The organism is Pseudomonas sp. MF6396 (assembly GCF_002018915.1).
Classification (GTDB): domain Bacteria; phylum Pseudomonadota; class Gammaproteobacteria; order Pseudomonadales; family Pseudomonadaceae; genus Aquipseudomonas; species Aquipseudomonas palmensis.
In genome coordinates this window covers 1-190,668 of the sequence record NZ_MVOK01000011.1, presented here as the reverse complement: position 1 = coordinate 190,668, position 190,668 = coordinate 1, and the positions used below count along the sequence as shown (strand labels likewise).

Here is a 190,668-nt window from a genome sequence, read left to right as displayed (position 1 = left end):
GCGGTGGCTTCAGTGGCGGCGGCGGCAGTGTCGGCGGGGGCGGGTCCTCCGGCGGCTGGTAACTACACGACAAGAGACACACACGTACATGGCATTGCTCAGTGAATACGAACAGCGTCAGGTGGCCCAGGCCATCGCCCAGGTAGAACAGCGTACCGATGCCGAGCTGGTGACGGTGCTGGCGGCGCGTGCCGACGACTATGCCTATATCCCGTTGCTGTGGGCCAGCCTGCTGGCGCTGGTGGTGCCGGGCGTCCTCTATTACCTGAGCGGCTGGCTGAGCGTGCATGGCCTGCTGCTGGCGCAGTGGCTGACCTTCATCGTGCTGTGCCTGGTGTTCCGCCTGCCGCGCCTGACCAGCTGGCTGGTGCCGCGCAGGGTGCGCCACTGGCGTGCGTCGAACCTGGCGCGGCGCCAGTTTCTGGAGCAGAACCTGCATCACACCGTGGGCCGCACCGGGGTGCTGATCTTCGTCAGCGAGGCCGAGCGGTATGTGGAGATCCTGGTGGACGAGGGCATCTCCAGTCGCCTCGACAACCAGGCCTGGGACGCCATCGTGCGCACCTTCACCGCCCAGGTGCAGCAGGGCCAGACCCTGCAGGGCTTTGTCACCTGCATCGAGGCCTGTGGCGAGCTGCTGGCGGCCCATGTGCCGGTGACCCAGGCGCGCAACGAGCTGCCCAACCGGCTGGTGCTGCTGGGCTGAGGCATGCGCGCTGATCGACAAATGCTGTGCCTGGGGCGGTCATCCACGTAAAATGCGCGCCATTGCGCGCCTGCGGGCGCCCCCCGCAACCCGAGGCACCCACTCCCCATGTCCGCAACCCCCACCGTCCAGGCCGCGCCGGATGCGCGTGCGCAGTTTCTGGCGCTGCTCGCCACCAGCCTGCACCAGCACACCTTCATCAAACTGGTGCTGGCGCGCCATGTCGGCGCCGAGGTCGACCTGCAGCGGGTAACGGCCAAGCCGCTGACGATCAAGGGGCAGGCCAGCCTGTCGTTCGTGTACCGCTACAAGACCCGCGACATCACCCGCAACCTGGCGCTGGACGAGGCGCTGACGTTGATCGGTGAACTGTTGCCGGCTTCGTTTCGCAACGCGCACCTGCTCAGCCTGAACGACGAGGTGCAGCTGGAGTTCACCAAGAAGGGCAAGCCGATGCTGCATCGCAACGCCGTGCAGCAGGCGCGCGAGGTGGTGACCGGCGAGCATGATCGCGAGAAGAAGCGCTACCTGGAGCTGAGCCGGCCGTTTCTGCACGATCTGGGCGTGACCGACAAGCAGCAGGCGCTGATTCCGGCGATGTCGCGCAAATGGAAACAGATCAACAAGTTCATCGAGGTGTTCTCCCATGCGCTGAGCAGCGCGCCACTGGCGGCAGATCAGCTGGTGCGGGTGGCGGACTTCGGCTCGGGCAAGGGCTACCTGACCTTCGCGATCCACGACTACCTGCGCAACACCCTGCAGCGCGAGGCGCAGGTGACGGGCGTGGAGTTGCGCCCGGACATGGTCGAGCTGTGCAATGCCGCCGCCGCACGCCTGGAGCATCCGGGGCTGAAGTTCGAGTGTGGCGATGTGCGCAGCGTGGTGCCCAGCGCCATCGAGGTGATGATCGCCCTGCATGCCTGTGACATTGCCACCGACTACGCGATTCATACCGGTATTCGCTGTGGCGCGGCGATCATCATGTGCTCGCCGTGCTGCCACAAGCAGATTCGCCCGCAGATGCACAGCCCGGGGTTGCTCAAGCCGATGCTGCAGTACGGCCTGCACCTGGGGCAGCAGGCCGAGATGCTCACCGACAGCCTGCGTGCGTTGTACCTGGAGGCCTGTGGCTACGAGACCAAGGTGTTCGAGTTCATCTCGCTGGAGCACACCAACAAGAACAAGATGATCCTGGCCACCCGGCGGCGCGAGCCGGTGGCGGCGCAGGCGTTGCTGGAGAAGATCCAGGCGCTCAAGGCGTTCTATGGGGTCAAGGAGCATTGTCTGGAGACGCTGCTGCGGGCCGATGGCTTGATTCCCGGGTAGACCTTAAGGGCCCCTTCGCCGGCAAACACCCAGGTGATCGGCGCCACCTGCTCGCCAAAGAACAGCGCCGACAGCGCGATGGTGAAGAAGATCTGCAGCAGTTGCACCTGGCTCACCCGTGAGATTCCGCCCAGCGCCAGCCCGGCGTACCAGGCAAAAAAACCGATGAACTGCGAAAACAGCGACACATAGCCGAACGCCCACCAGGCCCGCGGGCTGATCGCGCCCTCATGCTGCAGCGCCAGGTACACCACCGGCCCCAGCAGCAGCGGGCTGGACAGCACCAGCGCCCAGCAGATCACCTGCCAACCGCCCATCTCCCGCGCCAGGCGGCCGCCTTCGGCATAGCCCAGCCCGCCCACAGCAATCGCCGCCAGCATCAGCAGGTCACCGGCCTGGATGTGTCCGGCGCCCATGATCATCGCGTAGGCCACCACCAGTGCGCTGCCCAGCGCCGCCCATGCCCAGAACGCCGTGGAAGGTCGCTCGTGGGACAGCCACGCCGCATACACCACCACGCACAAGGGTTGCAGGCCGTTGACCAGTGCGCCGTGGGAGGCCGGCACGCTCTGCATGGCCCAGGCCGACAGCACCGGGAAACCGAGAATCACCCCCAGCGCCACCAGGCTCAGGCCCTTGACCTGCTGCCAGGTGGGCCACTTTTCACGGCGCCACAGCAACAGCGCCGCTGCCGGGATCGCGGCCACCAGGGCCCGGCCCAGGCCGTTGAGCAGCGGGTGCATCTCCTGCACCACGATGCGGGTCATGGGCAGGGTCAGGCTGAAGATGATGACGCCGAGCAGGCCGAGGGCCAGGCCGGTGTTTTCGCGGGTAGACATGAGCGCGCCTGAGGGCTGGAGGGGCCGCTCATTGAGCCACAGGTGGGGTGGGGAATCTGGTTACAGTTGGCAACAAAGGTGTCCGTACAGTTGGGCGTCGCGCCGGCCTTTTCGCCTGCAAGGCCGGCTCCTACAGGCTTCGCGCCCTCCTGTGGGGGCCGGCCTAGCGCCGACGCCGCCCCACTGCCTTGGGCGGCGGCGCGGGCACATTCGCCAGCGCGCCCAGCGGGTGCGTGGTGGCGTCGAAAAAATGCAGTTCGATGCCCGGGCACGCTTCGAACACCCGCGCGTAATGCTGCTTCTGGCTCACGATGGCCGCCTCGTTCACCGGCAGGATCGAAATGGCCAGGTGTGTCGGCTGCGCCTGCCTGATCGCCTCCACCAGGTGCCGGTCGGCACGGTCCAGGTGATGCCCGAACACGCACAGCCCCTCGCGCTGCGTCGCCAGCGCGGCGTAGCACCAGGTCAGGTAATCGGACCCGCGAATCGCCCGCAGCTTGTTGTCACTGCTGTCTTCATTCACGAACAGCGGCACATCGCCCGGGGTGTTGATGGCAAAGCCGTCGAGCAACTGGCTGCCGCTGGCCGCCCGCTGGCGCGTGGTGCCGTGCTGGGTGCGCAGCAGGTGCAGGCCGCCATGCAGGTAGTGCATCCGCGTGCCCGGCCCCTGAGCCCGGCTGACGTCGAAATCGCCTTCCTCGTCGAACAGCTCGGCAAAGCCGTGCGGCGCCTGGTTCACGGCCCAGTGACAGAGCAGGTCGTAGTTGCTGGAAAACACGCGCTGGTAGGTGCGCAGCTCGGCGTTGATCGCGGCCAGGTGGGCAGTGGGCAGCAGCTTCCAGGGAATGTGCACGCTGCGCACCGCGTGGATCAGCGCCTCCTTGATCGCGTAGTAGCGGTTGAGCGGTGCCGACGAACTGATCGCCAGCGCGGCATTAACCTGCACGGCGGTGTTCAGGGCACTGAGCACCGGCGCGAACAGCTCGCTGTTCATCGATTTGAACAGTGCCTGGTCGGTGAGGCCGAGGGGCTTGTGGCGCACGCGCTGGGCCAGCTCGAACAACGAAAAGTAGGCGAACGGGCGCCAGATGGCGCGGCTGGCACCGTTGCCCAGCAGCAGGCTGGTGCACGGGTGGGCGGTATTGAGGTGCGGCCAGGCCGCCAGGGTTGCGTCGACGTCGGCGAGGGGCATGTGGATCTCGTAGGGATTTGTTGCACGTTGGCAGGGCGCGACTGTAGCACGCCGACGCGTTGTCATCAGCGCTCCGGAACCTGCGGTGTCTGCCACCGGGTACTGAGGGCTGGCCGAAGGCAGAGTGAGTGTGTGAGAATGATACGAATTCCCATTAATGTTTTGTCTGCCTTATCACGCGCCGGACGCCCATGACCTCGCTTTCAACCCCCTGGACGGCCGGCGCGCCGTCGTTTGCGGCTGTCGCCGACGAGCTGCTCGCGCACTACACCGACCTGCGTCGCTACCTCGGCAGCCGACTGCGCAACCCCGATGATGCGGCCGATATTGCCCAGTCGAGCTTTGCCCAGGCCTACGCGCATGCCCTCAATGCCCCGGTGATCAATGCCCGTGCGCTGCTGTTCCAGGCGGCGCGCAACCTGTGCATCGACCAGTTTCGCCGGCGCAGTCGCGAGCTGGCGGCGCTGGAGGACTGGCTGACACGGGCCGATGGGCTCACCCCCAGCGTGGAAGAGATCCTGATTGCCCGCGAGCAGTTGCAGCAACTGATTGCGCGTATCGAGCGCATGCCGCGCCTGCGCCGCGAGGTGTTCGTGCGCGTGCGCCTGCATGGCCAGAGCCATCGCCAGGTGTGTGACGAGCTGCAGCTGTCGGCCAAGGCCGTGGAGCTGCACATCGGCCGCGCGGTGTTCGACCTGTCCGAACTGAGCCAGGCCTGCCGTCATGTCTGAGGCGCGGCCGGTTTCGCCACGCAAGGTACAGCAGGCGCTGGGCTACCTGGCGGGGCTGCACAGTGACGACCCCTCCCGTGTGCGCGAGGTGAGCGGGCAGTTGCAGCGCTGGCGCAACAAAAGCAGCGAGCATGAGCGTGCCTGGCTGGAGGCCGAGCAGCGTTGGCAGATGATCCATCGACTGACCCCGCAGTTGCGCGGCTCGCTGGCCCCCGAGCCGGTCAACCTCGGCCGGCGTCGCCTGCTGCGCCAGGGTGCCGGCCTGCTGGCGGTGGTCGGGTGCAGTGCATGGCTGGGTTGGCTGTGGCAGCGCCGGCCACAGTTCGACCAGGTGCTGCTGACCGAACATGCAGCGCCCGCACGCAATGTACTGCTGCCCGACGGCAGCCAGATGGTGCTGGCGGCCGAAAGCAACGTGCAGGTGAAGTACAGCAACAGCCAGCGCGAGGTCATGCTGGCCCACGGCAATGTGTTTTTCGACGTGGCCCACGAGCGCCTGCGCAGCTTCCTGGTCAGCACCCGGCTGGGGCAGGTGCAGGTGCTGGGCACCGCCTTCAGCGTCAGCGACCGTGGCGGCGATATCCAGGTGGCGGTGACCCGCGGTCATGTGAAGGTGCGCGGCCTGGATGGCGAGACCCGCGAACTGCTGGCCGGCGACCGGGTGCGCCTGGGCGAACCCGGTGTGGCGGGGCCGGTGGAGCATCACCCGCAGGCGGCCCCGAACGCCGAGCACTGGCGCCAAGGCTGGTGGTCGTTCACCGATGCACCGCTGGCCGAGGTGATCGACGAATTCAATGCCTACAGCAACCGTCAGGTGCGGCTTGGCGAGGGAGCAGCCGGGCTGCGCCTGACCGGCAGCTTCCCCAGCGACCGCCCCGACATATTGCTGAACGCCTTGCCCAGGGTGCTGCCGCTGAGCCTGATGCAGAAGGGTGAGTACACCTGGCTGCAGCTACGTTGAAATTTTTTTGAGGGGTAGTGGCCAGCTAGCGCGTCTTCCTGGCAACTCCCTAGCTCAAAGGACAGATCATGTCGTTTTTCCTCGCCCGGACCACGCGTTCGTCGCCTTCTTCGGTTATCCCCAGCACCCTTCGCCACCTGGTGCTGGCCTGTGCTCTTGGCGCGGCCAGCCTGTCGGCCGTGTCGGCCGAGCTGAGCGCAGGCACCCGCGTGCTGGCGCTCGACCTGCCCAGCCAGCCGCTGGATAGCGCGGTGCAGGCGCTGTCCCGCGAGGCGGGGGTGGCGATTGCCGCCGACAGCCAGTGGCTGGCCGGGCGCAATGCCCCGGCGCTGCAGGGCCGCTTCACCCTGCAACAGGCGCTGCAACGCCTGCTGGACAACAGCGGCCTGGTGGCCAGCGAAGAAAACGGCGTGATCATCCTGCGTCGCCCCGAGAGCGACGGCGCGCTGACCCTGGGTGCCACCACGGTCAATGCGCAGGTGGGCAACAGCAGCAACCCGCCCGAGCTCTACAGCGGTGGCCAGGTGGCACGCGGTGCGAAGGTGGGCATGCTGGGCAATCGCGACATCATGGAAACCCCTTTCAACATCACCGCCTACACCGCCCAGCACATGGAAAACCAGCAGAGCGGCACGGTGGGCGCGGTGCTGCGCAACGACCCGTCGGTGCGCTTCAGCACCGGTGAAGGCCACACTTACGAAAACTTCATGATCCGCGGCTACTCCATCGACTCCACCGAGCTTGCGGTCAACGGTCTGTATGGCCTGGCGCCCGATGGGCATGTGCCCACCGAGTTCCTGGAGCGCGTCGAGGTGCTCAAGGGCCCTGGCGCACTGCTCACCGGCATGGCCCCCAACGGCGGTGTGGGCGGGGTGATCAACCTGGTGCCCAAGCGGGCCGGGGATGCGCCACTGACGCGCCTGACCACCAGCTACGTATCCGACGGCTACTGGGCCGAGCACCTGGACCTGAGCCGGCGCCTGGGTGAGGAGAACCGCCTGGGCATCCGCTTCAACGGCGTGTACGGCAGCGGTGACACCGGGGTCGACGACCAGTCCAAGGACCGCACCCTGGCGTCCCTGGGCATGGATTACCGTGGCGATGGCTGGAAGCTGGAACTCGATGCCTACGAAAGCCACGAAAAGATGCAGAACGGCAGCCCGATGATGGCCGGCTTCAGCAAACTGGGCTACGTGACCAAGGCGCCCAAGCCGGATTCCAACATCCTCGACGGTATTTCGGCCAAGCAGATCAGCAAGGCGGTGATCCTGCGCGGCGAATACGAACTGTCGGACGACTGGACGGCCTACGCCAGCGTCGGCGGTGCGCGTACCCGCTACAAGGGCTTCCTCAACGGCACGCGCTCGATCATCACCTCCGGCAACGGCGACGCCACCGCCGAAACCTACAACCAGGGCGGCTATACCCATAGCCTGTCCACCGAAGCGGGTGTGCGCGGCAACTTCAGTACCGGTCCGGTGACCCACCAGCTGGTGCTCAGCACCACCCTGCTGCACCAGGACATCGGTCGCGCCGCCACCGTCACCGGGGCAAAGTACACGACCAACATCTATCACCCCGGCAAGCCGATCATTGCCGGCAACATCGGCTCCAGCGACAAGACCGGCGACAACACCCTGTCGAGCTTTGCCGTGGCCGATACCCTGGGCTTCGTCGACGACAAGCTGTTGCTGACCCTGGGCGTGCGCTCGCAGCGGGTGCGCCAGAAGATGAGTTCGCCTTCGTATGACGAGCATGCGCTGACCCCGGCACTGGGCGTGGTGCTCAGGCCGTGGGAGGCGGATGTCTCGCTGTACGCCAACTACATCGAGGGCCTGACCCAGGGCGGTATGGTCAGCGACCTGTCGGCTGCCAACTATGGCGAGCAGTTCGCCCCGTACAAGTCCAAGCAGGTGGAAGCCGGGGTCAAGTGGGACCTGGGCGACTTCACCCACACCGTCAGCGTGTTCCAGATCGAGAAGCCGAGCATGATGCTCGACACCGCCAGCAACCGTTACACCGACGATGGTCAGCAGCGCAATCGCGGGGTGGAGTGGAACCTGTTCGGTTCGCTGACGCCGAGCGTACGCCTGCTGGGTGGGGTGACCTATACCCGTGCCGAGCTGACCAAGACCGCTGGCGGCAAGCTCGATGGCAACGCCGCGCGCGGGGTGCCGCAGTGGTCGGCCAACCTGGGCGGCGAGTGGGACACGCCCTGGGTCGAGGGCCTGACCCTGACCGCGCTGGCCATCCACAGCAGCTCGCAGTACCTGGATTCGGCCAACGAGCTGAAGATTCCGCAGTGGACCCGCTATGACCTGGGCGGTCGCTACAGCACGCGCATCCTGAGCAAGGACGTGGTGCTGCGCGCCAGCCTGGAGAACGTCGAGAACCGTGCCTACTGGGCCGGTGTGTTCAACGACGGCTACGCCACGGTCAGCGAGCCGCGCACGCTGAAACTTTCGGCCAGCATCGACTTCTGAGGTGTACATGCAACGACTCAAGACATTTTGCGCCGGCCTTGCGCTGGCCAGCCTGACCGGCGGCGCCGCAATGGCCGCATCGCTGGTGCCCGGGCACAGCGTCAGCGGCGCCATCGGCCAGGGCCGGCAGCCGGTATGGACCGTGCCGCTCAAGGCCGGTGACTTCGTGCAGGGGCGCGTGGAGGGCGACGTCAGCGTGCGCCTGCTCGATGCCGACGGCCAGCCGGTGGGGTTGCTGGTGGACGGGCTGGACATGGTGCGCGACTTCATGTTCATCGCCCCCCACGACGGCCTGTATGGCGTGCGCGCAGAAGCCATCGCCACCCGCCCGCAGGCTGCCTATTCGCTCAAGCTGACCGGTGTCACCAGCGTGGCCGAGCAGCAGGCCCAGCAGACGCGCCTGCAAAGCCCGGTGATGCGCGAGCTGGCGGCGCATGTGGCCAAGGGGGGCGATACCCAGGCCTTCTGGAAGGCCCGCGAGCAGCAGGGTACGCCCCTGGTCGAAGCGCTGGCAGAGCAGCCCGGGCAACCGCTGGTGACCTTCCTGTGGCGAGGTGCCCGGCACAACGTTCGGGTATTCGGCGCGCCGTCGGGCAACCATGATGAGCTGCAGCGCCTGGGCGGCAGCGCTGTGTGGTTTCGCAGCTACGTGGTGCCTTCCAGCACCCGGATGAGCTACCAGATGGCACCCGACGTACCGCCCTCCACTGACCGCCGGGTGATTCTGGCCAGCTCCCGGCAAGACCCGCTCAACCCCAACGGCTTTGCCGATGGCAGTGGCGATCGCTGGCTGTCGCGCTCGCGCCTGGAGCTTGCCGACGCGCCTGCGCAGCCCTGGGTGGCGCAGCGCCCCGGGGCAGCCCGGGGCACGCTGGAGCGCCAGGTGCTGACCAGCAAGGTGCTGGGCAACCAGCGTGACGTGTACCTGTACCGGCCGCCGGGCTGGACACCGGGGGCGGCGGGGCAGGGGCTGCTGGTGCTGTTCGATGCGCATGCCTACACCCGGCAGGTGCCCACCCCGACGCTGCTCGACAACCTGCTCGCCGATGGCCTGATCGGCCCCACTGCTGCGCTGATCATCGCCAACCCGACCGACCTGTCGCGCCAGGTCGAGTTGCCACCCAACCCGCAGTTTGCGCGGTTCATGGCCGAGGAACTGATGCCCTGGGCGAAGGCGCGCGGGCTGTCGGCCCCGGCCGACCGCACGGTGGTAGCAGGTTCCAGCTACGGCGGGCTGGCCTCGGCCTACCTGGGGCTGCAGCATCCGGAGCTGTTCGGCAATGTGCTGAGCCTGTCGGGGTCGTACTGGTGGGCGCCGGAAGGAATGGAGCCTGGCTGGCTGACCCGCGAGTACGTGCGTGCACCGCGTGCGCCGCTGCGCTTCTACCTGCAGTCGGGGTTGTTCGAGGGGCCGAAGATTCTCGACACCAATCGCCAGTTGCGCGACGTGCTGCAGGCCAAGGGGTATCCGGTGGTGCAGGTGGAATACCCGGCCGGGCATGACTACCTGCAATGGCGTGGGTCATTGCCGTGTGGGTTGATCGCCCTGATCGGTAGCGGGCAGGGGACGCCGCAGGCCTGTGAGCCGCGTTGACCCTGCCGCTTCGCCGGCAAGGCGGGCTCCTGCAACATCGCCAGGAGCCGGCCTTGCCGGCGAAAGGTTTACTGTGCGACAGCCGCCTCGCGCCTGACCTTGTTGCGCCACAGTCGGTAGGCGCGAATGCCTGCCCGCACCGAGCCGTACAGCAGCTCGCTGCCCATCTCCCGCGCCAGCCCCGAGCGCACCAGCATCCGCAGGAAGCTGCCGCGGGCCCGGGCGATGCCCATCACGATGCCCTGGGCCATCAGGGTTTCACGCACTTCGCGCAGCGCCGCGATGCCGCTCACGTCGATCGAGCTGACCGCCTCGGCGTCGAACAGCACGGCGCGGGCTTCCACCTCCTTCTGCACCGCGTCGAGCAGGCGCATCTTGAAGTAGTCGGCGTTGAAGAACAGGATCGCGTCGTCGAAGCGGTACACCACCAACCCTGGCACCGTGCGCGCGTCCTTGTGGCGGCGGATGTCCACCTGGCCCTCGATGCCGGGCGCCCAGCCCAGCACTGCATCGGTGGGCTGGTAGATGGTGTAGAGCAGGCGCAGGATCGCCAGGGTCACCGCGATGATGATGCCCGGCAGCACGCCCACGCCCAGCACGCCGACCGTGGTCAGGATGCACAGCCAGAACTCGAAGCGGCTGAGGGTGTAGATCTTGCTCAGCGACTTGACGTCGATCAGCCCCCAGCCGGCCATCAGCAGCACGGCGCCCAGGGCTGCCTGCGGGATCCACGCCATGGGCACGGTGAACAGCAGCAGGCACAGCGCGATCACCAGCGCCGCGATGATGCCCACCAGCTGGCTCTTGCCACCCACCATGTCGTTGACTGCGGTACGCGAGTCGGCGCCGCTGATGGCAAACCCCTGCGAGGCGCCGGCGGCCAGGTTCGATACGCCCAGGGCGAGGAATTCATGGTTGGCGTTGATCGCATAGCCATGGCGTGCGGCAAAGCTGCGTGCAGTCAGCATGGCGCTGCAGAAACTGACCGTAGCGATACCCAGGGCGTCACGCAGCAGGCTTTTCATCTCTTCGAGGTTGGTCTGCGGCCAGGCGAGGGTGGGCATGCCCGAGGGCACGTGACCGAGGACTGCCACGCCGAAGCGGTCCAGGCCGAACAGGCCGGCCACCAGGGTGGCGATGGCCACGGTCACCAGCGCTGCCGGCAGCTTGGGGTAGCGCCGGGGCAGCCAGATCAGCAGAGCCAGGCCGGCCAGGCCGATGAACAGCGTCAGCCAATGGATTTCGTTCAGGCGTTCGAGCAGGTTGATCAGGCTGAGCACGAAGCCGTTGCCCTCGATCTTGAACCCCAGCACCTTGCCCAGCTGGCCGGCCAGCAGGCTCAGGCCGATACCGTTGAGGTAGCCGATCAGAATCGGTCGGGAGAAGAAACTGGCAATGAAGCCGGCCCGTGCCAGGCCTGCGGCGATCAGCATCAGCCCCACCAGCACCGTGACGATCACCGACAACTGTGCCACGCGCGCCGGGTCGCCCATGGCCAGCGGCGCCACGGCACCGGCGACCATGGCGCAGGTGGCAGCGTCGGGCCCGACCATCAACTGGCGCGAGCTGCCCACCAGGGCGTACACCATCATGGGCAGGATGCACGCGTACAGCCCGACCTGCGGCGGCAGGCCGACGATTTGCGCGTAAGCGATGGCGATGGGGATCTGGATGGCGGCAACCGACAGGCCTGCCTGGAGGTCAGGGCGAAACCATTCGGCACGGTAACGCAGCAGGTTGGCGAGGCCGGGGAGCCAGCGGGAGAGAAACATGGACCGATCCTTGTGATGTTTCGGAGCAGCGGTGGGTTTTACCAAGGTCTTTGGGGGCGGTGTTGATCTGAATCAGGCGGGCGCAGATTTATCGCAGAATACCGTGCCCTGCGTTGCCCGCCTACCGAGTGCATGGGCAGCAAATTGCTTGCCGGGGCTGGAGTGACCACAAAAAACCCGCCATATGGCGGGTTTAGGGTGAGGCGCAGGACCGGCTGTCAGAGGTCTCTGCACAGCATCGTCTTACCGATGTTTCTGAGCGCCTCTGCATATTGCCTGCGCCAGTTTGCGCGCCAGTACGCGGCGTCAGGGAAGGTGCCGTCCGTGGAGCGAGCGGCCAGCACGTCGCTTGCAACGACCTCCTCGGGTTGTTGCTGGCTCAGCATGGGGAAGGCCATGTACGCCCGGAATCGCTTTGAATAGACCTTGTCGATCGCCGTACCCGTATAGGGTGAATGGCTGACCAGGCGCTCGCAGCCTTTGCTGGACAGAATGTAAGCATGGGTACCTTTGGCCCGTACACGGGCTATTCCCCTGTGCCAGGTGAGCCATACCCTCCCCAGATTCGCTCCAAGATAAAACAGTTCGGGTTCCTTCCCGTTCAGGAAGGTGTTGATCTGGTGCACCTGGCGTGGGTCGAAGGTCAGCAGGGTGGCGTCATCCTCGAGCACCAGTACCCGCCGATATTTACGCTCCAGAGCCATTTTTGCGCAGGTCACGTGGGAGTCGAAGCAGCCCCGCTCGGGATTCTCGCTATCGCGGTCCACGATGAGAAATTCGATGTTCAACCCGCTGCCTTCGAACTCCCGGGTCAAAAGGTCTCGACGGTCAGTCCGCTCCCGCAGGCTGATGCAGAAAACTCCGTCGATCTGCAACTGGCTAAGATCCTTTTGCTTGGACAACTCATCCCCCATGGATTTACCCAACTGAAATTTTACCCTCTTGCTATCCGTCTTGGATGCGGGGTATCGATTAAGGGCATTATCCAGAACTGCCTGTAAGCAAGCCACTGTCATGTGAGGCTGCGAGCATATTCAGTTGGATGGTTCGAGTGCTGAGGGGGCTTGTAACGGGGAGGGGGAAGTGACTGGAGCGGGTGAAGGGAATCGAACCCTCGTTATCAGCTTGGGAAGCTGGAGTAATGCCATTATACGACACCCGCTTTCAGGCGCACTTTGTACCAGAACTGCGAGACGATTTGAAGCCCTTATTGCAATCGGCGGCTCGCGAGCCGTAGCGCCGGTCTGCCGCAGACCGGCGCTACACTGGCCGCGACCACTCAGATGGCCTGCGCATGCTGGCCGTGCACGAAGTGATACGGGGAGCGCGTTTCACGCGGTTGCGGGCCTAGAAACTCCAGCAGCACCTCGCGGGTGTCGCGGCAGGCCGCCTTGTGTTCCATGTCCAGGAAATGGCCGGCGCTGCGAATCGGCCTGAAGTGGCTGTGGCGCACGTGCCGGGAAAATTGCCGGGCGTCGTGGGCAGTGGTGTATTCGTCCCATTCACCGTTCATGAACAGCACCGGAATGTCGATGGCCTGTGCGGCCCGCAGGGCCCGCCCGAGGTCGTGACCCAGCACCTGATGGATGTGGAAGTGCATCTGCGCATACTCATGCTCGGCCAGGCTGCTGACGTGGCGATGATTGAAACGCTTGAACAGCGAGGGCAGGTGCTTGCCGATGGTGTCGTTGACCAGTTTGCCCATCTGCTGGCGGTCGCAGGTGCGCAGGTAGTGCGAGCCGCGTTCCAGGTAGTCGCGCATCGGTTCGTTGATCACCGGCGAGAACGAGCTGACCACGGCCTTGCGAATGCGCCGCGGCTTGCTGGCCAGTGCCAGCAGGGTGCAGGCACCGCCCCATGAAAACGACATCAGGTGGTCGGCGGCGAAGTGGTCGATCAGCTCCAGCAGGATCCGGCCTTCGGTTTCCTTGGTCAGCAGGTGGTCGTTGCGGTTGTGTGCCCGGGACTTGCCCGAGTAGGGCTGGTCGTACAGCACGACGTTGAACTGCGGATGCAGGTTGCGCACCGTCTGGGCGAAAGACGCTGTGGTGGCGAGCGAGCCGTTGATCAGGATGATCGTCTTCTCTGCGGCGTCCGCGCGATAGAACTCCGTGTAAACCCGGTACTGACCCTGTATATCCAGCACAGCAATTTCTGGCCTCATGTCATCGACTCCTGGCGCAAAAAGGGTATCCGTGCAAGCAAGCTTGCCCGGTCTTCATGACAGGTAGGCATACGCCTTGAAATGAAACGAGGGGGCCCTGTGTCGATCCGTTGCCGGCTGGTCGACGGGTATTGTTGTTAGGTGGGCAATCTGCCGGACGCCAGCGCTTCGGGGCGCCGGTCACCTGCAAAAAGGTGCCTTGGACTGCGTTCGTGACCGATTGGTCACATGCAGACTGACGGTTGGATTCAAGCAGGCGCCCGGCCAACCCGCAAGTGCCGTTGGCGCAATCGATGATTTTTTTGCCGAGCGGTCGTGGCGTCAGATGGCCAGGATTTCATCCTGGCTCAGCGCACGGTATTGCCCCGGGGCCAGCTGCGGGTCCAGGTGCAGCGGGCCCATGCGCTCGCGGTGCAGGCGCGTGACCTTGTTGTCGAAGAAGCCGAACATGCGTTTGACCTGGTGATAGCGCCCCTCGACGATGCTCAGGCGCGCGCTGTGGCTGCCCAGCAGGGTGAGCTCGGCGGGGAGGGTGGTGAGGTTTTCGAAGGCGAAGTAGATGCCCTGGCCAAAGGTTGGCGCATAGGCGTCGGTGATCGGCTGCTCGGTCTCGACGTAGTAGGTTTTCGCCAGCCCTGTCTTGGGCTGGGTCAGGCGACGTGACCACTGGCCATCGTTGGTCAGCAGCAGCAACCCGGTGGTGTTGAAGTCCAGGCGCCCGGCGATGTGCAGGTCGTTCCGGTCGGGTTCGTCGAGCAGGTCGAGCACGGTGCGGTGCTGCGGGTCGACGGTGGCGCTGACGCAACCCATCGGCTTGTGCAGCATCAGGTAGCGCGGTGCACGCCCGGCTTGCAGCACCTGCTGGTCGACCTCGACGCGGCTGAACTCGCGTACCTCATGGTGCGGGTCGGCGATGGCCACGCCATCCACCCGCACCCGTCGTTGCACCAGCAGCAGGCGCACCTGCTGGCGGTTGAAACATGGCAAGTTGCTGAGAAAACGGTCGAGGCGCATGGCGGTTGGGCGTACAGAGGTGGGCGCGCAGTCTAACGGTTCGGCGCAGGCTTGGCTGCCTGCAATCGGGCATCGACCTGGGCGCATCGCGGGCACAGGCAGGCACTGTTGCGCAAATGCGCCGGCAGCGCTTCGAGCACGCGGGGATCGATCTGCACGCTGTAGCACCAGCAGGCCTGGGTGGCGCTGCGCGGGTCGGCGAGGCTGCACTGGTTGCTGGCGCCGCAGGCGGGGCACAGGCGGGTATCGTTCATGGTGGTGGCTACCGGGGGCGACGTTTTACAGTTCCGAGCAGACGCGATTGCGTCCACCCTGTTTGGCGCGGTACAGCGCATCATCGGCGCGGGCGATCAGGGTGTGCAAGGTATCGTCGGACCGATGGGCGCTCAAGCCGATGCTTACGGTCAGGTCGAGCACCTTGTCGGCATAGCCGAAGGCCAGTTGCTCGGTGCGCAGGCGAATCTTTTCGGCAACCGCCCGTGCGGCGTCGGCGTCGGTGTTCTTGAGCAGCACGAGAAACTCCTCGCCGCCCCAACGACAGATGATGTCGGTATGGCGCAGGCAGCTTTCCAGGATGCGCGCGAACTGACGCAGCACTTCGTCGCCGGCCAGATGGCCGTGGGTATCGTTGAGGACCTTGAAGTGGTCCAGGTCGAGCAGCAGTGCCACCAGCGGCATGGGCTCGCGCTCGGTGTCGAGCAGGGCCTGTGCCGCCAGCAGGTCGAAGGCGCGTCGGTTGGGCAGGCCGGTCAGGCTGTCGATTGTTGCCAGGGTCTGGATGTTGTCCTGATGGCGACGGATCATCGCATTGAGCAGCGACAGCACCACCAGGGTGATCATCGCGCAGATCACCAGGTTCATGTACAGCGACTGGCGTGCACTGTCCAGGGCCGTGCCGTCGCGCTTGTCGACGAACAGGTACCAGTCGAGCTCGGGGATCAGGCGCACATTGAGAAAGTGGCTGTGCCCATCATGGTTGTATTCGCGGTTGCCCTCCACCGGCACGGGCATTTTCTGCTGCAGGTCGGCCAGCGCTGGCACCTCGCGCAGCGTGAGCCCGCTGTGTACGCCTTCGGGGCCGCCGGCAGACCCGGTGAGCACGATGCGACCGCTGGCATCGACGAAATACACCGTACGCTGATAGCGCAACTGGTAGTCGCTCAGGCGCCTGATCACTGCTTCGACCGTCAGCCCGACGCCAGCCGCGCCGATGAACCTGCCCTGGTAGTCGAACACCTTGTAGTTGATGAAGACGGTGGGCTTGTCCTGGTTGGCCATGTCCAGGTCGACGTTGATCTCGTAGGGCGTGTCCATCGCCTTGACGCGTGCGTACCAGCGGTCACGCTCGGTGCGCGGGTCGACATGCTTGAGTACGCCCTTGGCCTGGTAGTAGATGCCGCTGGCCTCGGAGACAAAAAACGCCGTGTAGGCATTCTGATGCGCCATCACTTCATTGAGGTAGCGGGTGATGGGCATCGGGTCCTGTTCGCCGGCCAGGGCCCAGTCACGCAGGAAGGTGTTCTGGGCCATCATCGAGGCGATCACCACCGGGCGCACCAGGTCCCGCTGGATTTCGGAGTAGACGGTATCGGAGGTCAGCGGCAGCTCGGTGTTGATGATGTTGTCGCGGATCTCGCTGCGCGAGGCAAAGTAGCTGAGCAGCGACGTGGCCAGAAAGCCGCAGCCAAGCAACAAAAGCAATGCCAGCATCAACGAGCGTTGCGAGAACAGGGCGTAACGAAGCGGCATGGCAGATCCGTGGCGGGTACCGATGGGTCTTATTCTAGAGGGGCGCGCAGAAAATAACTGGACGATTTTCAGGGGTATCGGCCTTGTCACAATTTATTTCGAAAAACGCACGGCACGTCGATTCGGTGGTCTTAGCCTATGTCGATGAACGCTTGCCGATCGACGCCGACCAGCGCCGCTGGGATGTGCAGTTCAGCGGTCCGGGAGGCCGCCATGTATCGCCGACTTTTGCTGATTGTTGTGCTGGGTGTGCTGACCACCGCCTGTGCTCCGTATTACGGTGGCCAGGGCTACTACCGCAGTGATGTGTACACCGTGGACCGCTATGAATACCGTGGTTACGACCGTGGTTATCCCTATAACAGGGGGTACTACGTGGTGCCGCAGCCTCGCTATTACGCCCCCGCGCCGCGTTACTACCGCCCGGCGCCCGTGCCTCAGTACCGCCCGGTACCTAGGCATGGCTACTACAATGTGCGCCCCGCCCCAGGGCGTTACTACCAGACCCCGCGCTATGGTCAGGGGCAGCAGTGGCATCAGGGGCGGGACAATGACCATGGGCGCGATCATGGGCGTGACCGGGGTCGCAGCGACAACGGCTGGGGCGATCGCAACTCGCACCGGTGAACATCGCATTCGCTGGCTTCACACAAGGTCAGCCAGCGGATGCCGCCCCTCCCATGCCTTGCTGAAGTGCGCCTGTACCACTGCCTGGGGGACCTGAGCAACTTCCTGCCAATGCCAATGCGGCGTCTGGTCCTTGTCCACCAGGCGCGCGCGTACCCCTTCGCTGAACTCCGGATGCCGGCAGCAGTTCAGGCTCATCGCATATTCCATCTGCAGCACCTGCCCCAGCGACAGGTAGCGCGCCCGCGCGATCTGCTGCCACACCAGGTGCGCGGTCAGCGGGCAGCCTTCGGTGAGGGTGCGTGCCGCCTTGGCCAGGACCTCGTCGTCGTGCATGCGCCACTGTGCGATCGCCCGCCAGGCACAGGCCAGGTCGCTGACATCGAGCAGCGCGTCGATCTGCGCCCGGCGTGGCAGCCATCGGGCCGGCGGCAACTCGGCCAGCGCCTGCTGCTGCAACGCCTTGAGCAGGCTGTTGAGCTGCATCGCGGTCTGCTCCTGCCAGTTCAGTTGCAACAGCCCTTCAATCAGCTCGTCCTGCTGGTTTTCGCCCATGAAGCGGTCCGCCAGGCCCAGGTCCAGTGCATCGCGTGCATTGATCGGCGCGCCGGTCAGCCCAAGGAACAGGCCAAGACGCCCTGGCAGCCGGTTCAGGAACCAGCTGGCGCCCACGTCCGGGTACAGGCCGATACTGATTTCCGGCATCGCCAGGCGGCTGCTCGGGGTCACGATGCGTACCGTGCTGGCCTGCAGCAGGCCCATGCCGCCGCCCAGCACATGCCCGTGCCCCCAGCACAGCAGAGGCTTGGGGTAATGGTGCAGGTCATAGTCGAGCCGGTACTCGGCGGCGAAGAAACGCGCCGCCAGCGGCGGTACTTCACCAGGCTGTGCGCGGCACGCCTCCACAAGACTGCGCACATCGCCCCCCGCGCAGAACGCCCGGTCACCCAGCCCGCGCAGCAGCACGCAGACGATGCCGTCATCCTTGGCCCAGCTTTGCAGGTGGGTGCTCAACTGCTCGATCATCGGCAACGACAGGGCGTTGAGCGACTGGGGCGCATCCAGGCTGGCAACGCCGATGCGGGCGCCATCGACGCCGGTGAGTACTTCGAACGCTACGGCCATGGGCCACCTCACTGCGGTTATCCCGACAAGTATGGCTACTGCCAGCGATCATGCCGGTCGCCGGTCGGATCGATTGACAAGCGCTGGCAGCTTTCCTAGTGTCCGCCCCCATTGCCTACGGGAGTGCCCATGACCAACGATGACCGCATCAAACTCGAACCGAGCTGGAAAGACGCTCTGCGCGGCGAATTCGAACAGCCCTACATGCAGCAACTGCGTGAGTTCCTGCGTCAGGAATATGCGGCCGGCAAGGAGATCTATCCCCCGGGGCCGCTGATCTTCAATGCGCTCAACTCCACACCGCTGGACCAGGTCAAAGTGGTGATTCTGGGGCAGGACCCCTACCACGGCCCGGGCCAGGCACACGGCCTGTGCTTCTCGGTGCAGCCTGGGGTGCCCGCGCCGCCGTCGCTGGTGAACATCTACAAGGAGTTGCAGCGCGACCTGAACATCCCGATCCCGAACCATGGCTACCTGCAGAGCTGGGCCGAACAGGGCGTGCTGCTGCTCAATACCACCATGACCGTGGAGCGCTCGATTGCCGCGTCGCATGCCAAAAAAGGCTGGGAGTCGTTCACCGACCGCATCATCCAGCTGGTCAGTGAGCGCCAGCCCGCCACCGTGTTCCTGTTGTGGGGCAAGCATGCCCAGAGCAAGTCTGTGCTGATCGACGGTACCAAGCATCTGGTGCTCAAGTCGGTGCATCCTTCACCGTTGTCGGCCTACCGTGGCTTCATCGGCTGCGGGCATTTCAGCCGGGCCAACAAGTTTCTGGAACAGCACGGGCTGGCGCCGGTGCAGTGGGCGCTACCGGCGTTGTAAGCGCACCTACCTGGTATTTCTGTCAGTTTCGCGAAGCGTATTCCGCCATTACATTTGCGCCATGGCTGTGAGAGGTGAGAGTCGAGCAGCGCCCTGAAATGGTTTTGACCACCAGGCCCGAGGAATACGCAGATGACCAAACTGAGCATGATGGGGTCAGGCCGCAGCGGCCAATCGATCGGTATTTTGATTCTGCCTACATTGCGGGTTCCTGCTGCACTGCCTCTGCTGGCCGACGAGGCAGGGGTGTATACAATTCCACTGGCCAATCAGACCCGGCCGCTGGCAGTTCTCATCGAGAGTGCCTGGCCAGGTTACGAACAAGACTATTTTGATGGCGCAATACTGCATTTTGATCTGATATGGGGCAGCGCCGTATCGAGTGGGGCTGAAAACGGTGTAGTGGTTGGAAGCTGGGAAGTGCCAATGACGGCCGATCCCGCAGACCTTTTTCCGCTGGATGCGGCTATACCTGAGCCCTACCTGCGCACTCAAGGAATCTTCTACGTTTCCTACCGGGTATGGATCACAGAGGTACTCAACCCGGAGACCTCCCAGCCCGCCGCAGTGTTTCTTGACAAGACCGCCCCCAACAACGGCCAAGCCGGTAATCCCCCCGCATTGAATGAAAACACGCGCACCATCGATCAAGCTTACCTGGTACGCAACAACGACAGGGTTATCGTCAGGGTCGAGCTGTGGCCGGACGTGCGGTTGGAGGATGTGATCGAAGTCTTCCTTGAACCGTCGAAAGGCCCCCTCTTCGACCCCCTGGCGAGGCTGCAGATCCAGCAGTCGCACAAGGATCAGGGCTTTGTCGAGTTGACGATCAGGGGCGACGATGTTCGCAGGAAAGCCAACGGTTCGCGAGTGCTCTACTACTGGCTGATGGATCGCGCTAGCAATCGGGGAGCCATCTCCTTGTCCTTGCCCCTGACCGTGAATGTGGCGCAGCCAATTGTGCTGCCTGCGCCTCAGGTGCCGCTGGCTGAAGATGGTTTGGTCGACCTTGAGGACGCCCGTCGCGGTGTGCAGGTGCATATTCCACGTATCGTAGACGCGCGTACTGGGGACACCCTGCAAGCCTATTGGAATGGACGCACATTGGCACCTTACACCGTACCGTCCACCGCCACCTGGCCCGTTAGGTTGCCTGTGGCGTGGGAAATCCTGGCCGCCGATGGCTTTTCGGGGCGCACTGCTTGCAAGGTGTACTACACGCTGACTCGGGAAATCACCTCAACCTCCTCAACAGTTGCATTCGAGATAGACCTGAGTGTCGCAGGCCCCGACCCTGAAGGCCCCGAACCTATTCACCGATTGCTAAAGCCGGTAGTGGTGAAAGGCAGAACAGGTGACAACATCCTGACCCGCCAGGACATGAACCTGCCAGTCACTGTCGAGGTGACGCTGTATGCAGTGCCTGAGCCAGGCGAAATACTTGAATTGTATTGGGGTAATAACGCCGACGTGGTCGCTACCTACACCGTGAAGGCAGGCGATACCGCAGGCAGCGTCGTCAGGTTTTCCCCCGTGCCCTATGCCGCAGTGCTGGCTGCGGGAGATGGGCCCGCGATTGCGGTGTTCTACTGGACGTTCAATGGCGTCAACCGCCATCGTGCCCGTGATACGCATGTGCGGGTTGCTGTCCAGCCAATCGTTGGCTTCAAACCGGTAAAATTTCCTGATGTCACGCTCTGGGGGTGGATCAACTGCCAGAAAAAACCCTGGAACGGTATACGTATCAGCGTGCCAGGCAACCCTGGATTGTGGGGCGTAGGGGACAACGTCGAAGTGTCCTGGCAACTGTTTCGCACTCTTGAGGGGGCTTCATCAACGCCCCCCACGGGATCACTGACTGATGTTGTTTATTTCGATCCCATCAAGCTGTCTACCCCGGCGCAGGTTAATAACGGCTTTATGTTTACGATGACACGCTTTGCCGATTTGGTCCTACAACCCCTTAAGCGTGCCAATGAGGCAGATGGCAAGGATGTCGAGGGGGTTGCAGTAGTAAATTACAGAGTGGCCAGAGCGGATGGACAGGGTGGTGAATCCGATCGGGAGATGACTTTCATATCGCTACAACTTCCGAATGGCTCGGTATGTGATGGTAGCAACGTTTAGCCGCGGTTAAATCGGCCAGGTACTTCGCACCTGACGTAGGAACGTGGTAGCGGCATTAGCAAGTATCGAACGTATGAAGCAATCAGCGGCGCACAGGCTGATTGAGGAAACGTCACGTGCCTGTTGTGTGTTTAGCAAATCTACCTGAAATGGAGAGTCAAGATGACTATTTTAGAAAAGGCAAATACCGGTGAAGCCGCCAAGGCAAAAAATCCCGCGATTGCAGAGTACCGGGCCAAGCGTGATCAGGATAATAAAACTGCATTGGAAGAGGGTCTTCAAGCAGTTGTTACGCACAGTAATGAACTTAAAGCCGCCAAGGCGCCCACGGGGTTCGGGGTGATGAGCGTCGGCGGGGTGAATGCAGTTGAAGATTTTGTGATGGATAATGTATTGCCTGCTGCAGACGATGGTAAGGTCAATCTTTTTCACCGAGACCAGTTCAAGTCGGGGCTAATGTTGGAGATTCCATTGTGGGTGCCTTCGGGGGGGGATGATGGCAGTTTCGATTATGTAACTCTGCATGTAAATGGTGTTCCGGTTGTCAACGGCGTAGAAGACGGTGTGCAGTATACCTACAAGTTTGAAGTGCCTGTTGCTGCCACCGATCTTCCTGGTCGTTTCGTCATCCCTTTCAACAGTTTGAAAGTGGGCGGGGATGGTATCAAATTGATTGGGTACTCGGTATATAGTAATGAGACGGGCAACAAAGAAGAATCTGAAATTCAACTGCTGACACTGGATTTGCTGGACCCCGCGTTGAACGATAACCCCGCGCCAATCGAGTACCCTGCCGACGTGACTGATGGCGTCGTTACCCTGAAATACCTTGCTGAGCACAGCGGTACATTGACGCTTCATGTTCCTCCTTATTTTGATTATTACCCGGGCGACAAATATCAGTTGTACATCGCTGGTAACCCGGTACCTGTTCGCAGTGGCGACGTTCCCCCAGAGGCAGAGGACGATGGCTTCGACATCGAACTCGATGAGGACACTATCAAAGCGATTGGCGAAGGTGTTTCGGTGCTCCAGTACAAGCTTGAGGACCGGGCTGGGAATCGCTCGGACTTTTCCATCCCGGTTCACCTGACGGTGCGTCTGACCCCCGAACCCGAGGACCTGCTGAAGCCGCTGGTACCCGCTGCACCGATTAGTCGGGAGGACGCCCGCACTGGCGTGGAAGCTATCGTGCCGGCTTTTAAAAACGCTCAGGCAGGCGATGAAATTCGGGTGTATTACCGTGATGAGGACACTGTAAAAGTCATTATCTGGCCGAATGATCGGGTCACCTTTAACTGGGATGAGATTGCTTTGCCCAATGACCAGGTGAAAGACCCAGCGGTACGGGTATGGTATGACGTCATTCGTGGCAAGAACACCTGGACATCGCCCGACACCGAGGTGGCGGTTGACTTGACCACCATAGGCCCCGACCCTGTCGGGCCTGGACCGATCAACGCCACGCTGGTACCGGTTCGCGCTCAAGGCAACAGTTCGAAACAACCTGGTTTTATTCGCCCAGCGGATGTCGGCTCAGGTGCGGTTCTGCTCTTTACCGTGTACGAGAATGCGAAAGTGGGTGAGTTCGTCCGGTTGTTCTATGGTCGAAAAGACAATGCAGTTACACACACCATCGCCGCAGGCGAAACACCGGGGACTGTCATCTCTATCCCGATTCCCTGGAATTTCGTCGAGAGCCTGGGCAATGGCACCATCGCGATCGGTTACGAAATCCAGGAAACCGAAACCACCGGCAACCCGCAACAGGCGGTCGATGGCAGCGTAGAGGTCAGTATTGCCACCGTGACGGTAACTGCAAAAGTGACATTCCCGGATCGCATTGGCGGTAGCAGCGATGTACCGGGTACAACGCCAGTGACCGCTTTGGGTATATTGAATTGTGAACGTCCTCGTCCTTTGCCAGACGGTATCAGGTTGGCGATCGCAGAGCGTGCGGGAGTGTTATCCAAAGATGATCTTGTATTTATTACACTCAGCGTGTGCAGCGATAAGGCCGGTTCAATAGTTGTCACTGACAGGACGCGGGAAATACCGGTGGTTGTCAGTGATCAAGAGGCTACTTCAAATCGAATCGAGCGTGTGTTGCCACTGCTCAAGTCTTACTTCGAAATCGCTGACCAGCCTGGCAAGTACTATGAATTGGGGTCGTTCCGCGCCAGTTGGCGGATCGTAAAGGCCGGTAATATTCCGGGTAGCTCTCAGGCATCGGCCGTGCGTTATGCCCTGCGTAAGCCAGGTGGCGGTTTGTGTCTGCCTCAGAGCTGACAGTCGCGTGCTGGGGGAAACCCCAGCACGCTGCGTTGGTGAGGAATTAAATGCAAGCTACCTAGGAAATTTCCTACATATCTCACTATTCAATACCCCTAGGCTATGTACCTTTGAAGTTACGAGTCGAGGCAGTCGCCTCAATTCAACTGATTATTTTTCAAGGGGTCCATGCATGCGAACTACAATCGATAAAACAAGCGCAAAAAAGCCGCTATTTGTATTTATGAATATGTTGATGTTATTGCCATGGGCGCTTGCAAGTGAGCAGGCATTGGCCATTCTAGTTGATAACCAGACGCTGACACTTACCGCTGCAGATGCACCGGATACTTATGATCTCGTCAATGGTGCAGTGCTGACTACCCAGGATGCTTCCACGTTGGCCATTCGTGTTACCGCGTCGACCGTGCAGCTCAATGGCGGCACTATCTCGGGCGGCAGTTCCAACGGCTTGCACCTGTTTGGCAGCAACGCGACCGTGAATGGGGCAGTTGTTTCCTCAACGGGCGCTGTCGGGATGGCCATAGCACGGGTAGGGGCCGCACCGTCCACCGCCACTGTCAGCAACAGCACTATTACCGGCGCTAGGCTGGGGGCCCAGGTGTCCGCCAGGAGCACATTGAACATCAGCGGGACCACGGTCGCTGGCAGCAATGCCGACGGCATCGGCCTAGCGATCCTTGGCGGCACTGTCACCGCTACTTCCGGTACGCAATTCAACGGTACAGCGGCCGGAGTTCGCATCGGGCGCGAGTCAGCCATCAATTCGCAAGCGCCGACACTCACCTTGGATAACTCCAGTGCCACTGGCGGTACGGGCCCTGCAGTTCTGGTGCGCACTGATACAGTCGCTGAAATCAATGTTAGAAATGGTTCGACCTTGAACGGTGGTAACGGCGTCATTCTTGAGGTCCAGGACCCTGCCACGGCCAACCTGAACGTGGCAGCTTCTTCGTTGCGCGGCAATGTGCAAATTGCTGATACCGCCACCGCTAACCTGAAACTTGATCAGGCGTCTCTGGTGGGGGATGTAGTTGTTACACCTGGTGCCAACGCGTCGTTGGCGCTTGACAACCGCTCGCAACTCACCGGCAACTTGAATGGTGTGCAGCAGGTAAACATCAACAGCAACTCCAACTGGACCCTGAACGCCAACAACACCATCGGCGACCTGGCCATGACCGGGGGCCGCATCACCTTCGGCGACGAAAACTCGTTCTATGAACTGAATGTGCAGAGCCTGTCGGGCAATGGCGAGTTCTACATGGCGTCCAACTTCGCCAGCGGCGCCACCGATTTCCTGAACGTCACCGGCAACGCCAGCGGCACCCATGGGCTGATGGTCGGCACCAGCGGTACCGACCCCGCCAGCGTGGAGCGCCTGCAGCTGGTTCATACGGGCTCGGGCGATGCGCAGTTCAGCCTGCTCAACGATCGCCAGGAAGTAGACTTGGGTGCCTACTCCTACAAGCTCGTGAAGGACGGCCAGGATTGGTACCTGGACAGGGAAACCCGCACCATCAGCCCGATGACCCGCACGGTCATGGCCCTGTTCAACACCCCGATCACCATCGCCTACGGCGAAATGACCTCGCTGCGCAGCCGCATGGGGGAGCTGCGTTACAACCAGGGCAAGAACGCCGGGGTGTGGATGCGTGCCTACGGCAACCAGCACAACATTGCCGACGCCTCGTCGGGCGTAGGGTACCAGCAGAACCAGCGCGGGCTGACCTTCGGGGCCGATGCGCAACTGGGCGAAAGCAACTGGACCCTGGGCCTGCTGGCCGGCCACAGCCGCTCGGACCTGAACCTGAGCTACGGCAGTTCGGGCAGCATCGACAGCTACTATGTGGGCGGCTACGCCACCTGGATGGACCCTGAGAGCGGCTATTACGTCGACAGCGTGCTCAAGTACAACCGCTACCAGAATGACGCCAAGGTCGGCCTGAGCGATGGCACCCGCACCAAGGGCGACTACGACACCCACGGCATGAGCGCCTCGGTCGAAGTCGGCAAGCACATCAAGCTCGACGATGGCTACTTCATCGAACCCTTCGCCCAGGTGGCCGCTGCGGCGGTGGCCGGCAAGGACTTCACCCTGGACAACGGCTTCGACGCCAATGGCGATGTCAGCCGCTCGCTGCTGGGCAAGGTCGGTACCACGCTCGGCAAGACCATCTCGCTGGGCGGCGACAGCATGATCCAGCCCTACGTGAAGGCCGCGTTTGCCCATGAGTTCGCACAGCGCAACCAGGTGCAGGTGAACGACAACGTGTTCAACAACGACCTGTCCGGTTCGCGCGCCGAGCTGGGCGCAGGGGTTGCCTGGACCGTCGCCAAGGACTTCCAGGTGTACGGCGAGGCTGGCTACATGAACGGCAAGAACATCGAGATGCCGTACAGCTTCAGCCTCGGCGCAAGCTATCGCTTCTGATCAGGCGAGCAGTAGAAAAGAAAAGGAAGCCTCGGCTTCCTTTTCTCGTTTCAGGGGTTGGCGGATGTTCGTTCGCCCGCCCAGTGCCGGAACAACGGCTCGGCCAGAAACAGCACGAACAGCAGGCGCATCACCTGCAGCGCGGTCACCAGCGGTACCGACAGTTGCAGGGTTTCGGCGGTCAGGCTCATTTCGGCGATACCGCCGGGCATCATGCCCAGGGTCAGCGAGCGCAGGTCCAGCGCCGTCAACGCGCTCAAGGCCCAGGCCGCGAGGCCCGCCAGCAGCATGGTCAGCGCCGTGGCGACCAGGGTACGGCCCAGAAACGACGGCGCGCGACGAAAGAACGCGCGGTTGAAGTGACAGCCCAGGCCGCTGCCGATCAGCCACTGGCCGAGCTGGCTGGCGCCGTCGGGCAGGCCGGTGTGCAGGTTGGCGCCGATGCTGATGCTCGAGGCCACCAGCAGCGGGCCGAACAGCCACGGGTTGGGCTGGCGCAGGCGCTGCCAGAGCAGTGCGGCCAGCACCCCGAGCGGCGCGATCAACGCCAGCCAGTAACCATCCACCGTACCGGCATGGCTCAACGGTACGCCGTCGCCGAGCAGGAACTTGAACGCTGCGGGCACGCACAGCACGACCGCCAGTACCCGGAGGCTCTGCCCGGCGGCGACGCGGCTGAGCACTGCGCCGTTGCGTGCACCCAGGTTGACCATCTCGCCCGAGCCGCCCGGCATGCTGGAAAAGAACGCCGTGGCCCGGTCTTCACCGGTGCGCAGCAACAGCCATACGCCGATCAGGCTGGATACGCTGGTGATCAGCGCGCCGAAGAAGATCAAGCCGAAATGGCTGGCCACCTGTTCGACCACCTGGGGGGTGAAGTGCAGGCCGATGCCGACGCCGATGACCCACTGGCCGCACTTGCGCCCGTTGGGTATTTCACCGATCTGCCAGGGCGTCAGGCAGCGCACCAGAATCACCGCCAGCAGCGAGCCGACCATCCATGGCAGCGGCCAGCCGACCAGGCTGGCGAGGTACCCGCCGGCCAGGCCGACCAGTGGAGTGGCCCACCAGGTGCGCAAGGTGGATTCAGACATCGGCCAGGGCACGACGCTGGGCGCTGCGGCGGCGCCAGATACGCAGCAACGGCAGGGTCAGCATCAACGCGACCATCGCCCACACCCCCAGGCTGATCGGGCTGGCCCACAGAATCTCCAGTTCACCGTTGGAGATCGACAGCGCCCGGCGCAGGTTCTGCTCCATCAGCCCGCCGAGAATGAAGCCCAGCAGCAGCGGCGACAGCGGGAAGTCCAGCTTGCGCAGGATGTAGCCGAAGATGCCGATGCCGATCATCAGGAACAGGTCGAAGGTGGTGGCATGCACCGCATACACGCCGATCGCGGTGATGATCGCGATCACCGGCACCAGCGCCCAGTTGGGCACCGACAGGATGCGGGTGAACAGGCGCACCATGGGGATGTTGAGGATCACCAGCATGATGTTGGCGATGAACAGCGAGGCGATCAGGCCCCAGACGATATCCGGTTGCTGTTCGAACAGCAGCGGGCCGGGGGTGATGTTGTACAGGCTCAAGGCACCGATCATCACCGCCGTGGTACCCGAGCCCGGTACGCCCAGGGTCAGCATCGGCACCAGGGCGCCGCAGCAGGAGGCGCCGATGGCGGTTTCCGGAGCGGCCAGGCCGCGCTTGTCACCCTTGCCGAAGGTGCCGCTGGCACCGGCCAGGCGTTTTTCGGTCATGTACGCCACGGCACTGGCCAGGGTCGCACCGGCCCCGGGCAGCACGCCCATGAAGAAGCCGAGCAGGCCGCAGCGGATGTTCACCACGAACACCGAGGCGGCTTCCTTGAGGTTGAACAGCATGCGTCCGGTGGCTTCCACGGCCTTGTGCCCGTGGTGGGTCTTTTCCAGCAGCAACAGGATCTCGCTGATGGAGAACAGGCCCAGCACCAGCACCACGAACTGGATGCCGTCGGTGAGGTGGATGCTGTCGCCGGTGAAGCGGTACACACCGCTGTTGGCGTCGATGCCCACGGCCGAAAGGAACAGCCCGATCAGGGCGGCGATGAAGGTCTTGAGCGGCTTGTCGCCGGCCATGCCGCCCAGTGCCACGATGGCGAACACCATCAGCACGAAATACTCCGCCGGACCGAAGGCGATCGCCCACTTGGCCAGCAGCGGGGCGAACAGCACCATGCCGCAGGTGGCGATGAACGCACCGATGAACGAGCTCCAGGCCGACAGCGACAGCGCCACCCCGGCCAGGCCCTGGCGAGCCATGGGGTAGCCGTCCAGGGTGGTCATCACGGTGGAGGCTTCACCGGGGATATTGAGCAGGATCGAGCTGATGCGCCCGCCGTATTCGCAGCCCAGGTACACCGCGGCCAGCAGGATCAGCGCCGATTCCGGCGGCAGGCCCAGGGCGAACGCGATGGGGATCAGCAGCGCCACGCCGTTGATCGGGCCCAGGCCCGGCAGCAGGCCGACCACCGTACCGATCAGGGTGCCGCACAGTGCAGTCACCAGGTTGTAGGGGCTCAGGGCGACGCCGAAGCCCTGGCCGAGGTAGCTGAAAGTATCCATGTCAATTCTCCAGAACGTCGAGCAGGCCCAGGGGCAGGGGCACATCCATGGCACGGTCGAACAGCAGGTACAGGGCGATGCTCATCAATCCGACGATGACCGCACTGGGCAGCCAGCGTCCTCCGTACAGGCGCGCCATGGGGATGCCGATCAGCGTGCTGCTGAGAATGAAGCCCAGGGATTCGAAGGTGGCGGCGAACACCAGCAGCAGGCCGGTGCACAGGCCGATCTTGATCAGGCTGGCGCGGTCCAGCTCTGGTTCGTCGTCCTTGCGCACGATGGGCGTGGGACGGATCGCCAGGTAGAGCAGAGCGATGGCCATCAGGCCGAGCATCAGCAACGGATAGGCGCGCGGGCCGACCGGTTCGTAGGAGAAGGCGGCCTGGTAGGGCCAGGCCATGACGGCCAGTGCGGCGCAGGCGGCCAGCAGGGTCAGGGCGAAAAGTCGTTGCAGGATCATGGGGGAATCCTCGAAGGGCAAACCTGCACCCGTAGGAGCCGGCCTTGCCGGCGAATGACGCGCCACCGACCTGGCGGGACCGCGGTGATTCACCGGCAAGGCCGGCTCCTACAGGTGAAGCGATGGGTTACTGGATCAGTCCGAATTCCTGGGCCAGTGCCTTGTAGTCCGCTACCTGCTGCTTCACATACACGTCCAGCGCTTCACCGGTCATGGCGAACGGGAACAGCTCGCGCTGGTCACGCAGCTTGTCGAATTCATCCGAGGCCAGCAGCGTGTCGAACGATGCCTTCCACCAGGCGTAGTCCTCGTCGCTCACCTTCGGCCCCAGGTAGAACCCGCGTACCACTGGCCAGACGATGTCGTAGCCCTGTTCCTTGGCGGTAGGGATGTCCTTCATCTCGGGCTCGTCCAGGCGTTCGGGGGAGAACACCGCCAGCAGGCGCATGTCGCCGCTCTGGATGTGCGGCATCGAGTCGGAGATGTCCGTGCTGCCCACCTGGATGTGCCCGCCCAGCAATGCGGTGGCAATCTCGCCACCGCCTTCCAGTGCCACATAGCGCAGGTCGCGCGGGTTGATGCCGGCGGCCTTGGCAATCAGTGCGGTCTGCATCCAGTCCTGGCTGCCAACGGTGCCGCCCGAGCCGATCACCACCTTGCCAGGGTCTTTTTTCAGTGCCGCCACCAGGTCATCGAGGGTCTTGTAGGGCGAGTCCTTTTTCACCGCGATGGCGCCGTAGCTGGTGCCTACCGCTGCCAGCCAGCGCACTGCGTTCTCGTCGAAGCGGCCGAACTTGCCCTGGGCCAGGTTCAGCAGCGAACCGCTGGACCACGCCACCAGCGTGCCGGCGTCGGCCGGGCGCTGGGCCACCACCGCGTTGTAGGCCACCGCGCCGACTCCGCCGGGCATGTAGGTGACGCGCATCGGCTTGCTCAGGATCTTCTCGTTGAGCAGCGCGCTCTGCACCAGCTTGCAGGTCAGGTCAAAGCCGCCGCCGGGCGAGGCCGGGGCAATGCACTCGGGGCGTTTGGGTTCGGCGGCCAGCACGTTGCCGGCCAGCAGCAGGCAGCCGGTGGCCAGGGCGATCTTGCGCAGTGAAAAAGTCATCGTCAGTCTCCGTGAACATTGTTGTTATGGGCGGATTACCAAAGCGCCACGCTGTAGCTCACCAGCAGCCGCACTTCGTCGGCGTCGCGGGAGAAGTTGGAACGGAAGGTGGCGTTACGCAGGCGCACGGCGACGTTCTTCAGGGCGCCGCTCTGTACCACGTACTTGAATTCGGTATTGCGCTCCCACTCCTTGCCTTCGCCACCGCCGGCGCGGCTGACGTTGTCGCCACTGAGGTAGCGGCTCATGAAGCTCAGGCCGGGTACGCCGAGCTTGGCGAAGTCGTAGTCGTAGCGCACTTGCCAGGAGCGCTCGTCGGCCTGGGCGAAGTCGTTGATCTGCACGAAGTTGACCAGGTAGGGGTCGGCGCCATCGACGTAGGGGAAGGCGCTGTCGCCCGACAGGTGCTGGTAGCCGGTGCTCAGCTTGTGGCCGCCGAGGGCATAGCTGAACAGGCTGCCGAAGGCGGTGTTGTCGATCCTGCCGCCGCGGGCCTGGCCCTGGTCGCCGCTGAACGCCACACGCACATCGGCGCCGAAGGTGCCCGGGCCGAACGGCTGGGTCGCGAGCAGGCCGACGAAGTGCTGGCGGTACACGTCGTCGAGCTGGGCGAAGTGATAGCTGCCGGTGATGCGGTCGGTGAGCTTGTAGTCCACTCCGGCCATGTCGAAATGCTTGCCTTCGGCCGTGCCCAGGAAGCGACCGTTCTTGTTGTTGAGGGCGATGTCTTCCTTGTTGGTGTCGTTGCGGTCCTTGACCTTTTCAAGGCGGCCACCGGTGAAGGTCAGGTGCCTGATTTCCTGGGAGGTCAGCAGCCCGCCCTCGAACGTCTGCGGCAGGATACGCCCGTCGTTGGGGCGCAGGGTGGGCGTTTGCGGGATCAGCGTACCGACCTTCAGCTCGGTGGCCGACACCTTGACCTTGCCGGTCAGGCCGAGCTTGGAGTACTCGTCGGCGGCGCGCCCGTTGTCATGGGTTGGCAGCAGGCCGGTGCCGGTGCGGCCCTTGCCGGAGTCGAGCTTGACCCCGAGCATGCCCAGGGCGTCGACGCCGAAGCCGACGGTGCCTTCGGTGTAGCCCGATTCCAGGTTGAGCATGAAGCCCTGGGCCCATTCCTCGCGCTTGGATTGTGTGGTGCTGGGCTCGTTGTGGAAATCGCGGTTGAAGTACATGGTGCGTGTTTCGAAGGTGGCGGTGCTGTCTTCGACGAACGCGGCCTGGCTCAGCGGGGCGACGCCGACAAAGGCGAGGGCACTGGCGATGGCAGAGGGACGAGGGTGCAGGCGACGGGCAGGCGCAGGCGCCTGAGGCTGGGTGGACAGCATCGTGGGGTGACTCCGTTATTGTTCTTATTCGGGTCGAACGCTTCGGTTCGATCTACGGCCTGTACAACGGGCCGTCAGGCGATGCTAGGGGCTCAACCTTTCGCTAACCTTTCAGTGGCCTTTCAATGTTTCGATGGCTTCACAGGCGCCCGCCGCGCTGTAAACTCCGCGCCATTGAACGCGACACGACCAGGAGAAATCGATGCGTGTACTGCTCGTCGAAGACCATCTGCAACTGGCTGAGAGCGTGGCCCAGGCCCTCAAGAGCACCGGCCTGACGGTGGATGTGCTGCACGATGGGGTTGCTGCCGACCTGGCCCTTGCCAGCGAGGAATATGCCGTGGCGGTGCTCGATGTGGGCCTGCCGCGCATGGACGGCTTCGAGGTGCTGGCGCGCCTGCGGGCCCGCGGCAAGACCGTGCCGGTGCTGATGCTGACCGCCCGCAGCGACGTCAAGGACCGGGTGCACGGCCTGAACCTGGGGGCTGACGACTACCTGGCCAAGCCGTTCGAACTGACCGAGCTGGAGGCGCGAGTCAAGGCCCTGCTGCGCCGCAGCGTGCTCGGTGGCGAGCGCCAGCAGACCTGCGGCCCGCTGGTCTACGACCTGGATACCCGGCGCTTCACCCTGGGGGGCGAGCTGTTGGCCCTGACCTCCCGCGAACAGGCCGTGCTCGAGGCGCTGATCGCCCGCCCCGGCAGGGTGATGAGCAAGGAGCAACTGGCGGCGCAGGTGTTCGGCCTGGACGAGGAGGCCAGCCCCGACGCCATCGAGATCTACGTGCACCGCCTGCGCAAGAAGCTCGACGGTCATGCCGTGGCGATCGTCACCTTCCGTGGGCTGGGCTATCTGCTCGAGCACCGTGATGCGTGACGCCGGCAGCCTGCGCGGGCGCCTGCTGTGGAACCTCGCCCTGCTGCTGGTGGTGCTGATGGTGGCCAGCGGGCTGAGTGCCTACTGGAACGGTCGCGAGGCCGCCGACACCGCCTATGACCGTACCCTGCTGGCCTCGGCGCGCACCATCGCCGCAGGGCTCTCGCAACGCGACGGCACCCTCAGCGCCGATGTGCCCTACGTGGCATTGGACACCTTTGCCTACGACAGCGCGGGGCGGATCTACTACCAGGTCAACGACATCCATCAACGCCTGATTTCCGGCTACGAAAACCTGCCCGCACCGCCGCCCGATACCCCGCGTACCGATGACTATCCGGCCCTGGCGCGCTTCTACGATGCGCGCTACCTGGGCCAGGACGTGCGGGTAGTCAGCCTGCTCAAGGCGGTGAGCGAGCCGAACATGAACGGCATGGCGGAGATCCGCGTGGCCGAAACCGAAGAGGCGCGCGTGAGCATGGCCCGCAGCCTGATGGCCGATACCCTGCTGCGCCTGGGCATGCTGGCGATGGGGGCGTTGCTGCTGGTGTGGTTTGCGGTCAGCGCCGCATTGCGCCCGCTGGAGCGCCTGCGCAGCGCCGTGGAAGAACGCCAGCCCGACGACCTGCGCGCCCTGCCGGTGGTTCAGGTTCAGCGCGAACTGGGGCCGCTGGTGCGTGCACTGAATCACTTCACCGAGCGCCTGCGGGGCCAGTTCGAGCGCCAGGCGCAGTTCATCGCCGACGCCGCGCACGAGTTGCGCACCCCCCTGGCGGCGCTCAAGGCGCGGGTGGAACTGGGCCTGCGCGCCAAGGACCCGCAGGAATGGCGCACCACGCTCGAACTGGCGGCCCAGGGCACCGACAAGCTGACCCACCTGGCCAACCAGCTGCTGTCGCTGGCACGGGTGGAGAACGGTGCGCGCGCCATTGCCGAGGGTGGTGCACAGTTGCTCGACCTCAGCCAGCTGGCCCGCGAGCTGGGCATGGCCATGGCGCCGCTGGCGCATGCACGGGGTGTGGCATTGGCACTGGAAGCACAGGCGCCGGTGTGGATACGCGGCGAGCCGACGCTGCTCAACGAATTGCTGAGCAACCTGGTGGACAACGCCCTGGCGCACACCCCGGCCAATGGCAACGTGATTCTGCGGGTGACGGCCCCGGCGGTGCTGGAGGTGGAGGACGACGGGCCGGGGATTCCCCCGCAGGAGCGCGAGCGGGTATTCGAACGCTTCTATCGGCGCAGTGCGCAGGGCACCGGCCTGGGGCTGGCCATCGTCGGTGAGATCTGCCGCGCACACCTGGCGCAGATCAGCCTGCACGATGGCGAGCGCGGCGGGCTCAAGGTTCGGGTCAGCTTCAACCCGGGCGACTGATCAGGCGCGAAACATGTGCTTGGCGCCGATCAGCTCGCTGACCTGCAGGTGGCTGTTGGGTGGCAGCTTCAGGTGACGCATCGCCGGCAGGCGCGCCAGGGCATGTTCGTTGCCATCGCTGAGGGTGCGCGCGATCTGCACGATGTCGACATAGTCGAGCTTGTCGGTGCTGCGCTCCAGGTTCTGCGACAGGCTCGGCAGCCCGGCCAGTTGCTCGGGAAATTCCCACACGCTGAGGATCTTGTCGCCCAGTACCGGGTGGATCAGGCCGATCACATGGTTCAGGCAGACCGGGTCGGAGAGCAGTTCGTTGTGTTCTTCGGCATAGGTCAGGATCGGCAATGCGCCGATCTGGTGGACCAGCCCGGCGAGGGCGCCCTGGTCGGGCTTGAGCTGGGTGAAGCGCAGGCACAGCTCATAGCTGATGCCGGCCACTTCCAGGCTCTTGGCCCATATTTCACGCATTTTCTGTTCGACCACTGGTGAGCGCGCATGGAAGATCTGCTCGATCACCAGGCCGATGGCCAGGTTGCAGCTGTAGTTGATACCCATGCGGGTGATGGCGGTCTGCAGGTCGGTGACTTCGGTGGCCGCACGCAGCAGGGGGCTGTTGACCACCTTGATCAGGCGTGCCGACAACGCGGCGTCGCGGCCGATCACCTTGCTCAGGGTGCTGACGCTGATCTCGCTGTCTTCAGCCGCTTCGCGGATGCTCAGGGCCACTTCCGGCAAGGTCGGCAGCACCAGGTCATCGTTGTCGATGGCGCTGAGCAATTGTGCTTCAACGATCTGGGCCAGCGTGTTCATCGTGGATTCTCTAGCGCATTCAGGGGCCCCACCGCCACACGCGGCGGGGCAGGTGGGCTCAGCGCTGGATTTCGCGATCGCGGTCCAGTTCGTAAGGCAGGCTCAGCAGTTCCAGGCGCGGGCCCTCGGGGCTGCCCAGGTGCAGGTTGTCGTCTGCTACCGCATCGGCAGTCAGCACCGCCAGCAGCTCGCTGCCCTGCGCGCTCGTGGCGGCCAGCACCACCTCACCCACCGAGGAGGCATGGGTAGGGGAGAACACCTCGGTGCCAGGGGCCGGAGCAGTACCCTCGGCCAGGGCCAGGCGATACAGGCGACGCTTGAGCTTGCCCAGGTACTGCATGCGCGCGACGATTTCCTGCCCGGTATAGCAACCTTTCTTGAAGCTGACGCCCCCCACGGCCTGCAGGTTGATCATCTGCGGGATGAACAGCTCGCGGGTCTGGGCCATCACCTGGCCGATACCGGCGCGGATCTGCCCCAGCAGCCAGTCGTCCAACGGGCCTTCGTCGAGGTGCTGGGCCAGTTGCTCGCGTACGGCTGCGGCCTGTTCGGCCGGTACCCACAGTTCGGTGCGGCCCGGCGATACGGCAATCGCGAACAGGGGGGCGTGCCGGCTGATGGCGCCATCTTGCGTCGGCGGCTCGATGCCCAGCGCCTGCAACGCCTTGTCGCCATGCTGCAGGCCGAAGCGCGCCCAGGCACTGCTCTCGTCGGTGAGCTTGGCCTTGGAGAACACGGCGTACTTCTTCAGGTCGGCCAGTTGCGGCTCGAGCAGTTCGTGGGTCATTGCCAGCACGAAGCCGTCGGCGTGGGGCACGATGCGAAAGCTCGACTGCATGCGCCCTTTGACCATGCAGCGCGCGCCGAGGCTGGAGGTGTGCTCGTCGAGGTAATTGATGTTGCAGGTCAGTTGACCTTGCAGAAACTTGCCGGCGTCAGAGCCGCGGACGGCGAGGACGCCCTCGTGGGACAGGGGGCAGAAAAAAGCGGAGTCGGCCATGGGTCTTCGCAGGTAATCAGGACTGGGGGTCATCATAGAGTGCTGTCGGCAAAATAGGTAGCCGACCTAGACCAACGCCTTGTGCCGTTCACAGGCTCGGCCTGTATACTGGCGGCCAATTTGAGGAGGGCTCCATGGTCGTCGAACAATCTGAACTCAACCGGCTCTTCTGGCATAGCCGCCGCGGCATGCTGGAGCTGGACGTGCTGCTGGTGCCGTTTACCCAGGAGGTCTACAGCACCTTGAACGACGTCGACCGCGCGCTCTATGTCCGGCTGCTGACCTGTGAAGACCAGGACATGTTCGGCTGGTTCATGGAACGCAGCGAGTCCGACGACCCTGAGCTGCAGCGCATGGTGCGCATGATCCTGGACCGTGTCCAGCCCAAGTGACCGCTTCGAGTGTCGCTGGCAGGGCTCGCGGGCCCTGCTGGCGGCCTACCTCGCATGCCAGTTGCTGGCGCTGGTCGCGCTGTGCCTGCTGGCCATTTCGCTATACATGACCCTGCTTGGCCTGGGGCTTTGCCTGGCACACGCAGCCTGGGTCGTGCCCCGGCATATCCTGCTCACCCACCCGCGTGCCGTCACCGGCCTGCGCCGTGATCCTTCTGGCTGGCACCTGTTCAGCGCGGCCACGGGCTGGCAGCAGGTGCAACTGCGCCGCGACAGCCTCGCCTTGCCCGCCCTGGTAGTGCTGCGTTATCGCCGGCCGGGGCGGCTGTTCAGCCAGAGCCAGTGCATCGCCCCCGATGCGCTGGAACCGGTGCTGCACCGGCGCCTGCGCTTGCGGTTGAAGTTCAGTCGGCGTAGGTGGGCGGCCGTAGAATAGTGTCCAGCGCTTCGGGCAGCATGTCCGGGTAGTCCAGGGTGTAGTGCAGGCCCCGGCTTTCCTTGCGCTGCATGGCCGAGCGGATCATCAGCTCCGCTACCTGGGCAAGGTTCCTCAGCTCGATCAGGTCGCGGCTGACCTTGTAGTTGCTGTAGAACTCGTCGATTTCGTCCAGCAGCAGACGTACCCGGTGCTGGGCGCGCTGCAGGCGCTTGCTGGTGCGCACGATGCCGACGTAGTCCCACATGAACCGGCGCAGCTCGTCCCAGTTGTGCGCAATGATCACATCTTCGTCCGAATCGGTGACCTGGCTGGCATCCCAGCAGGGCAGGGCCTGGGGCATGGCCACGCTGTCGAGCCTGGCGAGGATGTCGGCTGCCGCCGAGCGGCCGTAGACGAAACATTCGAGCAGCGAGTTGCTGGCCATGCGGTTGGCACCGTGCAGGCCGGTGAAGCTGGTTTCGCCAATGGCATAGAGCCCCGGTACGTCGGTCTGGCCGTGGTCGTCGACCATCACGCCGCCACAGGTGTAGTGCGCCGCCGGTACCACCGGGATCGGCTGGGTGGTGATGTCGATACCGAAGGTGAGGCAGCGTTCGTACACGGTCGGGAAGTGGCTTTTGACGAACTCCGCAGGCTTGTGGCTGATGTCCAGGTACACGCAGTCGACGCCCAGGCGCTTCATCTCATGGTCGATGGCGCGGGCCACGATGTCGCGCGGGGCGAGTTCGGCGCGCGGGTCGAAGCGCGGCATGAAGCGCTCGCCGTTGGGCAGCTTGAGCAGGGCGCCTTCGCCGCGCAGTGCTTCTGTGATCAGGAAGCTCTTGGCCTGCGGGTGGTAAAGGCAGGTGGGGTGGAACTGGTTGAACTCCAGGTTCGCCACCCGGCAGCCGGCGCGCCAGGCCATGGCGATCCCGTCGCCGCAGGCGCCGTCCGGGTTGCTGGTATAGAGGTAGACCTTGGCCGCCCCGCCGGTGGCCAGCGCGGTGAAGCGGGCGCCAAAGGTGTCGACCTCGCCGCTGGCACGGTTGAGCACATAGGCCCCCAGGCAGCGCTCGCCGGCCTGGCCCAGGCGCCGCTCGGTGATCAGGTCGACCGCCACGCGCTGTTCCAGAAGCTCGATGTTCGGGCGCTGGCGGGCCTGCTCCAGCAACGTGGTGAAAATCGCCGCGCCAGTGGCGTCGGCCGCGTGGATGATGCGCCGGTGGCTGTGGCCGCCCTCGCGGGTCAGGTGGAACTCGAAGCCGCGTTCATCGACGCCGGCCTGTTCGTCACGGGTAAACGGCACGCCCTGGTCGATCAGCCACTGGATCGCCTCGCGGCTGTGCTCGACCGTATAGCGCACCGCGTCTTCATGACACAGCCCGCCGCCGGCATTGAGCGTATCCTCCACGTGGGACTGTACCGTGTCGGTGTCGTCGAGCACGGCGGCAACACCGCCCTGTGCCCAGAAGGTCGAGCCGTTGGCCAGCTCGCCTTTGCTCAGTACGGCGATGCGCAGGTGCGCCGGCAGGTTCAGGGCCAGGCTCAGGCCGGCGGCACCGCTGCCGATCACCAGAACGTCATGTTGGAATTGTTGGCTCATGTCAGGGATATCCGAGCGAGGCGACCACTAGTATAAGGACGGGGGTATCGGCACAATAGTCAGGTGTTTATGGCATTGTGAAACTATCGTGAAACGGGCTGGGTTGCCTTTATAACAGCCTCGAGGGCCTGATTTCCATGACGTGCGGTGCGACCTGATGCTTGCATGTGGGAACTTTCCTGGAACCCTGCCTATCCATAGAAGGTTGCCTGCATGCCAGGACGCGGCGGCGACGGGAGGCCTGGGGCTGATATCGGCTCTGCCTGCGTACACGAGACCAGAATATTGACGCAGCCGGCCGTGACCGTGCTGCGTTTTTCGTGCGAGCCGTTCAAGGGCCGCAGGAAACTTGCTTGGAGGGGAGAACTTTTGCGAAAAGCCCGAGTCTATGGTTGCAAGCCTGAACGATGGCCGCTGCAGCACTCCTCCAGGTCCACCGAGGAGTGTTCATGCTAACCCAGGAAGAGGATCAGCAGCTTGTCGAGCGCGTGCAGCGTGGCGACAGGCGAGCGTTTGATCTGTTGGTGCTGAAGTATCAGCACAAGATTCTCGGGTTGATCGTGCGTTTTGTGCACGACACCCATGAAGCCCAGGATGTGGCACAGGAAGCGTTCATCAAGGCTTACCGTGCGCTTGGCAATTTCCGTGGCGACAGTGCGTTTTATACCTGGCTGTACCGCATTGCGATCAACACGGCGAAAAACTATCTGGTATCCCGCGGTCGACGGCCGCCAGACAGTGATGTCAGTTCCGAGGATGCGGAATTTTACGATGGCGATCATGGCCTCAAGGATCTCGAGTCACCAGAGCGCGCGCTGTTACGAGATGAAATCGAGGGCACCGTCCACCGAACCATCCAGCAGCTGCCAGAAGATTTGCGTACGGCGTTAACTTTACGTGAATTCGATGGTCTGAGTTACGAGGACATTGCGAGCGTCATGCAGTGTCCGGTGGGTACCGTGCGCTCTCGAATTTTCCGCGCTCGGGAGGCCATAGATAAAGCCCTGCAGCCGTTGTTGCAGGAAACCTGAGACAGCGGCGACAGCCAAGAGAGGAACCGCCATGAGTCGTGAAGCTTTGCAGGAATCGCTGTCCGCGGTGATGGATAACGAAGCGGACGAACTGGAGTTGCGTCGGGTATTGAATGCCGTCGACGACAATGAAACCCGTGCCACCTGGTCGCGTTACCAGGTTGCCCGAGCAGCGATGCACAAGGAACTGCTGCTGCCAAAACTGGATATCGCCGCCGCGGTCAGTGCCGCACTGGCTGACGAAGCCACGCCGGTCAAGGTTGCCCGTGGTCCATGGCGCAGCCTGGGTCGTCTGGCTGTTGCAGCTTCGGTGACCGTTGCAGTACTGGCAGGTGTGCGCCTGTACAACCAGGACGACATCAGCGGTGCCCAACTGGCTGCCCAGCAGCCTGTGCAGCAAGGCGTGACCGTACCTCAGGTGCAAGGCCCGGCAGTACTGGCAGGCTACACCGAGAGTGCCGAACAGCCGACCGGCCCGATGGCCAATGGCGTGCTGCAAGGTCAAAGCGGCTGGCAGGACGAACGTCTGCCGGGCTACCTGCGCCAGCATGCTCAGGAAGCCGCCGTGGAAGGGACTGAAAGTGCTCTGCCTTATGCCCGTGCGGCCAGCCTGGAAAATCGCTGAGTAAGGAGGATCATGCGCGCGCCAACTCTACTACCGCTCTTGCTCGGAGGATGTCTGTCGGTGCCGGCCCTGGCCGCCAACTCCTCCACTGATGCCGCAGACTGGCTCAACCGTCTGGCCAAGGCCGAGCAGCAGCAGAGTTATCAGGGTACTTTCGTCTACGAGCGTAACGGCAGCTTTTCCACCCATGACATCTGGCATCGGGTGCAGGAGGGCAAGGTTCGTGAACGCTTGTTGCAACTCGATGGCCCAGCCCTTGAGGTTGTGCGGGTAGATGGACGTACCCAGTGCGTGAGCGGCGCCCTGGCCCGCGGAGTGGGCAATGCGGCGCAGTCTTCGCCCCGTGTACTGGACCCCTTGAAGCTGATGAACTGGTACGACCTGAGTGTGGCAGGGCGCTCCCGGGTGGCCGGTCGCGAGGTCGAGATCATCACCCTCAGGCCGCGCGATCAGCATCGTTATGCCTTCGAGCTGCACCTGGATCGACAGTCGGGTTTGCCTCTCAAGTCGTTGCTGCTCAACGACAAGGAGCAACTGCTGGAGCGCTTCCAGTTCACCCGGTTGGAGACCGACAAGGTGCCGGACGATGCCCAACTGCAGCCCAGCAGCAACTGCAAGCCGGTGGCCCAGGCCACTCAGCAGGTTGCCGAGGCCGCATCGGGATGGCGTTCCGACTGGTTGCCACCGGGCTTCGAGCTGGTCAACAGCGCGGTACGCAAGGATCCGGAGCACAAGAGCATCGTCAGCAGCCTGATGTACGATGATGGCCTGGCACGCTTCTCGGTGTTCCTGGAGCCGGTTGCAGGCAATTCGGGCATCGACGCCCGTACCCAGCTTGGCCCGACGGTCGCGGTTTCGCGCCGGCTGACCACGCCCAAGGGGGATGTGGTGGTCACCGTGGTAGGGGAGATCCCCATCGGTACGGCCGAGCGGGTCGCCTTGTCGATGCGCGCCCAAGACGCCCACGCCAGCCAATGACGAGCCACAGGTAATGCGTTGATGATCGATGGGCCGCCAAGGCGTTGACATGATTCGTAAGCCTTCGAATTTGCAAAATTCTCCAGATTTATCTATAGGTCAGTTCTTTCGGGGGCTGGCCTTTACTGCTGTTGCAGCATCAACAATGCCGATCCACCGAGCCTGGTCGCAGCCTTTCGAGGATGTTGCCGGGCTTTGTGCGTTGGCTGGTCCCTACTGCTTAACCACGCTCGTTGTGACGGGAGCCGTATGTCAATACCTCGCTTGAAATCCTATCTGTCGCTGTTCGCCGCCGTGCTCATGCTCGGGCAGGTGCTCAACGCCCAGGCCGAAGCCCTGCCTGATTTCACCACCCTGGTCGAGCAGGCCTCGCCGGCGGTGGTCAACATCAGTACCAAGCAGAAGCTGCCTGATCGCAAGTATGCCGCGGGTCAGATGCCAGACCTCGAAGGCCTGCCGCCGATGTTCCGCGAGTTCTTCGAGCGCAACATGCCACAAGCCCCGCGCTCACCCCGTGGCGATCGTCAGCGCGAGGCCCAGTCGCTGGGTTCGGGCTTCATCATTTCGGCCGACGGCTACATCCTCACCAACAACCACGTGGTGGCCGATGCCGATGAAATCATCGTGCGCCTGTCCGACCGCAGCGAACTGCAGGCCAAGCTGGTCGGCACCGACCCGCGTACCGACGTGGCATTGCTGAAGGTCGATGGCAAGAACCTGCCCACGGTCAAGCTGGGTGACTCCGAGAAACTCAAGGTGGGCGAGTGGGTACTGGCCATCGGTTCGCCGTTCGGCTTCGATCACTCGGTGACCAAGGGTATCGTCAGCGCCAAGGGCCGCACCCTGCCCAACGACACCTACGTGCCGTTCATCCAGACCGACGTTGCGATCAACCCGGGTAACTCCGGTGGCCCGCTGTTCAACATGAATGGCGAAGTGGTCGGCATTAACTCGCAGATCTTCACCCGCTCGGGCGGCTTCATGGGCCTGTCGTTCGCTATCCCGATCGATGTTGCACTGGATGTTTCCAACCAGCTGAAAAAGGACGGCAAGGTCAGCCGTGGCTGGCTGGGCGTGGTGATCCAGGAGGTCAACAAGGACCTGGCCGAATCCTTCGGCCTGGACAAACCGGCCGGCGCGCTGGTGGCCCAGGTGCTGGAAGATGGTCCGGCAGCCAAGGGCGGCCTGCAGGTGGGCGACGTGATCCTGAGCATGAACGGTCAGCCTATCGTCATGTCGGCTGACCTGCCGCACCTGGTCGGTGGCCTGAAAGATGGCGCCAAGGCCAAGCTGGAGATCATCCGCAACGGCAAGCGCCAGAACCTGGACGTGACCATCGGTGCACTGCCCGATGAAGATCAGGACGTGACCACCGGTGCCAATGGCGGCGTCGAGCGCAGCAGCAACCGCCTGGGCGTATCGGTAGCCGACCTGACCGCAGAGCAGAAAAAGACTCTGGAGCTCAAGGGCGGCGTGGTCATCAAGGAAGTGCAGGATGGCCCGGCCGCGATGATCGGCCTGCGTCCCGGTGACGTCATCAGCCACCTGAACAACCAGGCCATCCTGTCGGCGAAGAACTTCACCGAAATCGCCAAGGAACTGCCGAAGAACCGTTCGGTATCGATGCGCGTGCTGCGTCAGGGCCGTGCCAGTTTCATCACCTTCAAGCTGGCCGAGTAAGGCCTGACCGAGAAGGTCGCGGTAAGAAAAAGCCCGACGCCGATGCGTCGGGCTTTTTCATGGGCGCGAAGTCAGTTGCGAAAGCGTGCCAGAAGACCGGAGAAACTCCATGCATGCCGGCTGTTCAAGCCAAGCAGTGTGGCGGCGGGCGTCATTGCGACGGCGATCATCTTTCTGTCCTTGGGGTAGTCCTGGAAGGCGACACCTTGGTTGCCAAAGGCAGTATCCAGTCGGCCATGGGCTGTATAGCGGGCACGGTAGACGCGCTGGCCGCCCAGGCCAAATACCACCAGCTTGCCGTCCTGGTGCAGCGCTGCGGCTTCCCATTCGTCTTCGGTGTGCGTGTCGAAGGTCAGCACCGTCGGGTTGCCGTGGTTATAGGCCGCGTCCCTCACATCTTCGGCATCGAATTGCCAGGTCATGGCGTTGGTGTCTTCGGGGCGCTCGCCGGGCAGGTTCCCCGCGACGATCAGGTGGCCATCGGAGCGTTGAATCAGCGTGTTGAAGCGGATGTTGGCGTTTCGACGCGGAGCAAGCCAGCGGAGCCAGCGCGGCAACCAGCGCAGCCAGCGCGACAGCGGGGATTCATACAGCTTGAAACCGTATCGGTCGCCAAAGGACGGGTCGGGTGTGCCGTCGTTTCTGAAGCGTGCGATGAAGCCTCGGGTCTCAGGCCCGTTGCGCAAGGTTCCGGCAACGAGAAATGTACTTTCCTGCGCAATGACATTGGCGATCTGCACCGTCCCGGAAGGGTGCGTGATCTCGATGAACTGACCGCTCGGGAAACCGGCATTGCCGGCAAGATCCAGTCGATAAACGCAAGCATGGGTAGCCAGCCAATCCGACTCCAGCGTAGCACTGGCGAGCAGGTGTCCGGCCCGCAGCTGGAGTGACGTGGAATGCAGCTTCAGATGAAGGCTGTTGTCCTGATCCAGGGCAAGGTAACCGTGGGGGGAGGCATAGCTGGTGTCCAGCGCGCCCTGCGCGTCGAAACGTGCCACCACCAGTCTGTGGGGCTTGCCGGCGCTGTTCACCCATCCCAGCATCCATATCTTCGCGTTGGCATCGACGACGATGGCTTCCGCGCCCGATTCGGCCACCGGGTCGAATGTTCCGAACACTATCCCTTTGTTGCCGAACGTCGGGTCCAGGTCACCTTTTTCATCGAAGCGAAGCAAGGTATACCGGGACTGCTCGTGGTCCCCGGTCAGGCCACACACGGTGATTGTGTCATCGTGTATTGCCACATCAGTGATGAAACGATCGGTGTCCGCAATTTGCGGTAGGGAGCGCTCGCCGTTGTCACCAAAGCTCGTATCGGGGCTTCCGGGGACTGCTGGTTGAACATGTGCCATGGCCATTTCTCCGTCTGGTGCCCTATATTCGGGTCTGCGCGCGCGGCCATCTACTGACAGAAATATCAGGCACCATGAAACTGGAGGGGCGGGCGTGGCGGCTGGCCCCTGCATAAGGTACAATTCCCGGCTATTTTTCGGCGGGCGTTCGCCCCGCAGCCTTTTTGAGTGTTGACCCGTGAGTGATTTGAGTCATATCCGCAATTTCTCCATCATCGCCCACATTGACCATGGCAAGTCGACCCTGGCCGACCGTTTCATCCAGATGTGCGGTGGCCTCACCGCGCGCGAGATGGAAGCGCAGGTACTTGACTCCATGGACCTCGAGCGCGAGCGCGGGATCACCATCAAAGCCCATAGCGTTACCCTGTATTACAAGGCGAACGACGGCATCACCTACCAGCTGAACTTCATCGACACCCCCGGCCACGTCGACTTCACCTATGAAGTCAGCCGTTCGCTGGCCGCCTGCGAAGGCGCGCTGCTGGTGGTCGATGCCGGCCAGGGCGTGGAGGCCCAGTCGGTCGCCAACTGCTACACCGCCATCGAGCAGGGCCTGGAGGTCATGCCGGTACTGAACAAGATGGACCTGCCCCAGGCCGATCCGGACCGTGTCAAGGACGAGATCGAGAAGATCATCGGCATCGACGCCACCGACGCCGTGGCCTGCAGTGCCAAGAGCGGCATGCGCGTGGACGAGGTGCTCGAGCGCCTGGTGCAGACCATTCCGGCCCCTACCGGCGACATCGATGCACCGCTGCAGGCGCTGATCATCGACTCCTGGTTCGACAACTACCTGGGCGTCGTGTCCCTGGTGCGCGTGCGCCATGGCCGGGTCAAGAAGGGCGACAAGATTCTGGTCAAGTCCACCGGCAAGGTGCACCTGGTCGACAGCGTGGGCGTGTTCAACCCCAAACACACCGCCACCGCCGACCTCAAGGCTGGCGAAGTGGGCTTCATCATCGCCAGCATCAAGGACATTCACGGTGCACCGGTCGGTGACACCCTGACCCTCAGCTCCACGCCCGACGTGGAAGTGCTGCCAGGCTTCAAACGTATCCAGCCCCAGGTATATGCCGGCCTGTTCCCGGTCAGTTCCGAAGATTTCGAAGATTTTCGTGACGCGCTGCAAAAGCTGACCCTGAACGACTCGTCGCTGCAGTACCTGCCCGAAAGCTCCGACGCACTGGGCTTCGGCTTCCGTTGCGGCTTCCTCGGCATGCTGCACATGGAGATCATCCAGGAGCGCCTGGAGCGCGAGTACGACCTGGACCTGATCACCACCGCGCCGAGCGTGATCTTCGAGGTCAAGCTCAAGACCGGTGAAACCATCTACGTCGACAACCCGTCCAAGCTGCCGGACGTGTCGTCGGTGGAAGACTTCCGCGAGCCGATCGTGGCCGCCACCATCCTCGTGCCGCAGGAGCACCTGGGCAACGTCATCACCCTGTGCATCGAGAAGCGTGGCGTACAGCGCGACATGCAGTTCCTCGGTTCCCAGGTGCAGGTGCGCTACGACCTGCCGATGAACGAAGTGGTACTGGACTTCTTCGACCGCCTCAAATCCACCAGCCGCGGCTATGCTTCGCTGGACTACCATTTCGACCGGTATCAGTCGGCCAACCTGGTCAAGCTCGATGTACTGATCAACGGCGACAAGGTCGATGCCCTGGCATTGATCGTGCACCGTGACAATGCGCACTACAAAGGCCGCGCGTTGACCGAGAAGATGAAGGAACTGATCCCGCGGCAGATGTTCGATGTGGCAATCCAGGCCGCCATTGGCGGGCAGATTGTGGCGCGTACCACTGTCAAGGCGCTCAGAAAGAACGTACTGGCCAAATGCTACGGTGGCGACGTTAGCCGTAAGCGCAAGCTGTTGGAAAAGCAGAAAGCCGGTAAGAAACGCATGAAACAGGTGGGCAACGTGGAAATTCCACAGGAAGCCTTCCTCGCCGTGCTCAGGTTGGATAGCTAGGTCCTATGTCACTAAATTTCCCGCTGTTGCTAGTCATCGCCGTTGCCGTGTGTGGACTGCTGGCCCTGATCGATCTGCTGTTCCTGGCCCCGCGCCGGCGCACGGCGATCAACACCTATCAGGGCAGCGTCAGCCAGCCCGAGATGGCGGTGGTCGAGCAGTTGAACAAGGAGCCGTTGCTGGTCGAGTACGGCAAATCGTTCTTCCCGGTGCTGTTCATCGTGCTGGTGCTGCGCTCGTTCCTGGTCGAGCCGTTCCAGATCCCTTCGGGGTCGATGAAGCCGACCCTGGAAGTGGGCGACTTCATCCTGGTGAACAAGTTCTCCTACGGCATCCGCCTGCCGGTGATCGACAAGAAGGTCATCGAGGTCGGTGACCCGCAGCGCGGCGATGTGATGGTGTTCCGCTACCCGAGCGACCCGAACGTCAACTACATCAAGCGTGTGGTCGGCCTGCCGGGCGACCAGGTGCGCTACACCAGCGACAAGCGTCTGTTCGTCAACGGCCAGCCGATTGCCGAGCAACTGGTCGGCAGCGAGCCGGGCACCCTGGGCAGCGCCGAGCTGTACAAGGAGAAGCTGGGCGAGGCCGAGCACCTGATCCGCAAGGAGATGAGCCGCTATCGCATGCCGCCGGACCAGCAGTGGGTGGTGCCTGCCGGGCACTACTTCATGATGGGCGACAACCGCGACAACTCCAACGACAGTCGCTACTGGGATGACCCCAACATTCCCAAGGAGCTGCTGGGCATGGTTCCCGACAAGAACATCGTCGGCAAGGCCTTCGCCATCTGGATGAGCTGGCCAGAGCCCAAGCTCAGCCACTTCCCGAGCCTTTCGCGGGTTGGCCTGATCAAGTAACACCCTAACGGCGCTGTCCTTCGACAGCGCCGAATGCTTTTCTGGCATAGGCTGTACAAGGGCGTCCACAAGACGCGCCCCGGCCGGACGTCAGGCATGAACAAAACCGTCTTTCAGGATTTGCATTTGAACAACGCGTTAACCCCGTCGGCTTCGAGCCGGACAGAACTGTGTGAGCCCGGCGCCCTGGCGCCGCTGCTGAAAATCGACCACGAACAGCGCGTGGGTACACTGTGAGCGTTTCCTTGAGCCGCCTCGAGCGCCAGCTCGGCTACACCTTCAAGAACCAGGAGCTGATGCTGCTGGCCCTCACGCATCGCAGCTTTGCCGGCCGCAACAACGAACGGCTGGAGTTCCTCGGTGATGCGATCCTCAATTTCGTCGCCGGCGAGGCCCTGTTCGAGCGCTTCCCCCAGGCCCGCGAAGGCCAGCTGTCGCGCCTGCGCGCCCGCCTGGTCAAGGGTGAAACCCTGGCCGTGCTGGCCCGCGGTTTCGACCTGGGCGAGTACCTGCGTCTGGGCTCGGGCGAGCTGAAAAGCGGCGGGTTCCGGCGCGAGTCGATCCTTGCCGATGCCCTCGAGGCGCTGATCGGTGCGATCTACCTGGACTCGGACATGCACACCGCTCGCGATCGCGTGCTGGCATGGCTGGCCGGTGAGTTCGAGAGCCTGACCCTGGTCGACACCAACAAGGACCCGAAAACCCGCCTGCAGGAGTTTCTGCAGTCGCGGGCCTGCGAACTGCCCCGCTACGAAGTGGTGGATATCCAGGGTGAACCCCATTGCCGGACGTTTTTCGTCGAATGCGAAGTGACCCTGTTGACTGAAAAAAGCCGAGGGCAGGGCGTGAGCCGGCGTATCGCCGAGCAGGTCGCGGCCGCCGCAGCACTGATCGCCCTGGGCGTGGAGAATGGCAATGACTGAACAGAACACTACCCGTTGCGGCTACGTCGCCATCGTCGGCCGCCCCAACGTGGGCAAGTCGACGCTGCTCAACCACATCCTCGGGCAGAAGCTCGCGATCACCTCGCGCAAGCCGCAGACCACCCGCCACAACATGCTCGGGATCAAGACCGAAGGTGATGTGCAGGCGGTGTACGTCGATACCCCCGGCATGCACAAGGGCAACGAGAAGGCGCTCAACCGCTACATGAACCGTACCGCCTCGGCGGCGTTGAAAGACGTCGACGTGGTGATCTTCGTGGTCGATCGCACCAAGTGGACCGACGAGGACCAACTGGTGCTCGAGCGCGTGCAGTACGTGCAGGGCCCGGTGATCCTGGCCATCAACAAGACCGACCGCATCGAGGACAAGGCCGAGCTGATGCCGCACCTGCAATGGCTGCAGGAGCAACTGCCCAACGCCGAGATCGTGCCGGTCTCGGCGCAGCACGGGCACAACCTCGATGCCCTCGAAGCGCTGATTGCCAAGCACCTGCCGGAAAACGAGCACTTCTTCCCCGAAGACCAGATCACCGACCGCAGCAGCCGCTTCCTGGCTGCCGAACTGGTACGCGAGAAGATCATGCGCCAGCTCGGCGCCGAGCTGCCGTACCAGATCACCGTCGAGATCGAGGAATTCAAGCAGCAGGGCAACGTGCTGCATATCCATGCACTGATCCTGGTCGAGCGTGACGGCCAGAAGAAGATCATCATTGGCGACAAGGGCGAGCGCATCAAGCGCATCGGCACCGAGGCGCGCAAGGACATGGAGCTGCTGTTCGACGCCAAGGTCATGCTGAACCTGTGGGTCAAGGTCAAGGGTGGCTGGTCCGACGACGAGCGCGCCCTGCGTTCGCTGGGCTACGGCGACCTTTGATTGCCCTGGCCCGACACCGGCCGGTGTCGGGCCCACCTCTTCGTGAAGCGCTGAATCATGGACATGCCAGACGGCCAACCGGCCTTCGTGCTGCACAGCCGGGCGTACCGTGAAACCAGTGCGCTGGTCGACTTCCTTACCCCCCAGGGGCGCCTGCGCGCCGTGCTGCGTCGTGCGCGCGGCAAGGCCGGCAGCCTGGCGCGTCCGTTCGTGCCGCTGGAGGTGCAGTTCCATGGGCGCGGCGAGCTCAAGAATGTCGGTCGCATGGACAGCGCAGGCGTGGCGGTCTGGCTCAACGGCGACGCGCTGTTCAGCGGGCTGTACCTCAATGAGCTGCTGATTCGCCTGCTTCAGGCCGAAGACCCGCACCCGGTGATGTTCGAGCAGTACGCTGCCACCTTGCAGGCACTGGGCGCGGGGCGCCCGCTGGAGCCGTTGCTGCGTGCCTTCGAATGGCGCCTGCTGGACGAGCTGGGCTATGGCTTTGCGCTTGAGCACGACATCAATGGCGATCCGCTGGTGGCCGATGGCCTGTACCGCCTGCAGGTGGACGCGGGCCTGGAGCGGGTGTACCTGGTGCAGCCAGGCTTGTTCAGTGGCGCGCACCTGCTGGCCATGGCCGAGGCCGAGTGGTCGATGCCGGGCGCGCTGGGCGCGGCCAAGCGCCTGATGCGCCAGGCGCTGGCGGTGCACCTGGGCGGGCGCCCGCTGGTCAGCCGGGAACTGTTTCGCAAGCCTTGATCACGACGTATGCTGTGAGGCTCAATTTTCAGGAGAGTCTCTTCGTGACCACCAGCAACCGCATCCTCCTTGGCGTGAACATCGACCACGTGGCGACCCTGCGCCAGGCCCGTGGCACGCGATATCCGGACCCGGTCAAGGCCGCGCTGGACGCCGAAGAGGCGGGTGCCGACGGCATCACCGTGCACTTGCGCGAAGACCGCCGGCATATCCAGGACCGTGACGTGCTGGTACTGAGCGAGGTGCTGCAGACGCGCATGAACTTCGAGATGGGCGTCACCGAAGAGATGATGCAGTTTGCCGAGCGCATTCGCCCGGCGCACATCTGCCTGGTGCCCGAGACACGCCAGGAACTGACCACCGAAGGTGGCCTGGACGTGGCGGGGCAGGAGGCGCGGATCAAGGCGGCGGTGGAGCGCCTGTCGCGCCTGGGGTCGGAGGTGTCGTTGTTCATCGATGCCGACGAGCGCCAGATCGAGGCCTCGCGCCGCGTCGGCGCGCCGGCGATCGAACTGCACACCGGGCGTTACGCCGATGCGCAGACCCCGGCCGAGGTGGCCGAAGAGCTCCAGCGCGTGGCCGATGGCGTGGCCTTCGGCCTGGCCCAGGGGCTGATCGTGAATGCCGGGCATGGCCTGCACTACCACAACGTCGAGCCGGTGGCGGCGATCAAGGGCATCAACGAACTGAACATCGGCCATGCGCTGGTGGCCCATGCGTTGTTCGTGGGCTTCAAGGGTGCGGTCAGCGAGATGAAACAGCTGATTCTGGCAGCCAGCAACCGCTGAATGCGTCGTGACCTTCGCCGGCAAGGCCGGCTCCTACAGGCGCTGCGATTCCTGTAGGAGCCGGCCTTGCCGGCGAAGCCGCCTAGCCAAATATCAGACTGAACCGCGTAGGCCCCTGCGCCGCGCTGGTCACCTCCACCTGCCCACCATGTACCTGCATGATCGACTGCACGATGGCCAGCCCCAGCCCCGTGCCGCCCTCCACCCGCGAGCGCCCGCAGCCCACCCGGTAGAACCGCTCGAACAGGTGCGGCCAGTGCACCGCCTCGATCCCCGGCCCCTCGTTGCGCACCCAGCATTGCACGCCCCGTGCGCTCTGCTCGATGCCGATTTCCACCAGGCGGCCCTCGGGGCTGTGGCGAATTGCATTGCTCAACAGGTTCGACAGCGCCCGCTGCAGCATCAGCCGGTCGCCCTGCACCGTGCCCCAGCCGCTGACCTTCAGGGTGATCGCCTTGCATTCGGCGCTCAGCGCGAACAGCTCCACCACCCGTTGCGCCTCGTCGGCCAGCGCCACTGGCTTCAACGCCAGTTGCTGACGCGGCGCGTCCACCTGGGCCAGGAACAGCATGTCGGTGATGATCCGGTTCAGGCGCGTCAGCTCCTCGATGCTGTCCTCCAGCGCCACCCGGTAATCCTGCGCCGAGCGCACCCGTGACAAGGTCACCTGGGCCCTGCCCATCAGGTTGCTGATCGGCGTGCGCAGTTCGTGCGCCAGGTCATCGGAAAACTGCGACAGACGCTGCACGCCGCCATCCAGCCGGTCGAGCATCACGTTGATGCCGCGCGCCAGGGCACTCAGTTCCTGGGGCAGCTTGTCCTCGGGCAGGCGGTGGCTCAGCTCCTGCGCCGACACCTGGGCGGCAATCCGCCGGAACCTGCGCAGCGGCAGCAGACCACGCTGCACCAGCTTCCAGGCGGCAATGCCGATCCGCAGCAACAGCAGTGGCAACGCCAGCAACGTCGAACGCAGGTAGGCCTGCAGCAGGCCGAGGTCGTCGGCCCGGTTCAGCGTCAGCAGTACCCGCACCGGGGTGCCGTCACGCAGGGTCATCAGGCGCGCGGCGGTCATCAGGCGGGCCTCGGCGCTGTCCTGCCATTCGCTGTAGCCCAGCGCCGTCCCGGCCGCGATACGCCGCAGCGGTTCGGCCTCCACTGCAGGCCCCAGGCTCAACAGGGCCGGGTGGCGTCCGGTCTGGGCGATGATGTTCAGGCTCAGGTCGTCGTGGCCCATCACCAGGTCGAGCAGGGGGTGGGCGCGCGAGCCCAGGTCGCTGGCCTTCAGGTCCACCCCCAGGCTGTGCTCGATCTGCTCCATCTTGCGTGCCAGCACCTTGCGGGCGCGGTTGTCCAGTTCGTGGTCCAGCGCCAGTACCGCCAGGCTCGCCAGCAGCAGCACCAGCGCCGCGCCCATCAGGCTGACGCTCAGGCCCAGGCGCAACGACAGTCGTGCCGGTTTCATTCGCGCGCTTCCAGCACATAGCCCACGCCGCGCAGGGTGTGGATCAGCTTGTCCTCGAAGGGGTCGTCGATCTTGGCCCGCAGGCGCCGGATCGACACCTCCACCACGTTGGTGTCGCAATCGAAGTTCATGTCCCACACCAGCGAGATGATCTGCGTGCGCGACAGCACCTCGCCGCTCTGGCGCATCAGCAGGTGCAGCAGGGCGAACTCCTTGGCCGTCAGGTCGATACGCTGGTTGCGCCGGTAGGCGCGGTGGCGGCTGGGGTCCAGCTCAAGGTCGGCGACCCTGAGCGTGGCCGGCGCCAGGTTCTGCTCGCTGCGCCGCAACAGGCTGCGAATGCGTGCCAGCAGTTCGGGAAACTCGAACGGCTTGAGCAGGTAATCGTCGGCGCCCAGGTCCAGGCCCTTGACCCGATCCGAGAGCCGGCCGTGGGCGGTCAGCATCATGATACGGGTCGAGGACTCCGCCCGCAGGCGTTGCAGCACGCTCCAGCCGTCGAGCTGCGGCAGGTTGACGTCGAGGATGACCAGGTCGTAGGCGTGCTGGCGGGCCAGGTGCAGGCCGTCAATGCCGGTGGCGGCGCAGTCGACGATGTAGCCGTTCTCGCTCAGGCCCTGCTGCAGGTACTCGGCGGTACGGACTTCGTCTTCGATGATCAATAGGCGCATGGGGTGCTCGCGGCGTGTAAAACGGCAATTCTCAACCCTTGAGTCACTTCAGGGTCAAGGCGTGTCGCGCATGGTAAGCCAAGCCGGTCCTGAGCGGCGCTGGATAACAGATTTGTAATCCTGGGGTCATGTTGACGATAAAGCCCGCTCCCTAAAGTGCCCGCTTCGAAATGGGCGCGGGGGATTCACGCATGACGTGCAGGCACAGGCTTCATCCACAGCGCGTGGCGCGGCTGGCGGCGCTGGCCGGGGTGCTGCTGGGGCTTTCGACAGCGCTGCAGGCGAGCGTGCTGACGCTTGATGCCGCCTTGCGCACCGCGCAGGACAACAACCCCGAGCTTGCCGCGGCGCGCTGGGGCACCGAGATCGCCCTGGGCGAACGCAACCAGGCCGGCCTGCTGCCCCACCCGGAGTTGAGCTGGGAGCAGGAAGATACCCGCCGCGGCCCGCAGACCACCACCGTCAGCCTCAGCCAGCGCCTGGAACTGGGCGGCAAGCGCGGTGCGCGGGTGGAGGTGGCCCAGCGGGAGCAGGCCCTGGCGGCGCTGGAACTGGAACGCCAGGGCAATGCCTTGCGCGCCGAGGTGCTGGCTGCGTTTCATGCCGCCGTGCAGGCCCAGGAACGGCTGCAACTGGCCGAGCAGTCGCTGCGCCTGACCGAGCGTGGCCTGCAGGTGGTGCAGGGGCGGGTGCGGGCCGGCAGCGCTTCCCCCATCGAAACCACCCGCGCGCAGGTGCAGGTGTCCGAGATGCGCCTGGAACGAGGCCGTGCGCAGCAGGCCGTGGCCGTGGCCTATCAGCAACTGGCCAGCGTGACGGGGGCGCCGCAGGCGGGGTTCGAGCGGGTGGCAGGCATGCCGTCCGACGCCCTGACCCCAGCCGAGGGCGACACGCTGCTTGCCCGCCTCGAGCGCACGGTCGAGCTGCGCCTGGCCCGCCTGCAGATCGAGCAGCGCGAGGCTGACCTGGGGCTGGCTCGCAGCCAGCGCATCCCCGACCTCACCGTCAGCCTGGGCAGCCAGTACAGCGAGGCCGACCGCGAGCGCATCAATGTGGTCGGGGTGTCGATGCCGCTGCCCTTGTTCGATCGCAACCAGGGCAATGTGCTGGCGGCGGCGCGGCGTGCCGATCAGGCCCGCGACCTGCGCAACGGCGCCGAATTGCGGGTGCGCAGCGAAGTGGTGCAGGCGCTGGCGCAGTGGCAGGTGGCTGCGGGCGAGGTACAGGCCTTCGACCGCTCGATACTGCCGGCGGCGCAGCAGGCGGTGGACGCCGCCACGCGGGGTTTCGAGCGCGGCAAGTTCAGCTTTCTCGAGGTGCTCGACGCCCAGCGCACGCTGGTGGCGGCGCGCACCCAATACCTGGCGGCGCAGGCCCAGGGCAGCGATGCGCGAGTCCGCCTGGAACGACTTTTCGGCGACCTGGCCACCGCCAGCCGCTGACCCCCGACGATTTGCCGAGGAATGTGCATGAACAGCAAAACCATCACGCTGGTGGCCGTCACCCTGACCCTGGGCGTTGGCCTGGGGGTTGTGCTGGGTCACCAGATGAATGCGCCGCAGGCCTCCCACGCGGCGCATGCCGAGGCTGGCCATGGCGATGAGGAAAAGGGCCATGGCGACGACGCCCATGGCGAGGAAGGCCATGGCGAAGAACAGCAGGAGGGCCACCTGACCCTGAGCGACGAGCAGATCCAGGTGGCCGGTATCGAGCTGGCCACCGTGGCCCCGCGCACCTTGAGCCGCAGCCTCGGCCTGCCGGGCGAGATCCGCTTCGACGAGGACCGTACCGCGCACCTGGTGCCGCGTGCGGCCGGGGTGGTGGAATCGGTGGCCGTGGTGCTCGGCCAGCAGGTCAAGGCCGGGCAACTGCTGGCGGTGATCGCCAGCCCGCAGATTTCCGAGCAGCGCAGCGAGCTGGCGGCCAGCCAGCGGCGACTGGAACTGGCGCGCGGCACCTTCGCCCGCGAGAAAGACCTGTGGCAGGAGGGCATCTCTGCCGAACAGGACTACCTGCAGGCGCGCCAGGCCCTGGAGGAAGCCGAGATCGCCGCCACCAATGCCCGGCAGAAGATCAGCGCGCTGAGTGGCAGCGTGGTGCTGGCCGGCGGCAACCGCTATGAGCTGCGTGCACCGTTTGACGGGCAGGTGGTGGAAAAGCACCTGGTGCCGGGCGAAGTGGTCAGCGAGAGCAGTGCGGCCTTCACCTTGTCCGACCTGTCGCGGGTGTGGGCAACCTTTGGCGTGGCCCCGCGTGACCCGGCCAGGCTGCGCGTCGGCATGCCGGTGACGGTGCTGGCCAGTGAACTGGGCGAGCAGGCCAGCGGCACGGTCAGCCATGTGGGCAGCCTGCTCGGCGAGCAGACCCGCACCGCCACCGTGCGGGTCACCCTGGACAACCCTCGCGGCGCCTGGCGCCCCGGCCTGTTCGTGGCGGTGCGGGTGCCTACCGAACGCCTGGACGAGGCGCTGGCGGTACCGGAGGCCGCGCTGCAGACCCTCGAAGAGCAGCCCACCGTGTTCGTGCGCAGTGCAGAGGGCTTCACCGCCCAGGTGGTGACCCCGGGTGTGGTGGCCGACGGCTTCGTGCAGATCAAGGCGGGCCTGCAGGCCGGCCAGCAGGTGGCGGCACAGGGCAGCTTCATCCTCAAGTCGGAGCTGGGCAAAGCCAGCGCCGAGCATTCCCACTGAGCCCCCACGAGTACTCCTCATGTTCGAACGGATCATTCAATTTGCCATCGAGCAGCGCCTGATCGTGATGCTCGCGGTGCTGCTGATGGCCGGGCTGGGGCTGGCCAGCTACCAGAAGCTGCCGATCGATGCGGTGCCCGACATCACCAACGTGCAGGTGCAGATCAACACCTCGGCGGCGGGCTTTTCACCGCTGGAAACCGAGCAGCGGATCACTTTCGCCATCGAGACCGCCATGGCCGGCCTGCCGGGCCTGGAGCAGACCCGTTCGCTGTCGCGCTCGGGGCTGTCGCAGGTGACGGTGATCTTCGACGAGGGCACCGACCTGTTCTTCGCCCGGCAACTGGTCAACGAGCGCCTGCAACAGGCGCGCGGGCAGTTGCCCGACGGCGTCGAGGCGGCCATGGGGCCGATCTCCACCGGCCTGGGCGAGATCTTCCTGTGGACCGTGGAAGCCGCGCCGGATGCGCGCAAGGCCGACGGCAGCGAGTACACGCCCACCGACCTGCGCGAAATCCAGGACTGGATCATCAAGCCGCAGTTGCGCAACGTGCGCGGTGTGGCCGAGATCAACAGCATCGGCGGCTACGCCAAGGAGTACCAGATTGCCCCCGACCTCAGGCGCCTGGCCGCCTACAAGCTGACCCTGGGCGACCTGCTGACGGCCCTGGAGCGCAACAACGCCAACGTCGGTGCCGGCTACATCGAGCGCCGTGGCGAGCAACTGCTGATTCGCGCGCCGGGGCAACTGGCAGGTATCGACGACATTGCCAACATCGTGCTGGCCACTGTCGACGGCACCTCGATTCGCGTGCGCGATGTCGCCCAGGTGGGCATCGGCCGCGAACTGCGCAGCGGCGCGGCTACCGAAAATGGCCGTGAGGTGGTGCTGGGCACCGTGTTCATGCTGGTCGGCGAGAACAGCCGCACCGTGTCGCGGGCAGTGGCCGACAAGCTGGCGCAGATCAACCGCACGCTGCCGGCAGGTGTCAGCGCGGTCACGGTGTACGACCGCACCGACCTGGTCGACAAGGCCATCGCCACGGTGAAGAAGAACCTGGTGGAAGGTGCGATCCTGGTGATCGCGGTGCTGTTCCTGTTTCTGGGCAACATCCGCGCCGCGCTGATCACCGCCATGGTGATTCCGCTGTCGATGCTGTTCACCTTCACCGGCATGTTCGGCAACAAGGTCAGTGCCAACCTGATGAGCCTGGGTGCGCTGGACTTCGGCATCATCGTCGATGGCGCGGTGGTGATCGTGGAGAACGCGATCCGCCGCCTGGCCCACGCCCAGCAGCACCATGGCCGCCTGCTGACCCGCTCCGAGCGCCTGCACGAAGTGTTCAATGCCGCCCGCGAGGCGCGCCGCCCGCTGATCTTCGGCCAGTTGATCATCATGGTGGTGTACCTGCCGATCTTTGCCCTGAGCGGGGTGGAGGGCAAGATGTTCCACCCCATGGCCTTCACCGTGGTGATCGCCCTGCTGGGAGCGATGCTGCTCTCGGTGACCTTCGTGCCGGCGGCCATCGCGCTGTTCGTCACCGGCAAGGTCAAGGAAGAGGAAAACCTGCTGATGCGCAGCGCCAAGGCCGGCTATGCGCCGCTATTGCGCTGGGTGATGGGGCACCGTGGGCTGGCGTTTACCCTGGCCGGGGCGTCGGTGCTGCTGTGCGCGGTGCTGGCCGGGCGCATGGGCAGCGAGTTCGTGCCCAGCCTCAGCGAAGGCGATTTCGCCCTGCAGGCGCTGCGGGTGCCGGGCACCAGCCTGAGCCAGTCGGTGCAATTGCAGCAGCGCCTGGAGGAGAGTGTGGTCAGCCAGGTGCCGGAGGTGCAGCGCGTATTTGCGCGCACCGGCACCGCCGAGATCGCCGCCGACCCGATGCCGCCGAACATCTCCGACAGTTACGTGATGCTCAAGCCGCAGGCGCAGTGGCCCGACCCCGGCAAGTCGCGCGAGCAACTGATCGCCGATATCCAGCGCGCGGCGGCGCGGGTGCCGGGTAGCAACTACGAGCTGTCGCAGCCGATTCAACTGCGCTTCAACGAACTGATTTCCGGGGTGCGCAGCGATGTGGCGGTCAAGGTCTTCGGCGACGACATGACGGTGCTCAACCGCACGGCAGCACAGATTGCCGCAACCTTGCAGGCGGTGCCGGGGGCATCGGAGGTCAAGGTCGAGCAGACCTCGGGCCTGCCGGTGCTGACCATCGAGGTCGACCGCGACAAGGCTGCACGCTACGGGCTCAACGTCGGCGATGTGCAGGACACCATCGCCGTGGCCGTGGGCGGCCGCCAGGCCGGCACGCTGTACGAGGGCGACCGGCGTTTCGACATGGTGGTGCGCCTCTCGGACGACGTGCGTACCGACATCGAAGGCTTGTCGCAGCTGCTGATTCCGGTACCGGCCAGTGCGGGCAGCGACGGCGGTATCGGCTTCATCAGCCTGGCCGAGGTGGCCAGCCTGGCGCTGGTGCAGGGGCCCAACCAGGTGAGCCGCGAAGACGGCAAGCGCCTGGTGGTGGTCAGCGCCAACGTGCGTGGCCGCGACATCGGTTCGTTCGTGGCCGAGGCCGGCGAGCGCATCGATACGCAGGTGGAGGTGCCGCCTGGCTACTGGACGCGTTGGGGCGGTCAGTTCGAGCAGCTGCAATCGGCGGCCAAGCGCCTGCAGGTGGTGGTGCCGGTGGCATTGCTGCTGGTGTTCGGGTTGCTGTTCATGATGTTCAACAGCGTCAGGGACGGCCTGCTGGTGTTCACCGGCATCCCGTTCGCGCTGACCGGCGGGGTGGTGGCGCTGTGGCTGCGCGACATTCCATTGTCGATTTCGGCGGGGGTGGGCTTCATCGCCCTGTCGGGGGTGGCGGTGCTCAACGGGCTGGTGATGATCGCCTTCATCCGCAGCCTGCGCGAGCAGGGCCGGCCGCTGCGCGTGGCCATCGACGAAGGTGCGCTGACGCGTCTGCGGCCGGTGCTGATGACCGCGTTGGTGGCGTCGCTGGGGTTCATTCCGATGGCCCTGGCCACTGGCACCGGTGCCGAGGTGCAGCGCCCGCTGGCCACCGTGGTGATCGGCGGCATCCTCTCGTCCACCGCGTTGACCCTGCTGGTGCTGCCGGCCCTGTACCACTGGGCGCACCGCAAGGAGGAGGAGCACAATCTTGCAGCACTGTAATGTGCGGCTCACCTTGGCGTTAGCTTGGGCTGCTTATGATCGGTTCGAATCCAATCATGAGGGAAGGTCGATGAACCTGAGCAAGTACGCACTGATCGCCGCGTTGCTGCTGGGCAGCAGCGCGGCAATGGCCGAAGGCGGCGCCGAGCGCACCAAGGCGTTCTGGGCCGAGTTTCGCAAGAGCCAGGAGCGGGTGCATGGGGAGGGCAGGAAGGAGGTAGCGCAGAAGAAGGAGCAGGTGCAGCAGCAGGTGCAGCAGCAGGTGGTGAAGGACTGACGCACGCCGTGTTCGCAAGGGCCTCTGCGCCGGCAAGGCCGGCTCCTGCAGGCGAAGAGGCCCCCTTCTGATTACTTGCGCGCCACCAGCACCGCCCGCCTGGGTGCCGGCAGGCCTTCGACGGTTCGGGTCGGGTCGGTAGGGTCGAGGAAGTCGCTCAGCGACTGGTAGCGCATCCAGTCGGTGCTGCGTTGTTCCTCGACGCTGGTCACGCTCACATCCACGCAGCGCACATCGCTGAAGCCGGCGCGACGCAACCAGCGCTCCAGTGCCGGCACCGAGGGCAGGAACCATACATTGCGCATCTGCGCATAGCGGTCTTCAGGCACCAGCACCTGATGCTCGTCACCCTCGACCACCAGGGTTTCCAACACCAGTTCGCCCCCCTTGACCAGGCAGTCCTTGAGCGCCAGCAAATGCTCGATCGGCGAGCGGCGGTGGTAGAACACCCCCATCGAGAACACCGTGTCGAAACCTTCCAGGTTGGCCGGCAGGTCTTCCAGGGCGAACGGCAAGTGCCAGGCGGGAAGGTCCGGCAGGTAACGCTGCACGGCCTGGAACTGGCAGAAGAACAACCAGTTGGGGTCCACGCCGATCACGCTGTCGGCGCCGGCGCCGAGCATGCGCCATTGGTAGTAGCCGTTGCCACAGCCCACATCCAGCACGCGTTTGCCGCGCAGGTCCAGGTGCGGCGCGACCCGTGACCACTTCCAGTCCGAACGCCATTCGGTGTCCACGTGCACGCCGAACAGGTCGAACGGGCCCTTGCGCCAGGGCGACAGGCCCATCAGCGCGGTGCGCACCTGTGCGCGGGTGGCGTCGTCGCAGTCGCTGTCCAGGCGCAGGCCGTGCAGCAGGTCGACCTGGCTGGGCTCCAGGGCCGGCAGCGCATCCAGTGCGCTTTGCCAGCGCTCCAGGTCGCCATGGCCCTTTTCCAGCTTGGCATCGAGTTGCGCTTGCAGGCCTTGGGCCCAGTGCGCCAATGGGGTGCCCGCCATGCGGCGGACCAGGGGAGTCAGATCGATCATGGCAGGGCAATCAGCGAGGCGAAGTTCAGGCACTGGAACCACGGCACCACCTGCGAGAAACCGGCTGCCAGCAGGCGCTGACGGTGTTCCTCGAGGCTGTCGGGTTTCATCACGTTTTCGATGGCACTGCGCTTCTGGGCAATTTCCAGTTCGCTGTAGCCGTTGGCGCGTTTGAAGGCCACGTGCAGATCGGTGAGCAGGGCCTGTTGCTGCGGGTCGGCAAAGCGCAGCTTCTCCGACAGGATCAGTGCGCCGCCAGGCACCAGGCACTGGCGAATGCGGCCAAGCAGGGCCAGGCGTGCCTGCGGCTCGATGAACTGCAGGGTGAAGTTCAGCGCCACCACCGACGCCGGCTGCAGGTCCAGCGCGGTGATGTCGGCCTCGATCACCTGCACCGGCAGCAACTCCTGGTGCATCGCGTCCTGGTGGCTGAGGTATTCGCGGCAGCGCTCGACCATGGCCGGGGAGTTGTCTACCGCCAGCACCTTGCAGCCCTCGCTGCGTACATGTCGGCGCATCGCCTGGGTCACCGCACCGAGCGAGCTGCCCAGGTCGTACAGCAGGGTATCGGGCTGGGCGAACTGGGCAGCCAGCACGCCGATGTTCTCGACGATCGTCGGGTAGCCGGGCACCGAGCGCTTGATCATGTCGGGGAAAACCCGCACGACATCTTCGTTGAAGGTGAAATCGGGGACCTGCGCCAGCGGGGTGGCGAACAGGCGATCGGGCTCTTTGCTCACGGGCAATCCAGGCGTTCGGCGGTAAAGGGCCGGCATTTTAGCCAATGTTGCAACAGGATGCATGGCCGACTGACCGGCGCGGCTGGCCGCTGCATTCCAATGCCGGCTTCGAGGAAAGCCTGCCGGCTATTTGTCTTGCCGGCGGGTCCTTAGAGTGAAGTGGCTTGACCCTATTGGCTCACTCACAAGGAATGTGAAATGAAACTCGAACCTGGCGCGCGCTCGTACGATACCGGTGAACTGGAAAAGGAAGCGGCCCTGCTGCCCAGAAACCTGATCGAAGGCATGAACCAGCGTGATGGCGAAAACGAGGGAGGGCTGACGCTTTCCCGCGAACATATCGTCACGCTCAATCAGTATGTGAAGTATGTCACCGGCCTGCCGACCGAAACCGCGTCGCTGGTGCCCTGGCTTGGCTACACCGACATCAAGGAGCCGGTACTGTCGGTCAGTGCCATGCGCACGACCTTTCTCAACCTGCACAAGCATGCCCGCGCCTGGGGCACGCTGTCCGACGAGTGCAAGAAGCTGTCCGCCGAGCTGGGGGTGTGTGCCCGTGGCATCAACACCACCGGCGAGGGGGTGATGCAGGAATGCGAGAAGACCAAGGCCCTTGGCGGGCGGCGTGATACGTGGGAGTCCGTGCAGTTCGCAGCGCCGGTTGCGTTGAGCTTCGGCGACCGGGAGATCGTCTCGTCGCTGGTGGACTACATGGAGGTGCTCAAGGATGAAGTCGAGCATTTTCACGCGCGCGTAAGCAGCGTGCGCAGCCACACCGAAACCTTTCGCGACACCGCGCGTTTCGAGCTGATGAACGAGGTCGCCCTCAAGACCGACGCCATCGAGCGTCACCAGGCCAGCGGTGCCACCCAGGCCCTGCGCGATGAGCTGGCGGCGCTGGACAAGGAAATCGACAACCTCAACAAGCAGTACGACGAGTACGTCAAGGCGGCCCTGTCCGGGCTGGCGGCCGGCCCGCTGGGGGCGGTCATCTCAGGCTCGATCTACGGCTCCAAGGCCGAAAAGGTGCGCAAGACCCGCAACCGGGTGCAGAAGGAACGCAAGGCTGTGGGGGCGCGCCTGACGGCGGCGGTCAACCTGGAGGGACGCCTGCAGGTACTCACGACCCATATGGATGAACTGGCCACCCGCCTGCAGGAGGTGGTGACCGCTTCCTCGCACCTGCAGACGGCCTGGCAGACCATCGGCACCTACATCGAAGCGTCCATCGAAAAGCTCGAAAAGATGAACGACAGCCGGCAGCTGGGCATTTTCATCATCCATTTCAGAAACTTTCTCTCGCAGTGGGCGTTTATCGAAGCCTGCTCCATCACCATGAGCCGGGTCTTCGACGACACGCTGTGGGCCCAATAAGGAGCTACCCATGAGCAACATTCTTCAATTTCCGCTGGGCTGGGATGATCCGCAGTTCGACAGGGTCCTGCGTGCCGGTGCCGCCTACCTGAAGGCCGCCCAGGACAGCCGCTATGCCTTCCTGCCCCTGTTGCACGAGCGTGTGGAGCGCAATGCACGCTGTCTTGACGACAACCTCCAGCAACTGATGCGCCATGCCGATCGCATCATCGTCGCGATCAAGAGCAATGACCTGGGCGGCCTCGAAAAGGACATCGACCCGAACGATGATCCCGAGGACATTGCGCAGTATCTGGAGGTGGCACAGGACGCCATCGGCGAGATTGCCGTCAAGCTCAACGATCAGTTGGGGCAGTTGCGCACGGCCACGGCTCAGATCACGGCCATCCCGGTCTATGACTCCAGTGCCGACAAGGCTCGCTATCAGGGTGAGCTCGACAGGCTGGCGGCCAATAGCAAGGCCTGCGAAGACGAACTGGCCGTGCGGCGCGAGGCCCTGGCCAGTCTTGACGAGGCGATCAAGGTACTTGAGGCGGCCCAGGTGGAATCCACCTTCGGCGGCCTGTTGCCGACCACCGAGCAGCTCAAGGCGGCGGCGGATGTCATCGCCACGGGCGGACTGTCGGTCGAGGCAGTGCAAGGCGCGCTGAAGAAAATTGGCGAAATCATCGGTGCGGCAATGGAAGGCATGCGCTATGCAACGATGCTCGAGCAGCGCCGAGGGATGCAGAAGCAGCACGATGAACTGCAACTGCAACTGACCGCGATGGCACGGGACAAGACGCGCCTCCAGGCCCAGTGCCAGCACCTTGAGGCTTATGCCGAGCTGGTCACGTCACGCGAGCAATGGCTGGCCGGCATCAGGCGCATCGCCGTGCAACTGAAGCCGGTTTGGGATCGGCTCATCGCCTGCAGCATCGACGATGTGCAGGCGTTGAGAGCGGTCAGCGAGCTGGTCGAGGCGTTGAAAGCCTACAAGAAAAAGATCAAGGCCGAGTATGTTGCCGGCCTTTGAGTGAAGGGCGCAAGGCGCTGCAGGCTGTGCTGGCCAGCAGCGCCTTGCGGCTTCTGGATTGCTCTGGTGATGACCCACAATGAACAACATTATTCAAAGACTGAGGCATCCACTGCCTCAGGATGAGCTGGATACCCAGATAGCCCTGATTCCGCTGCAATTGGTGCAGGATCTGGAGGAGGAGGGGCGAATCGACCTGACGTTCACCCGCGAACACGTTGCCGTGCTGGATGCCTACATGGACCATGTGATGGCGATACCGACCCGGCGGGAGGCCTTTCTGCAGTGGTTGGGATACTACCGTCACCCGGACCCCGAGCTCGACTTCTACCCGATGCAGGTGTTGTTCCATCGCATCAACCTCCACGCCGACTCATGGGGGCGGTTGAAGCAGAAAAGCATTCAGTTGCCCATCGCGCTGATCAACTGCGCCAGCTCCATCAGCCTGTCAGGCGAGCGTGCGCTGCTGGCCTGTGAACGTACCAAGGCGTTGGGCGGGCGCAGGGAGGCTTGGCAAGGCGTGCAGTTCGAGGTGCCCGTGCAACTGGATGCACCAGACCGAACCCTTGTGCTGGAGATGGCACGGTGGGTGGCCAACCTCAAGAACTCGGCGGGCGTCTTCCAGTTCCAGGTCGGCGAAGTACGCAAGGAGACCGACAGGTTTCGTGATGACGCCCGGTTCGAATTGAGGCCGGCACTGGGGCGCAAGATCGAGCGCCTGGTGGCATCCGGCACAAAGGAAGGGAACCTGGGGCTACTGGCGCAGCGCATGCGAAATCTGGTGGTACGCCTGGAAGACGTCACCACTGCTGCGTCGCACCTGCAGACCGCCTGGCAGTTCATCGAGACCTATCTGGACGCCTCGATCGGCAAGTTGCACAGCATGCAGGACAGTCAGCAACTGGCCAGATTCGTCATTCACTTCAAGAACTTCCTGGCGCAGTGGTCATTCATCGAAGAGTGCGCCAGGCGTCTTCAGAAACGCCTCGAGTAAATGCTCCGGGGCGCAGCCTCAGCGTACCTGGATGTCGCAGTCGAAGCTCATCGCCGGCTTGACCTCCGGTGCCCAGGGTTGCTGATACACCAGCAGCAGGTGGCCGCTGCCGCTGGCGCTGGCCTTGAAGCGCCACAGCGATCGGCCGGCACTGCCCACCAGGCCGGTGTCTTCGGGGTTGCTGTAGACCTCGGGGCCCAGCGCCGCAAGTACGCCGTTGGCCGGATTCTGCAGCAGCCAGCGATAACCGGTACTGGGGTTGCTGGGCAACGCCAGGGTGATGGCCTGGCCGACATCGAGCGTCACCGGGCACTGGCTCTGTTTCTCCACCAGCAGCGGCTGTGGAGGTGTGGGCTGGCTGGCACAGTTGGCCAGGAGTATCAGGCTCGAACTCAGTAACACACGGGATGCGGTCATCATGACTCCTGGCTCGCGGAGGGTCCGGGCAGCCGATAATAGGGAAAGTGTGCTGCCTTGGGAAGATTCTCACGCTTCGCTGCCGGGTGCCCGCGCGGGCTGCCTGCAGCCCGCGCTGTTTATGTTACCGCTGTTTCAGAACAGCACCTTGGCCACGTCGCTGAAGCGCCTGGCAAAATGCACCTGCAGGCCGGCCTTCAGGTAGCCGGGCAGTTCTTCGAAGTCGCCGCGGTTGGCTTCCGGCAGAATCAGCTCGTGGATCTTCTGCCGGCGCGCCGCAATCACCTTCTCGCGTACCCCGCCAATTGGCAGTACCTGCCCGGTCAGGGTCAGCTCGCCGGTCATGGCCACGCCTTTCTTCGGTGCCTGGTCGCGTGCCAGGGACAGCAGGGCGCTGGCCATGGTCACCCCGGCACTCGGGCCGTCCTTGGGCGTGGCCCCTTCGGGCACGTGCAGGTGAATGAACGACTCGTTGAAGTAGCCTACCTCACCACCGTACTGCTTGAGGTTGGCGCTGACGTAGCTGTAGGCGATCTCGGCGGATTCCTTCATCACCTCGCCCAGCTGGCCGGTGAGCTTGAAGCCGCGGTTGAGGGTGTGAATGCGGGTCGCCTCGATCGGCAGCGTGGCGCCGCCCATGCTGGTCCAGGCCAGGCCGGTGATCACGCCCTTGCCCGACAGCACCTGCTCGCTGCGAAACACCGGCATGCCGAGTGAAGCTTCGAGGTCCTTGGGGCCGATCTTTATCACTGCATCGGGTGTGTCGATCAACTGCACCACGGCCTTGCGCACCAGCTTGCCCAGTTGTTTTTCCAGCTGGCGCACCCCGGCTTCACGGGCATAGCCTTCGATAACCGTGCGCAATGCGCTGTCGCTGATACCCAGGCTGGCCTTGGCCACGCCGGCCTTGGCCAGTTGCTTGGGCCACAGGTGACGCTTGGCGATGGCGACCTTTTCCTCGGTGATGTAACCGGACAGGCGGATCACCTCCATGCGGTCGAGCAGCGGCCCGGGGATGGCATCGAGGGTGTTGGCGGTGCACACGAACAGCACCTTGGACAGGTCCAGGCGCAGGTCCAGGTAATGGTCGAGGAAGTCGACGTTCTGTTCCGGGTCCAGGGTTTCGAGCAGGGCCGAGGCCGGGTCGCCCTGGTAGCTCTGGCCCATCTTGTCGATCTCGTCGAGCATGATCACCGGGTTCATCACCTCGACGTCCTTGAGCGCCTGCACCAGCTTGCCCGGCTGGGCACCGATGTAGGTGCGCCGGTGGCCCTTGATCTCGGCCTCATCGCGCATGCCGCCGACGCTGAAGCGGTAGAATGGCCGCCCCAGGGACTCGGCGATGGACTTGCCGATGCTGGTCTTGCCCACGCCCGGCGGGCCCACCAGCAGCACGATCGAACCGCTGATCTCGCCCTTGTAGGCGCCCACGGCAAGGAACTCGATGATGCGATCCTTGATGTCATCCAGGCCGGCGTGGTGCTGGTCGAGCACCTTGCGTGCATGCCTGAGGTCGAGCTTGTCCTTGCCGTACACGCCCCAGGGCAGGGCGGTGGCCCATTCCAGGTAGTTGCGGGTGACGGCGTACTCGGGCGAGCCGGTCTCCAGGATCGACAGCTTGCCCATTTCTTCGTCGATGCGCTTTTGCGCCGCAGCGGGCAGGGTCTTGCCTGCCAGGCGCTGCTGGAACTGCTCCAGGTCGGCGCTGCGATCGTCCTTGGTCAGGCCCAGCTCCTGCTGGATGACCTTGAGCTGTTCCTTGAGGAAGAACTCGCGCTGGTGCTCGCCGATCTGGCGGTTCACCTCGGCAGAGATCTCGTTCTGCAGGCGTGCCACCTCGACTTCCTTGCGCAGCATCGGCAGCACCTTTTCCATGCGCTTGAGCATGGGCACGCAGTCGAGTACTTCCTGCAGCTGGTTGCCGGTGGCGGAGGTCAGGGCGGCGGCAAAGTCGGTGAGCGGCGAAGGGTCGTTGGGGCTGAAGCGGTTGAGGTAGTTCTTCAGCTCTTCGCTGTACAGCGGATTGAGCGGCAGCAGCTCCTTGATCGCGTTGATCAGGGCCATGCCGTAGGCCTTGACCTCGTCGGTCGGTTGGCTGGGCTGGTGCGGGTATTCGACTTCCACCAGGTAGGGCGGGCGGTGGTGCTTGAGCCAGGTGCGGATCCGCACGCGGGTCAGGCCCTGGGCGACGAACTGCAGCTTGCCGTTCTCGCGGCTGGCGTGGTGCACCTTGACCAGGGTGCCGTACAGCGGCAGGGCCGAGGTATCGAAGTGGCGATGGTCTTCGGGCGGGGTGTCCATGAAGAACAGCGCCAGGTTGTGGTGCGGGGTCTTGGCCACCAGGTCCAGGGTCTCGGCCCAGGGTTCTTCGTTGACGATCACCGGCAGTACCTGCGCGGGGAAGAACGGGCGGTTGTGGATCGGGATCACGTAGACCTTGTCCGGCAGTTGCTGGCCGGGGATGGCGAGGGTGCGACCGGTGTGGTCGGAGGCGTCGAGATGCTCGACTTCAGCGTCTTGGTCGGGATGTTCGGGGAGATCCTGCTGGTCGCTCATGGGGCACCTGCGTGAATGACTATGGTGCTTAGATGGGGCGGGAGGGGGGAGGTTTCAATGGGCGGACAGGTATGTGCAGTACCGGGCGGCCCCTTCAGCGACAAGGCCGGCGCCTGCCGGGCCATGCTGTCACATGGTCCTGCAGGCGCCGGCCTTGCCGGCGAAGGGCTGCACGGCAGCCCAGGTTCAGCGGTCGATCACTGCGCCAGTTTGTAGGCGATCACGTAATCGCCCATCTTGGTGCCCAGCGAACCGTGCCCGCCAGCCATCACCAGCACGTACTGCTGGCCATCCTTGCCGGTGTAGGTCATCGGCGTGGCCTGGCCGCCAGCCGGCAGGCGCGATTTCCACAGCTCCTTGCCGGTGTTCACGTCATACGCACGCAGGTACTGGTCCAGGGTGCCGCTCAAAAAGCCCAGGCCGCCAGCCGTCACCATCGAGCCGCCCATGCTCGGTACACCCACCGGCAGGCCGATCGGAATCGGCGAGCTGTCGCGGCTGGTGCCGTTCTTGTGCTTCCACACCACCTTGTTGGTGGTCAGGTCGATACCGGCCACATAGCCCCAGGCCGGGGCCTGGCACGGTACGCCCAGGGGCGACATGAACGGGTGCATGATCACCGCGTAAGGTGCGCCGGTGTTGGGCTGCACGCCACTGGTCTCGCTTTCGCGCTTGCTGCCCTCGGCCACTTCGGCACGCGGCACCATCTTCGACACGAAGGCCATGTAGTTGGGGCTGGTGAACAGCAGCTGACGCACGGGGTCGACCGACACGCCGCCCCAGTTGAACACGCCCACGTTGCCCGGGTAGATCAGGCTGCCCTGCTCCGACGGCGGGGTGTACTGGCCCTCGTAGCGCAGTTCGCGGAACTGGATACGGCACAGCATCTGATCGAACGGGCTGGCGCCCCACATGGCCGCCTCGGTCAGGTCCGGGCCCAGCAGGTTCAGGTCCGAGCGGGCCTGGGTCGGTGCGGTGTGGTCGCCCTTGACCGCGCCCTGGGGCGCCGGGATCTCGCGGATCGGCACGATGGCGCTGCCGTCACGACGGTCGAGCACGTACAGGCTGCCCTGCTTGGTCGGAGCGATCAGCGCAGGTTTGACGCCGTCGGCGGTCTTCAGGTCGAGCAGGGTCGGCTGGCTGCCGACGTCCATGTCCCACAGGTCGTGGTGGGTGAACTGGTAGTTCCAGCGTACCTTGCCGGTGGCCAGGTCCAGGGCGACGATGCCGGCACTGAACTTCTCGGCACCTGGGGTGCGGTCGGCGCCCCACTGGTCAGGGGTCTGGTTGCCCAGTGGCAGGTACACCATGCCCAGCTTCTCGTCGACGCTGGCCAGCGACCACATGTTGGCCGAGTTGCGGCTGTAGGTCTTGCCCGGTGCCAGCGGCGCGGTCTCGTCCGGGTTGTCGCTGTCCCAGTTCCAGACCAGACGACCGTCATGCACGTCGTAGGCACGGATCACGCCCGAGGGCTCGTTGGTGGACTCGTTGTCGGTGACGTGGCCACCGATGATCACCAGCTCGCGAGTGATCGCGGCAGGCGAGGTGGAGTAGTAGCCACCGGCGGTGAACGGGCCGATGCCCTGGGTCAGGTCGACCACGCCCTGGTTGCCGAAGCCTTCGCAGACCTTGCCGGTGTCGGCGTTGATCGCGATCAGGCGCGCATCGGCGGTGGGCAGGTACAGGCGACGCGGGCAGCTGCGCACCACGGCCTGGCCGGCTTCGGAGATTTTCGGCGCAGGGGCGCCGTCCATGTTCACGTAGTTGTTTTCGTCGTAGTACGACACGCCACGGCAGGTCATGTGGGCAAAGCCCTTGAAGCCCACCGGGCTCTTGATCTGCGGATCGAAGCGCCAGATCTCGGCACCGGTATCCGGGTCCAGGGCCAGCACCTTGCTGTGCGCGGTGCAGGCATACAGCTTGCCATTGACCTTGAGCGGGGTGTTCTCGTTGGTCAGCTCGACCGGGTCATCGCTGGTCGGCAGGTCGCCGGTGCGAATGCGCCAGGCCTCTTCGAGCTTGTGCACGTTGTTCGGGGTGATCTGGCGCAGCGGCGAGTAGCGGTCACCGAATTCGGTGCGCCCGTAGGCCTGCCAGTCGCCATCGGGCATGGCCGGCGCGGTGCTGCTCAGCTCGGTGCTGTCGCGGCCCAGCTCGCCCTTGATTTCACCCGGGAAGGTGAACTGGCTCGCCACTGCGGTGGCGCCCGACAGCACCACCGCCAGGCTCAGCAGCCCGGTGTTGAGCTTGCCGGGCTGGCCCAGCAGCGGGCGGCGTGCCCACGGCAGCAGCAACACCACGCCCAGGGCGAACCACAGCGACAGGCGCGGTACCAGTTGCCACCAGTCCAGGCCGACCTCCCACAATGCCCACAGGGTGCTACCCAGCAGCACCAGGCCGTACAGGCCCAGCGCGGTGCGGCGCAGTGCCAGCAGCAGCACGCCCGACAGGGCAAAGCCGATACCGGCGATCAGGTAATACAGCGAGCCGCCGAGCTGGCTCAGCTTGATACCGCCGGCCAGCAGCGCCAGCCCCATCAGCAACAGCAGCACGCCGAGCAGTCTCGGCAGCCAGCGGGTTCTACTCAAGGCACCATCAGTGCTCATCGTGTGTTCTCCATCAAGGTGAAAAGGTTCGAGCCGCAGGGCCCGTTCAGAAGCTGCTCTGGATTTTGAGGCCGCCGATCAGCGCGTCGTCCACGTGCCCGACCCCGCCCGGGTGGCGGATGTACTGCAGGTTCGGGCGCACGGTCAGCCACTGGGCCAGGTGGATGCCGTAATACAGCTCGGCGCTGTACTCGGTGTCCTGGACGGGCAGGAAGGCGGGGTTGTCGTAGTCGAAGAGGGCATTGGCGCGGTTGCGGGCCTCGGCGTTCCTGCGATAGGCCGGGTTGACGTGCACGCGAGCGAGGGCGAAGCCGATGTCGTCCTTGGCGCGGGCATCGAACAGCCCTTTGTAAACCACACCTGCCTGAACATAGTTGTCGATGGCATTGGTCTTCTTGTCGTGCAGCGTGGCATTGGCAAAAACGCTCAGGCCACGTGAGTGATCGCTGGCCAACGACGTCACCTGCTGCTGTGCCCCCAACCAGAACCCGTGCTTGCTCGAGCTGCTGCGATAGTCCTGGCCACTGAGGGCTGCCGGTTGGCCGTTGCCGTCCTTGTAAACATCTTGTGCCTTGGCACTACTGTAGTAGTAACCGGCGCGATATTCCCCTTTGAGGCCGTCGATGGCCGGCGTCCACACCAGTTCCACCGGCAGTACTGCGCCCTGGGTGCCGCTGCCGCTGAGCTTGAAGCCGTTCTGGCGCTCGAGGTTGGAGGGGTTCTGTTCGTAGGCACCGACCTGGGCGTAGAGTTCCGGCGTAAGGTGGTACTTGACGCGCAGGGCCCACTGGCTCACCGGCCAGTTGTACCAGATGCTGCCGGCCCAGTTGCCCACCTGCGAGCCGCAGAAGGCCAGGTTCTGGAAGTCGCAGGGGAAGCTGTTGAAGTCCTCGCCCTGGCCGAAGCGCCCGACCTTCACGTCGAGGTCGCCGTCCAGGTACGTCTGCTTGAACCACATCTGGGTCAGCCGCCAGGTCTGGCCACGGCCCCAGACTTCCTGGGCCGAGGTGAAGCCGCCCACCCGCGGATCGTTGATGCGATCGTTGCTGATGTTGTTGCCGTGGCGCTCGGTCACGGTCAACTGGAATTCGGCGCCCTGCCAGCCGAGGATCTTCTGCAGGTCCAGGTGGCTGCCCAGGCTGAACTGGTCGCTGTAGCGGGCGGTGTTGCTGTGGTCGTGGCCACCGTGCAGGTTGCTGCCCATCTCCCCGGTGTAGCCCAGAGTGAAGTCGTAGCCGCGCTCGGCCAGCGCCGAGCGTGTGCCGCCCCAGTCGCCGAGCATCCAGGGCGAGTCGCCGTCGAAGAGGGGGGCGGCCTGCAGGCTGCAGGCCAGCGTGCTGGCGGCCAGGCCTGCCAGCAAGGTCGCGGCGGCGGGGGGCAGATGATGGAACTGATGCATGAGATAGCGCTGTCTTTTGATTGTTGGAAGAACGGCAAATTGCCCGAGATGCAGGCATCGTCGAGGGCAAGGCAGTATCAGGAATAGGTGAAGCGGTTCAGCTTGAGGCGGGGAGGATATAGGCGAACGTGCCGGAAAAAAAGCCGGATCAGCAAGAGTGACCGTTGCCGGATGGGTAACAATCCGGCAACGGTGTGGGTTCAGAAGGTGGTTCGCAGGCCTACCTGGACGCTGCGACCCGGCGCTGGGGCGATGTCGCGCAGGATCGAACTGGCATAGCGTACGGTCTGGTCGGTGAGGTTTTCGCCGCGTACGAAGGCCAGCCATTCACTCTGGCCGATCTCGAAGCGATAGCCCACGCTGGCCCCCAGGGTGGTGTAGCCGTCGGTGCTGGTTTCATTGGCCGGCTTGCGATGCTGGCTGCTGGCATGCTGCACGTCGACCCGTGCCTGCCAGCGTTCAAGGTTCCAGGTCAGGCCGCTGTTCAGGCGCAGCGGGGCAATGCGAGGCAGGTCTTCGCCGGTATCCAGGTTCTTGGCGCGGGTGTAGTCGCCAGACAGTTCCAGGGCGAAGCTGCCGTAGGCGTTTTCCAGCAGTTGCCAGCGGTCCTGGGCTTCGATGCCATAGAAGCGGGCGCGCACGCCGTGATAGAGGTATTCGGGCACGTCGCCATGCTCGTGATCATGGTCGTGATCGTGATCGTCATCCCCGTGATGGTGATCATGCCCTTCGCGCAGGTTGCCGCTGGCCAGCAGGCCGATGTAGTTGCGGAAGTGGCTGTAGAACACGCCCACGCTGCCCTTGTGCGTGCCGTTGTCGAAACGCAGGGCCAGGTCGCTGGAGATCGCCTTCTCCTTCGAAAGCCCCGGGTCGCCCACCTCGTAGGTGCCGGTGGCGACGTGAGCGCCATTGGCATACAGCTCGTAGAAGGTCGGTGCACGTTCGGTGTAGCCCAGGCTGGCGGCCAGCGACCACACCGGGGTCAACTGGTACACCGCACCCGAGGACAGGCTGGCGGCGGTGAAGCTGCTGGCGCTGTCGGCCTGGGCGAAACGTTCGCTGCCCTGGCTGTCGGGGTCGACCCGGGTGTGCTCCAGGCGTGCGCCCAGGCTCAGGTCGAGGCGGTCGGTGGCCTTCCACTGTTCGAGCACGAACAGCGCCAGGCTGTCGGTATCGGTCTGCGGCACGAAGGCTTCTTCGCCCAACGCCGAGAACTCGTTGCGGGTGACCTGGGCGCCGATCACGCCTTCCACCGGCCCCAGCGGCTGGTGCCGAGCCTCGACGCGGGCCTCGTAGCCCTTGTTCTTGAAGGTGGTATGCACCTCGCCGCCTTCCAGCTCCTGATGCTTGTAGTCGGTGTAGCCGGCGTCGAACTTGAGCGAGCTGAACGGGCCGTCGAGGTCGCGCAGTTCGGAGGCAAAGGCGTAGTGGTCCTGTTCCATGGCCAGACGCACGCCGGGCTCGGCCACCGAACCGTAGTTGGCATCGTAGCGGCTGTAGGACAGGCCCGCGTAACCGTGTTCCCAGTTGTACGAACCGCCGACGGCACCACCGTCCTGGCGCCCGTCGCTGTTTTCCAGGCGATGCTTGCCGCCGGGTTCGTCGGCATCGCGCACCTTCGAACTGCGGGCGTAGCCGGGGATGCGCAAATCGTTGAACTGGCGGCTGTTGGCGTCCAGGTGCAGGGCGAAGCGGCCATCGCCGGCTTCCAGCTTGCCCGCACTGCTGCGGGTGGTGTCGGCGCCCCCGTAGCGCAGCTCGCCGGCACCATGAATGCCTTGCACCGGCGCGTCGGGGATGCGGTTGTCGAAGGTGTTGACCACCCCGCCGATGGCATTGCCACCGTAGAGCAGGGCGGCCGGGCCGCGCACGATCTCGACGCGCTCGACGTTCACCGGGTCCAGTGGCACGGCGTGGTCGTACGACAGCGAAGAGGCATCCAGTGCACCCACGCCGTTGCGCAGGATACGGATCCGGTCGCCGTCCAAGCCGCGGATCACCGGGCGGCTGGCGCCCGGGCCGAACCAGGTGGAGGCGACGCCGGGCTGGGTGTTCAGGGTTTCGCCCAGGCTGCCCTTTTGCTGCAGGGTCAATGTGTCGCCTTCGAGCACGCTGCTGGGGGCTGCCAGCGGGGTGCCCAACGGGTTGGCGGTGATGACCTGGGGTTGCAGTTCAACCGCGTGGCTGGGCAGCGAGGCCAGCCACAGTGCGGCGGCAAGGGGGGAGAGGTGGAGCGGCAGGTGACGCATGGTGCGGTCCTTTGGCAGTTATCGTTTTGGTTACAATATAACATTACCGTAAAACAATAAATGCCAAGGTGCTGTCCAGAGCCTTCGTGGTCACTAGAATCACCTCAGGTGCCCTTGATCGAGAAAGGCCGCACCAGGTGCTGACGCGCCGCCGCACCTGGGCTAAGGTGCGCACCTTCGTTTGGCTGGAGCACAGGCATGACTGCCGCTGACAACAACCCGCTGCATGGCGTGACACTGGAACAGATCCTCACCGCGCTGGTGGCGCACTACCAATGGGAAGGGCTGGCGCAGCGCATCGATATCCGCTGCTTCAAGAGTGACCCGAGCATCAAGTCGAGCCTGACCTTCCTGCGCAAGACGCCCTGGGCGCGGGAGAAGGTCGAGCGCCTGTACCTGAAGCTGCAACGCGGTCGCTGAGCCGATGCCGGTGGCTGACCGTCGCATGGGCATCGGCCTGCTGGCGGGCCTTGGCTGGGCGGCGTTGACCATCCAGCTGTATCTGGTGCTGCTGGCGCGCTGGCAGGATCAGGCCAGCCTGCTGGGCGGGCTGGTGAATCTGTTCGGTTATTTCACGGTGTTGAGCAATACCCTGGTGGCCACGGTGCTGACCCAGGCGGCCTTTGGCCGTGAATCGGCGGCGCGGCGCTGGTGGCTGTCGCCCTGGGTGAGTTCCGGGGTGGCGGTGAGCATCGTGTTCGTGGCGCTGGCCTACAGCCTGTTGCTGCGTCACCTGTGGCAACCGCAGGGCTGGCAATGGCTGGCCGATGAGCTGCTGCACGACGTGATGCCGGCGGCCTATGCGCTGTACTGGTGGTGGTGCGTGCCCAAGGGGCAGTTGCGTTTCACGCACCTGCTGGGCTGGCTGGTATACCCGCTGGGGTACTTTGGGTATGTGCTGGCGCGCGGTCACGGTATCGGTTTCTATCCGTACCCGTTCGTCGATGTGGCGAGCCTGGGCTATGCGCAGGTGCTGCTCAATGCGCTGGCCATGCTGGGGGGCTTCATTCTGGTCGGCGTGCTGCTGATCGTCCTCGACCGCTGGCAGGGCAGGCGCCTGGCACGGGCCCAGGCGCAACCCTGAAGGTCGACGCTTATTCCTCGTCGTTGGGGTCCAGTCGCCAGTAGGCGGCCGCCTTGAGGTACGCCTCGTTCACGCCTTTCTCTTCCAGCAGCAGGCTCTTGGCCTTGCGCGTCAGCGCCTTTTCCAGGGCAACCCAGGCGTACAGCGTGCCCGACGGCAGGCTCAGGTCGCGCAACACCTGCAGCACGTCCTGCTGGTGGCGCCGTACCCAGATCACCTCGACCTGCGCCGCGCTGGGCAGCGGCTGGCGTTCCTGGTCGTCCTCGATTTCGATCACCGCCAGCACCTGGCGTCCGGCTGGCAACTCTTCGAGCCGGCGGCCGATGGCCGGGATGGCGGTTTCATCGCCCACCAGCAGGTAGCTGTCGAAGATGTCCGGCACCACCAGCGAGGCGCGTGGCCCGGCGATATGCAGGTAATGGCCGGGTTCGGCCTGGGCCGCCCAGGTGGAGGCGGGGCCATCGCCGTGCAGCACGAAGTCCAGGTCCAGCTCGCCGGCGGCCAGGTCGATGCGCCGCGGGGTGTACTCGCGCATGGTCGGTCGCACGTCGGTGGCGCCGGGGTTGTCCAGGGCCACCTGTTCTTCGGGGGAGCAGGCGAACATGAGTTTGACGTGGTCGTCGCTGCCGACGCTGAGAAAGCCCTGCAGCTCGGCGCCGCCGAGGGTGATGCGGCGCATGCGCGGGGTCAGCTCGGTCACGCGCAGTACCTCGAGGCGGCGGCGCTTGATCTCGTGGTTGACGCGATGGATCGAAAGGTTGGGGCTGTCCGTCATTCGGAAGTCTCCTGGGTGGGGGTTGCCGGGCCGGCAACGATGGCTTTTGCGGTGTCGTTGAGCAGGGTGCGTACCCGCTCGATCTCTGCGGGGTTCCAGCGCCCGGCGTGGATCTGCAAGGCATGGCGCAGGTTGTGTACGGCTTCGTGGATTTCCGGCGGACGGTCGTGCACGCGCATCGAGCGCTTGCTCACCTCGATGCGCGTGCGCACGCCGTCCAGGGCGATGGCCTGGTCGACCAGCGACTGGCGCCCGGCGTCGGTGACGCTGTAGAGCTTCTTGCTGCCGTGGACTTCGCCGCTGATCAGCTCGCTCTCTTCGAGAAAGGTCAGGGTCGGGTAGATCACGCCGGGGCTGGGGCTGTAGCCGCCGTCGAACTCGGCCTCGATCTGGCGGATCAGGTCGTAGCCGTGCCCGGGCTTTTCCGAAAGCATGGCCAGCAGCAGCAACTTGAGATCGCCGGGGGCGAACACGCGGGGGCCACGGTCGCCGCGTTCACGGCCGTGCCGGCGCTCGAAGCCGTCATGGCGCTCGCCGCTGTCGCGGTGGGGTGGGTGATGGTCACGCATGGACTGTCTCCTGTCTGCGTTTCGATGTATCTAAAGATATTACTCAAGATATATCTTAACGCAAGGCGTGGAGATGATTATTTTTCGCATTTGGCAGTGATCTGTTTCGCCGGCAAGGCCGGCTCCTGCACGCAAGCGTGTGGTTGGTGCAGGCGGGCGAATGGCTTCAGGGCTTCGAAAGGTCTTGCGTTGCCACCAGCGGCGGCGTGCACAACGTGTTGCCCCCCGGTTGCAGGTACGGCAGCAGTATCGGCGCCATGCCCTTGAGCACCTGCACCGGCAACGCCGAGGTGAACTTGAATGCCTCGGCCGCGCGCCCCGGCACGAACGCCGTCAAGGTGCCGAAATGGTTGTCGCCCAGAAAGAACACGAACGTCGCGGTGCGGTTCAACGAACGCGAACCGATCAGCCGCCGGCCAGCACCGAAGCTCTCGATGCGGTTGTCCCCGGTGCCGGTCTTGCCGCCCATGGTCAGCAGGGTGCCGTCGGGCAGCTTGAAGCTCCCCGACACCCGTCGTGCCGTACCGGCGTCCACCACCTGCGACATGGCCCCGCGCAGGGCCCGCGCCACTTCCACCGACAGCACCCGCTGGCCCCGGTCCGGGTCACCGGCCAGGCGCAGTTCATAGGGCGTGTCGGCGGCGAAGTGCAGGGTGTCGATACGCAGCACCGGCAGGCGCACGCCGTCGTTCTGGATGATGCCCACCAGCTCGGCCAGCGCCGCCGGGCGGTCGCCCGAGCTGCCGATGGCGGTGGCCAGCGATGGCACCAGGTGATCGAACGGGTAGCCCACGCGCTTCCAGCGCTGGTGAATGTCGAGGAACGCCTCGATCTCGACCATGGTACGGATACGGCTGTCACGGGCGCCCTTGTGCCGGCTCTTGAACAGCCAGCTGTAGACTTCCTGGCGTTCGAAATGGCTGGCCAGCACCGCGTCCTGAAAGCTTGCGGTGGGGTTCTTCAGCAGGTAGCCCAGCAGCCACAGGTCCAGCGGGTGCACCCGGGCGATGTAGCCCTGGTCGGGCAGGTCGTAGGTGCCCGGGCCGTAGGCGGCATACAGGCCTTCCAGACGCTGGTCGGTCAGTTGGTCCTTTTTCAGCGGTGGCCGCTTGGCCGCCCCTGGCTCGGCCTTCATGTGCGCGCGCACGAAGGCGTTGAAGGTGGCCTGGTCGGCCTCGGGGAACAGGTAGCGGTGCACGGCGGCCAGGCGGATCGGCGTGACCCGCAGGCTGTCGAGAAAGGTGTCCAGGCGTTCCTGGGAGGTCTTGCGCTGGTACTTCTTCCAGAACCGGCGCATGAAGTCGGTGCCCTCGCGGTCGGCGAAGCGGGCAAGGTATTCCTGGCGCCGCGGCTCGGCATCGTCCTTGAGCAACTTGCCGCTGTTGCCCGGTGCCGAATAGGTGCTGTAGCGCACCAGGTCGCGCATCAGGCGAATGAAGGGCAGGTTGATCGACTCGCGCAGGGCATCCTTGAGGGTCGGCATGCGGCCGTTGTCCTCGCGGCGAAAGTTGTTGAACACGTGCATGCCGCCGCCGGTGAAAAAGGCTTCGCCGGGGCTGGCCGAATACTTGCGCTCCAGCGCCGCGTCGAGCATCGCGGTGATGTTGCGGTCCTTGTTGCGGGCCAGGTAATCCAGGGCCCAGCGGCTGATGAAGTCGGTGTCGGCCACCTCCACCTTGCTCAACTGGGCCGGGGTCATGTCGACGTACTTGTCGTGCAGCTCGGCGATGATTTCCAGGTACTGGGTCAGCACCCGCAACTTGGCGGTGGAGCCCAGCTCAAGCTTGCTGCCCTCGTTGATGTCGAACGGCTGGTCGGTGCTGTCGGTCTGTACCCGTACCCGCGAGCCGTCGGCGGTGCGTTCCAGCAGGGTGAAGCTGTAGCGCACCTGGGTGGTGCTGGTGGGGGTCAGCAGGCGTTCGCCAATCAGCCCCATCTGCGCCGCAAAGGCCGGGTCGGCGAGGCTCTTGAGGTACTCGCTGACCTGCCCCTGCAGGTCGGCCTGCAGCGTGCTGGTGGCCGACAGGTCGAGGCGGTCCAGGTCGTACAGCGGGCGCCCCAGCGCCGACGACAAGCGGCTGCGAGCCACGCTGATGCCCTTGTTGGTGACGATGGGCACGATGGTCGGCTGCGCCACCCAGTCGCGAAACACCACCTTGCTTGCCAGCGCGGCATCGGCCAGCGGGCGGTCGATGATGTTGTTGGCGGCCAGCAGGCGCACGTGGCTGTCGGTGAGGGTGGCCAGTTCGTTGCGACCCTTGGACAGAAAGTGCGACGGGCGGCGCTGGGCAATCATCAGCGACAGCACCTGGCGCAGCGCCAGGCCACGTGCGGTCAGACTGGCCGGGTCGCTGTCGGTACTGGCCAGGGTCTTGTTGACCTCGGCAAAGTCGGCGCCGTACCACACCCGCAGGCCCTCGGCCATGCCGTGCACTTCGCCGTGGCCGGGTACCGCCGACAGCGGCACGCTGTTGAGGTAGTCGCGCACGATGCGCTGGCGTGCGCCCAGGGTCTGCGGCCCGTCCTGGTAGGCGCGCACGCTGGCCGAAATCATCTGGCGCAGTTTCTCGCTGCCCGACACCGTGAGGCCATCGGGGGAGTGGCGGTATTTTTCCAGCTGCGTGGCCAGCGTGCTGCCGCCGGCCGACTGGCCGGGCAGGGCCAGGTGCTTGGCGACCTGACTGTAGGCGGCCATGGCGAAGCGCGGCCAGTCCACCGCCGGGTTGCTGCGCGGATCGGCGGGGTCGAGCAGGTCGCGGTTCTCGATGAACAGCAGGCTGTGCACGATCACCGGCGGGATCGAGGCGAAATCCGGGTACAGGTGCTGCGGGTAATGGAACTGGTACAGCGCGTCGCCCTTGCAGTCGGTGATCGACAGGCCGGCCTGGATCTTCTCGGCATAGGGCACGAAGAACCCGTGCTGCACATAGTTCATCAGCGCCGGCGAAAAACGCGCCTGCTCGACGATCACGTAATCGCGCTTGAACAGCCGCGGCAGGAACTCGCCCAGCGCGCTGTAGCCCAGACGCTTGTCGAACGGGCCTTCGCCCGGGTAGATGACGGCATCGCTGGGGCCCTTGTGCATCGAATAGCTCAGGGTGGCGGCGAACTGGCTGAACTCGCGCGCCTGCAGGCGCGAGGTGTGCATTTCACGGGCGATCGCCAGGCCCAGCAGTACCAGGGCCCCCAGCACCAGCAGGCCGAACAGCCACCAGCCATAGCGCCGGCGGGGACGTTTGGGCAATGCGGGAGTATCCGGTTGTTCTGCGGCAGCCTGCGTCTTGTCTGGTTCCGTTTGCCACTGTGCGCCCATAGTGTTCAGCCCGGCTGCGTATGTTCGTCTCGCTTGCCTGAAGCTTAGACGCTGGTCGCAATTGATGAAAAATTTGTGGGTTGCCAGCGGCAGGTTCGCCAATCACGGCGCGAACATGCGCCTTTGGTGCAAGGTTGTGTTGCCCCGTTTTGGTGCTATGTTAGCCGCCCGGTTGACACCCGCACGGCCAAGCGCGGGTAATGCCACTCCGAATAAGCGGTAATTGCCGAGAGTTCTCGCCAAATATCGGGGTTTATATAGTGAAAAGCCCTGTAGCGGCCTTCCTATACTGCTCGCCCCTTTCGCTCGGCCGGTGCTCCGCGCACCGGTCGACGTGCTTGCCCACAAGGTGAGCCCGGCGCGGCGAAACAGCAGCCTATCGGCGCTGTACAGCCTGCACGAAGGGTTATATCCAATAACAAAATGAGGTTGTATTCCTATGCCAGTCGGCAACCACCCTTCTCATGGTGAGACCGCCCAGGGCGGCCCACTCAAGCGGGAACTCGGCGAACGTCACATTCGCCTGATGGCGCTGGGCGCCTGTATCGGTGTCGGGCTGTTCCTCGGTTCGGCCAAGGCCATCGAAATGGCCGGGCCGGCGATCATGCTGTCCTACATCATCGGCGGCCTGGCGATCCTGGTGATCATGCGCGCGCTGGGCGAGATGGCCGTGCACAACCCGGTGGCCGGGTCCTTCAGCCGCTACGCACAAGACTACCTGGGCCCGCTGGCGGGCTTTCTGACCGGCTGGAACTACTGGTTCCTGTGGCTGGTGACCTGTGTCGCCGAGATCACCGCGGTGGCCATCTACATGGGCATCTGGTTCCCGGACGTACCGCGCTGGATCTGGGCGCTGGCGGCGCTGGGCAGCATGGGCGCGATCAACCTGGTGGCGGTGAAGGCCTTCGGCGAGTTCGAGTTCTGGTTCGCCCTGATCAAGATCGTGACCATCATCGCCATGGTGCTGGGCGGCATCGGCGTGATCGCCTTCGGCTTCGGCAACGACGGTGTGGCGCTGGGCATCTCCAACCTGTGGAGTCACGGCGGCTTCATGCCCAACGGCGTGACCGGCGTGCTGATGTCGCTGCAGATGGTGATGTTCGCCTACCTGGGCGTGGAGATGATCGGCCTTACCGCCGGTGAAGCGCGCAACCCGCAAAAGACCATCCCGCAGGCCATCGGCTCGGTGTTCTGGCGCATCCTGCTGTTCTATGTCGGCGCGCTGTTCGTGATCCTGTCGCTGTACCCGTGGAACGAGATCGGCAGCCAGGGCAGCCCGTTCGTGATGACCTTCGAGCGCCTGGGCATCAAGACCGCAGCCGGCATCATCAACTTCGTGGTGATCACCGCGGCGCTGTCGTCGTGCAACGGCGGTATCTTCAGTACCGGGCGCATGCTCTACAGCCTGGCGCAGAACGGCCAGGCGCCGGCCAGCTTTGCGCGCACCTCGCGCAACGGCGTGCCGCGCAATGCACTACTGCTGTCGATCGGCGCGCTGCTGCTGGGCGTGCTGGCCAACTACCTGGTACCTGAAAAGGTCTTCGTGTGGGTGACCTCGATCGCTACCTTCGGCGCGATCTGGACCTGGGTGATGATCCTGCTGGCGCAACTGCGCTTTCGCGCCGGGCTGAGCCAGGCCGAACGGGCCGCGCTCAAGTACCGCATGTGGCTGTGGCCGCTGAGTTCCTACCTGGCCCTGGCGTTCCTGATCCTGGTGGTCGGCCTGATGGCCTACTTCGAGGAAACCCGCGTGGCGCTGTTCATCGGCCCGGCGTTCCTGGTAATGCTGACGGTGCTGTACCACGTGTTCAAGCTGGCGCCCAAGGGCGACAGTGAAGCAGTGGCGGCATCCAGCGCATCCTGATGTACACAACCCCGGCCCAGGCCGGGGTTTTTATGTGGCTGTACTGCCCCTTCGCCGGCAATGCCGGCTCCTGCAGGTGAGGAGTCGGCGACGTCGTTACGCCGCTTCGGCGTTGGGCTCGAAACTGTCTGCCCGCGCCATCTGCCACATCCGCGAGTAGAACTCGCCGTTCACCTCGCCGGTAAGCAGTTCACCCGGCTTGAGGAACACGTGCAGCTGCGAGAACAGCTTGATCTCGGTGGCCGACATGCGCCGCACCAGGTGCTTGGCCTCCAGCTGCGAGGGGTGATCCAGCCCGGCGGCGGCGAGCATCTCGGCCAGCGCCTTGAGCGTGTTGCGGTGGAAGCTGAACACCCGCTGCGCCTTGTCCGGCACCACCAGCGCCCGCTGGCGCAGGCCGTCCTGGGTGGCCACGCCGGTCGGGCACTTGTTGGTATGGCAGCTTTGCGACTGGATGCAGCCGATGGCGAACATGAAGCCGCGCGCCGAGTTGGCCCAGTCGGCACCGATGGCCAGCACGCTGGCGATATCGAACGCACTGACGATCTTGCCGCTGGCGCCCAGCTTGATCTTGTCGCGCAGGTTCAGCCCCACCAGGGTGTTGTGCACGAACAGCAGCCCTTCGCGCAGCGGCACGCCGATGTGGTCGGTGAACTCCACCGGCGCGGCGCCGGTGCCGCCTTCCTTGCCGTCGACCACGATGAAGTCGGGCAGGATGCCGGTCTCGAGCATGGCCTTGGCAATGCCCATGAACTCCCACGGGTGGCCCAGGCAGAACTTGAAGCCGACCGGCTTGCCGCCGGACAGCTCGCGCAGCTGGGCAATGAACTGCATCAGCTCGATGGGGGTGGAGAAGGCGCTGTGGCGCGACGGCGAGATGCAGTCTTCGCCCATCATGATGCCGCGGGTGTCGGCGATTTCCTGGGTCACCTTGTGCTTGGGCAGGATGCCGCCGTGGCCGGGCTTGGCGCCCTGGCTCATCTTGATTTCGATCATTCGCACCTGCGGGCTGCTGGCCTGCTGCGCGAAGCGCTCGGGGTCGAAGCGACCGTCCGAGGTGCGGCAGCCGAAGTAGCCGCTGCCCAGTTCCCAGGTCAGGTCGCCGCCATGTTCGCGGTGGTAGGGGCTGATGCTGCCCTCGCCGGTGTCATGTGCGAAGTTGCCGAGCTTGGCGCCCTGGTTGAGGGCGCGAATGGCGTTGGCGCTGAGCGAGCCGAAGCTCATGGCCGAGATGTTGAACACCGAGGCCGAATAGGGCTGGGTGCACTGCGGGCCGCCGACGATCACCCGAAAGCTCTCGGGGTCGCTGAGCGGTGCCGGGCGCATGGAGTGGCCGATGAATTCGAAGCCCGACTGGTAGACGTCGATCAGGGTGCCGAACGGCTTGTCGGCGGTTTCGTTCTTGGCCCGCGAGTACACCAGCGAGCGCTGGGCGCGGGAGAAGGGCAGCGCATCGCTGTCGGATTCGAGCAGGTACTGGCGGATTTCCGGGCGGATGCCCTCCACCAGGTAGCGGATATTGCCCAGGATCGGGTAGTTGCGCCGCACCGCATGGCGGCTCTGCAGCAGGTCGAACAGGCCCAGCAGGCTGAGCAGGCCGGTGACCAGGGTGAAGGGCCACAGCCAGTCGTGGTGCAGGAACGGCAGGCTGGCGAGGGTGAACACGACACACGCGGCGAAGAAGGCATAACGGCTGAGGAGGGAGAGGCTCATGCGGGTTCCTTTTGCAGGCAATCCAAGACCTTATATCGAATGGGGGATTGGATGCCAGTGAACCCATCAAGACAGCGTTGCGGCCTTCGCCGGCAATGCCGGCTCCTGCACACACCGCAAAGCTTCGGGATCAGTGATGGACATCGCGCACCACCCGCTCACGCAGCGCCGCATCCTCCTGCACCCAGTACTGCGCCTTGCCCGCCACCCGCGCCGCTACCGCCACGCCGTCGCGGTACACCACCCGGTTGCCGCTCACCGCTGCCACCTTGCTGCCGGGCAGCAAGGTGCCCACCAGGTTCAGCGGGTCGCTGGCACTCACCGCCACCAGGCTGCCATCCAGCGGGCGCCTGCGTACTTCGCGCAATACGCCGATGGCCTCGGGCAAGGCGAACTGTTCGCCGGCCAGCCCGCTGATGAAGCGACCGCCACGGATCTCGCCACGCGCCTCCAGGCGGTGCAACGTGCGCAGCAGGTCCCGCCAGCTCGGCAGCCAGTCGGCCTCGCGTTCGAGCAGCCGCCAGCACACCACGCCATAGCGGCGCAGCAGGGTCAGGGCCACCTGTTCCAGGGCGTCCTCGGCCGGCGTGCCGGCGCGGCGCAGCAATGCCCAGCGCCCGGCGTCCTCCATGCCGCCACTGAATGCCCCGCGACCACGCCGATGGCTGCGTGCCTGGCGCTTGCTGGCCGGGGTGATCAGTGCACGCAGGCCGGCAAAGCTGTCGGCACTGATCTGCCCGGCCGCCACCAGTTCCTGCAGGGCTGTCTCCAGCTCGCTGGGCAACAGGCGTGCCTCGTCGCGCAGCTCATCGAAAAACAGTGCGCCGTGCTCGCTGAGCGCGGCCAGTACACGTTGCGCGCGGGGCGACGGTGCCGGGGCGTCGTCGGTGGCGGCCAGTGCTCGCCACAACCCCAGCCGCGCCCGTGGCAGCAGCACGACAGGGGTGCTGCGCAGGGTACTGGCCGCAGCCTTGCCCGAAGGGGCCAGGCGAGCCCACACGAACTTGCCGGCCCGGCAGGCATCGTCCAGCCACTGCCCACTGTAGTCGCGCAGCCGGCTCGGCAGCAGGTCGCTTTCCCAGGCCGAGGCCGCTGCGGCGAAGCCTTCCAGTTGGGTCAGCGCCTCGCCCAGCGCCGCCGGGCCCTCCAGCCGGGTGCCGGGCGAAAGGTGCTGCCAGTCGAACAGAAAGCGCATGAAGTCCTGCAGGCTGACCGGCTCGATTTCGCGGCGCAGGCGCTTGAGCGTGTAGCGGTGGATGCGCGCCAGCAGGTGGCGTTCGCACCATTGTTCAGGGGTGTGGCCCGGGCTGAAGTGCCCGCGCATCACATAGCCCTCGGCTTCCAGGCGCAGCATGGCCTGCTCGACCTGTGAGGGGCTCAAGCACAGCGGCGCGCCGATCTCGCTGCTGGTCAGCGGGCCGAAGCCGCTCAGGCGCGCGCGCAGCAGTTCCACGGCAGCACTGTCGGCATCGATGGGCTGATCGAACCCGGGCAATGGGGTGGGCGCCGCTTGCGGGTACAGCGCCAGCAGCCACGGCAGGCGTTCGCGGGCCAGCCACAGGCCGCCACCCTGCGGCAACTTCAGGTGGCAGGCGCGTGCGCCGGCGGTCAGTTGCTGCAGCCATGCCAGCCAGCCCGGGTTGGCCTGCACCTCGGCATCGCACACGGCCGCCAGGCTCATCAGTGCCTCGTGCATTTCGTCAGCGCCGCCTGGCAACGGCCAGGCCTCGGCACGCACTGCGGCAATCGCCTGCGGATCCAGTGCGCCCAGGTCGTCGGCACTTTGCGGGTCGCTCCAGCGCCGGTTGAGCACGGCCTGGGTGCGCCGCTCTTCCAGCGGTGCGTCATCGAGAAAGGCGTATGGACGTGCATTCAGGATCGCCGCCGCCAGGGGCGAAGGCGCCGGCAGGTCGCGGCAGATCAGGCGGATGCGCTTGTCTTCGATGCGCCGCAACAGGTTCAGCCAGCCCTCGCAATCCATCGCCTCGTGCAGGCAGTCGTCGAGGGTCTGCTCCACCAGCGGGAGGTCGGGAATCTCGCGCTCGCCGACGATGTTTTCCAGGCACGCCAGCTGGTCGGGGAACACGGCAGCGGTGAGGTCTTCGCTTTTCATGCGCTGGATCTGCGGGGCGACCTTGCGCCCGCCGGCATAGCGCGGCAGTGCCAGCGACACCCCGGCGTTCCAGCGCCAGCGCACGCCGAACAGCGGCGCATCGAGCACGGCCTGGGTCAGCAGGTGCTCGGCACTGGCGCTGGAAATGTAGCGCCACACCTCTTCCAGGGCAAAACTGTGGCCGGCCGACAGCGACAGGATCAGCGCATCCTCGCTGGCTGCCGCCTGCAACTCGAAATTGAAGGTGCGACAGAAGCGCTTGCGCAGTGCCAGCCCCCAGGCGCGGTTGATGCGGCTGCCGAAGGGCGAGTGGATGATCAGTTGGGTACCGCCGGACTCATCGAAAAAGCGCTCCATGATCAGGGTGTCCTGCGAGGGCAGGGCGCCGAGGGCCTGGCGGGTGCGGGCCAGGTAGTCGAGCAGTTGCTCGGCGCTGTCCGCGTTCAGCCCGAGCGTGGCGTGCAGCCAGGTCAGCAGCGGTTGCAGCTGGCCGCCGCTGGTATCCAGGCGCTGGTCGATTTCGGCTTGCAGGCGTGCCACCGCGAAGGACAGCTCGTCGCTGCGCCCCGGCGCCTCGCCCAGCCAGAAGGGGATGGTCGGCGGTTGCCCGTGGGCATCCTCTACCCGTACCTTGCCGGCCTCCACGCGCAGGATGCGGTACGACGCGTTGCCCAGCTGGAAGATGTCGCCGGCGATGCTCTCCACCGCGAAGTCTTCGTTCACGCTGCCGATGTTCAAGGCCTGGGGTTCGAGCAGCACGCGGTAGTCGGCGTTGTCCGGTATCGCCCCGCCACTGGTCAGGGCGGCCAGCTGGCTGCCGCGCCGTCCACGCAACTGGGCACTGACCGCATCGCGGTGCAGGTACGCGCCGCGCACGCCCTGGCGCCCGCTGTAGCCTTCGGCGAGCATGCGCAGCAGGGCCTGGTAATGTGCCTGGTCGAGATTGGCGTAGGGCATCGCGCGGGTGAGGCACGCAAACAGCGCCTGTTCGTCCCAGGGCTGGCAACTGACCTCGGCGACGATCTGCTGGGCCAGCACGTCCAGCGGTGCGTTGGGGATATGCAGCTCGTCCAGCTCGCCACGGCGCACGCAGTCGAGCAGGGCCACGCACTCGATCAGCTCGTCGCGGGTGGTGGCGAACACACGACCCTTGGGGGTGCCGTCCACCTGGTGGCCGGAGCGGCCAACCCTCTGCAGCAGCGCGGCAATCGAGCCAGGCGAGCCGATCTGGCACACCAGGTCGACCTCGCCGATGTCGATGCCCAGCTCCAGCGAGGCGGTGGCCACCAGCACCTGCAGCTCGCCGCGCTTGAGACGCTGCTCGGCGTCGAGGCGAAATTCCTTTGCCAGGCTGCCATGGTGCGCGGCCACCGCCTCGCGCCCCAGGCGCTCGCCCAGGTGGCGTGCCAGGCGCTCGGCCAGGCGCCGGGTGTTGACGAACACCAGGGTGGTGCGGTGCTCGCGGGCCAGTTGCGCGAGGCGATCGTAGACCAGCTCCCACACATCGTTGGCCATCACCGCACCCAATGGCGCGCGCGGTACCTCGATGGCCAGGTCGCGCTGGCGCGCATGGCCGATATCCACCAGGGCGCACGGGCGCTGATCGCCCACCAGGTACTGCGCCACCCGCTCGATCGGACGCTGGGTGGCCGACAGGCCGATGCGCCGCAGCGGGCGCTGGCACAGCGCCTGCAGGCGTTCCAGGCTCAACGCCAGGTGGCTGCCGCGCTTGTTGCCGGCCACGGCGTGGATCTCGTCGACGATTACCGTGTGCACCGAGGCCAGGCCCTGGCGCCCGGACGTCGAGCCGAGCAGCACGTACAGCGACTCGGGGGTGGTCACCAGGATATGCGGGGGCTGGCGGCGCATGGCCGCGCGTTCCTTCTGCGGGGTATCGCCGCTGCGCACTGCGGTGCGCAGGGTAGGGGTGGGCAGCCCGAGGGCGGCCAGTTCGGCGCTGATACCGGCCAGGGGGGCCTGCAGGTTGAGCTGGATGTCGTTGGACAGCGCCTTGAGCGGCGAGACGTACACCACCAGCGTCTGTTCGGGCAGCTCGCCGCCGGCGTGCAGGGCCTGGGTGAAGAGTTCGTCGAGGACCGCGAGGAACGCGGTGAGGGTCTTGCCGGAGCCGGTGGGGGCCGCCACCAGCAGCGATTGCCCGCTGCGGATCAGCGGCCACGCCTGGGCCTGGGCGGCGGTCACCGTGGCGAAACGGTGCTGGAACCAGGCACGGACGGCGGGGTGGAAGCCGTCGAGTACCGGGTGATTGCGGGCGGGCAGGTTCATCAGCTGTTTATGCGGTCGTTGCGCCCTGGTTGCAAGGGGCTTTCGTCAGGCTGCTGCGGCCGCTTCGCCGGCAAGGCCGGCTCCTACAGGGAATGCGCCGAACCTGTGGGAGCCGGCCGTGCCGGCGAAGCGCTCAGCAAGATTGAAAGCCCTGCGCCAGCATGTGATCCTAGCGCGCCTTCCCCGCCACGAGCCGCCCACCATGAGCAAAACCATCCGTATCGCCGCTGCCCTGTTGCTCGATGCTCAGGGCCGTACCCTGTTGGTACGCAAGCGCGGCACCCTGGCCTTCATGCAGCCTGGCGGCAAGATCGAACCCCACGAGCAACCCGTCGATGCCCTGGCCCGCGAGCTGTTCGAAGAGCTGGGCCTGCGCATCGACCCGCAGCAGGCGCAGTACCTGGGCCAGTTCAGCGCACCGGCGGCCAACGAGCCGGGTTTCGAAGTGCAGGCCGAGCTGTTTCAGTTGCACACCGACCTGACGCTTGAACCCGCAGCGGAAATCGAGGAAGCCTGCTGGGTCGACGCCCACCAGGTGGATCACCTCGAACTGGCGCCGCTGACCCGCGACCTGATCCTGCCGCTGCACCTGCAACGGGCCGCGCAATGATCCCGCTGCACGAATGGCTGCTGTTCAGCGGCGCCGCGCTGCTGATGGTACTGACCCCCGGGCCGAACATGATCTACCTGATCTCGCGCTCGATCTGCCAGGGCCGCATGGCCGGCGTGACGTCGCTGATCGGTGTGGTGGGCGGGTTTCTGGTGCACATGACGGCCGCAGCTGTGGGCCTCACCGCGTTGTTCATGGCCGTGCCGCTGGGTTACGACCTGCTGCGCTGGGCCGGTGCCGGCTACCTGCTGTGGATGGCCTGGCAGGCGGTCAAGCCGGGTGCGCGCTCGCCGTTCGAGCCCCGTGAGCTGGCCCCTGATTCACCGGCGCGGCTGGTGACGATGGGGTTTCTGACCAGCGTGCTGAACCCCAAGGTGGCGGTGTTCTACCTGTCGGTGCTGCCGCAGTTCATTTCGCCCGAGCACGGCTCGGTGCTGGCGCAGAGCCTGACCCTGGGCCTGACCCAGATCGGCGTGAGCTTCACCGTGAACCTGCTGATCGCACTGTTCGCCGCCGGCCTGTCGGCCTGGTTCGCGCGCTACCCGCTGTGGCTGATGTTGCAGCGCTACGTGATGGGCTTTGTGCTGGCGGCCCTTGCGCTGCGCCTGGTGCAGGAACAACGCAAACTGGCTTGATGCTTGCCGCTTGAACCTTCAGCGCACTGCACTGACCCCATCCAGGGTCGAGAACGAGGTGTCCTTGGCGGTCAGCAGAAAGTCGCGCATATACGGTGCATCGAGCATGTCGCTGCGCACTGCGGCGTACAGCGTGGCGAACAGGCCCTTTTCACCCAGGCGCTTGCCCTTCACGTAGCCGCGCGAGCTGTACTCGTGCAGGGCCCAGTGCGGCATGCCGCATATTCCGCGTCCGCTGGCCACCAACTGCATCATCATCACCGTCAGCTCGGCGGTGCGCACCTGCCCGGGCTCGATGTCGGCAGGTTCCAGAAAGCGCGTGAAGATGTCCAGACGGTCGCGTTCCACCGGGTAGGTGATCAGGGTTTCCGTGGCCAGGTCCTGCGGCACCACGTAGGGCCTGGAGGCCAGTACGTGCTGGTTTGCCACCGCCAGCATCGCCTCGTAGGTGAACAGCGGCACGTAGGTGATACCGGTCAGCTCCAGCGGGTCTGAGGTCACCACCAGGTCCAGGTCGCCGCGGGCCAGGGCCGGCAGCGGGGCGAAGGCGAAGCCCGAGGCCAGGTCCAGCTCCACCTCTGGCCAGGCATCGCGGAACTGGTCGATGGTGGGCATCAGCCACTGGAAGCAGCTGTGGCACTCGATGGCCATGTGCAGGCGCCCGGCGGTGCCGCCGGCCAGGCGCGCAATGTCCCGTTCGGCGCCGCGCAGCAGCGGCAGGGTGGCATCGGCCAGTTGCAGCAGGCGCAGGCCGGCGCTGGTGAAGCGGATCGGCTTGGTCTTGCGGGTGAACAACTGCATGCCCAGGCGTTCTTCGAGTTCCTTGAACTGGTGGGACAACGCCGACTGGGTCAGGTGCAGGCGCTCGGCGGCCTCCACCAGGCTGTCGGCTTCGCGCAGGGCGTGCAGGGTCTTGAGGTGGCGAATTTCCAGCACCAGGGTGCTCCATGAACAGAATTTGATGGGTGGGGCAATTCGTTGAGTTTGTCTCATGTTGACGATGCTGTCGACCGCCCGGCAGTTGTCATCAAACGGTCACCGATCTGTGGCAGCGCGCCGGCATGAACTTCATCAGACTCGCGCTTTACTGGCGAACTGCACTCTGGTGTTTCTTTCATGCGGGCAATCCTGTTTCTGGTGGCGCTGTGCAGCGCCTTTTCTTCGTTCGCGGCGCCTCGCTGCGACATCACTTCAGGTATCCGATACGCCGAGGCGGGGCCGGTCAGCCTGGCCTATCAGAGCATCGGGCGTGACAGCGACCCGGCCCTGCTGCTGGTCATGGGCCTGGGCGGCCAGTTGATCCACTGGCCCGACGAGGTGGTACTTGCGCTGTGCCAGCAGGGCTTCAGGGTGATCCGCTACGACAACCGCGACGTCGGCCTGTCGCGCTGGAACCAGCCCCCCGCCCAGGCCAACCTGACGGTCGAGGCGCTGCGCTACCGGCTCGGCCTGCCGGTGGCGGCGCCCTACAGCCTGAGCGACATGGCCGCTGATGGCCTGGCGCTGATGGATGCGCTGCACGCGCAGCGCTTTCATGTGCTGGGGGTGAGCATGGGTGGAATGATTGCCCAGCACCTGGCGGCGATGGCGCCCGAGCGGGTCGAGAGCCTGACCCTGATCATGTCCAGTTCGGGGGCGCAGGGGCTGCCGGCGCCTGCGCCGGCGCTGGTTCGGCAGTTGGCCCGGCGCGGTGCGCCGAATCGCCAGGTGGCCCTGGAGCAGCAGGCCGACCTGCTGGCCGCGCTGGGCAGCCCGCAGGTGCAGGATGATCGCCAGGCCCTGTTGCAGCAGGCCGCCACCGCTTACGACCGGGCCTTCAACCCCGAAGGCGTGCAGCGCCAGGTCATGGCCATACTTGCCGAGCCCAGCCGTGTCGAGCTGCTCGACAACCTGCGAGTCCCGGCCCTGGTGGTGCACGGCACGGCCGACCCGCTGTTGCCGGTGATGCACGGCGTGCACCTGGCCGCGCACATCCAGGGCAGCCAGCTACGCCTGATACCGGGCCTGGCGCACCGCTTCCAGGAGCCGTTCAAGGCCCCGCTGCTGGCGGCGGTACTGCCTTACCTGAAGGCGCACCGCGAAGAGCTGGGCCATCTGGCCCAACGCTAGTGCAGGCGCACCCATACGCTGACCAGCACGGTGGCGGCGATCAGCCAGGCCACCGCCGCCAGCGCCAGTGACAGCTCCAGGCGCAGGCGGTCGACCAGCACGTACAGCGCGGCCAGGTACACGAAGTAGGGGATGATCGACCACATGCCGAACACGATGGTGGCCTTCAGGTCCTCCAGCGAGCGGCCCTTGCCGATGATGTAGTGGGCAATCAGGGCAAAGGTGGGAAACAGCGGCACCAGCCCGGCCACGTAGTAATTGCGGGTCTTGGCCAGGGCCGCGATGATCAGCACCACCACGGCGCCCAGGCAGGCCTTGAGAATCATGTCCATCGAAACGCTCGCTCAGGCCAGGCCGTATTTTTTGACTTTGTCGAACAGGGTGGTCTTGGCCATGCCCAGCTCCTGGCTGGCCTGGCTGAGGTTGCCGCCGGTGCGCTGCAGGGCGTCGCTGAGCAGGTTGCGCTCGAAGGCCTCGACCGCCTCGGCAAAGCCCAGGCTCTGCGCCACATTGGCGCCGGCCTTCTTGAACGCCGGCAGGCCCAGGGCGTGGCGCTCGGCCACGTTGCGCAGCTCGCGCACGTTGCCCGGCCAGTCATGGGCCATCAGGCGCGACAGGGTCTGGCTGTCCAGCGGCGGTGCCTCGCGGTCGAAGCGCAGGGCCGACTGCTGCAGGAAGTGCTCGAACAGTTGCAGGATGTCTTCGCGGCGCTCGCGCAGCGGCGGCAGTTCCAGGGTCACCACGTTGAGGCGGTAGTACAGGTCGCTGCGAAACTGGCCGGTCTGGCCGAGGGCATCCAGGTCCGATTTGGTGGCGGCGATCACCCGGCAATCCACCGCAATGCTCTGGTTCGAGCCCAGGCGTTCCAGGGTGCGCTCCTGCAACACGCGCAGCAGCTTGATCTGCAGGTTGAGCGGCATGCTCTCGACTTCGTCGAGAAACAGCGTGCCGCCGTTGGCGTGCTCGATCTTGCCGATGCGGCGCTTGCCGGCACCCGTGAAGGCGTTGGCCTCGTGGCCGAAGATCTCGGTCTCGAACAGGTTCTCCGGCAGGCCGCCGCAGTTCAACGCCACGAAGGGCTGGCTCTGGCGCCGGCTGAAGTCGTGCAGGCAGCGCGCGACCAGCTCCTTGCCGGTGCCGGTCTCGCCCTCGATCAGCACGTTGGCCGAGGTATCGGCGACGTTGGCGATCAGCTCGCGCAGGTTCTGCATGGCCGGCGAGCGGCCGATGATGCGCCCCTCCAGGGTGCTGCGCTCGGCCAGCTGGCGGCGCAGCGAGAACACTTCGCGGGCCAGGCCGCGCTGTTCCAGCGCCCGGCGCACCACATCCACCAGGCGCTCCGGCGAGAAGGGCTTTTCCATGAAGTCGTAGGCGCCGTTGCGCATGGCGCCCACGGCCATGTCGATGTCGCCGTGGCCGGTGATCAGCACCACCGGCAGGCTCTTGTCGCGGGCCTTGAGGCGGCTGAGCAGTTCCAGGCCATCGATGCCCGGCAGGCGGATATCGCTGACCACGATGCCGGCGAAATCATCGCCGATGCGCTCCAGTGCCTGTTCGGCACTGCCGACGCCTTCGCAGGCGATATCTTCCAGGGCCAGCGCCTGCTGGCACCCGAGCAACACATGCGGATCGTCTTCGACGATCAGGACGGTAAGGGGCGATGGGGTCATAGGGACTCGGCAGGTTCAGTGGGGGCATCGACCAGCGGCAGGCTGAGCACGAACGCGGTACCGCCGCTGGCGGGGTGTTCGACGTTCAGGGTACCGCCGGCTGCAGCGGCGAGGCTGGCCGACAGGGTCAGGCCCAGGCCCAGGCCGTGCTCGCCCGGTTTGGTGGTGAAAAACGGTTCGAACAGGTGCTTGCGCGCTTCATCGTCGATGCCATGGCCGTTGTCGCGCCCGCGCAGGCGGTACTTGTCGCCCACCAGCTCGCCTTCGAGCCAGAGTTGCGGCAGCGGCACCGCGGCCATGGCATCCAGGGCGTTGCCGATCAGGTTGACCAGGATCTGCTCCAGGCGGGTCTGGTCGATGGTCAGTTGCTGGTCGGCGTACTCGAGGTGCAGTTTCAGGTGACAGCCCTCGATGCGCGCATTGAGTAGTTGCAGGGCGGCGGTCACGGCCTTTTCCAGCGAGGCCTGGCCACGGTCGTCGCCGCGCCGGGCGAACGAGCGCAGGCTGGCGGTGATACGGCCCATGCGGTCGATCAGTTCGTTCATGGTCAGCAGGTTGGCGCTGGCGGTTTCCAGCGCACCGCGCTGCAGAAAGCGCACGGTGTTGCCCGACAGGGTGCGCAGCGCCGCCAGCGGCTGGTTCAGCTCATGGGCGATGCTGGTCGACATCTGCCCGATGGCCGCCAGCTTGCCGGCCTGCACCAGTTCGTCCTGGGCATGGCGCAGGGTCTGCTCGGCGTGCCGGCGTTCGCGGATCTGGCCCTTGAGGCGTTCGTTGCTGGCACGCAGGTCGGCGGTGCGCTCGGTAATCTTGCGTTCGAGCTGGTTGTTGGCTTCTTCCAGCGCCTCGCGGGCGGCCAGGCGGGTGGCGATCACCTTGCGTCGCTCGTTCCAGGCTATCAGCAGGATCGCCAGCAGGGCGAAGGCCACGGCCACCAGCACGCCCTGGATCATCGATTCGTGGCGCAGGTCCTGCAGCGGGGTCAGCAGGGTGAAGTGCCAGGGCGTGTCGCTCAGGCGCCGGGTCTGGGCCAGGTAGGTGACCTTGCGGTTGCTGTCGCCCAGTTCGGCATTGGCCGGAAAGGTCAGCTTCTCGACCCCGGCGGCGAGCTTCTCGCGCGCCAGCGGCTGCAGTTCGTTGAGCGGGAACCAGTAGTACTGCAGGCTGCGCGCCAGGCGCTCCTTGATTTCCGGGGTCAGCGGGCGCACCGACTTCAGCCGCCGCGCCGGGTCGCTGGAGAGGATGATGATGCCGTTCTCGTCGCTGACGAAAGCTTCCAGGCGGGCTCGCTGCCAGCGCTCTTCGAGGGCTTCCAGGCGCACCTTGATCACCGCCACGCCGATGATCTTGCCGTGTTCCTCCAGGCCATGGGCCAGGTAGTAGCCAGGTTCGCCGGTGGTGCTGCCGATGCCGTAGAAGCGCCCGGGCTGGCCGCGCACGGCATTCTGGAAATAGGCACGGAACGAGAGGTCTTCGCCCAGGTAGCTGTCGACGTCGCGCCAGTTGCTGGTGGCCTGCACCCGGCCGGTGGTGTCGAGCACATAGATGGCGCGGCTGCGGCTGCGCCGGTTGAGCCCTTCGAGGTATTCGTTGACCGCCTGGCGCTGGTCGCCATCGGTGGAGTTCAGCAGGCTGGAGACGCTGTCTTCGAGTTCCAGCAGGCTGGGCAGGTAGGTGTACTTGCTGATCTCGCTCTCGACCGCGCGGGCATGCAGTTCAAGCTGACGCTCGCCGGTCTCGCTGAGGGTGCGGATGCCGTTGTGCTCGCTGATCAGGTAGCCGATCACACCCAGGCCGATCATCAGCAGCAGGACCAGTGGGGGCAGGAACAGGTGGCGGATCAGGCGAGGTTTCACGGCAAGGTCAGGCTTGGCTGGGCGAAAGAGCGTGGGATCGCATTTCATCACAGTGGCCTTGTCACGACCAGCGCCCTCTGCCCGGCGTGGGCCGGGCAGGGGCACCGGGCGGCATCAGTGCTGCAGGATCTTGCTGAGGAAGTGCTGGGTACGCTCGTCGCGCACGCTCTGGTCACCGAAGAACTCTTCCTTGGTGCAGTCTTCGATGATGTTGCCCTTGTCCATGAAGATCACCCGGTTGGCCACTTTGCGCGCAAAGCCCATTTCGTGGGTCACGCACATCATGGTCATGCCTTCGTGGGCCAGTTGCACCATCACGTCGAGTACCTCGCTGACCATTTCCGGGTCCAGTGCCGAGGTGGGTTCGTCGAACAGCATCACGATCGGATCCATGGCCAGGGCGCGGGCGATGGCCACGCGCTGCTGCTGGCCGCCGGAGAGCTGGCCGGGGTGCTTGTGCGCATGGGCCGAGAGGCCGACGCGCTCAAGCAGTTGCAGGCCCTTCTTGGTGGCTTCTTCCTTGCTGCGGCCCAGCACCTTGATCTGCGCGATGGTCAGGTTCTCGGTGATGGTCAGGTGCGGGAACAGTTCGAAGTGCTGGAACACCATGCCGACCCGCGAGCGCAGCTTGGGCAGGTTGGTCTTGGGGTCGGCGATCGAGGTGCCGTCGACCACGATGTCGCCCTTCTGGAACGGTTCCAGCGCGTTGACGCACTTGATCAGGGTGGACTTGCCCGAGCCAGACGGCCCGCACACCACCACCACTTCGCCTTTCTTGACCTCGGTGCTGCAGTCGGTCAGAACCTGGAAATCGCCGTACCACTTGTTGACGTTCTTGATGGAAATCATACGGTTATCCTTTTCTGCAGACGCTTGACCAGGAAGGAAGCGGAGAAGCTGATGACAAAGTACACGGCGCCGGCAAACAGCAGGAACTCGTTGGAGCGCCCGATGATGTCGCCACTGGCCCGTGCCGAGTTGAGGAAGTCCACCAGGCCCACGGTGTAGACCAGCGAGGTGTCCTGGAACAGGATGATGCTCTGCTGCAGCAGCAGCGGGGTCATCTTGCGAAATGCCTGGGGCAGGATGATCAGGCGCATGGTCTGCGCGTAGTTCATGCCCAGTGCCTGGGCAGCCGCCATCTGGCCCTTGGAGATCGACTGCACGCCGGCCCGCACGATTTCGCAGAAGTACGCCGCCTCGAACATCATGAATGCCACGACGCAGGAGGTGAACGCACCCACCGGGGTGTCTTCGCCGGTGATCCAGCGCAGCACGAACGGTACCGCCAGGTAGAACCAGGTGATCACCAGCAGCAGCGGGATGGAGCGAAAGTAGTTCACGTAGGCGCCGGCCAGGCGCGACAGCAGCTTGCTCGACGACAACCGCATCAGTGCCAGCACGGTACCCAGCGCGATGCCGCCAATGATGCCCATGAGCATCAGCTGCAGGGTCATCTTCATGCCGTTCCACAGGCCCGGCAGGGCTGGCACGATTCCACTGAAATCCATGTCCATTATTTACCCCCCACGGAGATCAGGCCCGGCACCGCGACTTTCTTCTCGACCAGGCGCATCAGCAGCATCAGCCCCATGTTCAGGGTGAAGTAGATCAGCGTGGCCAGGGTGAAGGCCTCGAACAGGTTGGCCGAGAACTCGGCGGTCTGCTTGGTCTGTGCCAGCAGCTCCATCAGGCCGATCAGCGACGCCACCGAGGAGTTCTTGAACACGTTCAGGAATTCGGAGGTAAGCGGCGGAATGATGATCCGGTAGGCTTGCGGCAGCAGCACGTTGTTGTAGATCTGCGGCAGGCTGAAGCCCATGGCGCGGGCAGCGGCTTCCTGGCCACGTGGCAGTGCCTGGATGCCGGTGCGCACCTGCTCGCACACCCGTGCAGCGGTGAACAGCCCCAGGCAGATGACCACGCTGATCAGCGCCGAGGTGGTCGGGTTGAGGTCCTGCTTGTACCACTCCTGCAGGCCTTCGGGCAGCAGGTCGGGTACCAGGAAGTACCAGATGAACAGCTGCACCAGCAGCGGCACATTGCGAAACAGTTCCACGTAGCACGTGGCGATACCCGACACCAGACGGTTCGGTACGGTACGCATGACGCCGAGCACCGAGCCCAGCAGCAGCGCAATGATCCAGGCGGCAACGGCGATCAGGATGGTCCAGCCCAGGCCGGTGATATACCAGTCCAGGTAGGTCTCGCTGCCAACGCCGGTGGACTTGAAAAAAACGCCCCAGTCCCAGTTGTAATTCATCGGGGTCTCCCCTCAGATCGGTTGTTTCACGGGCACCTTCGAGCATCCGGGGGCGCTGGGCGCCCTCGGATGAAAGGTTAGACACTAACTAGCTGGGGGTCAGGACTTCTTTTCGTCTGCAGCTTTGTCGGTAGGATTGGCGATCAGCGCCTTGAGCTCGTCGCTCATGGGGAACATCAGGTTCAGGCCTTTAGGCGGGATTGGCTGGTTGAACCACTTGTCGTAGATCTTGTTGATCTCACCCGACTTGTACAGGGCGACGATGGCGTCATCGACCGCTTTCTTGAACGGGGCATCGCCCTTGCGCACCATGCAGCCGTAGATTTCATAGGACTGCGGGGTACCGGTCACGGCCCAGTCGGTCGGCTTCTTGGCCTTGGCCATTTCGCCGGCGAGCAGGGCGTCGTCCATCATGAAGGCGACGGCGCGGCCGGACTCGAGCATCTGGAACGACTCGCCGTGGTCCTTGGCGGAGATGACGTTCATCTTCATCTGCTTGTCGGCGTTCATCGACTTGAGGATGCGCTCGGATGTGGTACCGGCGGTGGTCACCACGTTCTTGCCGGCCAGGTCCGGGAAGTCCTTGTAGGAGGAATCCTTTTTGGACAGCAGGCGGGTACCGATCTCGAAGATGCCGACCGAGAAGTCGACCTGTTGCTGGCGCTCGAGGTTGTTGGTGGTGGAACCGCACTCGACGTCAACGGTGCCGTTCTGCACCAGCGGGATGCGGGTCTGCGAGGTGACCAGGTTGTATTTGACCTTCAGGTCCGGCTTGTTCAGGTCCTTTTTCAGGGCCTCGACGATAGCCAGCTGGATGTCGTGGGAGTAACCGACGGGTTTGCCCGAAGCGTCGGCGATGTAGGAGAACGGGATGGAAGCGTCGCGGTGCCCCAGGGTAATGGTGCCCGAGTCGTTGATTTTCTTCAGGGTGCCGGTCAGTTCGGCGGCAAGGGCCGGCGTGCTGATCAAAGCGGTCGCCATGGCGGCGCCCAACAGATGGGGAACGATACGCATCAAATTTTCCTCGACGTTGTTTTTCTTATTGAGCCGTTGGCGGGCTCTTTCGTTCAGCGAACACAGCAATGAAGCGGTTGCGCATTCGGGTACTGAGTGTAGAGCATGACTCATGCCAAACTCTGATTTTGATCATAACCCCATGCAAATAGCGGCGGCGGGCATTTTTTGCCGGGGTATGGCGGGGGAGGGATGTCCGGGTTTCCGATTAAGGGCCAATGGCTCGTTCGGGAAACCGAACAGATAGTGCTTTGGTGGCCTCATCGCGGGTCAAACCCGCTCCCACTGGTTTGCTGACCTTGTGGGAGCGGGCTTGACCCGATGCGGTTTGGCGGTGTCAGGCCGCCTGAATACGCCCGCGGCTCAGTTCTACCCGTTGCAGGTAAACCCGCAGAGCCTGTTGTTCGGCCGGGCTGGTGAATAGCCCCAGCTTGGTGCGCCGCAGCAGGATATCGTCGGCGCTGACCGCCCATTCCTCGTTGCACAGGTAATCCACCTCGCGGGTGAACAACCCGCCACCAATCGCATCGCCCAGGTCGTCCGGGCCCTGGACGCCCTCGAGCAGGCGCCATACGCGGGTGCCGTAGGTCAGCGCCCAGCGCTTGGCGATATCCGCTGGCAGCCAGCCGAAGCGCGCGAGAATCTCGTCGCACAGCGCCTGCGGCGTGGTCATCTGTTCACCGCCCGGCAGGCTGGAGGTGGCGGTCCAGCTACCGGTCATCTGGGTGAAGTACGGCGCCAGCTCGGCCATGGCCGATTCGGCCAGCTTGCGGTAGGTGGTCAGCTTGCCGCCGAACACCGACAGCAGCGGCGCTTCGCCGGCAGACGCCGACAGGGCCAGGGTGTAGTCGCGGGTGACCGCCGAGGGGTTGTCCGACTCGTCGTTGCACAACGGGCGCACACCGGAATAGGTGCTGAGGATGTCGGCGCGGCCCAGCTGGTGGTTGAAGTGCGCGTTCACAACCTTGAGCAGGTAGTCGGTCTCGGCCTCGGTGATGCTCACCTGGGCCGGGTCGCCGCTGTACTCGCGGTCGGTGGTGCCGATCAGGGTGAAGCGCTCCAGGTACGGGATGGCGAACACGATGCGCTGGTCTTCGTTCTGCAGGATGTAGGCATGCTCGCCCTCGTACAGCCGGGGCACGATCAGGTGGCTGCCCTGAATCAGGCGAATGCCGTAGGGCGCCTCCAGCTTGAGGTCGTCCTTGATGAACCTGGCCACCCACGGGCCGGCCGCGTTCACCAGGGCGCGGGCCTGGATGGTCTGCTGGCTGCCGTCGGGGCGTTCGAGCTGCACGTTCCACAGCTTGCCCACGCGCCGTGCGCTGACGCAGCGGGTACGGGTGAGGATGTGCGCACCCAACTCACGCGCGGCCATAGCGTTGAGCACCACCAGACGGGCGTCGTCCACTGCGCAGTCGGCGTATTCGAAACCGCGGGTGATGGCCGGCTTGAGCGGGTTGCCCGGGCCGAAACGCAGGCTGCGCGAGGCGCCCAGCTGCTTGCGCTTGCCCAGATGGTCATACAGGAACAGGCCGGCGCGGATCATCCAGGCTGGACGCAGGTGCGGCTGGTGCGGCAGCACGAAGCGCATCGGCTTGACGATATGCGGCGCCTTGGCCAGCAGCACTTCGCGTTCTGCCAGCGCTTCGCGCACCAGGCGGAACTCGTAGTGCTCCAGATAGCGCAGGCCACCGTGGATCAGCTTGCTGCTGGCCGAGGACGTATGGCTGGCCAGGTCATCCTTTTCGCAGAGCAGTACCGACAGGCCGCGCCCGGCGGCATCGGTGGCGATACCGACGCCGTTGATGCCGCCACCGATCACGGCAACGTCGTAGATTTCGGCAAGGGCGGGCGATGGCGAGCTGGACTGGGACACGAGACGGCCTCTGGTTTCTATCGAATATGAACATTAATGTTCGTTTGCGAAAATGGTAGCGCAACAAAATGGCGCCCGCCAGTCGCTTTCAATAGAAAATACTGATCGGATGACAAATAAATGAAAAATTATGAACATTCGAGCGGCCCCCGTTGCGAGGGCCGCGATGGCGCTACACCACGTCCAGGCGGATCTTGTGCTGGTTGAGCATCTGGGCGAGGGCGGCGACGGGGGGCTGGTCGGTCACCAGGCAGTCGATCAGGCTGATCGAGCCCAGGCGCACCATGGCGTTGCGCCCGAACTTGCTGGAGTCGGCGGCGAGGATCACCTGGCGCGCATTGGCGATGATGGCCTGGGACACGCGCACTTCCTGGTAATCGAAGTCGAGCAGGCTGCCGTCTTCATCGATGCCGCTGATGCCGACCAGGGCGAAGTCGACCTTGAACTGGTTGATGAAGTCGACGCTGGCCTGGCCGACCACACCGCCGTCGCGGCGCACGTTGCCGCCGGCCAGCAGTACTTCGAAATCGTCCTTGGCGCTGAGGATGGAGGCCACATGCAGGTTGTTGGTGATGATCTTCAGGTGGTTGTGGTTGAGCAGGGCGCGGGCGATGGACTCGGTGGTGGTGCCGATGTTGATGAACAGCGAGGCGTGATCGGGGATCTGCGCGGCGATGGCTTCGGCGATACGCTGCTTTTCGTCGCGCATCTGGTCGGCACGCATGGCGTAGGCGGTGTTCTCGATGCTCGAGTCATAGGCCGCGCCACCGTGATAGCGGCGCAGCAGGTTCACTTCGGCCAGCTGGTTGATGTCACGGCGGATGGTTTGCGGGGTTACAACGAACAGCTGCGCCATTTCCTCGATACTGACATAGCCGCGTTCGCGGACCAGCTCGAGAATTTGTTGTTGGCGAGGGGGCAGATTCATGGGCGGTCCTTTTGGGCTGCCGGGCAAATCTGCATGATGCCGCAGGATGGGGGCGGGGGCCAGCGCGGGGCTGGCTGAAACGATCCTGTGGGCGCCTCGCCAGCAAGGCTGGCGCCTACAGTGTAGGAGTCAGCCTTGCTGGCGAAGAAGCCTGCGCAGGTTTTATTCCTCGTGCGGTTCCCAGTCGCGGGTACGGTCCACTGCCTTCAGCCAGCCGGCGTACAGCTTCTCTTTCTGCGCCTCCTCCAACTGCGGAGTGAACTCGCGCTCGATGATGGCCTTGCCGCGCAGCTCGTCCAGCCCGCTCCAGAAGCCACATGCCAGGCCGGCCAGGTAGGCGGCGCCGAGCGCAGTGGTTTCGCGCATCTGCGGGCGTTCCACGCAGGTGCCGAGAATGTCGGCCTGGAACTGCATCAGGAAGTTGTTGGCCACCGCGCCACCGTCCACCCGCAGTGCGCTCAGGCGCTCGCCGCAATCCTGCTGCATGGCGTCGAGCACGTCGCGGGTCTGATAGGCGATCGACTCCAGCGCGGCGCGGATGATGTGGTCGACCTTGACCCCGCGGGTCAGGCCGAACAGGGCGCCGCGCGCGTACGGGTCCCAGTACGGCGCACCCAGGCCGGTGAATGCCGGCACCAGGTACACGCCGTTGCTGTCCTTGACCTTGCTGGCGAAGTACTCGGTGTCGTGGGCGTCGTTGACGATCTTCAGCTCGTCACGCAGCCACTGCACGGTCGAGCCGCCGTTGAACACCGCGCCTTCCAGGGCATAGGCCACTTCGCCGCGCGGGCCGCAGGCAATGGTGGTGAGCAGGCCATGGGACGACTGCACGGCCTTGTCGCCGGTGTTCATCAGCAGGAAGCAGCCGGTGCCATAGGTGTTCTTGGCCTGGCCCGGCTCCACGCACATCTGGCCGAACAGCGCAGCCTGCTGGTCGCCGGCGATGCCGGCAATGGCGATGCCGCTCTTGGTGTGGCCGTACACCTCTGACGACGAGCGTACCTGGGGCAGCATCTGCTTCGGGATGCCCAGCACCTGCAGCATCTTCTCGTCCCATTCCAGGGTGTGGATGTTGAACATCAGGGTGCGCGAGGCGTTGGTGTAGTCGGTGACATGCACCTTGCCGCCGGAGAACTTCCAGATCAGCCAGGTATCCACGGTGCCGAACAGCAGCTCGCCGCGTTCGGCGCGTTCACGCACGCCGTCGACGTTGTCCAGGATCCACTTGAGCTTGGTGCCCGAGAAGTACGGGTCGGTGACCAGGCCGGTGGTTTCGCGAATGTAGTCCGCGTGGCCGTCACGCTTGAGCTGCTCGCAGATCTCGGTGCTGCGTCGGCACTGCCAGACGATGGCGTTGTACACCGGGCGACCGGTTTCGCGGTCCCACACCACGGTGGTCTCGCGCTGGTTGGTGATGCCGATGGCCGCCACCTGGTCGTGGCTCAGGCCCGCCTGGGCCAGTGCTTCGACCATGGTCGCGCTCTGGGTGGCGAAGATCTCCATCGGGTCGTGCTCGACCCAGCCGGCCTGTGGGTAATGCTGGGCGAACTCGCGCTGCGAGGTGCCGACCACGTTGGCGTCACGGTCGAAGATGATCGCGCGTGAACTGGTCGTGCCCTGGTCCAGGGCAATGATGTAGTGCTTGTTCGGGGTGTCGGTCATGGTGTGGGCCTTGCACTCGAAAAGGTGGAAGTCGGGGCAGGGCGAGCCTGGCTCGCCGGTTCGGCATCAGGAGGCCTGGGTCTTGCCCCGAGCGTTGTCGTCGGTCTGGGCGTTCGCGCCGTCTGCCGTGGGCAGGTTGCGCGCGATCACGCCGCGATACAGGGCGGCACCCACGCTTGCACCTATGATCGGCGCAATGATGGGAACCAGGAAATAGGGAATGTCACGTGCGCCAGTAAAGGCCACGTTGCCCCAGCCGGCCAGGAAGGTCATGAGCTTGGGGCCGAAGTCGCGCGCCGGGTTCATCGCAAAGCCGGTCAGCGGGCCCATGGCACTGCCGATCACCGCGATCAGCAGGCCGATCAGCAGTGGTGCCAGTGCGCCGCGGGGCAGGCCGTTGCTGTCGTCGGCAAGGGCCATGATCACCGCCATCAGGATGGCCGTGATCACGGCCTCCACCAGAAATGCCGGGCCGGTGGACAGCAACGGGTGCGGATAGGTGGAGAACACCGAGGCCAGCTCCAGGCTGGCGGTGCTGCCGCGCACCATGGCGTGGGTCTGTTCGTAATCGAAGAACAGGTTGCTGTACAGGGTGTACACCAGCGCCGCGCCGCAGAAGGCACCGGCCACCTGGGCGACGATGTAGAACGGCAGCTTGCGCTTTTCGAAGCCGCTGAACAGGCTCAGGGCGATGCTCACGGCCGGGTTCAGGTGCGCACCCGACACCCCGGCGGTGAAGTAGATCGCCATGCTGACCCCCACGCCCCAGATGATGCTGATTTCCCACAGGCCGAAGCTGGCGCCCGCGACCTTGAGTGCCGCGACGCAGCCGGTACCGAAAAAGATGAGCAATGCGGTGCCGAGGAATTCGGCCATGCATTGGGCAGACAGCGTTGGTTGTCGTAGAGCAGTCGTCATTCGTGACCTCGGTTCTTGTTGTTGTGAGGCGCGTGTGCGCTCGACAAAAACCCGAGCAGAATCCCCATTCTGGTCGGGTTGACGGCAGAACTGCACGGTATTGGGGCAGTTCGATATTCAGAATCGAAAAAATATAGACAAGAAACGCTGATGTCAAAGGTCGAAAGTGAACTGCCATTCATATTCTGACTGCCGGTGGCTCAGGTGGAGTCGGTGGCAACCGGGCGGGTAATGGTTGGCTCCGGCGTTTTGCCCTAAAGTAGCCAGCGACTGGAGACCGATCACCCTGCCTGGAGCCCTGCATGACCCCCGCCCTGGATTTGCTCAAGAAAGCCCGCGCCGAACACCGCATCCACAGTTATGAACACGACCCCAAGGCGGCTTCCTACGGCCTGGAAGCCGCCGAGAAGCTCAATCTTGAGCCAGCGCGGGTGTTCAAGACGCTGCTGGCCAGCACCGAGAAGGGCGAGTTGCTGGTGGCGGTGGTGCCGGTGGTGGGCAGCCTGGACCTCAAGGCCCTGGCCCATGCGGCGGGCGCAAAGAAGTGCGAAATGGCCGACCCGATGGCCGCACAGCGTTCCACCGGGTACCTGGTGGGCGGGATCAGTCCACTGGGGCAGAAGAAGCGCCTGCGCACCTTCATCGATGCTTCGGCGCAGCAGTTCGAAACCATTCATGTCAGCGCCGGGCGGCGCGGGCTGGAGGTGGAACTGGCGGCGGCGGTGCTGGCCGAGCACACCCGGGGCAGCTTTGCGGCGATCGGCCGCGAGTAGCATCTGTATCCTCCAAATCCGGCCATTCTGTATATGGAAGCGCGAGCGCCCGGGCAGGCATGCTCGCTGCCTTCCCATGCAGGAGCCAACCCATGCAGCTTGAATTTCACCAGGTCGATGCCTTCAGTTCCCAACCCTTCAGCGGCAACCCGGCGATGGTGTATCGCCTGGAGCAATGGCTGTCCGATGAACTGATGCAAAAGATTGCGGCCGAGCACAACCTGGCCGAAACCGCATTCGTCGTGCGCGAGGCGCAGCGCTGGCGCATCCGCTGGTTCACGCCCTCCACCGAAGTGCCGCTGTGCGGGCATGCGACCCTGGCCAGCGCGCATGTGCTGTTCGAGGTGTATGGGGAAGATGCCGAGCGCCTGGCGTTCGACAGCCGTTCGGGGCCGCTGACCGTGAGCCGCGAGGCGGGGCGCCTGGTGCTGGACTTCCCGCGCTACGACCCGCAGCCGCTGGCCGAGCTGCCGCCGGTGGCGCAGGCGCTGGGGTGCCCGGTGGTCGAGGTGTGGCAGACCAATGAACTGTTCGTGGTGCTCGAAAGCGAACAGGCGGTGCGGGATTGTCGCCCTGACATGGCGGCGCTGGTGCCGTTGCCGGGGCTGGGCGTGATTGTCACGGCGCCAGGGCGCGAGCATGATTTTGTGTCGCGCTATTTTGCGCCGGGGATCGGTATCCCTGAAGACCCGGTGACCGGCTCCACGCACTGCTCGCTGATCCCTTACTGGGCGCAGCGCCTGGGCAAGGATGAGCTGCACGCGGTGCAGTGTTCCGCGCGGGGCGGGGAGCTGTTCTGCCGCCTGGAGGGGGCGCGGGTGAAGATTGGCGGGTATGCGACGCGGGTGGCGAGCGGGACGTTGTTCCTCTAGCGGCCCTTTTCGCCAGCAAGGCTGGCTCCTACAGTAGGCCAGGCAATTTCCTGTAGGAGCCAGCCTTGCTGGCGAAGCGTTATCAGAGCGCCGCGCTGTAGCGTCGCACGCCGTTCTCCGCCACCGGCAGTTGTGCCGGCACCGTGCCGGCCACCGGGAACAGCACCAGGTGGTCCGCCGCCACTTCAATGCCCACCTCGCCGCCGACCTGATGGTCGATATGGCTCGGGAAGATCGCTTCGAGCTGGCTGCCGGTACCCAGTTGCAGGCGGTACAGGGTGGACGCACCGAGGAAGCTCTTGCCGACGATGCTTGCCTTCAAGGCACTGTGGGGCGCATGCACGATGTCGTCCGGGCGCAGCAGCACATCCACCGCGCTGCCCTGGGGCAGGGTGTAGGCCCGATTGCCGCGCAGCTCGCCCAGTTCGGTCTGCACCGATTCGGGGCTGGTCAGCTGGCCACGGATGAAATAGCCCTGGCCGATAAAGCTGGCCACGAACGGTGTGAACGGTTCGTGGTAGAGGTTGTACGGGGTGTCCCACTGCTCCAGGCGGCCTTCCTTGAACACGCCCACATGGTCGCTGACGGCAAAGGCCTCTTCCTGGTCATGGGTGACCAGGATCGCGCTCGTGCCGCGACTCTTGAGGATGTCACGCACCTCATGACTGAGGCGTCGGCGCAGTTCCACGTCGAGGTTGGAGAACGGCTCGTCCAGCAGCAGCAGTTGCGGCTCGGGTGCCAGGGCACGGGCCAGGGCCACACGCTGTTGCTGGCCGCCGGACAGCTCGTGCGGGTAGCGCCCGCCAAGCTTGTCCAGCTTCACCAGCTCGAGCATTTCATCGACCACCTGGCGCTGGCGCGGGTGCTTGCCGATGCCGAACGCGATGTTCTCGGCCACGGTCAGGTGCGGGAACAGCGCGTAGTCCTGAAACACCATGCCGATGCGGCGCTTCTCCGGGGCCAGGGTGAAGCCGGCCTTGGAGATGACTTCGCCCGCCAGGCTGATCTCGCCCTCGTGCACCGGCTCGAAACCGGCGATGGCGCGCAGCGTGGTGGTCTTGCCGCACCCCGAGGAACCCAGCAGGCAACCGATGTCGCCGGCGTTGAGGTGCAGGTTGAGGTTCTGGACGATGCGCTGCTCGCCATAGCCGCAGGCGAGGTCGCGCAGGTTAAGCAGTAGAGGTTGACTCATGCGTGGTGATAGGCCGGTTCGACAAGATATTCGAGAAGCGCCTTCTGTGCATGCAAGCGGTTTTCGGCCTGGTCCCAGGCGACCGAACGGGGGTCGTCGAGCAGGTCCAGGCTGATTTCCTCGCCACGGTGGGCGGGCAGGCAGTGCATGAACAGGGCATCCGCAGCCGCCAGGTCGAGCAGTTCGCGGTTGACCTGGTAAGGCGCAAACAGCGCCAGGCGCCGTGCAGTTTCCTCCTCCTGGCCCATGGAAGTCCAGACATCGGTGCTCACCAGGTGTGCACCGCGCACGGCGTCCTTGGGGTCGCGCACGATCTGCACGCGCTCGCCGGCCTGGGCCACGAACGCCGGGTTGGGCTCATAGCCCTCAGGGCAGGCGATGCGCAGCTGGAAGTCGAACTGGATGGCCGCTTCTATATAGCTGTTGCACATGTTGTTGCCATCGCCCACCCAGGCCACGGTCTTGCCCTGAATCGAGCCGCGGTGTTCGAGGAAGGTCTGCATGTCGGCCAGCAGCTGGCACGGGTGCAGGTCGTCGGACAGGCCGTTGATCACCGGTACCCGCGAATTGGCGGCGAACTCGGTGAGCGTGCTGTGGGCAAATGTACGGATCATCACCGCGTCGAGCATGCGCGACATGACGATGGCGCAGTCACCGATCGGCTCGCCACGGCCCAGCTGGGTGTCGCGTGGCGACAGGAAGATGGCCTGGCCACCGAGCTGGATCATGCCGGCTTCGAACGACAGCCGGGTACGCGTGGACGACTTTTCGAAAATCATGCCCAGCACGCGGTTTTTCAGGGGTTCGAAGAGTACGCCGCGGTTACGCAGGTCCTTCAGCTCGATCCCTCGGCGGATCACACTGACCAGTTCTTCGGCGGTGAAATCCATCAGGGAGAGAAAGTGCCTAGCGCTCATCATTGACTACCTTTTTGCAACAGACCGCAGATCATCAAAAGCCGGTTTTCGAAAACAACGGAAGTGACCTGCGGCGAAAGCCGCACGGGGCGACGAAATAGGGAAAGGCGCAATACTATAATTAAATGTCGCGTCTTACCAAGTGGGGGCTGCGAACTCGACGTTGCCGAATGTGTTGCAAGCCGTTGGGTGACGCTTTTTATTGGGCCGGACAGGCTTTGTACACTGCCCGCCGAGGCCTTTGCAACGCATGCGCGGTACAGGTGCCAGCGCGCCGCGACCATCGCCTTGCCTGATGCCGGGCGATTCACGCCACGAACGTCACTGGCGAGGGGGGCGGGGCAGGGCCATAGTCGAGGTCGCTAATCAGACCTACAACAAGAGGCGGCCATGAGCAAAAGCGTGCATCACCGTGCCTGTCATCTGTGCGAAGCCATCTGCGGCCTGACCCTGGAAGTGGCCCATGAGCCTGGGCAGGCGCCGCGCATCACGTCGATCAAGGGCGATGCGCTGGACACCTTCAGCCGTGGCCATATCTGTCCCAAGGCCGTTGCGTTGCAGGACATCCAGAACGATCCGGACCGCCTGCGTACTCCCATGCGCCGCATCGGCGAGCAATGGCAGGCCATCGGCTGGGACGAGGCGTTCGCGCTGGCCGCCCGGAAGCTCTGGGCCCTGCAGCAGCGCCATGGTCAGAACGCGGTGGCGGTGTACCAGGGCAACCCCAGCGTGCACAACTACGGCCTGATGACCCACAGCAACTATTTCCTGGGCCTGCTCAAGACGCGCAACCGCTTTTCCGCGACCTCGGTCGACCAGTTGCCGCAGCAACTGACCAGCTACCTGATGTACGGCCATGGCCTGCTGTTACCGATTGCGGACATCGACCATACCGACTTCATGCTGATTCTGGGCGGCAACCCCTTGGCTTCCAACGGCAGCATCATGACCGTGCCCGATGTCGAAAAGCGCCTCAAGGCCCTGCAGGCACGGGGCGGCAAGCTGGTGGTGGTCGACCCGCGGCGCAGCGAGACCGCGGCCATGGCCGACCAACACCTGTTCGTGCGCCCAGGCGCTGATGCGGCGCTGCTGTGCGGGCTGCTCAACACCCTGTTCGAGGAAGGCCTGAGCCGTACCACGCACCTGCCGGTGGCCGGGCTGGACGCGGTGCGCGAGGCAATCGCGCCGTTCACAGCCGAAGCCATGGGCCCGCGCTGTGGTATCGAGGCCGCGCAGATCCGCCAGTTGGCCCGCGACTTCGCCGCCGCCGACAAGGCCGTGTGCTATGGGCGCATGGGCATCTCGACCCAGGCTTTCGGCACCCTGTGCCATTGGCTGGTGCAGATGATCAACCTGGTCAGTGGCAATCTGGATCGGGTCGGCGGCGCCTTGTGCACCCAGCCGGCAGTGGACCTGGTGGCCAGTACCAGCGGCGGGCATTTCAACGCCTGGCAGAGCCGTGTGTCGGGCCTGCCCGAGTACGCAGGCGAGCTGCCGGTGGCGGCACTGGCCGAAGAGATGCTGTGCGAGGGCGAAGGGCAGGTGCGCGCACTCGTCACCGTGGCCGGCAACCCGGTGCTCTCCACGCCCAATGGGCGGCAGCTGGAGCAGGCGCTGCAAGGGCTTGAGTTCATGCTCAGCATCGACCTGTACATCAACGAGACCACGCGCCATGCCGACCTGATCCTGCCGTCCACCTCGGCGCTGGAGAACGATCACTACGACACCACCTTCAACCTGCTGGCGGTGCGCAACGTCAGCCGCTTCAACCGGGCGATCCTGCCCAAGCCCGAAGGCGCGCTGCACGACTGGGAGATCTTCGTCGGCCTGGCCAAGGCCTTCGCGGTACTGGCCGACAAGCCGCTCAAACCGACTCTGACACCCGCGCAGATGATCGACCTGGGCTTGCGCGGCGGGCCCCATGGCCAGGGCAGCGCGTTCGACCTGTCGCTGCACACCCTCGAGCGCTATCCCCACGGTATCGACCTGGGGCCGTTGCAGCCCAACCTCGGTGCACGGCTGAAAACTGCCAGCCAGTGTGTCGAGGCCGCGCCCGGGGTGATCCTGGCCGACCTTCAGCGCTTCGCCGCGCAAGCTTTGCCCCACGCCACGCAACTGGTGCTGATCGGGCGTCGGCATGTGCGCAGCAACAACTCCTGGATGCACAACTACCATCGCCTGGTGAAGGGCAAGCCGCGCCACCAGTTGCTGATGCATCCCGACGACCTGGCCGGCCGGCAGTTGCAGGACGGCCAGCGGGTGCGCGTCAGCTCGCGCGTGGGCAGCATCGAGGTGGAGGTGCTCGCCAGCACCGATATGATGCCCGGCGTGGTCAGCCTGCCACACGGCTTCGGCCACGGGCGGCCAGGCATGCGCCTGGGCATCGCTCAGGCGCAAGCAGGGGCCAGTGCCAACGATCTGACCGACGAGCGTCAGCGCGACGCGGTATCGGGCAATGCGGCGCTCAACGGGGTGGTGGTAGAGGTGGTTGCGGCCTGATATCGGCAAGGCCGAGCGTCACGCTCGGCTTTCCGATACAATGCGTCACCGTGCCGACAACCAGGTCGGAAAGTTCAGCCGCGAGGTGCTTCATGGATATTATCGAAACAATCAAAGAGCAGATTGCCAACAACACCATTCTGCTTTACATGAAAGGCTCGCCGAATGCCCCGCAGTGCGGCTTTTCGGCCAAGGCGGCGCAAGCCGTGATGGGTTGTGGCGAGAAGTTCGCTTACGTGGATATCCTGCAGAACCCGGAAATCCGCGCCAACCTGCCCAAGTACGCCAACTGGCCGACCTTCCCGCAACTGTGGGTGGGCGGTGAGCTGGTCGGCGGCAGCGATATCATGGCCGAGATGTTTGCCAACGGCGAGCTGCAGACCCTGATCAAGGACGCCGCTGCCAAGGCCGAGGCGGCCAAGGCCTGAATCCGGTTCTGCACTGAAGAGCCCCGCATCTGCGGGGCTTTTTTGTGCCTGCCTGGGCCCGGTGGCCGGCAAGGCCGGTTACCCCAGGCGAAAAAAAGCCCCGCGCAGGCGGGGCTTTGGTTGCAGCCGGTTGGGCGTGATTACTCGCCCATCTGCGACTGCAGGTAGTTTTCCAGGCTGACCTTGTCGATCAGGCTCAACTGGGTTTCCAGCCAGTCGATATGCTCTTCCTCGGCCTCGAGGATGTCTTCGAGCAGTTCGCGGCTGCCGAAGTCGCCCACGGTCTCGCAATGCGCAATCGCCGCCTTCAGGTCGATCAGGCCTTTCTGCTCCAGGCGCAGGTCGCACTCAAGCATTTCCTTGGTGTGTTCGCCAATCAGCAGCTTGCCCAGGTCCTGGACGTTGGGAATACCTTCGAGAAACAGGATGCGCTTGATCAGTTTGTCAGCGTGTTTCATCTCGTCGATGGATTCTTTGTATTCGTGCTTGCCGAGCTTTTCCAGACCCCAGTCTTCGTACATGCGCGCATGCAGGAAGTATTGGTTGATTGCGACCAGCTCGTTTCCGAGGATCTTGTTGAGATGCTGGATGACGCTAACGTCGCCTTTCATGATGGGGTCCTGCCCTGCGTAAGTGTGTCGATAAGCACGAGTCTGAGCCCGACAACTTCCAGTGTCAAACCTAAGTTATTGAATAATAAATGAAAATTAATCGGAATAAGAATGTTTGTGTTCCGCGTTTTAAGCCTAACTACTTGAATTGCAGGCATAAAAAAACCGGACACGAGGTCCGGTTCTTCAAATTCGCTGTTTTCAGGCTGCGGTAAATTCTACCGGATAAGGCAGGGCGGCCTGGCTGACCTGCAGTTTGGTCAGGGTTTCACGTACCACTTCCTTGGCCAGGCAGGCACATTTGCCGCACTGGGTGCCCACGTTGGTGGCGGCACGGACTTCCTTGTAGCTGCAGCATCCTTCGTAAATCGCATCGCGGATCTGTCCGTCGGTAACACCAACACAAAGACACACATACATAAGGGAGACCATCGCTGGTAAAGGCTTGATGTCGGGGAGCTTAATGCTAATGAGAATGCTTGTCAAAGTACCTTGTGCAGAGGCCCGTTCCAGAGCGACCGGCGGTCAGTCTGGCAGTGGGCTGGCATTCGCTCGGCGCACGGCGTCGGTCGGTGTATGATGGTCAGTTCTTGTGTCATGCCAGCGGACCTGCGGGTCGGCTGCGCAAACCATTCAATACCATCAGGAGATATCGAATGAGCGTGCTCGTAGGCAAAAACGCCCCGGACTTCACCGTACCTGCAGTACTGGGCAACGGCGAGATCGTCGACAGCTTCAACCTGGCTTCGGCTATCAAGGGCAAGTACGGCCTGGTGTTCTTCTACCCACTGGACTTCACCTTCGTCTGCCCGTCCGAGCTGATCGCCCTGGATCACCGCATGGACGACTTCAAGGCGCGCAACGTTGAAGTGATCGCCGTTTCGATCGACTCGCACTTCACCCACAACGCCTGGCGCAACACCCCGATCAACGCCGGCGGTATCGGCCCGGTCAAATACATCATGGCTGCCGACCTCAAGCACGAAATCGCCCAGGCCTACGACGTCGAGTCCGAAGGCGGCGTGGCCTTCCGTGGCGCGTTCCTGATCGATGACAAGGGTGTTGTCCGTTCGCAGATCGTCAACGACCTGCCGTTGGGCCGCAACATGGAAGAGCTGATCCGTCTGGTCGACGCGCTGCAATTCCACGAAGAGCACGGCGAAGTCTGCCCTGCCAACTGGAAAAAAGGCGACAAGGGCATGACCGCTTCGCCAGAAGGCGTTGCTGCCTACCTGAGCGAGAATGCTGGCAAGCTGTAAGCGCCACGCATGAAAAAACCGGCCCTGGTGGCCGGTTTTTTTATGCCTGTTCGCCAGCAAGGCTGGCTCCTGCGTCGCGTGGCGTCTGCAGGCGCCGGCCGGCGAAGCGGTCAGTCGCGAAAGTCCTGCCAGCCGCCCATTTCCTTCCAGCGATTGACGATGCCGCAGAACAGCTCGGCCGTCTTCTCGGTGTCGTAGCGCGCCGAGTGTGCCTCCCGCCCGTCAAAGTCGATGTCGGCACTCTGGCAGGCCCGCGCCAGCACGGTCTGACCATAGGCCAGGCCAGCCAGGGTGGCGGTGTCGAAGCTGGAGAACGGGTGGAAGGGGTTGCGCTTCATGTCGTGGCGCGCCACGGCCGCGTTGAGGAAGCCCAGGTCGAAACTGCTGTTGTGCCCCACCAGGATCGCGCGCTTGCAGCCATTGGCCTTGAGGGCCTTGCGCACGCCGCGGAAGATGTCGGTCAGCGCCGACTCTTCGCTGACCGCCATGCGCAGCGGGTGATCGAGCTTGATGCCGGTGAAGTCCAGGGCCGCCTGTTCGATATTGGCGCCCTCGAAGGGTTCGACGCGGAAGAAATAGGTGTGCTCCGGGAACAGGAAGCCCTTTTCGTCCATGCCGATGGTGACTGCGGCTATTTCCAGCAGTGCATCGGTAGCGCAGTTGAAACCACCGGTTTCAACATCCACCACCACCGGCAGGTAGCCGCGAAAGCGCTCTGCCATCGGATGGCGCGAGCCGCCGCCTTGACCTTCCTGGTCGTCTTCGTAATCGTCGCTCACACAGTCTCCTCCAGCAGGCGCCAGCGCAGTTGCTCACCGGCGCGCAGCGGGATGACAGTCTGCTCGCCGAACGGCAGGCTGCCTGGGGCGGTCCAGCTTTCGCGGACCAGGGTAATGTGGTCGGTGTTCGCCGGCAGGCCGTAGAACGCCGGGCCATGCAGGCTGGCGAAACCTTCCAGCTTGTCCAGCGCGTTGCGCTGTTCGAACGCCTCGGCGTACAGCTCGATGGCGGCGAACGCGGTGTAGCAGCCGGCACAGCCGCAGGCGGCTTCCTTGGCATGCTGGGCGTGGGGCGCCGAATCGGTGCCGAGGAAGAACTTGCTGCTGCCGCTGGTGGCTGCGTCGAGCAGAGCCACCTGGTGGGTGTTGCGCTTGAGGATCGGCAGGCAGTAGAAGTGCGGGCGAATACCGCCCACCAGCATGTGGTTGCGGTTGTACAGCAGGTGCTGGGCGGTGATGGTCGCGCCGACGTTGGCCGGGGCCTCGTTGACGAACTGCACGGCTTCGGCAGTGGTGATGTGCTCGAACACCACTTTGAGCGTGGGGAAGCGCTCGACCACACGGCGCAGATGCTCGTCGATGAACAGCTTCTCGCGATCGAACACGTCGATCTCGGGGCGGGTCACTTCGCCGTGCACCAGAAGCGGCATGCCCACCTCGGCCATGGCTTCGAGCACCGGGAAAATCTTGTCGACGCTGGTCACGCCGGAGTCCGAGTTGGTGGTCGCGCCGGCCGGGTACATCTTGGCGGCATGCACGAATCCGCTGGCCTTGGCCGCGCGAATGTCCTCGGGCTGGGTGCGGTCGGTGAGGTACAGCACCATCAGCGGTTCGAAGCGGCTGCCGGCAGGGCGGGCGGCCAGGATGCGCTGGCGATAGGCGTCGGCTTCGGCAGTGTTGCGTACCGGCGGTACCAGGTTGGGCATGATGATGGCGCGGGCAAAGGTGCGCGCCACGTCGCCGACGGTATGGGGCAATACAGCGCCATCGCGAAGATGGATGTGCCAGTCGTCGGGACGCAGGAGGGTCAGGCGGTCGGACATTGGGGATTCCAGGCGGTTCGAACTCCCGGTGAATGCTACCGGAAAAGCCCGATCCGAGCACTCGCTATCAAGTTTTGCGCAGGGCGTCCGATAGCTTGCAGGTATGCCGTAAGAAATTTGTGGAGCCGCCCGTGCGCCAGCGTTACCTAGCCCTGCTCAGTATGTTTGCCAGCCTGCCGGCCGTGGCACTCACCTTCCAGACTCGCGTGGAGAACGTCGAGTGGAAGGTCGAGGGCGATCAGTTCGAATGCCGGCTGATCCAGCCGATCGCCGATTTCGGCAGCGGCGAGTTCGTGCGCCGCGCGGGCGAGCAGGCCACCTTCCAGCTGCGCTCCACCAGCAATGTGCTGGGCGCCGGCTCCGCGACCCTGCTGGCCGCCGCCGCACCGTGGCAGCCCGGGCGTGGCGACATCAACCTGGGCGCGGTGCGCATGGCGCGCAGCGGCGTGCTGTTCAACAGCTCCCAGGGCCAGGCCAGCCGGCTCATCAATGGCCTGCTGGACGGGCGCAGCACCGTGGTGCGCAACTACACCGGCGAAGCCGGGCGCAGCATGGAAGTGCGCGTGCTGCCGGTGAAGTTCAACCGTGCCTACGGTGACTACCAGGCCTGTGCGGCCAAGCTGCTGCCGATGAACTATGACCAGGTGCGCCAGGCACGCGTGGGCTTTCCGGGCGGCGGTATCGATCTGGATGCCGATGCACGTGCCCGCCTGGACGTGATCATCGACTTCCTCAAGGCCGACCCCACGGTCAACCACATCGAGCTCGATGGCCACTCCGACAACAGCGGCAACCGCCTGACCAACCGTGACCTCTCGCGTCGCCGCGCCCTGGCGGTGCAGGACTACCTCAAGGCCCATGGCATCCCCGAAGAGCAGATCACCGTGCGCTTTCATGGCGAGCGCTATCCGCTGGCGGCCAATACCAATGCCGCCAATCGGGCACGCAACCGCCGGGTGAACATCCAGCTCGACCGCGTCACCCCGGTCGAGAAGCCCGCAGAGGTTGCCCCGCACAAGCCTGCCGAACCGGCAGCGACCCCGCCTGCGCCGGCACCCACGCAGACGCCGGCCGCCCAGGCAGGCAAACCCGCCGCCTGATTCGACGGTGCGACCGCCGGTCGCGCCGACGACAATTTCTGTCGCTTTGTCGTCACAAGCTGTCGCCCCACTGTAAATTCTGCGGTAAGGCCGGTAGAATCACCGGCTTTCCGTACAACCCGTGGAGTGATGGCATGGCGGACGTAAAAAAGGTCGTACTGGCGTATTCCGGCGGCCTTGATACTTCGGTGATTCTCAAGTGGCTGCAAGATACCTACAACTGTGAAGTGGTGACGTTCACCGCCGATCTGGGGCAGGGCGAGGAGGTCGAACCGGCCCGCGCCAAGGCTCAGGCCATGGGTGTCAAAGAGATCTACATCGATGACCTGCGAGAAGAATTCGTCCGCGATTTCGTGTTCCCGATGTTCCGCGCCAACACCGTCTACGAAGGCGAGTACCTGCTGGGTACTTCCATCGCACGTCCGCTGATCGCCAAGCGTCTGATCGAGATCGCCAACGAAACCGGCGCCGACGCCATTTCCCATGGCGCCACCGGCAAGGGCAACGACCAGGTGCGTTTCGAGCTGGGTGCCTACGCGCTCAAGCCAGGCGTCAAGGTCATCGCCCCATGGCGCGAGTGGGACCTGCTCTCGCGCGAGAAGCTGATGGACTACGCCGAGAAGCACGGTATCCCGATCGAGCGTCACGGCAAGAAGAAGTCGCCGTACTCGATGGACGCCAACCTGCTGCACATCTCCTACGAGGGCGGCGTGCTGGAGGATACCTGGACCGAGCACGAAGAAGACATGTGGCGCTGGACCAAGTCGCCAGAAAACGCCCCTGACGTTCCGACCTACCTGGAACTGACCTACCGCAACGGCGACGTCGTGGCGCTGGACGGCGTCGAGATGACTCCGGCCACCGTCCTGGCCACCCTGAACCGCATCGGCGGCGAGAACGGCATCGGTCGCCTGGACATCGTCGAGAACCGCTATGTGGGCATGAAGTCCCGTGGCTGCTACGAAACCCCGGGCGGCACCATCATGCTGCGCGCGCACCGTGCGATCGAGTCCATCACCCTGGACCGCGAAGTGGCTCACCTCAAGGATGAGCTGATGGCCAAGTACGCCAGCCTGATCTACACCGGCTACTGGTGGAGCCCTGAGCGTCTGATGCTGCAACAGATGATCGATGCTTCGCAGTTGAACGTGAACGGTGTGGTTCGCCTGAAGCTGTACAAGGGCAACGTGATCGTCACCGGTCGCAAGTCTGACGATTCGCTGTTCGATGCCAACATCGCCACCTTCGAAGAAGACGGCGGCGCCTACAACCAGGCCGACGCGGCGGGCTTCATCAAGCTCAACGCACTGCGCCTGCGCATTGCCGCGAACAAGGGCCGCTCACTGGTGTGAGGGGCGCTTGAACGAAAGGAACCCGGCCTGAGGCCGGGTTTTTTTATGCCTTCATTACGGTAGCTCGGCGCCCAGGGCATGGGTGGTCAGTGTGGTCTGCGTGCCGGTTTCAAGGTTGTGGATGACCAGCGTGCCCAGCCTGGGCTGTTGCGTGATGGCCTGAGTGACAAGGTATTCGATCAGCGATGTGCTGTGTGCACCGGAAATGACGATGGTCGAGATAGCGGGTGCCATGGCGTCGCAACCCAGGGGTGGGGCTTGTGTGGTCAATTGTGCAAAGGCAGAACGGGCAGGCGGCAGGTGACTTTCACGTTGTTCTGAAGTTGGCCAGTCTTTGGGTTCATCCGGAACTTCAGGCGTGTCCTCGTTGTACTCCGGGCAATACAGCGTCTTGCTGTTGAAGTTGAGCGTCAGGAAAAACAGGATTGTCAGAAAGGGTGGAAAGCCCACCAGAAACCACGTGTAGATACCCTGGCTGTCTTCGCCAAGAAAGGGCAGTGAGGCCAACGCAGAGGCTTCGATGATACCCGCGAAAATAGCAATGATCGTCAGTGGGCTTTTCGGTTCGACGTTGCTCATGTACGTGCCTGCTGCTCGGCGTGAGCGCTGTTTCGTGGGCGCAAGGGTCAGGGTTCGCATTGTTTTTGGAACCACTATGCGGCCTGGGTACTTCGGTGTTCAGGGGGTTATGGATCGTCCTCAGGAAATACTTCGGTGCAACTTCGACGCGATAAAACGCCGTGACGGGATTGATACCCGGGTTTGGCAAATATCACGGATATTTCCTGCGTGCGGGCGAGCGTTGTCATATGGAACGTGGCGAGAGTGCGGTGTTAGTGTTTGTTCGCACTGCATGCACGCCTCGAACGACGCAATGATTGTTTCTGCTTAACGCCTGCTATCAGGAAGTTTTGTAGGAATAATCTTCTATTTAGGTAGGTCTGGTCTTGTCGTGCAACTGTCAAGGAAGCTGCAATGCACTATGCCGGTTGACTAGGCTATTGTGCGGGCTCAAAAAATCGAACAGCGAAAATTGGATTTTGCCCATGAATAAAGTGCTGATCGTGGATGATCATCCGGTCATTCGCCTGGCTGTACGCATGCTGATGGAGCGGCATGGCTATGAAGTTGTCGCAGAGACCGACAACGGAGTGGACGCGCTGCAGCTGGTCAAGAAACACCTGCCCGATATCGTGATACTGGATATCGGCATGCCCAAGCTCGATGGGCTGGAGGTCATCGCAAGGTTGACCTCCAATGACGTGAACATAAAGGTACTGGTGCTGACCTCACAGGCACCTGGGCATTTTTCGATGCGGTGCATGCAGGCGGGCGCCGCGGGTTATGTCTGCAAGCAGCAGGACCTTACCGAGCTGCTCAGCGCCATCAAGGCGGTCCTCTCCGGTTACAGCTACTTCCCCAACCAGGCCCTGCACTCGGTGCGTTCGAACCTTGGCGGTTCCAGCGAAGCGGATATGGTCGAACGTCTGTCGGGGCGGGAGATGATGGTGCTGCAGCAACTGGCACGCGGCAAGACCAACAAGGAGATTGCCGACGGCATGTTTCTGAGCAACAAGACGGTGAGTACCTACAAGACGCGCCTGTTGCTCAAGCTCAATGCGCGCTCCCTGGTGGACCTTATCGAACTGGCCCAGCGTAACGGCCTGGTGTGAACCAGACCTTACCAGGGCGACTGCCTGGCCCCTGCATGCGCTAGAGACGGCCCGCCCGCGACCTGAAGTGGGCCGTCAAAGATCGAAGTCGTAATCGGCCAACTGCTTTTGCAGGCGGCGTTCTTCCAGCATGTTGTCGATGGTGCGACGCTTGCTGAGGTTGGTCTTCGCCGTTTCGGGCGGGCTTTCCGTTTCCTGTTCGTCTGCCGCGTCCGGCTCGACGTCGATATCCAGCTCTTCGTTATCGGTGCTCATAAGTCACTCCATGCCAAGAGGGCTATTGGCGCACCTTATAGCGATATTTTCAGAGCCGGTAAAAAAGATTTTTTCAATCGTGCGCAACCGATTCAACTATTTGTTCAATCGTCGGAGGTTTTTTGCGGGTACTCGCAAAGGTCCTCGATACGGCAGCTTCCACAGCGTGGCTTGCGCGCCTGGCATACATAGCGCCCATGCAGTATCAGCCAGTGGTGCGCATCCAGCAGATAGTCCTTGGGCACAAACTTCATCAATGCCTTTTCCACCTCCAGCACCGTCTTGCCGGGGGCGATACGGGTGCGGTTGCTGACCCGGAAGATATGCGTGTCCACCGCCATGGTCGGCTGGCGAAATGCGGTGTTGAGCACCACGTTGGCCGTCTTTCTGCCCACCCCGGGCAACGCTTCGAGGGCTTCGCGGGTTTGCGGCACTTCGCCGCCGTGGCGCTCGATCAGCAGGCGACAGGTTTCGATGACGTTCTTGGCCTTGCTGTTGTACAGGCCGATGGTCTTGATGTAGCTGGACAACCCTTCAACGCCCAGGTCGTAGATGGCCTGGGGCGTGTTGGCCACCGGGTACAGGCGTGCAGTGGCCTTGTTGACCCCCACGTCGGTGGATTGCGCCGAGAGGATGACCGCGATCAGCAGTTCGAAGGGGGTGGTGTAGGCCAGCTCGGTCTTCGGGTCCGGATTGTCTTCGTGCAGCCTGCGAAAGATTTCCAGGCGTTTGGCAGCATTCATGGGCTCAGAGGCTTCCTTGACGGCTAGAGGGGGCCGGCTTGCGCCGCACCCGGTTGAAAATGGCCAGTAGCAGGCCCAGCAGGATCAGTGCGCCCGGGGTCAGTTGGGCCAGGCGCAGCCCGGCAGAGCCCAGCAGTTCGCGGCACAGGCCCAGCAGCAGGTGCACTGTACACAAGCCGATGACCACCAGCAGGCCTTGCGCGACGCCGCGATGGCGCTCGAAGCACTGCTCCAGCAGCACGCATTGCAGTGCGATCAGCGCCGGGTAGATGCCCAGTTGCGCGTGAACCTCCAGGGCCCAGGCGCGCAGGCTCAGCTCCAGGCAGGTCACCAGCATCGCCGCCAGCAGCACGCTGACCAGCGTGGCCTGCAGCCCTTGCAGCAGCGGGCGCAAGGGCGTCATGCACAACCGGTGCAGGCACAGGCTCAACAGGCTGAACAACGCCAGCGCTGCGGCCTGGGCCAGGGTCTGGCTGGCGCCCAGCATCGGGGCCAAACTGAGGATGAGCAGGCTGCGGCTATTCATGTTCGCCGGTACCCAGCAGATAGAGGGAGTGTTCGTCGAAGTAGCGCAGGGCATCGTGCACCGCCTGGATCACTGCGCGGGAGGTCACGCTGGCGCCGGCCAGCTGGTCGAACTGGCCGGCATCGCGCTTGAGGGCCCAGGCTGGATCGGGGGTGTCCGCCAGCGTGCGGCCCTCGAACCCGCGTAGCCAGGTGTTGCCCGGTTCACTCAACTTGCCGCCAAGCCCTGGCGTTTCCTGGTGCTGCAGCACCCGGGTGGTCAGCAGGCGGCCGTGGCTGTCGATGGCGATCAGCAGGTCCAGTGGCCCCGCATAGCCCTGAACCCGGCTGTGCAGCACCACGGCGCTGGGCTGGCCGAGCAGGGTCGCGCGGTAGCCGGCCAGCAGGGTGCTATGGGCCAGGGTCGGTGCTGGCAGTGCGAGGGGGCGTTGCAGCGGCTGGTTGTCGTAGCGCTCTGCCGGCAGCACGCTCAGCAGGCTCCTGGCCTTGAGCTGCAGTTCAGCCTGGCTGATACGCGCGGCGTTCAACTGCGCCCAGCCAATGGCGCAGCCGATGGCCAGGCACGCCACGGCCGCCACCAGCAGCACTGCACGCGCCCGGGGGGTCATGCCGGCTGCCCTTGGCGCCGCGCGGCCCAGCGTTCGAGCGCCGGCACGCACAGGTTCATCAGCAGCACGGCGAACGCACTGCCGTCGGGATAGCTACCCCAGGTACGGATCAGATAGACCAGCACGCCCACCCCGGCGCCGAACAGCAGGCGTGCGCTGGCCGCCCTGGGGCCGCTGACCGGTTCGGTGACGATGAAGAACGCGACGAACAGGCTGGAGCCGGCCAGCAGGTGAAACAGCGGCGAGCCATTGGAGTCGGAGCCCGAGCCGTTCCAGCCCAGCAGGCTCATGATGAACAGGCTGCCCAGCATGGCCACCGGGGCATGCCAGCTGAACACCTTGCGCTGCAGCAACAAAAGGCCGCCGACCAGGAAGGCCAGGGCGACCCACTCGCTGCCCGCGCCGGCGAATCGGCCGAAGGCCGGGTGCTGGCCGAACAGTTCTTCGATGGTCAGGCTCTGGTTGTGGCGCACCACATCCAGCACCGTCGCCTGGGCCCAGGCGTCGGGTCGGACGGCCAAGCCGAACACCGCTTCGAGGCTGGTGCCCAGGTCCAGCGGTTGCGGCCCGGGCCACTGGGTCATCTGGGCCGGGAAGCTGACCAGAGCCACGGCATAGCCGAGCATGGCCGGGTTGAACGGATTCTTGCCAAGCCCGCCGTACACATGCTTGCCCAGGGCCAGGGCGCTTGCGCTGGCAATCACCGGCACCCACCAGGCGAGGTAGGCGGGCAGGGCGATGGCCAGTAGCGTGGCGCTGACCAGGGCGCTGCCATCGCCCAGTGCAGCACGCACCGGGCGGCGCTGGGCGCGCAGCAGCACCGCTTCGGTCGCCAGCGCCGCGGTGGTGGTCAGCAGCAGGTTGAGCAGGGTGCCCCAACCGTGCAGCCAGGTCAGTGCCAGCAAGCCGGGCAGGCACGCCAGCAGCACCAGGCGCAGGCTGGCGCGCAGGCGTTCGCCCGGGTCAGGCGCGGGCAGCATCGCTTACCGCCAGCAGTGATTCCAGGTGAGCCTGGGCCTGTTGCTGCGCTTGCTGCAGGTCAGCCAGTTGCGCTTGCTGCGCCGGGCTTGGCGAGTCGCCAAAGGCTGTGCGCGCCTTGGTCAGCTGGGCGCGACTCATGGCCGCGGCAATCTTGGCCTTTTTCAGCGCCGCATCGGCGGCTGCAGCCTTTTGCGCCTGCACCCGCGCAATCGCGGCCTTGATCGGGTCGTCGGCCGGCACCGCAGCCGCCGCGTTCGGGGCGGGCCGCTGGCTGCGCGCGATGCGTTCGGCCTGCTTGCGCGCCTCTTCGCGTTGCAGGCGCTGGGCACGCTGCTCGAAGCGATGGCGTGCATGGCTGCGCCGGGCGGCGCGGGCGAGCTGCTGTGGCCGGGTGTGCGCCAGGCCGCCGACGATCGGCACGATGGGGCTGTCGGCAGGCAGTGGCAGCAGGTCGATGCAGTCGACCGGGCAAGGCGCCACGCACAGGTCGCAGCCGGTGCATTCGGCGCTGATGACCGTGTGCATCAGCTTGGCGGCGCCGACGATGGCGTCCACCGGGCAGGCCTGGCTGCATTTGGTGCAACCGATACATTCGGCCTCGCGAATGAAGGCGACCTGGGCGGGCGCACTGCCGCGGTCGGTATCCAGGGCAATCACCGGCACCTGCAGCAGTGCGGCCAGTGCGGCAATGGTCTCGCTGCCGCCGGGTGGGCACTTGTTGATCGCCTCGCCCGCCGCCAGCCCCTGGGCGTAAGGCTGGCAGCCGGCATGACCGCACTTGCCGCATTGGGTCTGGGGCAGCAGGGCGTCGATGCGTTGAATCAGGCTCATGAGGTGAACAGTCCGTTGAAACCGAGAAAGGCCAGGGCCACGATCCCTGCGCCGATCAGCTCGATGGGCAGGCCGCGCAAGGCCACGGGGGCCGCGTCGCTGCGTTGGCGCAGGTCGTCGAACAGGCACAGCGCCAGCCAGAAGCCCAGGCCGCCGCCCAGGCTCAGGGCCAGGGTGGCGAACGGGTCGAGCGTGGCATCGCTGGCTTGCAGGGCAAGGCCCAGGACGGCGGCATTGCCCAGCAGCAAGGGTTTGAGGCCGGTGAACGGCCAGTGTGGCAGTTGGCGTTGCAACCGGTTCAGCACCGGCGCTGCCAGCAGAACGCACAGCGGCAGGAACACGAACAGGCGCAGGTACTCCAGTTGCAGCGGGCGCAACCCGTAGCGGTAAAGCAACTGCCCCGGTACGACCGCCAGCACCATCAGCACCAGCGTCGCCAACCCCAGTGCGAGCACCCGGCGACGTGACGCCGGCTCGACGGGCTGCAGCAGCGGGTCGAGCGCGAGGGCCTGGTGCAACACGAGGTTGTTGACCAGCGCAGCGCTGATAAGGGTAAGGAGCAATTCGGTCATGGGCGCGCCACAGGCAAGAGGCTGTGCGCCATTATCCGGCAATCACGGTGCAATGAGAACGCCCCGGCCGGTCAGGGTCGGGGCGTGGCACTTACTTGATGCGCTGACCCGGCTTGGCGCCGCTGTCAGGGCTGAGCAGGTAAATCTCCTCGCCGCCAGGGCCTGCGGCCATGACCATCCCCTCGCTCACGCCAAAGCGCATTTTGCGTGGCTTGAGGTTGGCGATCATCATGGTCAGACGACCTTCCAGCTTGCTCGGGTCCGGGTAGGCGGACTTGATGCCGGAGAACACGTTGCGCTGCTCGTCACCGATGTCCAGGGTCAGGCGCAGCAGCTTGTCGGCCCCTTCCACGGCTTCGGCCTTGAGAATCAGCGCTACCCGCAGGTCGACGGCGGCAAAGGTGTCGAAGTCGATCTCAGCCGCCAATGGGTCCTTGGTCAGTTCGCCGTTGCCGGTGACCACGCTGGTCTGGCTGGCGGCCAGGTCCTGCTTGGAAGCGTCGACCATGGCTTGCACCTTGACCGGGTCGATGCGGGTCATCAATGCCTTGAACGGGTTCAGCTGGTGGTTCTCGAGACGGCTCTGGTGGTCGTTCCAGGTCAGCGGCGCGACGTTCAGGAACGCCTCGGCATCGCTGGCCAGTTGCGGCAGCACCGGCTTGAGGAAGATCACCAGCTGGCGGAACAGGTTGATGCCCTGGGCGCACACGGCCTGCACTTCGTCCTGCTTGCCTTCCTGCTTGGCCAGCGACCACGGGGCCTTGTCGGCGATCCAGGCGTTGGCGCGGTCGGCCAGGCCCATGATTTCGCGCATCGCACGGGCGAAGTCGCGGCCTTCGTAGGCGTCGGCGATACCCGGTGCCGCAGCCAGGAAGGCCTCGGTCAGCTCCGGTGCGGCGTCGCCGGCCACCATCACGCCGCCGTTGCCCTTGTGGATGAACCCTGCGCAGCGGCTGGCGATGTTGACCACCTTGCCGATCAGGTCCGAGTTGACCTTCTGCACGAAGTCTTCCAGGTTCAGGTCCAGGTCATCCACGCCACGGCCCAGCTTGGCCGCGTAGTAGTAGCGCAGGTATTCCGGCGACAGGTGGTCGAGGTAGGTGCGCGCCTTGATGAAGGTGCCACGGGACTTGGACATCTTCTGGCCGTTGACCGTCAGGTAGCCGTGCACGTTGATTGCGGTCGGCTTGCGGTAGCCGGCGCCTTCGAGCATGGCCGGCCAGAACAGCGCATGGAAGTTGACGATGTCCTTGCCGATGAAGTGGTACAGCTCGGCGCTGGAATCTTTTTTCCAGTAGGCGTCGAAGTCCAGTTCCGGCGTGCGGTCGCACAGGTTCTTGAAGCTGGCCATGTAGCCGATCGGCGCGTCCAGCCACACATAGAAGTACTTGCCCGGCTCGCCCGGGATCTCGAAGCCGAAGTACGGCGCATCACGGGAGATGTCCCATTCCTGCAGGCCGGAATCCAGCCATTCGGCCAACTTGTTGGCCACGGCGTCCTGCAGTGTGCCGCTGCGGGTCCACTGCTGCAGCATGGCCTGGAAGTCGGGCAGCTTGAAGAAGAAGTGCTGGGAGTCCCTGAGCACCGGGGTGGCGCCGGAGATGGCCGACTTGGGGTTCTTCAGTTCGGTCGGCGCGTAGGTGGCGCCGCATTTTTCGCAGTTGTCGCCATACTGGTCGTCGGCCGCGCATTTGGGGCAGGTGCCCTTGATGAAGCGGTCGGCCAGGAACATCTGCTTGTCGGGGTCGAAATACTGGGTGACCGAGCGCGTGGCGATATGCCCGGCGTCACGCAGTTTCAGGTAGATCTGGCTCGACAGCTCGCGGTTTTCGTCGGCGTGGGTCGAATGATAGTTGTCGAACTCCACCAGAAAGTCGGCAAAGTCGCCGCAGTGCTCGGCCTGCACGTTCGCGATCAGTTGCTCGGGGGTAATGCCTTCTTTCTCGGCGCGCAGCATGATCGCCGAACCGTGCGCGTCGTCGGCGCACACGTAGGTGCACTGGTTGCCGCGGTACTTCTGGAAGCGCACCCACATGTCTGTCTGAACGTACTCGAGCATGTGGCCAAGGTGGATCGACCCGTTGGCATAGGGCAGGGCGCTGGTGACGAGAATCTGGCGTGGCTCGGACATGGGGGCTCGGCTACTTTCGGCTACAGGGTATGAACGGTGATCGGCCACTATAAAACGATGGGAAATATATTTCACCCCATGGACGTATCTGCCGTTGTTTCACGGGTTAGCATAGCGACCTGTTTCATTCAGTCTTTTATCGGGAGTCTCCATGAGCGCCGTCACTCGCGCAGCGGTTGAAACCGTCCTTCGCCAATACACCGACCCTTACCTGAACCAGGACCCGGTCAGCGCCGGGTGTGTGCGCAGCATCGATATCCAGGGCGACCGGGTCAGCGTGGCCCTGGAGCTGGGCTATGCCGCCGGCCTGTTCAAGAACGGCTGGGCCCAGGTGCTGCAGACCGCCGTCGAGGGGATCGAGGGCGTGGCCTCGGCACAGGTCGAGATCACCTGTGTGATCGCCGCGCACAAGGCCCAGGCGCAGATTCCGGGCCTGGCCAACGTCAAGAACATCGTGGCCGTTGCCTCGGGCAAGGGCGGTGTGGGCAAGTCCACCACCGCCGCCAACCTGGCCCTGGCCCTGGCCCGTGAAGGGGCGCGGGTGGGTATCCTGGATGCCGACATCTATGGCCCCAGCCAGGGCGTGATGTTCGGTATCGCCGAAGGGACCCGGCCGCAGATCCGCGACCAGAAGTGGTTCGTGCCGTTGCGTGCGCATGGCGTGGAAGTCATGTCGATGGCGTTTCTCACCGACGACAACACGCCGATGGTATGGCGTGGCCCGATGGTCTCCGGTGCGTTGCTGCAACTGGTGACCCAGACCGCCTGGGACAACCTCGACTACCTGGTGATCGACATGCCGCCGGGCACCGGCGACATCCAGCTGACCCTGGCGCAGAAGGTGCCGGTGGCTGGTTCGGTGATCGTGACCACGCCGCAGGACCTTGCGCTGCTGGACGCGAAAAAGGGTGTGGAGATGTTCCGCAAGGTGAATATCCCGGTGCTGGGCGTGGTCGAGAACATGGCCGTGCATATCTGCTCGAACTGCGGGCATGCCGAGCACCTGTTCGGTGAAGGTGGTGGCGAGAAGCTGGCGGCGCAGTACGGTGTGGAGCTGCTGGCTTCGCTGCCCCTGTCGATGCTGATTCGCGAGCAGGCCGACAGCGGCAAGCCGACCGCGATTGCCGAGCCTGAAAGCCAGATTGCCATGGTGTACCAGGAACTGGCACGGCAGGTGGGGGCGCGCATCGTGCTGCAGGAAGCGGCGGCGCCGGCGATGCCCAATATCACCATCAGCGAAGACTGAGTCGATACCCTCGCCTATGTAGGAGCCGGCGTTGCCGGCGAAGGGCCCACTGCATCACCAGGCAGGTACTGCGGTGTTGCCTTCGCCGGCAACGCCGGCTCCTACGGGCAGCCCCACCGGCAAGGCAAAAAAAAGCCCCGCCGGTGAGGGCAGGGCTTTTTTCAAGCAGTGAAGCGCAAGTTAGATAACTTGTACTTCTTCAGCTTGCATGCCTTTCTGGCCGCGGGTAGCGACGAAAGAGACCTGCTGGCCTTCTTTCAGGCTTTTGAAGCCGTCAGCTTGAATGGCTTTGAAGTGTACGAACAGGTCGTCACCGGATTGTGGGGTGATGAAGCCGAAGCCTTTTTCATCGTTGAACCACTTAACGGTACCGGTTTGGCGATTGGACATGGTCTGTCTCCTTGGACAAAGTTAATTACGGCTCAGGAAACGCCCTGGCCGAGACTGAGTGCAAAGAGGCAGAAAATTCATGAAGATGGGTTGATCGAGATCTTGCATCAGGTAGAGATTCTCAGTGACACGTGCAGCACAGTGGCGTCACCATAACCCTTTTTCCAGAACGTGCCAATGGTCTTGTTCAGCTTTCGTGCAATTCAAGACTGACGGCGCCGCGATACCCCGCGCAGGCCCCGTATGACGCGGATCTTGCCGCCAACACCGCACGGAACTTTGAACCCGGCGCCGGGCCCGGTAAGATGCCCCACAGAATTTCTTCACCACGCTATTTCAGGACACCCGCCATGAGCATCAAATCGGACAAGTGGATTCGCCGCATGGCGCAGGAACACGGCATGATCGAGCCCTTCGTCGAGCGTCAGGTACGCGGCGAAAGCGACAACCGGCTGATCTCCTTCGGCGTCTCCAGCTACGGCTACGACGTGCGCTGCGCCGACGAGTTCAAGGTGTTCACCAACATCAATTCGGCCACCGTCGATCCGAAAAACTTCGACGCCGGCAGCTTCGTCGACGTCAAGAGCGACGTGTGCATCATCCCGCCCAACTCCTTCGCCCTGGCGCGCACCGTCGAGTACTTCCGCATCCCGCGCAACGTGCTCACCATCTGCCTGGGCAAGAGCACCTATGCCCGTTGCGGCATCATCGTCAACGTCACCCCGCTCGAGCCGGAGTGGGAAGGCCACGTGACCCTGGAGTTCTCCAACACCACCACCCTGCCGGCCAAGATCTACGCCAACGAAGGCGTGGCGCAGATGCTGTTTCTGGAGTCCGACGAAGAGTGCGAAGTGTCCTATAAGGACCGCGGCGGCAAGTACCAGGGCCAGCGCGGTGTGACCCTGCCGCGCACCTGAGCCGACGAAGCGAGGGAATTACTCGCCGGCAAGGCACTCCAAGCAGATGAACCGTCCCGGCACGCCAGGAGGCGTGTCGGACTTCGCTCAGGAGCCGCCTATGAAACTCGACCCTTCAATCAGCGCCAAACTTGCCGTGCTGCAGCCCAATCAGATCGGGCTGGTGGCCTGGTCATTGCTTGCGCAGCCGCCACTGATGCAGGCCGGTGGCGTCCCCGGCCAGCCTGGCCCGGACACCCCGTCGCCGGCGCAGCCAGGCGATAACCCGCCGATGGAACCGGGTGAACCCACACTCCCTGATGAACCGCCACCGGCACCGGTTGCCTGAGCCTAGGGCTTGACCGGCCATACCTGCGCGTCTGCCGTCAGGTACACGCGCTCACCCGGCTGAGGCTGCACTGCCCAGCCGCCGGTGAAGTCCCCGAAGGCCGGCAGCAGGCCGAGCCGTTCGCCGATCACGAAGCAGGGCAGGCGCAGGCGTTGCCGCGCGCGCCCCCGCAGCACATACACCGGGTGTACGTGGCCGGCCAGCACCAGGTGCGTGGCATGGGGCTCGGGCTCGTGCTGCAAGGCGAACGGCCCCAGCAGCAGCGGGCCGTCCAGCACGTCGATGCGCAGCCCTTCGGGCGGGTCGCCGGCATGCAGGTCGTGGTTGCCGCGTATCAGCGTGATCTTCAGCCGGGCGTGCTCCTCCCGCCATTGCCGCACGCGTTCCAGCGTGGCCGCGGCGCGGCCGGTGCGTGCGTGCAGAAAGTCGCCCAGCACGATCAGCTCTTCGCACGGGTAGCTGGTCAGCAGCCGGTCCAGGCGTTGCAGGGTCGATTGCGTGGTGCCGCGGGGCACGGGCAGGTGCTGGGCGCGAAATGCCGCCGCCTTGCCGATATGCACATCGGCCACCAGCATCACCCTGCGCGCCGGCCAGTACAGCGCCTTGTCCCCCAGCAGCCAGAGCTGCTCGCCGTGTACGTCGATGTTCAGGCAGTGACTCATTCAGCGCTCCCGGCTCGCGGCCTTTTCCAGGTCGGCGACCATGCGGGCGATGCGGTCGGCGAGCTTTTCCGTGCTCAGGGTTTCGCGCATGCCTTCCACCAGCAGCGGAAAGGCCAGCGGGCCCGGGCGCGCAAGCGGCTGCAGATGCAGGCGCAAACCGCCCAGCCGGCTCAGTACCTGCGCCAGCCGGTCGATCTCAAGCTCTGCGTTCAGCACCTCGTCACGGGCCTGGCCCAGCAGCAGGTTGCCCGCGTCGTGCTGGCGGAACACCTCGAAGAACAGGCCGCTGGACGCCTGGATCTGCCGGGTGCTCTTGTGCGAGCCGGGGTAGCCGCCGAACACCAGCCCGGAGATCTGCGCGATTTCGCGAAAACGGCGCATGACCATTTCGCCGGCATTCAGGCTGGCCAGCACGTCCTCGAGCAGTTCATCGGGGCTCAGCAGGTCCGGCAGCATGGCCGCCCACGGCACTTCGCCAGGGCACAGCAGTTCCAGGCCATAGTCGTTCACCGCAATCGAGAAACTCGCCGGCTGGCTGCGGCTGTAGCGCCACGCCAGCAGGCTGGCCAGCCCAAGGTGGGTGGTGCGCCCGGCAAATGGATAGAGAAACAGATGGCAGCCCTGACGCGAGGTCCAGGTCTCGGCCAGCAGCATGTCGTGGGTGGGGATCACCGACCAGCGCCGCTGCAGCTCCAGCAATGGCTTGACCGCCTGCATGGCCGGCCCGTGGTAGCGACCGTGCGCGGCGCTGTCGAGCTGCTCGACCACGGCCCTGGCCAGCTCGCTGGAAAGCGGCATGCGCCCGCCGTTCCAGCGTGGTACGGCAGGTTTGCGTGCGGTGCTGCGACGCACATAGGCGGTCATGTTGTCGATGCGCACCAGCTCCAGCGTGCGCCCGGCGAACAGGAAGGCATCGCCCGGGCGCAGGCGGGCAACGAAGGCCTCCTCGACACTGCCCAGGTTGCGCCCGCCGCCTCCCTTGCTCCAGAACTTCAGCTGGATGCTCGCATCGCTGACGATGGTGCCGATGCCCATGCGGTGGCGACGCGCCAGGCGCGCGTTGGCCACCCGCCATACCCCGTCCGGCGCTTCGATGACCCGGTGATAGTCAGGGTAGGCGCCCAGCGAGGCACCGCCGTTGCGCACGAATTCCAGCGCCCATTGCCACTGTTCGTCGCGCAGGTGCCGATAGGCCCAGGTGCTGCGCACTTCCTCGAGCAGTTGCGCGGGGCGAAACCCGGCCCCCAGGGCCATGCTCACCAGGTGCTGCACCAGCACATCCATGCACAGCGCCGGAGAGCGCCTTGCCTCTATCTGACGTGCTGCCACGGCCTCGCGGGCGGCGGCGGCCTCCACCAGCTCCAGGCTGTGGGTTGGCACCAGGGTCACCCGCGAAGGGCGGCCCGGCGCGTGCCCCGAGCGCCCGGCGCGCTGCATCAGACGCGCCACGCCCTTGGCCGAGCCGATCTGCAACACCCGTTCGACGGGCAGAAAATCCACCCCCAGGTCGAGGCTTGAGGTACATACCACTGCCTTGAGCTGGCCCTGTTTCAGGCTCTGCTCGACCCAGTTGCGGGTTTCGCGGGCCAGCGAGGCGTGATGCAGGGCAATGATGCCGGCCCAGTCGGCGCGCGCCTCCAGCAGCGCCTGATACCACAGCTCGGCCTGGGCGCGGGTGTTGGTGAACACCAGGCAACTGCTGCTGCGCGCCACCTCATCGCGCACCTGCGCGAGCATCTTGAGCCCCATGTGCCCGGCCCAGGGGAAGCGCTCGATGGCTTCTGGCAGCAGGGTATCGACCTCGATGCGCTTGTCCTGGCGGCCTTGCACCAGGCAACCGCCCTCGGGCAGCAGCACGTCGCGGGCATGCTCCAGGTTGCCCAGGGTGGCCGAGATGCCCCATACGATCAGGCCCGGGTGCCAGCGGCGCAGGCGCGCCAGGGCCAGTTGCAGTTGTACACCGCGCTTGTTGCCGAGCAGCTCGTGCCATTCGTCCACCACCACCAGGCGCAGGCTGGCGAACTCGCTCTGCGCCGCATCGCGGGTCAGCAGCAGGGTCAGGCTTTCGGGGGTGGTGATCAGGGCGCTGGGCAGGCGCCGGCTCTGGCGGGCACGCTCGGCGCTGGAGGTGTCGCCGCTGCGCACGCCCAGGCTCCAGTGAATCTGCAACGCGTCCAGTGGCGCCTGCAAGGCCCGCGCGGTATCGGCGGCCAGGGCGCGCATGGGGGTGATCCACAGCACTTGCAGCGGTGCCGGGTGCTTGGCGCGTGGCGTGTCCTGGGCATGGAGGTGTTGCAGCGCGGCCAGCCACAGGGCGTAGGTTTTGCCGGCGCCGGTGCTGGCATGCAGCAACCCGGATTCGCCGCGGGCGACGGCGGCCCACACGCGCTTCTGAAAGGCGAAGGGCTTCCAGCCACGGGTGGCAAACCAGGGGCCAGCAAGGTCGGACGGTTTACGCATGCCGGGGCCGCTTATGGGCAGTGGGTGTGTCTTCACAGACCATCAATGCCCGGCATTAGTTTTAGCGGGTGACAATCGTCGGGTTATTTGAGGTTGCCACTCAGGAACTGGCGCAGCCGCTCGCTCCTGGGGTTGCCCAGCACATCGGCCGGTGCGCCCTGTTCCTCCACCAGCCCCTGATGCAGGAACAGCACCTGGCTCGATACCTGCCGTGCAAAGCTCATTTCGTGGGTCACCATGATCATGGTGCGGCCTTCCTCGGCCAGCCCCTGGATCACCCGCAGCACTTCCCCCACCAGCTCCGGGTCCAGCGCCGAAGTCGGCTCGTCGAACAGCATCACCTCCGGCTCCATTGCCAGCGCCCGCGCGATCGCCACCCGCTGCTGCTGGCCACCGGACAGGAACGCCGGGTACTGGTCTGCCACCCGGGGCGCCAGGCCTACCTTGTCCAGGTAGGCACGTGCCCGTTCCTCGGCCTCGTGCCGGCTTACCCCCAGCACCCGGCGCGGCGCCATGCTGATGTTCTCCAGCACGCTCAGGTGGCTCCACAGGTTGAAATGCTGGAACACCATGGCCAGGCGCGTGCGGATACGCTGCAGCTCGTCGGCATCGGCCACGCGCAGGCCGTGGCGGTCGTGCACCATGCGCACCGGCTGGCCGTCCAGGGTCATGCTGCCCTCGTCGGGCTGTTCGAGAAAATTGATGCAGCGCAGAAAGGTGCTCTTGCCCGAGCCACTGGCGCCGATCAGGCTGATCACGTCGCCGGTGCTGGCCTGCAGTGAAACGCCCTTGAGCACATGGTGCTCGCCGTAGCGCTTGTGCAGGCCTTCGATGGTCAGTTTGTACATGCACGGCCCCTCATGGCGATAACAGGTAGCCGCTGCGGTACGGCTGGTTGCCCGCCACATGCGCAATCACCATGCCAGCGGTGGCCATGCGTCGCAGCGAGCGGGCATACAGCAGCCCGGCCTGCTGGTTGTATACCGGGGTCACGCGGTCGCTGAGCGGGTCGATCACCTCGGCGATCAGTTGCCCGGCCTGCACCGGCTGGCCCGGGGTGACATGAAACACCAGCAGGCCGCCCAGCGGCGTGGCCACCGGTTCGACCGCCGCCAGCGGTGTGGCCGGGTAGGGCAGGGGCGGCAAGGGGGCGGCTTCGCCTTCGATGGCACCGAAACGGGTCAGGTAGTTCAGGATCGCCTCGCAGTCGGTGCTGGCCAGCGGGTGGCTCACATCGCCCTGACCGCGCAGCTCCACCGTCACCGAAAAGCTGCCCTGGGGGATGGGGAACTGCTTGGCAAAGCGTTGCTGCAGTTGCCACCACACCAGGGTGAAACACTCATCGAACGACTGCCCGCCCGAATCGGTGGCCAGCAGGCTGGCCTGGGCCCCGAGATAGCGCGACAGCGCCTCGACCCGGGGCCAGGCTTCCGGGGTGGTGTACAGGTGCGCGACGGCCTCGAAGTCGCAGTGCAGGTCCAGCACCATGTCGGCATCGCAGGCCAGGCGTTGCAGTACCAGGCGCTGGGATTGCAGCGGGGTGGCGGCGGGCTGCGCGTCCAGCGCCCGGCGCATGCACTCGCGAATCAGCTCGACGTTGTGCCGCGGGTCCTGGGTCAGGTGCGCCTCGATCTGGTCACCGATGGTGTCGCTCAGGTCGACGAAGTGGCGGTTGAAGTTCTCGCCGCTCTGCAGCTCGAAACGCCCCAGGGGCACGTCCATCAGCACCTGTTCCAGGCCCACCGGGTTGGCGATGGGCACCAGCACGATCTCGTGGCGCAGGCGGCCCTGGCTCTGCAATTCGCCCAGGCGTTGCTTGAGGTGCCAGGCCACCAGCATGCCGGGCAGCTCGTCGGCATGCAGCGAAGCCTGGATATAGACCTTGCCGGCACCGCGCGGGCCGAAGTGGAAGCTGTGGATCTGGCGGCAAATCCCCGGCACCGGGGCCAGGATGTCGTGGGTCTTGTGGTGCATGAACGGTCCTAGTGTGCGGGGCCGAGGAAGGCCAGCCAGCGTCGTTCGGCCAGGCGGAACAGGCCCACCAGTGCGAAGGTCACGCACAGGTAGATGATGGCGGCCGTACCGAACGACTGAAAGGTCAGAAAGGTGGCCGAGTTGGCGTCGCGGGCGACCTTGAGGATGTCCGGCACGGTGGCGGTGAAGGCCACGGTGGTCGAGTGCAGCATCAGGATCACCTCATTGCTGTAGTACGGCAGCGAGCGGCGCAACGCGGACGGCATGATGATATAAGCATAAAGTTTCCAGCCGCGCAGGCCGTAGGCCCTGGCTGCCTCGACTTCACCGTGGTGCATGCTGCGGATGGCGCCGGCGAAGATCTCGGTGGTGTAGGCGCAGGTGTTCAGGGCAAAGGCCAGGATGGTGCAGTTCATGGCGTCGCGAAAGAAGCTGTCGAGCAGCGGTTGCCCGCGCACCACCTCCAGGCTGTAGATGCCGGTGTAGCAGATCAGCAACTGGATATACAGCGGCGTGCCGCGAAACAGGTAGGTGTAGAACTGCACTGGCCAGCGCACCCACAGGCGCCGTGACACCCGTGCAATCGACAGCGGGATCGACACCACGAAGCCGATCAGCAGCGAGGCGCTGAGCAGCCACATCGTCATCGCCAGCCCGGTGATGTGGGTGCCGTCGGTATAGAGAAACGCGCGCCAGTATTCCTGCAGCAGCTCGATCATCGCAGTGCCTCCCGGGTGCCGACGTTGTAGCGCCGTTCGAGCCAGCGCAGGGCCACGTTCGAGGCGCTGGTGATCAGCAGGTAGATGAAGGCCGCCACCACCAGAAAGTAGAACAGCTGGTAGCTGCTCTTGCCGGCATCCTGGGCGGCCTTGACCAGGTCGGCCAGGCCGATGATCGACACCAGCGCGGTGGCCTTGAGCATCACCATCCAGTTGTTGCCGATGCCCGGCAGGGCGAAGCGCATCATCTGCGGGAACACCACGAAGCGAAATCGCTGAAAGCGCTTGAGGCCATAGGCGGTGGCCGCTTCGACCTGGCCGCGCGGCACCGCGAGGATCGCGCCGCGAAAGGTCTCGGTGAAATAGGCACCGTAGATGAAGCCCAGGGTGATGACCCCGGCAGCGAAGGGGTTGATCTCGATGTAGTCCCACTCCATGGCGTCGGTCAGGCTGGTGAGCCCGGTCTGCAGGCTGTAGAAGATCAACAGCATCAGCACCAGGTCGGGCACCCCGCGGATCAGCGTGGTGTAGAGCTGCGCGGGGATGCGTAGCAGCGGCAGCGCGGAGAGCTTGGCGCTGGCGCCGAGCAGGCCCAGGCCGACGCTGACCAGCAGCGACATGAAGGACAGTTGCAGGGTCATCCAGGTGCCTTGCAGCAGCAGCGGGCCGAAGCCCCTGAGGCTGAAGGGGCCAAGGCCCAGGTGTTGCAGGAGGTCGTCAAGCATGGGGCGAGCCTGTGCGGGTGGGACCTTGGGTACGCGGTGCGTCAGCTCTTGCACGCACCGCGAACCCGTGTAGGAGCCGGCCTTGCCGGCGAAGAGGCCGGCCCTACTTGCCGCTGTACAGGTTCAGATCACCAAAGTGCTTCTTCTGGATGTCGGCATAGGTGCCATCATCGTGTAACGCTTTGATACCTTTGTTCAGCAGGGCCTTCAGCTCGCTGTTACCTTTCTTAATGCCCACCGCCGTCTTCGACGGCAGCAATTCGCTGTCCACCGGTTGGCTCACTTCGTAGCCCGCGCCTTGTGGCGATTTCAGAAAGCCCAGTTCGGCCTGCAGCATGTCCTGGATCGAGGCGTCCAGGCGTCCCGAAATCAGGTCGGCATACACCTGGTCCTGGTTCTGGTAGGCCTGGGTCTTGACCCCGGCCTTGTCCAGCACGGCCTTGGCATAGGCTTCCTGGATGGTGCCCTGCTCATAGCCGACGGTCTTGCCCTTGAGCGAGGCCGGGTCGGCGCTCATGCCTGCACCTTTTTTGAACACCAGTGCGGTAGGCCCGGAGAACAGCTCGTCAGAGAAGTCGATGACCTTCTCCCGCGCCGGGGTCACCGTCATGGACGAGATCACGCCGTCGAACTTGTTGGCCTTGAGGCCCGGAACCATGCCGTCGAAGTCGCTCTCGACCCACCTGCACTTGACCTTGAGCTCGGCGCAGATTGCGTTGCCCAGGTCGATATCGAAGCCCACCAGGCTGCCGTCGGCGGCCTTGGACTCGAAAGGGGCGTAGGAGGGATCGACGCCGAAGCGCAGTTCCTTGTAGTCCTTGGCCAGGGTGTTGCCCGCAGCCAGGCACAGCGCCAGAGCAGACAGCGTCAGCAGAGCTTTTTTCATGGTGTGGTCCTTCAAGCGCAAATGATGGGTGGCTGCGCAGCGTTACCGCTGGCCGCTCGACATCAAGCTCACAGCAATTTCCGCACCATAGTCCCAATTGCTGCGTTTCGCTTACCCCAGCAGCGACTGCAACGTGGCCAGGTCGTCCGCTTCGTCCACCGGTTTGTCCAGGCGCCAGCGCAGCATCCGCGGGAAGCGCACCGCAATCCCGCTCTTGTGGCGTTTGGACAGTGCGATGCCTTCGAAGCCGAGTTCGAACACCAGCGTCGGGGTCACGCTGCGTACCGGCCCGAAGGTTTCCACGGTGGTCTTGCGGATGATTGCATCAACCTTGCGCATCTCTTCGTCGCTGAGCCCTGAATACGCCTTGGCAAAGGGCACAAGGCTGCGCTGCGGGCTGCCGGCGGGGGCGTCCCACACCGCAAAGGTGTAGTCGCTGTACAGGCTGGCGCGCCGGCCATGTCCGCGCTGGGCATAGATCAGCACCGCGTCCACGCTGAACGGGTCGATTTTCCACTTCCACCACACCCCCATGTCCTTGGTGCGGCCCACCCCGTACAGGGCGTCGCGGGCCTTGAGCATCAGGCCCTCGACCCCCAGGCTGCGCGATGCCTCGCGCTGGGCGGCAAGCTCGGCCCAGGTGTCGCCCTGCAGCACCGGCGACAGGCGCAGCGCCGGGTGCGCAGTGGTCTGAACCAGCGCCTCCAGCTGCGCCCGGCGCTCGGCCTGCGGGCGGCTGCGCCAGTCGGCGCCCTGCCATTCGAGCAGGTCGTAGCCCAACAGCACCACTGGCGCATCGGCCAGGATCTTCTTGCCCAGGGTCTTGCGCCCGATGCGCTGCTGCAGCAGGGCGAAGGGTTGCACGCCGTCGCGCCACACCACGATCTCGCCGTCCACCACGCAGCCATCGGGCAGCACGGCGGCCAGCGCCTGCAGTTCGGGGAAGCGCTCGGTCAGCAGCTCCTCGCCGCGTGACCACACCCACAACTGGCCCTCGCGTTTGACCACCTGCGCACGGATGCCGTCCCACTTCCATTCCGCCTGCCAGGCCTGGGGCGGGCCGAGCAGGGCGTCGAACTGGTCCACCGGCTGTTGCAGCGCATGGGCCAGAAAGAACGGGTACGGCTGGCCGCCGCGCTGGGCATGTTCGTCTTCGGACTCGGCCGCGATCAGCTTGAGGTAGCCCTGGGCCGTGGGGCGGTGCGACAGGTCGGTGTAGCCCACCAGGCGCTGAGCCACGCGCTTGCTGTCGATGTCGGCCAGTTGCGCCAGGGCGCGGGTGACCAGCAGCTTCGACACGCCGACGCGAAAGCTGCCGGTGACCAGCTTCAGGCACACCAGCAGGCTCTGCCGGTCGAGCTGTGCCCACAGGGGCGGCAGGCGCTGCGCCAGGGTTTCGGGCGGCAGTCCGCGCAGCGGCAGCAGGCAATCCTCGACCCAGTAGGCCAGGCCCGCGTCGCTGCTGTGGGCGGCTTCGGGCAGCAGCAGCGAAAAGGTCTCGGCCAGGTCGCCCACGGCCTGGTAGCTCTCCTCGAACAACCAGTCGGGCAAACCCGACAGGCTGATTGCCAGTTCGCGCAGCAGCCGTGTGGGCACCAGCTGGCGCGGCCGCCCGCCGGCCAGGAAGTACACCGCCCAGGCGGCGTCTGCGGGGCTGGCGCTGGCGAAGTAGCGCACCAGTGCATCGCGCTTGGCGTTGCTCGAGGTGGTGGCGTCGAGCTGGCCGTAGAGTTCGGCGAAGGCCTTCATGCGCTGGCCTCGGTCGGGGCGCCTTCATCCTCGTCACCGTATTCGGTGACGAACGCCTGGGCATCCAGCCCGCGCTCGCACAGGTAGCGCACCAGCACGGCCACCGAGCCGTGGGTCACCATCACCCGCTGCGCCCCGGTCTGTTCGATGGCCCATAGCAGGCCGGGCCAGTCGGCGTGGTCGGAGAGCACGAAGCCGCGGTCCACCCCGCGCCGGCGCCGGGTGCCGCGCAGGCGCATCCAGCCGCTGGCGAAGGCGTCGCTGTAGTCGCCGAAGCGGCGCATCCAGCTGCTGCCGGCCGCCGAGGGCGGGGCCAGGATCAGCGCCTGGCGCATGCGTGGGTCGTGCTTGTCCATCTCGCTGGCATGCAGCGTGGCGGGCAGGGCGACACCCGCTTCGCGGTATACCCGGTTCAGCGGCTCGACCGCGCCATGCACCAGGATCGGCCCCAGGCTCGGGTCCAGGCCATGCAGGATGCGCTGCGCCTTGCCGAACGAATAGCAGAACAGCACGCTGGCCTTGCCCAGTGTGATGTTCTCGCGCCACCACGCATTGATCTGGTCGAAGATCTGCTGCTGGGGCTCCCAGCGGTAGATCGGCAGGCCGAAGGTCGACTCGGTGATGAAGGTGTGGCAGCGCACCGGTTCGAACGGTGCGCAGGTGCCATCGGGTTCGACCTTGTAGTCGCCGGACGCCACCCACACCTCGCCGCGATACTCCAGGCGCACCTGGGCCGAGCCCAGCACATGGCCGGCCGGGTGCAAGCTCAGGGCCACCCCGCCGTGGTCCAGGCGCTGGCCGTAGTCGAGGGTCTGCAGGTTGATGTCGGCGCCCAGGCGGCTGCGCAGGATGCCCGCGCCGGGGCTGGCGGTGAGGTAGTGGCGGTTGCCGTTGCGGGCGTGGTCGCCATGGCCGTGGGTGATCACCGCACGTTCAACGGGGCGCCACGGGTCGATGTAGAAATCCCCGGGTGGGCAATACAATCCTTCGGGTCGTGCAATCACCAGGTCCATGCCAAGGCCGCTGCGCTGGGGGTTTAACCTAGGAGCGCGGCCGGGCCGGTGAAGTTCGATCCGAAAGCGTCGCCGGCGTGCTGCCGGCGACGCTGCAGGGGGGCTGCTTCAGTAGCGCGCGTCTACCGGGCGCCCGCCGTTGGGCCAGTCCTTGACCTTGTCGGGGAAGTCCGGGCGTGGCTGGCTGGAGAACCAGGCCGCCACGTCCACCGCGTCCTGGTCGGACAAGCCGCCCTGGCCGAGCGGGAACTTCTCGTGCATGCTGATCGGCATGTTGCGTTTGACGAAGGCGGCCGCGGTGTAGGTGCGCGCCATGCCGGCACCGATGTTGAACGACTGCTCGCCCCACAGCGGCGGGAAGATCCAGGTGCCGTCGGCACGGGTCAGGCCTTCGCCGTCGTTGCCATGGCACACCGCGCACTGCTGGGCATACACCTGCTTGCCGTTGTCCAGGTCGGGCTTGATCGACGGGTCGACCTTGCCTACACCGCGCCCTGGCACCTTGTCCTCGGGCTTGGTGTTGTTCTTCATCCACTCGAAGTACGCCACCATCGCCTGCATGTCGGCCCCTTGCGGTGGCAGCGGCGAGCCGCTCATCGAGCGCCGGAAGCAGCCGTTGATGCGCTCCTCCAGGGTGATCACCTTGCCCGCCCGTGGCGCATAGCCGGGGAAGAAGGCCGATACCCCGACGAACGGCGAACCGTCGGCCACGGTGCCGGCGTTCAGGTGGCAACTGGTGCAGTTGAGCGCGTTGCCGACGTTGTCGGGCAGCAGGTCACGGGTTTGCAGGTGCAGGCGCATGCCGCGCACCACCTGATCGGCATTGCTGGCCGCCAGCAGGTCGGCCAGGCGCGGGGTCTCGAAGGTCGAGGCGTCGCGGTCCTGGGGCTTGAGCTGCTGGCGCAGCTTGGCCACCTGCGCTGCGCTGATCGCCGAGCCGTCGTTGCCCCAGCTGCTGCGCACGAACGTGAGGATCTCGGCGATCTCGGTGTCGGTCAGGCGCGAGAACCCGGGCATGGTGTACACGCGCGGGTGGGCGACGGTTTCGGCGGTCTGCCAGCCGGTCAGCGTGATGTGCAGCAGCGAGGTCGGGTTGGCCGAGGCCACGCTGGGGTTGTGCGCCAGTGGCGGGAACATGCCCGCCACGCCGGCGCCGTCCGGGCGGTGGCAGTCGCTGCAGAACTGCGTGTAGCCCAGCCCGCCGCGGGTGGTGAACAGGTTGTCCGGCGCTGGGGCAGGGGTTCGTTCCACCATCGGCATCGGCAGGTCGTCCTTGCCCGGCGGCAACGACTTGAGGTAGCGCGCGATGGCGGTGAGGTCGGCGTCGGTGAAGTGCTGGGTACTGTGGGAGATCACCTCGGCCATGTTGCCCGACACCGTGGCAAAGCGGTTCTGCCCGGTCTTGAGCAACTGCACGGTGTCTTCCACCGTCCACAGGTTGCGCAGGCTCAGGGCGCGCCAGTGCTCCACGGTCTCGCCGGCCAGGAAGTGCTGGCCGGCGCTGCCGGCGTCGTCCATGGCCTTTTCCTGGAAGGCCACGCCGCGCGGGGTATGGCAGGCGCCGCAGTGGCCCAGGCCCTGTACCAGGTAGGCGCCGCGGTTGAGCTCGTCGCTGCGGGCCGGGTCGGCCACGAAGGGCTGCTTGTCGAGAAACACCAGGTTCCACAGCGACAGGCCCCAGCGCTGGCTGAACGGAAACTTCATGTCCGCTTCCAGGTTGGGCTGGTTGACCGGCTTCACGTCCTCCATCAGGTAGGCGTACAGGTCGCGCATGTCGCCTTCGGTCATTTTCGCGTAGGAGGGGTAGGGCATGGCCGGGTACAGGTTGGTGCCGGCCGCGTTCACCCCTTCGCGCATGGCGCGGTCGAACTGCTCGAAGGTGTAGCGGCCGATGCCGGTGACCTTGTCGGGGGTGATGTTGCTGGAGTAGATGGTGCCCATCGGCGTGGTCAGTTCGAGGCCGCCGGCCATCAACTCGCCGCCCTTGGCAGTGTGGCAGGCCACGCAGTCGCCCAGACGGGCAATGTAGGCGCCGCGTTCGGCTGCCGTTGCCGGGGGCGGCTCACTGGCAGACGCGGGGTACGCAAACAGCAGCGTCGAGCCAAGCATGGCCAGACGCGATACAAGAGAAGCCATCGCAATCGTCCTTTGGATGCGGCCGCAGGTGGTCCTGTAGGCACGTATCCGCAATCGTTTTTATAGGGTCATCAGACAAACCCGGTTATAGCCGATGGACGAGGGTGGCACTTTGATATGGATCAGCGCGGGGTGAGAAAGGGGCTCGCCGCCAGGGCGACGGCGAGCCGAAGGGGTTACTTGCCGGGCACCAGGGTCAGGCGCTTGCTGCCGTAGGCGCGTTCGAAGTTCTGCGGCTGCATCGGGAAGGTCACGTAGCTGCCCTTGAACCAGGCATCCAGGCCGTCGGCGAAATGCGCGCTGGCCGGGTTGCCCGACTGCCCGCTGCTGCTCACCCCCTGCAGCGGCTCGGCCAGGCCGAAGTCGACCACCATGCGCATCGACGGCACCAGGCGGGCATCGAAGTCCTGGCCCCAGGCATAGGCCGAGGCGTTGAGCGTGGTGTGGTCGCCGCCGGTGGCCAGCGGGCCGCGCTTGAGCGTGTCGCCCAGGCCATAGGGTGCGCTGACGGGCCAGTGGTACTGGTGCAGCTTGCCCCATTGCCAGGCCCGGCGGTCGGTGCCCATCTGCGCTTCGCCGGCGCTGATGGCCGCGGCCAGGCTGCGCGCCAGGATCGTCGGCTTGTCCTGCTTGCCCGGGCTGTTGCGGTCGTCCCAGAACGGGCTGTCGTCGCGGCCCAGCAGGTGATCGGCCTGGGCCGAGTACGACAGCCGCGCATTGGCGACGAAGGCCTGCCAGCTCGGGCTGGTTTCGGGCCCCAGCTCATCGAGGAAGATCTGCCGGGCGCTTTGCTGCAGGAACAGCTCGTACACCGCGGCATCCGCCGATTGCGGGCTCAGGCGCCCGTCGAACGCCATCAGCCGGGTGTAGGCCTCGCGGGCGCGGGCCTTCTGCTCGGCGGGCAGGGCGTCGATGGCCTGCTTGAGCGGCTGGGCCATGCCGGGTGCTTCGAACATGGCCTTGAGCTTGGCGGCGAACAGGGTGGTCTGGTCGTACTGCATGGCGATCAGGCTGCGGCTGTCGTGCTTGCCGTTGCCGGCCAGCTGCGCCAGGCGTTCGGCACGCTCGGGGTAGTACCAGCTGTTGGACAGTTGCAGGCCATAGCCCTTGGGAATGCTGCGCTGGTTGGCATTGCCCAGCCAGCCTTGCGGCGGGTCCTGGTCGTAGGGGTGGAGCATGGCGTCGGCGTAGCCATCCCAGTCATAGCGCCCGTCGGCACCTGGGGAGGGCAGCAGGCCCTGGCCTTCGCGGCGGTTGGGGTAGCGGCCGGTAACCTGCCAGCCCACGTTGGCGGCGTCGGCGAACACCAGGTTCAGCGCGGCGGCGCCGATTTCGCGGCTGGCGTCGAAGGCACGTTCGACGCTCTGTGCCCGCGACAGGTCGAAGAACGCATCAAGGCTCTTGTCGCCCTTGAGTTCGGGCATCTTCAGGGCCAGGCCGAGGCTGCCCTGGGTGCCGGTCAGCAGGGCGCCGTGGCGGGTTTCGTACAGGGTTTCGCGTTGCGGGCGCTGGCCCTTGACGAAGTAGGTCTCGTTGCGCGCCTGCACCGGCTGCCAGCGGCCGTCGACTTCATAGAGCACGCGGTTGCCTTCGCGCTTGAGTTTTTCCAGGTACAGGTCCTGGTTGTCGCCCATTGCCGCGCTGCTGCTCCAGGCCAGCTTGCCGTTGAAGCCGGACAGCACGAACGGCAGGCCGGCCAGGCTGAAGCCGGCGGCCTGGTATTTGGTGGTACGTACCTGCACCGGGCTCAAGGCCCAGGCGCCCTGGCTGTCGCTGGCCAGCAGGCTGCGGCCGCTGCGGCTGCGCTGCGGGGCGATGGCCCAGTTGCTCGACGCCGGGGTGCCCAGCAGGTTGAGCGCGGCCAGTTGCTCGCTGACCTTGTTCAGTGTGGCCAGGCCCGGCAGCTGGCTGCCCGGGTTCAAACCCTTGAGCTTGTCGGCTTCGGCCATGGCCAGCGGTTCGTCCGGGTAGCTGGGCAGCAGCCACGGCAGTGTGTCGGCACCGACTTTCTGCGCCAGGGTCAGTGCGGCGATTTCTTCCTGCAGGTTCACCGACTGGCTGAAGCTGTACAGGCTGAAGATCAGCGCCGAATCTTCAGGCTTCCAGTACTCGGGGCGGTAGCCGCTCTGGGCCAGCGGGGCCGGCAGGCGGTCGCGGTAGCGGAACAGGTAGGCGTTGACCCCGCGTGCGTACACCTCGAAGAAGCGCTTGAGGCGCGGCGAGGCGTCGGCGTAGAGGTCGCTGGCGTTCTTTTTCAGGTTGACCGCGCGCATGAAGCGGTCGACCTCCAGCGCATCCGGGCCGGCCATCTCGGCCAGGCGCCCCTGGGCCAGCAGACGCATGCCGACCATCTGCCCGATGCGATCGCCCGCGTGCACATAGCCCAGGGTGAACAGCGCATCGTGGAAGCTGCTGCTCTCGATCAGCGGCATGCCCAGGGCGTTGCGCCGCACCGAGACGTTCTGTGCCAGCCCCTTGAGCGGTTGCACGCCGCTGGTGGGGATGACGCTGTCCTGATGGTTGCCCAGTTGGCAACCGCCCAGGCTGAGCAGCCCGAGCAGGGTCGCGGCGACGCCGAACCGGGGTAGAACGGGGGAAAGGGCTGGCGAGGCCATGGGCAAGGCTCCTGCAGGGGATGGCGCTAAAAGGCGCTACGTTAGTGAGCGCGATCACGCCATGCAAGCGGGGGCGCGGGCTTTATTTTCAAAGTACCGCGCGGCCTTGTCGTGGTTCAGGCTGGCGGCGGGTTGATCTGCTCGACCAGGGCGTAGGCGCGCTGTGTGGCGGGGCGTGCCTGGATGCGCTGGAACCAGCCTTTGAGGGCCGGGAAGTCGTCCAGGTTCTGCTGCTGCCAGGTGTGCGAAACGATCCACGGGTAGATCGCCATGTCGGCGATGCTGTAGTCGTTGCCGGCGACGAATGGTCGGTCGGCCAGGCGCTTGTTCAGTACCCCGTACAGGCGCGCGGTTTCGTCCACGTAGCGCTTGATGGCGTAGGGGATCTTCTCGGGGGCGAAGCGGTTGAAGTGGTGGTTCTGCCCGGCCATCGGGCCCAGGCCGCCCATTTGCCAGAACAGCCATTGCAGGGCCTCCTGGCGGCCGCGCAGGTCCTTGGGGATGAACTGCCCGGTTTTTTCGGCGAGGTAGAGCAGGATGGCCCCGGACTCGAACAGCGACAGCGGCTGGCCGTCGGCGGTGTCGTGGTCGACGATGGCCGGGATGCGGTTGTTGGGGGCGATTTTCAGAAAGTCTTCGGCAAATTGCTCGCCCTTGCCGATGTTGATCGGGTGAAGGGTGTAGGGCAGGCCGGTCTCTTCGAGAAACAGGGTGATCTTGTGGCCGTTGGGGGTGGTCCAGTAATACAGGTCGATCATGGTCACGCTCCGTTTGATGGTCGTCTGCTGGAACTGTGCTTGATGTCGAGGCGCAACGTGTGTGGGAGCGGGTCAGGCCCGCTCCCACAGGGGAGGCATCAGGCCCCGTGGCACTTCTTGAACTTCTTGCCGTTGCCGCATGGGCAAGGGTCGTTGCGGCCAACGTCCTTCAGGGCATTGCGCGCAGGTTCCTGAGGGGCATGGTTGCAGTGCGGGCCATGCACATGGCCGTGGTCATGATCATGCGCGTGATGGTCATGATCGTGATTGCAGTCGGGGCCATGAACGTGGGGTTGCTGGGTCATCGAGGGTTACTCCGGAATGAGATCGGCGGGAATTATCTCACCCTTGCGCAACAAGTGCAGGTCGTGGGCAAAGAATAATCCGGTGCTCAGCTCACCCTCCAGGCGATAGGGGATGGCCTGATCGGGGCGCTTGAGCAGCTTGGCGATGGGTTTGAGCTGGCGCCAAAGGTTGGTACGCACCGGTACCTGGATGGTGCGCCGACTGTGCGCGTCCACCCGAAACCACTGGCCGTGGTCGCCTTCGACCAGCAACAGGTCGGCCAGGTACACCGCGTAATGCAGGTTGCGCACCTGCAGGGTGCTGTCGTTGGGATTGTCGATGCGAAAGTGCAGGATGAACTCCTGCTGCATCAGCCGCGCCTTTACTGTCTCGACCCGCACCAGGTGCACGCCGGGGTCCTGGTAGCTGCCGCCCCACCAGCTGGCGCAGCCCGCCAGATTCATCAGCAGCAGGCCGATGAGCAGCCGACGGGCGCAGGTGGTCATGACTAATGGCTCATGTAGCTGGCGCAGCACTTCTTGAACTTCTGCCCGCTGGCGCATGGGCAGGCGTCGTTGCGCCCGGCCTTGAGGCCCACCGTGGGGTCGATGAAGTACCAGTGCCCGCCGTTGTGCACGAAGGCCGAGCGCTCGCGGTGGCTGTGCTCGCCGTCGTTGTCGTGCCAGCGCGCCGTGAAGGTGACGAACGCGTGATCGGGCTGGCCGCCGAACACCTCGGCGCTCTCGACCTCCAGGCCCAGCCAGGTGCTTTGCGCGCTCCAGGCGGCAATGCCGGCGCGATCCAGCCCGGCCTGCTGCACCGGCAGGGTGGTCTTGATCAGGTAATCCACCAGCCCCAGCACATAGGCGCTGTAGCGCGAGCGCATCAGCGTCTGTGCATCGGGTGCCGGGTGGCCGGCATGATAATGCCCGCAGCAGGCATCGAGCAGGTTACCGCTGCCGCACGGGCAAACCGAGACACTCATTGCATCACCACCAGTACTTTCCAAAATTTTGCGGGTTGGCCCAGAACTTGGCGTTGAGCCAGTCGGGTACCTGTTTGTAGTCACGTAGATCATAGGTGAACAGGTTCAATACCTGCTCGTCACGTTGAAAACGCTCGCTGTCCTGCAGCGCCAGTGCGTAGAAGTCGGTGTCGCGCCAGCCGCTGGCCGCAAGGTCGACCAGCACCGCCACGCGGCTGGCGTTGAGGTTGCGAATGCCGCCGAGCAGTTGCAGGCCCTGCTGGTTGCTCAGGTGTTCCAGGCAGTCCACCAGCACCGCCAGGTCGAAACGCTGCGCGGCAAGCTCGGCCGGCAGCGCGCCGGGGCGGGCCACGGCGATCTGCGCCTGCGGGTGCGCGGCGGCGAAGGCCTCCAGTGCCGGAAACGACGTGCCCACCAGCAACAGGCGTTGCGGGGCATGGTGCTCCAGCAGGGCGGCGAGGGCCTGCTGGGGCGTGCGCGAAGAAAAACGGTCAGTCATCGAAGCTCCTCGGTAATGCGTCAAGACTAGCCGGCCCGGGACGCAAGGCATAGAGGCACGCGCAAAGCGCCATGGCTTATTGCTGGCGCAGATGGAATCACCGGTCTTTACTCCCAGAGCATCGGTTTTGCACCGATTCCCCCTAGGAGACGCGACAAAATGAGCATAGTTCGCACAGCATTGCCTCTGGTTCTGCTAACCAGCGTATTGACTGGTTGTGCAGGTTTGCAAAAAACCGACTGGCCGAAGTGTGCCGCCGTCGGGGGCGTTGGCGGTGCCGCCCTGGGCGCCATCGAAAGCTCCAGCTGGGCCGGCTGGGGCGCGCTGCTCGGCGGCGGCCTGGCGGCCGGTTACTGCTGGGCCCATGGCGACGGCGACGAAGACGGTGATGGCGTACCGGACAGCCGCGACAAGTGCCCGGGCACCCCGCGTGGCGTTCAGGTCGATGCCAACGGCTGCCCGCCGGAGCCGGTCGCGGTGGTCGAGGAAGTCGTGGTGGTCAAGGAAGAGGTCATCGTGATCCGCGATGTGCTGTTCGAGTTCGACTCGGCCAGGCTCACCACGGCCGACAAACTGCGCCTGGACAAGATCGCCACGCGCCTCAAGGCCGAAGCCCCGAGCGCACGCCTGAGCGTCACCGGGCACACCGACAGCCGCGGCAGCGATGCCTACAACCAGAAACTCTCGGAGCGCCGCGCCCATTCGGTGACCGACTACCTGGTCGAGAGCGGCATTGCGCGCAGCAGTTTCGTTTCGGTGCAGGGTGCCGGTGAAACCCAGCCGGTGGCAGACAACAACACCGCCGACGGACGCGCGATGAACCGCCGCGTGGAAATTCGCATCGATCGCTGAAGCCCTTGCGCCCCGCGGCTTGTGAAGTGTCGCGGGCGCGTCTTTACTCCTGTGTGACCGGTACTGGCCGGTGACACAGGAGCATTCCCCATGAATGTAATCACCAAGGCTGCGCTGCCCGTGCTCGTGGTCGCCAGCCTGCTGTCCGGTTGCGCCACCCACAGCGATGGCAGCGCCCCGTTGAACCAAAGAACCTGGCCCCTATGCAGCCTGCTGGGCGGCGCCGTGGGTGGCGGCCTGGGCGCCATCGAAAGCTCTGCCTGGGCCGGTGGCGGCGCGGCGCTGGGTGCCATCGCCGGTGGCCTGATCTGCTTTGCCCAGGACGGTGACGAAGACGGCGATGGCGTGTTCGACCGCCGCGACCGGTGCCCCGATACCCCGCCCAACACCCCGGTGAGTCACAACGGTTGCCCGTTGCCCCAATACCCGCCGAGCGAGAAGGCCCCGGCGCCTGAGCCCGAGGTGATCACCCTCAACGACCAGGGCAGCGTGATGTTCGCCTACGACTCGGCCGAACTCACCCCGGCCGCCCAGCAGCAGTTGCGTACCCTGACCGGCAAGCTCAATGACCCGAGCGTGGCCAGCATCAAGGTGATCGGACACACCGACAGCCGTGGCAGCGATGCCTACAACCAGGCGTTGTCCGAGCGGCGTGCCAGCAGCGTCGCCGAGTACCTGATCAGCCAAGGCCTGGCACCGCAGAAAATCACCAGCCAGGGGCGTGGCGAGCGCGAGCCGATTGCCGACAACGAAACCGATGCGGGCCGCGCGCAGAATCGCCGGGTCGAATTGCACCTCAATTGATCGACAGCGGGGCTGGCATCCGGAGGGTGCCAGCCGGTAATGTGGCGTGCAGTGCCTGTGTCGCGTAAGCGGGCCGCCAAACAAGAAAACGCAACAACAAGGGGCGCGGGTATGAAGGCGTTGTGGGGGCTGGGCAAGGCCCTGACGGTAGTGTTCTGGTGGGTGGTACTGGTGAATCTGCTGATGCCGGCAGACAAGCCGTTCCACCAGCTGATCAACCTCGCGGGGGCCATGCTGCTGGTGCTGCACGTGCTCGAGGTGCTGATGTTCAACGGACGGTTGCGTGAGCGCAGCCATCGCTGGTTCGACCGTTTGCAGATTCTGCTGGTCGGCATCTTTCATATCCAATCGATACCGGCCCCGCGCCAGGAGGCTGGTCATGCGTAAGGTCGTGTTGTTGGCAGCACTGTTCAGCCCGTTGGCCCTGGCCGATGCGATCAGCGTGGCGGCGCACTCGGTGCTGCGCCTGCCGAACAAGGCCAGCGTGGTGCACCTGCAGCGCCTGGAGGTGGCGGATTCGGCCACCCTGGTGCTGCCGGCGAGCCTGGTGGAATTGAAGGTGGATGAGCTGCACCTGGGCAACCAGGCGCGCATTGCCATCGTGCCGGCCGAGCATGCGCTGAGCATGGAAGTGGCCCAGGCGCAGTTGGGCCAGGGCAGTGAGATTGCTGCCCACGGTGCGCCGGGTACCTATGAGCGGGTCGCCAGGCCCGGACGTGACCTGAGCTTGCGCATTCAGGCGCTGGAGGCTTCAGAACTGGCCATCGACGCCCGTGGCGGCGCGGGGGCACCGGGGTATGTGGGGCTCGATGGTGGTAACGGCAAGGCGGGTGGTTGCACCTGGGGCCAGGCCAGCCGTGGCGCCAATGGCGACAACGGTGGCGATGGCCATGACGGGGCGCCCGGAGGCCGGGTGCGCCTGGCACTGCCGGCCAGCTTCCCGGCCGAGCAGATCAAGGTCAGGCTCGACGGCGGTGCGCCGGGGCTGGCGGGTGCGCCGGGCAAACCGGGCGCAGGCGGGGCCAGCAAGGGGTGCCTGGTGTACCGCACCGATGCAGGGGCGACGGGAAGACCCGGGCAGCCCGGGCAACCGGGGGCGGCCGGGGCTGACGGGGAGCTGATTCTTCAGCGCCTCTGATCTTCAGGGCCGCTTCGCCGGCCAGGTCGGCTCCTGCAGGCAAACATGGCCTTTGCAGGAGCCCGCCTTGCTGGCGAAGCGGTCACCTCACACCAGCAGCCGGCTCGACGCCACCAGCACCACCGCAATACCCAGCAGCAGATTGATCCCCACCAGGCGCCGAATGCGCCCGAGCACTGCGGCCCCGGCGGGCCAGTCCTGCGCCTTCACCGCCTTGCGCAACTCTGGCAGCAGCAGCGCCTGGATTCTCAGAAACAGCGCAAACATCGCAATCCCTGCGCCAATCATCACCTGCACATAACGTGGCGCAGTCTCGAACCCCGAGAAGCGCATGTGCATCATGCCCACGCCGGTGATCGCCAGCACCGCGACCGCCACCCAGACCCACACGAAAAAACGTTGAAACACTTCTACCCACAGCGTCAGCCGTGAAGGGCCGTCAAGCGCGGCCACCATGGCCGGACGCAGGATCAGCCAGGCGAAGAACATGCCGCCCACCCAGATCAGGGCGGCCAGCAAATGCAGGCTGTAGGGGATGGCAAAGGCGGTCATCGGGAACTCCATTCGGCGCAAGGGGCAATAGCGGGGTATGATAGCGACCCATTCGAAACACTGAAAATTTATCCAGCCCTCCGGGCGCCCCGACACCATGATCAGCAACGAACTCAAATCCCAGATTCAGGGCGCCTATTCGCGTTTTCTCGAAGCCAAGAGCCTCAAGCCCCGCTACGGCCAGCGTCTGATGATCGCCGAAGTGGCCAAGGTGCTGGGCGACATCGCCGTGGACGACGAAGGCCGCCGCAGCGGCGAGCCCGCCGTGGTCGCGGTCGAGGCCGGCACCGGTACCGGCAAGACGGTGGCCTACAGCCTCGCCTCGATTCCCGCGGCCAAGGCTGCTGGCAAGCGCCTGGTGATCGCCACCGCCACCGTGGCCCTGCAGGAACAGATCGTGTTCAAGGACCTGCCGGACCTGATGCGCAACAGCGGCCTGAACTTCAGCTTCGCCCTGGCCAAGGGGCGTGGTCGCTACCTGTGCCTGTCCAAGCTCGACCTGCTGCTGCAGGAAGGCCACGCCCAGACCGCCACCGCGCAGCTGTTCGAGGAGGAGGGCTTTCGCATCGAGGTGGACGAGGCCAGTCAGAAGCTGTTCACCAGCATGATCGAGAAGCTGGCCGGCAACAAATGGGACGGCGACCGCGACAGCTGGCCACAGGCCCTGGAAGACCAGGACTGGTCGCGCCTGACCACCGACCACAGCCAGTGCACCGGCCGCCACTGCCCCAACTTCGGGCAGTGCACCTTCTACAAGGCCCGCGAGGGCATGGGCAAGGTCGACGTGATCGTCACCAACCACGACATGGTGCTGGCCGACCTGGCCCTGGGCGGCGGCGCCGTGCTACCCGACCCGCGCGACACCATCTATGTGTTCGACGAAGGCCATCACCTGCCCGACAAGGCCATCGGCCATTTTGCCCATTACACCCGCCTGCGCTCGACCGCCGACTGGCTCGAGCAGACCGCCAAGAACCTGGCCAAGCTGCTGGCGCAGAACCCGCTGCCGGGCGACCTGGGCAAGTACATCGAGCAGGTGCCGGAACTGGCCCGCGAGATCAAGGCCCAGCAGCAGTTCATGTTCAGCGCCTGCGAGCAGGTGGCGGAGTTTCGCCCCGGCGAAGACATGGAAGGCCGCGAGCGCCCGCGCTATCGCTTCGTCGGCGGCGTGGTGCCCGAGCACATGCGCGAGATGGGCATCGAACTGAAAAAGGGCTTTTCGCGCCTGACCGATCTGTTCACCCGACTCACCGACCTGCTCAAGGAAGGCATGGACGCCGAAGTCAGCATCGGCATCCCCAGCCACCAGGCCGAGGAGTGGTACCCGTTGTTCGGCAGCCTGCAGACCCGTGCCCAGGGCAACTGGGAGCTGTGGACCGCCTTTACCGCCGAAGACCCGGAAGACAGCCCGCCGATGGCGCGCTGGCTGACCCTGGCCGAAAGCGGTGCGCTGTTCGATATCGAGGTCAACGCCAGCCCGATCCTGGCGGCCGAGATGCTGCGCCGCAACCTGTGGAACGTCGCCCATGGCGCCCTGGTGACCTCGGCCACCCTGACCGCGCTGGGCAAGTTCGATCGCTTTCGCATGCGCGCCGGGCTGCCCAAGCTGGCCGTCACGGCGGTGGTGCCCAGCCCGTTCCACCACGTGGATGCGGGCGTGCTGCGCGTGCCGGACCTGCGCGCCGACCCGCGCGATGCTCCGGCGCATACCGCCGCGATCATCCGCGACCTGCCCGAGCTGGTGGAAGGCTCGCGTGGCTCGCTGGTGCTGTTCTCGTCGCGCAAGCAGATGCAGGACGTGTTCGACGGCCTGGACCGCGACTGGCGCAAGCAGGTGTTCATCCAGGGCAACCTGTCCAAGCAGGAAACCCTCAACAAGCACAAGGCGCGCGTCGACGGCGGGGACTCCAGCGTGCTGTTCGGTCTGGCCAGCTTTGCCGAAGGGGTCGACCTGCCGGGTGCGTATTGCGAGCACGTGGTCATTGCCAAGATTCCCTTCGCGGTGCCGGACGACCCGGTCGAGGCGGCCCTGGCCGAGTGGATCGAGGCCCGTGGCGGCAACCCGTTCATGGAGATCGCCGTGCCGGATGCCTCGCTGCGCCTGATCCAGGCCTGCGGGCGCCTGCTGCGTACCGAACAGGACCGCGGCACCATCACCCTGCTTGACCGGCGCGTGGTCACCCAGCGCTACGGCAAGGCTATCCTCAATGCGCTGCCGCCGTTTCGCCGGGAAATTTCCTGAGCGGCACAGCGCTTTGCAGTGCCCCGTTGTCTATTGCACAGATCAAGGCCCGCAAGGGCCATCAAGGAGAACTCCAGCCCTATGTTGCGCCGTACCCTGCCTGCCGTGATTGCACTGTTGTTCAGCTCGCCGCTGCTGGCCGGGCAACAGACGCTGTTCAACTTCGTTCGCCCGGCCGCGGTGGTCAATGTGGTGACCGAAGATGACAGCCTGCCGCAGTACAACGCGGAGCAGACAGCCGAGGGCGAGGTACTGCGGCGCGTGGTGTTCAACCCCGTGGAGCGCCCGAGCCTGCGCCTTAGCCCGCAGACCGGGGTGTGGGACTGGACGGGCGCTACCGCGCTGACCTTGCGCATGCAGAGCGCCATGGACTGGGCGCTGAGCGTCGACGTGACGGTGCTCAGCAGCGACGGCAGCACCCTCACCAGCCGCATCGACCTGCCGGCCGGCCCGGCACAGACCGTGATGGTACCGCTGACCGCCAGCTCGCCGCTCACCCAGGGCATGCGCGTCGGCCCGCCGATGCCGTTCCGTCATCAGGGCCAGCGGGTGCTGCTGACCAGCAGCGAGGGCAAGGCCGACCTCAAGCAGGTGGTATCGGTCACGCTGTCGATGCCCAGGCCCAAGGTGGCGCAGAGCCTGCTGATCGAGCGCTTTGGCGTGCAGGACGACGACGTGCTGCAAAAGGCCGCCTATGCCGGCCTCATCGACGGTTATGGGCAGTCCACCCGTGGTCGCTGGCCCGAAAAGATCAGCAGTGACGACCAGCTCAAGGCGGTTGCCCAGCGCGAGCAGCAGCAGCTCAAGGGCTGGCTGGACGATCGCAGCAAGCTCAAGCTGGACACGTTCGGCGGCCTGCTTGGCGCTGAGGCATTCGAGGCCAAGGGGTTCTTTCGCACCGAAAAGCGTGAGGGTCGCTGGTTTCTGGTCACGCCGCTGGGGCATCCGTTCTACTCGCTGGGGGTCAATGCCGTGGCGGCCGATGGCGGGCGCACCTACGTGGAAGGGCGCGAGTCGATGTTCACCGCCTTGCCCGAGGCGCAGACCCCGCTGGCGCAGTACTACGGCCAGGGCGACAACCTGGACGGCAACGGTTCTTCCCAGGGGCGCGGTTTCGGCAAGGGGCGCTGGTTCGACTTCTACGCCGCCAACCTGGGCCGTGGTCACGCCACGCCGACGTTCGACCAGGCGCGCTGGCAGGGCCAGAGCCTGGATCGCCTGCAGGCCTGGGGTTTCAACACCCTGGGCAACTGGAGCGACAACGGCCTGCAGAGCCAACGCCTGGCCTACACCCTGCCGTTGTCCATCGGCGGCGACTACACCAGCATCAGCACGGGGGTGGACTGGTGGGGTGCGATGCCCGACCCGTTCGACCCGCGCTTTGCCATGGCCACCGAACGTGCTGTGGCGATTGCCGCGCGCGACCATCGCGACGATCCGTGGCTGATTGGCTATTTCGCCGACAACGAGCTGGCCTGGGCGGTGCCGGGTAATGAACCGAAGCAGCGTTATGCGCTGGCCTACGGCACCTTGCGCCTGACCACCGACTCGCCGGCCAAGCGTGCCTTTCTCAAGCAGCTGCGCGACAAGTACCGCAACCAGGAAGGCCTGTCCAAGGCGTGGGGCATCGAACTGACGGCGTGGGAGCTGATGGAGGACCCGGGTTTCGAGCCGCCGCTGCCCGACCCCGCGCACCCGGAAATCGAGGCCGACTTCAAGTATTTCCAGCGGGTGTTTGCCGAGACCTACTTCAAGACCATCTCCGACTCGCTGAAATGGCATGCGCCCAATCACCTGCTGCTGGGTGGGCGGTTTGCGGTCAGTACGCCTGAAGCGGTGGCGGCGTGTGCCAAGTACTGTGATGTGGTGAGCTTCAATGTGTATGCACCCACGCCGCAGGATGGCTACGACTTTGCCCAGCTCAATGCGCTGGACAAGCCGGTGCTGGTGTCGGAGTTCCAGTTTGGCTCGCGTGATCGTGGGCCGTTCGGGCCGGGGCCGATGGAAGTGGCGCGTGAGGAGGACCGTGGGCCGGCCTATGCGAACTTCGTCAAGGCGGCCTTGAAGGAGCCTTCGATTGTGGGAGTGCACTGGTTCCAGTACCTGGATCAGCCGGCCAGCGGGCGTTTGCTCGATGGCGAGAATGGGCATTTCGGCTTGGTGGGGATTACCGACGTGCCGTTTCAGGGGTTTGTGGAGAGTGTGCGCAAGAGCAATCTTGGGGTGGTGGAGCAACTGAACAAGCCGCTGGTGATGCCGGCACGGTAGGCGCCTGAGAGCGCAAGGGGACCGCCTGGCTTTGCGGTGTTCCCAAAAACCTCCAGTGCTGGAACAATGCCAGCCATTTTGTGGCGCAGTACGGCGGGGTAATTACGGGTGCAGATTCAAGGTCATTACGAACTCCAGTTCGAGGCGGTACGCGAAGCCTTCGCAGCACTTTTCGATGATCCCCAGGAACGCGGCGCCGCACTGTGCATCCAGGTCGGTGGCGAAACGGTCCTCGACCTGTGGGCCGGCACCGCCGACAAGGACGGCCAGCAAGCCTGGCACAGCGATACCATCGCCAACCTGTTCTCCTGCACAAAAACCTTCACCGCCGTCACCGCCCTGCAACTGGTGGCCGAAGGCAAGCTGGCGCTGGATGCACCGGTCGCTCGCTACTGGCCAGAATTTGCCCAGGCCGGCAAGAGCTCGGTAACCCTGCGCCAACTGCTGTGCCACCAGGCCGGCCTGCCGGCGATCCGCCAGTTGCTGCCCGCCGAAGCCCTGTACGACTGGCAGACCATGGTCGACACCCTGGCCGCCGAATCCCCCTGGTGGACCCCCGGCACCGCCCACGGCTACGCCGCGATCACCTACGGTTGGCTGCTGGGCGAGCTGATTCGCCGCGCCGACGGCCGCGGCCCGGGCGAGTCGATCGTGGCGCGCACCGCCAGGCCCCTGGGGCTGGCTTTCCATGTGGGACTGGACGATGAAGAGTTCTACCGTGTCGCGCACATCGCCCGTGGCAAAGGCAACCCGGGTGACGAGGCAGCCAAGCGGCTGCTGCAGGTGACGATGCGTGAGCCCGAGGCGTTGTCCACCCGCGCCTTCACCAACCCGCCAGCCATCCTGACCAGTACCAACAAGCCTGAGTGGCGACGCATGCAGCAACCGGCGGCCAACGGCCACGGCAACGCACGCAGCCTGGCCGGGTTCTATGCCGGGCTGCTGGACGGCAGCCTGCTGGAATCGGAACTGCTCGACGAACTGACCCGCGAACACAGCCTGGGCCAGGACATGACCCTGCTGACCCAGACCCGCTTCGGCCTGGGCTGCATGCTTGATCAGCCACAGGTACCCAACGCCACGTTCGGGCTGGGCGCCAAGGCTTTCGGACACCCAGGGGCCGGCGGCTCGGTCGGTTTTGCCGATCCGGAACACGACGTGGCCTTTGGCTTTGTCACCAATACCCTGGGCCCGTATGTCCTGATGGACCCGCGGGCACAGAAACTGGTTCGGGTGCTGGCCGGCTGCCTTTGATCGGGTAAGTCCCTGCAACCGGAACCCATTGTCTATTCTGGATTCCAACAGCCTGCGCTGTCGGGTCAAATTTCTTTCATTTTCATGGTGTATCGCTGATGTCTTCACATAAAACCTTAGCTCTCGCCCTGTGCCTGGCCGTGACCGGTTGCGCACAGCACCCTCAGAACGGCTCGGCCGATGGCGGCCATGGCTGGTGGCCCTTCGGCTCCGACAAGGTGGCCGAAAAGGACGTGAAGGATGTGGTCACCGAGAAGGTCGCCCAGGCTGATGCCAAGTCCGAAAGCAGCAGCCGCTGGTGGTGGCCGTTCGGAAACAGCGACAAGGCCCAGAGCCAGGCCCAGGCGGTACCCAAGATCGACGTCAAGGCCACCCAGGCCTGGCTCGACGACTACGAGCCCAAGCTGCGCGAAGCGATCAAGGACAGCAAGTTCGAGCTCGAGCGCCGCGAAGACGTGCTGGTGGTGACCGTACCGGTCGACTCTTCGTACAACCCTGACCGCCCCGCCATGCTGTTGCCGGCCACCCTCGGCCCGATCACGCGCGTGGCCAAGGTGATCGAGACCGACTCCAAGACCGCCGTGCTGGTACTCGGCCATGCCGACAGCAGCGGCGCAGCTGCTACCAACCAGAAGCTGAGCCAGGAGCGCGCCCAGTCGGTATCGGCGATTTTCCGCCTCAGCGGCCTGCAGCGTGATCGCCTGATGCTGCGTGGTATGGGGTCGGTGGCGCCGCGCGCCGCCAACGACAGTGTGCAGGGCCGCGCCTTGAACCGCCGCGTCGAGCTGCTGTTGACGCCACAGAACACCATGCTGGCGCTGGTGGCCAAGTACCAGCAGCCGACCCCTAGCCCGGCCGAACTGGTTGCCGTGCAGGACGTCAAGGCACCGGTCAAGGCCGCTGCCAAGCCCGCCACCAAACCAGCGGCGAAAGCCACTGCGAAAAAAGCCCCGGCCGCCAAGCCGGTGGCCAAGAAGAAGCCGGCTGCAGCCGCTGCCAAGCCGGCCGCCAAGAAAGCCGCCCCGGCCGCGAAGAAAGTCGTTGCCAGCAGCACCAGCCCTGCGAAGACCAACTGATCGTCAAGGAAACGCAGCATGACCCAGACCCTGGCCGATATGCGCCGCGACTACACTCGCGACGGCCTGACCGAAACCCAGGCGCCGGCAGAGCCGTTCGCGTTGTTTCACCAATGGTTCGAGGATGCCGTCAAGACCGAGCAGCCGCCCGTCGAAGCCAACGCCATGACGTTGGCAACGGTGGACGGCGAGGGGCGTCCGCATTGCCGTATCCTGCTGCTCAAGGGGCTGGATGAGCAGGGCTTCACCTTCTTCACCAACTACGAAAGTGCCAAGGGCCATCACCTGCGCGCCAACCCGTTCGCCGCCATGACCTTCTTCTGGCCCACCCTGGAACGCCAGGTGCGCATCGAAGGCAAGGTGGTGAAGGTCACGGCGCAGGAATCCGATGCGTATTACCAGGTACGCCCGCTGGGTAGCCGCCTGGGCGCCTGGGCATCGCCGCAGAGCCGGGTGATCGCCAACCGTGAAGAGCTGCAGGATCTGGTCAAGGCCACCGAGCAGCGCTTCAGCGATACCCAGCCGCACTGCCCCGAGCACTGGGGTGGCTACCGCCTGCTGCCGGAACGCATCGAGTTCTGGCAGGGCCGCCCGAGCCGCCTGCATGATCGTCTCAACTACCGGCTCAAACAGGGTCTGTGGCTGCGCGAGCGCCTGGCCCCTTAACCGGCGCGGTATTCGGCGGCCGCGCGTTCCAGCCAGGCCGCCAATTCCTTGCGTTTGACCTTTTGCGCCCTGGCGCTGTCCAGACGTTGTAGCATGAAGACGCGTTTGTGCTCGTCGTCCCCGGCCAGCGACAGGGCCAGGTCGCGGTCCATCCAGCGCTTGATGCGTACATACAGCCACCCGTGAAAATACAGACCCGCCAGGGTGGTTACGGCGATGATGAAGTAATCCATGTCTATCCTTGCCTGTTGAGTGTTGGGGTCATGGCGGGGATCAAGTGCCTGTACCGACGCTGAATGGAAGCAATTTTATACACCGTGTGTCGTGACAGTGGTCAACGCGCGGAGTCTAATGACTACCTGTCTTCTGGAGATGATCCTATGCGTAAATCAGTTTTGTTGGTGGCGTCGTTCACCACGATGTCGCTGCTGCTTGGCGGCTGTACCTCCAACCTGACCGGCGATTCCTATTCCCGCGATGAAGCCCGTCGCGTGCAGCAAGTGCGCATGGGTACCATCGAATCGCTGCGTCCGGTCAAGATCGAAGGCACCAAGACCCCGATCGGCGGCGGCGCCGGTGCCATCGTGGGTGGCGTGGCCGGCAGCGCGGTAGGCGGCGGTCGTGGCAGTATCGTTGCGGCAGTCATCGGTGCGGTAGCCGGCGGCCTGGCAGGTTCTGCAGCCGAGGAAGGCCTGACCCGCACCCAGGGTGTGGAAATCACCGTGCGTGAAGACGATGGCAGCATGCGCGCCTATGTCCAGCAGGTTCAGCAGAACGAAATCTTCCGGGTGGGCGAGCGCGTTCGCATCATGACCGTGGATGGCACCAGCCGGGTTTCTCACTGAACCTTGTCCTGCAGCCCTCTGGCTATGAGGGCGTGCAAACAAAACCCCGACTCGGCACCGCCGGTCGGGGTTTTTCATTGCCGGTTCGGCATCAACTGCCGACGGCCTTGCGGCTGGCCATGGCGGTTACCGCGTAGCCGATCACCGCTGCCAGGATGGAACCGGTGAGAATGCCCATGCGGTCCATGCCGGCGTACTCGCTGCTGCCCGGCACGAAGGCCAGCGAGCCGACGAACAGGCTCATGGTGAAGCCGATGCCGCACAGGATCGCCACCCCCAGCACCTGGCCCCAGTTGGCGCCACTGGGCAGGGCGGCCAGACCCAGCTTGATCGCCAGCCAGGTCAGGCCGAACACCCCGACGGTCTTGCCCAGCAGCAGGCCGACCGCGATGCCCATCGGCACATGGTGGGTAAAGCTCTCGGCGGTGACGCCGGCCAGCGACACGCCGGCATTGGCGAAGGCGAACAGAGGCAGGATACCGAACGCCACCCAGGGGTGAAGGGCGTGCTCCAGCGCCAGCAGGGGCGACGGCTCGGCGTTGCGAGTGCGCAGCGGGATGGTCAGCGCCAGGGTGACACCGGCCAGCGTGGCATGCACGCCGCTCTTGAGTACGCACACCCACAGGATCAACCCGATCACCATGTACGGCCCCAGCTTCACCACACCCATCCGGTTCATCGCCACCAGCGCTACCAGGCAGGCGGCGGCCAGCATCAGCGACAGGCTGGACAGGGCGCCGGAGTAGAACAGGGCGATGACGATGATCGCGCCCAGGTCGTCGATGATCGCCAGGGTCATCAGGAACAGCTTGAGCGACACCGGTACACGCTTGCCGAGCAGGGCCAGCACGCCGAGGGCGAAGGCGATGTCGGTGGCGGTGGGGATCGCCCAGCCGGCCACGGCGGCGGGGTTGTCCTTGTTGAGGAAGTAGTAGATCAGTGCCGGAACCACCATGCCGCCGATGGCGGCTGCGCCGGGCAGCACGATCTGCGAGGGCCTGGACAGGTGGCCGTCGATGATCTCGCGCTTGACCTCCAGGCCGATGAGCAGAAAGAACAGTGCCATCAGGCCGTCGTTGATCCACAGCAGCAGGGGCTTGGCGATTTGCAGCGCGCCCACCTGGGCCACCACGGGCACGTCGAGCAGGCCGTTGTAGAGGTAGGAGAGGGGGGAGTTGTTGATGATCAGCGCAAGGGCAGCCGCGGCAATCAGCAGCAGGCCGCTGGCTGATTCGAGCTGGAAGAAACGCGTGAATGTGCTGCGTAGAGGCAAGGGTGCTCCTCCATCCTGAAATTCGAAGAGGAACACCCTACCCTGTGGGGATATGCTTTAGAACAAAAACTATATTCTTTTTTGTTATATGCTATTGCGGCTTTTCCGCCAGCAAGGCCAACCCCTGCAGGGGCCGATCTTGCCGGCGAAACGGCCCGCAAGCCCTACCTCACGCTTCCAGGTCCAGCCCCAGCATGCTGCGCGCCACTGCCTCGGCCACGCGAATTCCGTCCACGCCCGCCGACAGAATCCCGCCTGCATACCCAGCCCCCTCACCAGCGGGGAACAACCCCTTCAGGTTCAGGCTCTGCAGGCTGGCATCACGGGTGATGCGCAGCGGCGAGGAGGTACGCGTCTCGATGCCGGTCAACACCGCATCGGGCAGGTTGTAACCCTTGATCTGGCGGTCGAACGCCGGCAGTGCCTCACGGATCGCCTCGATGGCGAAGGCCGGCAGGCTCAGCGCCAGGTCGCCCAGGCTCACGCCCGGCTTGTACGAGGGTTCCACGCTGCCCAGGGCGGTGGATGGCTTGCCGGCGACAAAGTCGCCCACCAGTTGCGCCGGTGCCTGGTAGTTGCTGCCACCCAGCTCATAGGCCAGGCTCTCCAGACGTTCCTGCAGTTCGATGCCGGCCAGCGGGCCGCCCGGGTAGTCCTGCTCGGGGGTGATGCCGACCACGATGCCAGAGTTGGCATTGCGCTCGTTGCGCGAGTACTGGCTCATGCCGTTGGTCACCACGCGGCCCGGTTCGCTGGTGGCAGCTACCACCGTGCCGCCCGGGCACATGCAGAAGCTGTACACCGAACGTCCGTTCTTGGCGTGGTACACCAGCTTGTAGTCGGCCGCGCCGAGTTTCGGGTGGCCGGCATACTTGCCCAGACGGGCCTTGTCGATCAGGGTCTGCGGGTGCTCGATGCGAAAGCCGATGGAGAACGGCTTGGCTTCCATGAACACGCCCCGCGCATGCAGCATGCGGAAGGTGTCGCGGGCGCTGTGCCCCAGGGCCAGGATCACGTGGCGCGAATGCAGCTGTTCGCCACTTTCGAGTACCACGCCGGTCAGTTGCTCGCCCTCGCTGATCAGGTCGGTGACCTTCTGCTCGAAACGCACCTCGCCGCCCATGGCTTCGATCTGCTGGCGCATGTTCTCGACCATGCCGGTCAGGCGGAAGGTACCGATGTGCGGCTTGTTGACGTACAGGATCTCGTCCGGCGCACCGGCCTTGACGAACTCGTGCAGCACCTTGCGGCCGTGATGCTTCGGGTCCTTGATCTGGCTGTACAGCTTGCCGTCGGAGAAGGTGCCGGCACCGCCTTCGCCAAACTGCACGTTGGACTCGGGGTTGAGCACGCTCTTGCGCCACAGGCCCCAGGTGTCCTTGGTGCGTTGGCGCACCTCCTTGCCGCGTTCGAGGATGATCGGCTTGAAGCCCATCTGTGCCAGCAGCAGGCCGGCGAAGATCCCGCACGGGCCGAAGCCGACCACTATCGGGCGTTCGGCAAGCTCGGCCGGTGCCTGGCCAACCGGCTTGTAGCTGACGTCCGGGGCCGGGGTGATGTTGTGATCGTCGGCGAACTTCTGCAGCAGCTCAGCTTCGTTGCTGGCTGTCAGGTCGATGGTGTAGATGAACAGCAGTTCGGTGTTCTTCTTGCGCGCATCGTAGCTGCGCTTGAACAGCGTGAAGTCCAGCAGCTGGTCGTCGCTGATCCCCAGGCGCTGCACGATGGCTTCGCGCAGGGCTTCGTCCGGGTGATCCAGCGGCAACTTCAGTTCAGTGATTCGTAGCATGACAGGGTCCAGTATCCCGGCCATCAAAGGGCCGGCGGCTTTGCACAAACCGCCAAGTATAAGCTGTTCGCAGGCGCTTAAGGCAGCTTAAACGCGTGCGGCCGGTCAGTCGTTGCGCGAGCCGCCGTAGTAGCCGCAGCCACGCAGGGTCTGGCCATCGATGCGCAGTTCGGCGCTCAGGTGGCTGACCGCGCCGGTGGCGATGTCCACGCAGCGCTGCGGGGCGACCCACAGGTCGATGCGCTGGCCATTGGCTTCGGTGCTCAGTGACAGGCGCCCGTCGGGCATCTGCTCTTCCAGGTACGGCACCGCCAACGAGGGCTGGCCAGGGCGGTCGAGCACCATGCCCTGGCCGCTGGCCTTGATGTTCCAGTCTGGCTCATGGCCGCTGGCGCGCAGGATCAGGCGCTTGAAGTTCGGGTCGCTGCAGGCGCTGGAGGAGTGCTCGACGCGGTACAGCTGCTGCACGTCGAGCTGGCCATCGTTGCCGGCCTGCTGGCTGCCGGCCAGCTTGCCGCGCACGTCGGCGAACAGGGTGCCGGGGGTTGCCGCCAGTGCCGAAGCTTCCTGCCGCAGGCCGGTGTTGCCGGTGTCGCGGACCACGAAGCGGCGGCTCTCCTCGCACGGCTTGAACAGCAACTGGCCGCCAGCGGCGGACAGCTCGCCCTGCAGGCGAGTCATGCCGACGGTGGACACCGTCTCGGGTTTGTCTGCCAGCATCTGGCAACCGGCGAACAGGGGCAGCAGGGCGGCTAACAGCAGCGAAGGGGCGGCACGCATCGGGGGGCTCCAGCATCGGGTCCAGAAAAGTGCCGTCACGTTACGCAGCCTGGGGCGCAATCACAAGGCCCTAGCCCACGTGATAGGTCTGCCCGGTCTGCAGCCCCTCCACGCTCTTGGCGTAGGCCAGCGCCACGTCGGCCGCCGGTACCGGCTTGAAGCCGCGAAAGTAGGGGGCATAGTCGGGCATGGCCTCGAGCAGCACGGTCGGACTGATGGCGTTGACCCGCAGCCCGCGTGGCAGCTCGATGGCGGCGGCGCGCACGAAGGCGTCGATGGCACCGTTGACCAGGCTGGCCGAGGTGCCGGTACGGATCGGGTCGTGGCTGGTGACGCCGGTGGTGAAGGTGAACGAGCCGCCGTCATTGATGAACTCGCGACCGATCAGCAGCAGGTTGACCTGGCCCATCAGCTTGTCGTTCAGGCCCAGGGCAAACCCCTGTTCGTCCAGTTCGTCCAGGGGCGCGAACACCACGTTGCCGGCGGCGCACACCAGGGCATCGAAGCGCCCGGTCTGCTCGAACAGGCGGCGAATAGAGGCACTGTCGCTGATATCGGCCTGCAGGTCGCCGCTGTTGCGACCGACCCGGATCACCTCGTGGCGCTGTTCCAGTTCACGGGCTACGGCCGAACCGATGGTACCGCCGGCGCCGATCAGAATGATTTTCATGGGGCTGTTCCTCGCGTGTGGGGTGAGGTTTCAGTCTAGGGTGGATTTTTGCGTGAATAAGCCTGCTAATAGGCAACCTTTGGTTTTCATGCGGAAACAATCCATGAGCGAGCTGGACGATCTGGCGGCCTTTGCGGTGTTGATGGATGCGGGCAGTTTTACCCTGGCCGCGGAGCAGCTGGGCTGGAGCAAGGGGCAGTTGTCCAAGCGCATCAGCCAGCTGGAGAGCAGCCATTCGGTCAAGCTGCTGCACCGCACCACGCGGCGCCTGAGCCTGACCGCCGCGGGCGCAGCGCTGCTGCCCCAGGCCCAGGCGCTGGTGCGCCAGGTGACCCAGGCGCGCCAGGCGCTGTCGCGGCTCAAGGATGACCTGTCGGGCCCGGTGCGGGTGACGGTGCCGGTGTCGCTGGGTGAAACCTTCTTCGAAGGCCTGCTGCTGGAGCTGGGCAACCAGTACCCGCAGTTGCAGATCGAACTGGAACTGGACAATGCCTACCGCGACCTGCTGCGCGACGGCTTCGACCTGGCCATCCGACAGATCCCGGGCAATGACGAGCGCCTGGTGGCGCGGCCGCTGCTGGCCATGCAGGAGCTGACCTGCGCCAGTCCGGCGTATCTGGAGCGCCACGGCACGCCGACCACGCCGCAGGCGCTGGCCGAGCATCGCTGCCTGCTCAACAGTCATTACAGCGGACGCGAGGAATGGCTGTATCACCAGCAGCATGAATTGCTGCGGGTGCAGGTGGCGGGGAATTTTGCCAGCAATCACTACAGCCTGTTGAAGAAGGCGGTGCTGGTGGGGGCGGGGGTGGCGCGGCTGCCGTCCTACATGTTGCATGCCGAGCTGGCGGACGGGCGCTTGTGCTGGTTGCTGCGCGATTACCAGACACGCAGTACGCCGTTGTTCCTGGTGCACCCGTATCAGGGCGGGATGCCCAAACGCGTGCAGGTGGTGGCCGATTACCTGGTGCGCTGGTTCAAGCGTGGCAGCCAGGCGCTGGGTGCGTTGCCGGTACCGGCCCCTTCACCGACAACGCCGGCTCCTGCACTGTAGGAGCCGGCGTTGCCGGCGAAGGGGCCGTCTGGTTCAGCCCCCCAGGTACGCGTCGCGTACTTTCGGGTCGGTCAGCAGCGCTTCACCGGTGCCCTGCATCACCACCCGGCCGTTCTCCAGCACATAGGCACGGTCGGCGATCTTCAGGGCCTGGTTGGCGTTCTGCTCCACCAGGAACACCGTTACACCATCCTTGCGCAGCTGTTCGATGATGTCGAAGATCTGCTGGATGATGATCGGCGCCAGCCCCAGTGACGGTTCGTCGAGCAGCAACAGCTTGGGCTTGCTCATCAGCGCACGGCCGATGGCGAGCATCTGCTGCTCGCCCCCGGACATGGTGCCGCCACGCTGGCTGAAGCGCTCCTTGAGCCGCGGGAACAGGTGCAGCACCTTGTCCATCTGCTCTTGGTAGTCGCCCTTGTCGGTGAAGAACCCGCCCATGGCCAGGTTCTCCTCCACGGTCAGGCGTGCGAACACGCGCCGACCCTCGGGCACCACGGCAATGCTCTTGCGCATGATCTGCGCCGAACTTTGCCCCACCAGCTCCTCGCCCATGTAGCGGATGCTGCCGCTGTGGGCCTGGGGCGACCCGCACAGGGTCATCAGCAGGGTCGACTTGCCTGCGCCGTTGGCGCCGATCAGGGTGACGATTTCGCCCTGGCGAATCTCCACGTTGACGCTGTGCAGCGCCTGGATCTTGCCGTAGAAGGTGGAAACGTTTTCGAACTGCAGCATTTACGCTTCCCCCAGGTAGGCTTTGATCACTTCGGGGTTGTCCCGGATCTGTTGCGGGGTGCCATCGGCCAGCGGCGTGCCCTGGTTGATCACCACGATATGGTCGGAAATGCTCATGACCAGCTTCATGTCGTGCTCGATCAGCAGCACGGTCACCCCGTGTTCCTCACGCAAGGTGCCGATCAGCGCCTTGAGGTCTTCGGTCTCTTTCGGGTTCAGGCCTGCCGCCGGCTCGTCGAGCATGAGGATCCGCGGGCGGGTCATCATGCAGCGGGCGATTTCCAGCCGGCGTTGCTGACCATAGGCCAGGGTGCCGGCGTTACGGTTGGCGAACTCGACCAGGTCGACCTTTTCCAGCCAGTACTGCGCGTACTCCATCGCCTCGTGCTCGCTGCGACGAAAGCCCGGGGTCTTGAACAGGCCGGCGAAGAAGTTGGTGTTCAGGTGACGGTGCTGGGCGATCAGCAGGTTTTCCAGCGCGGTCATTTCCTTGAACAGGCGCACGTTCTGGAAGGTACGCACCACGCCCTTGCGGGCGATCTCGTGGCCGGCCAGGCCCTGGATGGGCTGGCCGTCGAGCAGGATGCTGCCGCCACTGGGCTTGTAGAAGCCGGTCAGGCAGTTGAACACGGTGGTCTTGCCGGCGCCGTTGGGGCCGATCAGTGCCACCACTTGTTTTTCCTTGACGGACAGGGCCACGCCGTTGACCGCCAACAGGCCGCCGAAGCGCATGCTCAGGCCGCTCACTTGCAGAATTTCGCGGCTCATCGACGCAGCTCCATGTGTGGACGTTGCATAGGCAGCAGGCCCTGCGGACGCCAGATCATCATCAATACCATCAGGGCACCGAACATCAGCATCCGGTATTCACTGAAGTCGCGCATCAGTTCGGGCAGCAGGATCATCACGATGGCCGCGAGGATCACGCCCAGCTGAGAGCCCATGCCGCCGAGCACGACAATGGCGAGGATGATCGCCGACTCGATGAAGGTGAACGACTCCGGCGTCACCAGGCCCTGACGCGCGGCGAAGAAGCTGCCGGCAAAACCGGCGAAGCAGGCACCGAGGGTGAAGGCCGAGAGCTTGATGATGGTCGGGTTCAGGCCCAGCGCACGGCAGGCGATCTCGTCTTCGCGCAGCGCTTCCCAGGCGCGCCCGATCGGCATGCGCAGCAGGCGGTTGATCACGAACAGCGCCAGCAGGGCCAGCAGCAGTGCCACCAGGTACAGGAAGATCACCTTGTTGATCGAGTTGTATTCCACCCCGAAGAACTCGTGGAAGGTCTGCATGCCTTCAGCCGCCCTGCGCTCGAAGCTCAGGCCGAAGAACGACGGCTTGGGAATGTTGCTGATGCCGTTCGGGCCGCCGGTGAGGTCGGTCAGGTTACGCAGGAACAGCCGGATGATCTCGCCGAAACCCAGGGTCACGATGGCCAGGTAGTCACCGCGCAGGCGCAGCACCGGGAAGCCCAGCAGGAAGCCGAACATGGCCGCCATCATCCCCGCGATCGGCAGGCACACCCAGAAGCTCAGGCCGAAGTAGTGCGACAGCAGCGCATAGCTGTAGGCGCCCACGGCGTAGAAGCCCACGTAGCCAAGGTCGAGCAGGCCCGCCAGGCCGACCACGATGTTCAGGCCAAGGCCCAGCATCACGTAGATCAGGATGAGCGTGGCGATGTCGACCGCACCGCGCGAACCGAAGAACGGCCACACCAGGGCAACCGCGATCAGGCCCAGGATGATGTAGCGCTGGGTACGCGGCAGGGTCAGGAAGTTGCTGACCTTGGGCGATATCAGTGCACCCCGGGGGGCGGACCGCATCATCGCGCTCCATTGCTTGTCGAACAGCACGCGCAGGAACATCAGCACCGAGCACACCACAATCACGCTCAGGGCCAGGGGCCCCTGGCCATGCACCTGCAGGCTGATACCGACGATGCTGAGTTTCAGGCCAAGTACCGGGAATGCCACGGCCCAGACCAGCAAGGCGCTGAAAAACGCCGATTTGAGATTTCTGCTCATACTTTCTCGACCTCCGGACGGCCCAGGATGCCGGTCGGACGGAACAACAACACCAGAACCAGAAGACCGAATGCCACCACGTCCTTGTACTGGTCACCGAAGATATCGGCGCCAAAGGCCTCGGCCACGCCCAGCACCAGCCCGCCGAGCATGGCGCCCGGAATGCTGCCGATGCCGCCCAGTACCGCCGCGGTAAAGGCCTTCAGGCCCACCAGGAAGCCGGCGTTGGGGTTGATCACGCCGTACTGCATGCTCAGCAGTACCGCTGCCACGGCCGCCAGGGCCGCACCGATCACGAAGGTCAGGGCGATGATGTTGTTGGTGTTGATACCCAGCAGGTTGGCCATCTTGATGTCTTCGGCACAGGCGCGACAGGCGCGGCCCAGGCGTGAACGCGAGATGAACAGGGTCAGCCCGGTCATGGCCACCAGGGTGACGACGAAGACCAGGATCTGCATGTAGGAAATCAGGACTTCTTCGGCGCCGCCCGGCCCGAAGGAGATGCTCCCCGGAATCAGGTTGGGGATCGACTTGTCCTTGGAATCCTGGGCAAGCAAGACAGTGTTCTGCAGGAAAATCGACATGCCGATGGCAGAGATCAGCGGGATCAGCCGGTTGCTGTTGCGCAAGGGGCGGTAGGCGACCCGTTCGATGCTGTAGCCATAGGCGCTGGTGACCACGATGGTCGCGATGAACGCGGCGGTCATCAGTATCGGCAGTGAGTCGATGCCCATCATGGCCAGCCCGGCAAGGGCGATGAAGGCCACGTAGGAACCGATCATGTACACCTCGCCGTGGGCGAAGTTGATCATTCCAATGATGCCGTAAACCATTGTGTAGCCAATGGCTATCAAGGCATAGGTGCTGCCAATGGTCAGGCCATTAACCAGCTGTTGGAAGAAGTGATAGATCTCAGGCATTACAGCGCTCCTAAAAACCCGATACGCATTTCACTGGTGGGCTTGCGCCCGTCCCGGCTTGTGGTCTGAGGCCACTTCGCACGGGCACTGCCAGCGAACCGCTGGTGACGGTTTTAAGATTTTCAGGTGAACCTGCTCCCGGATCGCGGGAATCAGGCCCATGAACCTCGTAAAACAAAGCCCACTGCTCGCACAGTGGGCTTGTAGTCATGGAGTGACGGGATTACTGAGGGGAAACTTCGGTTTTAGGTTTGCCGAAATGCCATTCGTAGACGACGAACTTGAAGTCCTTCAGGTCGCCGTTCTTGTCATAGGACAAGTCGCCGGTAGGGGTCTTGAAGGTGCCGGTGTGCAGGGCCTGTGCGACCTTGTCGGTGTCTTCGCTCTTGGCCGCCTTGATGCCTTCGGCGATCAGCTCCACCGCCGAGTAGGCCGGGAACACGAACGGACCGCTCGGGTCCTTGCCGTCAGCCTTGATGGCGTCGACGATGGCCTTGTTCGCAGGGTCGGCGTCGAACGACTTGGGCAGGGTTACCAGCAGGCCTTCGGAAGCGCCCTGGGCGATCTGCGAGATCGAGTCGTTGCCCACGCCCTCTGGGCCCATGAACTTGGCCTTCAGGCCTTTTTCCTGAGCCTGGCGCAGGATCAGGCCCAGCTCTGGGTGGTAGCCGCCGTAGTACACGAAGTCGACGTTGGCTTGCTTGAGCTTCTGGATGATCGAGGAGAAGTCCTTGTCGCCGGCGTTCAGGCCTTCGAACACGGCAACCTTGGTGCCTTTGCCTTCCAGGGTCTGCTTGACCGCGGTGGCGATGCCTTCACCGTACTGCTGCTTGTCGTGCAGTACCGCAACCACCTTGGGTTTGACGTGGTCGGCGATGTAGTTGCCGGCGGCCGGGCCCTGGGCGCTGTCCAGGCCGATGGTACGGAAGATCAGCTTGTAGCCGCGGGAGGTGATTTCCGGGCTGGTGGCAGCCGGGGTGATCATGATCACGCCTTCATCTTCATAGATGTCGGACGCTGGTTGAGTGGAGCTGGAGCACAGGTGGCCGACCACGAACTTGACGCCATCGTTGACCACTTTGTTGGCGACTGCCACGGCCTGTTTAGGGTCGCAGGCGTCGTCGTATTCCTTGGCTTCGAGCATCTTGCCGTCAACGCCGCCCTTGGCGTTGATGTCCTTGATGGCCTGTTTTGCACCGATGAACTGCATGTCACCGTATTGAGTAACCGGACCGGTCTTCGGGCCGGCGATGCCGATCTTGATGGTATCGGCGGCAACTGCATGGCTGGCAACCCCGGCCAGAACCATTGCGGCGAACAGCTTGGAAATCTGCTTACTCATAGTGCTCCACTCATTCTGTTGTAATTTTTATAGTCCTGGTGCCCAGGGCTACGGACCGGGATACCGTGACGGCCACGCCGTCCCGCCTTTCCCGTGTTCCCCCGCAAAATGCCCTGGCAACTGTACCGGTACAGTGTAGAGCGCCGCTTGATCGATTGAAAAGCGGGCTTTTCGGGGCAAAATCCGGGGGTGTCGCCTAATCGACAGAAAGTTACATAAAGGCGCCGCCAATTTGCCAGCATGCTGCGGCGGGGCGTGATCTTCATGGCCTTGTCGATCAATTACTTATTTGAAACTGGGTTTTTCTGCAAAAATAGCGACCTTTCAGTGGTCGAATTATTTCTGGTAGGAACCCATGACAGATCAACCAAGCACCCTCTATGCCAAATTGCTCGGCGAGACTGCAATCATCGAGTGGAAAGCGCTGGAGCGTTTTTGGGCCAAGGGTGACCTGATTTGGGTCGACGCGTCGCTGGACCTGATCGAGGTGGCGTCGGCAATGGCCGAAAACCGCAGTGAAACCGTGGAAAAATGGCGAAATGATGGCACGGTCGTGCCGGTGACTGCCGAGCAGGCGCTAGACCTTTCGCACACGATTGCGCCGATCTGGGCAGTGGTGGTTTCGCCGTTTATCGTGATTCAGAAAAAGTCCGCGCCCTGATCTGGTGCGCAAAAACGAACAGCCGGAAGATTTTGGTGCGCGAGGGCGTTCAGGCGGGGTGGTTGTTGGTAACAGTGGGGCAGGGGTTCAAAAAACGCGGTAACAGTTCTTGCCTCATCGCGGGTCACGCCCGCTCCCACAGGTTGGTGGAGACCTTGTGGGAGCGGGCTTGACCCGCGATGGCCGCAAAGGCGCTGCGCAGATTACTCGTAGTCTGTCTTGCCCGTATGGCTGTTGAGCGAAATCACCCGCGTCTTGCCGATGCGGTGACGGTAGATCTCGCGCAGGTACTTCACCGCCTTCTTCACGCACTCGCGTGACAGGCGGATATCGTTGATCGACACGAACTTGCTCTTGTCGTTGATCAGCTCGCGGTACTTCTTCTCGTACATCGGCTTGATCGCGTACCAGTTGGTATCGAGGATCTTGGCCGGGTTCTCGAACTCGTTGAGCAGGTCGTCGATACGGTCCTCGTCGAATTCCTCACGGGTGATGAAGTCGAGGATGGCGTTGTCCAGCGTGTCGTCGAAACGGTACGGGGTGCGCGCGAAACAGCGCTTGATGAACGCCACGATCAGGGTCAGGAAGTCGTCCGACAGGCACGGGCTCTTGGCGATCAGGGTGGTCAGCGACAGGTTGGCCGAGGCGCCGATCACCAGCGCGTAGCGCTTGAGCGTGGTGTTGGGGAACAGGCTGTTGAGGTGGGTCTTGAGCCGGTTCAGGTCCATGTACGAGAGCTTGTAGTCCTTGGGCAGGGACACGATCGACACCACCGACGAGCAGTTCTTGAAGAAGTGCAGGTCATGCAGCGCCGCGGCGTCGTAGCCGGAGGTCTTGTACTGCTCCAGGGCCGCGCGATAGCGCTTGGACTCGATCGGCAGCAGGCTGATGCCCTCGATCGCCTGGGTCACCTTGTTGAAGTGCGGCAGGTCGATGGAGCGGAAGAACAGGTCGTCGATGTTGAGCTGCGGCTTCTCTTTCTCGAACACCTTGAACTTGTCGTTGCCTGGCGTCGGCTGCTCGGGCACTACCGATTCGGCGTAGGCGATGGCCACCGGGCCGGCCAGGCTCATGAACAGGTCGTTGGCATCCAGGCGGATGGTCTCGCCGATGTCGATGCCCGCGCGCCGGAAGTAGTTCTGGTCGTAGTCGGTGGTCACCGCCTGGGCGGTGAGGATGTTGAAGATCTGCTGCGAGATGTACTGGTTGGCGTGCTTCTCCATGGCATTGACGTCAATGTCCTGGATGTTGCCGTCATCGTTCTCCTCGGCATAGCGCATGATGTCGTTGGAGATCAGCATCATCGCGTTCCACGGGCGGATACGCCCCATCACGCTGGCTTCGCTGCTGTCCTCGTTGTCGAAGTTGTACGAGAAGTCCCATTCCTCCGACAGGTACTTGCACAGCAGGCGGCCGGCGTTGATGTGCAGTGCCTCGGACATCTCGCTGCGGTGGTCGGAGATGTTCGGCAGCACGCAGATGCCGCTGGTGAAGATCGGCTCGAAGACGAAGGAGTGCCCGCTCTTGGTGTCGTTCTCGTCGGCCGGCTTGGTGTCGAACGTCTTGTTCATGTACGAGAACTGCTGGGCCAGGCCGAACTCCGAAGCCATGCCCGAGCCGGTACCGCCACCGGCGCTGAAGATGTAGAAGTACAGGCGCGACTGGTTGGCCTTGATGCCGCACGAGTCGATCAGGTACGAGTGGATCAGCTTCCAGTCGGCACTGGAGAAGCGCTGGGTTTCCTTGTTGAGGATGATCTTGGCCAGGTACTGGCCCAGGATCGGCGCGTTGCCGGCGCCGCCCGCATGCACCTCGGACAGGTCCATGATCTTCATCTTGCTGTAGTCGCGCAGAAAGCCGCTCTTCTCGCCCTTGCGCGAAAAACGGATGCGCCCGGCGATATCCTTGTCCAGGTCGCCCAGCATCACCAGCGGTTCCACCAGGAACACCGGCTTGGCGCCCTTGTTCTGCACCAGGCGCAGGTTGTTGCGGATCCAGCGGCCCGGGCTGTAGGGCTGCTCGCCGGCGTGGCGGTCTTCGTTGTTGAATTCGTTGAGGTAGAAGGTGCGGGCGTTGTACACCAGCTCCGCCACATCCAGGGCAATGTTCGAACCGCAACGACCCAGGCCGATCAGGCACACCGAAGGGAACTGCTGGTCCAGGCGCAACTGGGTGTCATCTTCGACATGCACACTGGGCGGGAACACCAGGTCGCGCAGGCCGTCGAGGTTGTCCAGGATGCGCTGGATGTCGGTCTCGGTGTAATACAGGTACTGCTGCGGCGTAGCCGCGCGCGGGCTGTAGTATTCTCGAGGCGCCGGGGCGGTGAGCGCGGTGGAGGATGACATCAGCTCGGAAACCGCGGTGGCAGAAGTATTCTTTGAGGTCATTTTGCGCCATTTGCCTGGGTGGACGGCTGGTAAAAGTCGATATCATCGAGCCATCACGGGATAAGTTTCGCGACTGTATCAGTGCGCCTTTGGCGTGAGCGATAGGGTCCTGCCCTATAACCCTCTAAGGGTTTTCCTGTCACGTCTGAGAACTGAATCGTCCGCATCGCCAACTTCTTTAATTTGCCAGGAGCTGTCATGAGCATTGCACTACCTTCGCTGGGGTTCGCCGGTATCGGTCTGATGGGATTGCCCATGTGTCGGCGCCTGCTGGCGGCCGGTTTTCCGTTGACCGTGTGGAACCGTTCATCGGACAAGTGCGCGCCACTGGTGGCCGCCGGGGCGAGCCAGGCGAACAGCCCGGCAGAGCTCTGCGCGGCGGCGGACGTGGTGATGCTGTGCCTGGCCGACACCCAGGTGGTGCACGAGGTGGTGTTCGGTGACGACGGTATCGCCGCAGGCGGCGCGGCCGGGCAGCTGCTGGTGGATTTTTCCAGCCTGGAGCCCGGCGCCACGCGGCAAATGGCCGCACAGCTGAGGCAGGCCTGCGGCATGCACTGGCTGGATGCACCGGTGTCGGGCGGCACCCCGGGCGCCGAGGCCGGCAGCCTGGCGATCATGGTCGGCGGCGAGGCGGCCGATCTTGGGCGGGTGCGCCCGGTGCTCCAGGTGCTGGGGCAGCGGGTCACGCACATGGGTGCGGTGGGGGCAGGGCAGGTGACCAAGGCCTGCAACCAGATGATCGTGGCCTGTAACGCACTGGTGATTGCCGAGGTGGTGGCCCTGGCCGAACAGTCAGGGGTGGATGCCAGCCTGATCGCCGAAGCCCTGGCAGGCGGTTTCGCCGATTCCAGGCCGTTGCAGATCCTGGCCCCGCAAATGGCCGAGCAGCGTTACGAGCCGGTGAAGTGGCACGTGCGCACCTTGCTCAAGGACCTGGATACGGCGGTCAAGTTTTCCCGCGAGCAGGGCTCGGCCACTCCGATCAGCGGCCTGGCGGCGCAGCTGATGCGCTTGCACGGCAGCCAGGGTTACCTGGAAAAGGATCCCGCAACCCTGGTCGAGCTGTTTCGCCGCAAGCCATAGGCAGGTCGCTGCACTGGTTGAGGCTGCCGAGCACCGCGTGCAGCTCGCCCATCGGTACCGGGCGGCTGAACAGGTAGCCCTGCAGAAAGTCGCAGCCCTGCTGGCGCAGGAACTGGTACTGCTCGACGGTTTCCACTCCCTCGGTCACCACCTTCAGGTGCAGGGTGTGGGCCATGATGATGATGGCCTGCACGATGTCCATGTCCTGCTCGGAGTGGGGGATGTCCTGGATGAACGAGCGGTCGATCTTCAGCGTGTCCAGCGGCAGGCGCTTGAGGTAGGCCAGCGATGAGTAGCCGGTGCCGAAGTCGTCGATCGAGAGTGAAACGCCCTTGGCCCGGATACGCTTGAGCAGGGCGATGGTGTTGTGGATGTTGCCCATCAGCGCGTTTTCGGTCACCTCCATTTCCAGGCGCCAGGCCGGCAGCCCCGCGCTAAACAGCGCATCTTCCACTTCGCTGACGAGTTCTTCGCGGCCCAGGGTCAGCGCCGAGCAGTTGACGGTGACCTTGAGTTGGTCGAAGCCATGGCGGCTCAACTGCGCCAGGTCCTGGCAGGCGCGGCGCAACACCCACAGGTCGAGCTCGCCGATCAGGCCGTTGGCTTCGGCAATGCCGATGAAGCGGTCGGGGCTGAGCAGGCCGTGCTGCGGGTGCTGCCAGCGGATCAGCGCTTCGAGCTTGGCCACCTGGCCGCTGGCCAGGTCGAAGATCGGCTGGTAGTGGATGCGCAGCCCGCGCTCTTCGAGCAGGGCCACGCGCAGCTCCTCCTCCAGTTGCAGCTCCAGGGTGGCGCGGGTTTTCAGGTTGCTGCTGAAGAAGTTCAGGTTGTTGCGCCCGCAGCCCTTGGACTGGTACAGGGCCAGGTCCGCGTGCTTGAGCAGCTCGTCGCAGCTTTCGCCGTCGTCGGGGAACACGCTGATGCCGATGCTGGTGGTCATCACCATGCGCCGGCCGCTCAGGTCGATCGGTTCCTTGACCTTGTGCATGATGCGCTGCGCCAGGTGGCGGGCCTCGTCGCGGTTGTGCAGGCCGATCAGAATGCAGAACTCGTCGCCGCCGAAGCGGGCCACCACGTCGTGGCTGCGGGTGGCGCTCTTGATCTGCGCGGCGATCACCTGCAGCAACTGGTCCCCCGCGTCATGGCCCAGGCTGTCATTGATGCGCTTGAAGTGGTCGATGTCCAGGAACATCACCGCCAGCATGCCGCCGCTGGCCGCCTGTTCGGCCAGGCGCTCGGCGAACAGCTGGTTGAAACCGCGACGGTTGACCAGGTTGGTCAGTGCATCGTAGTGCGCCGCCTGTTGCAGCGAGACCCGTGCCTGGTCCAGCTGGCTGAGCAGCATGTTGACCCGGCGCAGGTCGTGCTCCTTGCTCTGCAGCTTCTTGTCCGACAGGGCGGCGCTGATGCAACTGGCGCTGATCAGCAGGGCGACGAAGGCGATGGCCAGGCTCAGGTGCAGGCTGTTGTCGGTGATCGGCAACTGCAGCGGCGCGTCCACGGGCAGTACCAGGGTCAGGGCCCACATGCCGGTGAAATGGGTGGCGATGATGCCGGTGGCCATCACCAGGCTGGCGACGTACCTGGGCCAGTTGCTCTGGGCTGGGCGGTAGCGGGTTAGCAGCAACGCCAGCAGGCTGACGCCGAAGGCGACCACCACCGAACTTGCCAGCAGGTCGGCGCGGTAGAACTGCGAGGCGTTGGAGCGCATGGCTGCCATGCCGGTGTAATGCATGGCGCCGATGCCCAGGCCGATGGCGATGGCCGCCAGCACATGCTGGTGCAGGCGCGGCTGGGGTGTGCCGAGCAGGTTCATCGCACTCCAGGCGGCGAGCAGCATCAGCAGCAGCGATACGGCCGTCAGGGCCAGGTCGTAGTGCACCTCGAGGGGGGCCTGGAAGGCGAGCATGCCGATGAAGTGCATGCCCCACACGCTGCAGGCCAGGCAGAAGGTGCCGAGCAGGCGCCATTGACGTTGGGCGGCGCTGTGCTCGGCATTGCCCACGCGTTCGATGATGTCGAGGGTGGCGAAACTGCCCGCGCAGGCAACCAGGTAGGCAAGTGCCACCAGGTAAGGGTTGTGCCGGCAATCGAGGAGCAATTGTCCGGTTGCGGGAAGTTCGGCGAGTACATGCAGCCCCTGCCACTCCATAGCATGCCTCTTGGTCCGGTGTGCACGCTGCCTCCAGCGGAGTGGAGACGGTTTTGGCTGAGTATAGGAAGAGAGCATTAACCCATCGGGATTAATGGCAGATTGACTTGTATGGATTGGAGATTGGGGCGATAGCGTTTGGTTCTAAAACCGAGTCGCGCCCTTCGCCGGCAAGGCCGGCTCCTGCACCGATCATGCAGGAGCCGGCCAGTGGGTCAGCCGGCGACCAGTACCCGAATTGCCTCAAGGCGCAGTGCGGCCTTCTCCAGCATCGCCAGGCCCTGCTCGCGTTGCGCACGCAAGGCATGGATTTCGGTGTCGCGCACGGTCGGGTTGACCGCCTGCAACGCGGTCAGGCGCGCCAGTTCTTCATCGGTTTCGGCTGCCAGGCGGCGCTGCGCCTCGGCCACACGCTCGGCGTGGCGCGGCATGATCTTGGCCTCGCCGGCATTGATGCGCGGGGTCAGGACATCGCGCTGGGCCTGGATGAACTTGTTGGCGCTGGCCTTGGGCACGCTTTCGAGCTGGTCGTTGAGGGTCTCGAACGACACCCGCGCCGCCAGGTCGTTGCCGTTGGTGTCGAGCAGGCAGCGCAGCGCTGCCGGCGGCAGGTAGCGGCCCAGTTGCAGGGCGCGCGGGGCGACCACTTCGCTGACGTACAGCAGTTCGAGCAGCACGGTGCCCGGCTTGAGCGCCTTGTTCTTGATCAGCGCCACCGCGGTATTGCCCATCGAGCCGCTGAGCACCAGGTCCATGCCGCCCTGCACCATGGGGTGTTCCCAGGTGATGAACTGCATGTCCTCGCGCGACAGCGCCTGGTTGCGGTCGTAGGTGATGGTCACGCCTTCGTCGTCGCCCAGCGGGAAGCTGGCGTCGAGCATCTTCTCGCTCGGCTTGAGGATCAGGGCGTTTTCCGAGTGGTCCTCGCTGTCGATACCGAAGGCGTCGAACAGGGTTTCCATGTAGATCGGCAGGGCGAACTGGTCGTCCTGCTCGAGGATCGCCTCCACCAGCGCCTGGCCTTCGCCGGCACCACCGGAGTTGAGCTCCAGCAGGCGGTCGCGGCCGCTGTGCAGCTCCGACTCCAGGCGCTGGCGCTCGGCGCAGGCTTCGTTGACCAGCGCTTCCCACTCGCCGTCGTCGCCGCTTTCCAGCAGCGGCAGCAGGCGCGGGCCGAACTGGTGCTGCAGGGCGTTGCCGGTAGGGCAGGTATTGAGGAAGGCATTGAGTGCCTGGTGGTACCACTGGAACAGGCGCTCCTGCGGGCTGTTCTGCAGGTGCGGCACATGCAGTTCGATGGTGTGCTTCTGGCCGATACGGTCCAGGCGGCCGATGCGCTGTTCCAGCAGGTCGGGGTGGGCCGGCAGGTCGAACAGCACCAGGTGGTGGGCGAACTGGAAGTTGCGGCCTTCGCTGCCGATTTCCGAGCAGATCAGCACCTGCGCGCCGAACTCTTCGTCGGCAAAGTAGGCGGCGGCGCGGTCGCGCTCCAGGATGCTCATGCCTTCATGGAACACCGTGGCCGGAATGCCCGAGCGCACGCGCAGGGCGTCTTCCAGGTCCATCGCGGTTTCGGCGTGGGCGCAGATCACCAGCACCTTGACCCGCTTGAGCATCTTGAGGGTGTCGATCAGCCATTCGACCCGTGGGTCGAAGCGCCACCAGCGGCTCTCTTCGTCGCTGTCGCCCTGGGCCTGGAAGCTGACTTCCGGGTACAGGTCGGCATGCTCGCCCACCGGCAGTTCCATGTACTCGTCGGGGCACGGCAGCGGGTAGGCGTGCAGCTGGCGCTGCGGGAAGCCCTGCACCGCGGCGCGGGTGTTGCGAAACAGCACGCGGCCGGTGCCGTGGCGGTCCAGCAGCTCGCGGATCAGGCGTGCGCTGGCCTGGGTGTCGCCATCGTTGACTGCGGCCAGCAGCGCCTCGCCTTCGGCACCCAGGAAGCCCTGGATGGTGGCGTGGGCCTTGGGCGACAGGCGGCCTTCATCGAGCAGCTCCTGCACCGCCTCGGCCACCGGGCGATAGTTGTCGCTCTCGGCGCGGAATGCGGCCAGGTCGTGGACACGGTTGGGGTCGAGCAGGCGCAGGCGTGCGAAGTGGCTGTCCTGGCCCAGTTGCTCGGGGGTGGCGGTCAGCAGCAGTACGCCGGGGATGACCTCGGCCAGTTGCTCGACCAGCGCGTACTCCGGGCTGACCTGGTCTTCGTGCCACACCAGGTGGTGCGCCTCGTCGACCACCAGCAGGTCCCAGCCGGCGGCGAACAGCGCGTCCTGGGCCTTTTCATCCTCGGTCAGCCACTCCAGCGCCACCAGCGCCAGTTGCGCATCCTCGAACGGGTTGCTGGCATCGCTTTCGATGAAGCGCTCGGCGTCGAACAGTGCCACCTGCAGGTTGAAACGGCGGCGCATTTCCACCAGCCACTGGTGCTGCAGGTTCTCCGGCACCAGGATCAGCACGCGGCTGGCGCGACCCGTGAGCAGCTGGCGATGGATCACCAGGCCGGCTTCGATGGTCTTGCCCAGGCCCACTTCGTCGGCCAGCAGTACGCGCGGGGCGATACGGTCGGCCACTTCGCGGGCAATGTGCAACTGGTGGGCGATCGGCTGGGCACGGGTGCCGCCCAGGCCCCACAGCGACGACTGCAACTGGCGGCTGGTGTGTTCCAGGGTGTTGTAGCGCAGCGAGAACCACGCCAGCGGGTCGATCTGCCCGGCGAACAGGCGGTCGCTGGCCAGGCGGAACTGGATGAAGTTCGACAGCTGGGTTTCAGGCAGGGTGCAGGCCTGGTTCTGGGCATCGAGGCCGTGGTAGACCATCAGGCCGTCGATGACCTCGACTTCGCGCACGGTCAGCTTCCAGCCTTCGAAGTGGGTGATCTGGTCGCCCGGCGAGAAACGCACGCGGGTCAGTGGCGCATTGCGCAGGGAGTACTGGCGGGTGTCGCCAGTGGCCGGGTAGAGCACGGTCAACAAGCGGCCGTCCTGTGCCAGAACGGTCCCTAGACCCAGCTCGGCTTCGCTGTCGCTGATCCAGCGTTGCCCCGGTTGATACTGCTGCGCCATACTGCCTGACTCCCGCCATTCAAAAGGCGACTATCTTAACGGATAGGGCTGCACAGACCAAAGCGTCTGGCGATTTCATCGACGAAAGCCGTCTTTGCCACCACAGGCCTCGACCCATGCTCCGACACCCTCTGCTGTCCCTCACGTTACGCCACTGCATCGTACTGGCCAGCCTGGCCTCGCTCGGCGCCTGCGACCAGCAGGGTTTCGAACTGCTGCCACCACTGGAGCCCCCGGCGCTGGCGGCGCTGGGCGTGCAGGTGCCGGTGCAGAACGTGCACTTTCGCGACCGCGATGGCGAGGCGGTGCTGGTGCTCAGCCGCCTGGACGACCAGGTCAGCGACGAGGAAACCCAGCAGGAGGTCGACCGGGTGGTGCTCACCGCCACCCTGTATGGCCGCAGCCACGACGCCCAAACCTACAAGGCGCGCTGGACCATCGAGAATGAAACCACCTGCCCGGGGCTGGACCTGGACGTGGGCTTCTATACCGACGTCAGCGGCGCCAGCGACCTGAACAACGATGGTGTGGCCGAACTGACCGTTGCCAGTCATTCCTTTTGCGGTGGCGGTGTCGACCCGCAGGACCTGCATGTGGAACTGCGCGAAGGGGCCGCCAGCTACGTGATCAACGGCCAGTCGCTGATCGCCCCGGAAGGCGAGGATGCCTTTGGCGGTGAACGCGAAGACGGCCCCACCCTCAAGGACGCACCGCCGGTGCTGCGCGAACACCTGGAGAAGGTCTGGAACAGCGTGCTCAAGCGCCCGTGGAGCGAAGCGGCGCCCGAACCGGACGATGACGACCCCGATCAGTAGGGCACGTCAGTAGGTGGCGACGGGGACTTCCACCGTATAGCGGTGCTGCGGGTTGCGTGTGTCGGTCAGGGTGTAGCGGCTCATCGAGCCGTTGTCGTTGGCCATCGGCTGGGTATCGATGTCGACGGTGAACGTCTGGCCACCGGTGTGCAGCGTGCCCTGGGGTGTGATTCGCGCATCGGCCGGGACGAGCAGGCCCCCCAGGTGGCCGTAGCCATTTTCATCGAAGTGATAGTCGACCAGGGCGTCGCGTCGTTGCAGGGCGAACACCTCGGGCAGGTAGGGCCGGTGGTCGATGTTCCAGTCATTGCGCAGGTCGCTCACCCAGACGCCCGGCAGGTCGAAACGGTGGCGCAGCAGGCGGTCTTCAAGCGGCACGCTGACCACCTCCAGGCAACACACGGTCTGCTTGCGCTGCTCGTCCAGCACGGCCATGCGCGTGCCGCGGGCAACCACTGCCGGCAGCATGGCGAATGCCATGTTCTCTTCGACATACCCGGCATCGGCCGCCGTGGCGAGGTTGCGCCAGCCACCGAACAACACCGGAGCCGGGTCGGCCATGGCCGCAAGGCCGGCCGTGGCCAGGCCGATACTCGCCAGGAGGCGATAGGGGATGCGCATCGTAGGCTCCTGCCTTATAGGGCGAAAAACGGGAAGCGCAGCGTACTATACTCAGGCACACCCCTGGCTGTGACGGGTGCCACACTTTTGCCATCGACGCTCAAGGCTGCCGTTTGGCAGCCGACACATTGGCGACAGGAGAACAACAACCATGCTGCCGCCCATCATTCCCCTCAGTGCCGCCCCGGTCACCACGCAACACGACCCGGTCAAGCAGCCGCCGACCATCGCCCCCGTAGTGCCGGCCCAGCCCAGCGCCACCGACAGCAATATCGATTTCAAGAAGCGCGACCCGCAGGAGTCGGGGGTACTGCTGCGTGACGAGCAGCGCCGCCGCCAGGGCAAACGCCGCAAGGCCCCGGACGAAGAGCTGTACCAGGCCCTGCCGGGCGACGAGGTCAACGCCGACAACACCGTGCCGGTGGCGCCGTTGATGGGCGAACAGCCGCGCCAGGGCCTGCTGGTGGACATCGAAGTCTGAGCGGGGCTGTTCAGTGCGGGCGCGAGCCCTCATCATGGCGACTTCCGCAGTCCGTTCCACGAGCCTGAACATGAGCCAAGACGACAACCTGATCGATTTCGGCGCCGAGCGCGCCCGTCGCGTGCACGACCTCAAGGAAAAGCGCCTGAACGAAGTGCGTCAGGCGTTCGAGCAGGCAATGCCCCTGGGCAAGGGCAAGAAAAAGCCCAAGGGCAAGCCGAAGAAGCGCTGATTCTTGATGCAGGTCAACCCTGCACCCGCCTCGCGCGTCCGTTGATGTGCGCCATTGACCTCGGTCAATTTCCTCTCCCGCCCCATTCGCTACTGTTACCCCATCAGACAGGTGCAGGCGAATGGAGGCCGATATGTTCTTCGATAATGTGGTTATCGCTGGCGTTGTGACAGTCGGCCTGATGCTGCTGTTTTTCGCAGGCCTGGGTATTTTCATCTGGAAGGACTCGAACAAGCGCAAGCAGGGCTGATCCTTTCCGATACACGAGCACGCAAGGCATTTAGGGCAACTTCGGTTGCCCATTTTTTTTGCCTGAAATTTGGGGTGGCAGTACCGGGGCCTGCCGGGATGGCCCTGTAGGCACGGCCTTGCCGGCGCGGGAAGGCAGAAAAATTCTGGACTATAAGTAGTTAGCTAGCTAATAATTCGCATCTGACCTTTCCCGCGTATCTGTGTCTATCTTTACTTCATCGCTTCCCAAGGTTCGATCCGTGCCCATCACTCTGCAGGCCCTGCTGGCGCCCAACCGACTCGCTGTGCAATTTGCCGTGAAAACCCTGCTTGGCGGCGGGTTGGCGCTGTGGCTGGCGTTGCGCTGGGGGCTGGAACAACCGGCCTGGGCGTTGATGACGGCTTTCATCGTGGCCCAGCCGCTGTCGGGCATGGTGCTGCAGAAGGGCCTGGCACGGCTGTTCGGCACGCTGGTCGGGACGATCATGTCAGTGGTGTTCATGGGCCTGTTCGCCCAGACGCCGTGGCTGTTTCTGCTGGCGCTGGCCCTGTGGTTGGCGCTGTGCACGGCCTGCTCGACCCTGCTGCGCAGCGCCTGGGCGTATTCCTTCGTGCTGGCCGGCTACACCGTGGCGATCATCGCCTTGCCGGCCATCAATCACCCGCTGCTGGTGTTCGACCAGGCGGTGGCACGCTGCACCGAGATCAGCCTGGGCATCATCTGCGCCACCTTGGTCAGCGCCTTGCTCTGGCCGATGCGGGTCGAGCAGCAGCTCAGCGGGCAGGCTCGCCAGGCCTGGCAAAGCGGCCTGCAGGCGGCCAGTGCGACCCTGACCGGCGAGGAGCAGGGGCGCAAGGGCCTTCTGGAGATTCTGGGGCGCATCGTCGCGGTGGATGCCCAGCGCGAACACGCCTGGTTCGAAGGCAGCCTGGGTCGCCAGCGTGCCCGGGCGATTCGCGGGCTCAGCCAGAAGCTGCTGATCCTGTTGCGCATCGCCCGTTCTGTACGCCGTCAGTGGCGCCAGCTCGACGACGAACAGGCGCAGCACATGGCCCCGTGGTTGAGCGAGGTGCAGGCCGCCCTGGCCGAGCCCGATCAGGCTGCACTGCTGGTGCTGCGCCAGCGCGTTTGGGATGCCGCCCATGACGAGCACAACAGCCCCGCGCAGCATTACTGCCTGGCGCGTCTGACCCTGCTGCTGGATAACGCCATGGCGGCGACCCTGGCCCTGCGCGCGGTGGAGGAGGGCAAGGCACCGGTCGACCTGCCCGACAGCCTGGCGGTGCACCGCGACGTGCCGCTGGCACTGCTGTTCGGCTCGCGCAGTGCGCTGGCGTTCCTGGCCAGGGCCAGCTTCTGGCTGGCCACCGCCTGGTCGGCGGCGCCCGGCGGCCTGGTGCTCACCTGCGTGGTGTGCAGCCTGTTCGCCAGTCGCGAGAACGGCGCGCAGATCGGCATGAGTTTTTTGCGCGGCATCCTGCTGGCGGTGCCCGTGGCGTTCTTCGTCGGGCAGATCCTGCTGCCGCAGTGGAGCGGTTTTGCCTTGCTGTGCATGGGCATGGGGGTGCCGCTGTTCCTGGGCGCGCTGGGCATGGCCAACCCGAAAATCGGCGCCACAGCCACTTCGTACTGCCTGCACTTCATCGTGCTGGTGGCACCGCTCAATACCATGACGTTCGATGTGGCCAACTTTCTCAACAGTGCCCAGGCCATGCTGCTGGGGGTGGGCGCAGCGGTGCTGGCGTTCAAGCTGCTGGTGTTGCGCAACCCCGCATGGCACGGCCGGCGCCTGCGCGCCGCCACCCAGAACGACCTGGTACGCCTGACCCGGCGCGACCTGCGCGGCGCCGAAACCTGGTTTGGCGGGCGCATGGCCGACCGCCTGCTGCAGCTGGCGCGCCATTACACCGCGCTGCCCGAGCAGGAGCGCGGCCACTGGGACGATGGCCTGCACGGGCTGGACATCGGCGACGAACTGCTGCACCTGCGCATGTGCCTGGCGGTGGCCCAGGTGCCACCGGACGCGGCGCAGCGTGCGTATTTCCAGCAGCTGGAAAACGTGCTGGCACAGGGCCCGGGTGCCGGGCGCGGGCAGCGCCTGGATGCTGCCAGCGAAGCCTTCATCGCGGCGTTGCAGCAACGCCCCGACAGCGACCCGCTACGTCTTGCCGTGGGCGCGGTACTGCAACTTCGACACAGCTGGGCCAAATGGTGCCGGCGACAGGAGGAACTCCATGGGGTTGCGTGAGTGGGCAATGGGCGGGGTACTGCTCAGCCCGTTTCTGATCTATGCGGTGCTGGCGCTGCTGCTGACCTTCGCTGTGCGGCTGCTGCTGCGTCTGACCCCGCTGGGGCGCTGGGTGTGGCATGAAGCCCTGTTCGACACTGCACTGTTCGTTTGTATTCTGGCCCTGGTCACCCGCGTACTGGGGCCCCTGTAAGGAGTTTGACCATGCGTACCTATGTGCGTGTTGCCGTAACCCTGTGCCTGGTGGTGGTGGCGGTGTTCGCCGGCCTCGAACTGTGGCGTTACTACATGCTCACCCCCTGGACCCGCGACGCGAAGATCCGCGCCGACGTGGTGATCGTCGCCCCGGATGTGTCGGGCTGGGTGCGCGAGCTCAAGGTGCACGACAACCAGGAGGTCAAGGCGGGGGACTTGCTGATGTCCATCGACAAGGACCGCTTCGAGGCCGCGCTGGATAAAGCCAATGCCGTGGCCGAGACCCGCCAGCAGCAACTGCGCCTGCGCGAACACGAGGCCTCGCGCCGCGCTGCACTGGGCCCGCAGGCGATCAGCGCCGAGTTGCGCGAAAATGCCCAGATCAACGCCGCCGTGGCCCGTGGCGAGCTGCGCCAGGCCCTGGCCGAGGTCAAGGTGGCCGCGCTCAACCTGGCGCGCAGCCAGGTCAAGGCACCGCGGGACGGGCACATCACCAACCTGCGCCTGGCCGAGGGCAATTATGTGAATGCCGGGCAGCCGGTGATGGCGCTGGTGGACGACTCGACTTTCTATGTGCAGGCCTATTTCGAAGAAACCAAGCTGCCGCGTATCAAGGTCGGTGCGCCGGTCAAGGTGTGGCTGATGAGCGCCGGCGAGCCGATGCAGGGCCATGTGCAGAGCATCAGCCGCGGCATCACCGATCGCAACGCCACCCCCGACAGCCAGTTGCTGGCCGAAGTGGAGCCGACCTTCAACTGGGTGCGCCTGGCCCAGCGCATTCCGGTGCGCATCCGGCTCGACGAGGTGCCGGCGGGGGTCAACCTCAGTGCAGGCATGACCGCCAGCGTGCAGGTGCGCGAGGACTGAGGCGGCGCCTATAATCGCGCCCATCGATTCGGCACGTGGGCGAGGGAAGTACATGAGCATCACCAACAGCCCCACCTGGGCGCAACTCGAAGCACGCTGGGGTCACGGTTTCGACACCTTGCTGGCGCAGGAGCAGGAAGCCATCGCGCTGTGGTGGCTGGAGGCCGAAACCATGAACGGGCGGCTGGACCAGTATTTCTGGAACAGTGCCGGCGACCAGGCCCTGATCGCCTTGCGCGGCCTGCATGCCCTGCACATGCCGGTCACTGCCAAAGCGTTCGGTGATGCCCTGGCGCTGTTCGGCCCGCACTACCCCGAGCGTCGTGACGCGCGCATGGAAGTGCTCGAGGCGCTTGAGGCAGCGCACGGCGAGGACCTGTTCGAGGCCCCGTCGCGATTGATCCAGGACCTGCCCGAGGACTTCGTGCAGGCCGCACTGGACCGCCTCACCGAGCTGTACAGGCACCTCTGAGGTTTCACAGGAACATCCCGCCCGACACCTCCACCCGCTGGCCGTTGATCCAGCTGCCACCGTCGCCGAGCAGCACAGCCACCGCCGCGCCGATATCATCCGGCAGGCCGACGCGGCCCAGGGCGGTGTTGCTGGCGATAAAGCCGTTCACCTGGTCATTGTCGCGCACCACACCGCCACCAAAGTCGGTCTCGATGGCACCGGGGGCCAGGATGTTCACGCGAATGCCACGCGCACCGAGCTCCTTGGCCTGGTAGCGGGTCAGCACCTCCATCGCCCCCTTCATCGCCGCGTAGGCGGCAAAGCCGGGCAGGGCGAAGCGGGTCAGCCCGGTGGAGATATTGACGATGCGGCCCTGGTCGGCAAGCAGCGGCAGCAGCCGCTGGGTGAGAAAGAACGGGCCCTTGAGCTGGATGTTGAGCAGGGTATCGAACTGCGCTTCGGTGGTTTCGCTGAAGCTTGCGTTGATGCCGATGCCGGCGTTGTTCACCAGAAAGTCGAACTGCCGACGGCCGAAGGTACGCTGCAAGGTGTCATCGAGGGTGGCGGCGAACGCCTCGAAGCTGGCGCTGTTGCTCACGTCCAGTTGCAACATGGTGGCGCGCACGCCTTTTTGCTCAAGCTCGGCCACCAGCGCGTGGGCCTCGTCGGCCTTGCTGTGGTAGGTGCCGATGATGTCGATGCCCTGGGCTGCCAGGTGCAACGCGGTGTTCCTGCCCAGGCCACGGCTGGCGCCGGTAATCAGTGCGATCTTGCGGGTCATGGTCGGTTCCTCGGGGTGGCTGAAGTCGAGCACAGTCTATTGGTCGCTCCGGTACTGATAAATCCGCTGGATTCGGAAATACTGTTCGGCAGGGTCGAACAATGGAGGGGGCTGGATGAACACGCTGGAGCTGTTGCGCACCTTTGTGCGGGTTGCCGAACTGTCGAGTTTCACCCTGGCCGGTGAGAGCCTGGGGCTGCCGCGTTCTACCGTCTCGGAACAGGTGCGCCTGCTTGAGAGGCACCTGGGCACGCGCCTGCTCAACCGCACCACGCGGCGTGTACAGGCCACCCAGGATGGCCTGCAACTGTACGAGCGTAGCAAAGACCTGCTGTCGCGAATGGACGAGCTCGAGGGGCTGTTTCGGCCCGACCCGGCCCAGTTGCACGGTCGCCTGCGCATCGACCTGCCGACGCTGATGGCACGGCGCATCATCCTGCCGGCCTTGCCGGCGTTCATGCAGCAGCACCCGGGGCTGGCGCTGGAGATCAGTTGCACCGATCGCCAGGTCGACCTGGTGCGCGAGGGGTTCGACTGCGTGCTGCGCATCGGTGCGCTCAGCGACCTTGCGCTGGTCGCCCGGCCCCTGGGCAGCCTGCGCATGGTCAACTGCGCCAGCCCTGCCTACCTGCAGCGCATGGGGGTGCCGACACGGCTGGAGGCCCTGCGTGACCACCAGTTGATCCACTACGTACAGAACCTGGGGGCGCGCTGCCCGGGGTTCGAGTACCGACAGGGCGCCACGACGCGGTATCAGCCCATGGGCGGTGCGGTCACGGTGAACAATACCGATGCCTACGAAAGCGCCTGCCTGGCCGGGTTGGGCATCATCCAGGCGCCCTTTGCCGGTGTGCGCGAGTACCTGGAGAGCGGGCAACTGGTCAGCGTGCTGGACCAGCAGGTGCCCGAGCCGATGCCGGTGTCATTGCTGTTCGCTCGGCAGGTGCACCTGCCGTTGCGGGTGGCGGCGTTCATGGGGTGGCTGGAGCAGGTTCTGGCGGGGCAACTCGATCCAGTGGCAGGCGCAGGCTGAACAGCGTGCCGGCCTCGCGGCTGGACACCACTTCCATGCGCCCGCCATGGGCCAGGGCAATCTGGTTGGCGATGTACAGGCCCAGCCCCAGGCCGCTTTGCGGGGTGCCGTCGAGCGGGCGCGAAAACGGCTGGAACAGTTGCGCCATCACCGCCGGGGCAATCGGCGCGCCCTGGTTGTGCACGCCCAGGGTGAACACCTGCTGCTCGATACGCGCCGATACATCTACCGGGCTGTTGGCGTCGCCATGGTTCAGGGCGTTGGCCAGCAGGTTGGAGAGCAGCTGGGTGATCCGCTCGCGGTCGCAGCACATGCCGCTGAGGTCATCGATATGCAGGCGTATCACCCGCTGCGGGTAGACCCGTTGCAGCTCGGAGGCCACCTGACGCAGGGCGGTGTCCAGGTCGGGGCAGGGCTGGATGTTCACCATGATGCCGTTGCCCAGGCGCCCGCGGGCGAAGTCCAGCACATCGCGCACCAGTTCGGTGGCACGGCGTCCGGAGGCGAGGATGTGCTCGGCGATGGTTCGCGAGCGTGCATCGCCCAGGCGCTTGACCAGCAGCTCGGCGCCGGCGGTGATGGCGAACAGCGGGTTGCGCAGGTCGTGGCCGAGCACCGCGATGAACTGTTCGCGCAGCTCGGCGATGGCCAGCTCCTTCTTCAGCGCCGCCTCGGTCTGCTGGGCGGCTTCCTCGCTCTCGATCTGGATCGTCAACAGCCGCGCGAAGGACTCCATCATCGGCTGGATGGCGCTGCCGGTGAGGGCGGCCGGGGCCGGATCGAGCGCGCAGATGGTGCCGAAAAAGCTGCCGTTGGTACGAAACACCGGCACCGAGATATAGCTTTCGAAGCGGTACAGGCGCGGGGTGGGGTGGTGGCAGTAGCGGGCGTCCTCGCTGGCCTTGTCGATCACGATGGTCTGGTGGCTGCCGCGAATCTCGTGGCATAGCGTGGTGGCCACGTCCAGCTCGCCGCCCACTCCCAGGCCAAAGCCCAGGTTGTCGAGCACGGCGCAGGCGGTCCAGTTGTTCTCGGTGACACGGGCCACGGCCGCAAAGCGCATGCCGGTGGTTTCGCAGATCACCTGGAGGATGGCCGGCACGGCGTTGATCCGCGCAATCGTGGCAAGGTCGGCGGTGATGGCAGTACTCATGGAACGTCCACGTGGCTGGCGGCAAGGTGAGGATGTCTGGCAGTTTAGCGAAAAAAAGGGTGTCAGGCGCAGGCGGGTTTTTAGTAACCTCTGCCTGTCGAGCTTCTCCGTCAGAGAGGGCCGCAGACGACCCGCCCCGCGTGCCAATTCCATTCACCCCGCATCTTCGACGATGCTTCAGTGAGGTTTGACATGCACATCACTTCCCAGGATATCTGCGCCGCGGCCGACCAGCTCAAGGGCTTCGTAGGCTTCAACCACAAGCTGGGCCGGCATATCGTGCGCTTCAGCGAAGACTCGTTCGGCATGGACGTGGCCGACGACAGCATCATCCCCAGCCATGAATTCGTGTGGCAGGCGAGCGGCGGCGAGGTGATGACCTTGCGCCGCGAACTGATCGAGGTGCTGCTGGCGCAGAATGTCGACGAGCGGTTGAACATCACCGAGCCGTTGCGGGTGTACCTGCGTCGCAACGACCTGCCGGAGATCGCGGCCCAGCGCCGCTTGCGGGCGTGACACAGGGCCGCAAGCCCTAGCTGCAGGAGCCGGCCATGCCGGCGAAGGCGCCGGAACGTGGTGCCTGCATTTCAGTCCGGGTAGGCCAGGCGCAGCGGCACCACCTCGCCGCGGGCCACATTGACCTTGTTGCGGCCACTCTGCTTGGCCGCATACAGCGCCTTGTCCGCCTCGTTCAGCCACACCATGGAGTCTGCGAAGCCTGGCTGGAAGCTGGCCAGGCCGATGCTCAGGCTGATGCGCAATTGCGGGAGCTGCTCGTTGCGGTACTCGTTGACCCGCTGGCGCAGGCGCTCCATGACCTGGCTGGCATGCTCCAGGCTGCACCCGGGCAGGATCACGCCGAATTCATCCCCGCCGTAGCGCCCCGGCACGTCGTCCTCGCGCAGGTTGCGCTTGAGCTCGACGCTCAGCTGGCGCAGCACGCAGTCACCCACCACATGGCCATACACATCGTTGATGGTCTTGAAGTGGTCGATGTCGATGATCGCGATCACGGCCTGGGCCGGGGCCTGCTGGCACAGCTGAAAGCGCAGTTGCAGCAGGTCTTTCCATGAGCCGTGGTTGAATAGGCCGGTGAGGCTGTCGGTGCGGCTCAGCGCACTGAGGCTGCGCTTGTGCTCGGCCAGCTTGATCGCCAGGCGGTAGCACACCCAGCCCAGCGCCAGCGGATAGAGGGTCAGCATCGGCAGGCAGGCGTACACCTGCACGGTGCTGACCTCCAGTTGCAGGCTCGGCCCGAACAGCGCCACCGCCGCCACCATGCCCAGCCCCATGGCCAAAAGACCTTGCACAAACAGGCGCTGACCACCGGCGGCGACGTTGTTCATGCCCATCATGGCCAGGATGGTGACGCTGATCAGCGGGTTGAACTGCACGGTGCCGGCCCAGAAGCCGCCCATCAGCGAGTCGACCATCAGGTTGCGCTGTTCGGCGCGATAGGGGGCTTGCGAGCGCAGGCCGAGCTGGTAGGCCAGGTGCGGCCAGCCCAGCCCGTTGAACACCAGCAGCGCTACGACCCAGTACGGCAGCTGCAGGGGCAGCACGCCGGAGAGCACGCTGAACAGGCCGATACCCGAGCCGATGATACGCGGCAGGTAAATTCTTCTGACAAATGATAATCCCTTGCCGTTGCTGATTTGAGTCATGATTTGCCGATCTGCCTGACGCCGTTCATCGCATAATTTGCGTGAATATTGTTGAACAAAGCCGGGCTGTTCAAGAATGGCCTTGCAGGCCATTTCACAGTTGGTACGGGCAATGGGCATGCACCTGAAACGGTTAGTCGGAGTATTTGCATTCATGGCTTCCCTTGCAGCACAAGCCACCGAAACCCCCGCGCAGCCGTCGCTGCAGCAGGACGGGCGGTACCGCAACCAGGCCCAGTTGCCCCGCGACGGGGTGCTGAAAAAACTGCGCATCGGTTTCAAGTTCCTGTTTCTGAGCAAGCCTGCCGACACCCGGCCAACCCTGCCGATACCGGTGCACCCCCTGAGCCAGGCCCAGGTGCTGGCCGCGCCGAACCGCAGCCTGTGGCGCCTGGGACATTCCACGGTGCTGCTCAAGCTGCGCGATCGTTTCTTCATCACCGACCCGGTGTTCGCCGAGCGCGCCTCGCCGGTGCAGTGGGCCGGCCCGCAGCGCTTTCACCAGCCGCCGCTGGCGCTGGAGCAACTGCCGCCGATCACGGCGGTGATACTGTCCCACGACCATTACGACCATCTGGATGAACGGGCGGTGCTGGCCCTGGCCGAGCGCACCGAGGTATTCCTTGCCCCGCTTGGGGTGGGCGACACCCTGGTCGGGTGGGGCGTGCCTGCGGCCAAGGTGCGCCAGCTCGACTGGTGGCAGGCCACGGAGGTTGCGGGCATCCAGTTCGTCGCCACCCCGGCGCAGCACTTCTCCGGGCGCGGGCTGTTCGACAGCAACCGCACCCTGTGGGCGTCATGGGTGGTGCTCGATGAGGACCTGCGCCTGTTCTTCAGCGGCGATACAGGCTATTTCGAGGGCTTCAGGCAGATCGGCGAACGCTATGGGCCATTCGACGTGACCCTGATGGAAACCGGCGCCTACAACGTCAACTGGCCCAATGTGCACATGCAGCCCGAGCAGAGCCTGCAGGCGCACCTGGACCTGCGCGGGCGCTGGTTGCTGCCGATCCACAACGGCACCTTCGACCTGTCCACCCACACCTGGCATGAACCCTTCGACCGCATCATGGCCCTGGCGGCCAACGCACGGGTACCGCTGAGCACCCCGCAGATGGGGGAGCGGGTCAGCCTGGTGCAACCGCAGCGGGGTACCGCGTGGTGGCTTCCACTGGAGCAACAGCAGGCCCAGGCGGGCGTGTTGGCCTCCGGGCAGCGTTAAGGTGCGTCGCTAGGGTCGCGCCGGCCGGGCAAGGGGCGCTCGCGGCCCTTGCTCAGGGTTTCATCGGGTAGGCCGGCGTCGCTGCGAATCTGCGCATGGCTGATCAGCGCGAAGATGAAGCTGCCGCCCACGATGTTGCCCGCCAGGGTCGGCGCGGCAAAGTGCAGCCAGAACTGCTGCCAGCTCACTTCCCCGGCCCACACCAGGTACGACACCTCGACCGAGCCAACCACGATATGGGTGAAGTCACCCAGCGCCATGAGATAGGTGATCAGCAGGATGATCCAGATCTTGGCGTTCTCCATCGACGGGATCATCCACACCATGGTCGCGATCATCCAGCCCGAGATGATGCCCTTGGCAAACATCTGGCCCACCTCGTTTTCCATGACCTTGCGCCCCACTTCGAGAAAGGCGAGATCGGTCTTGGTGTCGAAGATCGGCAGGTGCAGCATCACGTATGACACCAGCACGGTGCCCACCAGGTTGCCGAACAGCACCACGCCCCACAGGCGCAACAGGCGCCCCACATTGTTGAACGTGGGTTTGGTCATCACCGGCAGCACGGCGGTCAGGGTATTTTCGGTAAACAGTTGCTGGCGCGCGAGAATCACCGCCAGAAAGCCCGCCGAATAGCCCAGGCTGGCGATCACCTGGCTGCTGTCGCCCTCGGGCAGGCGGGAATAGAACAGCCCCATCGCCATCAGCGACAGGCCCATGCTCAAGCCGGCCGCCAGTGCCGACCACCACAGCGCCGCGATGGTGCGCTGCAGTTCCTTGTCGCCCTGGGCGCGGATGATCTCGTGGAGCACAGCGGCACGTGGCGGCTGGTTGTGGCTGACCTCCTGCTCTTCGTCCGCTGACAGGCCCGGGGTCTTGCCGCTTTTCTGCTCGTTCATGGGGGAGGTTTCCGTGGGGGGCTCTGAGTAAAGATCCGCCGCCGTTCAATTAGTTGCCTTGTGCCGCAGGCTTTGTCGGCATAATTCACCCCTCTTGAATAGCGGACGTTTTTCCCATGAAACATGGATGTTGCGTCGCACTGCTGGCCGCGCAGGCCTTGACCGCAGCCATGCCCGCCCAGGCGGGCTTGGACAGCGACGTGTTCACCGGTACCCTGGGTACCCAGTCGATCGTGCTGGAGCTCGACCGCGCCGTGCCCGAGGATGTCAGCGGGCGTTACTTCTACGTGAAGCATCACCATGACCTGCAGCTCACCGGCAGCATCCAGGGCACGCGGATTCAACTGGTGGAGGGGCATGAGCCGGCCCCGGAAGCAGGCATCGACTCGCTGCCAACACTCGCGCTGTGGCCGGCTGCCCAGGGCGGCCTGCAAGGTGAGTGGCAAAGCGCCCAGGGCAAACGCCTGCCGATCACGCTGCTGCCGGCACGACTGCCGCAGGTACCGTCGGGTGCCGATCCGTTCCTGGCCCGCCAGTACACCGACTCACCCTATGAATACCTGAGGCTGATGCAACTGCCGTTGAAGCCGGGCGAGCTTGAACACTTTCAAGGCTACCCGCTGCGCTGGCTGAGCGAGCCGTCCTCGGGGATAAGCCTGTTCGTGATCGAGGACGGTTACCCTGCGCAGCAGCTCACACGCCTCAACCAGTTGCTGCGCGCGCGCCTGTCCAGTGATGTGGTGGCCTACCACCAGTGCATGCTGCTGGGGCGCCCTGGCGGGTACTACCGGCAGACGGTGACGCCGCGGTTCATGAGCAATGCGCTGCTCAGTGTCAGCATCGTGCAGGACTACAGCTGCGACGGCACGCCGATGCTGCCCACCGATGCGCCGCTCAACCTGGCGGTGGAGTCGGGCAAGGAGCTGACCCTGGACGATGTGCTGTGGGTGGGCGAGGGCAAGCCGTTTCACTACGAGTACCAGCCTGGCCCCAACCCCGAGCAGTTCGCCACCGTGAGTTTCGGTGCCTATGTGGACTACCGTTCGCGCACCTTTGCGCCGTGGTTGCTGGCGCAGCTCAAGCAGCTTTATCCGCAGCACATGTTGGGCGAGGTGGGCGAGGACGGCTGCGATTACGCACAGGCGCAGGTGTGGCAGATGCCCACATGGCGCTTTACCCCCGAAGGCATCCAGTTCGACCCGGTGTTCGACAGCGTGCAGCGCCATTGTCGTGGGGTGGGCTGGGCGGTGCTGCCGTATCGGATCGTGAGGCAGCATGCAGGTGGAGTGGCGCTCGAACTGCCGGAGTGAGGGCGTTCAACTATGTAGCACCGCTGCAGCCGGCAGCGACTTCAAGCTCTCTGCTCCGCCACTTCAAGCAGAGAGCAGCCCATGACTATCGGTTCCACCTACAACCATCCCGCTGATGTTGCGACCCCCTTGGCGGGTAATGCCGAAGGCTGGTCGGCGCGGTTCCCCAACCCGCCCGATCTGTGTTTTGACTACCGCAGGTTGCTTGAGCAGGTCGGTGGTATCGCCCAAGCCCGTCGCGCCGAGCACCGCATTTGCATCATCGGTGCCGGCGTTACCGGTTTGACTGCCGCCCGCGAGCTGCTGCGTTGCGGCTTCCAGCACATCACCCTGATCGAAAAGTCGCAACGGATCGGCGGTCGGCACATGACCATCGTCGACCCTGGCCCAGGCGACAGGGAGCCTTCGACGCCGTTCGAAATGGGCGCCATGCGCATGCCGTTGTTCAATCGCAGTGGCGAAGCGCCGAAAGAGGGGCGCTCGTTGATGGCGTACTACGCTAGTCAGTTCGATCTGCGCTTGTCCGACTTTCCCAACCCGGGTACGCCTGCCGTACGCTCGACAGGCATCTACCTGCGTGAAGGTCTGCTGGACGGCGAGGGCGAGCCGACGCTGTTGATCTGGGACAACGCTGACGGCCGGACACCGCCACCTACGGCCACCTTGCAACAGGTACATGAAAAGTGGCGGGTGTTTGCCGACCGGATGACCGAAACCGTGGCGCAAGCCTATGGCGGCGAGCAGTGGGAAGACCTGTGGGCCGCCATTGTTGAACGCTATCAGGCAATGTCGTTTCGGGACCTGGTCAGGTTGCCGGCAATTGATGTGTGGAACCCCGAAACGCCCGGCGACTTCGGCGGCCTGGGCATGAGCGCGGCAGAGTCCGCGTTGTTCTATGCCATCGGTATCGGCGACGGCAGTTGGGGGGCTTTCTATGATGTCTGCAGCCTGTATCCGCTGCGAACGGCGATCTTCGGCTTCAGCAGCCACCTGCAACTGGTGCATGGCCGCGTGGACGAGCAGGGTGACCCGCTGGACGCGCCGCTGGTTGCCAATCAGCCTGTATACGACAGCAGAGGTCTGCCGTTCGCGTCACCTACCTACCTGGGGCTGGCCGCTCTGGATGAATGCCTGTTGTTCATGCCGGTGGCGCCAACCGGTGCATCTCCCTACCAGCACCTCAGTGCCCTGCCCAACGGGCTGCTTACCGACAGCCCGGTTACTGGCCTGCGCAAGCTGGCGAACCAGCAGATCCGCGTGCAGTACCAGTGGCATGCCAGCGACCCGCAGTCGAGCACGTTGCAGAGCGAGGACTTCGACGCAGTGATCGTCACCTTGCCTTCCTGGCTGATCGAGACATCGGTGCGTCTTGAAGGCTTCACTGCGGCAATGCTGCCTCAGCAGATCATCGATGCATACAAGACGGCGCACTGGGAAACCAGCTGCAAGGTGTATGCGCCATTGCAGAAAAGTTTTTTGCAACGTAATCAGGCCATCCCGCAAATTCTCGTTACTGACAGCTTTATCCTGAATCGCCCCGGATTCTCTAGACACCTTGCAAGCTCATTGCGTAACGTTTTTCAAACTCTACCGGTGACAGCTGATTGTTGAAACCATGGCGGCGTTTTACGTTGTAGAACATCTCGATGTAATCG

170 protein-coding genes, 1 tRNA gene and 2 pseudogenes are annotated in these 190,668 nt (G+C 64.7%); 76 read left to right on the top strand and 97 right to left on the bottom strand.

Going from position 1 to position 190,668, the window contains the following annotated elements; genetic code table 11:
- The first annotated feature begins 88 nt into the window (after positions 1-88).
- Positions 89-706 carry a TPM domain-containing protein gene (locus MF6396_RS13865; RefSeq protein ID WP_043859748.1) on the top strand — a complete coding sequence of 206 codons (618 nt, stop codon included), beginning with the start codon at positions 89-91 and terminating at the stop codon, positions 704-706.
- Positions 707-814: 108 nt separating this feature from the next.
- Positions 815-2,032 (top strand): class I SAM-dependent methyltransferase, encoded by a 1,218-nt coding sequence (locus tag MF6396_RS13860; protein WP_078480629.1) that lies wholly within the window; start codon positions 815-817, stop codon positions 2,030-2,032.
- Here the strand turns inward: MF6396_RS13860 and MF6396_RS13855 are convergent.
- The gene (locus MF6396_RS13855) at positions 1,969-2,871 is read right to left on the bottom strand and encodes a DMT family transporter (RefSeq protein ID WP_078480627.1); all 903 of its coding nucleotides are present in this window, start codon (positions 2,869-2,871) and stop codon (positions 1,969-1,971) included. The two genes, MF6396_RS13860 and MF6396_RS13855, sit on opposite strands and share 64 nt — an antisense overlap.
- Before the next feature lie 163 nt (positions 2,872-3,034).
- The gene (locus tag MF6396_RS13850; protein ID WP_058540925.1) at positions 3,035-4,063 is read right to left on the bottom strand and encodes a DUF4917 family protein; all 1,029 of its coding nucleotides are present in this window, start codon (positions 4,061-4,063) and stop codon (positions 3,035-3,037) included.
- Between the two features lie 191 nt (positions 4,064-4,254).
- Between MF6396_RS13850 and MF6396_RS13845 the strand changes: the two genes are divergently transcribed.
- The 4 genes from MF6396_RS13845 (at position 4,255) to MF6396_RS13830 (ending at position 9,832) form a co-directional block, all read left to right on the top strand.
- On the top strand, positions 4,255-4,794 hold the full coding sequence (locus MF6396_RS13845) for an RNA polymerase sigma factor (RefSeq protein ID WP_043859744.1): 540 nt from the start codon (positions 4,255-4,257) through the stop codon (positions 4,792-4,794).
- Positions 4,787-5,755: a FecR family protein gene (locus MF6396_RS13840; protein WP_078480626.1), complete on the top strand. Its 969-nt coding sequence runs from the start codon at positions 4,787-4,789 to the stop codon at positions 5,753-5,755. Before MF6396_RS13845 ends, MF6396_RS13840 begins: the two co-directional genes overlap by 8 nt.
- 68 nt (positions 5,756-5,823) lie before the next feature.
- Positions 5,824-8,238 carry a TonB-dependent receptor gene (locus MF6396_RS13835; protein WP_078480624.1) on the top strand — a complete coding sequence of 805 codons (2,415 nt, stop codon included), beginning with the start codon at positions 5,824-5,826 and terminating at the stop codon, positions 8,236-8,238.
- Positions 8,239-8,245: 7 nt separating this feature from the next.
- Positions 8,246-9,832 carry an alpha/beta hydrolase-fold protein gene (locus MF6396_RS13830; RefSeq protein ID WP_238596439.1) on the top strand — a complete coding sequence of 529 codons (1,587 nt, stop codon included), beginning with the start codon at positions 8,246-8,248 and terminating at the stop codon, positions 9,830-9,832.
- Between the two features lie 68 nt (positions 9,833-9,900).
- On the opposite strand, the gene MF6396_RS13825 is transcribed toward MF6396_RS13830, so the two are convergent.
- The 7 genes from MF6396_RS13825 to MF6396_RS13795 all read right to left on the bottom strand — a co-directional run bounded on the left by MF6396_RS13825 (position 9,901) and on the right by MF6396_RS13795 (position 16,531).
- Positions 9,901-11,604: a SulP family inorganic anion transporter gene (locus tag MF6396_RS13825; protein WP_043860081.1), complete on the bottom strand. Its 1,704-nt coding sequence runs from the start codon at positions 11,602-11,604 to the stop codon at positions 9,901-9,903.
- A 218-nt stretch (positions 11,605-11,822) separates the two neighbouring features.
- On the bottom strand, positions 11,823-12,506 hold the full coding sequence (locus MF6396_RS13820; protein WP_146094981.1) for a hypothetical protein: 684 nt from the start codon (positions 12,504-12,506) through the stop codon (positions 11,823-11,825).
- A gap of 186 nt (positions 12,507-12,692) precedes the next feature.
- Positions 12,693-12,766: transfer RNA gene (locus MF6396_RS13815), tRNA-Gly, on the bottom strand.
- 117 nt (positions 12,767-12,883) lie between these two features.
- Positions 12,884-13,768 carry an alpha/beta fold hydrolase gene (locus tag MF6396_RS13810; protein WP_078480621.1) on the bottom strand — a complete coding sequence of 295 codons (885 nt, stop codon included), beginning with the start codon at positions 13,766-13,768 and terminating at the stop codon, positions 12,884-12,886.
- A gap of 321 nt (positions 13,769-14,089) precedes the next feature.
- Positions 14,090-14,782, bottom strand: coding sequence for a pseudouridine synthase (locus tag MF6396_RS13805; protein WP_043860084.1), 693 nt, complete (start codon positions 14,780-14,782; stop codon positions 14,090-14,092).
- A 32-nt stretch (positions 14,783-14,814) separates the two neighbouring features.
- Positions 14,815-15,036: a cysteine-rich CWC family protein gene (locus MF6396_RS13800; RefSeq protein ID WP_078480620.1), complete on the bottom strand. Its 222-nt coding sequence runs from the start codon at positions 15,034-15,036 to the stop codon at positions 14,815-14,817.
- 25 nt (positions 15,037-15,061) lie between these two features.
- Positions 15,062-16,531 carry a sensor domain-containing diguanylate cyclase gene (locus MF6396_RS13795; RefSeq protein WP_043860086.1) on the bottom strand — a complete coding sequence of 490 codons (1,470 nt, stop codon included), beginning with the start codon at positions 16,529-16,531 and terminating at the stop codon, positions 15,062-15,064.
- 213 nt (positions 16,532-16,744) lie between these two features.
- Between MF6396_RS13795 and MF6396_RS13790 the strand changes: the two genes are divergently transcribed.
- Positions 16,745-17,158, top strand: a complete 414-nt coding sequence (locus MF6396_RS13790; protein ID WP_078480618.1) for a hypothetical protein — start codon at positions 16,745-16,747, stop codon at positions 17,156-17,158.
- 18 nt (positions 17,159-17,176) lie between these two features.
- On the opposite strand, the gene MF6396_RS13785 is transcribed toward MF6396_RS13790, so the two are convergent.
- Complete coding sequence (locus tag MF6396_RS13785; protein ID WP_078480617.1) at positions 17,177-18,283, bottom strand: enoyl-CoA hydratase/isomerase family protein; 1,107 nt, start codon at positions 18,281-18,283, stop codon at positions 17,177-17,179.
- Positions 18,284-18,412: 129 nt separating this feature from the next.
- Here MF6396_RS13785 and ung point away from each other — a divergent pair, with 129 nt between their 5' ends.
- From ung to MF6396_RS28680, 4 genes are all read left to right on the top strand, one after another.
- Positions 18,413-19,105: a uracil-DNA glycosylase gene (ung, locus tag MF6396_RS13780; RefSeq protein WP_078480616.1), complete on the top strand. Its 693-nt coding sequence runs from the start codon at positions 18,413-18,415 to the stop codon at positions 19,103-19,105.
- 132 nt (positions 19,106-19,237) lie between these two features.
- Entirely contained in the window at positions 19,238-21,232 is a 1,995-nt protein-coding gene (locus tag MF6396_RS13775; RefSeq protein WP_078480615.1) for a hypothetical protein, read from the top strand.
- A 162-nt stretch (positions 21,233-21,394) separates the two neighbouring features.
- Entirely contained in the window at positions 21,395-23,521 is a 2,127-nt protein-coding gene (locus MF6396_RS13770; protein WP_058540935.1) for a hypothetical protein, read from the top strand.
- 1,063 nt (positions 23,522-24,584) lie between these two features.
- Complete coding sequence (locus tag MF6396_RS28680; protein WP_161493036.1) at positions 24,585-25,958, top strand: autotransporter outer membrane beta-barrel domain-containing protein; 1,374 nt, start codon at positions 24,585-24,587, stop codon at positions 25,956-25,958.
- Between the two features lie 50 nt (positions 25,959-26,008).
- Here the strand turns inward: MF6396_RS28680 and MF6396_RS13760 are convergent, their stop codons facing one another.
- The 5 genes from MF6396_RS13760 to MF6396_RS13740 form a co-directional block, all read right to left on the bottom strand.
- Positions 26,009-27,052: an AbrB family transcriptional regulator gene (locus tag MF6396_RS13760; protein ID WP_078480612.1), complete on the bottom strand. Its 1,044-nt coding sequence runs from the start codon at positions 27,050-27,052 to the stop codon at positions 26,009-26,011.
- A complete protein-coding gene (locus MF6396_RS13755; protein WP_043860092.1) occupies positions 27,045-28,559 on the bottom strand; it encodes a tripartite tricarboxylate transporter permease in 1,515 nt (504 codons plus the stop codon). The genes MF6396_RS13760 and MF6396_RS13755 overlap by 8 nt, the downstream gene beginning before the upstream one ends.
- A 1-nt stretch (position 28,560) precedes the next feature.
- The gene (locus MF6396_RS13750) at positions 28,561-29,019 is read right to left on the bottom strand and encodes a tripartite tricarboxylate transporter TctB family protein (protein ID WP_043860093.1); all 459 of its coding nucleotides are present in this window, start codon (positions 29,017-29,019) and stop codon (positions 28,561-28,563) included.
- Between the two features lie 127 nt (positions 29,020-29,146).
- Positions 29,147-30,127 (bottom strand): Bug family tripartite tricarboxylate transporter substrate binding protein, encoded by a 981-nt coding sequence (locus tag MF6396_RS13745; protein WP_043860094.1) that lies wholly within the window; start codon positions 30,125-30,127, stop codon positions 29,147-29,149.
- A 35-nt stretch (positions 30,128-30,162) separates the two neighbouring features.
- Positions 30,163-31,452 (bottom strand): OprD family porin, encoded by a 1,290-nt coding sequence (locus MF6396_RS13740; protein WP_078480610.1) that lies wholly within the window; start codon positions 31,450-31,452, stop codon positions 30,163-30,165.
- Between the two features lie 202 nt (positions 31,453-31,654).
- Here MF6396_RS13740 and MF6396_RS13735 point away from each other — a divergent pair, with 202 nt between their 5' ends.
- Positions 31,655-32,326 carry a response regulator gene (locus MF6396_RS13735; protein ID WP_043860096.1) on the top strand — a complete coding sequence of 224 codons (672 nt, stop codon included), beginning with the start codon at positions 31,655-31,657 and terminating at the stop codon, positions 32,324-32,326.
- Positions 32,319-33,701 (top strand): sensor histidine kinase, encoded by a 1,383-nt coding sequence (locus tag MF6396_RS13730; protein ID WP_043860097.1) that lies wholly within the window; start codon positions 32,319-32,321, stop codon positions 33,699-33,701. Before MF6396_RS13735 ends, MF6396_RS13730 begins: the two co-directional genes overlap by 8 nt.
- Here the strand turns inward: MF6396_RS13730 and MF6396_RS13725 are convergent, their stop codons facing one another.
- Together MF6396_RS13725 and ygfZ are read right to left on the bottom strand one after the other, a co-directional pair.
- Positions 33,702-34,508, bottom strand: a complete 807-nt coding sequence (locus MF6396_RS13725; RefSeq protein WP_078480609.1) for an HDOD domain-containing protein — start codon at positions 34,506-34,508, stop codon at positions 33,702-33,704.
- Between the two features lie 58 nt (positions 34,509-34,566).
- Positions 34,567-35,508 carry a CAF17-like 4Fe-4S cluster assembly/insertion protein YgfZ gene (gene ygfZ, locus MF6396_RS13720; protein ID WP_078480608.1) on the bottom strand — a complete coding sequence of 314 codons (942 nt, stop codon included), beginning with the start codon at positions 35,506-35,508 and terminating at the stop codon, positions 34,567-34,569.
- A 134-nt stretch (positions 35,509-35,642) separates the two neighbouring features.
- Between ygfZ and MF6396_RS13715 the strand changes: the two genes are divergently transcribed.
- Together MF6396_RS13715 and MF6396_RS13710 are read left to right on the top strand one after the other, a co-directional pair.
- Positions 35,643-35,900, top strand: a complete 258-nt coding sequence (locus MF6396_RS13715; protein ID WP_043862035.1) for an FAD assembly factor SdhE — start codon at positions 35,643-35,645, stop codon at positions 35,898-35,900.
- On the top strand, positions 35,884-36,336 hold the full coding sequence (locus MF6396_RS13710) for a protein YgfX (RefSeq protein WP_078480606.1): 453 nt from the start codon (positions 35,884-35,886) through the stop codon (positions 36,334-36,336). Before MF6396_RS13715 ends, MF6396_RS13710 begins: the two co-directional genes overlap by 17 nt.
- Here MF6396_RS13710 and nadB read toward each other — a convergent pair.
- Positions 36,305-37,921: an L-aspartate oxidase gene (gene nadB / locus MF6396_RS13705; RefSeq protein ID WP_054914774.1), complete on the bottom strand. Its 1,617-nt coding sequence runs from the start codon at positions 37,919-37,921 to the stop codon at positions 36,305-36,307. The genes MF6396_RS13710 and nadB overlap by 32 nt on opposite strands.
- A gap of 449 nt (positions 37,922-38,370) precedes the next feature.
- Between nadB and rpoE the strand changes: the two genes are divergently transcribed.
- The 4 genes from rpoE to MF6396_RS13685 all read left to right on the top strand — a co-directional run bounded on the left by rpoE (position 38,371) and on the right by MF6396_RS13685 (position 42,235).
- Positions 38,371-38,952, top strand: coding sequence for an RNA polymerase sigma factor RpoE (gene rpoE, locus MF6396_RS13700; RefSeq protein WP_010220971.1), 582 nt, complete (start codon positions 38,371-38,373; stop codon positions 38,950-38,952).
- A gap of 31 nt (positions 38,953-38,983) precedes the next feature.
- A complete protein-coding gene (locus MF6396_RS13695) occupies positions 38,984-39,577 on the top strand; it encodes a sigma-E factor negative regulatory protein (protein ID WP_043862032.1) in 594 nt (197 codons plus the stop codon).
- 12 nt (positions 39,578-39,589) lie between these two features.
- Positions 39,590-40,555, top strand: coding sequence for a MucB/RseB C-terminal domain-containing protein (locus MF6396_RS13690; protein ID WP_078480605.1), 966 nt, complete (start codon positions 39,590-39,592; stop codon positions 40,553-40,555).
- A 300-nt stretch (positions 40,556-40,855) separates the two neighbouring features.
- Positions 40,856-42,235, top strand: coding sequence for a DegQ family serine endoprotease (locus tag MF6396_RS13685; protein WP_370409179.1), 1,380 nt, complete (start codon positions 40,856-40,858; stop codon positions 42,233-42,235).
- Positions 42,236-42,306: 71 nt separating this feature from the next.
- On the opposite strand, the gene MF6396_RS13680 is transcribed toward MF6396_RS13685, so the two are convergent.
- Positions 42,307-43,590, bottom strand: coding sequence for a delta-60 repeat domain-containing protein (locus MF6396_RS13680; RefSeq protein WP_161493035.1), 1,284 nt, complete (start codon positions 43,588-43,590; stop codon positions 42,307-42,309).
- Between the two features lie 178 nt (positions 43,591-43,768).
- Here MF6396_RS13680 and lepA point away from each other — a divergent pair, with 178 nt between their 5' ends.
- The 7 genes from lepA to pdxJ all read left to right on the top strand — a co-directional run bounded on the left by lepA (position 43,769) and on the right by pdxJ (position 49,775).
- Complete coding sequence (gene lepA, locus MF6396_RS13675; RefSeq protein WP_078480602.1) at positions 43,769-45,568, top strand: translation elongation factor 4; 1,800 nt, start codon at positions 43,769-43,771, stop codon at positions 45,566-45,568.
- A 5-nt stretch (positions 45,569-45,573) separates the two neighbouring features.
- Positions 45,574-46,428: a signal peptidase I gene (gene lepB, locus MF6396_RS13670; RefSeq protein WP_043862027.1), complete on the top strand. Its 855-nt coding sequence runs from the start codon at positions 45,574-45,576 to the stop codon at positions 46,426-46,428.
- Positions 46,429-46,524: 96 nt separating this feature from the next.
- A complete protein-coding gene (locus tag MF6396_RS28675; RefSeq protein WP_156326207.1) occupies positions 46,525-46,665 on the top strand; it encodes a hypothetical protein in 141 nt (46 codons plus the stop codon).
- Complete coding sequence (rnc, locus tag MF6396_RS13660) at positions 46,662-47,351, top strand: ribonuclease III (RefSeq protein ID WP_043862025.1); 690 nt, start codon at positions 46,662-46,664, stop codon at positions 47,349-47,351. The genes MF6396_RS28675 and rnc overlap by 4 nt, the downstream gene beginning before the upstream one ends.
- Positions 47,344-48,246, top strand: coding sequence for a GTPase Era (era, locus tag MF6396_RS13655; RefSeq protein ID WP_043862024.1), 903 nt, complete (start codon positions 47,344-47,346; stop codon positions 48,244-48,246). Before rnc ends, era begins: the two co-directional genes overlap by 8 nt.
- Before the next feature lie 57 nt (positions 48,247-48,303).
- Positions 48,304-48,987, top strand: a complete 684-nt coding sequence (gene recO / locus MF6396_RS13650; RefSeq protein WP_043862023.1) for a DNA repair protein RecO — start codon at positions 48,304-48,306, stop codon at positions 48,985-48,987.
- Between the two features lie 44 nt (positions 48,988-49,031).
- On the top strand, positions 49,032-49,775 hold the full coding sequence (pdxJ, locus tag MF6396_RS13645; protein ID WP_054914771.1) for a pyridoxine 5'-phosphate synthase: 744 nt from the start codon (positions 49,032-49,034) through the stop codon (positions 49,773-49,775).
- A gap of 82 nt (positions 49,776-49,857) precedes the next feature.
- Here pdxJ and MF6396_RS13640 read toward each other — a convergent pair whose 3' ends face one another.
- Positions 49,858-51,237 (bottom strand): heavy metal sensor histidine kinase, encoded by a 1,380-nt coding sequence (locus tag MF6396_RS13640; RefSeq protein ID WP_078480600.1) that lies wholly within the window; start codon positions 51,235-51,237, stop codon positions 49,858-49,860.
- On the bottom strand, positions 51,234-51,908 hold the full coding sequence (locus MF6396_RS13635) for a heavy metal response regulator transcription factor (RefSeq protein WP_043862020.1): 675 nt from the start codon (positions 51,906-51,908) through the stop codon (positions 51,234-51,236). Before MF6396_RS13635 ends, MF6396_RS13640 begins: the two co-directional genes overlap by 4 nt.
- 191 nt (positions 51,909-52,099) lie before the next feature.
- On the opposite strand from MF6396_RS13635, the gene MF6396_RS13630 reads away from it, so the two are divergent.
- From MF6396_RS13630 to MF6396_RS13615, 4 genes are all read left to right on the top strand, one after another.
- A complete protein-coding gene (locus MF6396_RS13630) occupies positions 52,100-53,350 on the top strand; it encodes a TolC family protein (protein WP_078480599.1) in 1,251 nt (416 codons plus the stop codon).
- A 27-nt stretch (positions 53,351-53,377) separates the two neighbouring features.
- Entirely contained in the window at positions 53,378-54,598 is a 1,221-nt protein-coding gene (locus tag MF6396_RS13625) for an efflux RND transporter periplasmic adaptor subunit (protein WP_078480597.1), read from the top strand.
- 19 nt (positions 54,599-54,617) lie between these two features.
- Positions 54,618-57,770, top strand: coding sequence for a CusA/CzcA family heavy metal efflux RND transporter (locus MF6396_RS13620; RefSeq protein WP_058540950.1), 3,153 nt, complete (start codon positions 54,618-54,620; stop codon positions 57,768-57,770).
- A 70-nt stretch (positions 57,771-57,840) separates the two neighbouring features.
- Entirely contained in the window at positions 57,841-58,047 is a 207-nt protein-coding gene (locus tag MF6396_RS13615) for a co-regulatory protein PtrA N-terminal domain-containing protein (protein ID WP_043862016.1), read from the top strand.
- Positions 58,048-58,118: 71 nt separating this feature from the next.
- Here MF6396_RS13615 and cmoB read toward each other — a convergent pair whose 3' ends face one another.
- On the bottom strand, positions 58,119-59,075 hold the full coding sequence (gene cmoB, locus MF6396_RS13610) for a tRNA 5-methoxyuridine(34)/uridine 5-oxyacetic acid(34) synthase CmoB (protein ID WP_043862015.1): 957 nt from the start codon (positions 59,073-59,075) through the stop codon (positions 58,119-58,121).
- Positions 59,072-59,851: a carboxy-S-adenosyl-L-methionine synthase CmoA gene (cmoA, locus tag MF6396_RS13605; protein ID WP_173925038.1), complete on the bottom strand. Its 780-nt coding sequence runs from the start codon at positions 59,849-59,851 to the stop codon at positions 59,072-59,074. Before cmoA ends, cmoB begins: the two co-directional genes overlap by 4 nt.
- A gap of 162 nt (positions 59,852-60,013) precedes the next feature.
- Between cmoA and MF6396_RS13600 the strand changes: the two genes are divergently transcribed.
- The 3 genes from MF6396_RS13600 to MF6396_RS13590 all read left to right on the top strand — a co-directional run bounded on the left by MF6396_RS13600 (position 60,014) and on the right by MF6396_RS13590 (position 63,198).
- Positions 60,014-61,189: an alpha-xenorhabdolysin family binary toxin subunit A gene (locus MF6396_RS13600; RefSeq protein ID WP_054914767.1), complete on the top strand. Its 1,176-nt coding sequence runs from the start codon at positions 60,014-60,016 to the stop codon at positions 61,187-61,189.
- Between the two features lie 10 nt (positions 61,190-61,199).
- Complete coding sequence (locus tag MF6396_RS13595; protein WP_078480596.1) at positions 61,200-62,204, top strand: alpha-xenorhabdolysin family binary toxin subunit B; 1,005 nt, start codon at positions 61,200-61,202, stop codon at positions 62,202-62,204.
- 79 nt (positions 62,205-62,283) lie between these two features.
- A complete protein-coding gene (locus MF6396_RS13590) occupies positions 62,284-63,198 on the top strand; it encodes a hypothetical protein (protein ID WP_054914765.1) in 915 nt (304 codons plus the stop codon).
- 18 nt (positions 63,199-63,216) lie between these two features.
- Here MF6396_RS13590 and MF6396_RS13585 read toward each other — a convergent pair whose 3' ends face one another.
- From MF6396_RS13585 to MF6396_RS13565, 5 genes are all read right to left on the bottom strand, one after another.
- Entirely contained in the window at positions 63,217-63,615 is a 399-nt protein-coding gene (locus MF6396_RS13585; RefSeq protein WP_078480594.1) for a protease inhibitor I42 family protein, read from the bottom strand.
- 135 nt (positions 63,616-63,750) lie between these two features.
- The gene (gene lon, locus MF6396_RS13580; protein WP_043862009.1) at positions 63,751-66,171 is read right to left on the bottom strand and encodes an endopeptidase La; all 2,421 of its coding nucleotides are present in this window, start codon (positions 66,169-66,171) and stop codon (positions 63,751-63,753) included.
- A 197-nt stretch (positions 66,172-66,368) separates the two neighbouring features.
- A complete protein-coding gene (locus tag MF6396_RS13575) occupies positions 66,369-68,777 on the bottom strand; it encodes a glucose/quinate/shikimate family membrane-bound PQQ-dependent dehydrogenase (protein ID WP_043862008.1) in 2,409 nt (802 codons plus the stop codon).
- Positions 68,778-68,823: 46 nt separating this feature from the next.
- A complete protein-coding gene (locus tag MF6396_RS13570) occupies positions 68,824-70,176 on the bottom strand; it encodes a carbohydrate porin (RefSeq protein WP_058540955.1) in 1,353 nt (450 codons plus the stop codon).
- 200 nt (positions 70,177-70,376) lie between these two features.
- The gene (locus MF6396_RS13565; RefSeq protein WP_078480593.1) at positions 70,377-72,425 is read right to left on the bottom strand and encodes a TonB-dependent receptor; all 2,049 of its coding nucleotides are present in this window, start codon (positions 72,423-72,425) and stop codon (positions 70,377-70,379) included.
- A 198-nt stretch (positions 72,426-72,623) separates the two neighbouring features.
- On the opposite strand from MF6396_RS13565, the gene MF6396_RS13560 reads away from it, so the two are divergent.
- Complete coding sequence (locus tag MF6396_RS13560; protein ID WP_043862005.1) at positions 72,624-72,845, top strand: VF530 family DNA-binding protein; 222 nt, start codon at positions 72,624-72,626, stop codon at positions 72,843-72,845.
- Between the two features lie 25 nt (positions 72,846-72,870).
- Complete coding sequence (locus tag MF6396_RS13555) at positions 72,871-73,509, top strand: Pr6Pr family membrane protein (protein ID WP_376787183.1); 639 nt, start codon at positions 72,871-72,873, stop codon at positions 73,507-73,509.
- Between the two features lie 10 nt (positions 73,510-73,519).
- Here the strand turns inward: MF6396_RS13555 and MF6396_RS13550 are convergent, their stop codons facing one another.
- From MF6396_RS13550 to MF6396_RS13540, 3 genes are all read right to left on the bottom strand, one after another.
- Positions 73,520-74,284, bottom strand: coding sequence for a siderophore-interacting protein (locus tag MF6396_RS13550; protein WP_078480591.1), 765 nt, complete (start codon positions 74,282-74,284; stop codon positions 73,520-73,522).
- On the bottom strand, positions 74,281-74,853 hold the full coding sequence (locus MF6396_RS13545; protein ID WP_054914759.1) for a PadR family transcriptional regulator: 573 nt from the start codon (positions 74,851-74,853) through the stop codon (positions 74,281-74,283). Before MF6396_RS13545 ends, MF6396_RS13550 begins: the two co-directional genes overlap by 4 nt.
- Positions 74,854-75,019: 166 nt before the next feature.
- The gene (locus tag MF6396_RS13540; protein WP_078480590.1) at positions 75,020-78,166 is read right to left on the bottom strand and encodes a transglycosylase domain-containing protein; all 3,147 of its coding nucleotides are present in this window, start codon (positions 78,164-78,166) and stop codon (positions 75,020-75,022) included.
- 439 nt (positions 78,167-78,605) lie between these two features.
- On the opposite strand from MF6396_RS13540, the gene MF6396_RS13535 reads away from it, so the two are divergent.
- Positions 78,606-80,030: an amino acid permease gene (locus MF6396_RS13535; protein WP_043862000.1), complete on the top strand. Its 1,425-nt coding sequence runs from the start codon at positions 78,606-78,608 to the stop codon at positions 80,028-80,030.
- 96 nt (positions 80,031-80,126) lie between these two features.
- On the opposite strand, the gene MF6396_RS13530 is transcribed toward MF6396_RS13535, so the two are convergent.
- Positions 80,127-81,743, bottom strand: a complete 1,617-nt coding sequence (locus tag MF6396_RS13530) for an FMN-binding glutamate synthase family protein (RefSeq protein ID WP_054914757.1) — start codon at positions 81,741-81,743, stop codon at positions 80,127-80,129.
- 130 nt (positions 81,744-81,873) lie between these two features.
- Positions 81,874-86,142: a DEAD/DEAH box helicase gene (locus tag MF6396_RS13525; protein ID WP_078480588.1), complete on the bottom strand. Its 4,269-nt coding sequence runs from the start codon at positions 86,140-86,142 to the stop codon at positions 81,874-81,876.
- A gap of 202 nt (positions 86,143-86,344) precedes the next feature.
- Between MF6396_RS13525 and MF6396_RS13520 the strand changes: the two genes are divergently transcribed.
- Both MF6396_RS13520 and MF6396_RS13515 read left to right on the top strand, forming a co-directional pair.
- A complete protein-coding gene (locus MF6396_RS13520; protein WP_043861997.1) occupies positions 86,345-86,752 on the top strand; it encodes an NUDIX hydrolase in 408 nt (135 codons plus the stop codon).
- Positions 86,749-87,387: a LysE family translocator gene (locus MF6396_RS13515; RefSeq protein ID WP_054914755.1), complete on the top strand. Its 639-nt coding sequence runs from the start codon at positions 86,749-86,751 to the stop codon at positions 87,385-87,387. The genes MF6396_RS13520 and MF6396_RS13515 overlap by 4 nt, the downstream gene beginning before the upstream one ends.
- 18 nt (positions 87,388-87,405) lie before the next feature.
- Here MF6396_RS13515 and metR read toward each other — a convergent pair whose 3' ends face one another.
- A complete protein-coding gene (gene metR, locus MF6396_RS13510) occupies positions 87,406-88,323 on the bottom strand; it encodes a transcriptional regulator MetR (RefSeq protein WP_078480587.1) in 918 nt (305 codons plus the stop codon).
- Positions 88,324-88,503: 180 nt separating this feature from the next.
- On the opposite strand from metR, the gene MF6396_RS13505 reads away from it, so the two are divergent.
- Entirely contained in the window at positions 88,504-89,496 is a 993-nt protein-coding gene (locus MF6396_RS13505; protein WP_078480586.1) for an alpha/beta fold hydrolase, read from the top strand.
- Here the strand turns inward: MF6396_RS13505 and MF6396_RS13500 are convergent.
- From MF6396_RS13500 to MF6396_RS13450, 11 genes are all read right to left on the bottom strand, one after another.
- A complete protein-coding gene (locus MF6396_RS13500) occupies positions 89,493-89,819 on the bottom strand; it encodes a GlpM family protein (RefSeq protein WP_173925076.1) in 327 nt (108 codons plus the stop codon). The two genes, MF6396_RS13505 and MF6396_RS13500, sit on opposite strands and share 4 nt — an antisense overlap.
- Before the next feature lie 21 nt (positions 89,820-89,840).
- Positions 89,841-91,166, bottom strand: coding sequence for a sigma-54-dependent transcriptional regulator (locus MF6396_RS13495; RefSeq protein WP_043861992.1), 1,326 nt, complete (start codon positions 91,164-91,166; stop codon positions 89,841-89,843).
- Positions 91,163-93,070 carry a sensor histidine kinase gene (locus MF6396_RS13490; protein ID WP_078480584.1) on the bottom strand — a complete coding sequence of 636 codons (1,908 nt, stop codon included), beginning with the start codon at positions 93,068-93,070 and terminating at the stop codon, positions 91,163-91,165. The genes MF6396_RS13495 and MF6396_RS13490 overlap by 4 nt, the downstream gene beginning before the upstream one ends.
- A gap of 66 nt (positions 93,071-93,136) precedes the next feature.
- Positions 93,137-93,871: an amino acid ABC transporter ATP-binding protein gene (locus MF6396_RS13485; RefSeq protein ID WP_043861990.1), complete on the bottom strand. Its 735-nt coding sequence runs from the start codon at positions 93,869-93,871 to the stop codon at positions 93,137-93,139.
- Positions 93,868-94,539 carry an ABC transporter permease subunit gene (locus MF6396_RS13480; RefSeq protein WP_043861989.1) on the bottom strand — a complete coding sequence of 224 codons (672 nt, stop codon included), beginning with the start codon at positions 94,537-94,539 and terminating at the stop codon, positions 93,868-93,870. Before MF6396_RS13480 ends, MF6396_RS13485 begins: the two co-directional genes overlap by 4 nt.
- Positions 94,539-95,285 carry an amino acid ABC transporter permease gene (locus tag MF6396_RS13475; RefSeq protein WP_043861988.1) on the bottom strand — a complete coding sequence of 249 codons (747 nt, stop codon included), beginning with the start codon at positions 95,283-95,285 and terminating at the stop codon, positions 94,539-94,541. The genes MF6396_RS13480 and MF6396_RS13475 overlap by 1 nt, the downstream gene beginning before the upstream one ends.
- A 99-nt stretch (positions 95,286-95,384) precedes the next feature.
- Positions 95,385-96,299, bottom strand: a complete 915-nt coding sequence (locus tag MF6396_RS13470) for a glutamate/aspartate ABC transporter substrate-binding protein (protein WP_043861987.1) — start codon at positions 96,297-96,299, stop codon at positions 95,385-95,387.
- 337 nt (positions 96,300-96,636) lie between these two features.
- Positions 96,637-98,175 (bottom strand): glycerol-3-phosphate dehydrogenase, encoded by a 1,539-nt coding sequence (gene glpD / locus MF6396_RS13465; protein ID WP_078480583.1) that lies wholly within the window; start codon positions 98,173-98,175, stop codon positions 96,637-96,639.
- A 172-nt stretch (positions 98,176-98,347) separates the two neighbouring features.
- A complete protein-coding gene (locus MF6396_RS13460; RefSeq protein WP_078480582.1) occupies positions 98,348-99,103 on the bottom strand; it encodes a DeoR/GlpR family transcriptional regulator in 756 nt (251 codons plus the stop codon).
- Between the two features lie 162 nt (positions 99,104-99,265).
- A complete protein-coding gene (gene glpK / locus MF6396_RS13455) occupies positions 99,266-100,765 on the bottom strand; it encodes a glycerol kinase GlpK (RefSeq protein ID WP_043861984.1) in 1,500 nt (499 codons plus the stop codon).
- 66 nt (positions 100,766-100,831) lie between these two features.
- Entirely contained in the window at positions 100,832-101,683 is an 852-nt protein-coding gene (locus MF6396_RS13450) for an MIP/aquaporin family protein (RefSeq protein ID WP_078480581.1), read from the bottom strand.
- Between the two features lie 302 nt (positions 101,684-101,985).
- On the opposite strand from MF6396_RS13450, the gene ybaK reads away from it, so the two are divergent.
- Complete coding sequence (ybaK, locus tag MF6396_RS13445; RefSeq protein WP_043861982.1) at positions 101,986-102,456, top strand: Cys-tRNA(Pro) deacylase; 471 nt, start codon at positions 101,986-101,988, stop codon at positions 102,454-102,456.
- A 92-nt stretch (positions 102,457-102,548) separates the two neighbouring features.
- Positions 102,549-103,328: a PhzF family phenazine biosynthesis protein gene (locus MF6396_RS13440; RefSeq protein WP_078480579.1), complete on the top strand. Its 780-nt coding sequence runs from the start codon at positions 102,549-102,551 to the stop codon at positions 103,326-103,328.
- A gap of 82 nt (positions 103,329-103,410) precedes the next feature.
- Here the strand turns inward: MF6396_RS13440 and MF6396_RS13435 are convergent, their stop codons facing one another.
- A complete protein-coding gene (locus MF6396_RS13435) occupies positions 103,411-104,520 on the bottom strand; it encodes an ABC transporter ATP-binding protein (protein WP_043861980.1) in 1,110 nt (369 codons plus the stop codon).
- Positions 104,517-105,437 (bottom strand): ornithine carbamoyltransferase, encoded by a 921-nt coding sequence (gene argF / locus MF6396_RS13430; protein ID WP_043861979.1) that lies wholly within the window; start codon positions 105,435-105,437, stop codon positions 104,517-104,519. The genes MF6396_RS13435 and argF overlap by 4 nt, the downstream gene beginning before the upstream one ends.
- Positions 105,438-105,827: 390 nt before the next feature.
- Between argF and MF6396_RS13425 the strand changes: the two genes are divergently transcribed.
- Together MF6396_RS13425 and grxD are read left to right on the top strand one after the other, a co-directional pair.
- The gene (locus tag MF6396_RS13425) at positions 105,828-107,936 is read left to right on the top strand and encodes a molybdopterin oxidoreductase family protein (RefSeq protein ID WP_078480577.1); all 2,109 of its coding nucleotides are present in this window, start codon (positions 105,828-105,830) and stop codon (positions 107,934-107,936) included.
- A gap of 92 nt (positions 107,937-108,028) precedes the next feature.
- Positions 108,029-108,364 carry a Grx4 family monothiol glutaredoxin gene (grxD, locus tag MF6396_RS13420; RefSeq protein WP_038999109.1) on the top strand — a complete coding sequence of 112 codons (336 nt, stop codon included), beginning with the start codon at positions 108,029-108,031 and terminating at the stop codon, positions 108,362-108,364.
- A 140-nt stretch (positions 108,365-108,504) separates the two neighbouring features.
- Here the strand turns inward: grxD and bfr are convergent, their stop codons facing one another.
- Together bfr and MF6396_RS13410 are read right to left on the bottom strand one after the other, a co-directional pair.
- Positions 108,505-108,975, bottom strand: coding sequence for a bacterioferritin (gene bfr / locus MF6396_RS13415; RefSeq protein WP_043861977.1), 471 nt, complete (start codon positions 108,973-108,975; stop codon positions 108,505-108,507).
- A 201-nt stretch (positions 108,976-109,176) separates the two neighbouring features.
- Positions 109,177-109,395 carry a bacterioferritin-associated ferredoxin gene (locus tag MF6396_RS13410; protein WP_043861976.1) on the bottom strand — a complete coding sequence of 73 codons (219 nt, stop codon included), beginning with the start codon at positions 109,393-109,395 and terminating at the stop codon, positions 109,177-109,179.
- 236 nt (positions 109,396-109,631) lie between these two features.
- Between MF6396_RS13410 and MF6396_RS13405 the strand changes: the two genes are divergently transcribed.
- Positions 109,632-110,234 (top strand): peroxiredoxin, encoded by a 603-nt coding sequence (locus MF6396_RS13405; RefSeq protein ID WP_043861975.1) that lies wholly within the window; start codon positions 109,632-109,634, stop codon positions 110,232-110,234.
- A 110-nt stretch (positions 110,235-110,344) separates the two neighbouring features.
- Here MF6396_RS13405 and rnt read toward each other — a convergent pair whose 3' ends face one another.
- Both rnt and pyrC read right to left on the bottom strand, forming a co-directional pair.
- Positions 110,345-110,956 (bottom strand): ribonuclease T, encoded by a 612-nt coding sequence (gene rnt / locus MF6396_RS13400; protein WP_173925077.1) that lies wholly within the window; start codon positions 110,954-110,956, stop codon positions 110,345-110,347.
- Positions 110,957-111,009: 53 nt separating this feature from the next.
- Positions 111,010-112,056, bottom strand: coding sequence for a dihydroorotase (gene pyrC / locus MF6396_RS13395; protein ID WP_043861973.1), 1,047 nt, complete (start codon positions 112,054-112,056; stop codon positions 111,010-111,012).
- Positions 112,057-112,187: 131 nt separating this feature from the next.
- Here pyrC and MF6396_RS13390 point away from each other — a divergent pair, with 131 nt between their 5' ends.
- Together MF6396_RS13390 and MF6396_RS13385 are read left to right on the top strand one after the other, a co-directional pair.
- Positions 112,188-113,156, top strand: a complete 969-nt coding sequence (locus tag MF6396_RS13390) for a flagellar protein MotY (protein WP_043861972.1) — start codon at positions 112,188-112,190, stop codon at positions 113,154-113,156.
- A 134-nt stretch (positions 113,157-113,290) separates the two neighbouring features.
- A complete protein-coding gene (locus MF6396_RS13385; RefSeq protein ID WP_043861971.1) occupies positions 113,291-114,508 on the top strand; it encodes an argininosuccinate synthase in 1,218 nt (405 codons plus the stop codon).
- A gap of 54 nt (positions 114,509-114,562) precedes the next feature.
- On the opposite strand, the gene MF6396_RS29035 is transcribed toward MF6396_RS13385, so the two are convergent.
- Positions 114,563-115,087, bottom strand: a complete 525-nt coding sequence (locus MF6396_RS29035) for a hypothetical protein (RefSeq protein WP_238596438.1) — start codon at positions 115,085-115,087, stop codon at positions 114,563-114,565.
- A gap of 467 nt (positions 115,088-115,554) precedes the next feature.
- Here MF6396_RS29035 and MF6396_RS13375 point away from each other — a divergent pair, with 467 nt between their 5' ends.
- Positions 115,555-116,181: a response regulator transcription factor gene (locus MF6396_RS13375; protein ID WP_043861969.1), complete on the top strand. Its 627-nt coding sequence runs from the start codon at positions 115,555-115,557 to the stop codon at positions 116,179-116,181.
- A gap of 75 nt (positions 116,182-116,256) precedes the next feature.
- Here the strand turns inward: MF6396_RS13375 and MF6396_RS13370 are convergent, their stop codons facing one another.
- From MF6396_RS13370 to metG, 8 genes and pseudogenes are all read right to left on the bottom strand, one after another.
- Positions 116,257-116,436, bottom strand: coding sequence for a PA3496 family putative envelope integrity protein (locus tag MF6396_RS13370; RefSeq protein ID WP_078480576.1), 180 nt, complete (start codon positions 116,434-116,436; stop codon positions 116,257-116,259).
- A 104-nt stretch (positions 116,437-116,540) separates the two neighbouring features.
- A complete protein-coding gene (nth, locus tag MF6396_RS13365) occupies positions 116,541-117,179 on the bottom strand; it encodes an endonuclease III (protein ID WP_043861967.1) in 639 nt (212 codons plus the stop codon).
- A gap of 4 nt (positions 117,180-117,183) precedes the next feature.
- Entirely contained in the window at positions 117,184-117,705 is a 522-nt protein-coding gene (locus tag MF6396_RS13360) for an Rnf-Nqr domain containing protein (RefSeq protein WP_078480574.1), read from the bottom strand.
- On the bottom strand, positions 117,698-118,312 hold the full coding sequence (locus MF6396_RS13355; RefSeq protein ID WP_078480573.1) for an RnfABCDGE type electron transport complex subunit G: 615 nt from the start codon (positions 118,310-118,312) through the stop codon (positions 117,698-117,700). Before MF6396_RS13355 ends, MF6396_RS13360 begins: the two co-directional genes overlap by 8 nt.
- Positions 118,309-119,292 carry an RnfABCDGE type electron transport complex subunit D gene (locus tag MF6396_RS13350; protein ID WP_078480571.1) on the bottom strand — a complete coding sequence of 328 codons (984 nt, stop codon included), beginning with the start codon at positions 119,290-119,292 and terminating at the stop codon, positions 118,309-118,311. The genes MF6396_RS13355 and MF6396_RS13350 overlap by 4 nt, the downstream gene beginning before the upstream one ends.
- Positions 119,293-119,308: 16 nt before the next feature.
- Positions 119,309-120,124: pseudogene (locus MF6396_RS13345) on the bottom strand (RnfABCDGE type electron transport complex subunit B); the annotation flags it as partial.
- On the bottom strand, positions 120,121-120,696 hold the full coding sequence (locus MF6396_RS13340) for an Rnf-Nqr domain containing protein (protein ID WP_078480569.1): 576 nt from the start codon (positions 120,694-120,696) through the stop codon (positions 120,121-120,123). The pseudogene MF6396_RS13345 and the gene MF6396_RS13340, both read right to left, overlap by 4 nt.
- A 91-nt stretch (positions 120,697-120,787) precedes the next feature.
- Positions 120,788-122,827, bottom strand: coding sequence for a methionine--tRNA ligase (gene metG, locus MF6396_RS13335; protein ID WP_078480568.1), 2,040 nt, complete (start codon positions 122,825-122,827; stop codon positions 120,788-120,790).
- A 151-nt stretch (positions 122,828-122,978) separates the two neighbouring features.
- On the opposite strand from metG, the gene apbC reads away from it, so the two are divergent.
- Positions 122,979-124,073 (top strand): iron-sulfur cluster carrier protein ApbC, encoded by a 1,095-nt coding sequence (gene apbC / locus MF6396_RS13330; protein WP_058540969.1) that lies wholly within the window; start codon positions 122,979-122,981, stop codon positions 124,071-124,073.
- A 180-nt stretch (positions 124,074-124,253) separates the two neighbouring features.
- Here the strand turns inward: apbC and MF6396_RS13325 are convergent, their stop codons facing one another.
- A complete protein-coding gene (locus tag MF6396_RS13325) occupies positions 124,254-124,463 on the bottom strand; it encodes a cold-shock protein (protein ID WP_008365925.1) in 210 nt (69 codons plus the stop codon).
- A gap of 350 nt (positions 124,464-124,813) precedes the next feature.
- On the opposite strand from MF6396_RS13325, the gene dcd reads away from it, so the two are divergent.
- Together dcd and MF6396_RS13315 are read left to right on the top strand one after the other, a co-directional pair.
- Complete coding sequence (gene dcd, locus MF6396_RS13320; RefSeq protein WP_028943496.1) at positions 124,814-125,380, top strand: dCTP deaminase; 567 nt, start codon at positions 124,814-124,816, stop codon at positions 125,378-125,380.
- A gap of 100 nt (positions 125,381-125,480) precedes the next feature.
- Entirely contained in the window at positions 125,481-125,708 is a 228-nt protein-coding gene (locus MF6396_RS13315; protein WP_043861959.1) for a hypothetical protein, read from the top strand.
- Positions 125,709-125,710: 2 nt separating this feature from the next.
- Here MF6396_RS13315 and pdeM read toward each other — a convergent pair whose 3' ends face one another.
- The 16 genes from pdeM to MF6396_RS13235 form a co-directional block, all read right to left on the bottom strand.
- Positions 125,711-126,370, bottom strand: coding sequence for a ligase-associated DNA damage response endonuclease PdeM (pdeM, locus tag MF6396_RS13310; RefSeq protein WP_102063802.1), 660 nt, complete (start codon positions 126,368-126,370; stop codon positions 125,711-125,713).
- Positions 126,371-128,830, bottom strand: a complete 2,460-nt coding sequence (locus MF6396_RS13305; protein WP_078480566.1) for a ligase-associated DNA damage response DEXH box helicase — start codon at positions 128,828-128,830, stop codon at positions 126,371-126,373.
- A gap of 83 nt (positions 128,831-128,913) precedes the next feature.
- A complete protein-coding gene (locus tag MF6396_RS13300) occupies positions 128,914-129,678 on the bottom strand; it encodes an ABC transporter ATP-binding protein (RefSeq protein WP_054914743.1) in 765 nt (254 codons plus the stop codon).
- 10 nt (positions 129,679-129,688) lie between these two features.
- Positions 129,689-130,804, bottom strand: a complete 1,116-nt coding sequence (locus tag MF6396_RS13295; RefSeq protein ID WP_054914742.1) for a succinylglutamate desuccinylase/aspartoacylase family protein — start codon at positions 130,802-130,804, stop codon at positions 129,689-129,691.
- An 8-nt stretch (positions 130,805-130,812) separates the two neighbouring features.
- Complete coding sequence (locus MF6396_RS13290) at positions 130,813-131,523, bottom strand: ABC transporter permease (RefSeq protein ID WP_043861955.1); 711 nt, start codon at positions 131,521-131,523, stop codon at positions 130,813-130,815.
- On the bottom strand, positions 131,520-132,248 hold the full coding sequence (locus MF6396_RS13285) for an ABC transporter permease (RefSeq protein WP_078480565.1): 729 nt from the start codon (positions 132,246-132,248) through the stop codon (positions 131,520-131,522). The genes MF6396_RS13290 and MF6396_RS13285 overlap by 4 nt, the downstream gene beginning before the upstream one ends.
- A 103-nt stretch (positions 132,249-132,351) precedes the next feature.
- Complete coding sequence (locus MF6396_RS13280; RefSeq protein ID WP_043861953.1) at positions 132,352-133,134, bottom strand: transporter substrate-binding domain-containing protein; 783 nt, start codon at positions 133,132-133,134, stop codon at positions 132,352-132,354.
- Between the two features lie 111 nt (positions 133,135-133,245).
- Complete coding sequence (locus tag MF6396_RS13275; protein WP_054914741.1) at positions 133,246-134,883, bottom strand: ATP-dependent DNA ligase; 1,638 nt, start codon at positions 134,881-134,883, stop codon at positions 133,246-133,248.
- The gene (locus MF6396_RS13270) at positions 134,880-135,896 is read right to left on the bottom strand and encodes a ligase-associated DNA damage response exonuclease (protein WP_078480563.1); all 1,017 of its coding nucleotides are present in this window, start codon (positions 135,894-135,896) and stop codon (positions 134,880-134,882) included. The genes MF6396_RS13275 and MF6396_RS13270 overlap by 4 nt, the downstream gene beginning before the upstream one ends.
- A 108-nt stretch (positions 135,897-136,004) precedes the next feature.
- On the bottom strand, positions 136,005-138,032 hold the full coding sequence (locus tag MF6396_RS13265) for a c-type cytochrome (RefSeq protein ID WP_078480562.1): 2,028 nt from the start codon (positions 138,030-138,032) through the stop codon (positions 136,005-136,007).
- A 176-nt stretch (positions 138,033-138,208) separates the two neighbouring features.
- The gene (locus tag MF6396_RS13260; protein WP_078480561.1) at positions 138,209-140,647 is read right to left on the bottom strand and encodes a penicillin acylase family protein; all 2,439 of its coding nucleotides are present in this window, start codon (positions 140,645-140,647) and stop codon (positions 138,209-138,211) included.
- Positions 140,648-140,763: 116 nt separating this feature from the next.
- The gene (locus MF6396_RS13255; RefSeq protein ID WP_043862633.1) at positions 140,764-141,405 is read right to left on the bottom strand and encodes a glutathione binding-like protein; all 642 of its coding nucleotides are present in this window, start codon (positions 141,403-141,405) and stop codon (positions 140,764-140,766) included.
- A 98-nt stretch (positions 141,406-141,503) separates the two neighbouring features.
- On the bottom strand, positions 141,504-141,710 hold the full coding sequence (locus tag MF6396_RS13250; RefSeq protein ID WP_078480560.1) for an SEC-C metal-binding domain-containing protein: 207 nt from the start codon (positions 141,708-141,710) through the stop codon (positions 141,504-141,506).
- Between the two features lie 6 nt (positions 141,711-141,716).
- A complete protein-coding gene (locus MF6396_RS13245) occupies positions 141,717-142,196 on the bottom strand; it encodes an LEA type 2 family protein (protein WP_043862632.1) in 480 nt (159 codons plus the stop codon).
- Positions 142,197-142,198: 2 nt separating this feature from the next.
- Positions 142,199-142,675: a YchJ family protein gene (locus MF6396_RS13240; protein WP_043862631.1), complete on the bottom strand. Its 477-nt coding sequence runs from the start codon at positions 142,673-142,675 to the stop codon at positions 142,199-142,201.
- A gap of 4 nt (positions 142,676-142,679) precedes the next feature.
- Entirely contained in the window at positions 142,680-143,174 is a 495-nt protein-coding gene (locus tag MF6396_RS13235) for a DUF6231 family protein (RefSeq protein ID WP_043862630.1), read from the bottom strand.
- Between the two features lie 159 nt (positions 143,175-143,333).
- Here MF6396_RS13235 and MF6396_RS13230 point away from each other — a divergent pair, with 159 nt between their 5' ends.
- The 4 genes from MF6396_RS13230 to MF6396_RS13215 all read left to right on the top strand — a co-directional run bounded on the left by MF6396_RS13230 (position 143,334) and on the right by MF6396_RS13215 (position 145,968).
- Positions 143,334-144,026 (top strand): OmpA family protein, encoded by a 693-nt coding sequence (locus tag MF6396_RS13230; RefSeq protein WP_043862629.1) that lies wholly within the window; start codon positions 143,334-143,336, stop codon positions 144,024-144,026.
- 90 nt (positions 144,027-144,116) lie between these two features.
- Entirely contained in the window at positions 144,117-144,830 is a 714-nt protein-coding gene (locus MF6396_RS13225) for an OmpA family protein (protein WP_054914734.1), read from the top strand.
- Between the two features lie 111 nt (positions 144,831-144,941).
- A complete protein-coding gene (locus MF6396_RS13220; RefSeq protein ID WP_043862627.1) occupies positions 144,942-145,217 on the top strand; it encodes a DUF1145 domain-containing protein in 276 nt (91 codons plus the stop codon).
- Positions 145,210-145,968 carry a hypothetical protein gene (locus tag MF6396_RS13215; protein ID WP_043862626.1) on the top strand — a complete coding sequence of 253 codons (759 nt, stop codon included), beginning with the start codon at positions 145,210-145,212 and terminating at the stop codon, positions 145,966-145,968. Before MF6396_RS13220 ends, MF6396_RS13215 begins: the two co-directional genes overlap by 8 nt.
- Before the next feature lie 87 nt (positions 145,969-146,055).
- Here the strand turns inward: MF6396_RS13215 and MF6396_RS13210 are convergent, their stop codons facing one another.
- On the bottom strand, positions 146,056-146,520 hold the full coding sequence (locus MF6396_RS13210) for a CopD family protein (protein WP_043862625.1): 465 nt from the start codon (positions 146,518-146,520) through the stop codon (positions 146,056-146,058).
- Between the two features lie 97 nt (positions 146,521-146,617).
- Here MF6396_RS13210 and dinG point away from each other — a divergent pair, with 97 nt between their 5' ends.
- The 5 genes from dinG to pdxH all read left to right on the top strand — a co-directional run bounded on the left by dinG (position 146,618) and on the right by pdxH (position 154,026).
- Entirely contained in the window at positions 146,618-148,762 is a 2,145-nt protein-coding gene (gene dinG, locus MF6396_RS13205; protein ID WP_043862624.1) for an ATP-dependent DNA helicase DinG, read from the top strand.
- 81 nt (positions 148,763-148,843) lie between these two features.
- Positions 148,844-151,030 carry a beta-galactosidase gene (locus MF6396_RS13200; RefSeq protein WP_078480559.1) on the top strand — a complete coding sequence of 729 codons (2,187 nt, stop codon included), beginning with the start codon at positions 148,844-148,846 and terminating at the stop codon, positions 151,028-151,030.
- Positions 151,031-151,138: 108 nt separating this feature from the next.
- Positions 151,139-152,284 carry a serine hydrolase domain-containing protein gene (locus MF6396_RS13195; RefSeq protein ID WP_078480558.1) on the top strand — a complete coding sequence of 382 codons (1,146 nt, stop codon included), beginning with the start codon at positions 151,139-151,141 and terminating at the stop codon, positions 152,282-152,284.
- A 98-nt stretch (positions 152,285-152,382) separates the two neighbouring features.
- On the top strand, positions 152,383-153,360 hold the full coding sequence (locus MF6396_RS13190; RefSeq protein ID WP_078480556.1) for an OmpA family protein: 978 nt from the start codon (positions 152,383-152,385) through the stop codon (positions 153,358-153,360).
- An 18-nt stretch (positions 153,361-153,378) separates the two neighbouring features.
- Positions 153,379-154,026, top strand: coding sequence for a pyridoxamine 5'-phosphate oxidase (pdxH, locus tag MF6396_RS13185; RefSeq protein WP_043862620.1), 648 nt, complete (start codon positions 153,379-153,381; stop codon positions 154,024-154,026).
- Here pdxH and MF6396_RS13180 read toward each other — a convergent pair.
- Positions 154,023-154,259 carry a hypothetical protein gene (locus MF6396_RS13180; RefSeq protein WP_043862619.1) on the bottom strand — a complete coding sequence of 79 codons (237 nt, stop codon included), beginning with the start codon at positions 154,257-154,259 and terminating at the stop codon, positions 154,023-154,025. The two genes, pdxH and MF6396_RS13180, sit on opposite strands and share 4 nt — an antisense overlap.
- A gap of 147 nt (positions 154,260-154,406) precedes the next feature.
- Between MF6396_RS13180 and MF6396_RS13175 the strand changes: the two genes are divergently transcribed.
- Positions 154,407-154,871, top strand: coding sequence for a glycine zipper 2TM domain-containing protein (locus tag MF6396_RS13175; protein WP_043862618.1), 465 nt, complete (start codon positions 154,407-154,409; stop codon positions 154,869-154,871).
- 91 nt (positions 154,872-154,962) lie between these two features.
- On the opposite strand, the gene nhaA is transcribed toward MF6396_RS13175, so the two are convergent.
- From nhaA to MF6396_RS13155, 4 genes are all read right to left on the bottom strand, one after another.
- Positions 154,963-156,144 carry a Na+/H+ antiporter NhaA gene (gene nhaA / locus MF6396_RS13170; protein WP_078480555.1) on the bottom strand — a complete coding sequence of 394 codons (1,182 nt, stop codon included), beginning with the start codon at positions 156,142-156,144 and terminating at the stop codon, positions 154,963-154,965.
- 169 nt (positions 156,145-156,313) lie between these two features.
- The gene (locus MF6396_RS13165) at positions 156,314-157,933 is read right to left on the bottom strand and encodes an NAD(P)/FAD-dependent oxidoreductase (RefSeq protein WP_043862616.1); all 1,620 of its coding nucleotides are present in this window, start codon (positions 157,931-157,933) and stop codon (positions 156,314-156,316) included.
- Positions 157,934-158,038: 105 nt separating this feature from the next.
- Positions 158,039-158,713 (bottom strand): COG3650 family protein, encoded by a 675-nt coding sequence (locus tag MF6396_RS13160; RefSeq protein WP_078480554.1) that lies wholly within the window; start codon positions 158,711-158,713, stop codon positions 158,039-158,041.
- A gap of 70 nt (positions 158,714-158,783) precedes the next feature.
- Entirely contained in the window at positions 158,784-159,383 is a 600-nt protein-coding gene (locus MF6396_RS13155; protein ID WP_043862614.1) for a short chain dehydrogenase, read from the bottom strand.
- Between the two features lie 103 nt (positions 159,384-159,486).
- Between MF6396_RS13155 and MF6396_RS13150 the strand changes: the two genes are divergently transcribed.
- On the top strand, positions 159,487-160,437 hold the full coding sequence (locus MF6396_RS13150) for a LysR family transcriptional regulator (protein ID WP_043862613.1): 951 nt from the start codon (positions 159,487-159,489) through the stop codon (positions 160,435-160,437).
- A gap of 33 nt (positions 160,438-160,470) precedes the next feature.
- On the opposite strand, the gene MF6396_RS13145 is transcribed toward MF6396_RS13150, so the two are convergent.
- The 5 genes from MF6396_RS13145 to MF6396_RS13120 form a co-directional block, all read right to left on the bottom strand.
- Positions 160,471-161,172 carry an ABC transporter ATP-binding protein gene (locus MF6396_RS13145; RefSeq protein WP_043862612.1) on the bottom strand — a complete coding sequence of 234 codons (702 nt, stop codon included), beginning with the start codon at positions 161,170-161,172 and terminating at the stop codon, positions 160,471-160,473.
- A complete protein-coding gene (livG, locus tag MF6396_RS13140) occupies positions 161,173-161,940 on the bottom strand; it encodes a high-affinity branched-chain amino acid ABC transporter ATP-binding protein LivG (RefSeq protein WP_054914726.1) in 768 nt (255 codons plus the stop codon).
- On the bottom strand, positions 161,937-163,193 hold the full coding sequence (locus MF6396_RS13135) for a high-affinity branched-chain amino acid ABC transporter permease LivM (RefSeq protein ID WP_078480552.1): 1,257 nt from the start codon (positions 163,191-163,193) through the stop codon (positions 161,937-161,939). The genes livG and MF6396_RS13135 overlap by 4 nt, the downstream gene beginning before the upstream one ends.
- The gene (livH, locus tag MF6396_RS13130; protein ID WP_043862609.1) at positions 163,190-164,113 is read right to left on the bottom strand and encodes a high-affinity branched-chain amino acid ABC transporter permease LivH; all 924 of its coding nucleotides are present in this window, start codon (positions 164,111-164,113) and stop codon (positions 163,190-163,192) included. Before livH ends, MF6396_RS13135 begins: the two co-directional genes overlap by 4 nt.
- Positions 164,114-164,336: 223 nt before the next feature.
- Positions 164,337-165,455 carry a branched-chain amino acid ABC transporter substrate-binding protein gene (locus MF6396_RS13120; RefSeq protein WP_043862608.1) on the bottom strand — a complete coding sequence of 373 codons (1,119 nt, stop codon included), beginning with the start codon at positions 165,453-165,455 and terminating at the stop codon, positions 164,337-164,339.
- 355 nt (positions 165,456-165,810) lie between these two features.
- Here MF6396_RS13120 and MF6396_RS13115 point away from each other — a divergent pair, with 355 nt between their 5' ends.
- Positions 165,811-166,116: a DUF2288 domain-containing protein gene (locus MF6396_RS13115; RefSeq protein WP_078480549.1), complete on the top strand. Its 306-nt coding sequence runs from the start codon at positions 165,811-165,813 to the stop codon at positions 166,114-166,116.
- A 203-nt stretch (positions 166,117-166,319) separates the two neighbouring features.
- On the opposite strand, the gene MF6396_RS13110 is transcribed toward MF6396_RS13115, so the two are convergent.
- Positions 166,320-168,506, bottom strand: coding sequence for a hypothetical protein (locus MF6396_RS13110; RefSeq protein WP_054914724.1), 2,187 nt, complete (start codon positions 168,504-168,506; stop codon positions 166,320-166,322).
- A gap of 198 nt (positions 168,507-168,704) precedes the next feature.
- Between MF6396_RS13110 and MF6396_RS13105 the strand changes: the two genes are divergently transcribed.
- Positions 168,705-169,592 (top strand): NAD(P)-dependent oxidoreductase, encoded by an 888-nt coding sequence (locus MF6396_RS13105; RefSeq protein WP_078480548.1) that lies wholly within the window; start codon positions 168,705-168,707, stop codon positions 169,590-169,592.
- Here MF6396_RS13105 and MF6396_RS13100 read toward each other — a convergent pair.
- Both MF6396_RS13100 and rapA read right to left on the bottom strand, forming a co-directional pair.
- Complete coding sequence (locus MF6396_RS13100) at positions 169,492-171,744, bottom strand: putative bifunctional diguanylate cyclase/phosphodiesterase (protein ID WP_043862604.1); 2,253 nt, start codon at positions 171,742-171,744, stop codon at positions 169,492-169,494. The two genes, MF6396_RS13105 and MF6396_RS13100, sit on opposite strands and share 101 nt — an antisense overlap.
- 215 nt (positions 171,745-171,959) lie before the next feature.
- Complete coding sequence (gene rapA, locus MF6396_RS13095) at positions 171,960-174,806, bottom strand: RNA polymerase-associated protein RapA (protein WP_078480546.1); 2,847 nt, start codon at positions 174,804-174,806, stop codon at positions 171,960-171,962.
- Positions 174,807-174,922: 116 nt separating this feature from the next.
- Here rapA and MF6396_RS13090 point away from each other — a divergent pair, with 116 nt between their 5' ends.
- Complete coding sequence (locus tag MF6396_RS13090; RefSeq protein ID WP_043862602.1) at positions 174,923-175,621, top strand: M949_RS01915 family surface polysaccharide biosynthesis protein; 699 nt, start codon at positions 174,923-174,925, stop codon at positions 175,619-175,621.
- Between the two features lie 6 nt (positions 175,622-175,627).
- On the opposite strand, the gene MF6396_RS13085 is transcribed toward MF6396_RS13090, so the two are convergent.
- Entirely contained in the window at positions 175,628-176,242 is a 615-nt protein-coding gene (locus tag MF6396_RS13085) for a hypothetical protein (RefSeq protein ID WP_078480545.1), read from the bottom strand.
- A 151-nt stretch (positions 176,243-176,393) separates the two neighbouring features.
- Between MF6396_RS13085 and MF6396_RS13080 the strand changes: the two genes are divergently transcribed.
- The 7 genes from MF6396_RS13080 (at position 176,394) to MF6396_RS13060 (ending at position 180,969) form a co-directional block, all read left to right on the top strand.
- Positions 176,394-176,723 carry a hypothetical protein gene (locus tag MF6396_RS13080; RefSeq protein WP_043862600.1) on the top strand — a complete coding sequence of 110 codons (330 nt, stop codon included), beginning with the start codon at positions 176,394-176,396 and terminating at the stop codon, positions 176,721-176,723.
- Between the two features lie 70 nt (positions 176,724-176,793).
- A complete protein-coding gene (locus MF6396_RS28805) occupies positions 176,794-176,955 on the top strand; it encodes a hypothetical protein (RefSeq protein WP_088513942.1) in 162 nt (53 codons plus the stop codon).
- Between the two features lie 133 nt (positions 176,956-177,088).
- Entirely contained in the window at positions 177,089-177,205 is a 117-nt protein-coding gene (ccoM, locus tag MF6396_RS29225) for a cytochrome c oxidase subunit CcoM (RefSeq protein ID WP_043862641.1), read from the top strand.
- A gap of 241 nt (positions 177,206-177,446) precedes the next feature.
- A complete protein-coding gene (locus tag MF6396_RS13075; protein WP_078480544.1) occupies positions 177,447-179,435 on the top strand; it encodes an FUSC family protein in 1,989 nt (662 codons plus the stop codon).
- The gene (locus MF6396_RS13070) at positions 179,422-179,628 is read left to right on the top strand and encodes a DUF1656 domain-containing protein (protein WP_043862598.1); all 207 of its coding nucleotides are present in this window, start codon (positions 179,422-179,424) and stop codon (positions 179,626-179,628) included. The genes MF6396_RS13075 and MF6396_RS13070 overlap by 14 nt, the downstream gene beginning before the upstream one ends.
- An 11-nt stretch (positions 179,629-179,639) precedes the next feature.
- Positions 179,640-180,497, top strand: a complete 858-nt coding sequence (locus MF6396_RS13065) for an efflux RND transporter periplasmic adaptor subunit (protein ID WP_054914719.1) — start codon at positions 179,640-179,642, stop codon at positions 180,495-180,497.
- Between the two features lie 52 nt (positions 180,498-180,549).
- Positions 180,550-180,969 carry a DMP19 family protein gene (locus MF6396_RS13060; protein ID WP_058540986.1) on the top strand — a complete coding sequence of 140 codons (420 nt, stop codon included), beginning with the start codon at positions 180,550-180,552 and terminating at the stop codon, positions 180,967-180,969.
- Positions 180,970-180,973: 4 nt separating this feature from the next.
- On the opposite strand, the gene MF6396_RS13055 is transcribed toward MF6396_RS13060, so the two are convergent.
- Positions 180,974-181,732, bottom strand: a complete 759-nt coding sequence (locus MF6396_RS13055; protein ID WP_078480543.1) for an SDR family NAD(P)-dependent oxidoreductase — start codon at positions 181,730-181,732, stop codon at positions 180,974-180,976.
- Positions 181,733-181,847: 115 nt separating this feature from the next.
- On the opposite strand from MF6396_RS13055, the gene MF6396_RS13050 reads away from it, so the two are divergent.
- Positions 181,848-182,765 (top strand): LysR family transcriptional regulator, encoded by a 918-nt coding sequence (locus tag MF6396_RS13050; RefSeq protein ID WP_058540987.1) that lies wholly within the window; start codon positions 181,848-181,850, stop codon positions 182,763-182,765.
- On the opposite strand, the gene MF6396_RS13045 is transcribed toward MF6396_RS13050, so the two are convergent.
- A complete protein-coding gene (locus tag MF6396_RS13045) occupies positions 182,704-183,918 on the bottom strand; it encodes a GAF domain-containing sensor histidine kinase (RefSeq protein WP_043862593.1) in 1,215 nt (404 codons plus the stop codon). The genes MF6396_RS13050 and MF6396_RS13045 overlap by 62 nt on opposite strands.
- Before the next feature lie 192 nt (positions 183,919-184,110).
- On the opposite strand from MF6396_RS13045, the gene MF6396_RS13040 reads away from it, so the two are divergent.
- Entirely contained in the window at positions 184,111-184,434 is a 324-nt protein-coding gene (locus tag MF6396_RS13040) for a DUF2025 family protein (RefSeq protein WP_043862592.1), read from the top strand.
- A 71-nt stretch (positions 184,435-184,505) separates the two neighbouring features.
- Here MF6396_RS13040 and MF6396_RS13035 read toward each other — a convergent pair whose 3' ends face one another.
- Positions 184,506-185,582 (bottom strand): diguanylate cyclase, encoded by a 1,077-nt coding sequence (locus MF6396_RS13035; RefSeq protein ID WP_078480541.1) that lies wholly within the window; start codon positions 185,580-185,582, stop codon positions 184,506-184,508.
- Positions 185,583-185,736: 154 nt separating this feature from the next.
- On the opposite strand from MF6396_RS13035, the gene MF6396_RS13030 reads away from it, so the two are divergent.
- Positions 185,737-186,804, top strand: coding sequence for an MBL fold metallo-hydrolase (locus MF6396_RS13030; protein WP_102063801.1), 1,068 nt, complete (start codon positions 185,737-185,739; stop codon positions 186,802-186,804).
- Here the strand turns inward: MF6396_RS13030 and MF6396_RS13025 are convergent.
- Positions 186,801-187,703 carry a formate/nitrite transporter family protein gene (locus MF6396_RS13025; RefSeq protein WP_043862589.1) on the bottom strand — a complete coding sequence of 301 codons (903 nt, stop codon included), beginning with the start codon at positions 187,701-187,703 and terminating at the stop codon, positions 186,801-186,803. The genes MF6396_RS13030 and MF6396_RS13025 overlap by 4 nt on opposite strands.
- A gap of 116 nt (positions 187,704-187,819) precedes the next feature.
- On the opposite strand from MF6396_RS13025, the gene MF6396_RS13020 reads away from it, so the two are divergent.
- Positions 187,820-189,013, top strand: coding sequence for a hypothetical protein (locus MF6396_RS13020; RefSeq protein ID WP_153046089.1), 1,194 nt, complete (start codon positions 187,820-187,822; stop codon positions 189,011-189,013).
- 81 nt (positions 189,014-189,094) lie between these two features.
- A pseudogene (locus MF6396_RS13015) lies at positions 189,095-190,540 on the top strand (FAD-dependent oxidoreductase); the annotation flags it as partial.
- A 19-nt stretch (positions 190,541-190,559) separates the two neighbouring features.
- On the opposite strand, the gene MF6396_RS29030 reads toward MF6396_RS13015, so the two are convergent.
- Positions 190,560-190,668: IS3 family transposase (locus MF6396_RS29030; protein ID WP_146427598.1), on the bottom strand; the 109-nt coding region annotated here is incomplete at its 5' end.

What these genes read in the sequence shown, in the direction of transcription:
- MF6396_RS13865 (WP_043859748.1), top strand. Translation starts at nt 89, where the DNA reads ATGGCATTGCTCAGTGAATACGAACAGCGTCAGGTGGCCCAGGCCATC.
- MF6396_RS13860 (WP_078480629.1), top strand. Translation starts at nt 815, where the DNA reads ATGTCCGCAACCCCCACCGTCCAGGCCGCGCCGGATGCGCGTGCGCAG.
- MF6396_RS13855 (WP_078480627.1), bottom strand. Translation starts at nt 2,871, where the DNA reads ATGTCTACCCGCGAAAACACCGGCCTGGCCCTCGGCCTGCTCGGCGTC.
- MF6396_RS13850 (WP_058540925.1), bottom strand. Translation starts at nt 4,063, where the DNA reads ATGCCCCTCGCCGACGTCGACGCAACCCTGGCGGCCTGGCCGCACCTC.
- MF6396_RS13845 (WP_043859744.1), top strand. Translation starts at nt 4,255, where the DNA reads ATGACCTCGCTTTCAACCCCCTGGACGGCCGGCGCGCCGTCGTTTGCG.
- MF6396_RS13840 (WP_078480626.1), top strand. Translation starts at nt 4,787, where the DNA reads ATGTCTGAGGCGCGGCCGGTTTCGCCACGCAAGGTACAGCAGGCGCTG.
- MF6396_RS13835 (WP_078480624.1), top strand. Translation starts at nt 5,824, where the DNA reads ATGTCGTTTTTCCTCGCCCGGACCACGCGTTCGTCGCCTTCTTCGGTT.
- MF6396_RS13830 (WP_238596439.1), top strand. Translation starts at nt 8,246, where the DNA reads ATGCAACGACTCAAGACATTTTGCGCCGGCCTTGCGCTGGCCAGCCTG.
- MF6396_RS13825 (WP_043860081.1), bottom strand. Translation starts at nt 11,604, where the DNA reads ATGTTTCTCTCCCGCTGGCTCCCCGGCCTCGCCAACCTGCTGCGTTAC.
- MF6396_RS13810 (WP_078480621.1), bottom strand. Translation starts at nt 13,768, where the DNA reads ATGAGGCCAGAAATTGCTGTGCTGGATATACAGGGTCAGTACCGGGTT.
- MF6396_RS13805 (WP_043860084.1), bottom strand. Translation starts at nt 14,782, where the DNA reads ATGCGCCTCGACCGTTTTCTCAGCAACTTGCCATGTTTCAACCGCCAG.
- MF6396_RS13800 (WP_078480620.1), bottom strand. Translation starts at nt 15,036, where the DNA reads ATGAACGATACCCGCCTGTGCCCCGCCTGCGGCGCCAGCAACCAGTGC.
- MF6396_RS13795 (WP_043860086.1), bottom strand. Translation starts at nt 16,531, where the DNA reads ATGCCGCTTCGTTACGCCCTGTTCTCGCAACGCTCGTTGATGCTGGCA.
- MF6396_RS13790 (WP_078480618.1), top strand. Translation starts at nt 16,745, where the DNA reads ATGTATCGCCGACTTTTGCTGATTGTTGTGCTGGGTGTGCTGACCACC.
- MF6396_RS13785 (WP_078480617.1), bottom strand. Translation starts at nt 18,283, where the DNA reads ATGGCCGTAGCGTTCGAAGTACTCACCGGCGTCGATGGCGCCCGCATC.
- ung (WP_078480616.1), top strand. Translation starts at nt 18,413, where the DNA reads ATGACCAACGATGACCGCATCAAACTCGAACCGAGCTGGAAAGACGCT.
- MF6396_RS13775 (WP_078480615.1), top strand. Translation starts at nt 19,238, where the DNA reads ATGACCAAACTGAGCATGATGGGGTCAGGCCGCAGCGGCCAATCGATC.
- MF6396_RS13770 (WP_058540935.1), top strand. Translation starts at nt 21,395, where the DNA reads ATGACTATTTTAGAAAAGGCAAATACCGGTGAAGCCGCCAAGGCAAAA.
- MF6396_RS13760 (WP_078480612.1), bottom strand. Translation starts at nt 27,052, where the DNA reads ATGTCTGAATCCACCTTGCGCACCTGGTGGGCCACTCCACTGGTCGGC.
- MF6396_RS13755 (WP_043860092.1), bottom strand. Translation starts at nt 28,559, where the DNA reads ATGGATACTTTCAGCTACCTCGGCCAGGGCTTCGGCGTCGCCCTGAGC.
- MF6396_RS13750 (WP_043860093.1), bottom strand. Translation starts at nt 29,019, where the DNA reads ATGATCCTGCAACGACTTTTCGCCCTGACCCTGCTGGCCGCCTGCGCC.
- MF6396_RS13745 (WP_043860094.1), bottom strand. Translation starts at nt 30,127, where the DNA reads ATGACTTTTTCACTGCGCAAGATCGCCCTGGCCACCGGCTGCCTGCTG.
- MF6396_RS13740 (WP_078480610.1), bottom strand. Translation starts at nt 31,452, where the DNA reads ATGCTGTCCACCCAGCCTCAGGCGCCTGCGCCTGCCCGTCGCCTGCAC.
- MF6396_RS13735 (WP_043860096.1), top strand. Translation starts at nt 31,655, where the DNA reads ATGCGTGTACTGCTCGTCGAAGACCATCTGCAACTGGCTGAGAGCGTG.
- MF6396_RS13730 (WP_043860097.1), top strand. Translation starts at nt 32,319, where the DNA reads ATGCGTGACGCCGGCAGCCTGCGCGGGCGCCTGCTGTGGAACCTCGCC.
- MF6396_RS13725 (WP_078480609.1), bottom strand. Translation starts at nt 34,508, where the DNA reads ATGAACACGCTGGCCCAGATCGTTGAAGCACAATTGCTCAGCGCCATC.
- ygfZ (WP_078480608.1), bottom strand. Translation starts at nt 35,508, where the DNA reads ATGGCCGACTCCGCTTTTTTCTGCCCCCTGTCCCACGAGGGCGTCCTC.
- MF6396_RS13715 (WP_043862035.1), top strand. Translation starts at nt 35,643, where the DNA reads ATGGTCGTCGAACAATCTGAACTCAACCGGCTCTTCTGGCATAGCCGC.
- nadB (WP_054914774.1), bottom strand. Translation starts at nt 37,921, where the DNA reads ATGAGCCAACAATTCCAACATGACGTTCTGGTGATCGGCAGCGGTGCC.
- rpoE (WP_010220971.1), top strand. Translation starts at nt 38,371, where the DNA reads ATGCTAACCCAGGAAGAGGATCAGCAGCTTGTCGAGCGCGTGCAGCGT.
- MF6396_RS13695 (WP_043862032.1), top strand. Translation starts at nt 38,984, where the DNA reads ATGAGTCGTGAAGCTTTGCAGGAATCGCTGTCCGCGGTGATGGATAAC.
- MF6396_RS13690 (WP_078480605.1), top strand. Translation starts at nt 39,590, where the DNA reads ATGCGCGCGCCAACTCTACTACCGCTCTTGCTCGGAGGATGTCTGTCG.
- MF6396_RS13685 (WP_370409179.1), top strand. Translation starts at nt 40,856, where the DNA reads ATGCTCGGGCAGGTGCTCAACGCCCAGGCCGAAGCCCTGCCTGATTTC.
- MF6396_RS13680 (WP_161493035.1), bottom strand. Translation starts at nt 43,590, where the DNA reads ATGGCACATGTTCAACCAGCAGTCCCCGGAAGCCCCGATACGAGCTTT.
- lepB (WP_043862027.1), top strand. Translation starts at nt 45,574, where the DNA reads ATGTCACTAAATTTCCCGCTGTTGCTAGTCATCGCCGTTGCCGTGTGT.
- MF6396_RS28675 (WP_156326207.1), top strand. Translation starts at nt 46,525, where the DNA reads ATGAACAAAACCGTCTTTCAGGATTTGCATTTGAACAACGCGTTAACC.
- era (WP_043862024.1), top strand. Translation starts at nt 47,344, where the DNA reads ATGACTGAACAGAACACTACCCGTTGCGGCTACGTCGCCATCGTCGGC.
- recO (WP_043862023.1), top strand. Translation starts at nt 48,304, where the DNA reads ATGGACATGCCAGACGGCCAACCGGCCTTCGTGCTGCACAGCCGGGCG.
- MF6396_RS13640 (WP_078480600.1), bottom strand. Translation starts at nt 51,237, where the DNA reads ATGAAACCGGCACGACTGTCGTTGCGCCTGGGCCTGAGCGTCAGCCTG.
- MF6396_RS13635 (WP_043862020.1), bottom strand. Translation starts at nt 51,908, where the DNA reads ATGCGCCTATTGATCATCGAAGACGAAGTCCGTACCGCCGAGTACCTG.
- MF6396_RS13630 (WP_078480599.1), top strand. Translation starts at nt 52,100, where the DNA reads ATGACGTGCAGGCACAGGCTTCATCCACAGCGCGTGGCGCGGCTGGCG.
- MF6396_RS13625 (WP_078480597.1), top strand. Translation starts at nt 53,378, where the DNA reads ATGAACAGCAAAACCATCACGCTGGTGGCCGTCACCCTGACCCTGGGC.
- MF6396_RS13620 (WP_058540950.1), top strand. Translation starts at nt 54,618, where the DNA reads ATGTTCGAACGGATCATTCAATTTGCCATCGAGCAGCGCCTGATCGTG.
- MF6396_RS13615 (WP_043862016.1), top strand. Translation starts at nt 57,841, where the DNA reads ATGAACCTGAGCAAGTACGCACTGATCGCCGCGTTGCTGCTGGGCAGC.
- cmoB (WP_043862015.1), bottom strand. Translation starts at nt 59,075, where the DNA reads ATGATCGATCTGACTCCCCTGGTCCGCCGCATGGCGGGCACCCCATTG.
- cmoA (WP_173925038.1), bottom strand. Translation starts at nt 59,851, where the DNA reads ATGCCGGCCCTTTACCGCCGAACGCCTGGATTGCCCGTGAGCAAAGAG.
- MF6396_RS13600 (WP_054914767.1), top strand. Translation starts at nt 60,014, where the DNA reads ATGAAACTCGAACCTGGCGCGCGCTCGTACGATACCGGTGAACTGGAA.
- MF6396_RS13595 (WP_078480596.1), top strand. Translation starts at nt 61,200, where the DNA reads ATGAGCAACATTCTTCAATTTCCGCTGGGCTGGGATGATCCGCAGTTC.
- MF6396_RS13590 (WP_054914765.1), top strand. Translation starts at nt 62,284, where the DNA reads ATGAACAACATTATTCAAAGACTGAGGCATCCACTGCCTCAGGATGAG.
- MF6396_RS13585 (WP_078480594.1), bottom strand. Translation starts at nt 63,615, where the DNA reads ATGACCGCATCCCGTGTGTTACTGAGTTCGAGCCTGATACTCCTGGCC.
- lon (WP_043862009.1), bottom strand. Translation starts at nt 66,171, where the DNA reads ATGAGCGACCAGCAGGATCTCCCCGAACATCCCGACCAAGACGCTGAA.
- MF6396_RS13575 (WP_043862008.1), bottom strand. Translation starts at nt 68,777, where the DNA reads ATGAGCACTGATGGTGCCTTGAGTAGAACCCGCTGGCTGCCGAGACTG.
- MF6396_RS13570 (WP_058540955.1), bottom strand. Translation starts at nt 70,176, where the DNA reads ATGCATCAGTTCCATCATCTGCCCCCCGCCGCCGCGACCTTGCTGGCA.
- MF6396_RS13565 (WP_078480593.1), bottom strand. Translation starts at nt 72,425, where the DNA reads ATGCGTCACCTGCCGCTCCACCTCTCCCCCCTTGCCGCCGCACTGTGG.
- MF6396_RS13560 (WP_043862005.1), top strand. Translation starts at nt 72,624, where the DNA reads ATGACTGCCGCTGACAACAACCCGCTGCATGGCGTGACACTGGAACAG.
- MF6396_RS13555 (WP_376787183.1), top strand. Translation starts at nt 72,871, where the DNA reads ATGGGCATCGGCCTGCTGGCGGGCCTTGGCTGGGCGGCGTTGACCATC.
- MF6396_RS13550 (WP_078480591.1), bottom strand. Translation starts at nt 74,284, where the DNA reads ATGACGGACAGCCCCAACCTTTCGATCCATCGCGTCAACCACGAGATC.
- MF6396_RS13545 (WP_054914759.1), bottom strand. Translation starts at nt 74,853, where the DNA reads ATGCGTGACCATCACCCACCCCACCGCGACAGCGGCGAGCGCCATGAC.
- MF6396_RS13540 (WP_078480590.1), bottom strand. Translation starts at nt 78,166, where the DNA reads ATGGGCGCACAGTGGCAAACGGAACCAGACAAGACGCAGGCTGCCGCA.
- MF6396_RS13535 (WP_043862000.1), top strand. Translation starts at nt 78,606, where the DNA reads ATGCCAGTCGGCAACCACCCTTCTCATGGTGAGACCGCCCAGGGCGGC.
- MF6396_RS13530 (WP_054914757.1), bottom strand. Translation starts at nt 81,743, where the DNA reads ATGAGCCTCTCCCTCCTCAGCCGTTATGCCTTCTTCGCCGCGTGTGTC.
- MF6396_RS13525 (WP_078480588.1), bottom strand. Translation starts at nt 86,142, where the DNA reads ATGAACCTGCCCGCCCGCAATCACCCGGTACTCGACGGCTTCCACCCC.
- MF6396_RS13520 (WP_043861997.1), top strand. Translation starts at nt 86,345, where the DNA reads ATGAGCAAAACCATCCGTATCGCCGCTGCCCTGTTGCTCGATGCTCAG.
- MF6396_RS13515 (WP_054914755.1), top strand. Translation starts at nt 86,749, where the DNA reads ATGATCCCGCTGCACGAATGGCTGCTGTTCAGCGGCGCCGCGCTGCTG.
- MF6396_RS13505 (WP_078480586.1), top strand. Translation starts at nt 88,504, where the DNA reads ATGCGGGCAATCCTGTTTCTGGTGGCGCTGTGCAGCGCCTTTTCTTCG.
- MF6396_RS13495 (WP_043861992.1), bottom strand. Translation starts at nt 91,166, where the DNA reads ATGACCCCATCGCCCCTTACCGTCCTGATCGTCGAAGACGATCCGCAT.
- MF6396_RS13490 (WP_078480584.1), bottom strand. Translation starts at nt 93,070, where the DNA reads ATGAAATGCGATCCCACGCTCTTTCGCCCAGCCAAGCCTGACCTTGCC.
- MF6396_RS13485 (WP_043861990.1), bottom strand. Translation starts at nt 93,871, where the DNA reads ATGATTTCCATCAAGAACGTCAACAAGTGGTACGGCGATTTCCAGGTT.
- MF6396_RS13480 (WP_043861989.1), bottom strand. Translation starts at nt 94,539, where the DNA reads ATGGACATGGATTTCAGTGGAATCGTGCCAGCCCTGCCGGGCCTGTGG.
- MF6396_RS13475 (WP_043861988.1), bottom strand. Translation starts at nt 95,285, where the DNA reads ATGAATTACAACTGGGACTGGGGCGTTTTTTTCAAGTCCACCGGCGTT.
- MF6396_RS13470 (WP_043861987.1), bottom strand. Translation starts at nt 96,299, where the DNA reads ATGCGTATCGTTCCCCATCTGTTGGGCGCCGCCATGGCGACCGCTTTG.
- MF6396_RS13460 (WP_078480582.1), bottom strand. Translation starts at nt 99,103, where the DNA reads ATGAATCTGCCCCCTCGCCAACAACAAATTCTCGAGCTGGTCCGCGAA.
- glpK (WP_043861984.1), bottom strand. Translation starts at nt 100,765, where the DNA reads ATGACCGACACCCCGAACAAGCACTACATCATTGCCCTGGACCAGGGC.
- MF6396_RS13450 (WP_078480581.1), bottom strand. Translation starts at nt 101,683, where the DNA reads ATGACGACTGCTCTACGACAACCAACGCTGTCTGCCCAATGCATGGCC.
- ybaK (WP_043861982.1), top strand. Translation starts at nt 101,986, where the DNA reads ATGACCCCCGCCCTGGATTTGCTCAAGAAAGCCCGCGCCGAACACCGC.
- MF6396_RS13440 (WP_078480579.1), top strand. Translation starts at nt 102,549, where the DNA reads ATGCAGCTTGAATTTCACCAGGTCGATGCCTTCAGTTCCCAACCCTTC.
- MF6396_RS13435 (WP_043861980.1), bottom strand. Translation starts at nt 104,520, where the DNA reads ATGAGTCAACCTCTACTGCTTAACCTGCGCGACCTCGCCTGCGGCTAT.
- argF (WP_043861979.1), bottom strand. Translation starts at nt 105,437, where the DNA reads ATGAGCGCTAGGCACTTTCTCTCCCTGATGGATTTCACCGCCGAAGAA.
- MF6396_RS13425 (WP_078480577.1), top strand. Translation starts at nt 105,828, where the DNA reads ATGAGCAAAAGCGTGCATCACCGTGCCTGTCATCTGTGCGAAGCCATC.
- grxD (WP_038999109.1), top strand. Translation starts at nt 108,029, where the DNA reads ATGGATATTATCGAAACAATCAAAGAGCAGATTGCCAACAACACCATT.
- bfr (WP_043861977.1), bottom strand. Translation starts at nt 108,975, where the DNA reads ATGAAAGGCGACGTTAGCGTCATCCAGCATCTCAACAAGATCCTCGGA.
- MF6396_RS13410 (WP_043861976.1), bottom strand. Translation starts at nt 109,395, where the DNA reads ATGTATGTGTGTCTTTGTGTTGGTGTTACCGACGGACAGATCCGCGAT.
- MF6396_RS13405 (WP_043861975.1), top strand. Translation starts at nt 109,632, where the DNA reads ATGAGCGTGCTCGTAGGCAAAAACGCCCCGGACTTCACCGTACCTGCA.
- rnt (WP_173925077.1), bottom strand. Translation starts at nt 110,956, where the DNA reads ATGGCAGAGCGCTTTCGCGGCTACCTGCCGGTGGTGGTGGATGTTGAA.
- pyrC (WP_043861973.1), bottom strand. Translation starts at nt 112,056, where the DNA reads ATGTCCGACCGCCTGACCCTCCTGCGTCCCGACGACTGGCACATCCAT.
- MF6396_RS13385 (WP_043861971.1), top strand. Translation starts at nt 113,291, where the DNA reads ATGGCGGACGTAAAAAAGGTCGTACTGGCGTATTCCGGCGGCCTTGAT.
- MF6396_RS29035 (WP_238596438.1), bottom strand. Translation starts at nt 115,087, where the DNA reads ATGAGCAACGTCGAACCGAAAAGCCCACTGACGATCATTGCTATTTTC.
- MF6396_RS13375 (WP_043861969.1), top strand. Translation starts at nt 115,555, where the DNA reads ATGAATAAAGTGCTGATCGTGGATGATCATCCGGTCATTCGCCTGGCT.
- MF6396_RS13370 (WP_078480576.1), bottom strand. Translation starts at nt 116,436, where the DNA reads ATGAGCACCGATAACGAAGAGCTGGATATCGACGTCGAGCCGGACGCG.
- nth (WP_043861967.1), bottom strand. Translation starts at nt 117,179, where the DNA reads ATGAATGCTGCCAAACGCCTGGAAATCTTTCGCAGGCTGCACGAAGAC.
- MF6396_RS13360 (WP_078480574.1), bottom strand. Translation starts at nt 117,705, where the DNA reads ATGAATAGCCGCAGCCTGCTCATCCTCAGTTTGGCCCCGATGCTGGGC.
- MF6396_RS13355 (WP_078480573.1), bottom strand. Translation starts at nt 118,312, where the DNA reads ATGACCCCCCGGGCGCGTGCAGTGCTGCTGGTGGCGGCCGTGGCGTGC.
- MF6396_RS13350 (WP_078480571.1), bottom strand. Translation starts at nt 119,292, where the DNA reads ATGCTGCCCGCGCCTGACCCGGGCGAACGCCTGCGCGCCAGCCTGCGC.
- MF6396_RS13340 (WP_078480569.1), bottom strand. Translation starts at nt 120,696, where the DNA reads ATGACCGAATTGCTCCTTACCCTTATCAGCGCTGCGCTGGTCAACAAC.
- metG (WP_078480568.1), bottom strand. Translation starts at nt 122,827, where the DNA reads ATGTCCGAGCCACGCCAGATTCTCGTCACCAGCGCCCTGCCCTATGCC.
- apbC (WP_058540969.1), top strand. Translation starts at nt 122,979, where the DNA reads ATGAGCGCCGTCACTCGCGCAGCGGTTGAAACCGTCCTTCGCCAATAC.
- MF6396_RS13325 (WP_008365925.1), bottom strand. Translation starts at nt 124,463, where the DNA reads ATGTCCAATCGCCAAACCGGTACCGTTAAGTGGTTCAACGATGAAAAA.
- dcd (WP_028943496.1), top strand. Translation starts at nt 124,814, where the DNA reads ATGAGCATCAAATCGGACAAGTGGATTCGCCGCATGGCGCAGGAACAC.
- MF6396_RS13315 (WP_043861959.1), top strand. Translation starts at nt 125,481, where the DNA reads ATGAAACTCGACCCTTCAATCAGCGCCAAACTTGCCGTGCTGCAGCCC.
- pdeM (WP_102063802.1), bottom strand. Translation starts at nt 126,370, where the DNA reads ATGAGTCACTGCCTGAACATCGACGTACACGGCGAGCAGCTCTGGCTG.
- MF6396_RS13305 (WP_078480566.1), bottom strand. Translation starts at nt 128,830, where the DNA reads ATGCGTAAACCGTCCGACCTTGCTGGCCCCTGGTTTGCCACCCGTGGC.
- MF6396_RS13300 (WP_054914743.1), bottom strand. Translation starts at nt 129,678, where the DNA reads ATGTACAAACTGACCATCGAAGGCCTGCACAAGCGCTACGGCGAGCAC.
- MF6396_RS13295 (WP_054914742.1), bottom strand. Translation starts at nt 130,804, where the DNA reads ATGCACCACAAGACCCACGACATCCTGGCCCCGGTGCCGGGGATTTGC.
- MF6396_RS13290 (WP_043861955.1), bottom strand. Translation starts at nt 131,523, where the DNA reads ATGATCGAGCTGCTGCAGGAATACTGGCGCGCGTTTCTCTATACCGAC.
- MF6396_RS13285 (WP_078480565.1), bottom strand. Translation starts at nt 132,248, where the DNA reads ATGCTTGACGACCTCCTGCAACACCTGGGCCTTGGCCCCTTCAGCCTC.
- MF6396_RS13280 (WP_043861953.1), bottom strand. Translation starts at nt 133,134, where the DNA reads ATGAAAAAAGCTCTGCTGACGCTGTCTGCTCTGGCGCTGTGCCTGGCT.
- MF6396_RS13275 (WP_054914741.1), bottom strand. Translation starts at nt 134,883, where the DNA reads ATGAAGGCCTTCGCCGAACTCTACGGCCAGCTCGACGCCACCACCTCG.
- MF6396_RS13270 (WP_078480563.1), bottom strand. Translation starts at nt 135,896, where the DNA reads ATGGACCTGGTGATTGCACGACCCGAAGGATTGTATTGCCCACCCGGG.
- MF6396_RS13265 (WP_078480562.1), bottom strand. Translation starts at nt 138,032, where the DNA reads ATGGCTTCTCTTGTATCGCGTCTGGCCATGCTTGGCTCGACGCTGCTG.
- MF6396_RS13260 (WP_078480561.1), bottom strand. Translation starts at nt 140,647, where the DNA reads ATGGCCTCGCCAGCCCTTTCCCCCGTTCTACCCCGGTTCGGCGTCGCC.
- MF6396_RS13255 (WP_043862633.1), bottom strand. Translation starts at nt 141,405, where the DNA reads ATGATCGACCTGTATTACTGGACCACCCCCAACGGCCACAAGATCACC.
- MF6396_RS13250 (WP_078480560.1), bottom strand. Translation starts at nt 141,710, where the DNA reads ATGACCCAGCAACCCCACGTTCATGGCCCCGACTGCAATCACGATCAT.
- MF6396_RS13245 (WP_043862632.1), bottom strand. Translation starts at nt 142,196, where the DNA reads ATGACCACCTGCGCCCGTCGGCTGCTCATCGGCCTGCTGCTGATGAAT.
- MF6396_RS13240 (WP_043862631.1), bottom strand. Translation starts at nt 142,675, where the DNA reads ATGAGTGTCTCGGTTTGCCCGTGCGGCAGCGGTAACCTGCTCGATGCC.
- MF6396_RS13235 (WP_043862630.1), bottom strand. Translation starts at nt 143,174, where the DNA reads ATGACTGACCGTTTTTCTTCGCGCACGCCCCAGCAGGCCCTCGCCGCC.
- MF6396_RS13230 (WP_043862629.1), top strand. Translation starts at nt 143,334, where the DNA reads ATGAGCATAGTTCGCACAGCATTGCCTCTGGTTCTGCTAACCAGCGTA.
- MF6396_RS13225 (WP_054914734.1), top strand. Translation starts at nt 144,117, where the DNA reads ATGAATGTAATCACCAAGGCTGCGCTGCCCGTGCTCGTGGTCGCCAGC.
- MF6396_RS13220 (WP_043862627.1), top strand. Translation starts at nt 144,942, where the DNA reads ATGAAGGCGTTGTGGGGGCTGGGCAAGGCCCTGACGGTAGTGTTCTGG.
- MF6396_RS13215 (WP_043862626.1), top strand. Translation starts at nt 145,210, where the DNA reads ATGCGTAAGGTCGTGTTGTTGGCAGCACTGTTCAGCCCGTTGGCCCTG.
- MF6396_RS13210 (WP_043862625.1), bottom strand. Translation starts at nt 146,520, where the DNA reads ATGACCGCCTTTGCCATCCCCTACAGCCTGCATTTGCTGGCCGCCCTG.
- dinG (WP_043862624.1), top strand. Translation starts at nt 146,618, where the DNA reads ATGATCAGCAACGAACTCAAATCCCAGATTCAGGGCGCCTATTCGCGT.
- MF6396_RS13200 (WP_078480559.1), top strand. Translation starts at nt 148,844, where the DNA reads ATGTTGCGCCGTACCCTGCCTGCCGTGATTGCACTGTTGTTCAGCTCG.
- MF6396_RS13190 (WP_078480556.1), top strand. Translation starts at nt 152,383, where the DNA reads ATGTCTTCACATAAAACCTTAGCTCTCGCCCTGTGCCTGGCCGTGACC.
- pdxH (WP_043862620.1), top strand. Translation starts at nt 153,379, where the DNA reads ATGACCCAGACCCTGGCCGATATGCGCCGCGACTACACTCGCGACGGC.
- MF6396_RS13180 (WP_043862619.1), bottom strand. Translation starts at nt 154,259, where the DNA reads ATGGATTACTTCATCATCGCCGTAACCACCCTGGCGGGTCTGTATTTT.
- MF6396_RS13175 (WP_043862618.1), top strand. Translation starts at nt 154,407, where the DNA reads ATGCGTAAATCAGTTTTGTTGGTGGCGTCGTTCACCACGATGTCGCTG.
- MF6396_RS13165 (WP_043862616.1), bottom strand. Translation starts at nt 157,933, where the DNA reads ATGCTACGAATCACTGAACTGAAGTTGCCGCTGGATCACCCGGACGAA.
- MF6396_RS13160 (WP_078480554.1), bottom strand. Translation starts at nt 158,713, where the DNA reads ATGCGTGCCGCCCCTTCGCTGCTGTTAGCCGCCCTGCTGCCCCTGTTC.
- MF6396_RS13155 (WP_043862614.1), bottom strand. Translation starts at nt 159,383, where the DNA reads ATGAAAATCATTCTGATCGGCGCCGGCGGTACCATCGGTTCGGCCGTA.
- MF6396_RS13150 (WP_043862613.1), top strand. Translation starts at nt 159,487, where the DNA reads ATGAGCGAGCTGGACGATCTGGCGGCCTTTGCGGTGTTGATGGATGCG.
- MF6396_RS13145 (WP_043862612.1), bottom strand. Translation starts at nt 161,172, where the DNA reads ATGCTGCAGTTCGAAAACGTTTCCACCTTCTACGGCAAGATCCAGGCG.
- livG (WP_054914726.1), bottom strand. Translation starts at nt 161,940, where the DNA reads ATGAGCCGCGAAATTCTGCAAGTGAGCGGCCTGAGCATGCGCTTCGGC.
- MF6396_RS13135 (WP_078480552.1), bottom strand. Translation starts at nt 163,193, where the DNA reads ATGAGCAGAAATCTCAAATCGGCGTTTTTCAGCGCCTTGCTGGTCTGG.
- livH (WP_043862609.1), bottom strand. Translation starts at nt 164,113, where the DNA reads ATGCCTGAGATCTATCACTTCTTCCAACAGCTGGTTAATGGCCTGACC.
- MF6396_RS13120 (WP_043862608.1), bottom strand. Translation starts at nt 165,455, where the DNA reads ATGAGTAAGCAGATTTCCAAGCTGTTCGCCGCAATGGTTCTGGCCGGG.
- MF6396_RS13115 (WP_078480549.1), top strand. Translation starts at nt 165,811, where the DNA reads ATGACAGATCAACCAAGCACCCTCTATGCCAAATTGCTCGGCGAGACT.
- MF6396_RS13110 (WP_054914724.1), bottom strand. Translation starts at nt 168,506, where the DNA reads ATGACCTCAAAGAATACTTCTGCCACCGCGGTTTCCGAGCTGATGTCA.
- MF6396_RS13105 (WP_078480548.1), top strand. Translation starts at nt 168,705, where the DNA reads ATGAGCATTGCACTACCTTCGCTGGGGTTCGCCGGTATCGGTCTGATG.
- MF6396_RS13100 (WP_043862604.1), bottom strand. Translation starts at nt 171,744, where the DNA reads ATGGAGTGGCAGGGGCTGCATGTACTCGCCGAACTTCCCGCAACCGGA.
- rapA (WP_078480546.1), bottom strand. Translation starts at nt 174,806, where the DNA reads ATGGCGCAGCAGTATCAACCGGGGCAACGCTGGATCAGCGACAGCGAA.
- MF6396_RS13090 (WP_043862602.1), top strand. Translation starts at nt 174,923, where the DNA reads ATGCTCCGACACCCTCTGCTGTCCCTCACGTTACGCCACTGCATCGTA.
- MF6396_RS13085 (WP_078480545.1), bottom strand. Translation starts at nt 176,242, where the DNA reads ATGCGCATCCCCTATCGCCTCCTGGCGAGTATCGGCCTGGCCACGGCC.
- MF6396_RS13080 (WP_043862600.1), top strand. Translation starts at nt 176,394, where the DNA reads ATGCTGCCGCCCATCATTCCCCTCAGTGCCGCCCCGGTCACCACGCAA.
- MF6396_RS28805 (WP_088513942.1), top strand. Translation starts at nt 176,794, where the DNA reads ATGAGCCAAGACGACAACCTGATCGATTTCGGCGCCGAGCGCGCCCGT.
- ccoM (WP_043862641.1), top strand. Translation starts at nt 177,089, where the DNA reads ATGTTCTTCGATAATGTGGTTATCGCTGGCGTTGTGACAGTCGGCCTG.
- MF6396_RS13070 (WP_043862598.1), top strand. Translation starts at nt 179,422, where the DNA reads ATGGGGTTGCGTGAGTGGGCAATGGGCGGGGTACTGCTCAGCCCGTTT.
- MF6396_RS13065 (WP_054914719.1), top strand. Translation starts at nt 179,640, where the DNA reads ATGCGTACCTATGTGCGTGTTGCCGTAACCCTGTGCCTGGTGGTGGTG.
- MF6396_RS13060 (WP_058540986.1), top strand. Translation starts at nt 180,550, where the DNA reads ATGAGCATCACCAACAGCCCCACCTGGGCGCAACTCGAAGCACGCTGG.
- MF6396_RS13055 (WP_078480543.1), bottom strand. Translation starts at nt 181,732, where the DNA reads ATGACCCGCAAGATCGCACTGATTACCGGCGCCAGCCGTGGCCTGGGC.
- MF6396_RS13050 (WP_058540987.1), top strand. Translation starts at nt 181,848, where the DNA reads ATGAACACGCTGGAGCTGTTGCGCACCTTTGTGCGGGTTGCCGAACTG.
- MF6396_RS13045 (WP_043862593.1), bottom strand. Translation starts at nt 183,918, where the DNA reads ATGAGTACTGCCATCACCGCCGACCTTGCCACGATTGCGCGGATCAAC.
- MF6396_RS13040 (WP_043862592.1), top strand. Translation starts at nt 184,111, where the DNA reads ATGCACATCACTTCCCAGGATATCTGCGCCGCGGCCGACCAGCTCAAG.
- MF6396_RS13035 (WP_078480541.1), bottom strand. Translation starts at nt 185,582, where the DNA reads ATGACTCAAATCAGCAACGGCAAGGGATTATCATTTGTCAGAAGAATT.
- MF6396_RS13030 (WP_102063801.1), top strand. Translation starts at nt 185,737, where the DNA reads ATGGCTTCCCTTGCAGCACAAGCCACCGAAACCCCCGCGCAGCCGTCG.
- MF6396_RS13025 (WP_043862589.1), bottom strand. Translation starts at nt 187,703, where the DNA reads ATGAACGAGCAGAAAAGCGGCAAGACCCCGGGCCTGTCAGCGGACGAA.
- MF6396_RS13020 (WP_153046089.1), top strand. Translation starts at nt 187,820, where the DNA reads ATGAAACATGGATGTTGCGTCGCACTGCTGGCCGCGCAGGCCTTGACC.